At 61.8% G+C, this 224,195-nt stretch carries 231 protein-coding genes and 1 pseudogene (1 of these 232 running past the window's edge); 113 read left to right on the top strand and 119 right to left on the bottom strand.

Annotated elements, in window-relative coordinates:
* The 9 genes from M0639_RS26880 to lepB all read right to left on the bottom strand — a co-directional run.
* Positions 1-128, bottom strand: the beginning of a protein-coding gene (locus tag M0639_RS26880) for a globin domain-containing protein (protein ID WP_064075004.1). It extends 1,066 nt beyond the left edge of the window; only the first 128 of its 1,194 coding nucleotides appear in the window; its start codon is at positions 126-128; its stop codon lies beyond the left edge, outside the window.
* Positions 129-159: 31 nt separating this feature from the next.
* A complete protein-coding gene (locus tag M0639_RS26875) occupies positions 160-609 on the bottom strand; it encodes an RrF2 family transcriptional regulator (protein WP_003943059.1) in 450 nt (149 codons plus the stop codon).
* Between the two features lie 119 nt (positions 610-728).
* A complete protein-coding gene (gene galK, locus M0639_RS26870; RefSeq protein WP_064075003.1) occupies positions 729-1,859 on the bottom strand; it encodes a galactokinase in 1,131 nt (376 codons plus the stop codon).
* Positions 1,859-2,959 carry a galactose-1-phosphate uridylyltransferase gene (gene galT, locus M0639_RS26865; protein WP_064075002.1) on the bottom strand — a complete coding sequence of 367 codons (1,101 nt, stop codon included), beginning with the start codon at positions 2,957-2,959 and terminating at the stop codon, positions 1,859-1,861. Before galT ends, galK begins: the two co-directional genes overlap by 1 nt.
* Entirely contained in the window at positions 2,956-3,582 is a 627-nt protein-coding gene (locus M0639_RS26860) for an SMI1/KNR4 family protein (protein ID WP_042446400.1), read from the bottom strand. The genes galT and M0639_RS26860 overlap by 4 nt, the downstream gene beginning before the upstream one ends.
* Positions 3,583-3,603: 21 nt before the next feature.
* Positions 3,604-4,188 carry a TetR family transcriptional regulator gene (locus M0639_RS26855; protein ID WP_007730752.1) on the bottom strand — a complete coding sequence of 195 codons (585 nt, stop codon included), beginning with the start codon at positions 4,186-4,188 and terminating at the stop codon, positions 3,604-3,606.
* Positions 4,185-5,234: a saccharopine dehydrogenase family protein gene (locus M0639_RS26850; RefSeq protein ID WP_042921555.1), complete on the bottom strand. Its 1,050-nt coding sequence runs from the start codon at positions 5,232-5,234 to the stop codon at positions 4,185-4,187. Before M0639_RS26850 ends, M0639_RS26855 begins: the two co-directional genes overlap by 4 nt.
* A 55-nt stretch (positions 5,235-5,289) precedes the next feature.
* Positions 5,290-5,643, bottom strand: coding sequence for a glyoxalase superfamily protein (locus M0639_RS26845; protein ID WP_003942961.1), 354 nt, complete (start codon positions 5,641-5,643; stop codon positions 5,290-5,292).
* A gap of 106 nt (positions 5,644-5,749) precedes the next feature.
* A complete protein-coding gene (lepB, locus tag M0639_RS26840; protein ID WP_042446389.1) occupies positions 5,750-6,493 on the bottom strand; it encodes a signal peptidase I in 744 nt (247 codons plus the stop codon).
* A gap of 427 nt (positions 6,494-6,920) precedes the next feature.
* Between lepB and M0639_RS26835 the strand changes: the two genes are divergently transcribed.
* A complete protein-coding gene (locus M0639_RS26835; protein ID WP_042446385.1) occupies positions 6,921-8,402 on the top strand; it encodes an anion permease in 1,482 nt (493 codons plus the stop codon).
* A gap of 3 nt (positions 8,403-8,405) precedes the next feature.
* Here the strand turns inward: M0639_RS26835 and M0639_RS26830 are convergent, their stop codons facing one another.
* The 3 genes from M0639_RS26830 to M0639_RS26820 are packed head-to-tail and all read right to left on the bottom strand — an operon-like array spanning position 8,406 to position 11,854.
* A complete protein-coding gene (locus M0639_RS26830) occupies positions 8,406-9,155 on the bottom strand; it encodes a succinate dehydrogenase/fumarate reductase iron-sulfur subunit (protein WP_064075001.1) in 750 nt (249 codons plus the stop codon).
* Positions 9,152-11,104, bottom strand: a complete 1,953-nt coding sequence (locus M0639_RS26825; RefSeq protein ID WP_064075000.1) for a fumarate reductase/succinate dehydrogenase flavoprotein subunit — start codon at positions 11,102-11,104, stop codon at positions 9,152-9,154. The genes M0639_RS26830 and M0639_RS26825 overlap by 4 nt, the downstream gene beginning before the upstream one ends.
* Positions 11,105-11,854, bottom strand: a complete 750-nt coding sequence (locus tag M0639_RS26820; protein ID WP_047269404.1) for a succinate dehydrogenase cytochrome b subunit — start codon at positions 11,852-11,854, stop codon at positions 11,105-11,107.
* A 156-nt stretch (positions 11,855-12,010) separates the two neighbouring features.
* Here M0639_RS26820 and M0639_RS26815 point away from each other — a divergent pair, with 156 nt between their 5' ends.
* Together M0639_RS26815 and M0639_RS26810 are read left to right on the top strand one after the other, a co-directional pair.
* Positions 12,011-13,339: a lipase family protein gene (locus tag M0639_RS26815; RefSeq protein WP_030536062.1), complete on the top strand. Its 1,329-nt coding sequence runs from the start codon at positions 12,011-12,013 to the stop codon at positions 13,337-13,339.
* Entirely contained in the window at positions 13,336-14,592 is a 1,257-nt protein-coding gene (locus M0639_RS26810; RefSeq protein WP_052959792.1) for a hypothetical protein, read from the top strand. The genes M0639_RS26815 and M0639_RS26810 overlap by 4 nt, the downstream gene beginning before the upstream one ends.
* 52 nt (positions 14,593-14,644) lie before the next feature.
* On the opposite strand, the gene M0639_RS26805 is transcribed toward M0639_RS26810, so the two are convergent.
* The gene (locus M0639_RS26805; protein WP_003942962.1) at positions 14,645-16,021 is read right to left on the bottom strand and encodes a spinster family MFS transporter; all 1,377 of its coding nucleotides are present in this window, start codon (positions 16,019-16,021) and stop codon (positions 14,645-14,647) included.
* Between the two features lie 52 nt (positions 16,022-16,073).
* Positions 16,074-16,871: pseudogene (locus M0639_RS26800) on the bottom strand (SGNH/GDSL hydrolase family protein).
* Between the two features lie 214 nt (positions 16,872-17,085).
* Here M0639_RS26800 and M0639_RS26795 point away from each other — a divergent pair.
* From M0639_RS26795 to M0639_RS26785, 3 genes are read left to right on the top strand one after another with little or no spacing between them, the layout of a single operon-like run.
* The gene (locus tag M0639_RS26795; RefSeq protein ID WP_064074999.1) at positions 17,086-18,369 is read left to right on the top strand and encodes a PucR family transcriptional regulator; all 1,284 of its coding nucleotides are present in this window, start codon (positions 17,086-17,088) and stop codon (positions 18,367-18,369) included.
* 60 nt (positions 18,370-18,429) lie between these two features.
* Positions 18,430-18,957, top strand: a complete 528-nt coding sequence (locus tag M0639_RS26790) for a hypothetical protein (RefSeq protein ID WP_054781016.1) — start codon at positions 18,430-18,432, stop codon at positions 18,955-18,957.
* A gap of 55 nt (positions 18,958-19,012) precedes the next feature.
* Entirely contained in the window at positions 19,013-19,741 is a 729-nt protein-coding gene (locus M0639_RS26785; protein ID WP_054781017.1) for a YdcF family protein, read from the top strand.
* 2 nt (positions 19,742-19,743) lie between these two features.
* Here the strand turns inward: M0639_RS26785 and M0639_RS26780 are convergent, their stop codons facing one another.
* Positions 19,744-20,652, bottom strand: coding sequence for an AraC family transcriptional regulator (locus M0639_RS26780; RefSeq protein WP_064074998.1), 909 nt, complete (start codon positions 20,650-20,652; stop codon positions 19,744-19,746).
* Between the two features lie 174 nt (positions 20,653-20,826).
* Here M0639_RS26780 and M0639_RS26775 point away from each other — a divergent pair, with 174 nt between their 5' ends.
* Positions 20,827-21,519, top strand: a complete 693-nt coding sequence (locus tag M0639_RS26775; RefSeq protein WP_007730784.1) for an alpha/beta hydrolase — start codon at positions 20,827-20,829, stop codon at positions 21,517-21,519.
* Between the two features lie 54 nt (positions 21,520-21,573).
* Here M0639_RS26775 and M0639_RS26770 read toward each other — a convergent pair whose 3' ends face one another.
* Both M0639_RS26770 and M0639_RS26765 read right to left on the bottom strand, forming a co-directional pair.
* Positions 21,574-22,005, bottom strand: a complete 432-nt coding sequence (locus M0639_RS26770; protein WP_064074997.1) for a MarR family winged helix-turn-helix transcriptional regulator — start codon at positions 22,003-22,005, stop codon at positions 21,574-21,576.
* 146 nt (positions 22,006-22,151) lie between these two features.
* Positions 22,152-22,820, bottom strand: coding sequence for a DsbA family protein (locus M0639_RS26765; protein ID WP_064074996.1), 669 nt, complete (start codon positions 22,818-22,820; stop codon positions 22,152-22,154).
* Between the two features lie 140 nt (positions 22,821-22,960).
* On the opposite strand from M0639_RS26765, the gene M0639_RS26760 reads away from it, so the two are divergent.
* Entirely contained in the window at positions 22,961-23,788 is an 828-nt protein-coding gene (locus M0639_RS26760; protein ID WP_030536057.1) for a helix-turn-helix domain-containing protein, read from the top strand.
* On the opposite strand, the gene M0639_RS26755 is transcribed toward M0639_RS26760, so the two are convergent.
* On the bottom strand, positions 23,775-24,770 hold the full coding sequence (locus M0639_RS26755) for an ABC transporter substrate-binding protein (RefSeq protein ID WP_007730787.1): 996 nt from the start codon (positions 24,768-24,770) through the stop codon (positions 23,775-23,777). The two genes, M0639_RS26760 and M0639_RS26755, sit on opposite strands and share 14 nt — an antisense overlap.
* Before the next feature lie 6 nt (positions 24,771-24,776).
* Positions 24,777-26,171, bottom strand: a complete 1,395-nt coding sequence (locus tag M0639_RS26750; RefSeq protein WP_003942889.1) for an MFS transporter — start codon at positions 26,169-26,171, stop codon at positions 24,777-24,779.
* Positions 26,172-26,290: 119 nt separating this feature from the next.
* Between M0639_RS26750 and M0639_RS26745 the strand changes: the two genes are divergently transcribed.
* On the top strand, positions 26,291-26,953 hold the full coding sequence (locus tag M0639_RS26745) for a TetR/AcrR family transcriptional regulator (RefSeq protein WP_007730788.1): 663 nt from the start codon (positions 26,291-26,293) through the stop codon (positions 26,951-26,953).
* Between the two features lie 6 nt (positions 26,954-26,959).
* Here the strand turns inward: M0639_RS26745 and M0639_RS26740 are convergent, their stop codons facing one another.
* Positions 26,960-28,180: an SfnB family sulfur acquisition oxidoreductase gene (locus M0639_RS26740; RefSeq protein WP_064233748.1), complete on the bottom strand. Its 1,221-nt coding sequence runs from the start codon at positions 28,178-28,180 to the stop codon at positions 26,960-26,962.
* Between the two features lie 98 nt (positions 28,181-28,278).
* On the opposite strand from M0639_RS26740, the gene sfnG reads away from it, so the two are divergent.
* Positions 28,279-29,403, top strand: a complete 1,125-nt coding sequence (gene sfnG, locus M0639_RS26735; RefSeq protein WP_007730790.1) for a dimethylsulfone monooxygenase SfnG — start codon at positions 28,279-28,281, stop codon at positions 29,401-29,403.
* Positions 29,404-29,415: 12 nt separating this feature from the next.
* Here sfnG and M0639_RS26730 read toward each other — a convergent pair whose 3' ends face one another.
* The gene (locus M0639_RS26730; protein WP_064075096.1) at positions 29,416-30,942 is read right to left on the bottom strand and encodes an aldehyde dehydrogenase family protein; all 1,527 of its coding nucleotides are present in this window, start codon (positions 30,940-30,942) and stop codon (positions 29,416-29,418) included.
* Between the two features lie 127 nt (positions 30,943-31,069).
* Between M0639_RS26730 and M0639_RS26725 the strand changes: the two genes are divergently transcribed.
* Together M0639_RS26725 and M0639_RS26720 are read left to right on the top strand one after the other, a co-directional pair.
* Positions 31,070-32,212: an acyl-CoA dehydrogenase family protein gene (locus tag M0639_RS26725; protein ID WP_007730792.1), complete on the top strand. Its 1,143-nt coding sequence runs from the start codon at positions 31,070-31,072 to the stop codon at positions 32,210-32,212.
* Positions 32,213-32,221: 9 nt separating this feature from the next.
* The gene (locus M0639_RS26720; RefSeq protein WP_050656773.1) at positions 32,222-32,914 is read left to right on the top strand and encodes a GntR family transcriptional regulator; all 693 of its coding nucleotides are present in this window, start codon (positions 32,222-32,224) and stop codon (positions 32,912-32,914) included.
* 10 nt (positions 32,915-32,924) lie between these two features.
* Here the strand turns inward: M0639_RS26720 and M0639_RS26715 are convergent, their stop codons facing one another.
* A complete protein-coding gene (locus M0639_RS26715; protein WP_007730794.1) occupies positions 32,925-33,545 on the bottom strand; it encodes a TetR/AcrR family transcriptional regulator in 621 nt (206 codons plus the stop codon).
* A 95-nt stretch (positions 33,546-33,640) separates the two neighbouring features.
* Between M0639_RS26715 and M0639_RS26710 the strand changes: the two genes are divergently transcribed.
* The 3 genes from M0639_RS26710 (at position 33,641) to M0639_RS26700 (ending at position 37,016) form a co-directional block, all read left to right on the top strand.
* Complete coding sequence (locus M0639_RS26710; protein ID WP_223304557.1) at positions 33,641-34,531, top strand: oxygenase MpaB family protein; 891 nt, start codon at positions 33,641-33,643, stop codon at positions 34,529-34,531.
* Positions 34,532-34,635: 104 nt separating this feature from the next.
* Positions 34,636-35,775: a serine hydrolase domain-containing protein gene (locus tag M0639_RS26705; protein WP_054781110.1), complete on the top strand. Its 1,140-nt coding sequence runs from the start codon at positions 34,636-34,638 to the stop codon at positions 35,773-35,775.
* 146 nt (positions 35,776-35,921) lie between these two features.
* Entirely contained in the window at positions 35,922-37,016 is a 1,095-nt protein-coding gene (locus M0639_RS26700; RefSeq protein ID WP_042446343.1) for a GGDEF domain-containing protein, read from the top strand.
* 9 nt (positions 37,017-37,025) lie between these two features.
* On the opposite strand, the gene M0639_RS26695 is transcribed toward M0639_RS26700, so the two are convergent.
* Together M0639_RS26695 and M0639_RS26690 are read right to left on the bottom strand one after the other, a co-directional pair.
* Entirely contained in the window at positions 37,026-37,238 is a 213-nt protein-coding gene (locus M0639_RS26695) for a helix-hairpin-helix domain-containing protein (protein ID WP_007730800.1), read from the bottom strand.
* A gap of 32 nt (positions 37,239-37,270) precedes the next feature.
* Entirely contained in the window at positions 37,271-38,701 is a 1,431-nt protein-coding gene (locus M0639_RS26690) for an MFS transporter (RefSeq protein ID WP_064074995.1), read from the bottom strand.
* 63 nt (positions 38,702-38,764) lie between these two features.
* Between M0639_RS26690 and soxR the strand changes: the two genes are divergently transcribed.
* Entirely contained in the window at positions 38,765-39,205 is a 441-nt protein-coding gene (gene soxR, locus M0639_RS26685; protein ID WP_003943238.1) for a redox-sensitive transcriptional activator SoxR, read from the top strand.
* A gap of 12 nt (positions 39,206-39,217) precedes the next feature.
* On the opposite strand, the gene M0639_RS26680 is transcribed toward soxR, so the two are convergent.
* From M0639_RS26680 to M0639_RS26670, 3 genes are all read right to left on the bottom strand, one after another.
* Positions 39,218-40,024 (bottom strand): ABC transporter ATP-binding protein, encoded by an 807-nt coding sequence (locus M0639_RS26680; protein WP_003943111.1) that lies wholly within the window; start codon positions 40,022-40,024, stop codon positions 39,218-39,220.
* A 15-nt stretch (positions 40,025-40,039) separates the two neighbouring features.
* On the bottom strand, positions 40,040-40,744 hold the full coding sequence (locus M0639_RS26675; RefSeq protein ID WP_064074994.1) for a FadR/GntR family transcriptional regulator: 705 nt from the start codon (positions 40,742-40,744) through the stop codon (positions 40,040-40,042).
* 102 nt (positions 40,745-40,846) lie between these two features.
* Positions 40,847-41,407: a TetR/AcrR family transcriptional regulator gene (locus tag M0639_RS26670; RefSeq protein WP_003943195.1), complete on the bottom strand. Its 561-nt coding sequence runs from the start codon at positions 41,405-41,407 to the stop codon at positions 40,847-40,849.
* 157 nt (positions 41,408-41,564) lie between these two features.
* Between M0639_RS26670 and M0639_RS26665 the strand changes: the two genes are divergently transcribed.
* The 6 genes from M0639_RS26665 (at position 41,565) to M0639_RS26640 (ending at position 47,594) form a co-directional block, all read left to right on the top strand.
* Positions 41,565-42,536, top strand: coding sequence for a phosphotriesterase family protein (locus M0639_RS26665; RefSeq protein WP_030536044.1), 972 nt, complete (start codon positions 41,565-41,567; stop codon positions 42,534-42,536).
* Positions 42,537-42,539: 3 nt separating this feature from the next.
* Positions 42,540-44,195 carry an AMP-binding protein gene (locus M0639_RS26660; RefSeq protein WP_063315557.1) on the top strand — a complete coding sequence of 552 codons (1,656 nt, stop codon included), beginning with the start codon at positions 42,540-42,542 and terminating at the stop codon, positions 44,193-44,195.
* 250 nt (positions 44,196-44,445) lie between these two features.
* Positions 44,446-45,837, top strand: a complete 1,392-nt coding sequence (locus M0639_RS26655) for an MFS transporter (RefSeq protein WP_064074993.1) — start codon at positions 44,446-44,448, stop codon at positions 45,835-45,837.
* A gap of 68 nt (positions 45,838-45,905) precedes the next feature.
* Positions 45,906-46,580 (top strand): TetR/AcrR family transcriptional regulator, encoded by a 675-nt coding sequence (locus M0639_RS26650; protein ID WP_054800570.1) that lies wholly within the window; start codon positions 45,906-45,908, stop codon positions 46,578-46,580.
* Between the two features lie 38 nt (positions 46,581-46,618).
* Positions 46,619-47,251, top strand: coding sequence for an HAD family hydrolase (locus M0639_RS26645; RefSeq protein ID WP_064074992.1), 633 nt, complete (start codon positions 46,619-46,621; stop codon positions 47,249-47,251).
* Between the two features lie 55 nt (positions 47,252-47,306).
* The gene (locus M0639_RS26640) at positions 47,307-47,594 is read left to right on the top strand and encodes a putative quinol monooxygenase (RefSeq protein WP_042446304.1); all 288 of its coding nucleotides are present in this window, start codon (positions 47,307-47,309) and stop codon (positions 47,592-47,594) included.
* 74 nt (positions 47,595-47,668) lie between these two features.
* Here M0639_RS26640 and M0639_RS26635 read toward each other — a convergent pair whose 3' ends face one another.
* On the bottom strand, positions 47,669-49,171 hold the full coding sequence (locus M0639_RS26635; protein ID WP_003943099.1) for an AMP-binding protein: 1,503 nt from the start codon (positions 49,169-49,171) through the stop codon (positions 47,669-47,671).
* 137 nt (positions 49,172-49,308) lie between these two features.
* On the opposite strand from M0639_RS26635, the gene M0639_RS26630 reads away from it, so the two are divergent.
* Complete coding sequence (locus tag M0639_RS26630) at positions 49,309-49,989, top strand: TetR/AcrR family transcriptional regulator (RefSeq protein ID WP_007730821.1); 681 nt, start codon at positions 49,309-49,311, stop codon at positions 49,987-49,989.
* Positions 49,990-50,062: 73 nt separating this feature from the next.
* On the opposite strand, the gene M0639_RS26625 is transcribed toward M0639_RS26630, so the two are convergent.
* On the bottom strand, positions 50,063-50,539 hold the full coding sequence (locus M0639_RS26625) for a MaoC family dehydratase (RefSeq protein ID WP_003942878.1): 477 nt from the start codon (positions 50,537-50,539) through the stop codon (positions 50,063-50,065).
* A 157-nt stretch (positions 50,540-50,696) separates the two neighbouring features.
* Here M0639_RS26625 and M0639_RS26620 point away from each other — a divergent pair, with 157 nt between their 5' ends.
* The 12 genes from M0639_RS26620 to M0639_RS26565 all read left to right on the top strand — a co-directional run bounded on the left by M0639_RS26620 (position 50,697) and on the right by M0639_RS26565 (position 62,911).
* Complete coding sequence (locus tag M0639_RS26620) at positions 50,697-51,518, top strand: SDR family oxidoreductase (protein WP_003942864.1); 822 nt, start codon at positions 50,697-50,699, stop codon at positions 51,516-51,518.
* Positions 51,515-52,318 (top strand): enoyl-CoA hydratase-related protein, encoded by an 804-nt coding sequence (locus M0639_RS26615; RefSeq protein WP_042446294.1) that lies wholly within the window; start codon positions 51,515-51,517, stop codon positions 52,316-52,318. Before M0639_RS26620 ends, M0639_RS26615 begins: the two co-directional genes overlap by 4 nt.
* A complete protein-coding gene (locus tag M0639_RS26610) occupies positions 52,305-53,525 on the top strand; it encodes an acyl-CoA dehydrogenase family protein (protein ID WP_019745701.1) in 1,221 nt (406 codons plus the stop codon). Before M0639_RS26615 ends, M0639_RS26610 begins: the two co-directional genes overlap by 14 nt.
* A gap of 1 nt (position 53,526) precedes the next feature.
* A complete protein-coding gene (locus tag M0639_RS26605; RefSeq protein ID WP_007730827.1) occupies positions 53,527-54,309 on the top strand; it encodes an SDR family oxidoreductase in 783 nt (260 codons plus the stop codon).
* Positions 54,302-55,336 carry a phosphotransferase family protein gene (locus M0639_RS26600; RefSeq protein WP_030536037.1) on the top strand — a complete coding sequence of 345 codons (1,035 nt, stop codon included), beginning with the start codon at positions 54,302-54,304 and terminating at the stop codon, positions 55,334-55,336. The genes M0639_RS26605 and M0639_RS26600 overlap by 8 nt, the downstream gene beginning before the upstream one ends.
* 45 nt (positions 55,337-55,381) lie before the next feature.
* Positions 55,382-56,140, top strand: a complete 759-nt coding sequence (gene fabG, locus M0639_RS26595; protein ID WP_020909429.1) for a 3-oxoacyl-ACP reductase FabG — start codon at positions 55,382-55,384, stop codon at positions 56,138-56,140.
* Positions 56,141-56,174: 34 nt separating this feature from the next.
* Positions 56,175-57,368 (top strand): acyl-CoA dehydrogenase family protein, encoded by a 1,194-nt coding sequence (locus tag M0639_RS26590; RefSeq protein ID WP_064075095.1) that lies wholly within the window; start codon positions 56,175-56,177, stop codon positions 57,366-57,368.
* Positions 57,365-58,462: an acyl-CoA dehydrogenase family protein gene (locus M0639_RS26585; protein WP_064074991.1), complete on the top strand. Its 1,098-nt coding sequence runs from the start codon at positions 57,365-57,367 to the stop codon at positions 58,460-58,462. The genes M0639_RS26590 and M0639_RS26585 overlap by 4 nt, the downstream gene beginning before the upstream one ends.
* A gap of 31 nt (positions 58,463-58,493) precedes the next feature.
* Positions 58,494-59,477 carry an NADPH:quinone oxidoreductase family protein gene (locus M0639_RS26580; protein WP_003943088.1) on the top strand — a complete coding sequence of 328 codons (984 nt, stop codon included), beginning with the start codon at positions 58,494-58,496 and terminating at the stop codon, positions 59,475-59,477.
* Positions 59,478-59,556: 79 nt separating this feature from the next.
* Positions 59,557-60,756 carry an acetyl-CoA C-acyltransferase gene (locus M0639_RS26575; protein ID WP_058038319.1) on the top strand — a complete coding sequence of 400 codons (1,200 nt, stop codon included), beginning with the start codon at positions 59,557-59,559 and terminating at the stop codon, positions 60,754-60,756.
* Positions 60,753-61,538, top strand: a complete 786-nt coding sequence (locus tag M0639_RS26570; RefSeq protein ID WP_007730838.1) for a RhlG family 3-oxoacyl-ACP reductase — start codon at positions 60,753-60,755, stop codon at positions 61,536-61,538. Before M0639_RS26575 ends, M0639_RS26570 begins: the two co-directional genes overlap by 4 nt.
* Before the next feature lie 173 nt (positions 61,539-61,711).
* Positions 61,712-62,911 carry a glycoside hydrolase family 183 protein gene (locus M0639_RS26565; RefSeq protein ID WP_064074990.1) on the top strand — a complete coding sequence of 400 codons (1,200 nt, stop codon included), beginning with the start codon at positions 61,712-61,714 and terminating at the stop codon, positions 62,909-62,911.
* A 6-nt stretch (positions 62,912-62,917) separates the two neighbouring features.
* Here M0639_RS26565 and M0639_RS26560 read toward each other — a convergent pair whose 3' ends face one another.
* The 6 genes from M0639_RS26560 to M0639_RS26535 all read right to left on the bottom strand — a co-directional run bounded on the left by M0639_RS26560 (position 62,918) and on the right by M0639_RS26535 (position 68,253).
* On the bottom strand, positions 62,918-64,957 hold the full coding sequence (locus M0639_RS26560; RefSeq protein WP_058038317.1) for a YhgE/Pip domain-containing protein: 2,040 nt from the start codon (positions 64,955-64,957) through the stop codon (positions 62,918-62,920).
* A 133-nt stretch (positions 64,958-65,090) separates the two neighbouring features.
* Entirely contained in the window at positions 65,091-65,687 is a 597-nt protein-coding gene (locus M0639_RS26555) for an SRPBCC family protein (protein WP_054800568.1), read from the bottom strand.
* Positions 65,684-66,061, bottom strand: coding sequence for an ArsR/SmtB family transcription factor (locus tag M0639_RS26550; RefSeq protein ID WP_050655974.1), 378 nt, complete (start codon positions 66,059-66,061; stop codon positions 65,684-65,686). Before M0639_RS26550 ends, M0639_RS26555 begins: the two co-directional genes overlap by 4 nt.
* Positions 66,062-66,123: 62 nt before the next feature.
* The gene (locus M0639_RS26545) at positions 66,124-66,807 is read right to left on the bottom strand and encodes a GntR family transcriptional regulator (RefSeq protein WP_019745689.1); all 684 of its coding nucleotides are present in this window, start codon (positions 66,805-66,807) and stop codon (positions 66,124-66,126) included.
* 36 nt (positions 66,808-66,843) lie between these two features.
* Positions 66,844-67,620 carry a cysteate racemase gene (gene cuyB, locus M0639_RS26540; protein WP_231915060.1) on the bottom strand — a complete coding sequence of 259 codons (777 nt, stop codon included), beginning with the start codon at positions 67,618-67,620 and terminating at the stop codon, positions 66,844-66,846.
* 129 nt (positions 67,621-67,749) lie between these two features.
* Entirely contained in the window at positions 67,750-68,253 is a 504-nt protein-coding gene (locus M0639_RS26535; protein ID WP_064074989.1) for a PASTA domain-containing protein, read from the bottom strand.
* Between the two features lie 209 nt (positions 68,254-68,462).
* On the opposite strand from M0639_RS26535, the gene M0639_RS26530 reads away from it, so the two are divergent.
* From M0639_RS26530 to M0639_RS26510, 5 genes are all read left to right on the top strand, one after another.
* A complete protein-coding gene (locus M0639_RS26530; protein WP_082893261.1) occupies positions 68,463-69,089 on the top strand; it encodes a type 1 glutamine amidotransferase in 627 nt (208 codons plus the stop codon).
* A gap of 119 nt (positions 69,090-69,208) precedes the next feature.
* Positions 69,209-70,378: a glycoside hydrolase family 183 protein gene (locus M0639_RS26525; RefSeq protein ID WP_064074987.1), complete on the top strand. Its 1,170-nt coding sequence runs from the start codon at positions 69,209-69,211 to the stop codon at positions 70,376-70,378.
* A gap of 22 nt (positions 70,379-70,400) precedes the next feature.
* Positions 70,401-71,663 (top strand): helix-turn-helix transcriptional regulator, encoded by a 1,263-nt coding sequence (locus M0639_RS26520; RefSeq protein WP_003943037.1) that lies wholly within the window; start codon positions 70,401-70,403, stop codon positions 71,661-71,663.
* A gap of 148 nt (positions 71,664-71,811) precedes the next feature.
* The gene (locus tag M0639_RS26515) at positions 71,812-72,900 is read left to right on the top strand and encodes an S-(hydroxymethyl)mycothiol dehydrogenase (RefSeq protein WP_007730860.1); all 1,089 of its coding nucleotides are present in this window, start codon (positions 71,812-71,814) and stop codon (positions 72,898-72,900) included.
* Positions 72,897-73,523, top strand: coding sequence for an MBL fold metallo-hydrolase (locus tag M0639_RS26510; RefSeq protein WP_064074986.1), 627 nt, complete (start codon positions 72,897-72,899; stop codon positions 73,521-73,523). Before M0639_RS26515 ends, M0639_RS26510 begins: the two co-directional genes overlap by 4 nt.
* Before the next feature lie 49 nt (positions 73,524-73,572).
* On the opposite strand, the gene M0639_RS26505 is transcribed toward M0639_RS26510, so the two are convergent.
* From M0639_RS26505 to M0639_RS26495, 3 genes are all read right to left on the bottom strand, one after another.
* A complete protein-coding gene (locus tag M0639_RS26505; protein WP_064075094.1) occupies positions 73,573-74,529 on the bottom strand; it encodes a phosphotransferase enzyme family protein in 957 nt (318 codons plus the stop codon).
* Positions 74,530-74,563: 34 nt separating this feature from the next.
* Positions 74,564-74,878, bottom strand: coding sequence for a hypothetical protein (locus tag M0639_RS26500; RefSeq protein WP_139120551.1), 315 nt, complete (start codon positions 74,876-74,878; stop codon positions 74,564-74,566).
* A 183-nt stretch (positions 74,879-75,061) separates the two neighbouring features.
* Positions 75,062-75,553, bottom strand: coding sequence for an Lrp/AsnC family transcriptional regulator (locus tag M0639_RS26495; protein WP_007730865.1), 492 nt, complete (start codon positions 75,551-75,553; stop codon positions 75,062-75,064).
* A gap of 137 nt (positions 75,554-75,690) precedes the next feature.
* Here M0639_RS26495 and kynB point away from each other — a divergent pair, with 137 nt between their 5' ends.
* From kynB to M0639_RS26480, 3 genes are read left to right on the top strand one after another with little or no spacing between them, the layout of a single operon-like run.
* Positions 75,691-76,422, top strand: a complete 732-nt coding sequence (gene kynB, locus M0639_RS26490) for an arylformamidase (protein WP_050655978.1) — start codon at positions 75,691-75,693, stop codon at positions 76,420-76,422.
* Positions 76,419-77,684 (top strand): kynureninase, encoded by a 1,266-nt coding sequence (kynU, locus tag M0639_RS26485; RefSeq protein WP_064074985.1) that lies wholly within the window; start codon positions 76,419-76,421, stop codon positions 77,682-77,684. Before kynB ends, kynU begins: the two co-directional genes overlap by 4 nt.
* A 52-nt stretch (positions 77,685-77,736) precedes the next feature.
* Positions 77,737-79,170, top strand: coding sequence for an amino acid permease (locus M0639_RS26480; protein WP_064074984.1), 1,434 nt, complete (start codon positions 77,737-77,739; stop codon positions 79,168-79,170).
* Positions 79,171-79,183: 13 nt separating this feature from the next.
* Here the strand turns inward: M0639_RS26480 and M0639_RS26475 are convergent, their stop codons facing one another.
* Entirely contained in the window at positions 79,184-79,870 is a 687-nt protein-coding gene (locus M0639_RS26475) for a dienelactone hydrolase family protein (protein WP_064074983.1), read from the bottom strand.
* 56 nt (positions 79,871-79,926) lie between these two features.
* Between M0639_RS26475 and M0639_RS26470 the strand changes: the two genes are divergently transcribed.
* The 4 genes from M0639_RS26470 (at position 79,927) to M0639_RS26455 (ending at position 84,390) form a co-directional block, all read left to right on the top strand.
* Positions 79,927-80,871: a D-cysteine desulfhydrase family protein gene (locus M0639_RS26470; RefSeq protein WP_064074982.1), complete on the top strand. Its 945-nt coding sequence runs from the start codon at positions 79,927-79,929 to the stop codon at positions 80,869-80,871.
* Positions 80,868-81,725 (top strand): helix-turn-helix transcriptional regulator, encoded by an 858-nt coding sequence (locus M0639_RS26465; RefSeq protein ID WP_030536017.1) that lies wholly within the window; start codon positions 80,868-80,870, stop codon positions 81,723-81,725. The genes M0639_RS26470 and M0639_RS26465 overlap by 4 nt, the downstream gene beginning before the upstream one ends.
* Before the next feature lie 94 nt (positions 81,726-81,819).
* Positions 81,820-82,803 carry an ABC transporter substrate-binding protein gene (locus M0639_RS26460; RefSeq protein ID WP_030536016.1) on the top strand — a complete coding sequence of 328 codons (984 nt, stop codon included), beginning with the start codon at positions 81,820-81,822 and terminating at the stop codon, positions 82,801-82,803.
* 420 nt (positions 82,804-83,223) lie between these two features.
* Complete coding sequence (locus M0639_RS26455) at positions 83,224-84,390, top strand: alkane 1-monooxygenase (RefSeq protein WP_064074981.1); 1,167 nt, start codon at positions 83,224-83,226, stop codon at positions 84,388-84,390.
* 36 nt (positions 84,391-84,426) lie between these two features.
* Here M0639_RS26455 and M0639_RS26450 read toward each other — a convergent pair whose 3' ends face one another.
* Together M0639_RS26450 and M0639_RS26445 are read right to left on the bottom strand one after the other, a co-directional pair.
* The gene (locus M0639_RS26450) at positions 84,427-85,344 is read right to left on the bottom strand and encodes a nuclear transport factor 2 family protein (protein ID WP_248671215.1); all 918 of its coding nucleotides are present in this window, start codon (positions 85,342-85,344) and stop codon (positions 84,427-84,429) included.
* A 32-nt stretch (positions 85,345-85,376) separates the two neighbouring features.
* Positions 85,377-86,015, bottom strand: coding sequence for an NAD(P)-dependent oxidoreductase (locus M0639_RS26445; protein WP_030536013.1), 639 nt, complete (start codon positions 86,013-86,015; stop codon positions 85,377-85,379).
* A 167-nt stretch (positions 86,016-86,182) separates the two neighbouring features.
* Between M0639_RS26445 and M0639_RS26440 the strand changes: the two genes are divergently transcribed.
* The 3 genes from M0639_RS26440 (at position 86,183) to M0639_RS26430 (ending at position 88,512) form a co-directional block, all read left to right on the top strand.
* On the top strand, positions 86,183-87,154 hold the full coding sequence (locus tag M0639_RS26440; RefSeq protein WP_064074979.1) for a serine/threonine dehydratase: 972 nt from the start codon (positions 86,183-86,185) through the stop codon (positions 87,152-87,154).
* A 58-nt stretch (positions 87,155-87,212) separates the two neighbouring features.
* A complete protein-coding gene (locus M0639_RS26435; RefSeq protein WP_020971062.1) occupies positions 87,213-87,614 on the top strand; it encodes a hypothetical protein in 402 nt (133 codons plus the stop codon).
* A gap of 61 nt (positions 87,615-87,675) precedes the next feature.
* On the top strand, positions 87,676-88,512 hold the full coding sequence (locus M0639_RS26430; RefSeq protein WP_003943056.1) for a DUF1206 domain-containing protein: 837 nt from the start codon (positions 87,676-87,678) through the stop codon (positions 88,510-88,512).
* 19 nt (positions 88,513-88,531) lie between these two features.
* Here M0639_RS26430 and M0639_RS26425 read toward each other — a convergent pair whose 3' ends face one another.
* The 3 genes from M0639_RS26425 to M0639_RS26415 form a co-directional block, all read right to left on the bottom strand.
* A complete protein-coding gene (locus M0639_RS26425; RefSeq protein ID WP_064074978.1) occupies positions 88,532-89,839 on the bottom strand; it encodes a serine hydrolase domain-containing protein in 1,308 nt (435 codons plus the stop codon).
* An 82-nt stretch (positions 89,840-89,921) separates the two neighbouring features.
* Entirely contained in the window at positions 89,922-90,659 is a 738-nt protein-coding gene (locus M0639_RS26420) for an SDR family oxidoreductase (RefSeq protein WP_064074977.1), read from the bottom strand.
* Entirely contained in the window at positions 90,656-91,360 is a 705-nt protein-coding gene (locus M0639_RS26415) for a TetR/AcrR family transcriptional regulator (RefSeq protein WP_064074976.1), read from the bottom strand. Before M0639_RS26415 ends, M0639_RS26420 begins: the two co-directional genes overlap by 4 nt.
* A gap of 175 nt (positions 91,361-91,535) precedes the next feature.
* On the opposite strand from M0639_RS26415, the gene M0639_RS26410 reads away from it, so the two are divergent.
* The gene (locus M0639_RS26410) at positions 91,536-92,309 is read left to right on the top strand and encodes a DUF4190 domain-containing protein (RefSeq protein ID WP_064074975.1); all 774 of its coding nucleotides are present in this window, start codon (positions 91,536-91,538) and stop codon (positions 92,307-92,309) included.
* Between the two features lie 13 nt (positions 92,310-92,322).
* Here M0639_RS26410 and M0639_RS26405 read toward each other — a convergent pair whose 3' ends face one another.
* The 6 genes from M0639_RS26405 to M0639_RS26380 form a co-directional block, all read right to left on the bottom strand.
* Positions 92,323-92,871 carry an SMI1/KNR4 family protein gene (locus M0639_RS26405; RefSeq protein WP_231915194.1) on the bottom strand — a complete coding sequence of 183 codons (549 nt, stop codon included), beginning with the start codon at positions 92,869-92,871 and terminating at the stop codon, positions 92,323-92,325.
* 99 nt (positions 92,872-92,970) lie between these two features.
* Positions 92,971-94,332 carry an HNH endonuclease signature motif containing protein gene (locus M0639_RS26400; protein WP_217017947.1) on the bottom strand — a complete coding sequence of 454 codons (1,362 nt, stop codon included), beginning with the start codon at positions 94,330-94,332 and terminating at the stop codon, positions 92,971-92,973.
* A 119-nt stretch (positions 94,333-94,451) separates the two neighbouring features.
* Positions 94,452-94,880: a hypothetical protein gene (locus M0639_RS26395; protein ID WP_228401410.1), complete on the bottom strand. Its 429-nt coding sequence runs from the start codon at positions 94,878-94,880 to the stop codon at positions 94,452-94,454.
* Positions 94,881-94,901: 21 nt separating this feature from the next.
* On the bottom strand, positions 94,902-95,570 hold the full coding sequence (locus tag M0639_RS26390) for a FadR/GntR family transcriptional regulator (RefSeq protein WP_064073844.1): 669 nt from the start codon (positions 95,568-95,570) through the stop codon (positions 94,902-94,904).
* Positions 95,571-95,672: 102 nt separating this feature from the next.
* The gene (locus M0639_RS26385) at positions 95,673-96,878 is read right to left on the bottom strand and encodes an MFS transporter (RefSeq protein WP_051649716.1); all 1,206 of its coding nucleotides are present in this window, start codon (positions 96,876-96,878) and stop codon (positions 95,673-95,675) included.
* A 122-nt stretch (positions 96,879-97,000) separates the two neighbouring features.
* Positions 97,001-97,975 (bottom strand): helix-turn-helix transcriptional regulator, encoded by a 975-nt coding sequence (locus tag M0639_RS26380; RefSeq protein ID WP_063315586.1) that lies wholly within the window; start codon positions 97,973-97,975, stop codon positions 97,001-97,003.
* A 102-nt stretch (positions 97,976-98,077) separates the two neighbouring features.
* Between M0639_RS26380 and M0639_RS26375 the strand changes: the two genes are divergently transcribed.
* The gene (locus M0639_RS26375; RefSeq protein WP_063315587.1) at positions 98,078-98,545 is read left to right on the top strand and encodes a VOC family protein; all 468 of its coding nucleotides are present in this window, start codon (positions 98,078-98,080) and stop codon (positions 98,543-98,545) included.
* 88 nt (positions 98,546-98,633) lie between these two features.
* Here M0639_RS26375 and M0639_RS26370 read toward each other — a convergent pair whose 3' ends face one another.
* From M0639_RS26370 to M0639_RS26320, 11 genes are all read right to left on the bottom strand, one after another.
* Positions 98,634-99,167 carry a GNAT family N-acetyltransferase gene (locus M0639_RS26370; protein ID WP_007729791.1) on the bottom strand — a complete coding sequence of 178 codons (534 nt, stop codon included), beginning with the start codon at positions 99,165-99,167 and terminating at the stop codon, positions 98,634-98,636.
* A gap of 763 nt (positions 99,168-99,930) precedes the next feature.
* Positions 99,931-101,178: a zinc metallochaperone AztD gene (gene aztD, locus M0639_RS26365; RefSeq protein ID WP_007729787.1), complete on the bottom strand. Its 1,248-nt coding sequence runs from the start codon at positions 101,176-101,178 to the stop codon at positions 99,931-99,933.
* A 62-nt stretch (positions 101,179-101,240) separates the two neighbouring features.
* Entirely contained in the window at positions 101,241-102,485 is a 1,245-nt protein-coding gene (locus tag M0639_RS26360) for a benzoate/H(+) symporter BenE family transporter (RefSeq protein ID WP_063315588.1), read from the bottom strand.
* Between the two features lie 4 nt (positions 102,486-102,489).
* Positions 102,490-105,192 (bottom strand): helix-turn-helix transcriptional regulator, encoded by a 2,703-nt coding sequence (locus M0639_RS26355; RefSeq protein WP_064073845.1) that lies wholly within the window; start codon positions 105,190-105,192, stop codon positions 102,490-102,492.
* Positions 105,189-106,574 (bottom strand): MFS transporter, encoded by a 1,386-nt coding sequence (locus M0639_RS26350; protein ID WP_064073846.1) that lies wholly within the window; start codon positions 106,572-106,574, stop codon positions 105,189-105,191. Before M0639_RS26350 ends, M0639_RS26355 begins: the two co-directional genes overlap by 4 nt.
* A gap of 44 nt (positions 106,575-106,618) precedes the next feature.
* Positions 106,619-107,401: a 1,6-dihydroxycyclohexa-2,4-diene-1-carboxylate dehydrogenase gene (locus M0639_RS26345; RefSeq protein WP_007729779.1), complete on the bottom strand. Its 783-nt coding sequence runs from the start codon at positions 107,399-107,401 to the stop codon at positions 106,619-106,621.
* Complete coding sequence (benC, locus tag M0639_RS26340) at positions 107,398-108,951, bottom strand: benzoate 1,2-dioxygenase electron transfer component BenC (protein ID WP_064073847.1); 1,554 nt, start codon at positions 108,949-108,951, stop codon at positions 107,398-107,400. The genes M0639_RS26345 and benC overlap by 4 nt, the downstream gene beginning before the upstream one ends.
* Positions 108,952-108,982: 31 nt before the next feature.
* Positions 108,983-109,492: a benzoate 1,2-dioxygenase small subunit gene (benB, locus tag M0639_RS26335; RefSeq protein ID WP_003939939.1), complete on the bottom strand. Its 510-nt coding sequence runs from the start codon at positions 109,490-109,492 to the stop codon at positions 108,983-108,985.
* Positions 109,493-109,503: 11 nt separating this feature from the next.
* Positions 109,504-110,901, bottom strand: a complete 1,398-nt coding sequence (gene benA, locus M0639_RS26330) for a benzoate 1,2-dioxygenase large subunit (protein WP_003940124.1) — start codon at positions 110,899-110,901, stop codon at positions 109,504-109,506.
* A 260-nt stretch (positions 110,902-111,161) separates the two neighbouring features.
* Positions 111,162-112,790, bottom strand: a complete 1,629-nt coding sequence (locus M0639_RS26325; RefSeq protein WP_003939685.1) for a 4-hydroxyphenylacetate 3-hydroxylase family protein — start codon at positions 112,788-112,790, stop codon at positions 111,162-111,164.
* A gap of 11 nt (positions 112,791-112,801) precedes the next feature.
* Positions 112,802-113,371 (bottom strand): flavin reductase family protein, encoded by a 570-nt coding sequence (locus M0639_RS26320; RefSeq protein WP_007729773.1) that lies wholly within the window; start codon positions 113,369-113,371, stop codon positions 112,802-112,804.
* Between the two features lie 273 nt (positions 113,372-113,644).
* Between M0639_RS26320 and M0639_RS26315 the strand changes: the two genes are divergently transcribed.
* Complete coding sequence (locus tag M0639_RS26315) at positions 113,645-114,583, top strand: AraC family transcriptional regulator (RefSeq protein WP_042447172.1); 939 nt, start codon at positions 113,645-113,647, stop codon at positions 114,581-114,583.
* On the opposite strand, the gene M0639_RS26310 is transcribed toward M0639_RS26315, so the two are convergent.
* Complete coding sequence (locus M0639_RS26310) at positions 114,580-115,350, bottom strand: IclR family transcriptional regulator (RefSeq protein WP_003939932.1); 771 nt, start codon at positions 115,348-115,350, stop codon at positions 114,580-114,582. The genes M0639_RS26315 and M0639_RS26310 overlap by 4 nt on opposite strands.
* Before the next feature lie 199 nt (positions 115,351-115,549).
* Here M0639_RS26310 and catA point away from each other — a divergent pair, with 199 nt between their 5' ends.
* From catA to M0639_RS26280, 6 genes are all read left to right on the top strand, one after another.
* Entirely contained in the window at positions 115,550-116,389 is an 840-nt protein-coding gene (catA, locus tag M0639_RS26305; RefSeq protein WP_064073848.1) for a catechol 1,2-dioxygenase, read from the top strand.
* 29 nt (positions 116,390-116,418) lie between these two features.
* Positions 116,419-117,540 carry a muconate/chloromuconate family cycloisomerase gene (locus M0639_RS26300; protein WP_003940572.1) on the top strand — a complete coding sequence of 374 codons (1,122 nt, stop codon included), beginning with the start codon at positions 116,419-116,421 and terminating at the stop codon, positions 117,538-117,540.
* Positions 117,541-117,553: 13 nt separating this feature from the next.
* Positions 117,554-117,835, top strand: coding sequence for a muconolactone Delta-isomerase (gene catC, locus M0639_RS26295; protein ID WP_003940264.1), 282 nt, complete (start codon positions 117,554-117,556; stop codon positions 117,833-117,835).
* A gap of 6 nt (positions 117,836-117,841) precedes the next feature.
* Entirely contained in the window at positions 117,842-118,789 is a 948-nt protein-coding gene (locus M0639_RS26290) for a helix-turn-helix domain-containing protein (protein WP_003940292.1), read from the top strand.
* A 154-nt stretch (positions 118,790-118,943) separates the two neighbouring features.
* Entirely contained in the window at positions 118,944-120,407 is a 1,464-nt protein-coding gene (locus M0639_RS26285) for a benzaldehyde dehydrogenase (RefSeq protein WP_058038294.1), read from the top strand.
* A gap of 17 nt (positions 120,408-120,424) precedes the next feature.
* A complete protein-coding gene (locus M0639_RS26280; protein ID WP_003939951.1) occupies positions 120,425-120,790 on the top strand; it encodes a cupin domain-containing protein in 366 nt (121 codons plus the stop codon).
* Positions 120,791-120,811: 21 nt separating this feature from the next.
* Here the strand turns inward: M0639_RS26280 and M0639_RS26275 are convergent, their stop codons facing one another.
* Entirely contained in the window at positions 120,812-121,441 is a 630-nt protein-coding gene (locus M0639_RS26275) for a response regulator (protein WP_064073849.1), read from the bottom strand.
* The gene (locus M0639_RS26270) at positions 121,438-122,607 is read right to left on the bottom strand and encodes a sensor histidine kinase (RefSeq protein ID WP_064073850.1); all 1,170 of its coding nucleotides are present in this window, start codon (positions 122,605-122,607) and stop codon (positions 121,438-121,440) included. The genes M0639_RS26275 and M0639_RS26270 overlap by 4 nt, the downstream gene beginning before the upstream one ends.
* Before the next feature lie 184 nt (positions 122,608-122,791).
* Between M0639_RS26270 and M0639_RS26265 the strand changes: the two genes are divergently transcribed.
* The gene (locus M0639_RS26265) at positions 122,792-123,382 is read left to right on the top strand and encodes a GlcG/HbpS family heme-binding protein (RefSeq protein ID WP_064073851.1); all 591 of its coding nucleotides are present in this window, start codon (positions 122,792-122,794) and stop codon (positions 123,380-123,382) included.
* Between the two features lie 294 nt (positions 123,383-123,676).
* Positions 123,677-124,579, top strand: a complete 903-nt coding sequence (locus M0639_RS26260; RefSeq protein WP_223304593.1) for an alpha/beta hydrolase — start codon at positions 123,677-123,679, stop codon at positions 124,577-124,579.
* A 58-nt stretch (positions 124,580-124,637) separates the two neighbouring features.
* Here M0639_RS26260 and M0639_RS26255 read toward each other — a convergent pair whose 3' ends face one another.
* The 3 genes from M0639_RS26255 to M0639_RS26245 form a co-directional block, all read right to left on the bottom strand.
* Complete coding sequence (locus tag M0639_RS26255; RefSeq protein WP_042447159.1) at positions 124,638-125,753, bottom strand: NDMA-dependent alcohol dehydrogenase; 1,116 nt, start codon at positions 125,751-125,753, stop codon at positions 124,638-124,640.
* Positions 125,754-125,832: 79 nt separating this feature from the next.
* On the bottom strand, positions 125,833-127,560 hold the full coding sequence (locus tag M0639_RS26250) for a PucR family transcriptional regulator (protein WP_231915048.1): 1,728 nt from the start codon (positions 127,558-127,560) through the stop codon (positions 125,833-125,835).
* A gap of 77 nt (positions 127,561-127,637) precedes the next feature.
* Positions 127,638-129,047, bottom strand: coding sequence for an ABC1 kinase family protein (locus M0639_RS26245; protein ID WP_003940433.1), 1,410 nt, complete (start codon positions 129,045-129,047; stop codon positions 127,638-127,640).
* 132 nt (positions 129,048-129,179) lie between these two features.
* On the opposite strand from M0639_RS26245, the gene M0639_RS26240 reads away from it, so the two are divergent.
* Genes M0639_RS26240 through M0639_RS26220 form a run of 5 tightly spaced genes read left to right on the top strand, consistent with a single transcriptional unit; the run spans position 129,180 to position 133,062 of the window.
* Positions 129,180-129,599 carry a MerR family transcriptional regulator gene (locus M0639_RS26240; protein ID WP_046379420.1) on the top strand — a complete coding sequence of 140 codons (420 nt, stop codon included), beginning with the start codon at positions 129,180-129,182 and terminating at the stop codon, positions 129,597-129,599.
* Positions 129,600-129,645: 46 nt separating this feature from the next.
* Positions 129,646-131,022, top strand: a complete 1,377-nt coding sequence (locus M0639_RS26235) for an MFS transporter (protein ID WP_064073854.1) — start codon at positions 129,646-129,648, stop codon at positions 131,020-131,022.
* Complete coding sequence (locus M0639_RS26230; RefSeq protein ID WP_064073855.1) at positions 131,019-132,038, top strand: ABC transporter substrate-binding protein; 1,020 nt, start codon at positions 131,019-131,021, stop codon at positions 132,036-132,038. The genes M0639_RS26235 and M0639_RS26230 overlap by 4 nt, the downstream gene beginning before the upstream one ends.
* A gap of 21 nt (positions 132,039-132,059) precedes the next feature.
* The gene (locus tag M0639_RS26225; protein ID WP_064073856.1) at positions 132,060-132,779 is read left to right on the top strand and encodes a 2OG-Fe(II) oxygenase; all 720 of its coding nucleotides are present in this window, start codon (positions 132,060-132,062) and stop codon (positions 132,777-132,779) included.
* Complete coding sequence (locus tag M0639_RS26220) at positions 132,769-133,062, top strand: Ada metal-binding domain-containing protein (RefSeq protein ID WP_064073857.1); 294 nt, start codon at positions 132,769-132,771, stop codon at positions 133,060-133,062. Before M0639_RS26225 ends, M0639_RS26220 begins: the two co-directional genes overlap by 11 nt.
* Here the strand turns inward: M0639_RS26220 and M0639_RS26215 are convergent.
* Genes M0639_RS26215 through M0639_RS26205 form a run of 3 tightly spaced genes read right to left on the bottom strand, consistent with a single transcriptional unit; the run spans position 133,025 to position 134,323 of the window.
* Positions 133,025-133,453, bottom strand: a complete 429-nt coding sequence (locus M0639_RS26215; RefSeq protein ID WP_003940449.1) for a VOC family protein — start codon at positions 133,451-133,453, stop codon at positions 133,025-133,027. The two genes, M0639_RS26220 and M0639_RS26215, sit on opposite strands and share 38 nt — an antisense overlap.
* Before the next feature lie 40 nt (positions 133,454-133,493).
* Entirely contained in the window at positions 133,494-133,976 is a 483-nt protein-coding gene (locus M0639_RS26210; protein ID WP_003940319.1) for an SRPBCC family protein, read from the bottom strand.
* 2 nt (positions 133,977-133,978) lie between these two features.
* Positions 133,979-134,323, bottom strand: coding sequence for an ArsR/SmtB family transcription factor (locus M0639_RS26205; RefSeq protein WP_003939956.1), 345 nt, complete (start codon positions 134,321-134,323; stop codon positions 133,979-133,981).
* 94 nt (positions 134,324-134,417) lie between these two features.
* On the opposite strand from M0639_RS26205, the gene M0639_RS26200 reads away from it, so the two are divergent.
* On the top strand, positions 134,418-135,074 hold the full coding sequence (locus M0639_RS26200) for an alpha-ketoglutarate-dependent dioxygenase AlkB family protein (RefSeq protein WP_064073904.1): 657 nt from the start codon (positions 134,418-134,420) through the stop codon (positions 135,072-135,074).
* Positions 135,075-135,079: 5 nt separating this feature from the next.
* Here the strand turns inward: M0639_RS26200 and M0639_RS26195 are convergent, their stop codons facing one another.
* The 5 genes from M0639_RS26195 to M0639_RS26175 all read right to left on the bottom strand — a co-directional run bounded on the left by M0639_RS26195 (position 135,080) and on the right by M0639_RS26175 (position 139,950).
* Positions 135,080-135,226, bottom strand: a complete 147-nt coding sequence (locus tag M0639_RS26195; protein ID WP_020723613.1) for a hypothetical protein — start codon at positions 135,224-135,226, stop codon at positions 135,080-135,082.
* Between the two features lie 185 nt (positions 135,227-135,411).
* Positions 135,412-136,647, bottom strand: a complete 1,236-nt coding sequence (locus M0639_RS26190) for a CynX/NimT family MFS transporter (protein ID WP_064073858.1) — start codon at positions 136,645-136,647, stop codon at positions 135,412-135,414.
* A 49-nt stretch (positions 136,648-136,696) separates the two neighbouring features.
* On the bottom strand, positions 136,697-137,410 hold the full coding sequence (locus M0639_RS26185; RefSeq protein ID WP_054800661.1) for a FadR/GntR family transcriptional regulator: 714 nt from the start codon (positions 137,408-137,410) through the stop codon (positions 136,697-136,699).
* 218 nt (positions 137,411-137,628) lie between these two features.
* Positions 137,629-138,747 (bottom strand): hypothetical protein, encoded by a 1,119-nt coding sequence (locus tag M0639_RS26180; protein ID WP_064073905.1) that lies wholly within the window; start codon positions 138,745-138,747, stop codon positions 137,629-137,631.
* Positions 138,748-139,107: 360 nt separating this feature from the next.
* Positions 139,108-139,950 (bottom strand): NAD-dependent epimerase/dehydratase family protein, encoded by an 843-nt coding sequence (locus M0639_RS26175; RefSeq protein WP_064073859.1) that lies wholly within the window; start codon positions 139,948-139,950, stop codon positions 139,108-139,110.
* Between the two features lie 86 nt (positions 139,951-140,036).
* Here M0639_RS26175 and M0639_RS26170 point away from each other — a divergent pair, with 86 nt between their 5' ends.
* On the top strand, positions 140,037-140,681 hold the full coding sequence (locus tag M0639_RS26170; RefSeq protein WP_007729741.1) for a ScbR family autoregulator-binding transcription factor: 645 nt from the start codon (positions 140,037-140,039) through the stop codon (positions 140,679-140,681).
* 38 nt (positions 140,682-140,719) lie between these two features.
* On the opposite strand, the gene M0639_RS26165 is transcribed toward M0639_RS26170, so the two are convergent.
* Together M0639_RS26165 and M0639_RS26160 are read right to left on the bottom strand one after the other, a co-directional pair.
* A complete protein-coding gene (locus M0639_RS26165) occupies positions 140,720-141,607 on the bottom strand; it encodes a ScbA/BarX family gamma-butyrolactone biosynthesis protein (protein ID WP_021331802.1) in 888 nt (295 codons plus the stop codon).
* 168 nt (positions 141,608-141,775) lie between these two features.
* Complete coding sequence (locus tag M0639_RS26160; RefSeq protein ID WP_047271918.1) at positions 141,776-142,435, bottom strand: helix-turn-helix transcriptional regulator; 660 nt, start codon at positions 142,433-142,435, stop codon at positions 141,776-141,778.
* A gap of 516 nt (positions 142,436-142,951) precedes the next feature.
* Here M0639_RS26160 and M0639_RS26155 point away from each other — a divergent pair.
* Positions 142,952-144,451 carry a flavin-containing monooxygenase gene (locus tag M0639_RS26155; RefSeq protein WP_003940522.1) on the top strand — a complete coding sequence of 500 codons (1,500 nt, stop codon included), beginning with the start codon at positions 142,952-142,954 and terminating at the stop codon, positions 144,449-144,451.
* Positions 144,452-144,533: 82 nt separating this feature from the next.
* Here the strand turns inward: M0639_RS26155 and M0639_RS26150 are convergent, their stop codons facing one another.
* Entirely contained in the window at positions 144,534-145,004 is a 471-nt protein-coding gene (locus M0639_RS26150) for a hypothetical protein (protein ID WP_054781331.1), read from the bottom strand.
* 77 nt (positions 145,005-145,081) lie between these two features.
* Here M0639_RS26150 and lexA point away from each other — a divergent pair, with 77 nt between their 5' ends.
* Positions 145,082-145,771, top strand: coding sequence for a transcriptional repressor LexA (gene lexA, locus M0639_RS26145; RefSeq protein ID WP_197486155.1), 690 nt, complete (start codon positions 145,082-145,084; stop codon positions 145,769-145,771).
* 13 nt (positions 145,772-145,784) lie between these two features.
* Here lexA and M0639_RS26140 read toward each other — a convergent pair whose 3' ends face one another.
* The 4 genes from M0639_RS26140 to M0639_RS26125 are packed head-to-tail and all read right to left on the bottom strand — an operon-like array spanning position 145,785 to position 149,141.
* Complete coding sequence (locus M0639_RS26140) at positions 145,785-146,198, bottom strand: (R)-mandelonitrile lyase (RefSeq protein ID WP_064073860.1); 414 nt, start codon at positions 146,196-146,198, stop codon at positions 145,785-145,787.
* Between the two features lie 29 nt (positions 146,199-146,227).
* The gene (locus M0639_RS26135) at positions 146,228-146,614 is read right to left on the bottom strand and encodes a DUF2255 family protein (RefSeq protein ID WP_007729735.1); all 387 of its coding nucleotides are present in this window, start codon (positions 146,612-146,614) and stop codon (positions 146,228-146,230) included.
* A complete protein-coding gene (locus M0639_RS26130) occupies positions 146,589-148,061 on the bottom strand; it encodes an MFS transporter (protein WP_064073861.1) in 1,473 nt (490 codons plus the stop codon). Before M0639_RS26130 ends, M0639_RS26135 begins: the two co-directional genes overlap by 26 nt.
* 42 nt (positions 148,062-148,103) lie before the next feature.
* Positions 148,104-149,141, bottom strand: coding sequence for a zinc-dependent alcohol dehydrogenase family protein (locus M0639_RS26125; protein WP_063315610.1), 1,038 nt, complete (start codon positions 149,139-149,141; stop codon positions 148,104-148,106).
* A gap of 167 nt (positions 149,142-149,308) precedes the next feature.
* Here M0639_RS26125 and M0639_RS26120 point away from each other — a divergent pair, with 167 nt between their 5' ends.
* Positions 149,309-150,193 carry a helix-turn-helix transcriptional regulator gene (locus tag M0639_RS26120; protein ID WP_064073862.1) on the top strand — a complete coding sequence of 295 codons (885 nt, stop codon included), beginning with the start codon at positions 149,309-149,311 and terminating at the stop codon, positions 150,191-150,193.
* 27 nt (positions 150,194-150,220) lie between these two features.
* Here the strand turns inward: M0639_RS26120 and M0639_RS26115 are convergent, their stop codons facing one another.
* The 5 genes from M0639_RS26115 to M0639_RS26095 all read right to left on the bottom strand — a co-directional run bounded on the left by M0639_RS26115 (position 150,221) and on the right by M0639_RS26095 (position 154,047).
* Complete coding sequence (locus M0639_RS26115) at positions 150,221-151,363, bottom strand: GGDEF domain-containing protein (protein WP_007729732.1); 1,143 nt, start codon at positions 151,361-151,363, stop codon at positions 150,221-150,223.
* Between the two features lie 118 nt (positions 151,364-151,481).
* Complete coding sequence (locus M0639_RS26110; protein ID WP_039973110.1) at positions 151,482-151,946, bottom strand: RrF2 family transcriptional regulator; 465 nt, start codon at positions 151,944-151,946, stop codon at positions 151,482-151,484.
* Between the two features lie 62 nt (positions 151,947-152,008).
* Positions 152,009-152,758 (bottom strand): SDR family oxidoreductase, encoded by a 750-nt coding sequence (locus M0639_RS26105; protein ID WP_007729730.1) that lies wholly within the window; start codon positions 152,756-152,758, stop codon positions 152,009-152,011.
* A gap of 75 nt (positions 152,759-152,833) precedes the next feature.
* Positions 152,834-153,682 (bottom strand): LLM class F420-dependent oxidoreductase, encoded by an 849-nt coding sequence (locus tag M0639_RS26100; RefSeq protein WP_030536489.1) that lies wholly within the window; start codon positions 153,680-153,682, stop codon positions 152,834-152,836.
* Positions 153,683-153,726: 44 nt separating this feature from the next.
* A complete protein-coding gene (locus tag M0639_RS26095) occupies positions 153,727-154,047 on the bottom strand; it encodes a GYD domain-containing protein (RefSeq protein WP_007729728.1) in 321 nt (106 codons plus the stop codon).
* An 81-nt stretch (positions 154,048-154,128) separates the two neighbouring features.
* On the opposite strand from M0639_RS26095, the gene M0639_RS26090 reads away from it, so the two are divergent.
* From M0639_RS26090 to M0639_RS26075, 4 genes are all read left to right on the top strand, one after another.
* Positions 154,129-154,311: a hypothetical protein gene (locus M0639_RS26090; RefSeq protein WP_003940600.1), complete on the top strand. Its 183-nt coding sequence runs from the start codon at positions 154,129-154,131 to the stop codon at positions 154,309-154,311.
* 44 nt (positions 154,312-154,355) lie between these two features.
* Positions 154,356-155,171: a DUF72 domain-containing protein gene (locus M0639_RS26085; protein ID WP_064073863.1), complete on the top strand. Its 816-nt coding sequence runs from the start codon at positions 154,356-154,358 to the stop codon at positions 155,169-155,171.
* A gap of 70 nt (positions 155,172-155,241) precedes the next feature.
* Positions 155,242-155,766, top strand: coding sequence for a hypothetical protein (locus M0639_RS26080; protein WP_064073864.1), 525 nt, complete (start codon positions 155,242-155,244; stop codon positions 155,764-155,766).
* 33 nt (positions 155,767-155,799) lie between these two features.
* Positions 155,800-156,255 (top strand): PPOX class F420-dependent oxidoreductase, encoded by a 456-nt coding sequence (locus M0639_RS26075; protein WP_007729721.1) that lies wholly within the window; start codon positions 155,800-155,802, stop codon positions 156,253-156,255.
* A 2-nt stretch (positions 156,256-156,257) separates the two neighbouring features.
* On the opposite strand, the gene M0639_RS26070 is transcribed toward M0639_RS26075, so the two are convergent.
* A complete protein-coding gene (locus M0639_RS26070) occupies positions 156,258-156,701 on the bottom strand; it encodes a winged helix-turn-helix transcriptional regulator (protein WP_007729719.1) in 444 nt (147 codons plus the stop codon).
* Positions 156,702-156,818: 117 nt separating this feature from the next.
* Here M0639_RS26070 and M0639_RS26065 point away from each other — a divergent pair, with 117 nt between their 5' ends.
* The gene (locus M0639_RS26065) at positions 156,819-157,223 is read left to right on the top strand and encodes a PaaI family thioesterase (RefSeq protein WP_003940256.1); all 405 of its coding nucleotides are present in this window, start codon (positions 156,819-156,821) and stop codon (positions 157,221-157,223) included.
* A 1-nt stretch (position 157,224) separates the two neighbouring features.
* On the opposite strand, the gene M0639_RS26060 is transcribed toward M0639_RS26065, so the two are convergent.
* Entirely contained in the window at positions 157,225-157,740 is a 516-nt protein-coding gene (locus M0639_RS26060) for a MarR family winged helix-turn-helix transcriptional regulator (protein ID WP_003940222.1), read from the bottom strand.
* A 58-nt stretch (positions 157,741-157,798) separates the two neighbouring features.
* Here M0639_RS26060 and M0639_RS26055 point away from each other — a divergent pair, with 58 nt between their 5' ends.
* Together M0639_RS26055 and M0639_RS26050 are read left to right on the top strand one after the other, a co-directional pair.
* Positions 157,799-159,232, top strand: a complete 1,434-nt coding sequence (locus M0639_RS26055; RefSeq protein WP_064073865.1) for an FUSC family protein — start codon at positions 157,799-157,801, stop codon at positions 159,230-159,232.
* Between the two features lie 58 nt (positions 159,233-159,290).
* Positions 159,291-159,890: a TetR/AcrR family transcriptional regulator gene (locus tag M0639_RS26050; protein ID WP_030536496.1), complete on the top strand. Its 600-nt coding sequence runs from the start codon at positions 159,291-159,293 to the stop codon at positions 159,888-159,890.
* A 21-nt stretch (positions 159,891-159,911) separates the two neighbouring features.
* Here M0639_RS26050 and M0639_RS26045 read toward each other — a convergent pair whose 3' ends face one another.
* Entirely contained in the window at positions 159,912-160,352 is a 441-nt protein-coding gene (locus M0639_RS26045) for a VOC family protein (RefSeq protein WP_007729713.1), read from the bottom strand.
* 174 nt (positions 160,353-160,526) lie between these two features.
* Here M0639_RS26045 and M0639_RS26040 point away from each other — a divergent pair, with 174 nt between their 5' ends.
* Complete coding sequence (locus M0639_RS26040) at positions 160,527-161,690, top strand: alpha/beta hydrolase family protein (RefSeq protein ID WP_003940397.1); 1,164 nt, start codon at positions 160,527-160,529, stop codon at positions 161,688-161,690.
* A 62-nt stretch (positions 161,691-161,752) separates the two neighbouring features.
* Here the strand turns inward: M0639_RS26040 and M0639_RS26035 are convergent, their stop codons facing one another.
* Positions 161,753-162,484 carry a TetR/AcrR family transcriptional regulator gene (locus M0639_RS26035; protein ID WP_064073866.1) on the bottom strand — a complete coding sequence of 244 codons (732 nt, stop codon included), beginning with the start codon at positions 162,482-162,484 and terminating at the stop codon, positions 161,753-161,755.
* Positions 162,485-162,630: 146 nt separating this feature from the next.
* Between M0639_RS26035 and M0639_RS26030 the strand changes: the two genes are divergently transcribed.
* The 6 genes from M0639_RS26030 to M0639_RS26005 are packed head-to-tail and all read left to right on the top strand — an operon-like array spanning position 162,631 to position 169,826.
* Positions 162,631-163,653, top strand: a complete 1,023-nt coding sequence (locus M0639_RS26030; protein WP_054825358.1) for an ABC transporter substrate-binding protein — start codon at positions 162,631-162,633, stop codon at positions 163,651-163,653.
* Positions 163,650-165,212 carry a multicopper oxidase family protein gene (locus tag M0639_RS26025; protein WP_064073867.1) on the top strand — a complete coding sequence of 521 codons (1,563 nt, stop codon included), beginning with the start codon at positions 163,650-163,652 and terminating at the stop codon, positions 165,210-165,212. Before M0639_RS26030 ends, M0639_RS26025 begins: the two co-directional genes overlap by 4 nt.
* A gap of 10 nt (positions 165,213-165,222) precedes the next feature.
* Positions 165,223-165,570, top strand: a complete 348-nt coding sequence (locus M0639_RS26020) for a plastocyanin/azurin family copper-binding protein (RefSeq protein ID WP_003940254.1) — start codon at positions 165,223-165,225, stop codon at positions 165,568-165,570.
* Positions 165,567-167,381: an ABC transporter ATP-binding protein gene (locus M0639_RS26015; RefSeq protein WP_231915049.1), complete on the top strand. Its 1,815-nt coding sequence runs from the start codon at positions 165,567-165,569 to the stop codon at positions 167,379-167,381. The genes M0639_RS26020 and M0639_RS26015 overlap by 4 nt, the downstream gene beginning before the upstream one ends.
* Positions 167,378-169,111, top strand: a complete 1,734-nt coding sequence (locus tag M0639_RS26010; protein ID WP_064073868.1) for an ABC transporter ATP-binding protein — start codon at positions 167,378-167,380, stop codon at positions 169,109-169,111. Before M0639_RS26015 ends, M0639_RS26010 begins: the two co-directional genes overlap by 4 nt.
* A gap of 25 nt (positions 169,112-169,136) precedes the next feature.
* The gene (locus tag M0639_RS26005) at positions 169,137-169,826 is read left to right on the top strand and encodes a SanA/YdcF family protein (RefSeq protein ID WP_064073869.1); all 690 of its coding nucleotides are present in this window, start codon (positions 169,137-169,139) and stop codon (positions 169,824-169,826) included.
* A gap of 95 nt (positions 169,827-169,921) precedes the next feature.
* Here the strand turns inward: M0639_RS26005 and M0639_RS26000 are convergent, their stop codons facing one another.
* The 8 genes from M0639_RS26000 to M0639_RS25965 all read right to left on the bottom strand — a co-directional run bounded on the left by M0639_RS26000 (position 169,922) and on the right by M0639_RS25965 (position 176,423).
* Positions 169,922-170,758, bottom strand: a complete 837-nt coding sequence (locus M0639_RS26000; RefSeq protein WP_042447112.1) for a hypothetical protein — start codon at positions 170,756-170,758, stop codon at positions 169,922-169,924.
* Positions 170,759-170,832: 74 nt separating this feature from the next.
* Positions 170,833-171,156 (bottom strand): cupredoxin domain-containing protein, encoded by a 324-nt coding sequence (locus M0639_RS25995; protein ID WP_082893130.1) that lies wholly within the window; start codon positions 171,154-171,156, stop codon positions 170,833-170,835.
* Entirely contained in the window at positions 171,156-171,503 is a 348-nt protein-coding gene (locus tag M0639_RS25990; RefSeq protein WP_064073870.1) for a plastocyanin/azurin family copper-binding protein, read from the bottom strand. Before M0639_RS25990 ends, M0639_RS25995 begins: the two co-directional genes overlap by 1 nt.
* Positions 171,504-171,530: 27 nt before the next feature.
* Positions 171,531-173,120: a multicopper oxidase family protein gene (locus tag M0639_RS25985; protein WP_064073871.1), complete on the bottom strand. Its 1,590-nt coding sequence runs from the start codon at positions 173,118-173,120 to the stop codon at positions 171,531-171,533.
* Positions 173,117-174,436, bottom strand: coding sequence for a hypothetical protein (locus M0639_RS25980; protein ID WP_064073872.1), 1,320 nt, complete (start codon positions 174,434-174,436; stop codon positions 173,117-173,119). Before M0639_RS25980 ends, M0639_RS25985 begins: the two co-directional genes overlap by 4 nt.
* Positions 174,433-175,104 carry a methylamine dehydrogenase light chain gene (locus tag M0639_RS25975; RefSeq protein WP_029256402.1) on the bottom strand — a complete coding sequence of 224 codons (672 nt, stop codon included), beginning with the start codon at positions 175,102-175,104 and terminating at the stop codon, positions 174,433-174,435. Before M0639_RS25975 ends, M0639_RS25980 begins: the two co-directional genes overlap by 4 nt.
* A 75-nt stretch (positions 175,105-175,179) precedes the next feature.
* Positions 175,180-175,788, bottom strand: coding sequence for a redoxin domain-containing protein (locus M0639_RS25970; RefSeq protein WP_019745575.1), 609 nt, complete (start codon positions 175,786-175,788; stop codon positions 175,180-175,182).
* Between the two features lie 44 nt (positions 175,789-175,832).
* Complete coding sequence (locus M0639_RS25965) at positions 175,833-176,423, bottom strand: MauE/DoxX family redox-associated membrane protein (RefSeq protein ID WP_064073873.1); 591 nt, start codon at positions 176,421-176,423, stop codon at positions 175,833-175,835.
* 349 nt (positions 176,424-176,772) lie between these two features.
* Between M0639_RS25965 and M0639_RS25960 the strand changes: the two genes are divergently transcribed.
* Together M0639_RS25960 and M0639_RS25955 are read left to right on the top strand one after the other, a co-directional pair.
* Positions 176,773-178,311: an APC family permease gene (locus M0639_RS25960; protein ID WP_007729689.1), complete on the top strand. Its 1,539-nt coding sequence runs from the start codon at positions 176,773-176,775 to the stop codon at positions 178,309-178,311.
* The gene (locus M0639_RS25955) at positions 178,308-179,093 is read left to right on the top strand and encodes an IclR family transcriptional regulator (protein WP_082893131.1); all 786 of its coding nucleotides are present in this window, start codon (positions 178,308-178,310) and stop codon (positions 179,091-179,093) included. The genes M0639_RS25960 and M0639_RS25955 overlap by 4 nt, the downstream gene beginning before the upstream one ends.
* 2 nt (positions 179,094-179,095) lie before the next feature.
* Here the strand turns inward: M0639_RS25955 and M0639_RS25950 are convergent, their stop codons facing one another.
* Genes M0639_RS25950 through M0639_RS25935 form a run of 4 tightly spaced genes read right to left on the bottom strand, consistent with a single transcriptional unit; the run spans position 179,096 to position 183,204 of the window.
* A complete protein-coding gene (locus M0639_RS25950; protein WP_064073874.1) occupies positions 179,096-180,418 on the bottom strand; it encodes a bifunctional adenosylcobinamide kinase/adenosylcobinamide-phosphate guanylyltransferase in 1,323 nt (440 codons plus the stop codon).
* Complete coding sequence (locus tag M0639_RS25945; protein WP_054800669.1) at positions 180,418-181,206, bottom strand: ABC transporter ATP-binding protein; 789 nt, start codon at positions 181,204-181,206, stop codon at positions 180,418-180,420. The genes M0639_RS25950 and M0639_RS25945 overlap by 1 nt, the downstream gene beginning before the upstream one ends.
* Entirely contained in the window at positions 181,203-182,237 is a 1,035-nt protein-coding gene (locus M0639_RS25940) for a FecCD family ABC transporter permease (protein ID WP_042447095.1), read from the bottom strand. The genes M0639_RS25945 and M0639_RS25940 overlap by 4 nt, the downstream gene beginning before the upstream one ends.
* Before the next feature lie 7 nt (positions 182,238-182,244).
* Positions 182,245-183,204 (bottom strand): ABC transporter substrate-binding protein, encoded by a 960-nt coding sequence (locus tag M0639_RS25935; protein ID WP_064073909.1) that lies wholly within the window; start codon positions 183,202-183,204, stop codon positions 182,245-182,247.
* A gap of 308 nt (positions 183,205-183,512) precedes the next feature.
* Here M0639_RS25935 and M0639_RS25930 point away from each other — a divergent pair, with 308 nt between their 5' ends.
* The 3 genes from M0639_RS25930 to M0639_RS25920 are packed head-to-tail and all read left to right on the top strand — an operon-like array spanning position 183,513 to position 185,862.
* Positions 183,513-183,929 (top strand): GntR family transcriptional regulator, encoded by a 417-nt coding sequence (locus M0639_RS25930; RefSeq protein WP_007729675.1) that lies wholly within the window; start codon positions 183,513-183,515, stop codon positions 183,927-183,929.
* Positions 183,926-184,795, top strand: coding sequence for an ABC transporter ATP-binding protein (locus tag M0639_RS25925; RefSeq protein ID WP_064073875.1), 870 nt, complete (start codon positions 183,926-183,928; stop codon positions 184,793-184,795). Before M0639_RS25930 ends, M0639_RS25925 begins: the two co-directional genes overlap by 4 nt.
* Positions 184,792-185,862, top strand: coding sequence for a hypothetical protein (locus tag M0639_RS25920; RefSeq protein ID WP_064073876.1), 1,071 nt, complete (start codon positions 184,792-184,794; stop codon positions 185,860-185,862). The genes M0639_RS25925 and M0639_RS25920 overlap by 4 nt, the downstream gene beginning before the upstream one ends.
* A 1-nt stretch (position 185,863) precedes the next feature.
* Here M0639_RS25920 and M0639_RS25915 read toward each other — a convergent pair whose 3' ends face one another.
* Complete coding sequence (locus M0639_RS25915; RefSeq protein ID WP_037126450.1) at positions 185,864-186,505, bottom strand: DUF4232 domain-containing protein; 642 nt, start codon at positions 186,503-186,505, stop codon at positions 185,864-185,866.
* 190 nt (positions 186,506-186,695) lie between these two features.
* Between M0639_RS25915 and M0639_RS25910 the strand changes: the two genes are divergently transcribed.
* Positions 186,696-187,541 (top strand): alpha/beta hydrolase, encoded by an 846-nt coding sequence (locus M0639_RS25910; RefSeq protein ID WP_003939910.1) that lies wholly within the window; start codon positions 186,696-186,698, stop codon positions 187,539-187,541.
* A 25-nt stretch (positions 187,542-187,566) separates the two neighbouring features.
* The gene (locus M0639_RS25905) at positions 187,567-188,640 is read left to right on the top strand and encodes a VIT1/CCC1 transporter family protein (RefSeq protein ID WP_064073877.1); all 1,074 of its coding nucleotides are present in this window, start codon (positions 187,567-187,569) and stop codon (positions 188,638-188,640) included.
* 8 nt (positions 188,641-188,648) lie between these two features.
* Here M0639_RS25905 and M0639_RS25900 read toward each other — a convergent pair whose 3' ends face one another.
* Together M0639_RS25900 and M0639_RS25895 are read right to left on the bottom strand one after the other, a co-directional pair.
* Complete coding sequence (locus tag M0639_RS25900; RefSeq protein ID WP_064073878.1) at positions 188,649-190,481, bottom strand: APC family permease; 1,833 nt, start codon at positions 190,479-190,481, stop codon at positions 188,649-188,651.
* 94 nt (positions 190,482-190,575) lie between these two features.
* On the bottom strand, positions 190,576-191,787 hold the full coding sequence (locus M0639_RS25895; RefSeq protein ID WP_042447080.1) for a DUF2254 family protein: 1,212 nt from the start codon (positions 191,785-191,787) through the stop codon (positions 190,576-190,578).
* Positions 191,788-191,904: 117 nt separating this feature from the next.
* Here M0639_RS25895 and M0639_RS25890 point away from each other — a divergent pair, with 117 nt between their 5' ends.
* Both M0639_RS25890 and M0639_RS25885 read left to right on the top strand, forming a co-directional pair.
* Positions 191,905-194,271, top strand: a complete 2,367-nt coding sequence (locus M0639_RS25890; RefSeq protein WP_064073879.1) for an arylsulfatase — start codon at positions 191,905-191,907, stop codon at positions 194,269-194,271.
* Positions 194,272-194,318: 47 nt separating this feature from the next.
* Positions 194,319-194,456: a hypothetical protein gene (locus M0639_RS25885; protein WP_156525015.1), complete on the top strand. Its 138-nt coding sequence runs from the start codon at positions 194,319-194,321 to the stop codon at positions 194,454-194,456.
* 8 nt (positions 194,457-194,464) lie between these two features.
* Here M0639_RS25885 and M0639_RS25880 read toward each other — a convergent pair whose 3' ends face one another.
* The 3 genes from M0639_RS25880 to M0639_RS25870 form a co-directional block, all read right to left on the bottom strand.
* Positions 194,465-196,120 carry an FAD-binding dehydrogenase gene (locus M0639_RS25880; protein ID WP_064073880.1) on the bottom strand — a complete coding sequence of 552 codons (1,656 nt, stop codon included), beginning with the start codon at positions 196,118-196,120 and terminating at the stop codon, positions 194,465-194,467.
* Complete coding sequence (locus M0639_RS25875; protein WP_064073881.1) at positions 196,117-196,782, bottom strand: TetR/AcrR family transcriptional regulator; 666 nt, start codon at positions 196,780-196,782, stop codon at positions 196,117-196,119. The genes M0639_RS25880 and M0639_RS25875 overlap by 4 nt, the downstream gene beginning before the upstream one ends.
* 141 nt (positions 196,783-196,923) lie before the next feature.
* Positions 196,924-198,255, bottom strand: coding sequence for an MFS transporter (locus M0639_RS25870; RefSeq protein WP_064073910.1), 1,332 nt, complete (start codon positions 198,253-198,255; stop codon positions 196,924-196,926).
* 157 nt (positions 198,256-198,412) lie between these two features.
* On the opposite strand from M0639_RS25870, the gene M0639_RS25865 reads away from it, so the two are divergent.
* The 3 genes from M0639_RS25865 (at position 198,413) to M0639_RS25855 (ending at position 200,983) form a co-directional block, all read left to right on the top strand.
* Positions 198,413-199,576 (top strand): LLM class flavin-dependent oxidoreductase, encoded by a 1,164-nt coding sequence (locus tag M0639_RS25865; protein WP_003940457.1) that lies wholly within the window; start codon positions 198,413-198,415, stop codon positions 199,574-199,576.
* A gap of 150 nt (positions 199,577-199,726) precedes the next feature.
* A complete protein-coding gene (locus tag M0639_RS25860; RefSeq protein WP_007729952.1) occupies positions 199,727-200,263 on the top strand; it encodes a hypothetical protein in 537 nt (178 codons plus the stop codon).
* A gap of 87 nt (positions 200,264-200,350) precedes the next feature.
* Positions 200,351-200,983 (top strand): hypothetical protein, encoded by a 633-nt coding sequence (locus M0639_RS25855; RefSeq protein WP_064073882.1) that lies wholly within the window; start codon positions 200,351-200,353, stop codon positions 200,981-200,983.
* Positions 200,984-200,993: 10 nt separating this feature from the next.
* Here the strand turns inward: M0639_RS25855 and M0639_RS25850 are convergent, their stop codons facing one another.
* Positions 200,994-201,509, bottom strand: a complete 516-nt coding sequence (locus M0639_RS25850) for a CGNR zinc finger domain-containing protein (RefSeq protein WP_003940315.1) — start codon at positions 201,507-201,509, stop codon at positions 200,994-200,996.
* 25 nt (positions 201,510-201,534) lie between these two features.
* On the opposite strand from M0639_RS25850, the gene M0639_RS25845 reads away from it, so the two are divergent.
* The 4 genes from M0639_RS25845 (at position 201,535) to M0639_RS25830 (ending at position 204,619) form a co-directional block, all read left to right on the top strand.
* A complete protein-coding gene (locus M0639_RS25845; protein WP_064073883.1) occupies positions 201,535-201,726 on the top strand; it encodes a hypothetical protein in 192 nt (63 codons plus the stop codon).
* Between the two features lie 103 nt (positions 201,727-201,829).
* The gene (locus M0639_RS25840; RefSeq protein ID WP_003940081.1) at positions 201,830-203,437 is read left to right on the top strand and encodes an AMP-binding protein; all 1,608 of its coding nucleotides are present in this window, start codon (positions 201,830-201,832) and stop codon (positions 203,435-203,437) included.
* A 127-nt stretch (positions 203,438-203,564) separates the two neighbouring features.
* On the top strand, positions 203,565-203,849 hold the full coding sequence (locus tag M0639_RS25835; protein ID WP_003939785.1) for a hypothetical protein: 285 nt from the start codon (positions 203,565-203,567) through the stop codon (positions 203,847-203,849).
* Positions 203,850-203,887: 38 nt separating this feature from the next.
* The gene (locus tag M0639_RS25830) at positions 203,888-204,619 is read left to right on the top strand and encodes a hypothetical protein (RefSeq protein WP_064073884.1); all 732 of its coding nucleotides are present in this window, start codon (positions 203,888-203,890) and stop codon (positions 204,617-204,619) included.
* 14 nt (positions 204,620-204,633) lie between these two features.
* Here M0639_RS25830 and M0639_RS25825 read toward each other — a convergent pair whose 3' ends face one another.
* Both M0639_RS25825 and M0639_RS25820 read right to left on the bottom strand, forming a co-directional pair.
* Positions 204,634-206,589 (bottom strand): ABC1 kinase family protein, encoded by a 1,956-nt coding sequence (locus tag M0639_RS25825; RefSeq protein ID WP_231915050.1) that lies wholly within the window; start codon positions 206,587-206,589, stop codon positions 204,634-204,636.
* Between the two features lie 303 nt (positions 206,590-206,892).
* Complete coding sequence (locus tag M0639_RS25820) at positions 206,893-207,030, bottom strand: hypothetical protein (RefSeq protein ID WP_021345701.1); 138 nt, start codon at positions 207,028-207,030, stop codon at positions 206,893-206,895.
* 1,420 nt (positions 207,031-208,450) lie between these two features.
* Here M0639_RS25820 and M0639_RS25815 point away from each other — a divergent pair.
* The 5 genes from M0639_RS25815 to M0639_RS25795 all read left to right on the top strand — a co-directional run bounded on the left by M0639_RS25815 (position 208,451) and on the right by M0639_RS25795 (position 212,919).
* Complete coding sequence (locus M0639_RS25815) at positions 208,451-208,750, top strand: DUF4259 domain-containing protein (protein WP_228232262.1); 300 nt, start codon at positions 208,451-208,453, stop codon at positions 208,748-208,750.
* A 75-nt stretch (positions 208,751-208,825) separates the two neighbouring features.
* The gene (locus tag M0639_RS25810; protein WP_064073885.1) at positions 208,826-209,887 is read left to right on the top strand and encodes an NAD(P)/FAD-dependent oxidoreductase; all 1,062 of its coding nucleotides are present in this window, start codon (positions 208,826-208,828) and stop codon (positions 209,885-209,887) included.
* A 118-nt stretch (positions 209,888-210,005) separates the two neighbouring features.
* Positions 210,006-211,193, top strand: coding sequence for an ATP-binding protein (locus M0639_RS25805; RefSeq protein ID WP_007729973.1), 1,188 nt, complete (start codon positions 210,006-210,008; stop codon positions 211,191-211,193).
* Positions 211,190-211,909, top strand: coding sequence for a M50 family metallopeptidase (locus M0639_RS25800; protein ID WP_064073886.1), 720 nt, complete (start codon positions 211,190-211,192; stop codon positions 211,907-211,909). Before M0639_RS25805 ends, M0639_RS25800 begins: the two co-directional genes overlap by 4 nt.
* Before the next feature lie 173 nt (positions 211,910-212,082).
* Complete coding sequence (locus M0639_RS25795; RefSeq protein WP_064073887.1) at positions 212,083-212,919, top strand: SDR family oxidoreductase; 837 nt, start codon at positions 212,083-212,085, stop codon at positions 212,917-212,919.
* Between the two features lie 54 nt (positions 212,920-212,973).
* On the opposite strand, the gene M0639_RS25790 is transcribed toward M0639_RS25795, so the two are convergent.
* The gene (locus M0639_RS25790) at positions 212,974-213,981 is read right to left on the bottom strand and encodes an NAD(P)H-dependent glycerol-3-phosphate dehydrogenase (RefSeq protein ID WP_003940093.1); all 1,008 of its coding nucleotides are present in this window, start codon (positions 213,979-213,981) and stop codon (positions 212,974-212,976) included.
* Between the two features lie 97 nt (positions 213,982-214,078).
* Positions 214,079-214,807, bottom strand: a complete 729-nt coding sequence (locus M0639_RS25785; RefSeq protein WP_047272025.1) for a FadR/GntR family transcriptional regulator — start codon at positions 214,805-214,807, stop codon at positions 214,079-214,081.
* Between the two features lie 133 nt (positions 214,808-214,940).
* Between M0639_RS25785 and M0639_RS25780 the strand changes: the two genes are divergently transcribed.
* From M0639_RS25780 to M0639_RS25760, 5 genes are all read left to right on the top strand, one after another.
* Positions 214,941-216,329 (top strand): GntP family permease, encoded by a 1,389-nt coding sequence (locus M0639_RS25780; RefSeq protein WP_003939838.1) that lies wholly within the window; start codon positions 214,941-214,943, stop codon positions 216,327-216,329.
* Positions 216,330-216,341: 12 nt separating this feature from the next.
* Positions 216,342-216,872 (top strand): gluconokinase, encoded by a 531-nt coding sequence (locus M0639_RS25775; protein WP_030536532.1) that lies wholly within the window; start codon positions 216,342-216,344, stop codon positions 216,870-216,872.
* Between the two features lie 46 nt (positions 216,873-216,918).
* The gene (locus tag M0639_RS25770) at positions 216,919-217,458 is read left to right on the top strand and encodes a LiaF domain-containing protein (RefSeq protein WP_030536533.1); all 540 of its coding nucleotides are present in this window, start codon (positions 216,919-216,921) and stop codon (positions 217,456-217,458) included.
* Between the two features lie 10 nt (positions 217,459-217,468).
* Positions 217,469-217,906 carry an SRPBCC family protein gene (locus tag M0639_RS25765; RefSeq protein ID WP_054801947.1) on the top strand — a complete coding sequence of 146 codons (438 nt, stop codon included), beginning with the start codon at positions 217,469-217,471 and terminating at the stop codon, positions 217,904-217,906.
* A 143-nt stretch (positions 217,907-218,049) separates the two neighbouring features.
* Positions 218,050-219,021, top strand: coding sequence for an alpha/beta hydrolase (locus M0639_RS25760; RefSeq protein ID WP_054825391.1), 972 nt, complete (start codon positions 218,050-218,052; stop codon positions 219,019-219,021).
* A 9-nt stretch (positions 219,022-219,030) separates the two neighbouring features.
* Here M0639_RS25760 and M0639_RS25755 read toward each other — a convergent pair whose 3' ends face one another.
* From M0639_RS25755 to M0639_RS25745, 3 genes are read right to left on the bottom strand one after another with little or no spacing between them, the layout of a single operon-like run.
* Positions 219,031-219,834, bottom strand: a complete 804-nt coding sequence (locus tag M0639_RS25755) for a transglutaminase-like domain-containing protein (RefSeq protein ID WP_064073888.1) — start codon at positions 219,832-219,834, stop codon at positions 219,031-219,033.
* 57 nt (positions 219,835-219,891) lie between these two features.
* Complete coding sequence (locus M0639_RS25750) at positions 219,892-220,458, bottom strand: nucleotidyltransferase family protein (protein ID WP_037128704.1); 567 nt, start codon at positions 220,456-220,458, stop codon at positions 219,892-219,894.
* 2 nt (positions 220,459-220,460) lie between these two features.
* Positions 220,461-221,303: an alpha/beta hydrolase gene (locus M0639_RS25745; protein ID WP_037128701.1), complete on the bottom strand. Its 843-nt coding sequence runs from the start codon at positions 221,301-221,303 to the stop codon at positions 220,461-220,463.
* A gap of 146 nt (positions 221,304-221,449) precedes the next feature.
* Here M0639_RS25745 and M0639_RS25740 point away from each other — a divergent pair, with 146 nt between their 5' ends.
* Positions 221,450-222,559 (top strand): DUF6670 family protein, encoded by a 1,110-nt coding sequence (locus tag M0639_RS25740; protein ID WP_064073889.1) that lies wholly within the window; start codon positions 221,450-221,452, stop codon positions 222,557-222,559.
* Between the two features lie 18 nt (positions 222,560-222,577).
* Positions 222,578-223,153: a P-loop NTPase family protein gene (locus M0639_RS25735; protein WP_064073890.1), complete on the top strand. Its 576-nt coding sequence runs from the start codon at positions 222,578-222,580 to the stop codon at positions 223,151-223,153.
* On the opposite strand, the gene M0639_RS25730 is transcribed toward M0639_RS25735, so the two are convergent.
* Together M0639_RS25730 and M0639_RS25725 are read right to left on the bottom strand one after the other, a co-directional pair.
* On the bottom strand, positions 223,136-223,780 hold the full coding sequence (locus M0639_RS25730) for a formylglycine-generating enzyme family protein (protein WP_064073911.1): 645 nt from the start codon (positions 223,778-223,780) through the stop codon (positions 223,136-223,138). The two genes, M0639_RS25735 and M0639_RS25730, sit on opposite strands and share 18 nt — an antisense overlap.
* Before the next feature lie 26 nt (positions 223,781-223,806).
* On the bottom strand, positions 223,807-223,971 hold the full coding sequence (locus M0639_RS25725; protein ID WP_231915052.1) for a helix-turn-helix domain-containing protein: 165 nt from the start codon (positions 223,969-223,971) through the stop codon (positions 223,807-223,809).
* Positions 223,972-224,195 lie beyond the last annotated feature (224 nt).

Raw genomic sequence — 224,195 nt, 5'->3', positions numbered from 1 at the left:
AAATCACGTTCGAGTTCAGGATGTGCGTCGAACATCTTGCGGTAGAACAGGGTTGTGATATCGCCGATGGCGGCGCCGACCACGGGAAGGGTGGCGCGAATGACCTCGGTTGACTGTGGGGAAAGCATGAGCTGCTCCGTTCGGTCGAAAGTCGATTGATCAGCCTGCTTCGTCGCTCCGGGTGGTGAGGCGTAGCAGGACAGTTTTGGACGGCTGCCGGATGACGTCTTCGATCGTGACCGCGTCGAGTGAAACGAAAAACGCTTCCTGTGCTTCGCGCAACGCACTTCGAAGGAGGCAACCTCCGCGCAATGGGCACGGTTTGTCGCCTTCGCAGTCGACGACTTCACCCGGGCCTTCGAGGCGTCTGGCCAGCCAGCCGATGGTGGCGGTGCGGCCGAGTTCGGTGATGGAAAGCCCACCGCCGCGGCCGCGCCTGGTTGTCACGATGCCGAGCTCACCGAGCCGTGTAACCACCTTGGTGGCATGGGAATACGACACGTTGAGCTGCTGCGCAACATCCCGAGTGCTGGGGGAGGCATCCGCGTCGAGTACGGCCAACCGCATGACGACGCGCAATCCCAGATCGGTGAACTGCGTCAGTTGCATGATCTGAACCTACATAATTCGCATCTGAGATGACTATTTATGTGAGGGGGATCTCGAGGTGCCCCAACCAGGGCGAACGGTACGTTCGGCGCCTCCAGTGCGCTGAACGTGCCGTTCGCTCAGAGACGGGCGGCCGAACCCCCGGCAACGACGCCGAGAAAGTGGGGTGCTCGCCAACCTCGCGCCGCAAAGTCGCGGCTCACCGACGCGATGACCTCCGCTCCGCTTCCTTCCGGAACCAGCGCGATGGCCGAGCCTCCGAATCCGCCGCCGGTCATCCGCGCACCGATCGCGCCGCCGCGTCGTGCTGCGGCAACGGCGACGTCGAGTTCATCGCACGAGACCTCGAAGTCGTCGCGCAACGAGGCGTGCGAGTTGTCGAACAGCTCGCCGACGTCACTGAATCTGCTGCTGCGCAGAAGTTCTGCGGTCTTCCGCGTCCTCTCGATCTCGGTCACGACGTGCCGTGCCCGCGCCCGGAGGATCGGGTCTCGCACTGTCTCGGCCTGGTCTGCTGTAGCCTCTCGCAAGCTGCCGACGCCGAGAGCTGCTGCTGCAGCGACGCATTGAGAGCGCCGCATTCCGTACTGTCCGTCTGCGAGCGAGTGTTTGACCCGGGTGTCGATGACGATCAGTTCGTACCCTGCACCGTGGAGTTCGAAAGGTATGGGTTCGGTGGATCCGTCCAGACAGTCCAGCAGGAGCACAGTCGAGGGCTGAGCAAAGAGGGCAATGGTTTGATCCATTCCTCCGGTCGGTGCGCCGACGCCGTCGTTCTCCGCCTGGATGCACACCTGTACCAGCTCATCGCGGGGGAAGGGTGAATCATGAAGTTCATTGACGGCCAACGCAACCGAACAGGTGAGGGCGGCGGAACTCGACAGTCCGGCCCCGACCGGTACCGACGAGTCGACGGCAAGATCGATTCCTCCGATCGGGAGGCCTCTGCGCGCAAGAGACCACAGAACGGCTGTGGGGTAGGCGGCCCACCCTGTGGCGATGTCGTCGACGGGCCCGGTGTACGTCTCGGCGGATTGCCGACTGTGCACGCGGACGACCCCGTCGCTGCGCAGTGCGACGGCAACCAGTGTTCGCTGCTCGAGAGCGACCGGTAGGCACAATCCACCGTTGTAGTCCGTGTGTTCACCGATCAGGTTGACTCGACCGGGTGCCGCCCACACTCCGGTTGCCGGATAGCCGTAGGTGGCGTGAAACTGTTGGAGCACAGAATTGTTCGAGACGGTATCCACTATTTCAACTCCCGTAGACGGGCCGCGACTGCCTCGGGAATGGTGTCGTTCACCCAGGCGCCCATGGCGGACTCGGACCCGGCGAGGTATTTGAGTTTGCCCGGTGCGCGCAAGATCGAGAACAGCTGAAGATGCAGTCGGCCCAGAGGTCGGTTGATGCGGACGGGAGCTTGGTGCCAAGCCGCGATGTACGGTACCCGGTCGACGCCCGGATAGAAGCGATCGATACGGCGTAGGAGATCTTGGTAGACGACCGCAAGCTCGTCGCGCTCTTGGTCGTTCAGCGAGGGAAGGTCCGGGACGTCTCGGTGCGGTGCCAGGTGAATCTCGATGGGCCATCGTGCGGCGGTCGGGACGTAGGCGCTCCAGTGATCGCCGTCGTAGATCAACCGGGCCTTGTCCTCGCGCTCGAACGCCAGAACATCGGCGAGTAGTGAGCGACCGGTGCGCTCGAAGTGTCTGTGCGCCTGCGTCAGCATCGATCGGGTGCGTGGCGTGACATACGGGTATGCGTAGATCTGTCCGTGTGGATGGGTGAGTGTCACCCCGATTTCTTCGCCGCGGTTCTCGAAGCAGAACACTTGTTCCACAAGCGGATCCGCCGACAACTCTTCGGTCCGAGAAATCCAGGCACCCACAATCGTGCGAATGCGTTCGAGTGGAAGCTCGGCGACGGACGCCGTGTGATCGCTCGAGAAGCACATCACTTCGCAGTGACCGGCCGCTGGGCGATCGCCCGCACCGTCTCCGGGACTGTCAATGGCTTCCTCGGGCGCCGCGGCAAAGCTCGGAAACCGATTCTCGAACACCGCGACGTCGTAGTCTCCGTCGGGTATCTCTGTGGGCGTGCGTGTTTCGTCGGTCGGGCACAATGGACATTCGGCGGCGGAGGGGAGATGTGTCCGTGTCATGCGATGTGAAGCCATGGTGATCCACTCCCCGGTGAGAACGTCGAATCTCATCCGAGACGAGTGGTCGAGAGCCGGCAATTCGCGGGAATCTCGCGCAGAGTGGGCGCGGGCACTGCCGGCATCGTCGAAGTAGAAGATCTGACGCCCGTCGGCGAGGGTGCGACGGGTCGGATCCTGCTTGGGTGTCATGCGTCGACTTCCCATTCCAGAACACCCTTGCTGACAACGGGTTTCCACACTCCGATCGTTGATCCTGTTTCCAGCGCTACGGCATGGGCGGCCAGCATTACCGAGATGGACGCCCAGATCGGACCGCCGTTGTCAGTGGCGTCCGACGCATACTCGGTCACACAATGGTGGAGTGCGCCGCTGCGGGTGTCCACGAAGTAGTGGTACTCGTCCAGTCCGGCGAAGGGAACGAACGAGGGGATGAACATGGTTGCGGCAGTGCCTGCGTCGCGTTGATCGTGTCGATCCATCTCGTCCTCGGCGTAGAGGTCTGGATTCTCGTAGATCGTCTCATCCCACGTTTCGAGCAGAGTGAGACGAACTTCTGTTGCGACGTCGATGGGGTAGAAGAATTTGTCCGGGAGCACGCTGCCGAGAAAGAGGCCGGTCCGGTCGTCGTGGGTCAGGCTGCCGTTGTGGACCCGATACAGGTCGCGAAGTTCCTGGGGCCACGTGACGCCGGTCGAGGCTTCGAATTCCTCGATAACGGCGTCACCGAGTCCTGGTTGAAACGCTGCAGCCGTCACCGGTGCGTGTGTACGGCACCACGCTTCGATTCGGCTCCATTCGTTTGCAACGCTCATGGGCTTTACGATACGTCCGAGTCAGGACCCGTGAATCAGGTACTGCAGTGTGTCCACGAGCTTTCGGTCCGAAGCCTCGGACTTTCGGCCGGTGATTCCCGATCGGAGAATTGCGGAACCCTCGAGCAGGCTCACGATGGTCTGCGCTGTCGCGCCAAGTTCAGTCGCATCCAGCTCCGGTTGTGCACACGCGACTGCGCGCTCTACGTGTGCGATGTACTGGGCGTAGAAGTCTCGAAGCACGACCGCGACTTCTTGGTCCGCCGCTGCAATGGCCCATACTTCGACGTACAGACGCACCGTGGCCTGGTCGTCCTGTTCTCCGAGCAGGACTCCGATGAAGTGTTCGGATTCCTCGCGGGAGAGGCTCTGATCCGTATCGGGGACGACGGCAAGGCGATCCAGTGAGCGGGTCAATGCACGTGACATCACTGCGCGTATCAGATCTGCACGGGTGGGGTAGTAGTGCTGCAGATGTCCTACCCGCACTCCGGCCGCGGCTGCGAAATCGCGCATTGCCGAGTTGGCATTGCCCTGAGTAGTGAGGACCTGTTCTGCTGCGTCGAGAAGTGCTGCCGCACGGGCGGCGCCCTTGGAGAGGGTCATGGTCGCAATACTGCCACCCCGAAGCTCTCCAACTCGGAGACGGTGCGGCGCGGGTTCGGAAGCGATTCGGGGAAAGTGACTCCAGGCCGGGCATCGTCGGCCAAGGCTCGTCTGACGGCCAGCGCGCCGCCCACCGCGGTGAGGTGAGCCTGGCCCTGCCGGTCGACGATTGTCGCGCTTGTCGTGCCGCTCGGGCCGGTGACATCGATGCGTACTTGCGCGCTCCCGCCCTTGCCCGGCGAGTACAGGAGTCCGCGTCGTAGCGGTGTGAAGCGGTCACCGCGACCCCAACGGAACAGACCCACCTTCTTGGCGGCGAGCAGCGCAGTTGTGGATGCATTCGAACTGAAACCTATTCGAGTGCTGGCAGTTTCGGCGCCCAAGGTCATGGGGAACGTGAATTGTTCCGGAGTGTCGATTCTTCCGACCTTGGTGCGCGATCCGGGGAAGTCGACCCAGCGTGTATCCGTCAACGGGCTGACGGTGATCGGGTTTCCTTGCTGCATCACCTCGAAATCCTGCCCGAGCCGATCGATGAAGTCGACGGAGTCCAGCCCGGCAATGTCGTTGACGTCGTAGCGAATCGAGACGTCGATCGTGCTCGCGCCACCCAGTTCCTCGGCCAGCGCTGCGGCGACGATATTGGTGACTCCGCCCATCCATCCGGACGACAGGTACACCGGTGCGCTCGGCGACTTCTGACCCGCCAGAGTGGCGGCGCGAGCGACGCGGGTTGTCCAGCGGGTGATGTCCACGTACGGAATGCCGGCCTCGACGGCGGCGGACAGGACACGATCGTGGGGATCGTTGACCGTCGACACGACCGCGCGTACGGACGCGTCGAAGGGTGTCGGGTCGAGGAGGTCCCAGCGGCGGACGGAAGCGCCGTGACGGCCGGCCAGTTCGTCGCCTCGCTCGGGGGTGCGTCCGGTGAGGAGTAGTGGGAAGTCGGGGGCGAGCAACGCTGTCAGGGCGCTGCCCACGGTTCCGTATCCGCCGGCCACGAGGATCGGGCCGTCGGCTGAATACTGCAATGAATCGGTCATGCACCTAACTCTAGGTCAAATGACCTAAAGCGTCGAATGGGGTTCTTTCCGCTGCTCAGTCCCGGTGTCGCACGATGTTGACGACGTTGCCATCGGGTGCCCGGACGAGGAATCGGCGAACACCCCACTCTTCGGTCGTTATGGGGTGCACGATTTCGTAGCCGAGCCTGCGGGCCTCTTCGTAGGCGCCGTCGACGTCGTCCGTGTGGACTGAGATGACCGAGTCCTCGGCTGCAGTGGCGTCGTGCGTGACGAGCTGTACGTTCGCGCCGGTGTCGGGAGAGGTGTAGCGAGCGACCCACCCCATGTTGAACTCTTCGGTGCTCAGGCCGAGAAAGTCGGAGTAGAAGCTCTTGGCGGTTCCGACATCGGCGACTTTGAGATTGGCGGTGATGCGTCGAGCGCGCATGTGGTTCTCCTAACCTCGGTAACAGATGCGCTCGATGATCGTCCGAAAGCGGAGCCATGTCGACTGTGCCGTCCGAAGATGCGGGCCGCCTGGTTGATTCGATCTGTCACTGCGGATCGAACGAGCTCACAGTTCCCCACCGTGAGAAGGGAAGGACGATCAATTGAACCTTGCCGATGACATTGTCGATCGGCACCGTTCCACTGTGTTCGTCATCGAGATGGAAACGTGAATCCTTCGAATGGGCGCGGTTGTCGCCCATCACCCACAGGTTCCCGTCGGGAACCGTGACCGGCCCGAAATACCTTCCTTGACAAGAGGTATCGTTGCCCGGAATGCGCTTGTCGATGTACGGCTCGGTCAGCGGCTTGCCGTTCACCCGAAGCCCCTCTTCCTCGGACAGACACTGTACGGTTTGGCCACCGACCGCGACTACCCGCTTCACGAGGTCGTTTTCGTCCGGCGGGACCAAGCCGACGATGGACCCGAGTCCCTGAAACGCGCGAACAATCGAATTGTCGGATCGAATGGATTTGTACTCGTCGTTCCAGGACTCGGGTCCCTTGAACACGACCACATCCCCAGGTTGCGGATCCCCGAATCGATAGCTGATTCTGTCGACGAGGATCTTGTCTCCCGTGCAGCCGGTGCATCCGTGAAGTGTCGGTTCCATGGACTCCGACGGGATCAGAAAGATGCGTCCGACGAAGTTCTGAATGACAACACTCAGGACAAGTGCGACGACAACGAGGATCAGAATCTCACGCCACAGTGGACGTTTCCTCGGGTGATCGGCCACTGCCGATTCAGTGGAGTCGGTCGAGTCCTCGTGGGCGTCGGATTCCGTCACACTCCCGACAATAGATGGCGCAACCAGTCGTCGGCCCGATACGAATCTTCTCGGTTCGTGGGTCTGTCTGTCGGCTGACATGCTTCGGAATTGGATCACATCACGCGCGAAGATCCGGTCGAGATCGGCAATCCGCGCAGTCCTGACCCAAACATCGTGCCGACGAATACCTTTCGCAGAAGCAGGTTGAACAACTCTCCGAGATTCAAGCGTGCAGCACGCCGGCGCCTCTGTTGATCGATTGGCACAATCTTTTGCGAGAGATGGGCATTCTCCCACTGAAGCGTCGGTGCGAGACAGCGCCTCGTAAGGACGACTGTACTTCCGGGCAATTTCTCTCGAACTTGGATTGACCGCACGAAAACCTGATGTTTGGGGGACAATCATCTGGGGCGATCACCTGGGGCGACAAGTCGAGGAGATGCAAATGTCCGAGGCCAAATCCGAAAGCACTGAGTCTTTTTCTGAGACGACACCGCCGGCGGAGCCGTCGAAACAATCAGTGCTCAGGCGGTACTACCCGGCTGCGGTGCCCGTCGTCCTCGGCTTGATCATCTATTTCATGCCTGTTCCGGACGGTGTGGATCCCAAGGGCATGCACATGCTCGGAATCTTCGTCGGCACCATCGTGGCGTTGATCTTGCAGCCGCTGCCGACGGGTTCTGTGGCGCTGGTAGGCCTATCGATCGCCATGATCACCCAGACCGAGACGCCGACGGAAGCGTTGTCCGGCTTCAGTAACACCACGATCTGGCTGATTGTCGCATCGTTCTTCATTGCCGAGGGCTTTCTGGTCACTGGACTCGGCAAACGGGTTGCGCTCATGTTCGTGACCAAACTCGGCAAGTCGAGTCTCGGATTGTCCTACGGAATGGCGTTGACGGACTTGATACTTGCTCCGGCGACGCCGTCGAACACCGCCCGTGCGGGTGGCGTCGTCTATCCGATCATCGTCTCGCTGAGCAAGTTGGAGGACTCCAATCCCGAGCCCGAGGACTCTCGCAAGAAGCTCGGAGCATATCTGCTGCTCACGTCGCTGCAAGTCAACGTCGTGACCTCCGCGATGTTCATCACCGCCATGGCGGGTAACCCTGTGGCCGTCGATGCGGCTGCCAAGATCGGCATCGACATCTCGTGGGGCAAATGGGCGCTGGCAGCATCGGTTCCGGGAATTGCGAGTCTGATCGCGATCCCGTGGGTGATGTCGAAGATCTTCCCGCCCACGATGTTGAAGACTCCGAAAGCACCCGAGCAAGCCAGGGAGGAACTGCGCAAGGCAGGTCCGATCAGCCGCAACGAGAAGATCATGGCCGCCACCTTCGTTCTGCTGCTGGTGCTCTGGTGCCTGGGCTCGCAGCTCAACGTCAATGCCACTACAACAGCATTCGTCGGAATCGGCATCCTGTTGGTGACCAAGGTGCTGACGTGGAACAACCTGGTCCACGACACCGGGGCGTGGCAGACGCTCGTGTTCTTTGCCGTTCTGGTCGGTATGGCAAGCCATCTCGAAGAACTCGGCGTGATCTCGTGGATCGGAACCCAGGTCTCCTCGAGCGTCGACGGTTTGCCGTGGATCTGGGCTTTTGCGATCCTGACCTTGGTGTACTTCTACGCGCACTATCTGTTTGCGTCGAACACCGCGCAGATCGTCGCCATGTACGCGGTGTTTCTCGGCGCGGCGGTGGCAACCGGTGCGCCGCCGCTGTTCTCGGCCCTGGTATTCGGCTTCATCGGCAGCCTGTTCGGCGGTATCTCGCACTACGCGTCCGGTCCGGCCGGAGTGATCTACGGTTCCGGATACATCAAGACCTCGGAGTGGTTCCGAATCGGTTTCGTGATGAGCGTCGTGATCATCCTGATCTGGACGATCATCGGCGGCGCGTGGATGAAGCTGATCGGCGCCTGGTGACGATCAGTTGTCCTTGCGCCGCAATCCGAATCGCATCGATTCCTTGTTGACAGCGGCAATCGCGGTCAGCGGTATCTCCGCGGGACGCACCTGCGCACATTCACCGTAGGTCGAGCACGGCCCGAAATCGGCCTCCATCTGGTGCGACATCGCTCGGGCCCGCTTGCCACGTTCGTTGCGGCCCTGCGTGACGAGAGACAGGTGGGTCAGTTTGGACCCGGTGAAGAGGTGCGCGGCACCGTTCGGGCAGGCTGCCACGCAAGCGCCACAGCCGATGCACGCGGCGAAGTCCAGTGCAGCTTCGGCACTTTGATGCGAGAGCGGCTGACTGTCTGCGTCCGGCGCGGTTCCTGCATTGACCGAAACGTATCCACCGGCTTCGAGCACCCGGTCGAGCGCAGAGCGATCGACGACGAGGTCTCGGACCACGGGAAAGGCTGCGGAGCGGAACGGCTCCAGTTTGATTCGGTCACCGTCGGAGAAGCTGCGCAGGTGCTGACGGCACGTGGGAGTGTTCGCAACCGGCCCATGGGGAACGTCGTCGACGGTGATGCCACAGGACCCGCAGATCCCTTCTCGGCAGTCGGAATCGAAGGCGATGGGTTCGTTGCCGCTCTCCACGAGTTGGTCGTTGAGTCGGTCGAGGAGCTCCAGCAGCGACATCTCCACCGTCGCGTCGTCTATTTGGTAGGTGTCGAATGCGCCGGACGACTCAGGTCCGGATTGGCGCCACACGTCCACGGTGATTTTCATACGTAGTTCCTCGTCTGCAGTGGAACAGCGGTGAAGGACAACGGCTCGTCGTGTCGAACGTGTCTGCCGTCCTGGGCGGTTTCCCACGCGGAGACGAAGCACCAGTCCTGATCGTTTCGCTGCGCTTCGCCGTCGGGAGTCTGATGTTCGGCACGAAAGTGCGCTCCACAGGACTCGTCACGATCGAGAGCATCGACGCACATCAGTTCGGCGAGCTCGAGGAAATCGGCTACCCTGCCGGCCCTTTCCAACTCCTGGTTGAACTGGTTTCCGCTGCCGGCAACTCGCAGGTTCGACCAGAAATCGGTTCGCAGTGCGCGGATTTCGGCGATCGCCTTGGTCAAGCCCTCGGCCGTTCGGGTGACACCGCAACCCGCATAGAGGATCTCGCCCAGTTGTCGATGGAACCTGTCGGGGCCGTGTGTTCCGCCGACCGAGAGCAGCAGGTCCACCCGACCCCTCACGTCAGTGAGCGTCGACGTCACAGCGGGATCGGACAGTTCGAGTGGAGTGGATCCGAGTAGCGGTGCAAGATAATTCGGAATCGCGTACGGGAGGGTGAACCAGCCGTCGACGCATGCCGAGAGCAACGAATTGGCGCCGAGGCGGTTGGCCCCGTGGTATCCCCAGCCTGCCTCACCACCGACGAACAAGCCGGGGATGGAGGTCATCTGGTCGTAGTCGTTCCACAGTCCTCCCATGGTGAAGTGGGCTCCGGGGGCGATGCGCATCGGCACCGTATAGGGGTCTTCGCTGGTGGCGTCGCGATACATCGAGAACAGATTTCCGTAGCGCTCCTCGATGGTCTTGCGGCCGAGCCGTGCCAACGCATCGCGGAAATCCAGGTACACACTGTTTTTCAGAGGGCCGACGCCGTGACCGGAGTCGATTTGCTCGCGGGCGGCCCGTGAAGAGACGTCGCGGGGAGAGAGGTTCCCGAACGCCGGATATTTGCGCTCGAGGTAGTAGTCGCGTTCGTTTTCGGGAATGTCGCCGGGCTCACGATCGTCTCCGGGCTTGGCCGGTACCCAGATTCGGCCGTCGTTGCGCAGGGATTCGCTCATCAGAATGGTTTTCGACTGCCACTCGGAGTTGACGGGAAGTGCCGTCGGATGGAATTGGATGAACGAGGGTGAGGCAATCAGCGCGCCGCGTCGGTGCGCTCGCCACGCGGCCGTGGCGTTGGAATTCTTCGCAAGTGTGGACTTGTGGAATACGGTGCCGTAGCCGCCGGATGCCAGTACGACGGCATGGCCTGTGGTGGCGCCGATTTCACCGGTCACGAGATCGCGTGTGACTATCCCTTGTGCTCGCCCGTCCGAAACGATGAGATCGAGCATCTCGGTTCGGGTGTGTAGGTTGACCGTTCCGGCTGCGATCTGACGTTGCAGTGCCTGCGACGACGCTATCTGCAACTGCTGGCCTGTCTGCCCGCGCGTGTAGTACGTGCGCGACACCTGAACGCCGCCGAAGGATCGGGTGGCCAGAGTGCCGCCGTACTCGCGAGCAAACGGTGCCCCGATGGCATTCATGTGATCGATGACGCGTACGGATTCTTCGGCGAGACGGAAACAGTCGGCCTCACGGCCCCGGAAATCACCGCCCTTGACGGTGTCCTTCACGAAGCGGGCGAGACTGTCGTTGTCCACTTTTCGAGCGCGAGCAGCGTTGATGCCTCCTTGCGCGGCGACACTGTGTGCACGGCGGGGTGCATCGTGGAAGGTGAAGGACTCGACGTGGTAGCCCAGTTCACCGAGGGAGGCGGCGCAGGCCGCGCCGGCGAGGCCGGTACCGACGACGATGACCGTGAACTTGCGCCGGTTGAGTGGGCTGACGAGCTTGTAGTCGAGTTTGCGAGTGGGCCAGGCCGTCGCCGGATCGCCGGCCGGGACCTTACCGTCCACCGGTGTCCCGATGCTGCGCAGATCGTCGAGTTCGAAGCTGTTCACTTATGACGCTCCTGTCTTCGAGATGGCGCCGGTCATGACCGCGATGGGGATCGACATGTTTCCGACCATCACGACGAGCGCAAAGATTCCGGAGAGTGCAACGCCAATCTGGCGCAGTCGTTGGCCGGTCACGCCGAGATCGTTGACCGCGCTCCAGAGTCCGTGCGCGAGGTGCATTGCCAGCAGAGCCATCGCGACGATGTAGAACGCTGCCACCAGCGGACGCTCGAAGCTGGCAATCAGATTGTCGTATGCGTAACTCTGTGTGCGCGTGGCCGCTTCGTACTCGCTGCTGCCGATGGGTCGGGTTCCGGTCGTGAGGTCGAGTATGTGGAAAATGACGAACAGCAGCAGCACAGCTCCGGTGACGGGCATCGTGCGCGCTGTAAAGGACTTGATTCCCAGACCTTTACGTCGAAATTTTCCTCGAGCTCGGCGTCCGCGGACGGTGAGCAGCCAGGCACACCAGACGTGTGCGACCAATGACGCGAGCAAGACGATGCGAAGAATCCACAGAAGTCCCTCGTAGGGCAGGAAGGGTTCGAACACCGTTCGTAGCCAGTGTGCGTAGTCGTCGAAGTGATCGGCACCGGTGTAGACCTTCAGGTTTCCGATCATGTGGACGAGAACGAAAGCGGCGAAGATCAGTCCTGTCACGGCCATCAGAATCTTGCACGTGATGTTGGACGGCCGCGGTCGAGCTTGGAGTGAATCGCCGGTAGCTCGCGATACACGGGTCGGAGCACTCACAGACAAACCTCCCACGCCAGACTTGCCGGACAGGTGCCGTCAGCCTAAGCCCGATCGAGGTTTTCGGCCAACGGATGGGTGCCCGACTTGTCTGTTAATGCAGGTGAATGGGAGTGTAGGGGTGCTCATTACCCGAAAGTAAGGAACTCGTGAACGATGTTTGACTCGACGTGGCGACGGTGGTCATGGCGCGCCGGAACGGCATCGGCCCTGGCAGTGGCCTTGTTTGCGGTGGGGTCGCCGGCTGGTGCGCAGGAGACCGTCGACCTGGCCGACGTGTTCAATCCGTTGGTCGTGAAGGCACTCCAAGGCGCTGACATTTCCACCGAATTGACTCCACTCGGGCTCTCGTCCGATGATCCGTGGTTCGACGAACCCGAAATCGAGCCGGGTACCGCCCCCGGCACACTTCTCAAAGCGCGTCCGGTCAGCGTGCAGGTCTACCAGGTCCGCCCCGACGTGGTCTCGGCTCACCAACTCATGTACACCACCACTGATCACTTCGGTCGGCAGGTGATCAGCACCGGAATTCTGATGATTCCCGAGGACGGAACTGCGCCAGGTGATCGCAAGATCATCGGATACGCCGAGGCGAACGACAGCCTCGGCGCGAACTGCGCACCAAGTCACCAGTGGACCGGCGGCAATCAGAGCGACCCGGCGATGTTCTCGGCGCTCGGCCCGGTGGCTCAGATGTTCGGCCACGGCTGGGCAGTGATGATGAGCGACGTCGGCAACGACGGCGACACTGCTCCCCATCCGTTCTCGATCGGACAGTTCTCAGGGAAGGCAACGCTCGACGGCGTTCGGGCAGCACTCGCGCTTCCGGAAGGTGGCCTCGAATCAGACACCCCTGTCGGCATCTACGGTGTCGCCGGAGGCGGTGTCGCAGCGGGCTTTGCCGCGGAACAGGCCCATGAATATGCGCCGGAACTGAACGTCCAGGCCAGTGCCATTCAGGCGATGATGATCGACCCGGCAACGTTCGAGGAAACAGCGGCCGGTGGGATCGGTTCCGGATTCGTCTTCTCGAGCATTCTCGGATTCGACGCGGGCTACCCCGACGTTCGGCTCGACGACCATCTGACTCCGATCGGTCACAACGTCGCCGCAGCCTTCCGCGCGTCCTGCCAGGCGCTCTACCTCGGACTCCCATTCGTTCCGTTCGACGTCCTACTCACCAACCCTTCGCCCCGAACGATCCCTGCGCTGGCCGCGGCGTACGCGGACAACACGTTGGGAAAGCAGGCGCCGGCTTCCAAGCTTCTGATTTCTTCCTGTGAGGACGACTTTCTCGTTCCCTTCAGTGAGGCAGAGCAATTGGCGCAGACATATCGAGCAGACGGCGGCAACGTGGACCTGCTCCCGTCGCAGTGCGGGCCGCTCGATTACGTGACCAACCTGTACAAGACGGTGACCGATCAGCTGGGTATGCAGGACATCGCCTGGCTGGCAAAGACGTTCGACGAAGCCGAGGGACGATGAGCTTGCGGAAGTCTCTGACGCGCAGGGATTTTGCGCGCACGGTTCTCGTTGCTTCGGCAGGTATCGGCGGTGCCGTCGTACTGGGAGGCAGGGCGTCCGCGGGTACTGGTGAGCTCGACAGGTACCTCGACCTGGAAGCAGTGAACGCAAACGCCGAAGCCACGGGCGGCCTGCATCCTTCTCTGCCATCGGATTCCGCGACGCTGCGGTCTTTGGTGGATACCGCCCGAGCCTCGGGAGTGGATCCGCATCGCTATCAGACACTGCTCAAGCAGTACTGGCTCGCGGTCGGGACGGAGTCGGCAGGTATCGATCTCGCTTCGTGGACTCCGTTCGACGGTGTGCACGCGAATCTCGGAAACCTCACCAACACTTTCCAGTTCTACGAGCGACTCCAGCTCGAGCATCGAGAGCTGCAGTGGGCAGGTATGGGAGGAATGGTCGGGCCCGCTTTCGCCGGTGGACTCCTCGACTTGGACTACGGGCGGGTTGTGCTGGAAGTCCAAGCGATCAGCGAGGCGATGGCACTGGTCTGGCGAGAGATCGACCGCATCGGGTCGCCGGTTGCATCGTCGATGGGAGCACCCGAGGACATTGCGGCACTTCTCGAGGTCGGCCACGAGATTCGCCCCGAGGACGTGATGTGGTTCCAGGGGAAAGTGATTGCGATGAGCAAACACATCTTCTCGGACCTGATTCCCATGCACATGGCGTGGGTTCACGACGGTGTCGACGGCATCGCCGAACTCGATCGCGCAGGGTTGCTCGACGAGAACGCCCGTATCGCGTGGAACAACATTGCTTCGGGGACACCGGAATCGGTCTTCGACGGCAATGTGCGTCTGCTGCGAAGGGAGCAGTACCAGTCGGTGGGTGATCAGTGGGACGAGGCGAAGGCCTACCGCGGCAGCGTTGGTCGCTCGTTGACTTACCTGACCACCTTCGCCGCATCACCGTCGATGCCTGGCGTCGTGCCGCCACGCGAGTCGAACCCGCTCTCGTTCGCGGTGGGCAATGCCGTTGTGCAAACGCCGCTTCCGGACTTCAACTGGGCGGACCGGGATGGTCGTTGGACCTACATCAACGATCAGTTGCTCCCGGTCTACAACAACCTGATGAAGAATCAACCGGAACTGTGGCGAGCGACGCTGGCCGCGCCCGTCTCCGTTCGGATAACCGAGCAGCGAATGATCGCTCGCTTGCCGGACATGTTGCGGTCCATGTTGTCGACTCTGGCGATTACGGTCAACTGAACTCGGCGGTGGCGGGGCCTCAGGGTCCCGCCACCGCCCGTGAACTTGTCGGTCAGGCCTGGCTCAGCTCCGCTTGCATGCGCGCGGAGTCCTTGCCTACAGTGCGGGTAGCCAGGTAGATGAATACCGCGGTGAGTGCCAACATGATCGGCACGAGATACATGGCCGAGTTCAACCCGTCGCCGGCGTACTGAGCCAACTTCCCGGTACCGGCATCTGCAAGTGCACGCTTGGCGAACCAGTCCGAGATCGCTCCAACGGCAACCGGTCCGGAGAATCCGCCGAGAAGGTACATGGCAGCGAAGAACAGCGCCGTCGCAGTGCCGCGGAGCCTGGGAACCACGACGTCGTGAATGGCAGGGTAGACGCTGATGTAGAAGCCGTAAGCCAGAAGCCACCCGGCCGAGAACAAGAGCGTGAACATCACGACGTTTCCGCCGTGTTGCAACAGTGCCAGCGCCGTCAAAGGTGCCGCCAATGCCGAGGTTCCGACACCGATCATCAACCGTGCGCGCGGTGAGCGTGCGCTGGCCTTGTCAGCGTAGCGAGCGCCGAGAAGCAATCCGATCAGGCCCGTGATTCCGACGATGATGCCCGTGACCGATGCCGCCGCAGTCAGCTTCAGGTGGTACTGGCGCATGAGCAGTGGGACGACAAACGAATTCACTGCGTAGGCGGCGAAGTTGAACGTCAGCCCGGCAAGGATGAGCCAACGAAGCGTGGGAATTGCGAGCAGACGACGGATCGGGCGGGTGATCGGTGCCTGTGAAACAGCGGCTGCGCGGGCCTCCGGACTTTCGGAACCACCACGAACCGGATCTGCCATGCGGTAGAGCACGACTGCCAGCAGGACACCGGGAATCGCCGCGAGGAAGAACGGTGCACGCCAGCTGTCGAATGCCTCGGCGATCTTGCCGACGGTGAAGTAGGCGAGCATGAGGCCAATTGGCAAACCGAGCATGAAGACACCAAGTGCGCGTGAGCGTCGTTCCGCCGGGTAGATATCGCCGATCATCGAGTTTGCTGCGGGTGTGAAGGTCGCTTCGCCCACACCGACGCCGAGACGCGCGAGGATGAACAGCACGTAGCTGCCGGCGGCACCGGTTGCTGCCGTCAGTCCGCTCCACACCAGGAGTCCGATCCCGATGATCTTGGGACGGTTCTTCGTGTCGGCCAACCGGCCCAGAGGCAGTCCTGCGACTGCGTAGACGAGGGTGAATGCAGAGGTGATCAATCCCAATTGCAAGTCGCTGAGCGAAAACTCGTTCTTGATCGGCTCGGCAACGACCGAGGGGATCGCCCGGTCGAAGAAGTTGAGCATGTTCGCGAGAAACAGGGCGACGAGTGTGCCGCCGAGTAGTTTGTCACGTGTTCCGACAGGGGCGCCGTCGACGGACGGCAGCGGCGGAGCGTCTCGTTGAATTGACATGATTGTTCCACCCTTTTCGCGAGTGCTGAATGAATTGTGCTGGGGGAGAAGCTCAGGACAGAGCGTCGGCGACCGTTTTGCCGATCGCCTGCATCCCGGCCGCAGTGGGATGCAGTGGAACCGCCGGCTGGGTAGGGACGATTCCCGTGTAGTAAGCAGTGGCAGGGTCCGTGCAGATGTCATGCCCGGCAGTGGTTTCGGTGATGTCGATGTACTCGACGCCGTGACGGGCCGCAGTTGCTGCCATGACCGTGTTGCCGTAGTCGATCACACTCTGGAGATAGTCGGCGTCGCGCGGCCAGAACGGCTGAGTGCCGGGGCAGCCGCCACTACGGATTTATGTTCCGTATCCGACCACGACGATGCGCGCCGACGGTGCTCGATCCTGCGCGACTTCGATCATGGAACTCCAACCTGTGGACGCATTTTCGATCATCTGTCGCTGTTGATCGACGCCACCGGAGGTGAACTTGTCACGGCAGGACGTTCCGGTGGGTTCGGGGAGTGGATTGACGCAGCTCAGAACTGTCGGGAACAACGAGATGTCGTTGGCACCGATGGTGATGGTGACGAGGTCGGTATCAGGCCCCAATGCTGTTGCCTGCGGTGATACTTGACCGGAGAACGTCGATTGTGCGGTGTCCGTGACGTTGGCGGATCGCGCCGACGAGCAGGTCATATCCGTGAGTTGAGCGCCGAGTTCTCGCGCCACCACGGACGGGTAGTTGTCGAGTGATCGTAGACAGCCCGGTGACGACGAGTCCTGCGCGGTGACCAGTGGGCCGGCCGCCGCGGAATCGCCGAGTGCGACGTACTGGATAGTGCTGACCGGTGTCTCGGCACTCGACACACCGGTCCCGAGAGCCGCGATCGAACCGGCAGCCACGACGCCTGCCAGAATGGCTGCGCTGCGCGTTTTCCACGTCACTCGAGGCTCCTCTTGGTCGAAGGTGGGACTTCCAGTTACGCCGCTGATTGTGAATTCCTGAGTGGCGTGGGTTACATAGTGATAGGAAAAAGGCAGGTCGGGCTTGTGGTGGCAATTCAATTCTGTGGAGGGTTTTGTGTCAGGAAACAAAGATCTGCCGTTCGAGCCGATCCTGGTTGGTGGCAGATCTCTGGCCGACCGACTGGCGCAACGCACCCATCCACTGGTCATTGAGACAGTCGATCTGGTCCACCGCGACGTCACCTTCTACCGGTTGCTCCCTGACGAGGCATTACGTAACGACGTCACCACCATCGTGAGGCGCAATCTTGAACTGTTCATTTCGATGCTGCGGACCGGCGCCGATCTGGCGCCCGAGTTGCTCGCCGACATCAGCGAATCGGCTCGCCAACGGGCTCAGGAATTGGTTCCGCTCGGTGAGGTGCTGCGGGCATATCACCTGGCTGCCGGGCTGTGGTGGGAGACCATCAGCGAATGGGCGGTCCCGGAAGACGGTGTCGCACTTGCCCGCACCGGACGACTCTTGAATGCATACACCGCGGCCTCCGCGTCGGCGGTTCTTGCCGGCTACGGTTCCGACCACGCCACCCAGACGGACGAGGATTCTGCGCGAAGGTCAATGTTCGTAGCACTTTCGACGGGTGTCGATGTTGATCGGGTCTCCGACGATGTGGGCATCCGGTTGGCGCGCCTGTACTGGGTGGTGGCGCTGCACGTCGAACGGAATGACGACGAGTCCTCGACCGAGGTGGACACTGCCGTCGCCGAGCGGAGAAAGGTGCGCCACCTGCAACGAGAGCTCGATCAGGTGGGGCGTGACAAAGCGCTCGGGGTGCTCGGGAGCAGTGGCGGAGCCGTACTGATTCCTATTGTGGAATCGGAACCCGCTGAGGGGAACTGGGCGTCGAGTCCGCAGTATCTTTCATTGTGTCGACGATTGGGTGATCTCGAGAAGGTCATCGGTGCATCGACGGTTGCCGCCGTACATGTCGCGGCACCGCCGGCAATTCCGGCAGCGGTGTCGCAGGCGCGCGAGGTGCTGAACGTTGCCCGAAAGTACGGCCGTACAAGTGGGGTCGTGCGTCTCGAGGATCTTGCAGTCGAGTATCAACTGACCCGCCCGAGCGCTGCGCTGCCGATCCTCGCAGATGTGTTGTCGCCGTTGGAGTCCGATCCTGCCGTGCTCGAGACGCTCGAATCTTTCATCGACTCCGGATTCGATCGAGCTACCACCGCTCGGCAGTTGCACGTACACCCGAACACGGTCGTGTACCGCCTGCGTAAAGCGAGTTCCCTGACGGGACTTGACCTGTCGTCACCGAAAGATCTTGTACAGGTCACCATGGCGCTGGGAGCGCGTCGCGCGCTCGGAATGGAGGCGGACTCTTCCCAAACGTGATGGGTCTGTGGTTCTCTGTGAACGTGCCTGATTCTCGGATTGGCAATCCGGCCGGGAGACATGGCCAGACTGGGTCAGCTGATGGTGCAACGAGGCGCGTGGCGTGATCAGACGTTGATCGACTCCGCCTACCTCGACGAGTTGTCCGCGCCCTCTCCGTCCAATGGGGGGTACGGCTTCTTGACCTGGGTGAACGCGGGCGAGGACTTCTACTCCGTGAATGCGCCGGTGAGCAAGTATGTTTCGCATCCGGTGTGGCAGAACGCGCCTCGGGATCTCTATCTCCAGGAGTTCTTGCGGCTTGTCGTCGCTTCGATCGTGGACGTTCCACCGCCGCCGTACGTCGGGCCTCCCGTGCATGGGTCGGGTGGTCCGCTCATCGACGATCCGTCACAGCTCGTCGGCTTCGCGAACCCCGAATTGATCTTCGACACGATGGTCGGGACGGGGCGAGCAGGAACACCCGGATGCAACATCGTGATCTGCAACAACGAATTGTTGCCGTTCAGTGTCGCCGACCTGCTCGGGGATGCTGCAGCTCAGATCGGTAACGCGGCAGGCGCGTCGATTCGAGATGCTGGTAGATGACGGTTTCGAACCCGAATTGTTGCCCAATATTTATGTTTAATCTGTGTGACGGTCAGTGAACAGTAAATTTGAGTCAAATGATGCAATCGCGACGAAATGTTCGTTACCGTGGGCTGGACAATCGACAATCTGGGGGTTCGGCTACATGGCAAATGTTCGTAGGTCTCTGACGAAGGGATTGATTGCTGCTTCGGTAATCGCCGCAGCCGGAGTGGGATTGACGCCGGCGACAGCGAGTGCCGACATCACTCCGACGACGGTCGTCAACGGCATCCTGTCGACGGTGGGCGGCTGCCAAACACCGGTGCGGTCTCTCATTCTCGCGTGCACGAGTGCTGAGACGCTGACACGCCAGTCGCCCGTGCTGCTCGACCTCAACCCCGTGGGCACGAACATCGTCGTCTTGGGTGCCGGCCTCTTCGACGACGGCACGATGCGTCCGATGTTGGTCGACCGGCTTCAGGCGGCGCTCCAGCTGGCCCGTCAGTACCCGCAGTCTCCGATCATCACAAGCGGTGGGGCTCCGAAGGCCGGAGTAACGGAAGCCAGGGCGATGCGCGAATGGCTCGTTGCCAACGGCGTCAACCCGGGCCGGATCACCGAAGAGGGAACTTCGTGGTCGACGGTCGAGAATGCGATCAACTCTGCGCGGATTCTCGCCGATCGAGGCGCGACCGGCGTGGTTGTGGTCTCGAGCGCCAATCACGTGGAGCGCGCGATGGTGGACTTCCGCGTTGCAGTTCTCGGCCGGATCCCGGTCGCAGGCGTAATCGCTGCGACCTGACGTCAGTGATTGTGGGAGTTGGACTTTCGCCAGTTCAACGGCGAGGCGTCGAATCGTCGACGGAAGGCGCGGCTGAACGCGGCATCGGATTCGTAGCCGACAGTTATCGCAATGGTTCCGACCGGCTCGGTGGTTTGCACGAGTAGTTCGGCGGCACGGTCGAGTCGGCGCTCGGTGATGTAAGCGCCGGGCGTCTGGCCGACCAGTCGCGAGAAGCGCTCCGCAAAAGACGATCTCGACAGGGTGGACAGCGTCGCCAGTTCGTCGATGGTCCAGTTGCGTGACGGGTCGTTGTGGACGGCCTCGAGGGCCTGCCCGATTCGTGGATCCATTGCTGCGGTCAACCATCCGCCGTTCGATCCGTCCGCTCGAGCCCACGCTCTGAGGATCTGGACGAAGAGAAGGTCGAGAATCCGGGAAACCATCACGGAGGAACCAGGTTTCGGATCGTCCACCTCGGCGCCCAACAGTCGGCTGCTCACCTCGAGCCACTCGACCGGGGTCCCTTGTGTCGCGCGCAGTTCGACGAAGTCCGGCAGAACGGACAGCAGTCGCTGCGCTGCGACGTCGTCGAGTGTGAAAGTACCGAAAAGCCAACATGTTTCGTTTTTCGGGTGCATCGGCATCGCATTCTCGATCGTATGAGCATGCCCATGGGGTAACAGTACGAGTTCCCCGGGGCCGAGTTCGATCGGGGCTTTGCCCTGCGTTCTGATCACGATGTCACCGTGCTCGGCAATGTGAAGTGCTCGCACCCCAGCGGGTACCTCCACGGTGAAGTTCTCGCCGTGGACGCAGCGATGAATCTGATCACCGCGAAGGTGGACGACTTCGAGAACGTGTGAGAGGGTGTCCCGGGTTCGAGTCTCGTCGGTGGTGGGTACGTACCGCTGTGATGATGTTGTCCTCATGGATCGATCACTCCGATGTCTCGAGCATTCGGCGTTTCTGCACAAAAACTTGGCAATCTGGTCATGGTTATTGATCCAGGATCTCCTTAACCTGGGTAACAGGCAAGGCCTGGGTTTCGAAGGCTTGCCGATCGTCGGAGTATTCGTCGCACTGCGTATCTGGAGGAGTTGGTCATGACAGAGAAGGTAAACATCGTTCTGGTACATGGAGCCTGGGGAGACGGTTCTCATTGGCGTCACGTCATACCCACCCTGCACAACGCCGGGCATCGAGTGGTTGCGGTCCAGAATCCACTTACTTCGCTCGCCGACGACGTGGACCGGACCAGGAAGTTGGCCGAATCGATGGACGGCCCGACCCTGCTGGTCGGACACTCGTACGGCGGCGCGGTGATCACAGGCGCGGGTCATGCGGAAAACGTTGTGGGACTGGTATATATCGCTGCCTTTGCGCCGGACGAGGGTGACAGCCTGGGAAGTATCTTCGCCCGCACGGATCAGCCGGCGGGCGCGGCGAACATCGCGCCGGACGCCGAGGGCTTCTTGTGGATCGCCCCGGACAAGTTTCAGGAGAGTTTCAGTCAGGATCTCGACGACACCGAAGCATTGGTCATGGCGCTGACGCAGAAACCCATTGCGGGTCAGTGCTTCTCGGACCCGTCAGGGCCGCCGGCATGGCGTGGGAAGCCCAGTTGGTATCAGGTTTCAGGGCAGGACCGAATGATTCCGCCGGAAACCGAGCGATGGATGGCAGAGCGTATCGGTGCCCGCGAGATCGAGGAACTCGACGCAGGCCATGCATCCTTGGCGTCCCACCCGCACGAGGTCACCCAGTTGATCCTGCGTGCTGCTGCAGAATTGTCGTGACGGCGTAAATCGTCCGGCTGTTCGAGTGGGCTGCCCATCACGACTAATTTGTCGTCAGTCCGCGGAACTGCCCAGTCGGTGAAGCAGCGCTGTCAGCGTGGTGATGTCGTCCGTATCCCATTTCTCGAGTCGGGCGCGCCAGCGATCTATCTGGTGATTGCGGATGGTCGTGAGCTTCGTTCGCGCCTCAGGGGTCAGAGCTACCAACTTGGCGCGAGCGTCGTCGGGATCGGGGATTCGTTCCACCAGGCCGAGTCGAGCTGCGGCGTCGATTTGCCTGGTCAAGGTGGACTTCTCGATATCGAGGGTGCAGATCAGGTCGGACATCCGCACCGCATCCGAACGGTTCAGGATGACCAGAACCGGGTAGAGCGCCGGATCGAGTTTGGGATGAATTGCGCGCGCATAGGTGCGCGCCTGGGCGCGTCCTCGTTGCCACATGTCGGCAAGTTCCATCTCCAGGCCCGTGATCGGATCTGAAACCACTGTCGTTTCCCCTTTGGTGCGATTCGTTCGGTGTTCATCAAACCAGAAGGGGGGCCGAAGTGATTTGGGTGAAGTCACGCTGAGCGAAAGGTACGTTCGGCGTACTGAAGGCGCCGGGCGTACCTTTCACTCGCAAGGTGGGTGGGTCAAGCCACCGCATACGCCCGCACACACGTGTTCAGGTCGCGGGTGAGATCGGCCGCGGTACTGGTCGGAGAACCGAATTTCACGACGGACCCGTCGCTCCCGTGGAACAACAGCGTCGGAAACGAAGTGGCGCCGAGCCTGCGTGCTCGGACGAAATCAGCGCGGGCGGCATCCTTCGAGGCGGCGGTGAACAGGGAAGACACCGCGGCAGATGGGTCGAGTTCGAGGGATTCCGCGATGGATCGGTATGTCTCGGGATCGGAAAGGCTGCGCCCGTCTCGGTAGAACGCGATCTGCATGGCCTCCGCGATGTCGAGGGCGCGTGTCGGATCTTGCGCGCGCAGTGCGGCGAGTCCGATCGCTGCATCCGTCGAATCCATGACGAACCGCCCATCAGTCACCAGTTGTGAATATCCGTCACCGAAGACAGCGCCGGTCTGGGCGGCGATGGTGGCGTTGGCTGATTTCAGGTACGGAGCCGAAGACATGGGCGCGACGCGCTCACCGGTGAACAGTCCGCCGCTGACCACGGACAAGTCGACGGAATCGGCATTTTGACGGACGAACTCCGTCAACGCAGGGCCGAAGCCGAAACACCACCCGCAATAGGCGTCGAAGACGTAGGTGAGTTGCGTCTTGCCTGCTGTTTCCGAGCGTGATGTCTGCACTGGAAGATTCCTATCCGAGCGTGAACTGATTGATACCCTGACGGTATGTCGCATTCGGGTATTCGGTCACGGTGAAGATGAGTCCCGGACTAGTGAAAAACAGACAAGTACCCGTCCGGGACGTCGGGTACGCATCGTCGGTGGCTGACGCGACCGAGATCGAAGTACTCAGCCTGGACACCATTCGCATCAACGGGGGAAGCGCAGAGTTCGTCGGCCCCCAACGTCCGCAATTTCACTTGCTCGCGCTGGTGACCGAGGGCTCGGCGCTACACACCATCGACTTCGTGAACTACGCGGTGAGCCCGGGGACCGTGTTCTGGGTCAGACCGGGGCAGGTGCAACAGTGGGGGCGAATCCAGGACTTCGAGGCGACGGTTGTTCTGTTCACACCCTCGTCGCTCGATGCCGTCAGCCAGCAGTTGTTGGACGGGAACGCTCGCAGTCGGCAGGCAGCGTGGCAGTTGTCCGGCGAGAACCTCGAGACCATCAGCACGGGTATGAAACACCTGAACCTGAACTACGGCTGCCCGGATACTTCCGCGCCGGTCGTTCGCGCGGCCATTCTGCGGCACACGCTGACAGCAATTCTGTTGAAACTGACCCATCTCGGTGGACAGGAACAGAGTTCCGTGCTGGCGCACAATGACGTGTTCGAAAGGTTTCATGCCGTTGTCGAACGTGACTTCGCCACGGTCCGTTCGGTTTCGGAGTACGCCAACAAGATCGGGTACTCCGAGAAGACTGTGCTGCGGGCCACCCGAGCCGCTGCCGGGATGACGGCAAAGCAGTACATCGATCAGCGTGTGGTTCTCGAAGCGAAACGTCTGCTGTCTTTCGGCACGGACACGGTCACCCAGGTGGCGTCGAAGTTGGGGTTCGACGATTCTGCGAACTTCACGAAGTTCTTCGCCACCCGGGTGGGTGTTTCTCCGCTGACCTTCCGTCAGGACGTCAGAGCGCGCTGAATGCCGCCCATCGCGCGTCGGCGCTGTCGAGGGTTCCGATACTGTTCTGCCCCTTGCCATGTGCGATGCCGTCCAGATCCTGGATGATCCAGTAGATGGCAAAAGGATGGCTGCCGAACCAGAGATCACCGCTGACGTCCAGAGCGTGCGCCGGATCGGGTGTCAGGTTGTCGAACAGTGGAGTGTTTCGCACGATGGATGCGTCGTACTGCTGCCCGGAAAGTACGGCGACGGTCTGCGCCGCATGCTCGGGTAGGAGTTCCGGCGAGACGGGGGAAATCGTGCCGGTGTCTTGATTGTTGGTCGCGTTGACTTCCGATGCCGGCCTGGTGAATCCGGCCTCGGTGACCAGTGTGGAGATGGGAGTGGTCGGTGGCACGGTGAACAGGTTTCCGCTGTAGCCGAGAAGGATCGCAAGGCTCTGGCCGGCAGCCGCGGACTTGACGCCTTCGAGGCCGGATTCCAGCTTTCCGATCATGGCGGTAGCTTCGCTGCCTCGATCGAGCTGTGCCCCAGCGTGTTCGAGCACATCACGCCACGGCGCCGAGTACGGGAGGACCAAGGTTGGCGCCACGGAATTGATCTGCGCGAACAGGCTCGGTAGTGGACCGGCATTGCTCATCAAGATCTCGTCGGGTTCGACGGACGCGATCTCCTCGACGGCGGGGTTGGCGAAGAAAGTCGGCTTGTCGAGAACTTCGACGCCCTGCTCGCGCAGAATCGACTTGGCGACGTCCGATCGCAGGGTGCTGTAGACGACGGTGGGCTTCACGCCGAGTGCGAGTGCACTCAACCCCGCGTACTCGTCGAGCGCGAGAATGCGCTGCGGTGAGGCCGGAACTTCGACGGTGCCGAGTTCGTGGGTGACGGAGCGAGTTGCAGAGGCGGTGTCGGACTCGGCGGAGCTGCTGCACGCGCTTGCGCCGGCGACGGTCAGGAGAAGCGCCGAGACGATGCCGAATGCGGTTCGGGTGGTGAACATCTGAGGTCAACGATCCATTCGTGGGAAGAAGAAGGACAGGAGGGTACCGGCCAGCAGTAGGCCGGAGCAGACGAAGAGGGCCTGGGAGTATCCGGAAACCAGTGCTTCGGTCGGCGCGCTGTCCGAACGTGCCGTCGAGGAAGCGGCGACGCTCACGAGAACGGCTAGTCCGAGTGAACCGCCGATCTGACGCGATGTACTCAGTAGCCCGGATGCCATGCCGACTTCTTCGGGGGGAGCGTCGGCGGTGGCGACGTTACTGAGCGGCATGAACGACAGACCGATGCCGATGCTCGCCAGAAGCGAAGGCACCAGGATGACGGCCCAGAAGGGACTGTCGAGGTTCATGGTCGAAAACATGAAAGTTCCGATTGCGGCGACTGCTGTCCCGACTACGAGCAGCGGTCGAACTCCGTAGCGCGGAAGGAGTTTGGTGGACGCGAGGATGCCGATCACCAGGCCGAAGCAGAAGGGCAGGAAAGCCAGACCGGTGGTGGTCGGTGAATAGCCCAGCCCGCGTTGCAGGAAGAGTGAGACGAAGAAGAACGCGCTGAACTGTGCCGCGCACACCAGGCACATGATGGCGTTGGCCAGTCCGATTCGGGGTCGAAGCAGGGTGGACAGTCGTACCAGTGGTGTGGCGCAGCGGCTTTCGACCACAACGAAAGCAGTGAGCAGCGCGATCGTGAGCGCGAATCCACCCAGCACGTAACCCGAAGTCCAGGAATGTGATTCCGTGGCGATCACTGTGCCGACAAGGGCGGTGATTCCGGCCGTCGCCAAGATGGCTCCGGGGAGATCGAGAGAGCCGCCTCTGGCGGCTTGGCCGGCCGGCAGGCCGCGGGCACCGGCAACTGCGGCGATCAGGGCCACTGGTGCGCCGGCGAACATCACCCATCGCCAACTGAGCCCTTCGGTCAAAATGCCGCTCAGGACGACACCGAGTGCGCCGCCCAGTGCTGACGACATTGCGCCGATGCCGAATGCCTTGGCCCTGGCGCGTCCGGTGGGAAAGGCCTGACTGAGGGCGGCGAGCCCGGCCGGCGCGATCAGTGCAGCGCCGACGCCTTGAAGCGCCCGAGCTCCGACAAGCATTTCGGCGGACACGGAGAAGGTGCCGACGATGCTGACGAGGGCGAACAGCAGAAGCCCGGAAACCAGAACTCGACGAGTGCCCATCACGTCGCACAGACGACCGCCGAGAAGCAGCAGTCCGCCGAAGGCGAGGGCGTACGCGTTGACGACCCAGGACAACCCGGCGTCGGAAAAGTTCAGCGATTCCTGAATGTCGGGCAGTGCGACGTTGATGACCGACATGTCGAAGGCCACCAGGAACTGCGCTGCCGCGGCGGCTGTGAGGACCAGAGCCGGTGCGGCTACCGCTCGAGTTGTTGTTGTCATTGCAGGTACCTAATTTGTATACGCGTTCTCATAAGTAGTTAGGTTTACCTTGCTGGCGACTGAGATGCAAGGGGTTCCCCGGGCGAGAGCGTCGTAGCAGGGGCGCGCACAATCGACGGATGGCCGAAAAGATGGAACCGAGATCACCGCGGCTCGGACGTCCCCCGACGATCACGTCGGAGCAGATAGTCGACGAGGCGAAACGGCAGCTTCAGACCGGCGGCGCCGACGCGTTGAGCATGCGCGCGTTGGCGAAGTCGCTCGGCACCACGCCGATGGCGCTGTACCGGCACGTGGGCGACAAGGAACAGCTGATCAGCGCGGTGCTCGATGTGTACTCACAAGATCTCGGCGCGCTGGTCCTGCCGCAGGATCAGGTCGAACGGCTTCGCACGATCTTCACCGCGATCTTCGAAAAGCTGGCGTCGGAGCGCTGGATCATCGAGTTGCTTCAGCGCGGTGGCCGTGGTGGGAGCGGCGCTGTGGTCTTGGTCGATCGGGCGATGGCCGCGTGTGTCGAACTCGGTATGTCACCTCGTCGCGCACTGTTGATCTATCGAGCGCTGTGGAACTACACACTCGGCGCATTGCTCAACATCTACGACACCACTACGCGACCGGAAGGCAGCGTGTCACCTCTCGCGGTCAAGATCCGAGAAATCGGGCCCGAGAAACTGCCGGTGCTCAGTGAGGTGCTCGAGGACTGGCCTGGAGGGACGACGACTGAGAGCTACTTGGAAGGACTGGAAGTCTTGATCAGCGGATATATGAACTCCGACTGAGTGTGTTCACAGCAGTCCGTGCCGCGGTGGGATTGTCCCGGACAGTGTCCACCGGCCGATGTGCTGGACCTTCCACCTCGTCGGATCGTGCAGGGTGTGCGTGCGCGCGTCACGCCAGAATCGGGAGAGGTTCGCCGATTCGCCCGCGCTTCTGGTGCCACCGATCTCGAACAAAGTGCTCGTGGCCGCCAATGACGCCCTGGCGCCGACCACTTTGGCAGTTGCAGCGTCGATGGATGCTCGGGCCGTGGAGTCCTCGGTGGGATCACGACGCGCCACGTCGATCGATCGCGCTGCTTCCGCCAAGAGGGATCTGGCAGCGCGAACCTCGATTGCCGCTTCGCCGGCGAGTTGAACGAGCAGTGGATCCTCCACCGCTGTATCGACTTTCGCTTCGAAGAAGGGACGCGCCTTTGCCGCGAGTTTCACGGATTCACGCAGTGCAGCCGACGCGATGCCGGTGTCGATCGCGGCGTGCAGGATCTGGGCCTGTGCTCCGTAGGTGGTCGGGTGAGTGAAGAGCGACGTGAAGGGCACGACATTGAACCGCGTCACCGAAACGGATTCCAGGGTCACGGTTCCGCTTGCAGTTGTCTTCTGTCCCATGCCGTCCCAGTCGTCGACGATCGACAGTCCGGGAGTATTCCGGGGTAGGTAGACCGCGGATTTCACCTGTGCGCCGGTCTCGGTGAATTGATCCGCATTGGCGGCACGCACCACGATCCAATCTGCGAAAAGCGCTCCGGTGCAATAGAATTTTCGACCTTCGAGCACAAAGTCTTCCCCGTCGGGGGTGAGAGTGGTGCCGTCGATGTCGATGGTCTTGTTGCCGCGCTCGCTCTGGGCGTTGGCGAACTGCTTGCCCGACAATGCTTCGGCGTAGAAGAACTGCTTCTGCTCGTTAGACCCCTGGTACCGGAGCGCTTCCAGGAAAGTGAAGTGGCTGTGCGGAATCTGCGCGATGCTGGGATCGCCCTCGGCGAGTAGGCGGAAGACCTCGGCCAACGTCTCGGTGCTTGCGTCGATGCCACCGAACTCCTTCGGCACCGAGAGTCCGAGCAAGCCGGACCGCGCCAGGGTGCGAACCTCGTCGTGGGGAAGGAGGCGCTGCGCATCGCGGACTCCGGCACCTGCCGCGAACTCGTCGGACAGCTGTGACGCCACCGAGAGCGCCTCGTCCTCGCTGGTGATGCGGTGCGCGATCTCCTGAATGTCCACAGCAGTCATGCTGCCACCGTTTCACAGTCGCAGCACCCACCCAACACTTACAACCTGTGTGATCGCTACCCTGGAAACCACTGGGAACTGCATGTTTGCTGGGTTTCATGTCTACTGAACGTATCGCCGACGAGATCAAGTTCGCCTACTGGGTGCCCAATGTCAGTGGTGGTCTGGTCACCTCCGACATCGAGCAGCGGACCAGCTGGGACTACGAGTACAACAAGAAGCTGGCACAGACCGCCGAGAACAACGGCTTCGAGTACGCCCTGAGCCAGGTACGTTACGAGGCGAGCTACGGGGCCGAATTCCAGCACGAATCCACGAGCTTCAGCCTTGCGCTTCTCCTGGCCACCGAGAAGCTCAAGGTGATCGCCGCGGTGCATCCGGGACTCTGGCAGCCGGCCGTGTTGGCGAAACTGGGCGCTACCGCCGATCACTTGTCGAACGGTCGTTTTGCCGTCAACGTCGTCAGTGGTTGGTTCAAGGACGAGTTCACACATCTAGGCGAGCCGTGGCTCGAGCACGACGAGCGTTATCGGCGTAGCGCCGAGTTCCTTCAGGTTCTTCGGAAGATCTGGACGGAGGACGACGTCGATTTCCGCGGCGACTTCTACCGCATCCACGACTTCACGTTGAAGCCGAAGCCTCTCAACACTCCGGAGCGCCCCAATCCCGAACTGTTCCAAGGTGGTAACTCGGCGGCAGCCCGTGAGAACGCAGGCCGGTATTCGGATTGGTACTTCAGTAACGGCAAGGACTACGACGGCGTCACCGAACAGTTGGTCGACGTTCGCCGTGTTGCTCGTGAGAACGATCGGGAGGTCAAGTTCGGGCTCAACGGATTCATCATCGCCCGCGACACCGAGGCGGAAGCAAAGGACACACTGCGCGAGATCATCGCCAAGGCCAACCGCCCTGCGGTCGAGGGATTCAAGAATGCAGTCCAACAGGCCGGCGCATCGACCGCGTCCAAGGACGGGATGTGGGCGGATTCGACGTTCGAGGACTTGGTTCAGTACAACGACGGTTTCCGCTCACAACTGATCGGCACGCCGGAACAAATCGCGCATCGGATCGTCGAATATCGCCGTCGCGGTGTCGATCTGATTCTCGGCGGATTCCTGCATTTCCAGGAGGAGATCGAATACTTCGGGGCCAAGGTGCTTCCGCTGGTTCGTGAACTCGAAGCAGCCGACAGCGACGAGCAGGTGCTCGTCACCGCCGGCTGATCGCCTGATCTCTCAGGACTTCGCGTGGCGTTTTGCCAGCATCCAACGTGAGATCTTCATGTCCCTGGCTTTTCGCTCGATGGTCAGCAGGTCCAGTGGAGCGCTGAACTTCTGAACGGCCAGTGATTTCACACTGCTGAACTCACGCAGCCCATCGGCTCCGTGGATACGGCCGAATCCGGAATCGCCGACCCCGCCGAACGGCAGGGCGGCGATTCCGGCGAAACCGAGAACCGAATTGACCGTGACGACACCGCAGTCGAGCTTCTCGGCAATTGCTCGGCCCTTCGACGAACTCTTGGTGAACACCGAGGCGCCCAAGCCGTACTTCGACGCATTGGCGCGTTCGATCCCCTCGTTCATGTCGGCGACCTTGTTCACCACGACGCTCGGGCCGAACGTCTCCTCGGTGATCGCCGTGGAATCCTCCGGAACATCCGTCAGGATGATCGGATCGATGAACGGACCGTTGAACGAATCAAGTCCGCCGAGTACAGCTTTCGCGCCGCGACTGAGAGCGTCTTCGATCTGGCCCCGGACTATCGCAGTCTGCTTTCCCAGCGTCATCGGCCCGTAGGTCGAGCTGTCGGTGGCGCCGGCGTGGGCGTCCCGAAGCGCGGCGGTGAGCTTGGACAAGAAGGCGTCGTACACGGGCGCTGCGACGTAGATTCGTTCGACGCCGGCACAGGTTTGTCCGCCGTTGCCCACTGCCCCGAATGCCGCGAAGCTCACGGCCGCATCGAGGTTGGCATCGGAGTCCACCAGCATGGCGTCCTTGCCACCGCATTCGGCGACCAGGGGAGTGAGGGTGTCCGCGCAGGCGGCCATTACGCGCTTTGCGGTAGCGGTCGAACCGGTGAATGCGATCTTGTCGACGCCGGACGAACACAGAAGTGCTCCGGTTTTGCCGTCGCCGGTAATGGTCTGCAGGACAGGGTGTCCGGGTGCCGCGATGTCCCACAGCCGGGCCAATTCGACGCCGACGCCTGGTGAGAGTTCGCTCGGTTTGAACACGACGGCGTTACCGGCGGCCAGTGCGTAGCCGATCGACCCCATCGGTGTGTACAGCGGATAGTTCCAGGGGCCGATCACGCCGACGACGCCCATCGGCCGGTAGCCGACGGATGCAGACTGGTTGGCGCTGATCAGTCCTGCACCGACGCGTCTGCGGCGCAACACTTTCTGTGCGTTGCGTGCCGCCCAGTCGAGATGTTCGACGGCCAGCATGACTTCGAGTAGTGCGTCGTCGCTGGGTTTTCCGGTCTCGGCGGAAATGATCGCCGCCATCGATTCGGCGTGAGTGGCGATCGCGGCGCGGAAATTGCCGAGCACCTTCCGGCGGCCTTGGAATCCGAGTTGATCCCACCACTTCGACGCCGTGCGTGCTGCGGCGACCGCTTTCTCGATCTCTCGCTGGTCAGCAATGGGGTGCTGCGCGACCACGGAATCGTTGCGAGGGTCGAGGCTCGCGAAAGTGTGATCGTCCGATCTCGGATCTGTCGACGTGGACGTGCTCTGGCGGCCGAGCTGTTCTGTCATGTTCTTCAGATCCTCCACATGTCGGTGCATCACATATATGTGATGTGATTTACTGTGCTGGTAGTCACAGTATGCGTCGGACCGAGCTCCGACAAGCCTCCAGCCTCATCTCACTCGGGAGTTTTCGATGTACATGGATTTCACGCAGGAGCAGTCTGATTTCGCCAAGTCGGTAGCGTCGTTCTGCAAGAAGGAAAGTGGTACCCGTGAGCAGCGAGACCTGCTGACCGATCATGGCGCCCATAACCACAACCAGGCGTTCTACGAGAAGATGGCGGAATTGGGATGGCTCGGGCTGACTGTCCCGGAGGAATACGGCGGATCCGCCGGAAGCACGGTCGACCTGTGCATCTTTCTGGAGGAAGCCGCCAAGGGCATGGCGCCGATCGGTGGACTCGGCCCGACCGTCATCACCGGGGCTGCATACGAGAAGTTCGGCAGTCCGGCCCAGAAGGAGGCAGTGCTCGGCGGGATCGTCCGTGGCGCGTCTCAGTCGATCTCGATGTCCGAACCCGAAGCGGGCTCCGACGTGGGAAATCTGAGTTGCCGCGCCGAGAAGGTCGACGGTGGGTGGCTGATCAACGGCCAGAAGACGTGGTGTTCCAACGCGCACTTCGCCGAGAACATCCTTCTGGTGGCTCGCACATCCCGAGGTGAAGGCAAGCATGAGGGCCTGACGATGTTCCATGTCCCGGCCGACATCTCCGGATTGAAGATCAGTGGAATCGACACCATGGGCGGCAAGGAGGTCAACGATCTCTACTTCACCGACACATTCCTGCCCGAGGACGCGGTGGTTGGGGAAGTCGGCAACGGCTGGCGTCAACTCATGGCCGGACTCAACATCGAACGCCTCATCCTCGCGGCGATGATGCTCGGGACCGCGCAGCGCGCTTTCGACGACACCCTCGAATTCGTCACCACGCGTAAGCAGTTCGGCCGTCCGGTCGGATCGTTTCAGGCGCTTCGCCACCGGATCGCGGATCTCGCCACGGAGATCGAATGCGGCCGTCTGCTGGTCTACAGCGTGGCCCGAATGGTCGACGCCAACCCGACCAAGATGTTCCCGCGGGAAGCGTCGATGGCCAAGCTCAAGCTGACCGAGACCGCCAAGAAGGTCGCGCTCGAGGGGATGCAGATGATGGGTGGGTACGGTTACGCGACTGAGTTCGACATGGAGCACCATGTGCGAAAGACTCTTGTGTCCTCCATTTATGGTGGTACCAACGAGATTCAGCGAGACATCATCGGCAAAACGTACGGACTGTGAGGATCGGTTGTGGCAACGTCTGCACGCACTCGGAGAGCGACATCTGAGCTGAGGAGACGGCCACAGTTGTCGGAGGACGTGGCCAACCACGTTCGCAACCTGATCATGTCCGGCTCGGTCCGTCCGGGCGAGTTCGTCAGGCTGGACGAAACCGCGGCCGACCTCGGGGTCAGCGTCACGCCGGTGCGAGAAGCCCTCGTCGCATTACGCGGCGAGGGGATGGTCGAGTTGGTTCCGCATCGCGGCTATCTCGTCTCGCCCCTCAGTCGCCAGGACATCGAAGACATCTTCTGGTTGCAGGGGCAGATCGCGGTCAAGCTGGCGTTGCGGGCGATGGACAGCATCACCGCTGATCAACTCGCGGAACTCACGGAACTCAATGCCGATTTGCGAGCGGCGGTCGGCGCTTCGGATGCAGCTGCGATCGAGCAGTGCGAATTCGAGTTCCATCGCCTGATCAATCGCGCTGCGGGTGGTGCGAAGTTGGCATGGTTCCTGTTCGGCGCGATTCGGTACACCCCTGCTCGTCTCTACGCGACGGATCCAGGCTGGGGTGAGCTTGCGGTATCGAGCCACGATGCTTTGATCGCGGCGTTCGAGAAGCACGATCGAGAACAGGTGGACGCGCAGATGAGTCTGCAGTTCTCCGACGGCGCTGCTCGACTTCTCGCTCACCTCGACAACATCGGGATCTGGGACTGAATGCAGGAGCTCAAGACGGCGGCAGGGCGGGTGCGAGCAGGATCGCCGCACATTCGGCGACCAGTTCTTCTTCCGTCACGTCGATGTACCCGTCGAGCCATGCACTGAGGGTCTGCGCCAGGCCGCCGACCAGGAACGTGGCCGTCAGGGTCAGATGACCGCTGTCGTTCAATCGGTAGAAGGTCTTCGCGTTGGCGGCCAGGAGACCGATGAATATCGTCGTCGACGCTTGGCGTTTCTCGGCCAGGACAGGGCTCGTCAGGGCGCTGGAGAACAGTAGACGTCCGCGACGGGGATCGTTCGCGATAGTGCGGACGATGTTCGCGATTCCAGCGAGCGCCTTGCCGCGTTCGGTCTCGGCGGCGTCCACTGCAGCCTGGGTTGAAACGGCGATGTCCGTGATGACGGTGTCGTAGACGGCCGACATCAGAGCATCACGATCGGTGAAGCTCTCGTAGAAGTACCGCGCCGCGACACCGGCCTTCTTGCACACTCCGCGGACCGTCAGTTCGGGCTCGGCGGAGCCCATGAGTTCCAGACCGGCCTCGATCAGTGCCTCCCGTCGTTGGGCTACGCGGAGCGCGCCGTCGACGCCACCGTACGAACGCGGTTGGTCATTCATGAAGACCATCTTTGCATCCCGAGATTGCTTGACATCTCGGCATTTCAGCGTTTCACTCATCTGAGAACATGCGTTCGCAGATATGACTTCGAAGGGGTTCTGCCATGACGGTGAGTAGGGATTCGACGGGCGGGCGCGAGGAAGCGGTGGCAGGCGGCATCGGAGCGGTCGGCGTCCAGGCGGTCGACATCGACGCCGAGGTTGAAAAGGCGATGTCCGGGCTCGGACTGTTGGCCGCCGGCGCCAACGTCATCATGCAGTTGGCGCGCCCGGCGGTGGGGTACGGCGTGTATGAGAGCAAGGTCGAGACGGGTCGGTTGGATCGGCATCCGGTGAAGCGAACCCGGACGACGCTGACGTATCTCGCCGTCGCAAGCCTGGCGACGGACGAAGAAAAGAAGCTGTACCGACGCGCAGTCAACGGCTCGCACAAGCATGTTCGTTCCGATGAGAACAGTGCAGTCGAGTACAACGCGTTCGATCCGGAACTGCAGTTGTGGGTGGCCGCCTGTCTGTACCGAGGCTTCGAGGACGTCTACAAAATCTTGTACGGGGATCTCGATCCGGTAACCCGGGATGCGTTTTATCAGCGCAGCGCCACGTTCGGTACAACCCTTCAGATGCGACGCGACATGTGGCCGGCGGACCGGGATGCGTTCGAGGTCTACTGGAACGAGAACCTCGACAAGGTGGCGATCGACGAGACGATTCGTGAGCATCTCTACGGGATCGCGTCGGCGACCTTCACGCCGAAGTTGTTGCATCCCGTGGTCGGTCCGCTCAATCGATTTGTCACCACCGGGTTCCTGCCCCAAGCCTTTCGTGACGAAATGCGGCTCCCGTGGTCAGTGCGTCAGCAGCGTAACTTCGATCGATCCATGCGCGTCGCCGCGCTGGTCAATCGGTTCAGTCCGAAGATTCTGCGGATGTTTCCCTACAACTTCTATCTCTGGGATCTGCGTCGGCGCATCGCCAAGGGAATCCCGTTGGTCTGAGCCGACTCTGGCACTTGAAGTGATTGACACCACAGGTGAATCGGACACATACTCAACGTAGTTGAAGTTGACGTCAAGTTTCATCATTCCTGTGGAGGCTGTCAGTGGCGAACATCGAAGGCGTATGTGACCAGCGATTCTCTGGCTTGAAGGAGGCGCTGGCACGCAATCTCGATTGTGGCGAGGACGTCGGGGCAGCGATCGCACTGACGATCGACGGCGAATCCGTCGTCGACATGTGGGGCGGTTGGGTCGACGTCGAGCACACTGCTCCTTGGTCTCGCGACACCGTTACCAATGTCTGGTCCTGCAGCAAGACTGTGACCGCACTGGCCGCGCTCATGCTCGTCGACCGCGGGTTGCTTGATCTCGACGCCCCGGTCGCGCAGTACTGGCCGGAATTCGCAGCAGCGGGCAAGGACCGAATTCAGGTCCGGCAACTGTTGTCGCACACCTCGGGTGTGTCGGGGTGGGATCAACCGTTCACCCTCGAGAACATTTGCGACGACGAATATGCCACCGCCCGGTTGGCGACGCAGGCTCCGTGGTGGGAACCGGGTACGGCATCCGGATACCACGCCCTCAACTACGGCCACCTGATCGGCGAGGTCGTCAGGCGCATCGACGGACGAACCCTCGGTAGCTTCATCGACGAGGAAATCGCCGGCCCGCTCGATGCTGATTTCCGCCTGGGCTTGCCGAAGTCGGAATACGGGCGAGTCTCGAATGTGATTGCGCCACCGCCGTTGCCGATCGACATCGCGGCACTCGGGATGGACAACATCATGGTGAAGACATTCACCGCGCCGCCGGCTGACGCTACAGGTTCGTGGACCGACGGGTGGCGCGCCGCCGAGATCGGTGCGGCCAACGGTCATTCGAATGCGAGGGCACTCGCAAGGATCCAATCGGTGATCGCGTGCGGTGGCAAGGTCGGTGACGTTCGCTTGCTGTCGGAGGAAACGATCGACAAGATCTTCGAGGAGCAGTCGTACGGGGTCGACCTCGTCCTCGGCGTGCCGGTTCGCTTCGGTGTCGGATTCGGATTGCCGACGCCCGAGTCCGTCCCGTTCATTCCGGAGGGGCGAATCTGCTTCTGGGGAGGTTGGGGTGGCTCGCAGATCATCATCGACACCGAGAAGCGCATGACGTTCTCGTACGTGATGAACAAGATGGGGCCGGGTCTGCTCGGTTCCGAGAGATCGGCGCAGTACGTATCGGCGGCCTACGACGCTTTGAGTTGATCGACCGATTCAAATCCGGCAGAACGGTTTTGTCTGTCGCCGCTGACTATGCTGCCGGATATGCCAGTGTGCTCCGGGGGGAAATCAGCGAGTCCGTTTCGTCGAAGTACGCCCAAAAGTTGCGGAGCTGCATCGGCTGATCGGCGATGAACGGTTTGGTCGACGTCGTCATGCGCTGGTGGCAGTTGCCGGACCAGTTCCACAGTTTCAGCAGGTACCTCCAGGACCGCGGGTTCTTGACTTCCTGCCGGGCGCTGGTCGGCGGAACAGCATTCTGGATGGGGCTGGTGTTGCTGTCGGCGCGATTCAGTGACGTCGGTCCGCAAGGTACGTTCTGGCGAGCGGTCAATCTGGCGGTCATCGCGCTGTGCCTCGGCGCGGCCCTGATCTGGTGGCTGTTTCCGCCTACGCCGCTGTGGTCGTACACCTTTGTCGTGGGTTCCGACGTCGCGATTGCGGCGGCGGCCGCAACCGACTCGGAACCGCTGGGACGACTCATCGCGTGCGTCGTTTTCGCGTCGATCGGCGGCTACATCGCGTTCTTCCACAATCCGAAACTCCAAGTCGGTCACTTGGTCTTCGCCTCGACCGTCACGGTGCTTTCGGGGTGGACTTTGTTGTTCGGGCCAGCAGCGGACGTCGGCTTGGGACTGGCGAAGATCTCGGTTGTGCTGGCTACGATCATCGTGATTCCTGTTGTGTCACAGATTGTTCTGGCGGTCCTGGGTTCGGATGCCACTACCTCCGACATCGACCCGTTGACCGGACTGCTCAACCGTCGCGGATTGGCGCGTCGGGTGAATGACTTGATGGGCGCTCCGGTCACCGAAGCGGATGCACTGCTCGTAGTGGTGATCGACCTCGATCGCTTCAAGACGATCAACGACGTTCACGGCCATGACGTAGGAGACAGCACGATCATGCGAACTGCACTGCGCATCCGTTTGTGGACAACCCAGTCCGCCTTGACTGCTCGTATGGGCGGTGACGAGTTCGTCGTGGTCGAACGGGTACCGGTCAGCGTGATCTCCAGGCTGGAAGGACAGATCCGCTCCGCGATGGACGGAGCGAACGATGACCCTCCGACGAGCGCGAGCATCGGAATGGCGGTCCGCACCGCGCCCCGGAATCCGGGTGAGTCCGTCGACGCTGCTTTTGCCGAACTCTTCCGCGTCGCGGACTCGGTGATGTACGAAGCGAAGCGCGAAGGTGGCAACCAGGTGCGGGCGAGCTTGGTCTGATGTGAGAGCTCAGTCGGCGAAGCTCAGACCACGTTCGGCGAGTGCTTCGCGCAGAATCCTCAAGGCCTTCGGTCCCATCCCGTGCAAAGCGCCGAGTTCCTTCTCGGACACGGACGTCAGCTGCGCGAGATGGGTGTAACCCGCTGCGATCAGCGCGCGCTGTGCGGGAGCTCCCGTCTTCGGGAAGTCGGTTTCCACTGTGCCCGGATCCGGTTCTGTCACTGGCCAACTCCTCCGTGTGGGTTTCTCACAGTTTAGCGAGCGTCGTGAACGATTTCGGGGCTGCCGATTTTGTCGGGCGTTCGCGGAAGTGCGCGAGCTGCCACGGCAATGCCGATGATCGAGACAGCGGCGAAGGTGAAGAGAAGCAATTGCGCAGAACGAAGCGTCGACGGTTCGCCGATGTTGACCAGCACTCCGGCCAGGGCTGCACCGAAAGCATTGGCGATCAGCTGAACGGTGTTGATGGCAGCCGAGGCACGCGCACCTTCTCCGGGATCGGTGACCGAGGTCATCGCCCCGACTGCAAGATGAGGCCAGGCGATGCCGATTCCGACGCCGGCGAACAGCAGTCCGATCACCCACGCGACCATCGCACCGGCGCCGGCGTGTTCGGTGAGAAATGCTGCCATGATGCCCAACCCGATCGCGACGAGGATCGGACCGCTGACAACGATTCGTCGCACGATACGAGGGGTCGTGGCCGAGGCGCTCGGGATTTCGCCGAGAGTCCAGCCGAGAGCGAGTGCGGCCCCGAGGAATCCGGCCGCGAGCGGCGCCAGGCCGGCAAGTCGTTGCCCGAAGAGTGGAATGAACGTCTCGACGGTCGACGCGACAGCGAGGACGACGATGGTCAGGTACACCCATTTGAGGGACGACGCGTTGAACGTCGACGGCGGTAGTACGCCGTGGCGCGAGCGACGGTCAGCGGCGACAAAAGCGATCAGTAGCAGCACAGCGGCGAGAACCATTGCGGCGGTCACGGCGAGGTTGGACAGAATGCCGGCAACGCTGACCAGCAAAGCTGCCGCAGTCAGCAATGCCAGCGAGAGGACCGGCACCGGGCTACTGGTGGTGCTGCCCGGTTCATGTGCCGGTAGCGCGCTGGGGACGAGAGCGGCGACTGCGATCGTCGCGATGGCCAGGACGCCGAAAGCCCATCGCCAGGCTCCGAACTGAGCAAAGACACCGCCGATTGCAGGGCCGGCGAAGGTGCCGACTCCCCACATCGCCGAAACCAGCGCGGCCCCGCGAGTCCACAGATGTCTGGGGAGCGCGGCATTGATGACGGCGTAACCGAGACCGGCCAGCAGGCCACCGCCCGAACCCTGGATCGTGCGGCCGACCAACAGCAATTCCATCGTCGGGCTGACCGCACAGACAACGGTGCCGAGCGCGAAGATCGCGAGGCCGATCAGGTAGGCCCCGCGCGGTCCCCTGGCAGCGAGGACGTTGGTGACCAACATCGAAGAGATGACGGAAGCAATGAGGAAGACCGTCGCGGTCCAGGCGTAGTACTGCTGACCGCCGATGTCGTCGATGGCAGTCGGAAGCAGGCTGGTCGTCAGGTAGACGTTGGTCGCGTACAGCGCAACGCCGCCTGCGAGGACGGTAGCGGTGCCGAGGTATCGACCGCTCAGGAGCTGCCGCCAGGTTCCGGTGGGAGCATCGGTGGGGGAGTGCATGTTGTCGAAGGTAGAATCTCAAGTGCGCTTCAGGTCAATGTCGCGCAGCCATTGGGAGGCAGAATGATCCGTAAGAGTGACGAACTTCTCTCGATCGGCGAGGTATCGGAGCGCACTGGCGTCGCCGTGTCGGCTGTGCGCTACTACGAAACACTCGGTCTGGTTCCTGCGGAGCGGACGGCAGGAAATATGAGGAAGTTCCCGCGGCATTCGATCCGGCGGGTGTCGCTGATCCAGTTGGCAGTCAGATTCGGGATACCCCTGGCCGAAGTTGCCGAAGTATTCGGATCGTTGCCGCAGGGGCGAACTCCGACGAAGAAGGACTGGCGCAAGATTTCCACGGAGTGGAATCAACGCCTCGAGGATCGCAAGCAGGCCATCAACCGGATGCAGGACGAACTGACGGGCTGTATCGGCTGCGGGTGTCTGTCACTGAAAACATGCAACCTGCTCAACCCTGGAGACGAACTGGGCCGGGAGGGACCCGGCGCCAGACGTCTCTGAAACTACTGTCGGTCACACTCTTTCGCGTGGCCGCGACTGAGCATTCCACCGACCACCACGACGCTCGATCTCGATGGGATGCGAGAAGCACTCGCTGATGTTCTGGGTGGTGATCACATCCTCGGCGAGGCCGCTGGCGGTCACGACGCCGTCCTTGATCAGAAGAGCATGTGTGGTGGTGCTGGGGATCTCCTCGATGTGGTGCGTCACGAGGATGCTGGCAAGTGACGGGTTCTGATTGCGGAGGTCGTCCAGTGCCGTCAAGAGTTGTTCGCGTGCAGCAAGATCGAGCCCGGTCGCCGGTTCGTCGAGCAGAAGCAGGCGCGGTTCGACCATGAGTGCGCGGGCGATCAGGGCTCGTCCCCGTTCGCCTTGGGACAAGTTGGGCCACAGCGCGTCTGAACGCGGACTCATTCCGAGTAGATCGATCAGTGCGTCGGCGTGAGCCTCTTGCTCCGGCGTCGGTGACCAGCGCGGCATCACCTCGGTGGTGTTGGTGAGGCCGGTGATCACGACGTTGCGGACGGTGATCGGAATTCCGATCGTGTGACGAGGGTTCACGTGCCCGATGTCCATCCGCAGTTCCCTCATGTCGACGCGGCCCAACTTGTGGCCGAGGACGTAAACGGAACCGCGAGTCGGGTGGGCGGTTGCTCCGAGCAGGCTCAGAAGCGTGCTCTTGCCCGCGCCGTTCGCGCCGAGGAGGACCCAGTGTTGTCCGGGTTCGATCGAAATATTGATGTCTTTCAACAAGTATCGGCCGTCGCGGACGAGATCCACGTGTTCGGTCGACAGAACTGTGCCGGTGGGGTGTTGCACGAGAACTAACCTCTCTTAGGCGTCGAGCACACGCAGTCGTCGTAGGACGGTGTCGATGTTTGCTCGAGTTGCCGCTACCGCGGCTTCTGGGTCGGCGTCTTGAAGGGCCTCGACCAACTGATCATGGGCATGTGAGGTGTCGGGGACGCCGGCCTCGTGGGCCATCATCTCGACGAGGGATTCACGAAGGAGTGGACGCACCGACGTGAAAAGCGAGAGCAGAACTGCGTTTCCTGACAGTCGAACGACTTCGGTGTGGAAGTCGAGGTCGACGTCGACGAACTTCTCGACATCACCCTCGAAATGACTGTGTCGCATGGTCAGTCGACGCAGCAGGCCGTCGAGGTCCTCGGGTTGTACCCGCTCCGCGGCCAGTCTGGCGGCCTCGATCTCGAGTGCGCGACGGACTTCGAAGACCTCGAGGATCCTCGAGCGTCGAAGAAGTTTGGTGAATTCGTCGACGTGTTCGAGTTCGGACGCGGCAGCCACGAAGGTTCCGACGCCGTGTCGGACTTCGAGTAGTCCGTCGCGAGCGAGGAGGCGGATTGCCTCGCGAATCGAGGAACGCCCGACGCCGAGTTCGACGGCGAGGGCCGCCTCGCTCGGTATGCGCTCGGACGGCGCCCACGTTCCATGCATGATTCGCCCGCGCAGCAACTGTTCGAGTTGCGGTACCAGCGGACCACTGCGAAGTGTGAATCCTGTGTGGTCGTCGGACACGGCTCGCCTCTCGGGTGGGTACCGAAAGAGTAACAACTCATCAGACGTCTGAGGACTCGGGTGGCCGGTGTGTCGCCGTAGTGTTCACGCGGTCGAAGCGTGTCAGTTGCGGGTGACGCCGAGGAGCAGTGCGATCAGGTCGAGGGCCGTCTCGATCTCGGCCTTTTCTCGGCCGAGCAGGGGGGCGTAGAGGTGTACGTCGCAGATGCGAACGAGGGCTTCGCCCAGCACTTGCGGCGAGAGCGTGATCGTCAGTTGGCCGGCGTCGACCTGGGACTGCAAGATTTCGGCGGTGATGGAGGCGGAGATCGATTCGATGGAGCCGGGCATCATCGCGAGTTTGATGAACACCATCGGTTCGCGTTTGGTCAGCGCGCGCAGTTCTGTCGACGATTCCACCGATCGCATAACGCGGCCGAAGACGTCGAGAATGTACTCCGGACCTTGCCCCGACGCCTGTGACATCGCCTTTCGGTATGTCCGTTCGGTGGCCTCGGCCAGCACTGTTCCGAGCAGTTCGTCGCGGTTGCCGACCCAGCGGTACAGCGTCGCGCGGCCTACGCCGAGACGTTCGGCGAGCAGTGACATGTCGAGTGGTTCCTCCGCGAGGTACATGCTCGCGGCGGTGTCGATCGCGCGTCGGCGTTCGAGGTCGGTAGGCATCGGGACATTCTCTCCGGTTGTCCGGTACTGCACAATTTCGGCCGTTGAAAAATGGTGAGCCTCGGGGGATCGAGCCTATTGACGAACCTGGCCACGTGAGACACACTAGCTCATTGTCTCATGTTAGTGATGGCGATCACAGTCAGGGGTTCGATCGATGAGTTCAGTACAAACCGTTCGTGGGCCGGTGGATACAGCCGATCTGGGAAAGGTGTTGATGCACGAGCATGTCTTCGTTCTGGGTGAGGAGTTGCGCCAGAACTACCCCGACTACCCCGAACCCTGGGACGAGGAAGTACGGGTAGCGGACGCGGTGGCAAAGCTGACCGAGGTGAAGTCCCGCGGAATCAGCACGATCGTCGATCCCACGGTGATCGGCCTCGGCCGGTACATTCCGCGCATCGTCCGGATCAACGAGCAGGTCGATCTCAACATCATCGTTGCTACCGGCATTTACACCTACAACGACATTCCCTTCCAATTCCATTACACCGGACCGGGATTGCTGTTCGACGGCCCCGAGCCGATGGTCGAACTGTTCGTCAAGGACATCAGGGAAGGAATCGCCGGAACCGGTGTCCGAGCCTCCTTCCTGAAGTGCGCCATCGAGGAGCCGGGCCTTACCCCCGGCGTCGAGCGGGTCATGCGCGCGGTCGGACAGTCGCAGGTGGAAACGGGAGTGCCGATCACCGTGCACACCAATCCGCACACTGAATCCGGGCTGGTCGCGCAGAAGGTTCTGGCCGAAGAGGGTGCGGATCTGACCAAGGTGGTCATCGGTCACTCCGGCGACACCACCGATCTCGACTACTTGTGTGCGCTGGCCGATGCCGGTTCGCTACTGGGGATGGACCGTTTCGGTCTCGAACCGTTCCTGTCGTTCGAGGATCGTGTCAACACCGTGGTGGAGATGGCCCGTCGCGGTTACGCGGAGAAGATGGTTCTGGCGCATGACGCGTCGTGTTTCATCGACTACTTCCCCAGTGCTGCAAGAGAAGCGGCACTTCCGAACTGGAACTACACCCACATCAGCGATGATGTCATTCCGGCGCTGCTCGAACGTGGTGTCACCGAAGACCAGGTCAAGGCGATGCTGGTGGACAACCCACGTCGGTACTTCGAGAGCTGAGATATGACCAACGTGTACGAGAGCAAGCCCTGGCTCGCCAATTACGACGCCGACACTCCGCCGAACGTAGACATCGAGCACGTCGACGCCCTCGCGATGTTCCGTGCTTCGCTGGAGCGCGATCGCACTGCCCCGATCATCAGGTACTTCGACAGGACCGTCAGCTTTGCCGAGCTCGACGAGATGTCGGATGCGCTTGCCGTAGCCCTCGCCAAGGATGGAATCGGGTTCGCAGACAGAGTTTCCTTTGTCCTGCAGAATGTTCCGCAGTTCGTGATCGCGACAGTCGCGGTCTGGAAGCTCGGTGCCGTCGTCGTTCCGGTCAATCCGATGTACCGCGACCGTGAGCTGTCCACCGTACTGGCCGACAGCGGAGCGGCGGCAGTCATCTGTCTCGAGTCCTCGGCCGAGACCGTGGCGACTGCGTCCGAGGGCACCGCAGTGCGACGGGTGATCACCACGTCGGAACTGGATTTTCAGTCGCGCGACGATGAACGGATCTTCGGTTCGGCGTCCAGGATTCGGCACGATGGATTTCCGGATCTACTGGAATTGATCGAGGCTCATCGAGGGCAGAAGCCCGAGAAGGTCGATCTGTCCCCGGAAGACCTTGCCTACCTTCCCTATACGTCAGGGACAACCGGCCCGCCGAAGGGGTCGATGAACACGCACTCAAATGTCGTGTTCGCAGCGCAGATCTATCGGGACTGGCTGGGGTTGCGCCCCGGCGGCGCGATGTTCGCGGTGGCGCCACTGTTCCATATCACCGGGTTGATCGGGCACGTCGCGGCTCCACTCCTAGCCGGCGCGCCCACGATTCTGACCTGCCGATTCCATCCCATCGTTGCAGCGGAGTCAATTTCGGAGCATCGGGCTACCGCGATCATCGGAGCGATCACGGTATTCATCGCGTGGACGGACAGCGCCGCAGTCTCGAAGGAATCTTTGAGCTCTCTCGAGTCGGTGTATTCAGGTGGCGCGCCGATCCCGCACGCGGCGTTGGAAGCGTTCCGGGCGAAGTTCGGTCACTACATTCACAACGGCTACGGGCTGACCGAGACGAACAGCCCGGCAATCGTGGTGCCGAATTCGCGTGAAGCGCCGGTAGATCCGGCGTCGGGGGCCGTTGCTGTCGGCGTACCGGTATCGAATACGTACGCCGAGGTGGTGGACGAGAACGACAAGCCGGTACAGGTCGGGGAGTACGGCGAGATCGTGGTCTCCGGTCCCCAGGTTGCACTCGGATACTGGAACAAGCCGGACGAGACCGCACATGCCATGCCGGACGGGCGTTTTCACACCGGCGACATCGGATTCATGGACGGCGACGGTTGGTTTTACATCGTCGACCGGATGAAGGATCAGATAAATGCGTCGGGCTTCAAAGTGTGGCCACGCGAAGTGGAAGATGTTCTCTACGAACACCCCGCCGTACGAGAGGCTGCTGTCGTCGGTGTCATGGATCCGTATCGCGGCGAAACCGTGAAGGCCTTCGTGTCCTTCAAGGACGGTGCCGAGGCGACCACCGAGGATCTGGTCGAGTTCTGCAAGGAAAGGCTTGCAGCATACAAGTATCCACGCATCGTCGAGGTCATGAATGACCTCCCGAAAACAGTGAGCGGCAAGATTCTTCGTCGTGAACTGCGGGTACCGAACTAGATCTGCCTGACAAACGAATTGCCGGCCGCCGACAAGGTGAGCCGGCCATTCGTCGTGGTGGCTGACGAGCATCGGTAGGGGATTTAGTCCCCTATGCGGCAATGCATTTCAGTGATTGACATCACTCTTTTTGTATCGCAGACTGATCGCAACGCCACAGAGTTGAAGTTGGTGTCAGTTTCTACTTCTGGCCCGGTTCCGCTTCTCAACTCCCGGCGCGACGAGCGTCCGACCCATCGAGGAGTAACCCATGACGAGATCGGCAGTGGATTCGAGCACGCAGGCAGGGGGCCTGTCCGATCAGGAACGGAAGAAGAAGAAGGCGCACCGCAAACTTCTAGGCGCGGGACTGCTCGGCAGTTCCATCGAGTGGTACGACTTCTTCTTGTACGGAACGGCTGCGGCACTGGTCTTTCCGCATGTGTTCTTCCCCGATTCATCCGCACTGATGGGCACATTGCTCTCGTTCAGTACGTTCTGGGCCGGCTTCGTTGCCCGCCCCATCGGCGGTTTGGTCGCCGGACACTTCGGCGACAAGTACGGACGTAAGCCCGCTGTCGTCACCTGCCTGTTGCTGATGGCCGTCGCGACGTTCCTGATCGGCGCGATCCCGAGTGCGTCGGCAATCGGCGTCGTCGCTCCGATTCTTCTGGTGACACTGCGATTCATCCAAGGTCTCGCCTGCGGTGGCCAGTGGGGCGGAATCGTCCTTCTCCTCACCGAATCAGCGAGTCCCAAGAAGCGCGGATTCTCAGGCACTTTCGGTCAGATGGGTGTCTCGTTCGGTGTAGTGCTGGGCAACCTGGTCTTCCTCGTCGCGACCGCGACCATTTCCAACGAAGCATTCCTGAGTTGGGGTTGGCGGGTTCCGTTCTTCGCCAGCGCGCTGCTCTTCCCCGTGGTTCTGTACATCCAGACGAAGGTCGAGGACACACCGGAATTCCTCGAGTTGCAGGAAGACGCCAAGAAGAACCAAAAGGACGTCGTCGTTCAGGCTCCACTGGCGCAGGCGCTCAAGGATCACTGGCGCAAGATTCTGCTCGGTTGCGGACTTCTGGCCGCCACCAATGCACTGTTCTACATCAGCATCGCCGGCGTGCTCAGCTACGGCACAACCGAACTGGGGTTGAAGCGGAACTCACTGCTCATCATCTCGCTCCTGAGTGCGTTGCTGACAGTCGGTGTGGTGCTGTGGTCCGGGAAGATGTCCGACAAGATCGGTCGTCGTCCGATGATCCTGATCGGCGCCGCGGCGATCGTGGTCTGGGCATTCCCGTACTTCTGGTTGATCAACACCAGGTCCCTGCCGCTGTTCTTCATCGCGGTGACAGTCGGCAGCGTGTTCCAGTCGATGACCTACGGGCCGATCGCTGCGTACATGGGTGAGCTGTTCGCGCCCAACGTGCGTTACTCGGCAGCATCGTTGGCGTACCAGCTGGCGGCGATCACGGTCAGCGGTGGTACTCCGTTCATCATGACGGCACTCATCGCGAAGACCGGGACCACTACATGGGTTGCCGTGTTCGTAGCCCTCATGGGTCTGGTGACCTTCTTCAGTGCCTGGGTGCTGAAAGAGACCAACCCGAAGGAAGTTCGGGACGATCCGAACGCAATTCCGGGCGCGCACCTGTACGCCAAGTAACTCTTTCGGTTTCGAGTAGACGCCCGCTATCGGTCACCGGTAGCGGGCGTCTGACGTATAACTGGAGCATGGCTGCAGCACGCACAGGCTCCGAAGATGCTTCGTCGACAGTGTCACGGGAACTCCCCTCCACTCAGCGTGGCTTGCGTACGCGTCGAGCGTTGATCGATGCGGCCCGCACCGTTTTCGAACGGACCGGTTATCTGGACTCGCGGCTGATCGACATCACTGTGGAGGCGCAGTGCTCGGCCGGTACTTTCTACACCTACTTCGCGAGCAAGGAAGAGATCTTCGCGGCAGTGATGGAGTTGGCGCGCGAAGACATGATGCATCCGGGTATGCCGCACACTCCGAAAGGCGCGGATCCTGCTGAGGTCATCGCGGCGAGTAACCGCGCGTACCTCGAGGCATACCGACGGAACGCGAAGCTGATGGGACTGCTCGAGCAGGTAGCAAGCATCGATCCGGAGTTCCGGGTTCTCCGCATCGAGCGTGCTGACGCGTTTGTTCGACGCAACGTGCGCAGTATCGAGAAGCTGCAGAAGGCCGGACTGGCGGACGCGAATCTGGATCCGCTACTGACGTCTCGGGCACTCTCCGGGATGATCAGTCGACTTGCGTTCGGGTACTTCGTATCCCGCGGCGGCGAGGACGGCGCCGCCGGAGTGACCTTCGACGGTCTGCTCGATACCGTCAACCGGTTGTGGATCAACACATTGCAATTCTCGCTACGCCGAAATTGATGTTGACGCCGGGTTCATGTTTGGTGTCTGATGGAGCAATGACACCCACGCGTACGGCAGTGCTCGTCGATTTCGGTGGAGTTCTCACCTCCAGTGTGCTGCGGGCCTTCGAAGATTTCGGGGCCTCGCTTGGCGGCGACCCACGACTTCCGTTGACCCTGCTCTCCCGCGACGACGTCTCGAAGAAACTGCTCTCCGATCACGAATCCGGAAAGATCGACCAGGAGGCCTTCGAAGCAGGATTCGGGGAACGGCTACGAGCGCACGGCGCCGTCGTGGACAGCGAAGGATTGGTCGACCGTATGCAAGCCGGGCTGATTCGAGACGAGGAGATGGTGCGACTGATTGCGGACGTGCGGGCGGCGGGTCACCCTGTTGCGCTCGTGTCCAATGCTTTCGGGCGTGATTGCTACGCGGGTTTTGTGCTCGAGGACCTCGCCGACGAAGTGGTGATCTCCTCGGAAGTCGGGATTCGTAAGCCCTCTCGTCAGATCTACACCATCGCGTGTGAGCGGCTGGGTGTTGCGCCCGAAGGCGCCGTGATGATCGACGACCTGCAACAGAACCTCGACGGCGCGGCACGATTGGGGATCGCCGGCATTCTCCACACCGATGCGGAAAGCACTCGCAGTCAGTTGGAATCGACGTTCGGACTACTGCCCATGCAGTGAAACTGTAGGTTCTCGGTAACACTCGAATACTGCTGGAACACTTTTGGAGGAATGAATGATTGCTGTCATCGCGGATATCACCGTCAAAGACGGAAGCGGCGAACAGTTCGAAGCCGTAGTCGCCGAACTTGCCGAGAAGGTGCGCACGGAAGAGCCCGGAACGGTTCTGTATCAACTGATCCGCTCGAAGACGGATACGAATTCCTACAAGTTCATGGAGCTGTATCAAGACGGTGCTGCGATCAAGGCCCATGGATCGTCCGAGCATTTCCAGGCCGCGGGAAAGGCGATGGCGCCCTTCCTCGCAGGCGCCCCGCAGATCGAGTACTTCGACGCACTCTGAGCGCATGGACAGGGCACTCTGAGCGCATGGACAGGTGAACCCCGGCGAAATCTCGCCGGGGTTCACCTGTGTTTTCAGTTCTGCTTCTGGGCGAGGAGTTCAGTGCGGTCGATCGATCGCTTGAGGATCTTTCCCGTCGAACCCTTCGGGAGCGCGTCGATGAACTGGACCACCCGCGGAATCTTGTAGGCGGACAGACGTTCCCGAGCCCACGAGGTGACGTCATCTGCTTCGAGGTCGGAGCCTGGGCGCACGGCCACCACCGCCGCAACCTCCTCGCCGTAGTAGTCGTCGGGTATACCGATCACCGCGGCCTCGATGATGTCGGGGTGCTGGTAGAGCACCTCTTCGACCTCGCCTGGATAGACGTTGTATCCACCGCGGATGATGAGGTCCTTGACGCGGTCGACGATGCGAAGGTCACCGTCGGCGTCGGTCTCGCCGAGGTCTCCGGTGCGGAACCATCCGTCGTCGGACAGGACGGCGGCCGTGTCGGCCGGGCGCTTCCAGTAGCCCTTCATGACCGTCGGTCCTTTGATGAATACCTCGCCCACTGTGCCTGCCTGGCAGACATTTCCGTCGTGATCACGGACCTCGACCTCGGTGCGCGGTACGGCGCGGCCGGTGTATCCGATCTTTGCGACGCGGTCGATGCTGTTGAAAGTTCCGAATGCGCTCGTCTCGGTCAGGCCGTAGCCCTCGAGGATTGTGCAGTTGAACCGTGCTTCGAAGGCGCGAGCGACTTCACCGGGAAGTGATGCGCCACCGGAGATTGCGATCCGCAGTTGTTCGAAGTCGGAGCTGTCCACGTCGGCTGCGGCGTGCAGCATGGCATTCCACATGGTGGGGACGCCGGCCATGATGGTGAGCTTGTCCCGACGCACCAGATCGAGCATGGCGGCCGGGTCGAACCGGGCGAGCAGGGACAGCGATCCGCCGCCGGTGAAGGTTGCCATCATGACCGAACCCTGGCCGAAGATGTGAAAGAGCGGCAGTCCGGTACCGGTGCGGTCCGAGGGATTTCCGCGGCTGCTCTCGGCGCCGATCTCACCGGCAGACAACAGATTCCCGACCGTCAGCTGAGCGCCCTTCGGACGTCCGGTGGTACCGGAGGTGTAGAGAATCGCCGTGGTGTCCGCTGCGTCGCGGTCGACCACCGTTGCCGGTGGATGGTCGGCCTTCGCCGATTCTTCGGTGAGCGTCCACACCGGGACGCCGCGCGCACTCCCTGCATCCTGAACTGCGGGACCGAGCTGGTGCCAGGCGATCGCCAGCGAAATCTCGGCGTCGTCCAGTACGTACTCGACTTCGGGTTGCGCCGACATCGTGTTGATGGGCACCACGACACAACCTGCAGCCTGAATCCCCATGTACGCCACGATGAATTCAGGCACCGACGGCGCCGCGAGCAGAACCCGGTCGCCGATGCTCAACCCTTCGTCGCGAATGCGGCCGGCAAACGCCAGAGACGCGTCGTGGAGCTGTCGGTATGTCCAATGATTATCCGTGCCGCGAATTGCAATATTTTCCGGAGTGGCTTCCGCGTGACGGGTCACCGGGTCGAGAACGCTAACCATGGTTCTGCCTTTCGGGAGGAATCGACCGATTGTGTGTCCTGGGTCTCACCAGAGCGTACACTTGAATCCGGCGTCAACATCGAGTCTGCTGGGATTGTCCCGAAAATGATGTTGATCGGAAGGATGAGGAGCGCACCGTGCTCGACGACGAATCGCGAATTGCCGCCTTACCGGTGGCTCCGCCCGCGCTGCTCCGGGATCGACCGACCACCGAGCGGGGGACACGCACGCGTGCGGCATTGGTTGCTGCTGCCCGTAAGGTTTTCGAGCGCAGTGGCTATCTCGATGCACGTTTGATCGACATCGCAAAAGAAGCCGGTTGCGCGACGGGATCGTTCTACACGTACTTCGCGAACAAGGAAGAGGTGTTCGCCGCCGTCCTCGAGGTCGCGCGAGACGACATGATGCACCCGGGCATGGGACGCGTTGCGAGCGCGGACGATCCGTACGCCGTGCTCGAGGCAAGTAATCGAGCGTATCTGGCCGCGTATCAACGCAATGCGAAGTTGATGGGGCTCATGGAGCAGGTAGCTCACATCGACCCGGAGTTCCGGAAGTTCCGCAGCGAGCGTGCCAATGCGTTCATACGCCGTAATGCCCGCGGGATTGCAGATCTGCAGTCCCGCGGCATCGCGGACACGACGCTGGATCCGATGACGGCGTCGATTGCTCTGTCCGGCATGGTGAGTCGACTCGCCTACAGTCTGTTCACCCTTCGTGAGGGTGAGGTGGACGGGCGTTCACCGGAGTTCGATCAGATTGTCGCCACTGTGACCGATCTGTGGGCGAACGCTCTGAAGTTCCCCGACCGTCTCTGACGAGGTGGGCCGCCCCGGCTGCATCGATGTTCGAGCGGCCGGGCGTCCCAGTCTCGGTTCAGCTCTTTTCGGTTCAGCTCTTTTCGACGACGCGAGCGACGGATTCGGCGACCACGACGGGCTTGTCGGAACCCTCGCGCTCGACCACCTGGCTCATCTTCACTTGGATTCCGCCGGGCAACTGCTCCGCGGACACGACGGTTGCGCGCATCCGGACCCGGGATCCCACGGGAACGGGAGCGGGGAAGCGAACCTTGTCGTAGCCGTAATTGAGGCTGTGGGCGAAGCCGTCGAAGTGGATGAGTTGGTAGGAGAACTGGGGTCCCAGTGAGAGGCTGAAGAGTCCGTGCGCGATCGTGCTGCCGAGCGGGCTCGATGCGGCTCGTTCCGGGTCGACATGAATCCACTGATGATCGTTTGTGGCTTCGGCGAACGCGTTGATGCGCTCCTGGGTGATGTCGTACCACTCCGTCGGGCCAAGTTCCTGGCCGATGAGCTTCTCGAGCTCGGCGAAGGTGGACGGGCGGACGGGCAATTGGTTTTCAGTCATCGTTATCCCTTTACTCGCAGTTCAGGAGGACGGAACGGGCCGTTCGGGTGACCGTCGCGATTCGACGGTTGAAACTGACGCCGGATTCAACTATACATGAGGGGAGACGTGGATCACTGTCAGCGCGTAGGTATGACGCAAGCGAGAGGAATCGCTCATGAAGGTTGCCCAGAAGGTAGCAATTGTCACCGGTGGCGGCGGGGGAATCGGCGGTGCACTGGCCGAGCGACTGGCTGCCGAGGGTGCTCGCGTCGTAGTGGCTGACCTGGACGGGGCAGCAGCTTCGGCAGTAGCAGAGGCGATCAACGCGGAGCGTCCCGGAGCGGCCGTGTCTGCCGGTGGCGACGTCTCCGACGAGACGGTCATTGCGGGCCTGATCGCGCAGGCGGAAAAGGAATTCGGCCCGGTCGACCTCTACTTCGCCAATGCCGGCGTTACCGGTGGCATGGGCCTAGACATCAGTGAAGACGTCTGGGACACGACGATCGACGTCAACGTTCGCGCCCACATTCGCGCTGCCAGGCTCCTCGTCCCCGGCTGGACGGAGCGCGGGGAGGGCTACTTCATCAGCACGGCCTCTGCGGCCGGCTTGCTCAGTCAGGTCGGGTCCGCCGCGTACTCGGTGACCAAACATGCCGCGGTCGCGTTTGCCGAGTGGCTCTCGATCACCTACGGAGATCAGGGTGTTCGCGTCAGTTGCCTGTGCCCGATGGGCGTCAACACCAAGCTTCTCTACGAAGGTGAGAACTCCGGCGATCCGGTCGGCAAGGCCGCAACCGGAGCCGTGCTTGCGGCAGGCAACGTTCTCGAGCCTGCCGAATGCGCCGAAATCGTTCTTGCGGCAGTGGATGCCGAAGAATTTCTCATCCTTCCGCACAAGAACGTGCTGGACATGTACCGGCAGAAGGGCGCCGACTACGACCGTTGGCTGCGCGGGATGCGCCGGTACCAGGCGTCGCTCCTCGCGGGAACACGATGACCGAGGAACTCGTCCTCTCCGAGCAGAGAGGAGCGGTGCTGGTTCTGACATTCAATCGGCCCCGCGTTCTCAACGCGTGGACCAACGAGCTCGAAGATCAGTACTACGACTTTCTGGCCGTGGCAGACGAAGATCCCAGTGTCCGAGCAATTGTTGTCACCGGCTCCGGCCGAGGATTCTGCTCGGGTGCTGACCTCGGCAATTTGAAGAACGTCGGCGAAGTCTCCGAAAGTGATCTTGTCCGGCCGCGAGACCGTCATTTCCCGACCACCATCCGCAAGCCGCTGATCGCCGCCGTCAACGGCGTCGCTGCCGGGCTCGGAATGGTCGAGGCTCTGTACTGCGACGTTCGTTTCGGTTCGAGCGCAACACGATTCACTACCGCGTTCGCGCGTCGAGGCCTGATCGCGGAGTACGGCATCTCCTGGATGTTGCCCCGCTTGGTCGGGCACAGTCGAGCAGTCGATCTTCTGCTTTCCAGCCGGATGGTGGACGCCGACGAGGCGTACCGCATCGGTCTGATCGACCACCTGGTCACCGGCGGTGACGTTCTGGATGCGGCGATTGCTTACGCCGAGGACATCGCGGCGAACTGCTCGCCGACGTCCCTCTTCGTCATCAAATCTCAGATGAGTGCCGACGCGCACTCGACCTTCACCGATTCCGCCAGGCGTGCGGAATCGCTGATGCTGAACGCATTTCACGGCCCGGATGTCGTCGAGGGTGTCAACAGCCATCTCGAACATCGAGCCCCCAATTTTCCTTCCCTCTCTGTCAGGAGTTCACATGTCAGTGTTTGAGTTCTCGGATCGCACCAAGAAGTACCAGGCCGAACTGCTCGATTTCATGGACAAGCACGTTTACCCGGCCGAAGCGGTCTACGAAGAGCAGATGCGTGAGTCCGGTAACCCGCACTTTCAGCCGCCGATCATCGACGACTTGAAGAAGGAAGCCAAGGCCCGCGGGCTGTGGAACCTCTTCCATCCCCATCCCGAATGGGGCCCCGGCCTGACCAACCTGGAATACGCACCGCTCGCGGAGATCATGGGCCGCAGCCACCTGGCCTCCGAGGCCACCAACTGCGCCGCTCCGGACACGGGAAACATGGAGGTGCTCACGCTCTTCGGCACCGACGAGCACAAGGAGAAGTACCTCAAGCCGCTTCTCGAAGGCGAAATTCGTTCCGCTTTCGCGATGACCGAGCCCGAGGTTGCCAGCTCCGACGCCACCAACATCCAGCTCCGTATGGACCGTGACGGCGACGAGTACGTGCTGAACGGCCGTAAGTGGTTCGCTTCCAACGCCTTGCACCAGAACTGCAAGGTTCTGATCGTCATGGGTAAGACCGACTTCAATGCCGCCACCCACCGTCAGCAGTCGATGATGGTCGTGCCGATCGATGCTCCCGGCGTCACGATCCTGCGCAACCTGCCGGTTTTCGGCTACCAGGACCGCGAAGGACACGGCGAGATCACTTTCGAGGACGTGCGCGTCCCGGCCAAGGACATTCTCGCCGGTGAGGGTGAAGGATTCGCGATCAGCCAGGCCCGCCTCGGCCCCGGCCGCATCCACCACTGCATGCGTGCAATCGGAATGGCCGAGCGCGCACTGGAACTGATGTGCAAGCGCGCATCCACCCGCATCACCTTCGGGAAGCCCGTCAGTGACAACGCGAATATCCAGGACTGGATCGCCGAGGCTCGTATCGACATCGAGATGGTTCGACTCCTCACGCTCAAGGCCGCACACATGATGGACACGGTGGGCAACAAGGAAGCGCGCACCGAGATCGCAGCCATCAAGGTTGCGGCACCGAACATCGCGCTCAAGATCATCGACCGCGCCATCCAGGTTCACGGCGGTGGCGGCGTCACCGACGACTTCCCGCTCGCGATGGCTTACGCCCACATGCGCACCCTTCGCCTGGCCGACGGCCCGGACGAGGTGCACAAGCGCGCCATCGCCAAGCAGGAACTGCGCAAGTACCGCGAAGTCAAGGCGAACTGACATGGCAGGACTGGATCTCACCGGTAAGACGGCAATCGTCACAGGCGCATCGCGGGGCATCGGCCTCGCGACCGCGCAGGCGATTGCGGCGGCGGGCGGAAACGTCGTACTGACTTCGCGCTCACAGGAATCCGCAGATGCGGCTGCCGCGCAGGTGAACGGCAACGCGATCGGCGTCGGCGCTCACGCGACGGACGAGGATGCTGCACGCAAGTGCGTCGAGCAGACGATCGAGCGTTTCGGCAGTCTCGACATCTTGGTGAACAACGCGGGCACCAACCCGTCGTTCGGGCCGATCATCAACCAGGATCACTCGCGCTTCGCCAAGACTTTCGACGTCAACGTGTGGGCTCCAGTCCTGTGGACCGGCCTCGCAGCGCGGGCCTGGATGGGCGAGCACGGTGGTTCCGTGGTCAACACCGCTTCGATCGGCGGCATGGCGTTCGAGGCGGGAATCGGTACGTACAACGCGTCGAAGGCTGCTCTGATCCACATCACCAAGCAGTTGGCGCTCGAGTTGTCACCGAAGATTCGTGTCAACGCCGTTGCGCCGGGAGTGGTGAGAACCAAACTCGCCGAAGCTCTGTGGAAAGAACACGAAGAAGCGGTGTCCGCGTCGACTGCTCTCGGACGCATCGGTGAACCCGAGGACGTGGCCGCTGCCATTGCCTTCCTGGTTTCGGATGCAGCCCAGTGGATCACCGGTGAGATCATGACCATCGACGGTGGCCAGTTGTTGGGTGACGCACTCCCGTTCCGGCAGGGAGCGTCCGTCGGTGGCTAGCGTCGGAGTAGTGGGACTCGATACCGAAGCGGTCACCGGGTGGATCGCAGGCCTGGGGATCGACTTTTCCGGGCCGTTGTCCTTCGATCGAATCGGCTTGGGGCAATCGAATCTCACGTACCTGGTTCGCGATCACGACGGCAATCGCTGGGTGCTACGACGCCCACCGCTGGGGCATCTGCTGGCCTCGGCTCACGACGTGGCGCGTGAGGCTCGAATCCTGAGCGCTCTCGAATCCACCGACGTGCCTTCGCCGCGAGTATTCGGGTTGACCGAGGATCCTGCCGTCACCGAAGTTCCGCTGCTCCTCATGGAATTCGTGGACGGCGAAGTGGTGGACCGAATGCCTCTTGCGGAGGCGTTGTCGGAAGATCGTCGCCGGGCAATCGGAATCTCGCTCGCTCAGACGCTGGCGAAGATACACGCCGTCGACCTCGAGCAGGCCGGTCTCGACGACCTGGCAAGCCACAAGCCCTACGCTGCACGGCAGTTGAAGCGTTGGGGAGGTCAATGGGAACAGTCGAAGACGCGGGAATGCCCTGATCTCGACGATCTCACCCGACGCCTGATTGCAGCCCAGCCGGATCACACTGAAACCACGTTGGTGCACGGCGACTTTCACCTACGCAATGTGATCACCTCGGCGAGCAACGGCGAAGTTGTCGCGGCCCTCGACTGGGAACTGTGCACACTCGGTGATCCGTTGGCGGACGTCGGAAGCTTGTTGGCGTACTGGCCGGCGGCTGGTGAGAATACCGGCGGCGATTTCCCGGCATCGGCACTCCCGGGATTCCCCTCGCGAGAGGAGATCTCCCGGATCTATCTCGAGGCCACCGGACGGGATCCTGCTGCGCTGAAGTTCTGGCACACGTTGGGACTGTGGAAGATTGCCGTGATCGCCGAGGGCGTGATGCGTCGCGCCCGCGACGAACCGCAGAATGCCGCCGAGAGCGGAACTCCCACCGTGGAACGTATTGACGCCTTGGTCGCCAAAGCCAGGGAAATTGCAGATCAGGCCGGGATCTGACGAGATCGTCCGGTGTCCGTCGAATCACGAAAGTATGGAGGGCCAGTGAGCCAGGAACGTAGAACCGCAATTGTTACGGGTGCAGCACGCGGAATCGGTGCGGCAGTAGCGAAGCGACTGTCGGAAGACGGTTTTGCCGTCGCCGTGCTCGACCTCGACGAAGCGGCGTGTGCGGGAACCGTCGACGCGATCAAGGCCGCAGGCGGACAGGCGCTGGCCGTCGGCGCTGACGTCTCCGACGAGGCTTCGGTTGCTGCAGCAGTGGATCGTGTGGCCGCAGAACTGGGTGCACCTACCGTGCTGATCAACAATGCCGGTATCACTCGCGACAACCTTCTGTTCAAGATGAGTGTTGCCGAGTGGGATTCGGTGATGAACGTCCACCTGCGCGGAGCGTTCCTCATGTCGCGTGCGGTGCAGAAGTACATGGTGGAAGCGAAGTTCGGCCGCATCGTGAACCTCTCGAGCACGTCGGCTCTCGGTAATCGTGGACAGGTCAACTACTCCGCTGCGAAGGCCGGAATGCAGGGCTTCACCAAGACATTGGCCTTCGAGCTGGGCAAGTTCGGCGTGACCGCGAACGCTATTGCCCCCGGATTCATCGAAACCGAGATGACCGCCGCAACGGCCGAGCGCATGGGCGTCGGCTTCGAGGACTTCAAGACCGCTGCCGCTTCGCAGATTCCGGTCAATCGCGTCGGACAGCCCGAGGACATCGCGCACACCGCGTCGTTCTTTGTCAGCGAAGGCGCAGGCTTTGTTTCCGGTCAGGTCGTCTACGTCGCCGGTGGACCGAAGGACTGACCGTCCGCTCACCGCTCGAACCGAAGGAATGGGCATGGCTTTCGACGAAGAGGCAGTATCGCGTGATCTCACCGAGAAGGTGAACACGCTTCTCGCGGAGAACGATCCGAACAGCGTGTCGGTATCGGACTTCCTCGGCGCACGATTCGACGCCGGACTGGCGTGGGTTCATTTCCCCGAAGGTCATGGGGGACTCGGTGTACCGCAGAGCTTTCAGCGTCAGGTGAACGCTCAGCTGGAGGCCGCCGGTGCACCGGGCCCGGCCACCGGCAAGAACGGGATCGGACTGGGCATGGCGGCACCGACCATCGCTGCCTTCGGCACCGAGGAGCAGAAGCAGAAGTTCCTGCGCCCGTTGTGGACTGCGGAGACGGTCTACTGCCAGCTGTTCAGTGAACCGGGCGCAGGTTCGGACCTCGCGGCCGTCGCTACCCGCGCCGTCCGCGACGGCGACGACTGGATAGTCAACGGGCAGAAGGTATGGACGTCGGGCGCGCAGAATGCGCAGCTGGCGATTCTCGTGGCCAGGACCGATCCGTCACGTTCCAAGCATGCGGGTCTGAGCTACTTCATCTGCGACATGACCGATCCGGGCGTCGATGTCCGGCCGCTGCGTCAGATCACCGGCGAGGCCGAATTCAACGAGGTATTCCTCACGGACGTCAGGATTCCGGACGCCAATCGCCTCGGAGCCGAAGGCCAGGGGTGGAAGGTTGCGACCACCACCCTGAACAACGAGCGTGTTGCCATCGGTTCGGGCGCACCGCGTGAGGGAGGCATGATCGGAAAGGTCGCTCAGGCCTGGCGTGACGAGCCCGAGCTGCGTAATCCGGCGATGCACGACGAGCTGATGCGGCTCTGGACCGAATCCGAAGTTGCGCGTCTGACCGGTGAGCGACTGCGCCAGCAGCTCGCCGCCGGCCAGCCCGGCCCCGAAGGCTCGGGAATGAAGCTCGCGTTTGCCGGTTTGGCTCAGCAGATTTCGGGTTTCGACCTCGAGCTGCACGGCGAAGCCGGTCTGCGCTACGACGACTGGACGCTGCGTCGACCGGATTCCGTCGACTTCACCGGGCGTGAACCCGGATACCGGTACCTGCGAGCCAAGGGCAATTCGATCGAGGGCGGAACGTCGGAGATCCTGCGCAACGTCATCGCAGAACGTGTACTCGGGTTGCTGCCCGAGCATCGCGTCGACAAGGACATCGCCTGGAAGGACTTACCCCGATGAGCGCCGATCTGTTGTACTCCGAGACCGAACAAGATCTGCGAGCCAGCGTCAGACGACTGCTGAGCGAGCGCGCCGGCGCCGACACCGTGGTCACGGCGTACGACGACGTGTCCGCCGACTTCACCGGGCTGTGGAAGTCGCTGGCGTCGGAACTCGGTTTGGCGGGACTGCTGGTACCCGAGGAACTGGGCGGGGCAGGTGCGTCGACGCGTGAGGCGGCGGTCGTGATGGAGGAGATCGGACGTGCGGTCGCTCCCGTTCCGTTCTTCACCAGCGCGGTGCTGGCGACGACGGCGTTGCTGAAGGCCGGCGAGACCGAGGTGCTCGGTCAATTGGCAGCGGGGGATTCGACGGCTGCTCTGGTCGTCCCGTTGTCCACTGCACCAGGAACTTTCACACCTACTGTCAAGGCAACGGCGAGTGGACTCGTCGGCAGCGTCACGACGGTTGCCGGCGTCGCCGAGTCCGATGTTCTTGTTGTTCCGGTTGCGGGTGAAAGCGGTCTGGAGCTGCATACCGTTCGGATCGCCGACGCTACCGTCACGCCGGTTCTGTCCCTGGACATGACGCGCCGATTGGCGGACGTCGAGTTCTCGGGGTCGTCGTCGGTCCGTGTCGACAGCGGCAATGCGGCGCAAGCGGTTGAGGAAGCGTTGCTCTGTGGAAGCGCACTTCTGGCGTCCGAACAGTTCGCTGTAGCTCAGTGGTGCCTCGAAACGACTCTCGCGTATGTGAAGGAGCGCAAGCAGTTCGGCCGGGCGATCGGTTCGTACCAGGCGATCAAGCACCGCCTCGCCGATCTCTGGCTCGAAGTCAGCTCTTCGGGAGCGGCAGCACGATATGCGGCGGACACCTATGCACGCGGCGACGCCGATGCGGCGATCGCAGCGACGGTGGCCCAGGCATTCTGCAGCGGCGTCGCGGTTCATGCTGCCGAGGAGTGCGTCCAACTTCATGGTGGTATCGGAATGACGTGGGAGTATCCGGCGCACTTGTACCTCAAACGGGCGAAGAGCGATCAGCTGTCGCTGGGAACCGCGTATCAGCATCGGGCACGCCTCGCCGAGTTGGTCGACCTCCCGATCTCGTCCTGAAACTCACCCACTATCTGTCTGGAGAATTGCTGTGAAGGCTTGGCGCGTCAACGAACTCGGTCAACCCCGCGATGTGCTCGCGTTGGAGGAGACCGCGGATCCCACCCCGAATGCGACGGAGATGTTGGTCAAGGTGCTGGCGGCTCCGGCCAACTTCCCCGACGTCCTCATGTGCCGGGGTGAGTACCAGATCAAGCCGCCGCTGCCCTTCACACCCGGTGTCGAACTGTGTGGTGAAGTGGTCTCGGTCGGTGAATCGGTGACCAAATTCGCAGTGGGGGACCGGGTGATCGGTAATCCGAGTCTGCCGTCCGGCGGATTCGCCGAGTACTCGGTACTGGATCAGAACAACACGTTCCCGGCGCCGTCGGCTCTCGACGACGCGGAAGCATCCGCTCTGAGCATCGGCTATCAGACAGCGTGGTTCGCTCTGCATCGCCGCACCCAACTGCTTGAGGGTGAGACGTTGTTGGTCCACGCTGCTGCGGGTGGTGTCGGTAGTGCGGCAGTGCAACTCGGCAAGGCGGCAGGCGCCAAGGTGATCGGTGTCGTCGGCGGCCCGGACAAGGCCGAGTACGCGCGCAAGCTCGGCGCAGACCTCGTCGTAGACCGTCACAGTGAGGACTTCGTGGCAGCGGTCAAGGAGTTCACCGGCGGCAAGGGCGCCGACGTGGTCTTCGATCCGGTCGGCGGCGACGCATACGCGAAGTCCACCAAGTGCATCGCCTTCGAGGGACGGATCGTCATCATCGGCTTCGCCGGTGGCACGATCCCGCAGCCGGCACTCAATCACGCTCTCATCAAGAACTATTCGATCATCGGACTGCACTGGGGGCTGTACAAGGCCTACAACCAGCAGGCCATCGACGACTGCCACGTCGAGCTCACCAGGCTCGCCGATGCCGGCTTGGTCAAACCACTGATCAGTGAGCGGTTGTCGTTGACGGACGTTGCCGACGGTATCGGTCGCCTCGGCGACGGCACCACGGTCGGTCGCGTCGTGTTCCAGCCCTGATTCTTGCTGTGCGCCTTTATTAACCCCCGGCGGTTAATAAAGGCGCACAGCACTTCGTGTTCGACGAAAGGATTCCCCGATGAGGCAAGCTGTCATCGTTTCCACCGCCCGGACCCCGATCGGTAAGGCGTACCGCGGCGCGTTCAACAACACTCAGGCTCAAGAGCTTGCTGCACATGCCATTTGGAATGCAGTTCAGCGCGCGGGCCTCGAGGGCGGCGAGGTCGAGGACGTCATCCTCGGCGCCGCGCTGCAGCAGGGCTCTTCCGGCGGCAACGTCGCACGGCAAGCGGTGCTGCGGGCCGGGCTTCCGGATTCGGTTTCCGGAATGACGATCGACCGTCAGTGCTCGTCCGGTCTCATGGCCATCGCAACCGCAGCCAAGCAGATCGTGGACGACGGAATGCAGATCGCGGTCGGCGGCGGAGTCGAATCGATCTCGTTGGTCCAGAACGATCACATGAACAACTTCCGCGCGGCTGATCCGTGGCTGAAGGAAAACAAGCCGTCGATCTACATGCCGATGCTGCACACGGCCGAGATCGTCGCCGAGCGCTACGGAGTCACCCGCGAGCAGCAGGACGAGTTCGCGCTCGTCTCCCAGCAGCGGACCGCAGCGGCCCAGGACGCAGGTCGGTTCGATCTCGAGATCGTCCCGCTGCCCTCGATCAAGCAGGTGCAGGACAAGGAGACGGGTGAGATCCGCAGCGAGTCCGTGACGCTGACCCGCGACGAAGGCAACCGCGCTTCCACCACGTTGGAAGGGCTGTCGAGTCTGCGACCGGTTCTGGCCGACGGGACTGTCAGTGCTCATTCGTCCATCACTGCGGGCAACTCGTCTCAGCTCTCCGACGGCGCTTCGGCGTCGGTGCTGATGGAGGCAGGCGAGGCGGAACGCCGCGGGTTGGCGCCTCTCGGTATCTACCGTGGCATGGCTGTCGCGGGTTGCGCTCCCGACGAGATGGGCATCGGACCGGTGTTCGCGATTCCGCGTCTGCTGGATCTTCACGGCCTGAAGGTCGACGACATCGATCTCTGGGAACTCAACGAGGCCTTCGCCTCTCAGGCCCTGTACTGCCGCGACAAGCTCGGGATCGATCCCGAGAAGTACAACGTCGACGGTGGCGGTATCTCCGTCGGCCATCCGTACGGAATGACGGGGGCTCGTCTGGTCGGCCATGCTCTTCTTGAAGGAAAACGGCGCGGAGCCAAGCTCGTGGTGGTGACCATGTGCATCGGCGGCGGTATGGGTGCTGCCGGGCTTTTCGAGGTCGCATGAGCTTGATCGAGGGACTGTTCGACGTCAGTGGCAAGACCGTTGTGGTCACCGGTGGATCACGCGGCATCGGATACATGATCGCTCGCGGGTTTGTCGAAGGCGGAGCGACGGTCGTCATTTCGGCCCGAAAGGCCGAAGCCTGTGACGAAGCCGCGCGAGAGCTTTCGGAGTTCGGCACCTGCATTTCGCATCCGGCCGATCTGTCCACGGACGAGGGGGTCGAGAGCCTCGCTGCGAAGGTCGCCGAGATTTCGCCGACGCTCGACGTACTGGTCAACAACGCCGGTGCCACGTGGGGAGCTCCCGTCGACGATTTTCCGGCCGCAGGCTTCGACAAGATTTTCGACATCAATGTCAAGGCAATCTTCCTCCTGACGCAGAAGCTGTTGCCGCAGTTGCGGTCTGCAGCCACGGCGGAAGACCCCGCGCGCGTGATCAATATCGGATCGATCGACGGACTCGTGGTGTCGGGTTCGGAGAACTTCTCGTACGGAGCCAGTAAGGCTGCGGTGCACATGTTGACGCGCAAGCTCGCGGCAACGCTTGCGGGGGAACAGATCACGGTCAATGCCATTGCGCCGGGCCCGTTCCCGTCGAAGATGATGGCATTCCTCCTCGAGGACGAACAGAGTGCAAAGGCTGTGGCGGACTCGGTCCCGTTGGGCCGGGTCGGAACTCCCCAGGATGCCGCAGGTCTTGCCATCTTCCTGGCTTCACGTGCCGGGGCTTATCTGACCGGCGCGGTGATTCCACTCGACGGCGGTGCGAGCGGAGCGCGCTGACCTACTGACTGATCTTCTCTGTCCGAAAAGGCCTGAAAGTCTGAACTACTATGACTTTCAGGCCTTTTCGCGTCTTTGTCTGATTGGGTTATCTGTGACTGCAGTTGCTAGATTGTCCGAGGTTCGGGGGGAACGACGACGACAACACCAACAATCCCGGCCATGGGGGAGTCATGTTTCGCGCGGGGAGATCGTTGGGGGTGTTCGGGGTAGTTGCTGCTCTGGCAGCTGCTGCCGTCACGGCGGTGGCTTCGCCGGCGATGGCTGCGCCGGGCTGCGTCGGAGTCAGTGGCGTCGGTAGTAGCGGTGGTCCGGCCAATGCGGCGCCGTGGCTCAACGGCAACACCGGAGGGTTGCCAGGTCTGTCCGGTCGTACTACCGCGATCGAAAAGGTCACCGGCACATACAGTCCCAACAAGACAGTTGATCGCTTCAATGTCCTGGGTACCGACCTGGGCATCATGTGGGACAACGGTGCGGGGCAGATTCTGACCGCTTTCGGCGATACCACCGGGCTCAGTCGTAACCCCGGTTGCGACGGTTTGGTGGGCGAGTGGCGAAGCAATGTACTCTTCCGCAGCTCGGATCGGGTACTGGCCGACGGTATGCGCATCGACAGCGCGCCGATGGACGGCACAGCTCAGGCGCGTGAGATCATTTCCGGTCTGAAGATTCCGGGCGTCGAGGCCTCCAGCATCCCCACGAGCGGCATCGCAGTGAACGGTGTGCAGTATCTGAGCTACATGTCGGTGCGCAACTGGGGCGAGGCCGGGCAGTGGAGCACGAACTACTCACAGATTGCCACCTCCTCGGACAACGGCGAAACGTGGACCACTCGTCCGGAAACTCTGCGCCCCAACATCGGTGGGGTTCTTCCCGCGGGTGTCGCCCCCGTCGCCGGTAGCGAGAACTTCCAGATGAGCTCGATGGTGAAGGACGGCGGGTTCGTCTACAACTACGGAACCCCCGCGGGACGATCCGGCGAGGTTCGACTTTCTCGCGTGCCCGAGGGGGCGATCCTCGATCTTTCCGCCTACGAGTACTGGAACGGAAACGGCTGGATCCTTGCCGATCCCGCTGCGGCCGTACCCGTCATGGACGGCCGCATCGGGGAGATCTCAGTTCAGTACAACGAGTTCCTCGGCAAGTTCGTGGCGATGTACGCCGACGCGTTCAGTTCGATCGTGATGCGAACCGCTCCCAGTCCGGTCGGTCCGTGGACGGCACCGGAGACACTGGTCAATCTGGTCGAGGTTCCCGGTATCTACGCCGCATACATCCACCCGTGGTCCAGTGGTTCGGATCTGTACTTCCTTGCCACCACGTGGGCCGACTACAACGTCATGTTGATGCGTACGACGCTCGTTCGCTGATCCGGCTCACGCTTGCGTTTGCTGGAGGTACACGATCTCCTCGGTGATCGGCGCGTCGTCATCGGCGTCGGTCGGCGGTTCTTGTCGGCGGCGCCACCAGATGGTGAACAGGACGGCTCCGATCACCAAGGCAGCCAGAGCGATTACCGCCACCCAGAATTTCGGGCCGTAGTATCCGACAAGGACCATGCGCATGGCGTTGCGCGCCCACGTGAGTGGCATCAGAGCGTGCAGCCACTGCAGAACCGTCGGCATCTGTTCGATGGGGTATACCGCGCCGAAGGCGAAGATCTGAATCATCAAGGCGCCCAGAGCGATGAAGGTTCCGTTGACGGCACCGAACACAACGGTGAAGAGCCTGCCCGAGCTGACCGCGGCGGCACCCACCAGGATCATCACTGCGATCATCGCCAGAACACTAGGTGGTTCGACGTTTGCCACGGTCAGTGACACCACCGACAACACGAGCGCCGCGACCAAGGTGACCAGGGCGGGAATGCGGTAGCGGCGCAGCCCCTCACGTACCACGCTGGTGTGCGAGTTCAGTGAACGTCCGCGTCGTGGGCGGACGACGAACCACGTGAGAATTCCGCACAGGAACAGTGCCACCGAGATCACGGCAGGTACGGCTCCCGGCCCGAAACCGGCTGCGGGATAGTTGTTCCGCGCGTCGACGGCAACCGGGGAAGAGAGGAGATTGGCCGTGGTGGCGCGCTCGTCGTCCGTGAACTGCGGTACCTGGGCGGCACCGTCGGACAAACCGGTGGCGAGTTCCGCGCTACCCGCGTCGAGCTCGCCGACGCCGGCCGATAGCTGCCCGAGACCGTCACGGAGCGCAATACTTCCAGTGTCCAACTGCCCCAGCCCGGTGGAGAGTTCCTGTGCACCGGTAGCGAGTTGGCCTGCACCGTCGGACAGTTGGCCCAGGCCGGTGTTGAGTTCACCTGCACCGACCGCGGCGGCAAGGAGCCCACCACGGTAGTCGCTGCTCGGATCGGTGAGTTGGCGCGAGATCTCCCGCGCGCCGTCGCGAAGCTGGCCGAGCTGACCGATCACGTCGTCGTCCGACGGTTGTGCAGTCAGGGAAGCCCGCAGTCCAGCCAGGGCTTCGACGAGTCCGGCGGAGACCGGATCGGCCGAGTTTCGAAGCATCGACGTGAGGGCGTCGATCTGACCGACGACGGCGTCCGAGGACCCCGCGAGGTCGAGTACCGGGGTGGTGACCATGTCGACCACTTCGCTGATCTGTCGGGCGCCTGCGCCGAGTTCGTCGGTGCCCCCGACCAACTGGTTGAGTCCGCTGCTCAGCTCGCCCGAGCCTGCAGCAGCTTCGCCAGCTCCGGCAGCCAGCTCGCCGGCTCCGGCGGCCAGCTCCTTGCCGCCCTGATTTGCTTCGCCCATGCCGGTGGCGAGTTCCTTGCTTCCAGCGTAGAGCTCGTTGGTTCCGGCAAGCGCTTCGGAGGATCCGTCGGACAGCTGTTGCGCTCCTGCTGCTGCTTCACCGAATCCTGTTCCGAGTTCACCCAACCCGACCAGCACCTGGTCGATGGACTGCTCGCCGATCGACTCGGAGACCGCCGAGCGCACCTGAGCGATGATGCTTTCACCGACCGGGCCGGCGACCAGACTGTTGTAATCGTTGTACAAGACGTCGAGTTCGGCCTTGCGGCCCGAACCCGATGCGGCACTGGCCACATCCGCGCTGAAAGTCTTCGGAATGACGACAGAGAAGTAATAGGTGCCGTCGTTGACGCCGTCGGCGGCTTCCTGTTCCGAGACGACCTTCCATGCAACGTCTCCGCTCTCGACGAGTGCGGCAACAACTTCATCGCCGGCTTGCAGACGTGTTCCGTCGAGTTCTGTGCCCGCATCGGCGTTGACGATGGCGACGGGCAAGCGGTTGACCGTGTCGCCCGGATCCCACAGTGCCCACATGTAGAACGCCGCAATCGACAGCGGTGCGATGACGAGGACAGCGAGAACTGTCCGGATGATGTGCGTGCGTCGCGTCGTGGCCGCGTTGTCGACTACGGGTTGTGGCGCCATGTGGAGCTCTCTTCTCGTGGACCGAAGCAGGTGTGGCACGAAAGGAAGCCACCAAAACTGCTGGACATACGTCCAGCTCGGTCACGATACAAAGCAAACGGCCATCCTGTGACCGTTTTCGAAGAATTGGGCGTTATCGGTCGCCGTGCTCTGCCTCGATCTTTGCCCACTCCCACCCTCGGAAGTTGGCCAGACGAAGCTCCTCTGCTTCGTCGAAGGTGTACCACTCGGTGCTCGGCGCATCAGGGAGAGTGCCGCGCAAGTATTCGCCCAGGTAGTGAAGTGGGCCTTCCCAGCCGGTTCCGACGCCGTAGCAGCCGGTGTCAGGGTCGTTGCGGAAGACATCGGCGACGGAGGCGTGCTCCAACTCGAGCCAGGTGGCGTCGGGACCGTCTGCAGTCAGCCGGATCTCGACCTGATCGCTGTATCCGCGATCGCCGGGCGGTGTCCACTGCAGTCGCAGCAGGTGTGGGGCGTCGCAGGCCAGGATCTCGCCACTTGCCTGGCCTTCGAAGGCGTACGAGCCGCCCACCTGGAAGTCTCCGCTCACCGGAAGGAAGAAACGGTTGATGCGGTCAGGGGTCGTGATGGCGTCCCAGACGTCGTCGACCGACGCGTTGTAGCGGCGCTTGAGTACGGCTGTTCGAGCCGAACCTTCGGCGATCTCGCGGTTGCCCATGCTCCGCTCTACCGCGGTGAGGCTGGTGTCCTGGTTCGCGATCTCGGTCATTGTGAGTCTCCTTCGTCGGAAGAATTCGGTTGTGAAGATCTGCTCCGCTTCGAGCCGCGTCGTTTCCCGCGTGCGAGTTCTGTGGCCAATGCGTCGAGAGGACCGCTCCAGAACTGCCGGAATCCGTCGAGCCATTGGTCCACTTCTTGCAATGGCGCGGGCTCGACGGCATAGAGACGCCTGGTGCCTTCGCTGCGGACGGTGGCGAATCCGTTTTCTCGGAGCACTCGCAGGTGCCCGGACGCGGTCGGTTGCGAGATTCCGAACTCCGCTGCCACGACTTCGGCGATCTGACCCGCCGAGCGCTCGCCGCTGGACAGGAGTTCCATGATTCTTCGCCGAACTGGGTCTCCGAGAACGTCGAACGCATGCACCAGTCATTTATATCGGCAATGGCCAATATAGGCAAGCGCCGAAACTTGTATTCGGGCGTCGGTCAGTCCGAGAGCGCGAACTCGTCGGCGTCGAAGAGTTCACCGATCAGCCCGCCGAGATGGCGTCGATGTTCGGCCGACAGTGTCGCTGCCGCCTCGGCATCGTGGTCTGCGCACAGCTCGATCAGCTTGTTGTGATGGTCGACGGAGTCCTGGCTGCCGAGAAGGCTCGAGAACTTGCGGTAGTAGATGCGGTGAATTTGTGGGTGAACCTGGTGAATCAGCTTCTTCAACAGCGGATTTGCCGCAGCGTCGATGATGACGCTGTGTAGGCGATCGTCTGCGGTCAGGGCTCGGCCTATGTCGTTTCGTTTGACGGCGGCAGCGAAGTCCTTGTTGGCCGAACGCATCGCCCCGATCATCTCGTCGGTGAGATTCGGTACAGCGGTGACGACGGCCAGTTGGTCGAGAGCTTCGATGACTGCGAGTGTTGCCTCGACGTCGCCGCGGTCGAGGGTGGTGATGCGCGTGTACGCACCAGGTTTCGCTTCCACGAGTCCGGTGTCGACCAGCCTTGCGAGCGCTTCGCGGACTGGAGTTCTGCTCAGTCCCAGATACTCGGCGAGTTCGCTGTCCTTGATCTTCGAGCCCGGCGCCAGTTCACCGGTGACGATCGCTTCGCGAATGCGTTCGAGAGCGATGTCGCTCATTCGTGCTCGCTCAACCGGTTTACCGCCACGCAACATACTGGATATCGTACTCTGCAGCCTCCCTGCTGCAGGTCAGCCCGAAACGACCATCGAAGGGTGTCTCCGGGCATCCGCAACCCGCCGGAGCAGAGCGCGGGCGAGAATTGTTGCCGGATCGATGATCTGACAGGTTGTGGCGTCGGCGGGCAGTCCGAGCGGAATCTCGGTGCACCCGGCCACGACGACCTGCGCGCCCGATTCGACGAGAAGATCAGCGGCCCTGACGAGCTTGTCGGTGGTCTCGTCTCCGACGTTGCCGCTCTTGATTGCTCGGATCGCCGGCATCACCAGTTCGTCCTGGATCGCAGGTCCGGGCACCAGGACGTCGATCGAGTATTCCGACAGCCATTGTTGATACAACCCGGTGCGGACCGTCCCCGTGGTGGCCAATAGTCCGACGGATGTGACGGCGGGTGAGAGCGTCCGGATGTGCCGAGCGACTTCGTCGATCATGTGGACGACGGGAAGTCCCAGTTGGGACGAGATTGCGGGCAGGAAGGCGTGGGCGGTATTGCATGGGATGGCGAGCGTCGTCGCGCCCGACTCTCGGAGAACGCGCGCACCGCGGATCAGCCACGGAGTGGGGTCAGGGCCGTTCTCGGTGAGTGCCAATGTCCGGTCGGGAACGGTGGGATCGGCCCAGATGACAACTTTGGGGTGCTCCTGATCCGTCGAACCTGGTGTCAGCGCAACGAGTTTGGAGTAAAAGTCGGCAGTAGCGGCGGGCCCCATGCCTCCGAGTATTCCGATGACGGGGTCGCTCATGGACGCCGGAGAGCTGGCGCTCTGCCGTATTCGTTGCACCTTCATGTTGCAATCCAACCTTTCGCATCCAATATATTGGATACTCGTAATGTTGACTACAGTGAAGGAGGTCGGAGGTAGTTGTCAAGTAAGGCGCAGTGTTCCCGGAATTGCGAAGTTCGAGAACTCAGCCGATCAGCAGGGGTTCGGTTCGCCGATTTTCACGGCCGAGAGCACGGCTTCGATTTCCCCGAAAGGACTTCCGGCAGAGGGTGTCTGATCGACGACAATCCAGTTGGAATCGACCAGTTGGCGTCGACCCGCGCCAGTTGCGTCAGCACTTCTGGAGAAGAACACTCCGGACGACTGAATGGTGTCCTGCGCGTCTTGAAGATTCATGCACACGACGTTGGGCATGATCGCGGGAGCTGCAGCGGGCGTCACTTCCGCGGCGACTGGGGTCGTGGCCAGTGGAGAATTCGTCGTACCGATCACCGAGGTGGTCAATGGAGCCTGAGTCGTCGTGGGTTGAGTCGTCGAGGTTGCAGTGGTGGTCGCGGTGGATGTTGATTCTGCCTCGCTGTCGGTGCTTGTTCCTGAGCACGCGGCAAGTGACGCCAAGGCGAATGCGCTGAGTCCGATGCGAACGGCAGTTGAGGACGGGCGAATCGATGTCGAAAAGAGGTGTGGTGCGCGCACAGACGTTCCTTGTCGGTAATGGGGCGATGAAAGCGGAGATTCGAGCGCAGAGCACATCCGACGCCGTCGATGTGCCTTATGTCGAATAGAACCATAGGCTTTCGGCACCGGATTCGAGAGGAATTGCCTACATGCATTTTCTGGAACTACGACACGCGCAGTGTGAACCCCCAGCGGCGTATTCGCCTGTCCTGGAGAGCTACGGAGACGTGCAGACTGTTCTTCTGGGCACCGACCCGCTTCCTGCCGATCGACGGTTCGACGCCGTGATCGTGATGGGCGGGCCGATGGGCGTCGGCGATCAGGGCGAGGTCGAGTGGTTGGCATCCGAGATCGAATACATTCGCGATCTGGTCGAGAGCGACGTCCCGGTGTGGGGAGTGTGTCTCGGTTCGCAGTTGCTCGCCGCGGCGCTGGGTGCTCGCGTCTACACGGGCGCTGTGCCTGAAGTCGGAGTTGAGGAGATCACCTTGACTGTCGAGGGCCGGCAAGATCCCGTGTGGGGAGATCTGCCCTCCACATTTCCTGCAATGCAATGGCATTCGGATACCTTCGACATTCCGAACGGCGCGGTGCGGCTCGCTGGTTCAGCCAAGTATTCGAATCAACTCTTCCGATACAAGCAGAGTTACGCCGTTCAGTTTCACCTCGAAGCGTCCTCCGCGGTGGCGCGCGAGTGGATGGAACTGGCCGAGTACCGCGATTCGCTGCATGCTTCGCTGGGAGCGGACGGTCCGCGCATCTTCATGCAGCAGTTGGGTGCAACCGAGTCGCAGGGGCTCGAGATTGCCGCAGCCGTGATGGAGAAATGGTTGAAATCCATCTCCACCGAATAAGCCCGTTTTGTCCTGATTGACCGATTTACCTGTTACCTTGTGTTCTCGTGGGTGGATGAACCGATCCGGTCGAGCAACACACCTCGTAGAGTCCGGATCTCCCCCGCGAAAGGGGAGCGATGCGCCGGATGCGGAAGATATCGACAGCAGCAGTGACGTGTGTACTCGCGTCGACCGCGGTCTTGGGGGCGACCCAGGCCAATGCATCCCCGTGGGATTGCAATGTCACCGGGAGCTTGGATCAATCAGGTGGGCCGACCAATCCGATTCCCTGGCTCAACGGCACGGATGGCAAACTGCCGGAATTGCAAGGCCGCACCTCGGCGGTCGAGTACATCACGGGCGCGCTGAGCCCCAACCAAACCGTCGAGCGGTTCAACGTTCTCGGCACGGATCTGGGCATCATGTGGGACAACGGCGCAGGTCAGGTCCTGACAGCTTTCGGTGACACCGTCGGTATCGGATCTGACCCTCTGTGCTCCGGGGTGGTCGGCGACTGGCGCAGCAACGTCCTGTTCCGTAGCTCGGACGGAAATCTGTCCGACGGCATGAACATCGACTCCTCACCGACCGACCGACCGAATCACTCGCGCGAGATCATCGGAAGTCTGAAAGTCACCGGCGTCGAAACCAGCAGCATTCCGACGACGGGTATCTCCGTGGGCGGCGTTCAGTACGTCAACTACATGTCGATACGTTCGTGGGGAGGGTCGGGCGAGTGGGTCACCAACTTCTCGCAGATCGCGTCCTCGCACGACAACGGTGAGACCTGGCAGATCGAACCGGCCTCGTCCCGGCCCAATCTGCCGTTGACAGGTAACGACAACTTCCAGATGGGGTCCTTCGTCAAAGACGGTGGTTACGTCTACAACTTCGGCACCCCCGCCGGACGCTTTGGCGAGGGGCGTCTCTCGCGAGTCAAGGAAGCCTCCATCGCGGACGTCGCGGCGTACGAATACTGGGACGGAAAGGCATGGGTCCCCAACAATCCCGCTGCCGCTGCAGTAGTTCTCGACGGGGATGTCAGCGAACTGTCGGTGCAGTACAACAACTATCTCGGAAAGTTCGTCGCGATGTACTCCAACGAGTGGGGAGCGCTGGTGCTGCGGACGGCCTCGGACCTGACCGGCCCGTGGAGCGCACCGGACGTCGTGATCGGCACCGACGAGGTTCCGGGACTCTACGGCGCGTACATGCACCCCTGGTCGCAGGGGCAGGACCTCTACTTTCTCGCCACCACGTGGTCCGACTACAACGTGATGCTCATGAAGACCACGCTGCACCAGTGAACCGGATGGTTATCGTTGAACAGTGAGCACCACCGACAATGCGCTACTGATCACCGCCCTTCGAGACGTGTTGGTGGGACCACTTCCCGAAATCGGCCGACGATTTTCGACGCTGATCGCGGACATGGCGCCGCACACCTCTCTGGTGATCTTCACCCGTGAGTGCACCGGTAGGCCGCGCAAGGTTGCCGGGGATCCAGCTGTCGTCGATCGTGTGACCATCGCCGAACTCGACCGTATCCGTACGGATCTCACTGTCGGACAGATATTTCGGGGAAAGTGCGCTATCGCCGGCCGAGACCGTGAAGTGCTCGCGATGCTCGATCGAACAGACACCCTCCTCGTGCTGACGCCACACCCCGGACCGGTGAAGGCGGCATCCCTCGAATTGATCCAGGCACTGTTCGCGGTGACTGCAACCGGAATTCAGCTCCAGGTGCGGAACGCGAGTCCGGCATATCTCGCCGAGTCGCGGGCAGCGTCGTCCGAGCGTGCACGCACCGTGGCAGAGATGACGGAGGTGCATGCGGCCACCCTCGAGACGATGCTGGCGACGCTGCGCTCGGCGGATCTCGACGACACGCGTGCTCGAACCTCGGCCAGGGAGACTGCGGCTTCGGCCCTGATCGGCCTGCGTTCGGCCGTCGACGTGCACCGCGAGTTGGCCGAGGAGTCGACCACCACCGCTTTTGCGCGGATGCGTGGGGAATTGCGTTCGCTGCTCAAGCATCGGGAAATCGCGTTGGAGTTGGTGGAGCCACCCGTCGACGGGCGTGGGTTGCCCGGTGAAGTGGCGCACGGCGCCCGCGCGGTCGTCCGCGGCGCGGTCTTGGCCTTGTCGGATCAGCAGACGCTCTCGCGAATCCGGGTGGCCTGGACCCTCGACGCGGCTTCGCTCTCGATCGACATCCGCGACGACGGTGGTGGTGAAGCCGACGTGATCGACGTGGAACGCCAATTACGTTCGAGGGTAGAGACTTTGGGTGGAACCGTCGAATCCGAGTCGACGCCCGGGTGGGGGAACCGGATCAGCGCAACCATCCCGCTCGACGCGCCCGTCGCCCTACCGAACCGCGACGTCCTGACGGAACTGGCTCCGCGGGAGTTCGAGGTACTCGAGCATCTGGTGGCCGGACGGCGCAACAAGGCAATCTCGGAGCGACTCGGCGTCAGTGAGAGCACAGTCAAGTTTCATGTTGCCGGGGTCCTGCGGAAATTGGGCGTCGAGAGTCGGGGTGCGGCGGCCGCCGCGGGCGCCGAGGCCGGCGTGAAGCCTGCACCCTAGTCCTTTCGGCCAGGTCGGTCAGTCAGTTCGACCAGGGTTGCGGGCACCTACTTCGGGCTAACCTTTCAACGAGTGCACATATCGCAATGTGAAAACACGGCGCCATGTGACGACACGTCCTCAATCGCACGAAGCCAGGAGCAAAGCCATGCCACAGCAGGTACGCGGCGTCATCGCCCGATCCAAGGGTGCCCCCGTCGAAATCGTCCCCATCACGATTCCCGATCCCGGCGCCAACGAGGTAGTGGTCGCCATTGCAGCGTGCGGTGTGTGCCACACCGACCTGACCTACCGCGACGGCGGAATCAACGACGAGTACCCGTTCCTGCTCGGGCACGAGGCGTCGGGCATCGTCGAGAGCGTCGGCCCCGGTGTCACTCACGTCGAGGTGGGCGACTTCGTCGTCCTCAACTGGCGTGCCGTATGCGGGCAGTGTCGTGCGTGTAAGCGTGGCCGCCCGCAGTACTGCTTCGACACGTTCAACGCCGAGCAGAAGATGACACTCGAAGACGGCACCGAACTGACGCCGGCACTCGGCATCGGCGCATTCGCAGACAAGACGCTGGTTCACGAAGGCCAGTGCACCAAGGTCGACGCCTCGGCCGATCCGGCTGTCGTCGGACTGCTCGGTTGCGGCGTCATGGCCGGCATGGGTGCCGCGATGAACACCGGCAACGTCGGACGCGGTGATTCGGTGGCTGTGATCGGGTGTGGCGGCGTCGGCGACGCAGCGATCATGGGTTCACGCCTGGCCGGTGCCAATACCATCATCGCCATCGACCGGGATCCACGAAAGCTGGAGTGGGCCACGGAACTTGGTGCAACGCACACGATCAATGCGACCGAGGTCGACGACGTCGTCGAAGCAGTCCAGGAGCTGACCGGAGGTTTCGGCGCCGACGTGGTTGTCGACGCAGTCGGCCGTCCCGAGACCTGGAAGCAGGCGTTCTACGCCCGCGACCTCGCGGGAACCGTAGTGCTGGTGGGAGTTCCGACGCCGGACATGAAGCTGGAAATGCCGCTGGTGGACTTCTTCTCGCGCGGCGGAGCCCTCAAGTCGTCGTGGTACGGCGATTGCCTGCCCGAGCGTGACTTCCCCGTTCTGGTCGACCTGTACCAGCAGGGGCGTCTGCCGCTCGAGAAGTTCGTCAGCGAGCGCATCAAGCTCGACGAGGTCGAGAAGGCATTCGAGACGATGCACCGCGGCGAGGTCCTTCGTTCGGTGGTGGTCCTGTGACATTGCGAGTCGATCGCGTCGTCACCTCGGGCACGTTCAGCCTCGACGGCGGAACATGGGACGTCGACAACAACATCTGGCTGATCGGTGACGACAACGAAGTGGTGATCGTCGACGCAGCTCACACCGCGCAGCCGATCATCGACGCTGTCGGTGGACGCAAGGTGATCGGAATCGTCTGCACCCACGGCCACAACGACCACGTCACCGTTGCGCCGGAGCTGGCCGAGAAACTCGACGCTCCGATCTACCTGAACCCGGCCGACGATGTCCTCTGGGAGATGACTCACCCCGGGGTGAAGCATCTGAGCTTGGAAGATGATCAGCGTATTGCTGTGGCGGGTACGGACATTCTGGCCATCCACACACCGGGCCATTCCCCGGGGTCGACCTGCCTCTACCTGCCCGAGGCGGGGGAACTGTTCAGCGGCGACACCTTGTTCTCCGGTGGACCCGGCGCAACGGGGCGGTCGTACTCAGACTTCCCGACCATCATCGAGTCCATTCGCGACAAGCTGTTCGCGCTCCCCGCCGAGACCAAGGTTCACACCGGTCACGGCGACGGCACGACGATCGGTACCGAGGCGCCGCATCTCGAAGAATGGATCCGCGCCGGATCCTGATGTGATCAGAAGCGAAGTGGGGACGCCGGTACCGGCGTCCCCACTTTTGTCACAACGCTGATGCCCAACCGGCGGTGTCGTTCTCACCCGGGATTGCCATCAGGCCGTGCCACAGTTCGAGGATCTCGAACCATTCTGTCTCGGATCGGCTGAGGGGACGGACGGATTCGTAGCCGGCGCGCAGGCTCTGCCGTACCGCGATCGGTGTCGGTCGCCAATCGGTGAACAGGGTGCCCAGATAGACGCTTGCCTTGGCCAGGTCGCTCACCCGGTGCTCGATCACCACGTCGTCGAAGTCGAGTACTCCGGTGGTCCGAGAGTTTCGAGTCAAGATGTTGGCTGCACGGAAGTCGTTGTGTACCAGTTGAGTTTGGTCATCGAGCTCGGACGCACGCGCCAGGAGGCCCACGAGCCTACGCGTTGCCTCAGGCGCGAACCTGCGGTCGAAATTCTCGAGCCAACCACCGATGCGCTCCTTCAACCCGGTGCTGCGCGACGAGAAAACCGATCCGTCGACATGGGTGGCGCCGAGCGTTCGGTGTATTTCTGCCAGACATGCTCCTGCCGAACGGACCGCCACGCGGTCCTGCACGTCCAACCAATCTCCCGCCAACTCCGGCAGTACGGTGAATGACACTGCGCACGAAGGCCCTTCCAGTGTTTCCCGGTCCAATCCGTTCAGGGACGAGATTGGTGACGGAACGGGCACGCCCTGCGCGGCGAGTGCGCTCAGTAGGCGCGTCGACGCCTCCAGGTTCGCGAAGCGCTCTGTGGCGCGCGACCACTTCACCACCAGCCCACCGCGGTCGCTCGCAACCCACACGATCGCGTTCTGGTCACTGATCGCCATTCGCGAGCACTCGAGGGCCGTCAACCCCCAAGTCTGCTCGAGTACCGCCGAGACCCAATGGGTGGCTGCGCCAAAGCTGTTGAATCCGAATCGCTCCTCCAGAGCGGCTTCCGGCTCCACCGACTCCCAGAGCATGGACAACCCGAGTGGCAACATGCTGTCCGACTTTAGTGGGATGAACACAGTCATCTCATGCGTCAGGAGCAGGTTTGCCCGATTGTGTAGCTGCGTTTTCGAGCATCTCGATTCGGTTGTTGAGCCGCTCGATCGTCATACGCACACTCCAGATGAGTTCGACGAGGCTTTCCTGCATGACGGGGATGCCCATGATGTCCGACAACTGGCGCCACAGCGCCATAGTCGACTTTCGATGGGAATCGTATGTGACTTGTAGCGCCGCCAACTGCACCTCTGCGGGTACTTGATCCTTGACATGCGAACCGAAGGGTGGGGGTTCCTGGTCAACCCACGGCGACCATCGCGATTGGACTTCTGCCTCCGTCATCTTGGACAGTCTTTCCAGTATCTCGCGGCATGCGGCGGGTGAGGAGAACACCGTTTCGAGGCATCGGTGGTAGTCCGGGGGTTGCATTTGCTTGTGTTCCGACATTGATCAGCGCTCCGCGTACTCCGTCCGGAGACGAAGGTTACGAGAGTACACCGAATCGGCCTTGGCGACAGCTGCAGTTCAGCCGCCTTGACTCAGTTCGCTGAAGATCAGGTTGGTCTGGGTATTGGCGATGGCCGGATCGTTGAGGTGCGCGCTGACGAAATCGCGAAGCCGAGTGGGGGATTCACACGACACGTGCACCAGGAGATCACGGTCCCCACTCATCAGGAACACTCGCTGAACGGAATCCAGTCCGCTCAGGTGCTCGGCAATTTCCGTCATCCGACTTCTGGCGTGGGAGTGAATCAGAATCGACACCATCGCCGAGATCTCGAGGCCGAGTAGCTCGAGGTCTATGTCTGCGTGAAACCCCTTGATGACGCCCGATTCGCGTAGAGCGCGCATCCGCGCCAGAGCGGTCGACGGCGCTATCCCGACCTTCTCGGCGAGTGCGTTGTTGGGGATGCGTGCATCCCGGACGAGTTCGCGGAGAATCGCCGTATCGACGTCGTCGAGCCGAACATGATTCGGCCGAGCTGCGGCAGCTGCCCGTTCGATCGCATTTATCATCCGATTTCTCCCTGCCGTCGCGAAAATATTCAGCATCTATTGACCGCGCCCGTCGATGATCCTAGCTTTTGCCAAACACATCGAATTATCAAACGGTCGAGATCTACACAGTCGACTGTTGCGACGAAGGGGTCTGGATGCTTCCGAGGATCGGCCGACACGCGGGCGACGGACACACGGGCGACTGGAGGGCGCGGTTGATCGACATCAGCCCGCCGATCTCCGAATCGACGCCCGTGTGGCCAGGCGACACCGCCTTCACCCGCGCTGTCACGTCCGACCTCGGCGGCAGTGACGCCGTCACCATCAACCGAATCACCACCACTCCGCATATCGGTGCTCACGCCGATGCGCCGGCGCACACTCGCATCGACGGCGCGACCATTGGTTCCGTTCCCCTCGAGCCCTATCTCGGCGAAGCACTGGTGGTCGACATGACGGGGGTCGACGGTGCCGCCTGCATCAGGCCCGTCGAAGAGACCGTGGAGCGACTCGGCGGCCATCTGCCGCAACGGCTGATTCTGAGGACGTACCCGAAGTACCCACGCAAGTGGGACAACGACTTCGCCGGTGTTTCTCCGGAGCTGACCCACTGGTTCGCCGACCGCGGTGGAGTTCTGATCGGAATCGACGGCGCCTCGTTCGATCCGATGGACAGCAAGACCATGGACGGGCACCACGCGGCAAGCGATCGTAGCGTCGCGATCCTCGAAGGACTTTGCCTCGACGACGTCGACGAAGGCTACTACGAGTTGATCGCACTGCCGCTGAAGTTCCTCGACCTCGATGCCAGCCCGGTACGGGCCGTGCTCCGGACTCTGCCTTCATCACCCTCAACGCCGACACATGCAGGAGAAGAATCGTCATGACATCGACAGCCACACTTTCGTTGGAAGACTGCGTCAAGGCCGACGCAGTGGATCCCCTGAGGGAGTTCCGCCGCGAGTTCGCGATTCCGGAGGGCGTTCTCTACTTCGACGGAAACTCGCTCGGCGCGCGTCCCATTGCCGCGCAGGAATGCGCCGCGAGAGTGATCGGCGACGAGTGGGGCAACGGCTTGGTTCGCAGTTGGAACGAGGCTGGATGGTTCGACCTCCCGGTCCGCCTCGGTGACAAACTTGCCCCGTTGCTGGGAGCAGGTGAAGGCGAAGTGGTAGTGACGGATTCGACGTCGATCAACCTGTTCAAGGCATTGGCCTCTGCGCTGTCCATCGCGGCTGCTCAGGATCCCAGCCGGAAGGTGATCGTCTCCGAGCGCGACAATTTCCCCACTGACCTCTACATTGCGGAGGGCATCATCTCGCTGCTCGATCAGGGATACGAACTACGCCTGATCGACCAACCGGGCGACCTCACCGAAGCAGTAGGACCGGACACCGCCGTAGTGATGTTGTCGCACGTCAACTACCGCACCGGAAACCTGTATGCGATGACGGAAGTCACTGCAGCAGTGCAGGAACGTGGCGCCCTCATGATCTGGGATCTCGCACACTCGGCCGGCGCCGTCACTGTCGATCTGAGCGGTGCCGACGCCGACTTCGCGGTCGGGTGTACGTACAAGTACCTCAATGGCGGTCCGGGTTCACCTGCATTCATCTGGGTCAACCGTCGCCATCAGAACACCGGAATCCAGCCGCTGTCCGGGTGGTGGGGGCACGCGCGACCGTTCGCGATGGAGTCGGCCTACGAACCGGGCGCAGGAATACGACGGTTTCTGAGTGGTACTCAACCCATCACGTCGTTGTCACTCGTCGAATGTGGTCTCGACATCATGCTCAAAGCTGACATGGCCGACATCCGCAGCAAGTCGCTCGCGCTGGCCGATCTCTTCATCGGCCTCGCCGAGGAGCGTTGCGCTGCTTACGGTTTGGAGTTGATCACGCCGCGCGAGCACGAGCGTCGTGGCTCGCACGTGAGTTTTGTTCATCCCGAGGGCTATTCCATCATGAAGGCTCTCATCGCGCGGGGCGTCATCGGCGACTACCGCGAACCAGGAGTGCTGAGGTTCGGTATCACTCCGCTCTATCTCGGATACGCCGACGTGTGGAACGCCGTCGACGTGTTGCGAGACATCCTCGAGAACAAGTCCTGGGATCGCCCCGAATTCCGCGAGCGCGACGCAGTCACCTGATTCTTCCAAGTTTCCGCGGACCGGGAGGTACCGCCTTTCGCAAGGAGCTTTCATGAGTGATTTCAAAAACATTCAGCAGCGAGAATCAGGTCTCAAACGCGAACTCGGCCCCAAGCAGATGAGCATGATCGCGCTCGGCGGTGCAATCGGCACCGGACTCTTCCTCGGCAGTAAGTTCGCCATCGGCTTTGCCGGCCCGAGCGTCATCATCAGTTACGCGATCGGCGGGTTGATCGCCCTCCTGCTGATGGGTGCCCTCGCCGAAATGACTGTTGCACATGCGACATCAGGTTCGTTCGGTGCGTACGCAGAATTCTACGTCGGACCGTTGATCGGCTTCCTCGTTCGCTATCTCTACTGGTCATGCATCGTCCTCGCGGTCGGGACCGAGGTCACCGCGATCGGTGAATACATGCGGTTCTGGTTCGCCGACGTACCGTCGTGGCTGTGGATCGTGTTGTTCTCCGGAGTGCTGATCGGCGTGAACATGTTCAACGTCAAGGCCTTCGGAACGATGGAGTACTGGTTCTCGACGATCAAGGTCTTCGCGATCGTGGCGTTCATCGTGATGGCAGCGTACGTCGTGTTCGGTAGCGGAAACCCGGACTACGGATTCCACAATTACACGGCCGGTGGCGGATTCTTCCCGAATGGTTTGTCCGGCATGTGGTTTGCCGTGATCGTATCGATCTTCAGCTACTTGAGCATCGAGATGATCGCCATTGCGGCCGGTGAGGCGGAAAACCCGGCAGTGGCGGTGAAGAAGGCATTCCGTGTGACGATCGTCCGACTGTTCGTCTTCTACATCGCAACGCTTGCCTTGATTCTGGCAATCGCTCCGATGGACAAGATATTGAGCGGCGGAAGCCCTTTCGTCACGGTGATGCAGGTCGTGAAGATTCCGGGCGCAGACAGCGTGCTGAACTTCGTGGTGATCATTGCCGCGCTGTCCGCGATGAACAGTCAGCTGTACGTGTCTTCGCGAATGATGTTCTCGCTCTCCCGTGCTGGTGACGCGCCGGCCATTCTCGGCAAGGTCAGGGCCAACGGCTCACCGGTCAATGCCTTGCTGCTGTCGACGTCGGGTATCGCCGTCGCAACAATCGTCTACGTTCTCTTTCCCGAGCAGGCATTCACCTTGATGATCTCGCTGTCGATGTTCGGGGCAATGGCGACGTGGCTGCTGATCTTCGTGACGCACTGGTTCTTTCGCAAGCGGATGGCGAGCGAAGGACGGACACTCTCCTTCACGATTCCGTTCTTCCCGGTGGGGACGATACTGGGAGGTGTCCTCATGGTCGCGATCCTCGTCACGACGTTGTGGGTCGAGGATTTCAAGATGACCTTGGTGTTCGGAGTACCGTTTGTCCTCGCCGTGATCGGCATCTACTACTTCACCCGCTCACGTCGGGCACAGAGTCGAGCGGTGACGGCTGAGCAGGTTCAGGACGAGATCACCGGCACGGTGGTCAAGCGGGTGCCCTGACTCGCGCTGGCAATCAAAGGGTTTCGTTGAAGAACTCCATAGTGCGGGTCCAGGCGAGGGCAGCAGAATCCGGGGCGTAGTGGCTGGTCGAAGTGTCGTTGTTGAACGCGTGGCCGGCGTCGGAATAACGGTACACCCGGGCGAGATCGGACGCGGTTGCGCGCAATTGCTCGACGCTCTCCGGCGGGATACTGGGATCGAGGTCGCCGTAGTGACCGAGCCACGGGACCTGCAGTTGCGCTGCAAGTTCGGTGCCTGCGGCAATCCCATCCCATCGGGCTTCTGCAACGCCGCCACCGTAGTACGTGACAGCGGAATCGACGAGGGGTACGGCGGCACACCACAGGGATGCGGTGCCGCCCATGCAGAATCCGAGGGAGCCGACTTTGTCTGCTCCCTCGGATCGGCTGTAGTCGACGGCGGCACGTACGTCGTGGCCGATGCTTGTGCTGTCGAGTGCCATGAGCGCATCCTTCGCGGACGGGAAGTCGGTGAAGGAGGTCTGTGCGCCGCGGTGGTAGAGATGCGGGGCGACGGCAAGGTAGCCGGCATCGGCGAGGCGTTCGAGGATGCTCTCGATGTGTTGGTTCACGCCCCACGCTTCTTGGAGAACTACTACCGCATGTCTCGGTTCACTCGGCGAATCCGGTCGGCTGACGGTCAGCGGTACATCACGTGTGGTCGTCGTGAAAGTTCCCATGTCCCGACTGTATGCGAGCCCAGCCTGTAGGTGCACGGTCGAACTAGACTCGTCAAATGTTGAGTTCCGCCGTTCCGCCGATCAGCTTGGGCAGTTGGCCGACGCCCGTCGAACCTCTGGCGCGTTGCGCGCAGGCACTCGGATTGGGGCCGGAAGATCTGTGGATCAAACGTGACGACGTCACCGGCCTGGGCGGCGGCGGCAACAAGATCCGAAAGCTGCAGTACACCTGCGCTCAGGCTTTGGCCGTCGGCGCGACGACTCTGATCACTACCGGTGCGCCGCAAAGCAATCACGCTCGCTTGACTGCGTCGGCAGCAGCCCGTTTGGGATTGCGTTGTGTGCTGGTGCTCGGTGGTGCCGAGCCGGAATCCGCGCAGGGAAATCTCGTTCTGGATGCACTCGCAGGCGCTGAGATCGTCTGGGCCGGTGGGGACACGGCATCCGCGCTCGACGCCGCGGTGCAGGCCGTCGCGGACTCGGGCGGTGTACCTTTTGTCATTCCCTTCGGTGGTACCAGCGCGGTGGCTGCGCAGGGATACGTGGACTGCGCACGCGAGATCGAACAGCAACTCGCCGGCGTCGATCGCGTCGTGGTTGCACTCGGATCGGGTGGAACGATGGCTGGACTTGTCGCGCATCTGGGCGTCGACAGAGTTGTGGGCGTTGATGTCGGGGCTGTTGCCGATCCAGTGTCGACTGTCGCTGGGTTGTTGGACGAGATGCCTGGTCCGGCTATGCGAGCCGCAGATCTTCAGATCCTGCGAAACCAAGTTGGACAAGGATATTCGACGCTCACGGAAGCATCAGCCGGCGCGATTCGATTATTGGCTCGTACGGAGGGCATCTTCCTCGACCCGACGTACACCGGCCGAGCCTTTGCGGGATTGATCCAACTCGTGAAGGACAAAGCCATCACGGCGGGATCAAAAACGGTCTTCCTGCACACCGGTGGGTTGCCTGGCCTGTTCGGACATCCCGAACTGTCGACGCTGCGGTGAGCGAGCAGATCGACTACCCGCTCAGCAGTCCGCTCGACGAACTGTCCGAGTGGCAACGCGTCGTTCGACCGCTGCGCGTCAGTGCCGACGGGTACTTGCGGTTGGCGACCAATCGGCTGGCCGTCGATTCCGACTACACGTGGGAGATGCACCGCCACAGCGATCACGAATTGCTGTGGGCGATCGACGGTGTTCTCGAGGTCCGTACTCCGGAGACTGTGTACACGGTGCCGAGCGGGGTCAGTCTGTGGATCCCGTCCTATGTTCCCCACGAGGTGACGGCGCGTAGCGGCACAGAATTGTCGTGCACGTGGTTGGTGGCATCCGATGTGACCGGGTTGGATCGTGTGGTGGCCTTGTCCACCCCTCCGCTGCTCGAACAAGTACTCGATCACCTCACCCGAGACGACTTGACCGACGCGGCTCGTCGACGAGCCGAGGCGTTTGCCATCGACCTCGTCGAACCCGTTCCGCGACTGATTTTCGATGTGCCGCTGCCGACGACGCCGTGGCTTCGGCAGATCGCAGATCAGTTGGTTGCCAGCCCGGCCGACACCCGATCGGTCGAGGAGTGGGCCACCGACGCGAAGGTCAGTACGAGGACTCTCACACGACGGTTTCCGGCCGAGACCGGATTGACCTTCTCGGAATGGCGTATGCGACTGCGGGCTCATCATGCGATGCAACTTCTGGCACTCGGTCGAAGCATCTCGTTTGTGGCGCGGAAGACGGGTTTTCGTTCCGAAAGCGCGTTCGGTGCGGCTTTTCGTCGAACGATGGGCGTGACGCCGGGGGAGTTTGCAAGCCTGATCGATCATCCGCGCGCGCCAATGACCGATTGGCTACAGGACTAGTCCGAACAGCGACTCAAAGCATCTCGATCGGACTTGTGCCGTGCCGCAGAATGAACTTAGGGTTGGCTAAACAATCACCCTGTAGGAGTTCTGCGTGCGCGCAATTCGATCATTTTCTTTCGGTTCCAGAGTCATTGCAGCGGCGGCGGTTGCCGTCGTAGGTGCGATGGTGGTGACCGGCTGTTCCTCGTCGTCGGCCGACTCCGAGCAGACGGACGTCCGGACCGTCGCGTCGGCGTACGGGGACATCGAGGTGCCGGTTTCACCTGAGCGCGTCGTCGCCGCGTCGTACGACACTCCTTGGCAGCTCATGTCTCTCGGAGTGAAACCGGCTGCTGTGCAGGACTACGGCAAGTGGATCAGTGAATTCACGCCGGAGCAGCAGGCCTTCGTCGACGGGCTCCCGACCATCGGGCCTTTCGGGGAAATGAACTTCGAAGCGATCGCTGCGGCGGATCCCGACATCATTGTCGGCGACGCCGACGAGGTGGACCAAGCGGCGTTCGACCGTCTGTCCGGCATTGCACCCACCGTCATCGTCAAGGGAGAGAGCCGAGGCGACTGGAAGAAGATCACCACCGAGCTTGCTGAGGCAATTGGCAAGACCGACGTGCTCGAGTCGACGCGGACTGCTTACGAAGAGAATCTCGAACGTGTCCGTGGCGAGTACGCCGACGTGATCGCGACCAACAAGTGGATTCACATTTCACTCGGAGACGCGCCCGGCGCTTTCTCGGTTCAGCAGCCCACCGGTGCGATCGGCAATTTGGTGGTCAACGAACTCGGATTGGCGTACGGGCCCGGTGTTCCGACCAATTACACCGATGCCGGATACGCGTCCTATCCGATGGAGCAGTTGGCCGACATCCTGAACGGCGTGACGGTCGTGCTGTATCCGCTGAACGCGGACGGGTCGACCAGTGCGGCGGTTCAGGCGGTCCTCGACGACAACCTCTTCACGAGGCTGCCGGCGGCGCAGGCCGGGCACGTCTTCGGATTGCAGTCGAGCGTCACAGACTTCGTGACCGCGAACGGTTGGCTGAACGAAGTGAAAACGAAGGTGTTTGCAACGCTCTGACGCTTGCTCACCTTTTCACTGCGTGCCCGCAACTGACCAGTTGAGGGCGCGCAGTCTTTTTGGTCGCCACTACGAGCGGAAATCCTGTCCTCTGCTTATGATTTCTGTCACTGCCGGTTACCGTTACTTCGACGAGGGCGACGCGGTTCGACCTTGCCTTGGCAGGGATCATCGATCCTCGGCGACGTGCGGAGGTGGTCGCCATCCCCGCAGATCCGTGGGGTATTTTGTCCGTATCTACTGTCGGGGTGAGCAGTGATGTGCGGGGGAGTTTCTGGTGAGTACAAGCGCTCGTGCCGTCTTTCGAGCAGGGCGCTCTGGATTTCGGGACCATACCCGTCCGGGCATTAGTTCTGGTTTGCTGAGCGTGAACGGTGCGTGGGGCGAATCGTTCGAGGGGACGAAAGGCGAGATCGGCGAATGACAGCGACTTCCGACGCACGGCGTACCGAATCGAACGCTGTCCAGAACACCGACTCGCCGTCCGGCGAAAATCCGCGCTGGCGCGACCGCAAGAGGTACCTGTGGCCGCTCGGATTGCTGATTCCACTCAGCCCGTTCATCTCCTGGTTTCTCGTCGACAACCTTCGTCTCGGATTGTTCTGGGCGACCGGCGCGTGGCTACTGGTCATCGTCATCCCGATCATCGACATGCTGGCCGGTGAAGACGGCGAAAGTCCGCCGGACGATGCGATCCCACGACTGCAGAAGGACCGCTACTACCGCTGGTGCACTTACGCGTTCCTCCCCTTGCAATACGCCGGTCTGGTCTTCGCCTGCTGGTGCTGGATCAACGCTCCGATGGGAATCGCGGAGAAGATCGCGATGTCGTTCACGGTGGGCGTCGTCGCCGGCGTCGGTATCAACGCGGCCCACGAGCTCGGCCACAAGAGCGAGAAGATCGAACAGTGGCTCGCGAAAGTGGCGCTTGCGCAATCTCTCTACGGGCACTTCTACGTGGAACACAATTTCGGCCACCATGTGCGTGTAGCTACTCCGCAGGACCCGGCCAGCTCACGGTTCGGTGAGAGCTTCTGGAGGTTCTTGCCACGAAGTGTGTTCGGCGGGCTGCATTCGGCATGGCGCATCGAGAGCGCTCGACTCCAGAGGAAAGGCAAACGAACCTGGAGCTTCGAGAACAATATTCTCAACGCTTGGGCGATGAGTGTTGTCCTCTTCGCGACGCTGACCGGTATCTTCGGTTGGGAGGTCGCGCCCTGGCTCCTGCTGCAGGCAGTTGCCGGATTCACCTTCCTCGAAGCCGCGAACTACCTCGAGCATTACGGCCTGCTGCGTGGCAAGCGTGCCGACGGCTCGTACGTTCGCTGCAGCCCCGCTGACAGTTGGAACAGCGATCACGTCGTGAGCAATCTGTTTCTCTACCAACTGCAGCGGCACAGCGATCACCACGCCAACCCGAAGCTGCGGTACCAAAGTCTGCGTAGCGCGGCCGAAGCGCCGCAACTTCCGGCCGGCTACGCAGTGATGATCGTGATCGCGTGGATTCCACCGCTGTGGCGCCGGGTGATGGATCAGAGATTGTTGGACTACTACGACGGCGACACAGAACGAATCAACGTCGGCTGATCCGCATCCCTCTCTGAACTGTTCGGAGTTGCCGTCTCAGCGACCGTCGTCCCACACGGTGTTGCCGCTTGCAGTCGTCGACGGGTAGTCCTGGACGGCGTCCCAATGCTCGACGATTTTGCCGTTCTCGTCGAATCGGAAGATGTCCATCGAGCCGCTGCCGGCCGTTCCCTCACCGGACGAAGCGAAGGTCTGAACAAAGACGAAGTCGCCCTCGGCTACCGTCCGTGGAAACTTGGTGGCCTTGTCTTCGGTAACGGGTTCGATCCCGGCCAGTGTGGTGACAAATGCGTCCTTGCCGTCAGCGAACGAGGGGTTGTGCTGCGTGTAGGTCGGACCGACCAGCTGGTCGGCAGCCTCGGCGGCTTTGCCTTCGTTGAAGGCGAGCTGCAGGAACGTCAACGCGTTGGCCGTGTTGCGCTCCAAGACTTCTGACGACTTGGACGGCGACGAGGTGGGTCCGTCGAACATCGTGTTCGGATTCGCGGACGTTTCCGGCACGTCTTGAATGGCATCCCAGTGTTCGACGATCTTGCCGTTGTCGACGCGGAAGATGTCGAATACCGCCTGGCCGCGGTCGCCGGGTGCAGACGTGGTGTGGGACTGGAGGGCAACCAGATCGCCCTCGGCGAAAACGCGAGTGATCTCGGCATGCAATCCGGGTGTGGCCTCGACGTAACCGCCTATGCCGCTGACAAATCCGGCTGCCCCATCGGCGGCGGTGGGGTTGTGCTGGATGTAGACGTCGCCAAGGTACCGGTCGGCGGCTTGCTGTACCTGACGGCCGTTGAACGCCAGTTCGTAGAAGTCCGTGACGACGGTCTTGTTGGATTCGAGTTGATCGCCCTGTTCGGCAACAACGCTCGTGGACGTCGTAGAACTGCTGGGCGTTGCGGATTCCGCGTCGTTGGAGCACGCGGTGAGCAGGAGTGCGGCGGCAGCGGGAACAGTCATCCAGGCTGCGCGCCTACGAAGGTTGCTCATATTCAGTGTGCGACGGTGAAACGCTGGCGACGGTGGGCCGGAGTCTCGATCTCGTCGACAAAAGCGTGTGCGTAGTCTTCGCCCGCGATGGCGGAGTTGCCCTCGGCGTCCGTCAGGAGAATGTCGCCACCCAACTGGAACGATCCCTTCGGGGCGACGCCGGCATGGGCACCGAACGCAGCGGCCGGGCTCACGTAGAACCAGTCGACATTGCTGTCGGTCGCGCGGAGCGCATCGAGGACGTCGGCGTGAGCGAGTGCCTCACCCTTGTATGCGTCCGGGAAGTCGGGGGTGTCGACGACGCGTGGCCCACCCTCGGAGACCAACAGGCTGCCGGCGCCACCGACTACGGCAATGCGAGCACCGTTGCGTGCGGCGGCATCTGCGAGGGGAGTGACGGCGTCGAGCAGGCGCTTGCCGTCGATCTCGCGAGCGGGGATGGCAACGACAACGACGTCGTTGTCTGCCGTGATCTGCTCCACGATCGTGTTGTCGTGAACAGAACCCTGCACGACATTCGTGTCGGTTCCGGACTGCGCGCTGCGAGCGACGACGGTTACCTCGTGGCCGCGTGAAGCGGCTTCTTTCGCGATTGCGCTTCCTGCAAAACCGTTTCCACCGAATACTGCGATCTTCGACATGGGGTGTGCCTTTCCTTGATGTCGTCGTTGTGCTTGTAGTAGTAAATTTATTCACCCCGAGGTGCATTGTCTCGGTCAGATGCGGGCATTCCTTGGTGAAAAACAGACATCATGATGACGATGGGCCGACTGCTTCGGGTCGACGTTGCGAACCGTAGGGTTGGTACATGACTCTCACCGCCGACAACAATGCAGGTCCAGTGGCAATCGAGCGCTCGGACGTCGAAGCTGCGCGGACTCGTATCGCGGGACTGGTGCGGCGTACTCCGATCTTTCGCACTGCGCTACCGACGCCACAGGGTGAGGTACCGGTTCTGTTCAAGCTCGAGTACCTCCAGCACGGCGGTTCCTTCAAAGTGCGCGGCAGTCTCAATGCAGTGGAACGAGCGGTCGCCGACGGCACCATGCCCGATGCCGGCGTGGTGATCGCGTCTGGCGGCAACGCTGCAATCGGGGCCGCGTGGGCAGCGCGGCGACGAGGACTCACCTGCACAGTGGTGGTGCCGGAGACAGCGCCTGATGCCAAGGTGAAGGCTCTCGGAGAGTTGGGTGCAACCGTTCACAAGGTAGGCGACCGGTATGCACTCGCTGCTGCCGCTGCGGCGGACATCGCACGCACCAGCGGTGCGCTCGAACTGCATGCCTACGACCTGCCCGACATCGTCAGTGGGGCCGGCACCATCGCTCTCGAGCTCGAAGACGACGCATCCGGACCGATCACGTATTGCGTTGCAGTCGGCGGCGGCGGATTGGTCTCTGGAATCGTCGCGGCGGCTCGTCCCGAAGATCACGTGGTAGCCGTCGAGCCGACCGGAGCTGCCACCTTGCACACCTCGCTCGATGCGGGGCGTCCGGTGGATATCGAAGTAAACAGTATCGCCGGAGACTCGTTGGGGGCTACACGAATTGGTGCCATCGCCTGGGAGACACTGCATGAGAGTTCGGTAGACAGTGTTGTGGTCGAAGATGATTCGATCCGACAGGCGCGGGCATTCCTGTGGCGGGAGTTCCGGATTCTGGTGGAGTTGGGAACCGCAGCAGCATTGGCTCCGGTTCTGAACGGAACGGTGTCGCCGCCGTCCGACGGTGAACTGTGCGTGGTTTTATGCGGAGCCAACACACATCCGACCGACCTGTAATTTCAGCGTATTTGTTTGCCTGCGTGTGAGAAAGTCGCAGGTGGGTACCTCTCGCAGTATGAGTACCAGCAGCATTATCTGGATAATTGTTGCCGTGGTCGTGGTGATAGCGATCGTGGCCGCACTCCTGTGGGTGGCGCGAAACAGGCGTGACGAGCGTCGTCACATCGAGGCAGAACAGATCCGCGAAGACGTCGCAGACAAGTCACTGCAAGTAGGCGAGCGCGAGGCGCGGGCAGAAGAGACAGCAGCCAAAGCGCGCATGGTGCAGGCAGAGGCCGACGCCAAAGCGGCGGAAGCGTCTGCGCTGCAACATCATGCAGCGCAGCATCGGAAAGAGGCGACGAGTTCTCGCGAGGAACTGAACCAGCAACGAGATCATGCAGACACGATCGACCCCAAGGTTCCCAACCCCGAAGAACCGCGGTCGACGCCGGATCAGAACCCTCGAAACCCTTGATCTCGAAACACTTGATGCAGGCGTTCGAGGGAAGCGTCTGCCCGTATATGGTTCGACGATCATGATGAATAAAGAATCGTCACCGCACGACCAGAAGAGCGTCGCGTCCACGGCGGCTGACGTCGCACAGAACAATGTCTTCGAGCGCTTTGCCCGTGCCGGATTCGTCGTCAGCGGTGTGGTTCATCTGCTGATCGGATATATCGCGATCCGCCTTGCTCTCGGTGGATCCGGGTCTGCGGACCAATCGGGTGCGATGGCCGAGTTGGCAGGAAAGCCAGGGGGTGTCTTCGCTCTGTGGGTCGGCGTCGTGGCCTTCCTTGCCATGGCGTTGTGGAGATTGGCCGAAGCTGCGTTGGGAAGCTCGTCGTCGCCGTCCTCTGACGACAAGAAGAAAGAGTTCTTCAACCGCGCAAAGGCTCTGGGCATTTCGCTCGTCTATTTCGGTTTTGCTTTCACTGCATTCGGATTCGCCCGCGGTAGCGGGAAGTCCAGCAGCGGTCAGAGTGCGGGGATCACGGCGCGTTTGATGGAGAACACGCTTGGAACTATCGCATTGGTGATCGGCGGGATCGCGATCATCGCCGTTGGTGTGTACCACGTGTACAAGGGCGCGAGCCAGAACTTCCTCGATGATCTGAAAGGCACACCCAGCAACTTCGTGCGCCGACTCGGAACCGTCGGGTACGTCGCCAAGGGCTTGGCCATCGCTGCAGTCGGCATTCTGGTTCTTCTTGCGGTCAACAGTTCCGAACCCGGCAAGTCCTCCGGACTCGACGGAGCGTTCAAGACGCTGGGCGCGCAGCCGTACGGAGTGGCGCTGCTGATCCTTGCCGGATTGGGCATCATCACCTACGGGCTCTACTGCTTCGTGATGGCGCGCTCGACGAAGATGTAGCGCCTGTAGGCAAGTGGGCCTATCCGAATGACCCGGTCTGGAAGCCGACGTCGCTGCCCGACGAAGTTCCCGTCGAGCTACCGAATATCGGTCGTCTCGGAACCAGATCATGCATCAGGTTCACGGCTGCAGGGTCGATCATCGCCGCATTTCCACCGTTCGCCAGAATCGTGATCGACCAGCCGCTGTCGGGAACCAGCAGGGTGATGCAGTTGGATCCCGAGCTGTCTCCGTTTTTCTTGGCGAACCGTTGTGGGAAGTTCGGCGTCGGGGGTTGGAGCTGCCACGCCATTCCCATTCCGAATGCAGGATTCTCCGGAGCTTGCGTGTCGATCTGCTCGAGCATCGAGGTCAGGACTGGTTTGAGCGGGTTGTTTCCGTAGCCGAGAGTTGTTGCAGCCCAAATCGACATGTCCTCGGCGGTGCTGACCAGCCCACCCCCGCCTGCGATCGCACCCGTGTTGTTCCACAGAGGCGCTCGTGTGCCGTCGAGGTGGTACGGAACGGCAAGGTCGGTTGCTTTGGTCTCGATCACGGTACCCATCATCCCGAGCGGGTCGGTGATTTCGCGGGCGACTGCCGCCGCGAATGGTGGCTTCTCTTGTCCCGGAATGATTTTGTCGGCCATCAGTGTGCCGAGCAGTCCGAACCCGAAGTCCGAGTACAGCCAGTGGCTACCGGGGGCGAACTCCAAGGCGCCGGCGTCTTGGAGTCCTTTCCAGAGCATATTTCTGGTGTACTTCGCCTTCTCGTCCGTGCACGATCGTGTGGGATCGGCACACCCCGCCGAAAGATTGGGCGGGTCGTCGCTCAGACCGGAACGGTGGGTGACCAGTTGGCGAAGCGTGATCTCCTCGCCGCCGATGCCTTTCGGCAGCGGGTTGCCATCCGAATACTTGCTCGCCAGGTCGTCCAATCCGACTTCTCCCCGAGCGATCAGTTTCGCCAGTAGTGCAGCGGTGAAGGTCTTGGTCTCCGAGGCGATCTCGAATTGCGTTCGTGGAGTGACTCTCACGCCGTTTTCGACGTCGGCATATCCGTAGTGGTACGTAGTGGTGACACTCGCCTTGCGGTTCTTCTCATCCGGTTTGACGATGGCGAAGGCAAGACCGGGGACTCCGCTGTTCAGCAGTGTCTCTGCGACGCGCTGTACCGCTTGGGCTTCCGCAGGATCGTCGACCCGCGAACCTGGATTGGGTGCAGTGGGGCCGGCGGCGCCGGCGGTCGAGGAGGTCGCGAGGGTTATGACCGCGGTTGCCGCCAGCCCTGCAACGCTGATGAACTGCCGTCGTGACGTCCGGGCGGACCCTCGATCCTGGTTATCCATTGTTTGCACATTACAACCAAAGTCGACTGGTTTGACTGTTTTGTCGGAATTGCCAAGGTGTGCTCCTTAGACGATGGTTTTGCTAAATCACTCCGCCGTTGACGTAGATGACCTGGCCATTGACCCAACGAGCTGGGCCGGCGAGAAACGCGACAGCCTCCGCGATGTCCGCCGGTGTGCCGAGGCGTTCCAGGGGGGCCAGCTTGGACAGGTTCTCCACTGTAGCTTCGTCTTTCCCGTCAAGGAATAGATCGGTGGCCGTGGGGCCTGGGGCTACGGCGTTGACCGTGATATCGCGTCCCCGTAGCTCTTTCGCGAGAACCAGAGTGATCGCGTCGACAGCACCTTTGGTGGCGGCGTACGCGGCATAAGTCGGAAACGCCAGCTTCTTCACGGAGGTGGAGAAATTGATGATCGCACCACCGCGCCGGACCCGTCTGGCTGCCTGCTGGTCGACCACGAAGGTCCCTCGGACGTTGGTCCGATGCATCCGATCGAAATCGTCGAAGTTCAGTTCTGCGACGGTGGAGAGGATCATGATTCCGGCTGCATGGACGACGACGTCGATGCCCCCGAACTCCTCCTCGACCGTATCGAACAGGGCCGCGACTTCACCTTCGTCGGCGACGTCCGCATGCACCGCTATGGCGCGACCGCCCGCAGCGACGATGGCGTCAGCTGTTTCCTGGGCGCGTTGAATGTTTCCTGAATAGTGCACGGCGACAGCCATTCCGTCGGCGGCGAGCTTCTCGGCAGTCGCTCGCCCGATGCCGCCGGAAGCGCCAGTGACGATGGCGATGCGGGTGGTGGTGTCAGTCATGATGTAACTCCTGAACTGGTTTCAGTTGCATCGGACAGCTTGCGAAGCCACTCTCGTAGTAGGCCGACTTCGTTGGCGGAGAGAGAAGTTGAATCTGCGGCGGCCAGTTGGGCGTCGAGAGTAGATGCAACTCTGTTGAGTGAGGTTTCGGGGTGGGCGTCGGATTCGTCGATGATGGACGCGAAGATTCCGTCGCGAACTCGCTGTGACAGCGTCGGATCGGGGTACTGTTCCGGCCTGACGACGAGCATCAGAGCGACGCCCGCATTGGCGGACATCACCATCTGCGTAGCCACGTCGACCGATACGGTCAGAACACCTGCCGCAGCGCATCGTTCGAGAACGGATCGAAGTAGCGCCTGAGCCTGCAGGGCGGTGTCGGCGCTCTGGGCGGAAGGTGAGTGCATCAAGCGGTAGTGAGCGGGATGCGCGAGCGCGAAGGCGGTGTGCGCATCCCAGCCGGCCCGTAGATCGGCAACGGGGTCATCGGAAGGTGTCGCAGCGCGTTTACCTTCGAGGTATTCGAAGAAGCCCGCCTCGACGACGGCTGCGAGCAGACCGTCCTTGTCGCCGAACTGACGGTAGAGCGCGGGGGCGCCGACGCCGGCCATCTCGCACACGGCGCGGGTGGATATGTCGCCGTTGGGGGAGGTGTTGAGCAGCTCGGTTGCCGCGGCCAGAATCTTTGCTCTCGAACCCATGGAAACAACGCTAACACAAATATGTAATCGTTGCTATCGCCGGTTTGGTCGTGCGAACGAACTACAGACACAGGCGCCAGAACTTGATCAGATGAGTGAGCCGGTCCGGCCACGGTTCTGTGTGGAGTGACAGCTAGAGCCGTTCTGTACTCACACTCTGAACGAAGGAATCCTGGTGATCGACTCGGAAACTACTGTTGCGCAGAATAATTCGCATTCCGGTTATCTGGGGTGGATTCTGCGGGTCATCAGTGTCGTGGCGTGCGCTGCGGTTGCAACGGTCGTTGTCTCGCTGACGCTCGGGCCGCCATTCGCGCGGGCCTGGGCACAGTGGGTTGCTCGTCATCTAGGTGGGGACTTCGAGACGGGAGTCGTTGTCGGATTTGTGACTGGGCTTCTAGGCGCCGCTGTGACTTTGTTTGCAGCGCTGATGAGTTCGTTGGCGTGGCGGCGTCGCGGTGGCCCGGCATTGTCGCTTGGTGTCGGTGCCATTGCCATGCTTGCCGTTATTCCTGGCGCAGTGAATTTGAGTATCGCGGTCGGTGCAGCAGGATCCGGTGTGAGGGCGGCGGGGAGGATCCTCGACGTCGACGGGCCGGCGTTTCGTGGAGCCTGGATAGCCGGATCTGTGGCGGGGCTGTTGCTGTATATGGCCGCGGCGCTGCTGTTAGGGAGGAGCCTTCGTTCGACGTTCGGGCCTGTCAGGCAGGTGGCGGCACCGCTCCCTGGGGTGGTCGGCGGCACGAATGCCTTGGCCATCGTTGCACTCGTACTTGGAATCTTCGGTGGGGTTCTTGCCATTCCAGTGGGTCATGTGGCGCTGAATCAAATTCGCCAATCCGGCGAAAGTGGGCGTGGGTTGGCAGTGGCCGGCCTCGTTCTCGGTTATCTGTCGCTGATCGTCATCGTAGGTTTCGTATTAGTGGCTGTGTCCGCGGCGTATCGGTAGTTCGGATCGCGCATCAGAGCGGGATCGGTGAGAGGGGTTCGATGTCGTGGTCGCGAGGTCCGAACAGGCCCAGAGCCCGGGTGCGAATGGACGGTAGTACTTCGTAGAGGCTCCCGCCGAGGCGGTGGAGGGAGTTGAACGAGCGCGATTCCCAAACCGGAAACTCTCCGTCAGCGCCGCGGGATGCTGTGTCCCACAGCAGAGCGTCACCGTTTTCGCTCCATCCGAAAACCTGCAGCGAGTCAGGGAGTGACCAATCGCCGTCGGGTTCGATCATCCAATCGAACTCGTCATCCCGTCCTTCTCTGTAGACCGAATGAAGATGGGCGGTGAGGTTGCGGGCGCGCCCTTGCCAGCCGTCCGCAAATCCGGGAAGGACGGGCGGATAGATGAGCCAGAGTCCGAAGGTCCGCGCCCAACCTGCGTGCCTGATGAATGCGCGATATGAATCGGGGAAGCCCTGCCGGTCGGGAAATCGAAAAGAATCCAAAACAGTGAAATCTATGTGTTGAAGCGTCGACTGGCCTTCTACCGTCAGCGCGTTGGGTCCCTGTGCAAACACGTCCTCAACACTAGCAATAGGGGACACCGTGCCGCCCTTTCCGGCTATCGAAGCACGCCGGAATGGGTCACCGAGGCGTGTGCTCGGTGACCTCCGGGTTCAGAGTCGTGTGGTGGAGCGGCGGGGTTTCCGGTCGGGGTCGATGCCCGGTGGTGGGATGAACCAGGGCAGGTGATCGGTGCCCATTCGGATTTCCCATTTGCCGGTGAATCCGGGTTTTCGGTGCATCAGGGTGTGGTGGGTTCGGCAGAGCAGGACCAGGTTGTCCATGACGGTTGGTCCTCCTTTGGCCCAGTGTTTGATGTGGTGGGCGTCGGTCCAGGCGGGGACGCAGTCGCAGCCGGGGAAGGCGCATCCTTTGTCGCGGGCGATCAGTGCGGTTCGTTGTGCTGCGGTGACAAGCCTTTTGAGTGGGGTGACGTCGAGTGGGGCACCGTTTTCGTCGAGGAGGACGCTGGAGAGCATGCAGTCGCAGGCGATCATGCGGGTGCGGCCGATGCTCAGTGGTCCCATCCAGGGCATGTGGCCGACATCGAGATCTTGTTTGTCGAGATCGTGAAAGTCGAGATCGAGCATGCCGGGATCGTCGTCCTCGGACGGGACAGGTGTTGAGCCATCGCCCGTTGTGGCGCATTCACGGTGGTAGGCCAGGTCTTTGGCGTTGATGTGCACGTTCAGGTGTGGGCGTTGGCCGCCGTCGATGCCGGTGGCAGCGTTGTCGAGGTAGCGCCGGATGAGTTCTGCCATGGCGTCTGCGTTGCGTGTGGCGGCGGGTCGTTTGTCGGGTGTGCCGTCTTCGGCGGGGGTGGGCATGGAGAGGTTGGAGAGGGCGGAGAGAAGCATTTCGCCGGTCACTCCGTCGAAATCGCCTCGGACGGCGACTCTTCCGTTGAGGGTGGGGGAGATGCGCAGTTCGTTGCGGTCGGTGTCTTCGCTTGGTGGTGGGTCGTCGGATTCGAACATGTGCTCGAGGACGCTGATGGCGTAGCGCAGTTTGACGGTGGTTGCTTCGGTTCCGGATGCTGCGGCGAGGAGTGTGTCGCGGCAGTACGGTAGTGCGGCGTCGGGCATTGCCTTGGGTGGGGATTCGCAGAACGCCACGATCAGTGCTGCGTGCTCGAAAGTGAGGTCACCGGCATCGAATTGGTCTTCGATCTCGGGAAACGACCGTAGCGCTTTGCCCAGGGCTGCGATTCTTCTGCCGGTGGAGATCTGCAGCATGGTGTGGTTCGCGAGCCATTGTCCGGTGCCGCGGTAGCAGAGTACTTGTTCGTCCGGGTTCAACGTCAGGGTGTCGACAGCGGCCACTCGAATGGCTTCCAGGCGAAGGATTTCCGCTGACGCGGTGATGGCGATCTCGCGGACGTCGCTGGGGTGAAGCCGCCACAATCGTCCGCGCACACCCACGGCGGAGTTGTTGACCACGTCGGTGACGGTATCGTCGGTGATGTTGATCGTCATGAGAACCCCCCGTTTCACCTCCCATCATACTCGAACATACTTTCGAGTCAAGGGCTTTTTCGAGAAGGTGAGGTGGGCCCGGCCGTCGTGATTCTGTTGTTCGAGAACAGGTTCCGTCATTACTCGACTCGTTGAAGGAAGGGGTGAGGCCAGGCGCCGAGTGCGAGAACGGCGAGGATCGTCTGGACTAGTCCGGTGGTGAAGAAGATGCCCTGCAGCGGCGACCAGGCGAGAACGATGGCGATCTCGACGAAGATCCAGATCATCATGGTCAGGCCGGCGGCCGCGTGCAGGCCCCACGTCAGACGGAACCTGTTGTGCTGAGCGAAGAGCGCGGCGGCCTGGATGCCTCCGACGACAACGCCGAGGAGGATTCCGGGCCAGAAATATGAAGGGAAGACGGTTCCCTCGATCCACTCAGGAGGCAGGCCCATCCCGCCGCCGATCGTCAGGCCCGCCATTCCTACGAGCGCAGAGAGCAGGTTTAGCCACGCGATGGCGGACAGACCGATCCGGAGACCCCGTGGAGGGAGCGATGTGGACGTCATGCCTGACAACGATAGAGAGGGTCAGTCGAGCCCGTCCATGTTCCTGCGCGTTGCCGCGCTGGCAGCGTCGGCATCACCCGCGACGATGGCTTCTACTAGATCTCGGTGGGCAGCGGCTTCGTCGTCGATCGATTCGGGGTCTCGCGCCGCGACGTCGGTGATCACGTCCAGGGCCGAGTTGCAGAGCGTTTCGATGAATGAATCGAACACCATCGACAACACGCTGTTGTGCGCAGCATTCACCACGGCGCGATGTAGTTCCATGTCAGCGTCGACAAATTCTGTTGGTGTCGAGGCATTTTCACGGGCTTCGAGTGCTGCCTGTAACAGATCGACGTCGGCCGAAGTTCGGCGCATGGCAGCCAGGCGGCCCGCTTCCACTTCCAGGAGTCTGCGTACTTCGTAGACTTCGCGGCGGTCCGAGCGTTTGAGTTCTCGCTCGAGTTCTGTGACCGGTGTCGAGGACATGACGTAGGTGCCGGACCCTTGATGCGAGTAGAGCTGGCCCGACGCAATCAGTGCGCGAACGGCCTCTCTGCCGGTCGAACGCCCGACTCCGAGGAGTGTGCTCAGATCCTGTTCGTTCGGGATTTTGGTCCCGACCGGCCACTCGCCGTCGCCGATGAGGCGCGCAAGTTCGTCCGCGGCTTTCTGTACCAGCGACTGCTGCTTGATCTGGCGCACTGCCATGTGACTGCTCCTGACTGACTCGGTGAACCGCAATGGAGCGGCTCACCGAGTAATACTTCATGTCCTCCGATGAATCTTCAGACTACGGGGCCGTCTTATGGTTTATCGAAGGGCGATGACGTCCAGTTCGCGCTCCGTCTCGTCTTCCGGGTCGAGGCGTCGATCGCGCAAGGTGAATGCGATGACGGCGCCGACGAACAGCACTGCAGTTGTCGCCCCGATCGCCATGCGCGGTCCGAAGTGATCTGCCAGGTAGCCGAACAGTGGAGATGCGATGCCTCCCACGGACATCGCGAGTCCGAGCGTCACCCCACTTGCTGTGCCGGGGCGATTCGGTAGGTAGTCCTGCGCCAATGTCACCTGTGGCGCGAAGGGCAGGAACATAGCAAATCCGAGACAGACGATTCCCAATTCGGCAACTGCAACGTTCGGAGCGGCAGCGAGCAGCGCCAGTGAAGGTACCGCAAGCAGGTAGCCGAGTCGGATGGATGCGCGTCGACCACGACGGTCCGCGAGGACTCCACCCAGTAGCGTTCCGGCCGCTCCTGCCAATGTGAAGGAGGACAACACGATTGCAGCGCTCGAGGACGATCCGTTCAGTGCGTTGAGCACGAACGGTGAGACCAACGACAGTGTGGTCACGTACGGAATTGACCAACAGACCGTTACCAGCACGAGTCGCGTGAACGAGCGCCAATCGTCTGACACGGGACCGTTCGCTGCCAGTTGCGCACTCAACGACTGGGCTGACTCGGCCGCACCCGTGTTGGCCGATCGCGACTGGGCGACCATCCACCAAATAGCCGCCACCACTGCAGGAACTGCGAGTAGATAGCCGCCGGACAAACCGAGTGAGCCAACCACGAGCGTGACAAACGGTGGCGCCAGCGAGGCGCCCAACGTACCGCCCACGGAGAACACGCTCATGGCTTTCTGTGAATGACCTCCAGCCGCGCGTGCCAAATTTGTGGCGGGAGGATGGTATGCGGCGATGCCGATGCCGGCCACGGCAATTGCCAGCCAAGTGACGATGTAGGTGGTGCTCATCGCTGCCACGACAATGCCTGCTGCGGCCGTCACAAAACCTGTGGGTACCAGCCAGTTTCGGCTCTTTCGATCGACCAGCATGCCGAATGCAGGTTGCACGACACTGGATAGTCCGGTCGCGGCGAGCGTGATTCCGGCGACCGCGGAATAGGAATATCCGCGTTCGAGCATCATGAACGGCAACAGCGCAGGCACAGCCCCCTGGTACAGATCGTTCACGACGTGTGTGCCGGTGAGAAATGCAACTTGCCCCTTCTTCATCTCCTTGGGCATCCCTTCGTTCAGGTCTTCAAGTCCTCAGGTCCTCTGAGGACTTGAAAGCTATCACGAACCCGCGGGCGCACGGTTGCGTTGGAGACCTGGATCTCATTCGAGACGACTGACTAACTCTCAGCAGTCGCGGCGTTGCGGGCGGCGAGTTGCGCGAAAGCGTGGGTAAGTTCTGGCGGGCCGACGACATCGATGTCGGTGTCGAATCGGTTGAAGGAGGCTGCCAGCGCCGTCCAAGACCATGATCCGGCTTCGAGACTGCACTGCTCGGGGCCAAGGTCTTCGACGATGCCGTCCCCGACAAAGGGAAGAACATAACTGGCTGGTCGATGGAGAACGACCTTGCCGTGGCACGGCCAATTGTTGATATGTTCCGATCCTTTGAAGCGCGCGGACACGTATTCGCTGACGTCGCCGCCGGGGATTTCCTTCGGCGTGAACCGGGGACCGTTCGGGGTGCGTGGGGTGATGCGATCGGCGCGGAAGATTCGCCAGTCGTCTCGCGCGAGATCCCACGCGACGAGGTACCAGCGACGCTTGGAGGTCACCAGATGATGCGGCTCCACTCGGCGCGGGGGTGTTATTTCGCTGTTGTCGGTTGAGTGGTCGTTCGAGTAATCGAAGCGGAACACCTCGCGAGCGCGGACTGCAGCGGAAATCGCTACGAGCACCTCTGGGGACACGGAGTCTGCGTCGCCGGAACCGGCCGAAATCGTGGTGAACGTGAGCGCGTCGAGGCGATGGCGCAGACGCGACGGCATCACTTGCCGCACAGTGGTCAACGCTCGAACCGCATCCTCTTCGATACCGACGCCGGTCAGCGTCGCCGCCTGCAGCGCAACTGCCAGTGCGATGACCTGATCGTCGTCGAACAGCAGGGGTGGCAGCTCGCTGCCGGCGTCGAGTCGGTATCCGCCGTCCGGGCCCATGGTCGCCGCAATGCGGTAACCCATCTCCCTGAGCCGGTCGATATCGCGGCGGACAGTGCGATGGCTGATGTCGAGCCGCTCGGCGAGTAGAGCGCCCGGCCAGTCGCGTCTCGTCTGCAAGAGGGACAGCAGATTCAAGAGTCGAGTGGTGGTCGCCATGCGGTGAGACTACGACGAGTCTAGGACGAAAACAGTCCTATACGGCTGTGAGAGTCGACGTTGTCAGGGAAAACCCGAGCGACGTTCGTACCAGGAGCAGACATGAGCATCAAGACAACGACCCACCTCAACTTCCGCGGAGACGCCCGCGAGGCTCTGGAGTTCTACCAGTCCGTCTTCGGTGGCCAGGTCACGATCGCAACCTACGGCGACTTCGGGATGCCCAAGGAGGTGCCCGGCGCTGAGAACGTCGTGTTCGGCCAGGTGGAGACAGAGGACGGCTTCTGTGTGATGGCATACGACATCCCTGGACAGTCGGGCGGCTCGGCCGGCAACGCAGGCTCGACACACCGCGAGAACGGCACCACGATCACTGACCAACCGTTCTTCGTCTCGGTTCGCGGTGAAACCCTCGAAGAGGTGCAGAACTACTGGGCCAAACTCTCTGCTGGTGCATCGATCATCGAGGGTCTTGCCGCCGCGGCGTGGAGCCCCGGTTTCGGCATGCTCACCGATGCGTTCGGGGTGACGTGGATCCTCGACGTCGCTGCCGGCGAAAACCCGGCCTAGCTACTCCCCGTGCTGCGGCGCGCGTTCCGAGTCACCGCGTCGCAGCACCTTCGTCATTGCGGCATCGAGTCCTGTGTCGCCGAGGCAGTCACAGTGCCTTTGTCGTGAACAGCAGGTCCCCGTGGATTTCGTGAGGCTCCGCATGGTCGGTCGCCACGAATACGAGTTTTTCCAGCACACGGCGAGAAGCGCCGTTCCAGTCACGGACCGTGGCCCACAGACGTCGATAGCCTGATGCCTGCGCCCATTGGATTACCGCCCATGAGGCCTCAGTCGCATATCCCTGACACCATGCCCTACGGAGAAATTCGAATGCCAGTTCAGGCTCTCCGTCAGGTCCGTGCTCAGTCTCGATCAGGCCGCAGTAGCCGATGACGTCATGGGATCCTTTACGCTCCACCGCCAGTAGACCGGGTTGGTGTGAGCGACTGCGAATCTGGTCCTCGATGTCTCCGATGGAGGGTCGACCATCGGAATCGATCCGACGATGCGGTGGGACACGAGGATCGCGCTCACCCCAGAGCTCCCGCAAGACAACGGCATCGGGCACACGGAACGGTCGCAGAAGCAGTCGGTCGGTCTCTAGCGAATTCTCCCGTTCGGACTGTGAAAGGGCGTCCATGTCATGGACTCTATCGGTGCGGATCACCTGCGGGCCGCGACGTACCAAATCGCGATGATCAACAAGGTTGCGGCCGAGGAGTATGCGAGGAAACCTCCCATATCGAGCCAGTTGGCCTCCCCGAACGGGCCCGGCTGTATCGGTGACGTCTCGACTGCGCGACTGCCTCGCCGTGAAAGGTGGATCCACCACACCACAGAGTTGCCGAGGCCCCATGTCAGCAGTAGCCATCGGAGTGCCCTGTCGGCAGAGGGACGGTCATAGCTGCTTTGGCGCATGATCGAGTGTCCACCCTCCGGTAGGAAAACCACGCGTTTTCGGTTATTGCAGATTCGGCGGTCGACATCGTGGACCTCGACCGTCACGGACCGAGGTCCGACCCCGGACACGACGAAGCCGCCGGACACCTGCAGGTGTCCAGCGGCTCCAGCGCGTCGGTGCCCGTCTTGCGCCTCTCGGCAAGTGGCCACTCGAAATGGCAATTCTGGGGTGGTACCCGGGGCAAAGAACCGAACACCGACACCATCTCCAACGAACCTCCACACGGAGTTATTCCATGCTGACTTGTGCCGCGGTCAATCGTGGTCCTGCTCATCGCTCAGCTCCAGCAGAGCTGGCGACAACGGCTTCGATTCTCTGAGGTGCGCCTCGTAGCACCTCGAGGATTGCCTGGGTATCGAGATTCCCTGGTCAGTAGGCGAAGGACGAGAACGGCTTCGGCCCCCATCTCGGTGTGAGATGGGGGCCGAAGCGAGGGTGGGAATCAGCCGGTGACACCGGTCAATTCGTTGGGGGCGTGATCGAGAGTGGTCTCGGTCAGGATGCTGCCGTCCTCGAGGTCGACTGCGATCAGCTTCTTCGACGCTGGGTCGGTGACGTAAGCGGTGTGATCTTCTACGAAGAGCGCGGGCCTGGGCTCTTGCCATTTGGTGGGCTCGGTCCATGCGTCTATGACGGCGATCTTCTTGGTGACGACGCCGGTGTTCGGGTCGATGACGTGGATGGCGCCGTCGGTGCCGAGCACCAGTGCCTCTCCGTGTGGTCCGCGGCCGAGTGAGCGGAAGGTGTAGCTGGTGCCGAGGTCGACGAGCTTGAGTTCGGACGTGGTCGTGTTGGTCAGCGAGACCCGTTGCGGACGTTCGAGTTCGGCGTCCTTGTCAGTCTTGTAGTCACCCAGGACGATGTCCGACTCCTCTGAGCCTGCCTGATTTCCGATGCGGCCGTATGCATCCGGACTCTGGACCTTGGTGATCGCTCCGTTCTTGTACACGAGCAACCCGTCCTGGCAGCCCAGCACGATGGCTTCGCCGGCAGCGACTGCTTCGCCGTGGACACCGGGGCACTGTTCGTTGCGCAGGATTTCCTTGCGGTCGGCATCGAGGATGGCAATGCCGTTGCGGGACTCCGAATTTCCGATGGTCGTCAACAGGCTGCCGTCGGCAAGTGCGACCGCAACGCCGTGATGGGGTTCTGGCGTGGTGTACGTCTCGACGCGGGGTTGGCGTTTTGCCAACTGCGCCGGATCGAAGATCTCGACGAGTCCCGAGCCGTCGTTGAAGAGAACGGTTTTTCCGGCATGGCGTACGACGTGTCCGGGCTCGTTGGCTGCGAACTCGACCTCGGACATCGCGGGATCGGCTGTGTAGTAATGAGAATGATCACCGTGAGCCGAAGACCACGTGCCGGTGTCGAGCACCTTGAATGCTTCGCCGGCAGAGATCATGACGTGGCGACCGTCGCCGGCCGGGTTGAGTCGGGTGAAGCCGTCGATCTCGGTCTCGCCGACCACGTCGAGGGAAGTTGCATCCAGCACCAGGACGCCGCCGTCGTACGACACGGCGAGACGTGGTGTTGCCGAGGCCTGTTCGGTTGGTGCGGCCGACGTCGTGGTCGTGGTTTCGGACTGGGCGGAGTCCTTGTTGTCGGACGAGCAACCCGTAACGAGGGCGAGTGAGAGGCCTACTGATGTGGCAAGGGTGAGGCGCCGCGACATGCGGGTGTTGAGGTGCATGGGTATAGATCTACTGCTTAATGTAAATGATTGTCAAAGTCGAGTATGCGAATATTCGCATGTCAGGTGTAGTCGGCTCGTTCGAGCATGCGCGAGGCGATGACCCCGAAGACGAGTCCCCAGAAAGCGGCTCCGATATTGAGTAGTTCGATGTCGGAGATCGTCACGAGGAACGCGATCAAAGCGCCGAAGGTGAATTTCCCGCCGAATGCGGTCACGAAGGCTCCCTGTAAGGCCTTGAGCATGGCCAGACCACCCAGAGTGACGATGAATGCCGTCGGAGTTCCCAACATCATCGCGACGAAAGTCTGGGCGAACAGTCCGAAGACGACGGCGAGTAAGCCGCAGAAGATTCCGGCGGTGTATTGGCGTGTCCGCTCTCCCGACGCCGTGAGCAATGCGTTCGTCGGCCCGGTAAGGCACGTCGAGACACAACCCACCGCCGCGTTCACGAGAGAGAACACACCGCAGGCAACCGTTGCTGCCCCGATCGGCGGTTGATGACCCGCTGCGCGGAGGACTGCGATTCCTTGGCCGTTCTGCACGACGACGACTGTGATCGCCAGCGGTACAACCAGTTCGATCATCGCCTGCCAAGACCAGGTTGGCGGGGTCAGCATCGGATGCGCCAGCCACTCGTGCGCGTCGCCGGCGGAGTTGAATCTTCCGGCCGCGAGTATCACGACCACGCCGACGATCAACGCGCCGAGAACGGGCGGAACGAATCTTCCCAGCTTGGCGAACACGCTCAGAGCGACAAAGGTGGCGATCATCGGCAGGGCGATCACCGCGTCGTGGGCGGGCGCTTCGACCAAATCCGTTCCGAAATGAAGGAAAACGCCTGCCACCATTGCCATTACGATGGGCAAGGGTAATGCGGCCATGATCGGTGTGACCCACCCTGTCAATCCCAACAGCAAGATCAGGGCGCCGGTCGCGAAGAACGCTCCGAGCACTTGCTCCCACGGCAGATGCTCCAACGACGCTCCGACGACAACGGTTCCGGGAATCGTCCAGAAGAAGGCCAGCGGCTGCCGGTACAGCCAGGAAGCCGTGATGGTGAGAATTCCGTTGACGAAGAAGGCACCGAAAAGCCAAGAGGCCAATTGAGCTTGACTCAGTCCACCCGCCAACCCCGCAGCGAGAATGACCGCCACCGGCCCGGTGGCCGAGAAGACGATGCCGATGATTCCGTTGGCAATGGACGTTCCGCCGAAGTCGCGCAAGACCCGCTTCGGGCCGTAGAGCGGTTGGGGGAGTGGCTCGGTGACGACGCGAACGGGCGCGGTCGTCGTAGTGTCCGGCATGTTCTCAGTTCTCCTGATGCGGATCCGAAAGCCCTCGGTCGCGGAACAAAGCCGCGAGTTCGCTCCGTGATCGCAGTCCGAGTTTCGCGTACGCGCGCGTGAGGTGATATTGAATGGTCTTGACGGAGAGGAACAATTCGCCGGCAGCTTCCTTGTTGGACTTGCCCGCTGCGACAAGGTCGGCGACGGCTCGTTCTTGCGGGGTCAGGTCGGTGATTCCCTTCTCCGTCCGCGAGAGGTTCAACCCGCCCGCGCGGAGTTCGCGCTCGCAGCGCTCGACGTAAGTAGCGGCGCCCAACGAGTGATACAGCTCGCGGGCGGCGCGGAGGACGACGTCGGCCTCCGCGCGTTTCCCGGCCCGGCGGAGAGTTTGGCCGTAGGCAAAATTGATTCGGGCTCGGTCGTAGGGGAGCGGCAGCGTCTCGATGCCGAGTAGTGCAGCATCGAAACTTTCTCTTGCCGAGTCGAGTTCGCCCCGTGCGCCGTGGATCCGGCCGCGAACGTAGCCGAGACGTGCCGCAGCTGAGCGGTGCTCCCGACGTCGTGCGGTCTGCTCGTGTGGTTGCAGAAAGGCGTCGGCATCATCAGCTCGCCCGACCATGACCAATGCATTGGCGTAGAGATCGACCCACGGCCAGAAGCCCGGCTCGTCGAGCCATTGTTGCGCCTTGCTCGAGGTGAGCGGAGCCAGCGCCACCAGAACTTCGGCGTAGTCGGCGGCGGCCTCGGCAACCTGGGCCCTGGCGAGAAGTGCAGGAACATACATGATTTCGTAGGCGTGAATGCCGGCGTACGCACGTCGCACATGGTCACGGGCCAGTTCCCAGTTGCCGCGCAGAGCGTGAATCTGTGCTCCCGACCAGTGGACCAACGGCCGGATGATCTCGATCTCGAACCGATCCACCTCGGCACCGGCGCCCTCGACGGTCGAGAGCGCTTCGTCCCAGGCGCCGAGAGCGAATTGAGTGCGGGCGAGCCAGGCCTGTGCCCACAGTGAGATTCTTGCCGAACCACTGGAAAACTCTGTGGACACCGCGCTTTCGAGGTCGCGTCTGGCGGACTCCGGGTGGTCCAACGCAAGCTCGAGCCATCCGCGTCCCATCTGGAAGCGCTGTGCTTGGGCTCCGGGGCGGACACGATCGGAGAGTTCGGCGTATGCCGCGAGCGCATTCTCGGTTCTTCCGGTAGCACCGAGCCCGAGACCCTTGATCGCTTCGGACTCCACTGCTGCGGGATCAGAAGGGCCCACCAATTCGACTGCGCGGTCAACCCACTCGACGAGCGCCGTGCCATCGAGCCGAGCCAGAGAATGCAGGACCATTCGTTGGGCGATCATCGCAGCGATGCCTGGCTCACGATCCACGCTGCAGCTGTCCCACGCTCTGGTCAGAAGATCGGCGGCCTCGGTCGGTCGCCCTCTATGGATGGCGAGGTAGCCGAGGACGGCGTCGCGGAGAGGCCCGCGCGAAATACTCTCGATCTCCGGCACGAAGACCATGGCGCGGGGGATGTCACCCGATCCGGTCAGCGCGTCGACTCCGCGGAGCAGTCGGTCCTCGTGTTCGGTTCGGGCTGTGGTGAGACGGCTTGCCGTGACCATGGCGTCGGCGACTTCCGACCACGCGCCGTCGGATGCTCGTAGTGATGCGTACACAACGAGTTCGGCGGCGAGGTCCTCGTCATGGGTGGTGCTGGCAGCGGCAAGGTGGAAAAGCCGTTCACCTTCTCCCCAAGCGATCTCGGCTGCGCGTGTGTGCAGCAGATGCAAGTGCGCGGGTCCCAACGCCCCGCGCACTGCGGCCGTGACCATCGTGCTGCTCAGTGACACCTCGGTGCTACCGTGCTGCTCGTGGACAGAAAGGAGGCCGCTGGCGAAGGCGCTGTCCAAGGCGCCGACCACGTCGTCGATTTCGGCTAGCTGAGCAAGATGCGACAACGTCGTGCTGCGCCCGACAACTGCTGCGGCTTCGATCAACGTTCGTGCTCCCGCCGAACACGTAGCGAGGGCGGCGGCGATCGATACTGCACGATGGCGAGGGACGGGCAAAGTTCGGTGCCACTGGGTCCAATAGGTAGGTGGCAGCTCGTCGAGAAGCGAGACGATGTCGAGTGTGTTGCCCGCGGTGAAGTCCTGAAGGGCAAGCGCGACGCCGGAGCTGAGGTCGATTCCGCTTCGCATGCGCGCGATGTCGATGATGACGGGTGCGTCGATCGGGCTGATGTGCAATCGCGTCGACCAGTGTAGGTCGAGAATCTGCCTGACATCGTCGCGCAGGAACGGCGTTTCCTCGGCGACGAGGACGAACAGCAGTGGTGCCGTTCGGCCTCGATGGAGGGCGGAGGTGATTGCCTGAAGCGAGCTGACATCGCTGTGATGGGCATCGTCGACGACGATCAGGGTCAGTTGCTCCGCTGCGTCGACGATCTCGTGTGCAACGGCGACCGGGTCCGAGTTGGAAACCGGACGTTCGAGTAGTTGTTCGATCACTCCGAAGGCAGTGTTCGATTCCCACTCCAGCCCACGAGCGCGGCGGAGCGTATGAGCGGAAGAGATTTCGGCGAACCGGTCGACGAGAGTGGACTTACCGCTACCGGCATCGCCCTCGACCAGCACGAGAGTCGGCACTCCTGTCTCTGCCGCGGCCAAGGCTCGGCCGAGAACGGCGAGCTCGCGTTCTCGGCCGAGCAACAGGTCACGAAGTGTCACCCGACTACCGTAACGCCGGGCTCACCACGGGTTTCCTTTTCGGCACGGTCTCCATCGGATCGAAGTGCAGTGGCACCCAGGTCGGGTGCTTGCTTCGGCACGAAGAAGGTGACGATGGCGCCCAGCACCGCGATGCCGGCGAAGACGTAGAACGCCGATTCGGAACTGATTCCGGCGCTGATCAAACTTCCGCCGATCAGTGGCCCGAATATCCCGCCCAGACGTCCGAATCCGGCGCACCACGCGACACCTGCGGCCCGAGCGGCCGTCGAATAGTAGTTGGACACGAATCCGTAGATCAGAACCTGAGTACCGATGGTTCCGACACCCGCGATGGCAACGGAGGCGAGGAGTACGGGAAGCGGGAACCCGAATGTGAACAGGAGCAGGGCGAGTGCGGCCAGGCCGAAGGTGGTTGCGACAACCCGCTGCGGACCGGTGACGTCCGCGATCTTGGAGGCGAGAAGTCCACCGATGATGGCACCGCCGTTGAGTACCAACAGGAACGAGAGCGAACCCTTCGCGTTGTATCCCGCGTTTTCCATGATCTTGGGCAGCCAGGTGTTCAGCCCGTAGGTCAGGAGGAGGCCGGCGAAGCTCATGAGGCCGAGAAGCGCGGTGCCCCAGATATATTGTCTGCTTGCCAACGCTCGGAAGCCGACCTTCTCGGCCACGGCGTCGTTGGGTCGATCTGTACCGACAGGCAATGGAATTCCGGTTTTCGAGGAAATGGCGCGAGCTTCGTCGACACGTCCGCGAGCAATCAGCCACGCGGGAGACTCGGGCAGTTTGAACCAGGCGAGTGGGAACAGGAACACCAATGGCAGGGCGCCGATGAGGAACAGTCCGCGCCATCCGATGGAATCACGGAGAACGATCGCCAGGACGGAAGCCATGACGCCACCGGCCGGGACACCGCTGTAGACGATGGCGTTGAACAGATTGCGGCGTCCCGGCGGCGCGAACTCGGCAATCATGGCTCCGGCGGTGGCGACAAGCCCACCGACACCGATGCCGGTGAAGAACCGCAGCAGACCGAAAGTGGTGATGCTGGTGGCGAACGCTGCCAGTGCCATTCCGGCCGAGAACCAGATGATGTTGACCAGCATCATCTTTCGGCGACCGAAGTGATCGCCGATCGCTCCACACGTCAGTGCACCGACCATCACTCCGACGAGTGCATACGAACCCAACGCGCCGGCCTGAGATGCGGTCAAGGTGCCGATATGGCTGGGGTCGTCCATGAGTACGGGCAGGATCGTGCCGTACACGACCAGGTCGTATCCGTCGAACAGAATGGCAATGGCGGCGATGGTGACCACCCACAACACTGACGAGCGATGGCGGGCACTGGCCCAGGAACCACGTTCGATCGAGGACATGGCGAATCTCCGTTCGAGAGATCAGGAATCGGGGGAGGCTGGATTCAGCCGAGGTCGCCACCGGCGACGGGCAGAACCGTTCCGGTGACATACGAAGCCTCTTCGGAGGCAAGGAAAGTGATAGCAGCAGCCTGTTCGTCCAGGGTGCCGTAACGCTTGAGTAGCGACGAGTCGACGGTCTGGTCGACGATCTGCTGGTACCAGGCTTTCTCCTCGTCGGTCTCGGCACCCGGCCCGCGTGCCACGACGCGTGGTGGCGCCTCGGTTCCGCCGGGAGCGGTTGCCACGACGCGTATTCCGTACTGCGCGACTTCCATCGCCAGTGCAGCGGTGATCGCGCTGACCCCGCCCTTGGCCGCCGCGTAAGGAACACGGTTGACACCGCGGGTGGCGACCGAGGAGACGTTGACGATGGTGCCGCTCGCCTGCTCGATCAGATGGGGCAGTACGGCGCGACACGTCCAGAGCGTGGGGAACAGTGATCGTGTGACCTCGGCTTGTATCTGCTGCGGCGTGTAGTGCTCGTAGGGTTTGGCCCAGATGGTCCCACCGACGTTGTTGATCAGGACGTCGATGCGTCCGAAGCGCTCCAATGCGGAATCTATTGCATTCTGGGCACCTTCGAACGTCTCGAGGTCCGCGGTCACCGAATGGGAACGTTCCAGCGGTGTCGCGATGTCGTGAACCAGTTCAGCTCGATCCACAAGCGCGACGGAACCACCTTCTGCGGAAACTCTTTCGGCAACGCTGCGCCCGATCCCCTGAGCCGCTCCGGTGACGACCACGACCCGGTCGTCGAACCGGCCGGCGAAGAATCTCGTGCTCACGACGCCACACTTTCCCGAGCGTCAGTGATGGCGCGGTGCATCGTCGACTTGGCGTGTTCGCTGTGCTGGACGATCAGATCACGGGCCGCGGCGCGATCATTCTGCTCGAATGCACTCACGATACGTGAGTGATCCTCCGCCACATGTTCGTCCACCCAATCGGCGGTGCGGAGCACTCGGTTCATCAGTTGTGTGACCTCGAGACGGTGGTATGCCTGCAGCAGCACTTCATTTCCGGTGCAGCGGAAGAGGAAGTCGTGGAACAGGGCATTGGTTTCGGTGAATGCCGCTGCGTCCGTGAAGTGATCGCGGTCGATGGAAGCAGCCGAGTTCTCCGCCAGAATGCGGTACTCCGTCAACTGTGCCGGAGTGAGGCGGCCGATCGTGAGTTCCATTGCTCCGAGTTCGAGGGCCATCCGAGCGTCGAACTGTGTGTCCGACTCCGTGACCGGCAGATGTTCTTCACCGATCTCGTACGTGCCGGCAGCTGATTCTTCGGCCGAGGCTGCCGGTGAATCAGCCGGTGCTGCCGCATTGTTGAACTTTTCGAAGTAGAAGTTCGTGGGTGTGATCGATACGTCCTTGAAGTGCAGACGTACGGCTTCGACCATCGGCGGCGGGCCGCACAGGTAGACGTCTACGTTGCCGTCGTCGAGGTGATCGGGCTCGATCAAGCCCGTGACATAGCCCTTGTTCGGTGCTGTGCTGTCGGGATCGGATACGCAGTAGTCGAAGGTGAACTGGGGTAGAGACTCCGCGTAGTCGTGCAGTTTGTCGAGTTCGACGAGATCGGTGTCGGAGCTGACGCCGTAGACCAGATGGACGGGCCGAGTGGAGCTTTCGGTACGCATCTTCTCCAGTATGGAGAGCAGCGGGGCCAAGCCGGTTCCACCGGCAAGCAGTAGGGCTCTCCGTTGACCTGACCGGAGGAAGAAGCTACCCATCGGTCCGGTCAATTCGAGAGTGTCGCCTACCTGCGCACGCTGACTGAGATACTCGGACATCAGACCACCCGGGGTGATCTTGACCAGGAACGACGCCGACGCGACCTCAGGGCCGGAGCTGAACGAGTACGACCGCGTCGCTTCGGTTCCGGGAACGAGGATGTTCACGTACTGACCGGGGAGGAAGACCAGATCTGCGCGGTTGTCGACTGCGACGGTGAAACCCACCGTGGAATCCGAATGGCGAATGATCTCGGTGATGGTGGACGTGTACGAACCGGCAGTGGTCTTGGCGACCGCCGACGTGGTGGGAATCTGCAGCACGAGATCAGATTCCGGCACCATCTGGCACGGAAGGCAGTATCCCTGCTCGGCCTCGTCGTCCGTCAGGGCCTCCTCGATGTAGTCGCCGGCGTCGAAAGTGCCTGACTCACAGAGTGATTTGCAGGTGCCACATGCTCCGTCGCGGCAGTCGAGCGGAATGTTGATTCGTGCGCGGTACGACGCGTCCGCGACGGTCTCGTCGGTGTTGCATTCGACGAAGCGGGTTATGCCGTCTTCGAAACTCAGGGCTACTTGAAAGGTCGGCGCAGCTTGAATGCTCATGGGAAACAGCTCGATTCGAAGGGAAGTCGTGTCAGAAGTGGTAGATGTCGACCACGTGATGGATGTAGTCGTTCTTGAGGACTACCTTCTTCTTCATGATCAACGGCTGCTCGCCCGAGAAGTCGATCGTGTAGTGCGAGGTGCCGAAGTAGGTGTCGACTGTGTTGTAGCGGAAGTACAGCGTGAACCAATTGAAGCGGACGTCGACGACGAAGCCGCGTTCTTCGATCACTTCCACGTTGGTGATGTTGTGACCGGTGCGGGGCTCGGGAAGGCTTGTCGCGCTGGAACGGTCAGTCCTGATTCGGAACACGCGGTCCTCGATACCGCCGCGATTCGGGTAGTAGATCAGGGAGATCTCTGCGGCCGGGTCCGTGGTCAGCTCGCCGTCGTCCGCCCATGCGGGCATCCAGTACTCGGAATCGGGGTGGTAGCACTCGATCCACTTCTCGAACTCGCGATCGTCCAGATAGCGAGCCTCACGGTAGAGAAACTGCTGCACTGTTTCGAGGGCGACGGCATTGGTGGTGGTGACAGTCATGGTGATCGTCCTCAGATGGTCCGGTTGGAAGCGGCTTGCTCGGCATCTACGGCCGCAAGCATGGCGTCGCGCCAGTACCCGTGCTGAATGGGATACAAGCCTTCGTCCTCGGTCTTGGCTCCGCTCGAGAGCACGCGATTCATGCCGAGATCCTTCGCGACGTCGTTCGGACCGGGAATCTGGTGTGTGACACCACGGCTGAGGTCGTTCCACGGGGCGCCGGCTGCCTGGTAGGTCTTCTGGCAGGAACGGAACTCTTCGAGATCGTCCGGGGTGGCCATACCGCTGGCATTGAAGAAGTCCTCGTACTGACGGATGCGGTTGCTGCGTGCTTCGGCGCTCTCTCCCTTGGGGGCGATGCAGTAGATGGTGACTTCGGTCTGGTCCACGGAGATCGGACGGAAGTGCCGGATCTGGCTGCTGAACTGATCCATGAGGTAGACGTTCGGATACAGGCAGAGGTTCCTCGACGCACCGACCATGAATTCGGCCTTCTTGGAACCGAACTGAGCCTCCAGTTCTGCTTTGCGTTCGAACAGGGGTCGGTCCTCGGGATTGCCCCACCACATCCAGAGTAGGAGGTGGCCGTAGTCGTAGGAGAAGTATCCACCGCCCTGCTTCCCCCAGGTGCCGGCGTCCATGGCTTTGGTCTCGTTGGACGATTCACCGGCGGTGCGGCGAGCGGTGGTAGCGGCGTAGTTCCAGTGCGTCGAAGACACGTGGTAGCCGTCGGCACCGTTCTCGGTCTGCAACTTCCAGTTGCCGTCGTAGGTGTAGGTGGATGCACCGCGCAGAACTTCGAGTCCGTCAGGTGACTGATCGACGATCATGTCGATGACCTTCGTGGTGTCACCGAGGTGCTCTTCGAGTGGCAGCACGTCGGGGTTGAGGCTGCCGAAGAGGAAGCCGCGATAGTTCTCGAACCGCGCCACCCTGGTCAGGTCGTGTGAGCCGTCTTTGTTGAACTGCTCCGGATAGCCACCGGTGCGAGCGTCCTTGGCCTTGAGGAGTTTTCCGCTGTTGTTGAAGGTCCAGCCGTGGAACGGGCAGGTGAAGGTGGTTCGGTTGTCGGTCTTACGGCGACAGAGCATCGCACCGCGGTGGCTGCATGCGTTGATCAGCGCACCCAATTCGCCGTCCTTGTTGCGGGTGATCACAATGGGCTGACGGCCCATGTAGGTGGTGAAGTAGTCGCCGACGTTCGGGATCTGGCTCTCGTGCGCGAGGTAGATCCAATTGCCTTCGAAGATGTGCGTCATCTCGAGTTCGAACAGTTGCTCGTCCGTGAAGACGCTGCGCCGCACCTGGTAGCGGCCGGTCTCCGGGTCCTCGACGAGCGCGTCGTCGAGGACGGCGCGGATGTTCGCGAACTGGTCGGTGCCGCGGGCAGCATCCAACATATCCGTCATGGGTGTCCTCCAGATAAGAGTGGGCGCCTACCGAGAGAGCCGAGGGCTGTCGGACCAAATCGGTGGGACCCGCTTTCCGGACGGGGCTGCGTCCGGTACTGAATTCACCTTGACATCGTGTGTCTCGGGTCACACTAGGCAATTGCCTAGTCCTGACCAAGGGTGCAGTGTTCGTCGAATTCTGCTGATGGGCCATGCCTGCTGAAGACGACGACCAGGGCGGACTCGACATCGCGAGTCCGCCCTACCTGCCGAGGGGGTTACCGGTTCTTGAAGAACGAGACGTCGTCGTTGCCGATGAGGTCAGGGACCGTCCAGCCGTCGAGGTCGTATTCACTCAGGCACTGCTCGGCCAGTCCCTTCATGGAACTTGCGTGTCCACGATTCTGGGCTGCGAACAGCAGTTCCGCTTTGACGTTCTCGTGATTGCCGGAGTAGTTGCGCTCGTAGAGTTCGTGTCGGCCGCCGAACTCGGTCCCGATCGAATCCCACAGCGCCTTCATGACTTTCACGCGGTCGACAGCGGTGATGCCGTCGGAACCGCGAACGTACTTGTCGAGGTACGGACGCACGTCCGGGCTCTTGAAGTCGAGTGAACTCGAAGGCAGGTAGATCAAGCCCGACGCGACGTCCTGTTCGATGATCTCCTTGATCCGCGGGTACCCCTGAATCATGAACATTCGATAGGTGAGGCCGTACTCGAGCTTCGGGATCACCGAATCGCCGACCCACTGTTCGGGATCGCGTGCCATCGATTCGGTCAACGACCAGAAGAGGTTTCGCCACCCGATCACCTCACCGACACGGGTCTGGACTCCGCGGAAGCCGCCGGCGCCGGTGGCTTCGAGTGCCTTCATCAACAGTCCGGCGATGAAGTCGAGCTTGACGGCCAGGCGAGTGCAGCCCTGAAAGGTGAAGCGCGGCAGGAAGCCTGATTGAGGGAAGAATGCGTTGATCCGGTCGACGTCGCCGTACATGAAGACGTTTTCCCACGGAACCAACACCTTGTCGAAGACGAAGATGGTGTCGTTCTCGTCCATGCGACTCGACAGCGGATAATCGAACGGACTGCCCATCACCGCAGCATGTTCGGTGTACGAGGTGCGGCAGATCAGCTTCACACCCGGCGCGTCCATCGGTACCGTGCAGATCAGGGCGAACTGCTTCTTCTTGATCGGCAGACCGTAGTGAGCGATGAAGTTGTAGTTCGTGATCGCCGATCCGGTGGCGACCACTTTGGCGCCGCTGACGATCAAACCTGCGTCGGTTTCCTTCTCCACCTTCATGAAGACGTCACCGACCTCGTCCGGTGGAAGTTGGCGATCCACCGGGGGATTGATGATCGCGTGGTTCCAGTACAGAACTTTCTCCTGCGATTCGCGGTACCAGCGTTCGGCGTTGTCCTGGAACGGTGCGTACAACTCCTTGTTGGCGTGGAGGGTGCCCAGGAAACTCGCCTTGTAGTCGGGGGAACGGCCCATCCAGCCGTAGGTCATACGAGCCCACGTCGCTATGGCATCGCGTTCCTTGAGCAGATCGGCCGACGACGTCGGAGTGCGGAAGAACGGCATGGTGACACCGCCGTTGCCCGTGTCCGTCGGAACGGTCAAGGCGTCCACGTGCTCGCCCGTATGCAGAGCGTCGTACAGCCTCGCGGTCATGCGGATCGGATTCCGGAACGCGGGGTGTGTCGTGACGTCCTTGACGCGATCACCGTGAAGCCAGATCTCGCGACCGTCCTGCAGGCTCGAGATGTACTCGTCACCGGTCATCGGTCGGGTGGCGAAGTTCTTCGTGCGGTTGGCTTCGCAATCGGCGGCCGGATTGACCTGTGGCGCTCCGGAATCTGCGGGATCGACGCCGGTGGGAGGAATTTCGGTGGTCGTCATGGCAAAGCCTTTCAGATCGTTTGGGGTGCGGGCTGAAGATGAATCGGGGTGAACGAAGTGGTGGCGTCGAACCAGCCGCTGTGGGGGTCGTCCTGACTTCCGTTCCAGACTGTGGTCGACGAGGTAGCGCCTAGATCGTGAAAAGTGCTTCGGTAGAACAGAAGCGGATCCTTGCCACTCGACTGAGCGTCGACGATCTCGCCGATGAAGATGATGTGGTCACCGCCGTCGTACTCCCTCCACGGGACGCACGAGATGGTTGCTGCGGCGCCGTCGAGCAGGGGAGCGGTCGGTCCGTCGATCCACCTCGGTTCGGTGCGCTGCGGTCGGCCGGCAAAATGCATGGCCGTGTCCACTTGGTCGGAGGCAAGGATGTTGACCGCAAACGGCGCGTTGCCGAGGTAGCCGCACGCCTTGGACTTGCGAGTCATCGTGATCTGGCACAGCCGTGGTTCCAGGGAAATGGCCGTGAATGCGGTGACGGTGGCTCCGTGTGGTTGACCGTCGGCATTGGTACAGGTGATGACGGTGACGCCGCTCGCGAATTGACCGAAGATTCCTCGAAGCTGATTTTGTTCCATGACCGGACCTCCTTGTCGGATGGCGGTTGAGTGAGAGTGCCGCGAAGTGCGGGAGGGAAGTAGTGGGCGACTCGCGCCGGGAGTGAAGACGAACGTACGGCGGGCGCAGGCTTCGGTCGATCCGTACAGCGCGGTGGCTATCCGGATTGCGCACCCGATCGCGGCCCGTACCCGTTTTCTCTTGGAAGTGACCGGGGACACAGTGTTCAATGATGTTCAGCGCCCTTGCTCGGCAATGTGGCTGGTCACGGGTTTGGAAGGTGAAGAAGGACGATGGTCGACTCCATGATCGGTACAGCTCCCCGCGACTGGGACGAGGCGTGTCATGCGGTTTCGGACGCCTACTTTCCGCACACGCTGACGCCGTTGTCTCGGCATGCGGCCAGTGGAGTCGGGGTGTGCACCACCGAGTTGGGACCGCTGAGGATCGCTCATATTCGGTGGGGAGCAGACGTCGCCGTCGAATCCGATCATCCCGGTGCCTATGGGGTGAACATCCCGCTCTCGGGCGAGCTCGAGTCGGTGTTCGCGGGCTCGCACGTGCTCTCGACGCAGGGTGTTGCGACGGTATGTCCACCCGACATCACGACGAGAATTACGCGGTGGAGTGCGGACTGCGAGATCGTCGGAGTCCGGATGGACCGTCAGTACCTCGACCGTGAGATGGAAAAGGTTCTCGGTCGACCCGGAATGCACTTGCCTGATCAGGTGGATCTTCGGGGCGACGACGGAGCCAGATGGCTGAAATTTGTTCGCTCACTGTCGGATCAGATACTCGGCCCGGTCGGCGTGCTGCACAACGAACTGGTCGCAGGTCAGCTCTCCGGCGCCGTGGTCACGGCATTCGTCCTTGCCGCAATGCCCGAAAGCGAGGACGCGGTGCGACACGCCAGGCCACGCATCGTCAAGCGGGTGCTCGACGAGATGCACGACGACCCGGCCCGCGTGTGGACCGCAGCCGAGATGGCGGAGGTGGCGGGCGTCAGCGTACGGAGATTGCAGGAGGGATTTCGGCAGTACGTGGGCCGGAGTCCGTCGGAATGCCTGCTCGACATCCGTCTCGCGCGGGTCCATGCAGATCTGGTGGATGCCGACGACTCGACGACGGTCACCGATGTCGCTGTGAGATGGGGTTTCACGCACACCGGACGGTTCGCGTCGTCCTTTCGGCGTAAGTACGGATTGCTGCCTTCCGAGGTGTTGAGGCGCTAGCTTCGGTACCCCATGTCCGCGCTGAGTTGGTTCGCCTTCTCGACGAGGAAAGGCGCGACGTCGGCGCGGAAAGCTTCCGGGGATGTTCGTCCGGCCGAGGTCGAACACGCTGTCACTCCGACGACGCTTCCACCGGCGTCGCGGACGGGAGCAGCGAGGGAAATCAGGCCGTCTTCCAGTTCCTCCGATGTGAGCGCGTATCCCTGCTCGCGCACCACCCGGAGGGCGGTATGGAATGCGCCTTCGTCGGTGATCGTGGTGGGTGTGAGGGCGTCGAACGTGGAGTTCGCGATGACGTTGTCGACGATTTCGGTTGGCGCCCAAGCTAGCAGGGCTCGACCCATGGAGGTGGCATATGCAGGCACTCGGGTGCCGACGCTGACGTTGATGCTCATGATCCGCCGGACGGGTACACGCGCGGCGTAGACCACGTCGACACCGTCGAGCACCCCGAGCGACGCCGACTCGTGGGTGTGTTCTGCGATCTCCAACAGACGAGGGAGCGCCGCCTCCGTCAAGGCATGTGATGCCGAGAAGTGCTGCCCGATGCTCAGAACGCGTGGGGTGAGCGACCACCGACTGTTGTTGCCGGTGACGTATCCGAGCTTCTGCAGCGTGAGGAGGATGCGCCGGACCGCTGGGCGGGAGAGACCCGTTTCGGCGGCAAGATCGGCGAGCGACGGGTTGGGGTTCTTCTCGTCGAAGGCCGTCAGCACAGCAAATCCACGCTCGATGCTCTGAATGTAATCGCGATCGTTCTCGCTCACGGAATGGCCTTTCATCTGCGGGTATGCCCGATCGGCGCCTTCGAAGGTTGACAAACCTTGTGACTGGGCGCACAGTACAAGCGTACGCACAGCGTAACCGATGTACGCAGAGCGTACAACCCAAACTTGGGGAGCCTACGCAGCCCAGCAGTACGGCACCCACCCGGTAACAGCCACATACGGCCCCGAGGAGGACCACATGACCACTTCCGAGAGCCCCACCGCAGTAGGTTCGGGTACTGCCGCCACCGACAAGTTCCTCCAGGAACGAGTCAGCGCGGACACCCCGCCCGAACGCGTCTCGGCCATCGCCAAGGACGTGCTCGAGGCACTCGCAGGCGTCATCGACAAGCACGGCATCACCTACCCCGAGTACCGCGTCCTCAAGCAGTGGCTCATCGACATCGGCCAGTTCGGCGAGTGGCCCCTGTGGCTGGACGTCTTCCTCGAGCACAACGTCGAGGAGGTCGCGTACCGCGGCCAGCACGGCACCAAGGGAAGCATCGAGGGCCCGTACTACGTTGCCGATGCCAAGACGTTGCCTGCCAAGTGTGAACTTCCGATGCGTGACAACGAGGTTGGATCGAAGCTGGTCTTCGAGGGCCAGGTTCGCGATCTCGACGGCAAGGGGTTGGGCGGTGCAACCGTCGAACTCTGGCACGCGGACGACGAGGGCTACTACTCCCATTTCGCGCCGCACATCCCCGACGGCAACCTCCGCGGAACGATCGTCGCCGACGACGAGGGACGCTTCGAGATCACGACGATTCAGCCTGCGCCGTACCAGATCCCGACCGACGGCCCCACCGGCTGGTTCATCGAGAAGGCCGGCTGGCACCCGTGGCGTCCGGCTCACCTGCACCTCATGGTGAAGGCTCCCGGTAAGCGCGCCATCACCACCCAGCTCTATTTCAAGGATGGAGAGTGGATCGAGAACGACGTGGCAACGGCGACGAAGCCCGAACTGATTCTCGATCCGAAGCCAGGTGCCGACGGAACCAACCGGGTCACATACGACTTCGTGCTCGATCCGGCCTGATCCACAACTGCTCTGAAGAAAGTGATTTGATGACAGACCTGTCGATCGTCTCCATCGAGACGACCATCCTCGACGTTCCGCTGGTTCGCCCCCACAAGTTCGCCACCACGTCGATGACGGCGCAGCCGTTGTTGCTGGTCGCGATTCGCACCTCCGACGGGGTGATCGGATACGGCGAAGGAGTCGTTCCGGGCGGGCCGTGGTGGGGTGGCGAATCGGTGGAGACGATGCAGGTCATCATCGAGAAGTACATCGCGCCGGTGGTGGTCGGCAGGCGCGTGGATCACATCACCGCGATCATGGCCGACATCGAAAAAGTTGTTGCCAATGCACGATTCGCGAAGGCCGCAGTCGACGTGGCGTTGCACGACGCCTGGGCGCGTAGCCTGGGAGTCCCCGTGCACACGCTCCTCGGCGGGGCTTTCCGCGAGAGTGTCGACGTCACGTGGGCACTGGGTGCTGCGCCGGCGGACGAGATCATCGAGGAAGCTCACGAAAAGCTCGAATCCCGGCTCAATTTCAGCTTCAAACTCAAGATGGGAGCACTCGATCCAGCAGTCGACGTTGCGCGCATCGTCAACATCGCGCAGGCGCTGGACGGCCACGCCGGAGTCCGTGTCGACGTCAACGCACGGTGGGATCGCTTCACTGCCCTGCGGTACTTGCCGCAACTCGCCGAGGGTGGAGTCGAACTGATCGAACAACCCACTCCGGCAGACCAAATCGAGGTCCTCGCCGAACTCAGTAGGCTTCTACCGATTCCGATCATGGCCGACGAGAGTGTGCAGACCCCACACGACGCTCTGGAAATCGCCCGCCGGAGCGCCGCCGATGTCATCGCCCTCAAGACCACCAAATGTGGTGGCCTCCAGCGCAGCCGCGACATCGTCGCGATTGCCAAGGCCGCCGGTATCGCGTGCCACGGTGCGACGTCCATCGAAGGCCCGATCGGCACCGCCGCTTCGTTGCACTTCGCGTGCGCCGAGCCCGGAATCAACTTCGGAACAGAGCTTTTCGGCCCACTGCTCTTCAGTGAAGAGTTGCTTCAGGAACCCTTGAAGTATTCCGAGGGTCAGTTGCACCTCCCCGCCGGACCTGGCCTGGGAGTCGAACTGAACATGGACGCCGTCAAGACCTGGACCAGGAACTAGAGGATAGAAGAACATGGCACTCTTTCACGTTCGGATGGACGTCGATATTCCGCGCGACCTGGATCCGGAAGTACGCGCCGATACCGTCGCAACGGAGAAGGCGTACTCGCAAGACCTTCAGCGACAGGGAAAGTGGGTGCATCTGTGGCGAATTGTGGGACAGTTCAGCAACATCAGCATCTTCGATGTCGAGTCGGCTGACGAACTCCATGAGATTCTCTGGAACCTGCCCCTGTTCCCGTACATGACCATCGAGGTCATGCCGTTGACGCAGCACGGATCTTCGATCAAGTAGCCCGCCATGTCTGCCGTGTCTGCCACGCCTCCGAGCCTGCCGGAATCTGTGCAGCAGTGGCACTGCGAGATGTCGGAGACCTTCGGTGGCCTGTGCCCCGAGAGTTCCGTCGATGCCGCGCCTGTCGGTACGGTCAGCGGCGTAAGTCTCGGGGACGTAGGCGCTTTCGACATCTCCGGTTCACCGCAGATACTGCGGCGGAGCGCACGCGCAGCAAAGCGACACGGTAGTGATCTGCTCAAGATCTGCACGGTCCGAACCGGGAGCGCGATACTGCGCCAATCGGACCGCGAGTTGACGGCCCCGCCCGGCGCGATGATTCTCTACGACGTCGAGCATTCGTACGCGCTGCGTTTCGACGGTCACTGGTCGTGCACCGTCATGACCCTACCGCGCAGTGCGGTGAGTCTGACCGAGCGAGAACTGAATTGCGCGCTCGAGCGCACCCACGACGGTCGGCGTGGGTCCGGTGCATTGCTGGAAAATTTCATCTCGGGCGCTGTTGCATCCCAGGTCGACGGCAGCGCAGCCGGGCTTCTCGGAGATGCTGGAGTCAATCTCGCTTCGGCAGTTCTGATGCAAGGATCTGCGCCCGCGACACCCGGACGTTCGACGCGAGAGGAGATCTTGCGATATGCGCTTCGGAATCTCGACTCACCAGACCTCTCGGTCGCGTCGATCGCCGGTGCGCTGCACCTGTCGCCGCGAACCGTTCAGCGTCACTTCGGTGACGGGGATCTGACCCTCAGTGCGCTGATTCGCCGCGAACGGTTGATCCGCGTACGCCGCGATCTCACCGACGTCTCACTGCGGGGTCATTCGATCTCCATCCTGGCTGCACGATGGTGTTTCCATGACGCACCAGCGTTTTCGCGTGCGTTCAAAGCGGAATTCGGTGCGGCGCCGTCGGAAGTACGTAACTCGCCTGATCCGAACGCCCGCGAACGTCACTGATCTGTCGCATCCGAACAACAAACGTGTCCGATCACGACAACTGGGAGCCCGAATACCGGGGCAGAGTGTGTTCCAGATCGCTTTTTCAGGCTCGCGAAGAGCTCAGGTCCACGAACAGCGAGGACCGCAGCGAAAGCTACGAATCGAGGAACGCATGACGAATCTGCTCGCTCATCAGCAATGGCACGGAAAGATTTTCGACGGCCAATGGATCGACGGAGGCGGTGACACCGTCGAGTCGCTCGAACCAGCTACCGGCGAGGTGCTCGGTGTGATCGGCACGGCGACTGCTGCGGATATCGATCGAGCGGCACACATCGCGTCGGCCGCGCAGCCGGCGTGGGCGGCGACGATCGGGCAGGCTCGCGCTTCGGTGATCCGTAAGGCAGCGCAGATTTTGGAAGCCGAGCGAGCCGAGGTGGAGCGCTGGTTGATCCGTGAAGGTGGTTCCGTACCAGGGAAAGCCGCATTCGAAGTTGATCTTGTCATCTCCGAACTGTGGGAAGCCTCGGCACTGCCGACACAGCCGTTCGGGCACCTTCTGCCCGCCAGCCAGGAGGGGCGCACGAGCATCGCTCGCCGGGTGCCCCTGGGTGTGGTCGGCGTGATCAGCCCGTGGAATTTCCCGCTTCTCCTCGCCATGCGCGCTGTCGCCCCCGCCTTGGCGCTCGGAAATGGCGTCGTTCTCAAGCCGGATGTTCAAACCGCGATCAGCGGGGGTGCGGTCATCGCGGAATTGTTCACGTCCGCAGGTCTTCCCGAAGGCCTCCTGCATGTGCTCGCCGGTGACGCGGAACCTGGTCAGGCATTGTGCGAGAGCCCGAGCATCGCGATGGTGTCCTTCACGGGTTCGACCGCCGTCGGCCGTCAGGTCGGGGCAACTGCCGGTCGCACGCTCAAGCGTGTCTCGCTGGAACTGGGTGGGAACAATGCGCTGATCGTCCTCGACGACGCAGACCTGGATGCCGCGAGCTCGGCGGGCGCGTGGGGTTCGTTCCTGCATCAGGGGCAGGTCTGCATGACCGCAGGCCGCCACATCGTGTTGGAATCGGTCGCCGATCAGTACCTGGACCTGCTGGCCAAGCGCGCAGCGGTCCTGCCGGTCGGGGATCCCAATACAGGCGACGTCGCTCTCGGACCGCTCATCAACGCGCGGCAGATTGCGAACGTCGATCGAATCGTCCAGGGCACCAAGGCGGCCGGCGCCGAAATCCGCGCCGGTGGAACATACGAAGGGCTCTTCTATCAGCCGACCGTCCTGGCCGGAGTCACCTCGGACATGCCCGCGTTCCGTGAAGAAATCTTCGGGCCCGTGGCGCCCGTCGTGATCGTCAAGGACGAAGACGAGGCAGTCAGGTCGGCCAATGACAGCGAATACGGTCTGGTTGCTGCCATTCAAACAGGATCGGTTGAACGCGGCGAGCGGATCGCGGACCGACTGCGTACCGGCATCGTGCACATCAACGATCAGACTTTGAACAACGATGCCTATGCACCATTCGGTGGCACGGGTGCCTCCGGAAACGGCGCGAGATTCGGAACTCAAAGCAGTTGGGACGAATTCACCACCTGGCAGTGGCGAACCAGCCGGCCAGCGGCGCAGACCTTCCCCTTCTGAAGTCGAAAGGTACTCCTATGCACACCATCTCGGCTCACGATCTTCCCATCGTGTTGCAGGACGGCGAATTCGAATTGCGGATGCGAGAAGAAGGCGACATGATCGTCAACTTCGTCAAAATTCCTGCTGGTGCAGACTTCGCCGAACCGTTCGCACAATTGGAAGGCGGGCGCTGTCAATGTCCGCACTACGGATACGTCTTGAAAGGAAGGATCTACACAGATTCCGAAGCAGGTCGGCAAACCTACGATGCCGGCGACGTGTTCTACTGGGCACCCGGTCACGTTCCCGGAGCGATCGACGACTCGGAGTATGTCGACTTTGCTCCCAAGGCTGAATTCCTCGAACTGATCGACGGAGTGCGTAAGGCGATGGGCGGCTGAGCTGTTCGGCTGCCACCGAGGTCAGCGTATTCCGTCGCGACGTAGTGCGACGGACACTGCGGCAGAGCGGTTATCGACACCGAGTTTGGCGTAGATGTGCCCGAGGTGTGTTTTCACCGTCGCTTCGCTGATGAAGAGCGCTTTACCCAGCTCGCGGTTGGTCATCCCCTCGGCGAGCAGGCTGAGCAGTTCGGACTCACGGGCGGTGAGCGCTTCCTGCGGGCGCTGCATCTGCTGGACGAGACGAGAGGCCACGGCGGGGGAGAGGACGCTGCGCCCGGCTACCGCGCCGCGCACCGCGCCGAAGATCTCGTCAGGAGTCGAGTCCTTGAGTAGGTAACCGATGGCACCGGCGTCCACGGCCCGCACGACGTCGGCGTCGGTGTCATACGTCGTGAAAACCAGTACGGGAACATCGACACCGTCGCTTCGCAGGCGTTTGATCGCTTCTGCACCGTGCATGCCGGTGCCCATGTCCAGATCCATCATCACCAGATCCGGTGAGGCCGACGGTATCGCCGTGGCCGCCTCCTCGCCGGACGATGCTTCGCCTACTACTTCGACGTCCGGCTGAGTGTTCAGCAGCGCTCTCAGCCCGGCTCGCACGACCAGATGATCGTCGACGAGGAACACGCGAATGGTGGTGGTCACCGGATCCTCCGTTCGAGAGGGAACTGGGCCGCGACGACGGTGCCGTCTCCCGGTGCACTTTCCACGGTGAACGATCCGCCGAGCTGTGCGACGCGGCTTCGCATCGCACGCAGGCCGTATCCACCGTACCGAGAATGGTCGGCGAGCTTTCCCGGATCGAAGCCGACGCCGTCGTCGAAGATGTCTACGGAGACGGAGTGGTCGAGATACGTGATCGTCACGCCCGCCGTTTCGGCGCGAGCGTGGCGGGCGATGTTGGAGGACGCGCTCGAGACCACTCGCACGACGGCATGAGCTACGTCCGAGGGCAAGATGTCGGCTTCACCGACGGTGCGGATCCGAACGGCCGGGACGAACTGGCGGGCGGCGGCCACGACCAAGGCGTCGAAGTCGCCCGTACCGCCCTTGGTCGGCGCCAGATCGTGGACGAGGTCGCGACTCTGCATCAAGCTCGTTCGGATGTTCTCTGCTGCGGCATCGACATCGGCTCGAGACGGCGAACCCGTTGTATTCCACGTTTGTTCGGCTGCCTCGAGCCGTAGAAGGGCGCTCGCCAGTCCCTGGGTAACTGTGTCGTGGATTTCGCGCGCGAGGCGCTCTCGCTCAGCGGCAACGCCGGCAGCGCGTTCGGTATCTGCCAATGCAGATTGCGCTTCTGCTACCTGACGCAGAAGCCGAAGGCGTTCTCGGGCATCGCGTTCCATCTGCCCGTACGCGGCCGCGACCAGTGCCGCGGTGCACAGCGGCCCGAGAAGTGTCACCAATTCGGCACGACCGGTGACCCGGTAGAACGCGATACCGGCGAGGACGCCCAGGATCCCGACGAGGGAGTAGGCGATCTTGCTCGGATACAGACGAATGCAGAGGAAGAGAACGGGAAACGCACACCACGCGAAACTCGGGGCAAGCCAGACCAGCGCTGCCCATGCGCTCAGTACCGGCCACATCCACAGCCGTTGGCGAACCACATCTCGCGAGGACACCGTGGCCATGACGGCGTAGAGCAGGGCGAGGACCACGGCCAGGACGAGTACAACCCCGAACCGACCGCTGGTCCCGTGGACTGTGACGTACCGAACTCCCGATGTAGACAGCAGTACGAAGAACGACGCGTGGATCGCATACGCCAACGGGCCGCGTAGGCCGCGTTCGGCGTCGGCGTTCATGGCTCCGTTACTCATCCCTCGAATGTTACGGAGGGCACCAGGCCGTCGTATCAACCATTCGGATGATATCCGGGTAGCCGTAGGGGGCACGGTTCGTCACCCGAGCGCCCGATGTGCGCACCCGCCGCCGGACGCGACGCTGTAGTGGACGGTTTCGAACCATTCGATTGAAAGTGTGCCCGACATGAACCACCGCATTTACACACGACTTCCCCGTACGCTCGCTGTCGCCGTTCCGGTTGTCGCAATCCTTGCCAGCGCCGCATGCTCGACCACCGACACACCGGTGGCGAACGCATCGAGCACGACGTCGATTACTGCCACGCAGCAGCCTGCCGCGACCGGTGATTCGGCGATTGTCACTCAGAATCGACTCAGTGCCGACGCAGCAGTGAAGGCTGCTGGTGCGGCCCTGGCGAAATGCCGCGCCGACGGTCTCGGCTTCGTCACCGTCTCCGTCGTAGACCGCGCGGGAAATGTCATCGCCATGGTGCGCGGCGACAACGCAGCCCAGCACACGGTGGAAGCCTCACGCGAGAAGGCATACACCTCTGCAGCTTTCGGAGCCGACACCAGTGACCTCTCGCAGCGTACCAAAGGCGAAGGATCAACCATCGCCGACCTTCCCGGCACTCTCTTCCTTGCAGGTGGAGTCACATTGAAGGCTGGAGCCGGGGCGATCGCCGGTATCGGTGTCGGTGGCGCTCCAGACGGAATGCAGGACCAAGCGTGTGCTGCCGCAGGTCGTGATGCGATCGCTTCGTCACTCGGCTGAGTGAGCGCATTCAGCGTGCTTCGTGAATTGTGCTTTTCGCCACCTGGATTCGCTCGGCACGACAGTTGTCCGATTGTTGCGATGACCTCGACTTTGTAACACCGGAGCCCCCGGAAAGGGACAAACACGTCGACAATGGAACCGACGATGCACTTACCGAAGCGAGTTTCTTGATGCGCAGTTTCGGGGAAAGACACAACCTTGCAGAGAATCAGATTCACGTTGCCCGAACGCAATACACGGCGGGTGCGGGTGCTCGTAGCGGCGTTGTTGTCGATAATCCTGCTCGGCGGTATGTTCGGTCCGACCGCCGCGAGTGCTACTCCGGCGCGCTCGGCGCCATGGGGTGGGTACGACGAGTTGTGGGTCCCGTCTTCGATGGGAAACATCAAGGTTCAGGTGCAGTGGGCCGCGCGCGGTGGCAACGCCGCGTTGTACCTGCTCGACGGTCTTCGCGCGCAAAACGACAGAAATGCTTGGAGTTTCGAAACGAACGCACTCGATCAATACCGCAATGACAACATCACGTTGGTGATGCCGGTCGGCGGTGAGTCGAGTTTCTACACGGATTGGTACGCGCCGTCCAATTTCAACGCTCAGCCGATAACGTACAGGTGGGAAACGTTCCTCACCCGCGAGCTTCCGGACTTCCTTGCAGGGTATGGCGTTTCACCAACCAACAATGCGATCATCGGGTTGTCGATGGGCGGCAGTGCCGCGTTGAACCTGGCGGGGCATCATCGGGATCAGTTCAAGTTCGCCGGCTCGCTGTCCGGCTACATCAATATCTCGGGTCCGGGTATGCGTGAAGCGATCCGCGTAGCCATGTTCGACGCCGGCCGGTACAACGTCGATTCGATGTGGGGCCCGCCGTGGTCATCCGGATGGCTTCGCAACGACCCGTTTGTCAACGCGGAATCGCTTCGCGGACTGTCGATGTACATTTCGTCGTCCAACGGCATCCCGGGACCGTACGATCATCCCTCTGCGCCGATCGATTACTTCCACACGGCGACGGGTATGGGGCTCGAGGCGCTCTCGTGGGTGCACGCGCGTGCATTCGAAATTCGCCTGAAATCCTTGGGAATCCCAGCGACGTACAGCTTTCCGCCCGCCGGAATTCACTCGTGGCCGTATTGGTCTGCTGAATTGTGGATGGCCAGAGGACAAATCCTCGACACCATGAACGCCTGGTGAAGCTGTAGTGAGGATCTCTCCGGACTTGGTCTCGATCGAAAGTCCGGAGAGAACTCGCTCAGAAGGCGATGATTCCACGGAGGTTGCGACCGGCATGCATGTCGGCGAAACCGTCGTTGATCTGGTCGAGGGTGTATCGGTTGGTGATCAGTCCGTCGAGTTCGAGCTTGCCGCTGGTGTAGAGATCGATCATCCAGGGAATGTCGGCGGTGGGATTGGATGCACCGAACAGGGATCCCTGAATTCTCTTCTGGTACAGCGTGAGTTCCATCAGGCTCACGGGAATTCCGACGTCCGTCATCTTCCCGAGGCCGGTGACCACGCAGGTTCCTGCCTTGCGGATCGACGAGAATGCCTGCGCGACATGTTCTCCGGTGGTGACACCGACGGTGACGATGGCCGAATCCGCGCCCTGGCCGTTGGTGAACGAGCGCGCTATGTCGGTGGCTTCCTCCATGGTGGCCACGGCATGGGTGGCGCCCAACTTCAATGCACTGTCGCGCTTGAACGCAACCGGGTCCACCGCGATCACGTGGGCGGCGCCGGCATGCGAGGCGCCCTGCACCGCGTTGATTCCGATTCCGCCGACGCCCATGACGATGACCGTCTGCCCGGGATACACCTGAGCGGAGTTGACCGCGGCGCCCCAACCGGTTCCGACGCCGCAGCCGAGCAGACACAAAGCGTCGAGTGGCAGGTGCTTGTCGACTTTCACAGCCGAGAGAGTGCTGACCGTGGTGTATTCACTGAAGGTGGACAGGCCGCAGGTTTGTGCGACGGGCTGACCGTCGAGAGACATTCTGTAACTAGAGGTTTCGCCGGGTCTGCTGCCGGTCATGATGGCGGCGCCGTTGTCGCAGAGGTTCTGGATTCCGCTTGCACACCAACGGCAACGGCCGCAGGCGGCGAGGAACGAGAACACGACATGATCGCCCTCGGACCATCCTTCCGTGTTCGGCCCGACCTCGACGACGATTCCGGCGCCTTCGTGTCCGCCGCAGATGGGGTAGCGGCCGACTCCGTGGTCGCCGCTGGCGATGTGATCGTCCGAGTGGCACAGGCCTGAGGCGACCATTTTGACAGTGAGTTCGCCGCTGCGGGGTGAATCGAGTTCGAGATCGACCACCTCGTATGTGCCTGGTGCTTGGCGAATGACGGCTCCACGAGTGCGCAAGGTATCTCCTGAGGTAAGAGTTGTTCTTCGACTTCCTCAGTTGTCTACTCGAGAGTTCAGGACGGGCTCGAGGTCTATCTCACTGATCGGACGTTTCGTATCTTTCAGACTCGTCCGGGGTGCGTCCCAAGATGGCGAGTTGCAGTTCGGTGAGCAGTCGCGTATCCGGCTCGTCCAACGAAATGCCCATGATCTGTTCAGCGCGCCGAATGCGGTAGCGCAGCGTGTTCGGATGTACTTTCAGAGACGAGGCGGCCTTCTTCACATCCCCGAAAGCTGTCAGGTAGGCCGTGAGCGTGAACTGCATGTAAGAGGCGTTCTTGTCGTCGTAGGAGACGAGTCTGTCGATACGAGGGTCCCGCAATCGCTCGTGATCAGCAACGAGGTCGAGTATCTCGCCCAGCAACACCGCGGTGCGTGACGCCGCGAGTGTGGTGACCTTCGAGGTTTCGTGATCATCGGTGGTATCGAGCACGCGGTCCACTTCTCGACGCGCCTCGGGTACGCCGTGCAATCGCGCGATCGGGACCGCGACGGCGGCGCGCACGCTGATGCCCGCACGGGCCTCGACTACTCCCACGGTGTCGTAAGCCCAGTCGCTGATCGCGACCTCGTGTTCGGCCTGAGGAAACAGCACGTAGATCCGGTTGTCGATGATCGTTGTGACCGCGTCGCTGCGGAATGCGCTGGCGCGCAGGCGCAAGGCGTTGGTGATTCGATCGAGATTCGATCCGGGCGCGAGTGATGTCGCAAATCCGATGACCGCAGACGGTCCGTCGGTGTTGATGCCGAAGGAGCCGGCCAGCGAGTGCATGTCGACTCCGCCGGAGCGAACGCCGAACAGCCTTTGCAATTGGGCATTCTCGCGGCTGGAGGCGTCCAAGGTTCGCATGAGAATGCGTGCGGCGACTGCCGCTGCACCCCGCAATACCGCTTGGGCGTCGTCGGAAAGAGGTTCAGAGGCGCGCTGCACCCAGATGCTGCCGAGATTGTGTTGGTGTGCAACAGAACCCGTCGGCGCTGACAGGTCCGGGCGGGTGATGCTCACAGCCAACCTGTGCGCGGCTCCGATGCTCGGCTCGGAGGGCAGACTGATGACCTCGTCCGATCGCCTGAGATGCTCGAACACGCCTCTGCGCTCTATCCATTCGGTGTATTCGATCGGCCGCTCCCGGCCCAGTATGGAGAGCTGACGGAGTTCGTCTTCACCTTCGTGAGCAGCTGAATATGCGATGACATGGAGTGCCGTGTCGTCGATCGTCACGAGTCCGCCGGTCAATTCGGCGATCGTCTCCGAGAGCGCGAACAGATCCGAATCGCCACCGGCCACAGCTCCTGAGACGGCCCGCGAACGGTACATGCTCTGTGTCAGAAGTCGTTGTACGAGTGAATAGACGTGTCCGGAACTAGCCTGCGGATGTACCGCGGCCACTGCGATTCCGATGTTGCGTGCGGCGGTGAGAAGCGTCGTCGCCTCGCGCGCATTCTTGACGAGCAAGAGCTTCGGACGACGCCTCGCCGGCCTGCCTTCGAACTTTCGCAACCACTGCGTCAACGTCGATTCGGGAACTCCCACGGGAAGGTAAATGTCGGAGATCGCACCACGGCTGTCGGTGCCGTCGATATCGGAGGACTCGACGAGGGCGATCGAACGGATTTCGACATCGAGTCCGTCCGGGCTTTCCAGAAGCTCGATCACGGACTTGTCCGTGGAATGCATGAGGGCGCCGAGGGTGGTGCCGACACTCGGCCCGTTACTCCTCGGACCTGTCGACGCTTGCGGGAGGGCTACAGAAAGTGGCTGCACATTTGCTCCTCGGCCAGTGGGTCATTACAGGCTAACCCCGACAGACGAAATGCAGAATAAGGAAATAGGGGACAAATTTATTCGTCAGGCATGGTGATGCCGAGTTCCTGTACCTTTTCGGCGACTGCCTCTGGAAAAACGTTCTTGAACAGATAAAGGTCTTGTCCGATCACCCAACCAGGGGCCAAAGCCGTCGCATATCGTTCGAAGTATCCGAGTTGTTTACCGAAAAGAACCAATTCCTCGGGACTCGCAACGCCCCACTGCTTGCCCAACTGAATCAGTGCCATGATCAATTCACTGAGCTTGAGTTCACCCAGGTCACGGCCGAGAATCGGGGCGAGGGCCGTTGCGACCTGCATACCGAGCTGATCGTCGTCGACCTCGTAGTCGGTTGCATATCCCAAGGATCGAATTCCGCGGGCGACACGGGCGAAATCACCGTCGATGAGGGTCGCTCGGAACATGTCGGAAAGGATGGATCTCCAGGTCTCGGGAAGGACACCGACGATGCCGAAGTCGAGCATCGCTATCCGGCCGTCGTCGAGGACCCACAGATTCCCGGCATGTACGTCTCCGTGAAACGGACCGTGAACGATGACTGATTCGAGCCAGACCTTCACTCCGCGTCGGATCAGCATGCGGGCTTCGTCGATACCGTCCGGACCGGCGACGAACCGATCGAGCGGAACGCCTCGCATGCGTTCCATACAGATGACTCGGGGGCCGCAGTAGTCCCAGTACACCTCTGGTGTCGTGACTCCTTTGTTGTCGCCGAACGCACTGATGTTGTTCCGGAAAGTGGTTTGCCGGTCGGCCTCGACCGCGCTGTTCAATTCCGTCATCGTGGCGTTGTGCAGATCGCGAATGATGGCGGTGGCATTGGCAATTCGAAGGAACTCGACAAATTTCTCGAGGATGTTCGCGCCCCAGTACGCCGCCCGCAGGTCGATCAGCATCCGCGCATAGATGTCCGGACGCTGGATCTTGATGACCGCCTCTCGGCCGTCGTGCAGAACGCACGCGTGTACCTGCGCTACCGATGCGGCCGCGAGAGGTACGTCGTCGAATTTCGCGAACAGGTCGTCCACGGAGTAACCGAGGTCCTTCTGCACGACGCTTCTGGCCTGCTCGGCCGGGAAAGACGGAACATCGTCGAGGCAGCGTAGGCATGCATTGGCGACGGGGGCCGGGAACAGGCCGGACGACGACGCGACCAGTTGGCCGAGCTTGACGAAGGTGGGCCCCAGCGCGATGAAGCCGTCGACCATCCCGTCGGAAGCAGCGTCCGCCCAGGTGCGTCCACGCTTGCGGAAAGGCCACACGATCAGTGCCAGCATGATCGACGTGGACAACACGACGGCGATGATCGCGGAACGCCACAACTGGGCGAGGCCGAAGCGTTCGAGGTCCGGCATGCGGACTTCGAGGGCAGTGGCGGGCACTCCTGACGAGTACGGCCCGACAGGTCGCGTTGGATCCAGCACAGCTCTCCCTCGTTCAACGAGCGCATCCAGCATTTTGCCGTGAGATCACTTACGCGACCCCTTCCGTTAGTCAGTATGCCAAGTCACACATAACTGCCGGAACCGCCTACGCGTTCAGCCTACGATCGGTGAATGCGTGAGCACTTGATCCCGATCGGCGAGGTTGCAAAATCGTTCGGAATCGCGGCGTCGACCTTGCGTTATTACGAGGACGAAGGACTGCTGTCCGCGCGGTCGCGAACTGGCGGCAAACGCTGGTACGGGCAGCGTGAGCTGCGCCGGCTGGCATTGATCCGGATGTACACCGAGACGGGAATGTCCTTGGAACAGGTGCGGTCCTTCATCGAAACCGACACCACGTCCGAGCAGTTCTCCACGGTTCTCGCAGATCAAGTGTCGACACTCGAGGCACAGATCGCCGCTGCTACGCGAGCGAAGCTGATCCTCGAGCATCACCTGACGTGTCGGCAAGAGCGTCCGATGCAGTGCCCGTGGTTGCTCGAGCAGCTCGACATTCGTGTCGAAGCGGCGCTTGACTTCAAGTTGACTTGAACCTTCATAGTTAGGGCGCACTTACCGCCCTGCCCGGAGGTTGACCATGTCGGCACGACGATGGCTGCCGCTCATCGCCGCATGCATCGGAACTTTCCTGTTACTGACGTACGCCACGATCACAACGATCGCGGTGCCGGCCATCGCAGTCGGTTTGGACGGCAGTACGGGCGCGATGTCATGGGTCGTCGACGCCTACACGCTGGCTCTTGCCGCGCTTCTGGTGGGCATGGGCGCACTCGGCGATGCGTGGGGACGCAAACGCCTCTACATCTGTGGACTGGTCGTGTTCCTGGTTGCAACGGCCGTGTGCGCGATTGCTCCGGACATCACGGTTCTGGTCGTTGCTCGCGGCGCGCAAGGAATTGCCGGTGCGGCGATGTTCGCGACACTCCTGCCTCTGCTCGGCGACGCATATTCGGGCCGCGATCGGCACGTGGCTTTTGCCGCGTGGGGTGCCGTCGCTGGATTGGCGGCGGGAATCGGCAACGTTGCAGGAGGGCTGCTGACGCAGTTCTTCGACTGGCGTGCGGTCTTCTATTCCGGAATCCCCGTGGCCGCAGTGGCGCTCGCAATGGCTGTGTTCTGTTTCGCCGACAGTGAGCGCGGCGACGACAACATCGACTGGGCCGGAATCGTTTTGTTCACCCTCGCTGCCGTTGCCGCGGTTCTCGGCGTGACGTGGGGCGGCGACATCGGGTGGGCTTCGTCGTCGACAGCTCTTGCCTTCCTGATCGCAATCGGTGCGCTGACGGCGTTTGTGTTCTGGCAGCGTCGAGGCAGCAGTCCGATGCTCGATCCGGCGTTGTTCCGATCCCTGAAATTCGACGGCGTCCTCGTCGCTGCTTTCGGGTACTACCTCGCGGCCTACGGCCCGCTCGTAGTCCTTTCACTGTGGCTGCAGAAAGGGCTGGAACTGTCGGCATCGGCGGCCGCACTCGTGCTCTCGATTCAACCGCTCGCTTTTGTCTTCGTATCGGCCTTGTGTGGATCACGGCTTCAGCGTGTCGACCTTCGACTGTCGCTCGGATTCGGGACGATCCTTTGCGGAATCGGTTGCGTGGCCATGCTGTACGTTCTCGCCGAGCCGGTCTGGCCCGCACTGATCGCCGGGCTGATTCTGACCGGTGTCGGTTCGGCGATGGTGTCGCCGGTGCTGCCGGGTGCCGCGATGTCGGACGCCCCGGCAGAGTGCGCCGGGACGGCTTCGGCAACAGCCAACTCGTCGCGTCAACTCGGGCTTGCCGTCGGAATTGCGTTGTGCGGCTCGCTCTTCGTCGGTCCGGACGAGTTCGCCTTGCTGTGGCCGTTGGTCTTTTGTGCCGGCGTCGGAATGCTCACGGGTTTGGTGTCGATCCTTCTCTTTTCTCGTTCGTCAACTCCTGCAACAGTTCAACCAATCGCCGAAAGGGCACACACATGACCACGCTGTTCACTCCACGACCGCACCGGCGTATCGAGATGGACTGGAATCGCCGCAGGTTCCTCGGCGCTGCAGCAGGATTGGCTGCTGCGCTGGCAGCGGCCGGTTGCTCGCGTTCGGACGCAGACGCCGGGGGCGAAGGCGATGCAGGCTGGTCCTTCACCGATGATCGCGGCAATCTGATCGAATTGGATTCACCACCAAGAACATTTGTCACCTACACCGGTATCGCGGGTGCTCTGTGGGATTACGGACTGGTGCCTGTCGGAGTTTTCGGGGCACTGACACGATCGCCGGGATCAAGGGACACCAGCATCTCCGGCAATTTGGATTTCTCGAAGACCGAGATGGTCGGGCAGCTCTGGGGACAAGTGGAACTCGAGAAGATCGCTGCGCTGGAGCCGGACGTCGTCATAGTCCCTCAGCTGCGTGGTTCGGCACTACTCGACGAGGCGAACTTGGATGCGGTGAAAGGCTTGTCGACAGTACTGTTCGTGGAAACGGCAGCAGGAACCATCGACCGAGCCGTGCAAGAGATCGTGGAACTGGCCGTGGAACTCGGGGCGGACCAGGATATGGAGGCTCAGCGAAAAGACTACGACGCTGCGCGTGCACGGATCTCCGAAGTTGCTTCTTCGCTGAATAATTCACAGGTTTTGTTCGCGTCCGCAGATCCGGACACGATTCGTGTCAGTCGTTCGGGCTTCCCGATCCTCGCAGATCTGGCGGGATTGGGCCTTGCCGTCGTCGATCCGGCCGAGGGGTCGTCGGTCTACGTCGAGAAACTGGCTTGGGAGATGGCGGACCACTATCCGGCCGACATGATCTTCCTCGACGATCGCCCGTCCAGTTTGCAACTGGATGCGCTCGGAACCAATCCTGCGTGGTCCAACTTGTCCGCGGTGAAGGCGGGGAAGATCGGGACCTGGAATCCGGAACCCGTGCTCAGTTATGCCGGGATCGCCCGTACGTACAACGATCTGGCTGAGCAGCTGCTGGCATTCTCACATTCCTGACCGCCGCGTCGTCTACGACGTATGGACCTCTTCACCGATCTGTCTCCTCGAGTTGATTCCCTCGATTGGCCTGCGCTGATCGAGGGAATCGACTCCAGTGGGTGTGCCCAGACGACGCCGATACTCGACGAGTCGGAATGTCGCGAAATTGCTTCCTGGTACTCGGAGGTCGACCGGTTCCGGAGCACCGTCGACATGGCTCGATACCGCTTCGGCCAAGGGGAGTACCGGTACTTCGGTGATCCCGTACCGGAGCCGATCACGGCTATGCGATCCGCCTTCTACCGACACCTCCTGCCCGTGGCGCGGGAGTGGGCGTTCAAGCTGGGTGAGGGTGCACCGTGGCCGGATTCTTTCGAAGAATGGATCGATCAGTGTCACGACGCCGGTCAGAATCGCCCTACCCCGATCCTTCTGTCCTACGGACCTGGTGACTGGAATGCATTGCATCGGGACTTGTACGGAGAGTTGGTGTTTCCCTTGCAAGTCGTGATCGGGCTCGACAGACCTCGCATCGACCACGCGGGCGGCGAGTTCTTGCTCGTGGAACAGCGGCCGCGCGCCCAGTCGAAAGGGACGGTGACAGTTCTCGGGCAAGGTCACGCGTTGATCTTCACCACGCGGGATCGACCGGTGCAGAGTTCTCGCGGGTGGTCGAGAGCCCCTGTGCGACATGGTGTCAGCGTGGTGCACTCGGGTACGCGTCGAACATTGGGATTGGTGCTTCACGATGCCGAGTAAGACGTACATTCTCCGCGGCGCTCGCAACAAATCCTACGAGAGTTCGACGCCCGGTGTGCTTGGCGGGCACCGGAAAACGAAGATCTACGGGCGACTCGACTGTCGAGGGGCTGCGCAGGCAATCGCGCGTGGCGGGTATGTCGCCAGTCGGGTGTTCTTCGCGGACGAGCCGACCGCGATTGCGGCCGGCTATCGCCCCTGTGCCGTCTGCATGCCCGAAGGTTACGCAGCCTGGAAGGCAGTTGCTACGCGCCGAAGCGGTCGCGGTACTCCTTCGGAATGAGCGGCTTGTCGCCGCGGACCTTCAGCTGCTGGACAGCCCAGGTATTGCCGTCCGGGTCGGCGAATCCGAAGAAGGTGCCCCCGTCACGCTCGTCGAAGACGGTGACCTCACTGGCATCGACGCCGCGGTCGATGAGCTCCTGGCGAGCCGCTGCAGCGTCGGCCACGACCAACTGCAATCCCTTCAACGAACCAGGGGCCATCTCGGTTTGCGACGGCAGGTTGCCGATGACGATCGAGCAGCCCGAACCACGCGGAGTGAGCTGGGCGACCGTCATGTGTTCGTTGACGGTGTGGTGGTCGAGATCGAAACCGACCTTGTCACGGTAGAACTCGATGGAACGGTCGAGGTCACTGACGGGAACGATCACTACTTCGAGGGTCCAGTCCATGAAACTGCCTTTCGCTGAGGAGGTTCGGGCAAACAGGTGGTCAGAGTTGCGCGACGATCTTGTCCAGGCGTTCGTAACCTTCGGTGACGCCGAGCTCCATATTGCTCTCGATCATTCCGTCTCGCGCTTCGAGGCTCGGATATACGGAATGGCCGGAGAGGCGGGTGCGTCCATTGCCCAGATCCTCGAACGTGATCGATTCGATGCTGACGACGTCGGGAAATCCCTCGTATTCGAAGGTCTGGATGGCAAAGTCGTTCTCGCGAACAACGTGAAATACACCGTTGAACCGGAACTCTTCGCCCTCGGGGTTGCGATGGACGTACTTGTATCGACCGCCGCTCACGAACTCGTATTCGTCGATCTCCATCTCGTATCCGTTGGGGCCGAGCCACTGCTTGACCAGATCGGGATTCGAATGAGCTGCGAAGACGGCACTGACGGGTGCGTCGAATTCGCGGGTGATGTCGATGTACGGCACGCCCTCAGGAGCCGTGATGGTGACGGGATTGGTGGTAGCCATGGTTAAGTCTCCTTCTGTGTGGTGCTGAGTAGGTGATCGAGCTTGCGGAACTGTTGTTCGTGGATCAGTCGATAGCGGTCGATCCAGGCGGTCAAAGCCTCGAGAGTTGCGGCGTTGAGATGTACCGGCCGCCTCTGGGCTTCGCGGCTGCGAGTGACCAAACCCGCGGCTTCGAGTACCTGAATATGTTTGGAGATGGCCTGTTTCGTGATCTCGAATGGCTCGGCCAACTCGTTGACCGTTTGGGGGCCGGTGCTCAGGCGGGCGATGATCCGCCGTCGTACCGGGTCGGCAAGTGCCATGAACGCTTTGTCGAGACGCTCGTCTGCCCCTGGATCCACGATCACTTGTCAACCATCTCCTTTATCAACCAACCTGTTGATTACGATACGAGCCCATGCCGAGGGTGTCAATGCTTCGAAACCGATTAGCGTGGAAACCATGAACGCTCTGATTCCTCGGCCACGATTGGAAGTGGCGCCGGGGGCGATCCTCGTTCCGGATTGGCTCAGCGTCGAACAGCAACGCTTCTTGGTGGCCGAGTGCCGACGGTGGGCGACCGCACCCGTACCGATGCGCTCCGCTGTTGTCCCTGGTGGGCACAAGATGTCGGTGCAAACAGTCTGTCTCGGTTGGCATTGGCAGCCGTACAAGTACACGCGCACCGCCGACGACGTGAACGGTGCGCCTGTCGCAGCGGTGCCTGACTGGCTCGTCGACATCGGCCGGGCCGCAGTTGCCGCTGCCTATGATGATCCGACTGCGGGGGAGCGGTACACGCCGGACACCGCGCTGATCAATTTCTACGACGAGGGCGCTCGGATGGGCATGCACCAGGACAAGGACGAGCGCTGCGACGCTCCCGTCGTCTCACTGAGTGTCGGGCAGAGTTGTGTCTTTCGATTCGGGAATTCCGAGAACCGGAACAAGCCGTACACCGACGTCGAACTCCATTCGGGTGATCTTTTCGTCTTCGGTGGAGAGTCTCGGTTCGCATATCACGGAGTGCCGAAAGTTATTGCGGGAAGTGCAAGTCCCGACATAGGTCTGCCGTCCGGGCGGCTGAACATCACCCTGCGGGATACCGGAATGTCGTGACTGTCTCACCCCTGCTGTGCCACTGGTGCAGCAGGGTCGAAGTCTGCGCTCGAAGGTCCGTCCCCGACCATCTCGATCAACTCGGTCGACGGTGGAGTTGGCAGCGTGCGCCAGCGCTCTCGTTCGAGGTTGTGGGGTTGTGTCTCGTTCATGCCCTCATTATCGACTTCCGGCTCCGATCCATCAGTCGGGGATGGGCCGGGTGCAATTCGGTAGGCCGTTGAGGGAGCCCCGCTGTCTCGTCGACATCCTCGGACCTCGGCACGTCGACGACAGTTCGGGTCGCGGCACGGGTCTGGGGAGGTTGGTGGGTGGATTCGAGGCGACCGTGATTCGCTTATCCCAGTGTCTTGTTGCGGCCGGCGAGGGAGCCGAAGACGAGTTGCACGGCCAGCAGCACCAGCAACGCGATCAGAGGAGTCGTCCAGGAATCGATGGCGTCGTGCAGTGCACCGAAAACGAGGGGACCGGTGGCGGCCAGAAGGTATCCGACGGACTGTGCCATACCCGAGAGTGCCGCTGCTTGACCGTGATTGACAGTGCGTATTGCGAAGAAGGACAAGGCAATGACAATCGATCCGCCGATGCCGATGCCGAGGAATGCATTCCACAGCAGGGCCCAGGAGGGGAGGAGGAGTTGGCCGAGAACTGCCACTGCGGCGACCGACACCAGCCCGAGGACGGCTCCTCTCTGATCCTTGGGCAGTTTGTGCAGGAGCACTGCTGTGAGGAGGCTGCCGACGATCGAGAATATTTGCATGATGCCTTGATGCAGTCCGGCGGTAGCCGCGGTAGTGCCGTGTGATTCTTCAATGGTGGGCCACCATGTCAGAACGGTGTAGAAGAAGAGAGATTGGACGCCCATGAATATTGTGATCTGCCACCCGAGTGCTGAGCGCCAGGGGGAGCGATGGCCGCCTGGATGGGAATCCAAAGCCGCAGCATGATCGTGTTTCGGAAGCGTGCGTCGGCGAAGTTGGGGAAGGAACACCCCAAATCCTATGAGAGCCATAGCAGCCCAGATTCCGAATGCGATCCGCCAACCGTGATCGGTGAGACCGGCGATCGGCACGGCAAGTCCGGATGCGGTTGCGGCGACGGCTGCAGAGACCGCCGAGAAGATGCCGGTCAAACGGCCGGCTTCGGTCGGGAAGTCTCGTTTGAGGAGCGCCGGCAGTAGAACGTTCATTGTTGCGATGGACATGCCGAGCGATACGGTACCGATCCACAGCGCAGGCATCCACGGAACAGAGCGGATCACGATCGCTAAGGCGAGCATGCCGAGTGCTGCTGCGAGTGTCCGTTCCATTCCCCACCGAGCTGCGATGACCGGGGCAACGGGGGAGAACACTGCGAAGCACAGCAGTGGAAGGCTGATCAGCGCTGATGCTGTTGTCGACGAGATATCGAGATCGGTGCGTACCTCACCGAGTAGCGGGCCGACGACTGTGATTGAGGCTCGAAGATTGGCTGCGATGAGAAGAATGCCAGCGATAACGAGTCCTCGGCGCATTATCGGTATCGCGCTCGGGGCAGACGCCACGTTTTCGGTGTCGGAGATGACGTTAGCCATAGGTGTGCCCTTCTGAGATTGTCTGTGCGCTGAACCTCTTGTGTGTCAGCTACTTCGGCATGTTTTGCAGAAAGAGGGATCGGCTGTGGTCCATCAGTCGGACCACTGCGGCGGCTGCGCCGTCCGGATCGCGGTCACGGATGGCCGCAAGCAGCTGCCGGTGTGGGTCGTCGTCGGTCCAAGGTCCGATGAACAGCTGTCGAGTCTCCTTGTCGGACTTACCTTGTGGGATGCTCATGGTGTCAGAGCGATCGAGACTGCGGTAGATGTCCGTGATCAGTTGGTTCCCGCTCGCTGCGAACATCTCCAGGTGGAAGTCGAGGTCGTACTCGACGGATTTGGCGACGTCGGGCTCAGCGTCTCGGCCATCCAAAGCCCGAGTCATTCGGTCGATGTCTTCGGGCAGGGCTCGTTCGGCTGCGAGTCGGGCGGCGTAGAGCTCCAAAGCTTCACGGGCTTCGAAGATTTCGAGCACGTTCTCCGCCGCTGCGCGTCGTTGGAGCGCAATCTCGAGTTCTGAGCTCGCGCAGACGTAGGTTCCGTCTCCCGGGCGCGCTTCGAGGAGGCCGGCATGGACGAGGCCGCGAATGGCCTCCCGGACCGTATTGCGGCTCGCGCCGGTCATTTCGACAAGTTGATGCTCGCCTGGGATCTTCTGTCCTAGTTCCCAGTGACCGGAGGTGATTTGGGACCGCAGCTGTTCCGCGATCTGCACTGAAAGTGGGATGTTGCGTGCGGTGGGTGCGATACGGGGATCCGGCATGAGTCAAATGTAGGACATTTGGCGATTTGTGGATAGGTTTACCTTTGTGATCTAGGGCACTCGGGTTCGGATCGGCCTGGGCGGGTATCGCCCTTCTGCATGTCTGCGTGCACGTGAGTGCTCCTGCCGACCGCGCACGGGGCAGTTGACTCGACTCGGAGGGCAACTGCGATCGATTCCTCGCGGAACCTCATACCTAGCAGGCCCTCACGTGCGGGTCATTGCTGCGATTCCAGCGTCCACGCGGGCTGGTCGGTCACTTCCGGGCCGTCGTGCAGCACCCAAACACACGGCTCGGAGATGTAGGTGGCAGCATCGGTGAACCAGTATGTTTCGTCGGGTGCCCAACCCGCGATGACGCTCGCCGTGTCGGCATCGACCTCGATCGCGGTTCCTGCCGCCGCGAGGTATCCCGTCACGGTAAGGTGCACTCCCTCAAATCTTTCCGCGACCTGCACCCAGTCCGGGATGACCCACCTGCCTGATCGGCCGGTCGTCCGGTACCAAACCTGCCGCGTTTCTGCGGTGACCTCGAGCGGGAACCGTCTGCACAGCTCCGACCAGGCTTGCGCGCTGTCGATCTCGTAGATGCGTGCGCCAGTCGGTGGCCGCAATGCTCGCACGACGACCCGCTCCCATCCCATGCTGTCTTCGACGAACCACAAGCCCGCCGGAGTCCCGTCGAACAGCGCCCTCGTCGAACCCTGAGTGGGTGGATTCGACCACCAATAACCTGACCAGTTCGCCGCGGGATCCACCGGGCGGTCACGTTCAGCTCTTGCTTCCGATTCCAGGGTGCTCGTGCGCCACTCGCTGAGGAGTTGTTGCGCAGCAGGCACCTCGCGTGTGTCTGGAGATTCCTCACCTCGGCTCATGATCGACCATTGGTCGGGCGCGGCAAGCGGGCTGCTCCACCATTGCGCCTGTTCGGATCCGGCAATGTGCTCCGCGACGCGTCGAAGCTCATCTTGCATAACCTCGGTGGCGACGAGGACGTCTTCTCCGTCGGGTTCCTGCCAGTAGCGTGCCGCATCGACGGCTTCTGCGAGGGCGGAGCGTAGATCGACGGCGGTGACGTCGGGGAGCGAGATTTCCGAGAGGCTACGCGCCACATCCTCGGCGGTGACTATTGTCCGCCGGGCCTCTTCGGCGCCCGGGCCGAACAACACTCGGGAGGTGCCTTGCCTGACGTCGAGGTGATAAGCCGCCCGGTGAGCGCTGATGCGGAACATGCCGTCGCCTGGCTCGGGCCGCAGGGCGCGTTCGGCGTCGATCGCATACGCGAGCAGCATCCGTCGCCCGCGCGGTCCCGACAGCAAAATATCCGCAGTGAGCATCTGTTCTCCCGTTTTCTGGTTCAGATGACGGTAGCCGAGGTCAGTGAGATGGAGAGCCTTCTCCCGTGATGTCAGAGCTCCTGGCCGTTTCGTCGCGCACGACATGATCGCCACACACTGCATTCGGCGGCGAAGGCGGACGGAAGGGAGCCCCAGGCTGCTGCCAGTTGCGTGAACGCCGCTTCTTGGGTGTGCGCGATCACTGCCGTCTTTGTGCAGCCGTGGTTTTCGTCGATCAGAGCTCTCTCTGTTCGCCTGTAGTGACTGCGAAATAGGTCCTATTGATTGCTGAGGCTGAACAATAGAGAGGGCTGAAAAGGTTGGGAGACAGGTATTTTGGCGAGAGTGATCCGTGTGCCATCAGTACAGTCTCGACCGGAACCAGTGATCGAGGCTGATCATGTCGATCTGGTGCATGTCGAGACTCAGCTGGGCAGCAGCTTTCACCGCGTCGGCGCGGGGGATAGAGTTCTGGGGCAGAGTCCAGTTGGTCTCTCGTGCATGTTGCTCGAGAAGGTCGATGACTGTCCGCGGGACAGGCTCGTTGACGTGAAGTGTTGAGCCGTAGCGAAATTGCTGTTCTATCGACAACTCGTAGATGGATCGGGCGAGTAGGTCTACGTCGACTACCGACAGGACAGCGCTACCGCCGTCGATGATCGAGTCGAGGCGAGAGACAATTCGCGTCAGTGTCGGAAGAAACCATCTGTCGCCGGGTCCGTACACAAGATGCGGCCGGACGACCAGGCCTCCGGCGTCGCGCACGAACTTCTCGGCGAGAGCGCGCGTGCGACTGGCAGGTGAGAAGGGGCTGAGAGGTGCGCCGTTGACCGGCAAGTCTCGAAACGGTCCCGGCCCGTACACGGCCGCGGTACTGACGTAGAGCAAGCGTTCGACGCCGACGGCGGCGGCCATCGACGCAACGTTCTGTACGCCGTGTTGGTTGACGTGAATGCACTGTTGTTCGTCGTCGCCCACGTACGACACGCAGCAGATGACGGTCGACGCCTGACTCATTGCAACTCGTAGAGAAGCACTTTCGTTGATGTCGCCGATCGCGGTGGCAATTCCGACGCGGCCGAACTGTTTGGCTGCGGTGGCCGTGCGAACGAAACCGATTGCAGCGTTTCCGTCGCGGGAAACCAGCTGTTTCATCACTGCGGAGCCGATGAAACCAGTGGCCCCGAGTACCAGAGTCGTCACGGTGTGTCCGTGTCGAGAGCGTTGCTGCGGGCTCTTTCGACGTATCGTTGAGATTCATTCCGTCGGCAACGAGAGCTGGGTAGATCATGCAGGAGCGTGCTGTCCTGACGCGCCAGGCCGTCATTTTGGGTGCTGCGAAGAGCTTCGAGAAGTTCGGGTACTCCGCCAGTTTGGGCACGATCTTGCAGCACGGGGGTGTGTCGAAGGGGGCGATGTATTTTCATTTCGCGTCCAAGGAGGAGCTTGCGCACGCGGTCATCGCAGCGCAGCACGGTATGGCGATGGAGGGTACCCGGCGGGTTGCTGCGCACTCCGACATCGCGGTCGAAACCCTGGTGCTCGTTTCGCAGGAGATGGCTCGGCAGCTTGTGACCGAGCCCATCGCGCGAGGTGGCATGCGGTTGACGATGGAGATCGGCAGTATTCAAGGCCCCATCGAACAGCCGTACCTCGATTGGATCGAGGCTATCAAGCAGGTGGCAACCCAAGCGGCCGAAGCCGGCGATATCGTCCCGGGCACCGATATCGACGCGTTGGCTCGATTTGTGGTGGGGTCGTTCACCGGAGTGCAGATTCTCTCGGAAATGCTGACGGGCAGAACCGATCTGTACGAGCGGTTGAGTCAGATGTGGAACCTGGTGCTGCCAACGATCGTCCGCGAGGACAAGTTGGCGCACGTCATGCAACTGGCGGCGCTTGCACCGAGAGAGTGGGAACCACCGAGCGCTTGACGTGGAAGACGCGACGAGAAGAACGTGTTCGTTCCCTCTCATGATTGGTCCGCAACTGTAATTTCGAGTTCAGCGGTGGTTTCCAGTTCTTGAGTGAACCGAACTCGGTGCACATGGCCCGACGCGTCAAGGGGGATCGTTGACACCTCGCACGGCGTTTCCCATTCAGTGAACCTCGGAAAGACCGCCGAGAGTGAGGCGATCTTTGTTGCTGGGTTGCCGATGTGAAATCGGAGCGCTTGTCGGGCGGCCTCGAAAAGTATCATTCCTGGGATGTGGTCGACGGGGTGGTCGAAAAGGGAGTGGTTGCGTGGATCGGGAGCGCAGAACATCGCGTGCCGAGCAGGATCAGTGCTGATGAGCACATCTCCATCGGTTAGGCGTCCGACTCGCTCCGATCCGACCACCGCGGCTCCGGAAGGAAGGATGCGTCGGCTCGGGCGGTGGTCTTCTCGTCCTTGCCGAATTCGACGGTATCCCTCGGGGCTGACTCCTCGCGCAACAGCGTTGCATCTGGCGACGTGCCGGTTGCCCTCGCTGAGGATCCCCGACACTTCGACCCCCGAAACCGCTCCGTCGCGATGAGTGAGGTTGTCCACTGTCATCGAGAAACTCAACGGCTCCGCGACTGATTGCACGTCGAGCGCGTCCAGCATCTCGAAGCTGAACGTTTCCATGAGGAACTTGTAGTGCAGTGGAATCTCGTATCGGGTGTGGCACAGAAGCACCACTGCCTGTCGAAATGCTTCTGCCACCCCGAGCGGATCGTGTTGCTCGCTCGATACGTCGAATATCCGGTGCGAGACCGGGAGTTGCACAGCAACCTGGTACGCCGAGTCCGATTCGATCCGGTAGTCCGTCAAGAAAACCTCGGCAACAGCATGTCTGTGGACGAGATGCCGCGGCACTGTGCGTGTGTATTCCATTGATTGAATGCACCTTTCGATGTTCACTCGTGTCTTCGGTGTCGTGTAGGACCTAATATTCGACGTCCGGGCGCGTCATCGAATCGTCAAAATTGACGATCTTTTCGAAGGTCGAGTTCGATCAGGGGCGGCACCCCATCTCGGCGAGTGTGTCTGGGGCACTTCCTGCTAGAAGCGTCCGATCCGAAGTTCCAGTGGGTGTCTGCGTGCGTCGTGACCAGAGCGGCGGAGCATCGCGCATGCCTCCAGCTGGGAATGCACCCCCAGTTTTTGCAGGATGCTTCGGATGTGGGCGCGAACCGTGGTCGGTGCGATGTGGGCGGTTCGAGCAATCGAGTCGACATTCGAGCCTCCGTAGAGAAGGCCCACGATCTCGAACTCGCGATCGGTGAGACTGCTGATTCGTGCGAATTCTTCGGTGCGCAACCGGATGCGTTGTACGAGCGAGGACTTGTCGTGTGCAGACCGAGCGGAGTTGGGGTTGATCGCGGCCTGCAGCTCATCGAGCAGGGATGTGAATGGCAGTTGAGAGTTGAGCACGGCGTGGGCGCCCGCTGCGAGCCCCCGAATCATGGAGTTGCCGCTACTGAGATCGCCGACCAGGACCGATCCCTCGAGCGCGGAGAGCTCCTTCACCTGCCAATCGACGCCCCCGAGTGGTAGGAGAACGAGCGCTCTACCGTGATCGCTGGTGTGATGCCTTAACAGGCTCATGTCTGCGGTTTGTGGCTCGGAATAAGCCCTGGCGCTGATTCCGGCAGCGATTGCATTGGCGAACCCTCGATTGCTATGAGTGGTGTACACGGTGACTGTGCTGGAGAGTGTCATAGCGACTACATCTCCGGTGGAGGTCCGCTCCGCCCGCTCTCTTCGCTGCGAAACCAAAACCGTTGCTTTCAGCGTGGTTTCGTCAGCAGGTTAGCTATCGCAGTGACCTTTCCGCTGATGCGCACGAAGGTTACGGCGATATCGCAGTTGCCCGTCTTCCCATGGAAACTCGCGCGTTCGACACCTGATCATGGACCTTCGAATTATGCTGGGGCGCTGAATATTTGGGCGATGAGTATCCCGTGTAGACGAGTCATTGGGCGTTCCGTCGACGACGTGAACAACTCTCCGGTGTCTCGAGGCATTCAGGCGTCTCGATCGAGTTCCGCGAGGCCGGTGCGTCGCGCCTCAATGTTCCGTGCGCGGCCGGGTCGAGATATTGACTGTTACCGTCAGTTGCACATACCCTGTTCATTGGCGCTGACCTTAGGGAACCCGGCCTGAACCGGCCGATCGTTCTCGGTCACTGCCGACGCCAGAAGTAGCTTCGCGACGACCGACGAAACGAGTTTCCTCATGACACAGCATGTCGACGTACTGATCATCGGCGCTGGCTTGTCCGGAATCGGCGCGGCTTGCCACCTCATTCGTGAGCAGACCGGAAGTACTTACGCGATCCTCGAACGCCGCGAGAACATCGGTGGCACCTGGGACCTGTTCAAGTATCCCGGCATCCGATCGGATTCCGACATGCTCACCTTCGGATTCGGTTTCCGTCCGTGGATCGGAACCAAAGTGCTCGCAGACGGCGCCAGTATCCGTGACTACGTCGAGGAAACCGCCAAGGAATACGGCGTCACCGACCACATCAACTTCGGCCGCAAGGTCGTGGCAATGGACTTCGATCGCGCGACTGCACAGTGGTCCGTGACCGTCCTGGTCGAGGCGACGGGGGAGACCGAGACGTGGACCGCGAACGTCCTCGTCGGCGCCTGTGGTTATTACAACTACGACAAGGGATACCGCCCCGCCTTCCCCGGTGAGGACGACTTCCGCGGTCAGATCGTGCACCCGCAGCACTGGCCGGAGGATCTCGATTACACCGGAAAGAAGGTAGTGGTCATCGGTTCCGGTGCCACCGCGATCACCCTGATCCCGTCGATGGCCCCCACTGCCGGTCACGTCACCATGCTGCAGCGCTCGCCCACGTGGATCCAGGCGTTACCGTCCGAGGACCCTGTGGCCAAGGGTCTCAAGCTTGCACGCGTTCCCGATCAGATCGCTTACAAGATCGGTCGAGCCCGCAATATCGCACTGCAACGCGCCAGCTTTCAGCTCTCACGCACCAATCCGAAGCTGGCGAAGAAGCTGTTCCTCACCCAGATCCGCTTGCAACTCGGCAAGAACGTGGACCTGCGTCACTTCACCCCCAACTACAACCCGTGGGATCAGCGCCTGTGCGTGGTTCCCAACGGGGACCTGTTCAAGGTGCTCAAGAGCGGCAAGGCCGACATCGTCACCGACCGTATCGCCACGTTCACCGAGAAGGGCATCGTGACCGAGTCGGGCCGCGAAATCGAGGCCGACGTCATCGTCACGGCGACCGGCTTGAACGTACAGATCCTGGGCGGGGCGACCATGAGCATCGACGGCGAGCCCGTCAAGCTCAACGAGACGGTCGCCTACAAGAGCGTGCTCTACTCCGACATCCCGAACTTCCTGATGATCCTCGGCTACACCAACGCATCCTGGACGCTCAAGGCCGACCTGGCCGCGTCCTATCTGTGTCGCGTACTCAAGATCATGCGTAAGCGCGACTACACGACTTTCGAGGTTCACGCCGAACCTGAGGACTTCGCCGAAGAATCTCTCATGGGCGGAGCCCTGACCTCGGGCTACATCCAGCGCGGCGACGGAGAGATGCCGCGTCAGGGTGCCCGCGGTGCGTGGAAAGTGGTCAACAATTACTACCGCGACCGCAAGCTGATGCACGACGCCGAGATCGAAGACGGTGTGCTGCAGTTCAGCAAGGTCGATATTGCTGTCGTGCCTGATAGCAAGGTCGCCAGCGCATAGTCGGCTCCACCGGGGGATGGACCGGTCGTACCAGTGGGGACGTCGGAGAATGTGCTGGAGATGTTGCGTCGACGTACCCGCGTCACGGGGTTTGCGATCGGTGAGTTCGCTTCCGTAATCGTCGGTTGTGCACCACCACGGGAAGAACATAGGTAGCGACCATGATCACGGCGAGCAGTCCGAGATAGAGATATGGCCAGGTCCATCCCGCTGCTCGTATGGCCAGCAACGATCCGCCCATGATCAAGGGCATCCCGGCCCCGGCGAGCAGGTCGACGTCACGGGGCGAGACGGGTGGGGTTCCGAGCAGAGGTACGCGGCTGCACGAGTTTTCTCTGATCGTGCGCATCACTGACATGCAGTAGAGGGCGGCGCCGGCGATCGCGATCGCCGCGCCAAGTGCAACTTCGACGACGCCGGTTCTCGCGGACATCAATGCGTAGGCAAACACACCCACCGTTCCCAAAGTGACCGGTGCCGACTTCCAGATCGGCGTCGACTTATGGGTGTCGGCGGGAACACTGACCGGGCGCATCGGTTCGAGAGGCTCCATCAGCTCAGCGTGCCATGCGCCGCTCGGGAAACAAACTGCCTGTGCCGTTTCTGGCAGACTCCGACTGCCTGGCCTGGATGTCGGGACCCCTCACTACGATTCTCATCGTGACCGATTACGACGATCTCTACATGTTCGGTGGCCTCGACGCCTCCTCCCTGCCGCTCCGCCAGCAGCAGATTCTGATGACCATCCGGGATCTCGTGGCTGCCAACGGGTGCACGCCGAGCACGCGGCAGATCGGAGACGCGGTTGGTCTGCGCTCGACGTCGACGGTGTCCAAGCACCTCAAGAGTCTCGAGGAGAAGGGCTTCCTCCGTAGGGGAGCGGCCATGGCTCGGCAGTTGGACGTGCGGCCGTTCCTCGTAGGCGCGAAGGAACAGTCGTCGTCGAATACGGTGACGGTTCCGGTCGTCGGTGACATCGCGGCCGGCGCGCCGATCCTCGCGGAGGAGCACGCCGACGAGGTGCTTGCGCTTCCTCGTGAGCTCGTCGGCTCCGGCACGGTGTTCGGACTTCGGGTGCGTGGTGAGTCGATGGTCGACGCAGCGATCTGTGACGGTGACGTCGTCGTGGTGCGCCGCCAGGACGAAGCTCATTCCGGTGAGATCGTCGCCGCGATGATCGACGGCGAGGCCACGGTGAAGGTGCTCCGGCGTCGCGACGGTCACGTGTACCTCGAGCCTCGCAATCCCGCGTACAGCGTCATCGACGGCGATCGCGCGGTCATCCTGGGCAAAGTTGTTTCCGTGATGCGCCGTATCTGAGAGGTGTCCGGTCTCAACGACGTCTGGCGCGGGGACCGCCGTATTCCTCATCGGTGACTTTGTCGCCCCATGTAGTTTCGGTGCTTCCGCCGCCGGGTCCTTCCCACAGCGCAAGGTGGGTCATGAAACGGTCGGGTGCTGCGCCGTGCCAGTGTTCCTCTCCTGCCGGGGTATAGATGGTCTCGCCCGGATGAACTTCGACGATCTCGCCGCCGCGAGCTTGAACCAGCGCGGTCCCGGAGACGATGTGGAGGGTCTGTCCGAGGGCGTGGGAATGCCAGTCGGTTCGCGCGCACGGTGCAAAGCGAACCATGTTGGCGCGCATCCTCGACGGCTCCTGTCCGGCGTAGATGACGTCCCACCAGACGTCGCCGGTGAACCAGTCGCTGGGTGCTTTGCTGGTGGGCTGGGGCTTCAAGATTTCCATGAGGTCTCCTCGGAATCGAAAGGGGCGGTTCAGTTCTGCGTCAGCGGAACAAGTCGAATGGTGTTGGGTGCGGCGGCGCGGCCGGTGACGGAGCCGACGATCTGCGGGCCGTAGCGGTCGTACTTGGTGTGATAGGCGGAGTCGATCGACGAGTGGGCATCCGGTGCGGCGGACTCGAACGCCACGTCCCGCTCGATTCCTCCTGCTCGGATTCGGCCCGTTCCACTTGCCGTTGCTCGGACGAACCACGGGTTGTCGGTTCCGTAGGCCGAGCGAACGTACAGTTGGTTGTCGGTACGGACAACCCAAATCGTGACGTACGGCCTTGCGGTTCCGTCTCGGCGGTACGAGGAGACCTGCAACTCCTCGGCGTCGCCGATCTTGGTCAGTTCAGCCTCGGTCCACGAGTGCGACATCTCGGCTTCCTTTCTCCTGGTCGAATTGCTTTGCGGTACTTCGCGTTCTCGTAGCCGGGACGATCAGTGCGAGGACGATGACGAGACAAGCGGCGAGCAGGGCGGTGCCTGCGGTGAGAGCCGTTGATACGTGATCGGTGAGTGCCGTTGTAGCGTCGTCGGCAGAGGATCCGGCGCCCGCGGAGACTGCGACGAGGATGCCGAGTCCGAGGGCACTGCCCAGTTGATGTGCAGTGTTGACCAATCCTGATGCGGCACCGGCATATTCGGCCTGTACCCCGGAGATGCCAGCAGAAGTCAGTGGGGCGAAAGCCAACCCCTGTCCGGCGCCGATCAAGATCATCGGAAGTGCTATCGCAGTGAGGTACGTGCTGCCGGGATGGACCAGACTGAGCCACGCCATCCCGGCCAGGGTGACGGCAATGCCAACCGACAGAATTGCGGAATTTCCGAATCGCGGTGTCAGTCGCGGAATAAGCATCGCCACAGCAAAATTGACGATCGTCATCGGGAAGAAGGCGATGCCTGCTTGGAACGCGCTGAAGCCCATGACGCCTTGGAGTAGCTGAGTCGTGAAGTAGAAGAATCCGATCATGGCACCCAGATAGAGCATTCGGGCGGCGTACGCCCCGGATCGCTCCCGGCTACGGAACAACCTCAGTGGCATGATCGGCTGCTCCGCTCTCGCTTCGTTGAGGAAGAGCAAGGTCAGTAGTATCGCCCCGGCCGCCAGTGTCGCAACGGTGATCGGTGAGGTCCACCCCGCTTCGGCCGAGTTGACGGTGCCGAAGACGATCGCGGTCATCCCGAGTGTGGCGAGAACAGCGCCGGCCACATCGAAACGTCCGGAGTGGGGCTCGGTTTCCGGAATGAACCGGGGAGCGAGAGCGATCATCGCGATACCGATCGGAACGTTGATGAAAAAGCCTGCGCGCCAAGACACCCAGTCGGCAAGGGCGCCGCCGATCACGAGTCCGAGGCTGGCGCCTATTCCCGCAGCAGCGCCGTACCAGGCAACAGCGCGCGTTCGCTCCGGGCCGGGCGGGAAGCTGGCGGTCAGCAGTGACAGCGACGCCGGGGCCACCACTGCGGCTCCGACGCCTTGGAGAGCGCGCACTGCGATGAGCCACCAACCGTTCGGCGCGACCCCGACGAGAAACGACGCAATCGCGAAAATCGCGAGACCGGCCACGAATACGCGACGACGGCCGAAGATGTCCCCGAGACGAGCACCCAGCAGGAGAAGCCCGCCGAACACCAGGGTGTAGGCGTCCTGGACCCAGGACAACCCGGTTGCCGAGTAACCCATGCTGCTTTGGATGCTGGGTAGCCCGGTGAAGATGATCGAATTGTCGAGCAGGATCATGAAATAGCTGATCAGAATGATCGCCAGGATCGCGGTGGAATTGATGCGACCGGCAACGGGACGGTTGGCAGTGTGGGTCACGCGCTTCTTCTTCGCAAGTGGTGGACTTTCGCAAGTGGTGGACTACGGGCGGACGAGGACCTTCAACGATTCACGGGAGTCCATGGCTCGGTAGCCTTCCGCTACGTCGTCGAGTCCGACGGTGTGGTCGAAGACCTTGCCCGGCTCGATCTTTCCATCGAGCACATCCGGCATCAGCTCTTCGATGTACGCGCGCACCGGGGCCGGTCCACCGGTGAGTGTGATGTTGGGTCCGAAGAGTGTCCCGAATCCGATTGGAGCTTCTTCGTATTGTGGTACCCCGACTCGGCTGATGACGCCGCCCGGTCGGACAACTCCGAGCGACTGCTCGTAGGCAGGCATGTGACCTACCGCTTCGAGGACGACATGAGTGCCGTCGCCTCCGGTCAGTTCGCGGACTTTCTCGATGCCCTCGTCTCCACGTTCGGCAACCACGTCGGTGGCTCCGAACTCGAGACCGAGATCCGTGCGGGTCTTGTGGCGCCCCATGAGGATGATGCGCTCGGCGCCGAGGCGTTTGGCGGAGAGCACTGCCATCAGCCCCACGGCTCCATCGCCGATGACCGTGACCGTAGTGCGTTGGTTGACGCCACCCTTGACCGCCGCGTGATAGCCGGTGCCGAAGACGTCGGAGAGTGTGAGCAGTGACGGTAGGAGTTCGGAATCCTCACCGACCGGCGCCTTGACCAGGGTGCCGTCTGCCAACGGCACTCGGATGGCCTCTGCCTGACCGCCTCCGATCCCGTTTCCGGCCCAGAATCCACCGTGTCGGCAAGACGTCTGCAAGCCTTCGCGGCAGAAGTCGCACGTCCCGTCGGACCAGGCGAAGGGGGCGATGACGAAGTCGCCCTTCTTCAACGTGGACACCTCGCGACCGGTCTCTTCGACCACTCCGACAAATTCGTGGCCCATCGGGGAACCACCGGGCGTGGCCGGCATGTTGTGGTAAGGGTGCAGGTCAGAGCCGCAAACGCACGCCCTGACGACCCGTACGATCGCGTCCGCCGGCTGCTGCAGTGCCGGATCGGGCACGGTTTCGACTCGAACGTCTCCGGCGCCGTACATGATGGTTGCTCGCATGGTGTCCCCTCTTGCTTCTGGTGTCGCGTGCTTCGAAGTCGACGTTTCGGCGTGGACCGGTCGACTGCTATCAGTCAACGCCGCGCCTCGCGGGCGCGGGAGTGTCTGTTGTTCCAGGTAACGGCAGTACCTCCCTCGGTCTTCGCCGCTCGAGTAACGTGAACTGCATGGACAACCGAGCCGAGATCCGCGAATTCCTCAGCTCCCGTCGTGCTCGCATCACACCCGAGCAGGCAGGGCTCCCGGCTTACGGCGGAAACCGTCGCGTCAAGGGGTTGCGCCGTGAGGAAGTCGCTCTGCTCGCCGGTGTGAGCATCGACTACTACGTGCGCATGGAACGCGGAAATTTGGCGGGAGCGTCGGACTCGGTGCTCGAAAGTCTTTCCCGAGCACTGCAACTCGACGAAGCCGAAACTGCCCATTTGTACGACCTCGCGAAGGCCGCCAGTGCAGGCGCACCGAGTAGAAAGCGTCCCGCCCCCAAGGGCGTGAGCCCGGCGATTCAGCAGATACTCGACGCCATCACCGACGCACCGGCGTGGGTACGTAATGCCAGGCACGACATGCTGGCGGCCAATCGTATGGCGCGCGCGTTGTATTCGCCGGTGTTGGCCGATCCACGTAGGCCAGCGAACAACGCCCGCTTCGTGTACCTGGACCCGGCATCGCAGGACTTCTTCGTGGATTGGGAGCGCGCGGCAGACGACATCGCCGCGATGCTCCGCTCGGAAGCGGGGCGCAATCCCCATGACAGGGCGCTGACCGAGCTCATCGGTGAACTTGCCACTCGCAGTGAGGTATTCCGCACCCGGTGGGCGAAACACAATGTGCGCTTTCATCGGACGGGATTCAAGAAGGTTCGTCACCCCGTCGTCGGCGACCTGGAGCTGAACTTCGAGGCGATGGAACTGCCGTCCAATCCCGGGCTGACACTGCTGGTCTACACCGCGGCGCCGGGGACGCCCACGGCTGACGCACTCAAACTCCTGGCGAGTTGGGCGGCAACCCAGGATCAGCTGGATCCGGCGAACGACAGCGAAGCGGCGCTCTGAATTCGATCGACAGGTAATCGTGTCGATTCAGCTCAGATGCGTTACTGCCCAAGCTACCTGGTCTCCACCTCGTCGTTTCGCCCGATACATCGCGTTATCGGCGTCGGCAAGAATCCGATCGATGGTTCCCGAAGCGTCCGGGATTGTCGAGGACAGCCACACGCTGGCTCCGACGCTCACGGAAATCGACTGCCGGCCGGCGGGCCGCGATATCGAATTGTGAATGTCCACCACGGTTTGTTCGATGCGACGTGGCTCCACGGGCATGAGAATCACGAACTCGTCGCCGCCAGTCCGCGCCACCAGCCCGACCTCTCCGACCACCGAGTTCAGGCGCCGGCCGACTGTCACCAGCATCCGATCGCCTTCCGCGTGACCCAGTTTGTCGTTGACGCTCTTGAACGAATCGACATCGATCACCACCGCAAGGACTACGTGTCCTTGGAGTTCGCCGACACCGAACAACTGTTGCCAGACATTGTGCAGCCCACGTCGATTCAGGGCAGCGGTGAGTGGATCACGCCAAGAGTGTCGTGCGTCGTCGGTCAAATACAGGACGAGGAAATGCACGGTCATCGAGGCTGAAGCGATAACACACCCGATGACGAATCCAGTGGACACCGACAGCGAAGAGTCGGTATCCGGATCGGTTACAGCTCGAATTGTCAGTAGCGCAACGACGAACAGCGCACCGGTGATCTGTGCGGTGACTATTCGAGGGCTGTGGAATACCGACGAATAGTTCGCGACGACCACGAACAGAACGGTGCCGGTCAATGCCAGGAAGCTCGAATGGATTCCGGCGAGAAGTATCAAGGACAAGCAGATATTGGTGAGCGAAACGAAACGAACGGATTGATGGTGACTCGGCCAAGACCGACCGAGTGACCAGCGAATCATGCAGTAGAGCGCGATCATGCATGCTGCGCCCGCCGCGAGCCGTTCAGGGAGCTCGGTTGCGCCACCCTTCACGAATTGAGCCAGTACGGCGAGTGCCACGAACACAGCACACCAAAAGGTGACGACCACCCTGGCTGTCCCCAACATCGATCGAGCAGCCAGGAACCTCGGGAACCATTCGCCGTCGTACGCAAGAGACCACCAGCGACTCAACAGTCCCGTTGTTTGACGAATGTTCTGCCCCAACCCCGCAGCGCCACTGACTCCCATGAAACCCCCTCCGAGATCTTGCGAAAATTCCCGGAAGATTCTTCGTCAAGATTTGATCCCCGAACAAGGTACCCGATAGTTGAACGATGGATTGCCGTCTCGTGGGGTGTGGGCTGCTCTAGGGTGTGATCGGTGTGGTCAGGATCTTTCTGAGTGCCGGAAGGTCCAGGGTTGCAGCAAGATCTGCAATAGTGACCCCCGACAGTGATGCGCGCCAGGCTTTTTCGGCGTCGGCCATGACCTTGGCGATTCCGCAGGCGGAACGGCACTGTTCCGGTGGGGCGGCGAGGATTCCTTGCTGTCGAATCTCCGTGCACCGGAACGCAGGTTCGGTGCCGTCAACGGCCTGTACGACGTCGAGAACGGTGATCTTCTCGGGAGCCCGGGTGAGAACGTACCCGCCGTCTCGGCCCTCGGTCGGATTGACCAGACCGGCGTGCGCGAGCGCTCGCAGATGCTTCGCCAGGTATGTCTTCGACACCCCGTGAAGTTCGGCGAGTCTGGCTGTGGGTACCGGCCCTTCGGACTGGCTCAGAACCACGCAGCAGTGGAGTGACCACTCCACGCCTCCGGAAAGCTTCATGATTGGACTCTATCGACGCCGCGGAAAGCGGTGCGGGCCGGACGTCGCTCGAGTTGTCGACGTCAGGCCTTCTCGGCAAGCCACGCGTCGTATGTTGTCGGCGCGATCCATGCATCTGCACCGGGTGTCGGGGTCAGTGCCGAGTTGTCGAGTTTCGCGCCGAAGTAGCCGGCTTCGGGATCGGAGATAACCGAACGCTTGTCGCCGGTGACGAGGAACAAGCGCCGGACCAGTTCGTCGATGCCCAGCGGTTCGGGTCCGGCAATCTCGACCGTGCCGTTTTGCGGCGCGCCGATCACTACCTCGGCGACGTGGGACACGACGTCTCTAGACGCGATGGGTTGCAGATGTCCCGGCGTTGCGTGGACGGCGCCGTCGGTGGTTCCCGCGTCGGCGATTCCGGCGACGAACTCGAAGAATTGGGTCGATCGGACGATCGTGTAGGGGGTCGGGCCCGCTTTGACCAGGTCTTCCTGGGCGACCTTGGCTCGCATGTACCCGGAATCGGGCAGTCGATCGGCACCCACGATGGACAGGATGACGTGGTGCCCGACGCCTGCCTTCTCCTCCGCGGCGAGGATGTGGCCGGTTCCGTCGCGGAAGAAGGCCAAGACGTCGTCGTCCGACCACGAAGGGGAATTGGTCAGATCCACGACGACGTCGGCACCCTCGACTGCCTCGGCGATACCTGCGCCGGTGGTGATGTCGATCCCGTCGCCGCGACCGAGCGCCTTCACGTCGTGCCCGGCGTCAGCGAGCTTGGCGGCGACCTGGCTTCCGATGAGTCCGCTTCCAAAAATGACGATCTTCATGTTTTTCTCCTTTACTCGGATAAGTAGTGTCCAAGTATACTCGGACACTACTTATCCAAGTCAAGGGTTGCCCGGTCAGTCGAAGAGTTCGGCGGCCAGTGCTTCGTAGGTCGCGATCGGATCACCTTCGGCGGGAAGTGCTTGGATCGCAACGTGATCGGCACCCGCCGCGACATGCTCCCGAAGTCGATCCGCGATGGACTTCGCGGTACCCCGCGCAACCAGGGCGTCGATGACGCGATCGTTCCCCTCGTTGGCCAACTCTTCGGGCGCAAAACCGAGGCGCTCGAGATTGCTCGTGTAGTTGCGCAGATACAGATACGGGTTGGCGACGGCGGGGCGACCGATTGCTCTGGCCTTCTCCGGATCGGTTTCCAGGACGACCTTGTGCTCGGGGGCCAGGATCTTCGAAGGGCCGAGGATTTCGCGAGCTTCGGCCGTGTGTTCGGGGGTGGTCAGGTACGGATGCGCGCCGGCGGCGCGAGCGGCGGACAGTTTCAACACCTTCGGCCCCAGTGCGGCGAGGACGCGCCGCGATTCCGGGACCTGGGCCGCGTCGAGTTCGTCGAGGTACGACACGAGTGAGGCGTACGGCTTGGTGTAGTCGCCGGTCGCCTCCGGATGCCCGACGCCTACGCCGAGCAGGAATCGACCCGGGTGCGCGGCTTCGAGTCGGTGATAGGACTCCGCCACCTCAGCCGCAGGTGAGGACCAGATGTTGACGATTCCGGTTGCCACGGTGATGTGCTCGGTCGCGTCGAGAAGTTTCTCGGCGATCCGTAGATCGGCGCGTGGGGAGCCGCCGATCCAGATGGTGCCGAAACCGAGTTTCTCGATCGCAGTTCCCAGCTCGGGCGGCAAACCAGCCGCTCCTCGCCAGATTCCGTAGGTGCCCAGGTCAGGTGTTTTCGTAGTCTCCGTCACAGCGGGTGCAACTCGGCTGCTGCCGGGATCTATTCCTTCCGTCGTCATTTGCCCGGCGCGCGGTAGTCGGTCGGTCGCTTGACTGCCTCGTCGATCTGCTCCGGCGTGAGCAGTGTGATCGACTCCGAGCGTGCTGCACCTGCCGCAGCCGTGCGAATGCTCAATGCGGCTGCCGCGACGTCGTCCGGCAGGTTGCCGATCACGAACATGTCGTGACCGCCCAGTGCGAAGTGGCAGGATTCGACAGTGCCACCGATGCTTTCGACCATTCGCGTTATCGCGTCGCGCCGCGCAGTGCCTCCCTCCTGCTGTAGACCGGCGGCGCCGGAGGGTGAGTACGTCACTTGCCAGAGGTATTTCGGCATTTCCACTCCTAGCTCGGGATGGGTACTTCGATCGTGTACCCGTAGGGCGCTCGGTGGCAATGGGTAGGGGACAATCACGGCATGGTTGGAACTCCGGTGATCGTGACTATCGTGTCCGTGTGTGTAGGTTTTGTGATCTTCATGCTCGCTGCCAGTGGTGCACGCGGAAAGTGGGACCGTCGCCTCGTGATCGCGTTGTTCATCGGTGCGGTGGTGTGCCTGACCGTCGTACCGGTATCCGTCGCGCTCAGCGCCGGAGTTTGAAACACGGAGTGCCAAAACGCTCGAGTGCCGCTTAGTCTGAATCGATGGCAGATATTCGGGTAGGTATCTCCGGGTGGACGTATCCCGCGTGGCGCGGAGATTTCTATCCGAAAGGTCTTGCTCACCGCAAAGAATTGTCTTATGCCGCAGAGAGATTGACGTCGATTGAGATCAACGGCTCGTTCTACGCGCTGCAGAAGCCGGAAAGCTACACCAAATGGCGCAGTGAAACTCCCGAAGATTTTGTGTTCGCGATCAAGGGCGGCCGGTACATCACGCACATGAAACGACTGCTCGACGCCCGTGACGGACTCGCCAACTTCTTCGCCGCCGGAACACTCGCCCTCGGCCCCAAACTCGGACCGATCCTGTGGCAACTACCTCCGACGCTGCAGTTCGAACCGCAGCGGTTGACCGACTTCTTCGACGGTCTTCCCCGCACCACGCAGGCTGCAGCCGATCTGGCAGCACAGCACGACGACAAACTCACCGAAGACCGAGTGTTCGCCCAGACCGAGAGGGACGTGCCGATTCGCTACGCGGTGGAAGCGCGGCACGCCAGCTTCGAGACCGACGAAGCCGTGGACCTGATGCGCGAGCACTCCATCGGTTTTGTCGTCGCAGACACCGCCGGCAGATATCCCCGCATCACCACTCCTACTGCCGATTTTGTCTACGTGCGGATGCACGGGGACAAGGAACTGTATGCGAGTGGGTACACCGACGAAGCTCTGGACAAGTGGTCCAAGCGCTTTCGGGATTGGATGGACGAGGGCCTCGACGTGTACGTCTACTTCGACAACGACATGAAAGGCTTTGCGCCGCACAACGCAATGTCCTTGTTGGAGCGGCTGCGCTGACGGATCGCCTGGCCTGTCGGTGGGATGTGGAAGGCTTCCGCATGAACGCGAGGACCGAGGAGATACCACGATGACGCCAGACCAGCGGACGCCGGAACAGCGGACGCCAGAACAGAGCTGGCCGACGCATTGGCCGAAGGTCGCCCGTGACATCGCCGATGCCACGGCCGACGCACTCGCCGCGGTGCGGGCGGCAAATCGTGACGGACTGCTCGTGGCTGTCGAGGAACTGCGCGGGCTCTCGTTCGAGCAGGTCAGCTCGGTTCACGCGGCGATCGTGCGCGAATTGCTAGAGGACACGCATCCGGACGGCTTGTCCAGCGAGGACGTGCAGGATGCGCTCACTGTTTGCGCCAAGTCCACGATCGTGTGGCTGCCGGATCTGGACGTGCAGGCGCTCGCTGCGGTCTACACCGGGGCGCTCGGGATTTCGGATCTGGAAGACGATTCGTTCCGCATCGGGCACGGCGCGTACCTGCGTTCGGCGGTTCTGGTCATCGGGAGTTTGTCGACCGGAGTGAAGAAAGCTCAGAGCGCGTACATTATTCGTGCAATCGACGAAATCGCACGTGCTCAGACCATCGAGATGCCCTGAGCGTCAGTTCGTAAATCGAATTAGGCTGAGGTCATGTCCAAGATCGCCAGCGCAGATCGTGTGTCGTTTGCCGAACTCCTCGAGTTCATCAGGCCGCGCCATCGGGCCACGTTCGTCACGGTGAAGAAATCCGGCGAGCTGCAGATCTCTCCGGTGACGTGCGGGGTCGACGACGAGGGTCGGATCGTCATCTCCACGTACCCGGAACGGGCCAAGGCCGCGAATGTCCGCCGCACCCCGGCGGTGTCTCTGTGTATCCACTCCGACGAGTGGAACGGCCCGTACGTCCAGGTGAACGGGACCGCGGAGTTGATCGACCTCCCGGACTCGGTGGAACCGTTGGTCGACTACTACCGATCCATCGCCGGTGATCATCCCGACTGGGACGAGTACCGCGAAGCCATGCGCAAGCAGGGTAAGAGCCTGATCCGCGTCACCGTCGACTCCTGGGGTCCGATCGCAACAGGCGGGTTTCCGCCCGGACGCTGACGCTATCGAGTAGGCGGCGAGAGTTCGACTACATGCGCGTCTTTGGCGGCCAGCGGCTCTTTGCAGTGCGCGCACACAACTTGGGCGTGCAGGATCTCACCGCAACGGTGTTCGACGACGGTTGGCGGTGGACCCGTCGTCGCAAAGGCGTCCCCCCATTCCATGAGCGCCATCAGAATGGGATAGAGCGCCTTCCCTGATTCGGTGGCGACGTATTCGTAGCGCGGTGGATGGTCTTCGTAGCGTCGCTTCGCGAGGACGTCGGCGTCGACAAGGGTGCGTAGACGCGCGGCGAGGATGTCGCGGCTCGCACCCGTGCCCGCGGCGATCTCGTCGAACCGTCGTTGCCCGAGGGCGATTTCTCTGAGCACCAACAGTGACCACTTCTCGCCGACGACCTCCAAGGCGTTGGCGATGGAGCAGTTGCGTCCTTTTGTCGCCGTCATCTCTGGGCCCCTGTTAGTTGGAAATGTTAGTTGGGAATTCCAACTTAGCACTTGACGGCACGTATTTCGAGGCGGAAGGTGAGTCGAGAAATCCAACCGAGCAGATGAGGGGTCGACATGACGGAATTGAATCTCGAGGCAGCAAGCGGATTTGTCAGCGCTGCCGGATTGCAACTGGACGAGGTGTCCGGCACGAAGGTTGTCGGGCACATCGATCTGTCCGAGGAGCATCACACGCCGTGGGGCGTAGTCCACGGCGGTGTCTACACGACTGCCGTCGAGTCCGCCGCGAGCATCGGGGCCAGCACTGCAGTGGCGGACCGTGGCGAATTTGCCGTCGGAGTGCACAACGGAACGGATTTCCTGCGGGCGCGTACGGGTGGGCGCGTGGACGTCGTGGCTGTGCCGATACAGCAGGGCCGGGTTCAGCAGTTGTGGTCGGTGGTCATCACCGATCCGGAATCGGGCAAAGAGGTGGCGCGCGGTCAGGTGCGTTTGCAGAACGTGCCGCTGCCGAAGTAGGTCAGTCCCAGATCCCCGAGTCGATGTTGAGTGAGATGCGTTTGAGCAGTGCCGTCAGTTGGGCACGTTCGTCCTCGTCGAGTCCGGTGAGTACTTGACGGTCTCGCTCGACGCGTCGGGGAAACTCTGCCTCGACCAATGCGCGACCGGCATCGGTGAGTTGAAGCAGAACCACTCGTCCGTCGTGTTCGAAGCGCTGACGCTCGACAAAGCCCAGCTTGGCCAGGCGGTCTGCGTGTTTTGTGGTGGCGGCGCCGCTGACCATCGTGACGGCGGTGACTTCGCTCGCCCGCAGGGGACGGTCACTGCGAGCGAGTGCACTCATCACGTCGAATTCGGCGCGAGAGACCCCGCTGGACGCCAGTGCGCGGTCGAGCTGGTGAAGAGACTGCGCGTTGATGCGGGCGATCCGGCCCATCACCTCGACGGGAGCAGTGTCGAACTCGGGGTAGGCGCGCTTCCATTCGCGACGGACTTTGTCGATGAAGTCGTCTTCGGATCTGTTCGCCGCGCCCATGGCCCCATCCTAGCGACAGATTTCACATTACTTCACAAGTAATTTACTAGTGAAATAAATGTATGCTGGGTGGGTGAGCCGAACCGAAACCGCAGCCAGGACGCCCAGCCGTCTCACTCATTCGAGTGAAGCCATTGCACATACCGTCTCCGGGGCGACGTGGCGAGCGGCTTTTCGTATCGGATCCGCGGACGCGACCATCGCCCCGGCGATCAGAGTCGGACTCGCCACCGCCGTAGTCCTCGTGGTCGGCGGACTGCTCGGGCATCGGGAATTGGCCGGCTTCGCGGCCTTGGGTGCGCTGTGTGCCGCGTTCGGCAGGTACGAGCCGTATCCACGGTTGGCCGGCAAGCTGGCAATGGTGGGTGCTGCACTGGTGGTTTCGATTGCCTTCGGCGGCGCCATGGGTGTCGCGGGCGTTCCGATGTGGTTGCAGATCGGCATCCTCTCTTTGCTTGCGGGTGCGTCGTACTGCTTCATGTCGGGCTTCCGGATCACCGGGCCAGGGCCCGTCATCCTCGTCTTCGCGGCGACCGGTGCAGCCGGATATGCCTCCAGCGTTGATGATTTGGCGCGGTTGGTCACTGCCGGTGCGCTCGGAGTTCTGGTCGGTTGGGCGGCCGCGATGCTCCCAGCGCTCGTACTGCCGATGGGACCTGCCCGCCTGGCAGTTGCCCGTGCAGTTTCTGCGGTGGGGCGTCTCGAACAGTCCGGCGCAGACGGAGTGGAACCGGCGCTCGGATCGATTGCCAACGCCCGCTTGGTTATTGCGTCGAGTGGCCGGATCAAGTCGACCGTCGATCACGGACGCGAACTGGTGGCGGTGCTCGACGAAGCAGAAGCGGCAGTTCAGGAGTGGCAGTTGCACGGCGACGCCACCCTGATTCGCAGCATTGCTCGGCACGAGAAGGAGCTTCGGAAGCTCAAGCGTTCCAGCATGATCGAACACGATCTCGCACCGGCAAAGAACCTGGCCGCGCCCGAAGGCTATTTTCTCGAAGGATTGAATCGGCTGTATTCGCGCCCGGTGCGGATGAATGCTCTCCGCATCGTGGCAGCGTCGGCTCTGGCCGGTTGGCTCGCGGCGGGAGCCGGGTTGGAGCATCCGCTCTGGGCGTCGATGGGTGCCATCGCCGCGATGCAGGGGCTGAACTACAAGCAGACCGTCCAGCGTGGGATTCAGCGGTTGGTGGGAAATGTAGGTGGCGCCGTCGTCGCTGCTGCTCTCATCGCATTGACGCTCGGCTACTGGCAAGCGGTTGCCGTGGTCGTGATTCTGCAGACTGCTGCTGAGCTGCTCGTGATCAAGAACTATGCACTGACATCACTGGCCGTCACCCCGATGGCACTGCTCCTCATCGGTTTCAGTGCTCCGATCGGGACCGAAGCGGCAGTGGCTCGCGTCGCGGACACTCTCATCGGCGTGGTGATCGGTGTTGTCGTCGCCGCTGTGACGATCAGTCGATCGGATCGCCACCACGTCACCGTGTAACCGGTACTGCCGTGTTTCCGGTACTGCTGTGTTTCCGGTACTGCGTAGGCTCCTGCAGGTGGAGGACAGCACGCCGGTCGACGGCCGGAAACTGCGTTACCAGCATCGCCGTGCCGAATTGCTCGAGCAGGTAACCGCGTACGTCACGGCGAACGGCGTCGGTGAACTGTCCATGCGGCCATTGGCCAAGGATCTGGGGATCAGTCATGCGACACTCATCCATCATTTCGGTTCGAAGGAACAACTGCTCACTGAAGTAGTTGCCACCCTGCGAGACAGTTCTTCTCTCGACATCTCTTCCGGGACCGACATCGTCGAGATGTTGACGAGTTACTGGAATGGGCGCACATCAGCGGAATCGTTGCCGAACTTTCGCTTGATGTTCGAGATCTACGGACAGGCGTTGTTGCATCCGGAGCGGTATCGCGAGTTTCTCGACCATGTGGTGGGGGACTGGTTGGGTGGTTTGGCGGAAGCTGCGCTCGCGCACGGATGTCCACCCGATCGCGCTGATCGCTACGCGACGATCGTGTTGGCGCAGATTCGCGGGTTGACGCTCGATCTGGTGACCACCGGTGACCGCGTCAGAATCGACGCGGCGTTCGCCGAATTCGCGGCTGCGATGGGCGCTCTGGCCAGCTCCTGGAAGGCGATCTGACGCTCCGAATGCCGTGACGCTTCAGGCGATCTGCTCGAACAGGGACACGATGATCCCTTCTGGCCCCCGGACGTAGGCCATGCGCACGCTGTTCTCGTACTCGCCGATCCCGCCGATGAGTCCGTAACCGTCCGCAGCCACCGCGTCGACCGCAACCTGGAGATCGCCCACCTCGAAAGACACGTTGCGTATCCCGATCTCGTTGGCCATCGGAGCAGGCGATCCGGGTACGTGCTCGGGCGTGACGAAGGACGAGAGCTCGAGCCGTGATCCTTCGCCCGGCGGGCGCAGCATGGCGATTTCGCACTTGGCTCCAGGGATACCGCAGACGGTTTCCACGAACTCACCCTCCACGGATCCGGTGCCCTCCACCTCGAGACCCAGACCGACGAAGAATGCCGTCGCTGATTCGAGGTCCGCGACGGTGATGCCGATGTGGTCGAAACGCTGTACGTGTGCCATGGACACATCCTCCTACTGTTTTTTCGTGCGGTTCGATGCTAGGTCGGAGTTGGGGCCGGAATCTCGACATATACGTTTCACGAAGCTGCAAGATTTTGCTTGACCGATCGGTTAAACAAAATCTACGATAACGTCCAACGAGGTCGCCCACCGCACGAACCGGAGTCGTCAGACGTGAAATTCCAGTCGAAGTCGTTTGCCCGCATATCCATCGCAGCCCTCTGTGCTGCAACGATCGGCTCCGCCGTTGCTGCGCCCATCGCGTCCGCACAGGCACCGAGCGCGTCGCAAGCCACCGGCACTGTGGTGTCGAGTGAGCCGCTACCGAAAGATCTGTGGATTCCGGGTACCGCCGACGCCAAGCGATTCACGTACTGGACCATCGGTTCCAACGGCGGGCCTGCGCTGAGCAGTGGCGCATACTACGTCCCGGCCGGTCCGGCACCGGAAGGTGGTTGGCCCGTCATTGCGTGGGCGCACGGCACCACGGGACTCGACGATTCCTGTGCCCCTTCGCTGGTCGGTCCTGGCCTGCCCGAGCGCGACTACCCCTACCTGGGGCGTTGGCTCTCCGAGGGCTACGCCGTAGTCGCCACCGACTACGTCGGTCTGGGAACACCGGGGCTGATGCCGTATCTCGACGGAAAGGTGGAGGCGCACAGCGTCGTCGACTCGGTCAAGGCTGCTCGGGTGATCGACCCCACCATCTCGAATCGGTGGGCAGTGGTCGGACAGTCGCAGGGCGGCGGAGCGGCCATCACGACGGCGCGCTACGCCACTGAATACGGTGGGGATTCTCTCGACTATCGCGGCGGGGTGGGTACCGGAGTGCCGGCCAACATCGAGTTGACCCTCCTGCCTGCCGGTCCGGGCTTCCCTCCCATCGCCCTCGGCGGCGGATTGACGTCGTACGCGCTCTACATCCTCGCGGGCTTGCGGGAAGCGCACCCCGAGATCGACTTGAATTCCTACCTGAACGACTTGGGAAGGGAAAAGGTCGACTCGGCCGAAAAGCTCTGCGCCGCAGACCTGGACGAGGCATCCAAGGATCTGGTCCTCGGTGACATCTTCTCCCGCCCGCTCAGTCAGATCCCGAACTTCCAGGGTCTGCTGAACGATTACATGGGTGTACCGACCAGTGGATACGATCGCCCCATCTTCATCGGCCAGGGCTTGCTCGATGTGGATGTCCCTGCACCGTCTGCACTTTCGCTGGTTGCAGCGTTGGTCGCCAACGGTGAACCGGTCACGTTCAAGACCTACAACACCGACCATAGCGGCGCTTTGGTCGAATCACAGGCTGACACGATTCCGTTCGTCGCGAACCTGTTCCGTTAGACATATCGAGAATCCAACTCATCCGAGGGTTGCTGTCGCACAACTGCGACAGCGACCCTCGGTCATTTCTGTGACTCCTTGATTGCGTTCAGCCGCGCCTCGAGGCCGTCGAGGACACGGTCGAGTGTGTAGCGATAGTGTTCTGCCCGTGTTGCTTCCGCAGCATCCGGTGGACCGGCGAACTTCCCGATCAGTGTCTCCATCGATGAACGAGGATCTGAGGGTCCGTCGTTACTCAGTCGTTCCAGCATCGCGCTGTGATCGGGTGAAGGCTGTCCGCTGGGAATGCGCCTGGCGTCGTTCATGGCGATCAGTGTGATTGTCGAGGTGAAGGCGACGGTGTAAGCCTGAGCGGCTTCTTCCCCGAACCCGGCGTCGATCAGCGATGCCAATCCTGCCTCCATGAGTTCCCGGCTGCGCTGGGTGGCAACTCCGTTCATCAGCAGCCACTGCGCCGCGCCTGGACACTCGATCAATGCCTCTCGCATCTGCAAGAGCAGATGTGTCAGCCATCGACGCCAATCTTCCTGTGCGGATGGCACGTTCACGGCCGACACCGCACTGTCGACCACCGCAGCCGAGAGTGCGTCCCGATCTCCGACGAGTCGATAGACGACGGAGAACGACGTATCGAGTTCGCCGAGCAGCTGCCGCAGCGACCAGCCCTCGACTCCGTGCTCGCGACTGAGCCCGAACGCCACGGTCACCACTGCGTCCGCAGTGATCCCGGTGTTGTAACTCCGGCGGCGCTCTGATGTCGCGGCGGACTTCTTGTCAGGTGATGGCGCAGTCATGGTCCGACCGAGCTTAGCGGCGTCGGATCGGTGTGCGTAGTCGACGCAAGCGATTGACGGATGAACTTAGGTGAGGTTTACTTGCCAAATCCGAGCAGTGCTCGGATTTATGCGAACCCCCCGATTTTTCGAAGCTGAAGGACACCATGAAGTTGAAAACGCGACCCGGTTACCTATCGAGGCTGGGTGCTTCGCTGCTGGTCAGTGTCGTTGCCCTGACTGCGGCCGCCTGTAGCTCGAGTGAGGCGGGACCGACGACGGAACCTGCCGAGGGAACGCGTGTTGTGTCCCATGAATTCGGTGAGACGTCGGTTCCAGGCGACCTCGGGCGAATTGTTTCCCTCGACGAATACGCCGCACTCGGTCTCCTTGCCGTCGGCATCACCCCTGATGTGGTCTTCACGTCGTGGGGATCGGAGATCGGCCAGGACATCTTGGCGTCAGCGGGTACCGAGGTGGTCACGGTGCCGCCGCTCGGTGCACCCCCGATCGAGCAGGTCCTCGCCCAGGATCCCGGACTGGTCATCTTCACGTCGATGGGCGATCGGAGCTACTACGACTCCCTCGCATCGACCGTCCCCACAGTGCCGGTCCCGGCCGTCACCACTCCGTGGCGTGAGAATCTTGCCTTCTTCGGACGCGCTTTTGATCGTCAGTCGGTTGCCGACAAGCTGACCGTCGCCTTGGAGGGCAAGATCGCTGACGTCTCTGCTCGGTCCGGTGGTGAAGCGAACACCGTGTCGGTGCTGATGAGCAGTTCTGGAATCCTTGCCACCACCACCGAGCAGGCGCCGCCGTCGTTGCTGTTGGCGGAGAGCGGCTTCGGGCGTCCGGAATCCCAGCGAGCGAATGCGGCTGGAGGACTGCCGTATGCGCCCCTGTCCGACGAGGCGATCCCGGCGCAGGATGCTCGGATCATAGCCGTGTTCGACGAGGGCGTGTACGAGTTCGGCAAGGTTGCCGGTGTTCCCGGATTCTCGAGTCTTTCAGCGGTGCAGGAGAACCGAGTGGCCAAGGTCAACGGAGACATGTGGCTTGCCACTCATCCCTTCGCCACCTTCTGGATGATCGAGGACATGGATGCCATGGCTGCCGGCAATCTGACCGGCACCGGAACCGAAGCTGTTGCCGCGACGCGCTATCAGGAATTCACGGCGCTGACGGCATGAGTTCGAGTGCGTTGAGTCGGCGCCTGGCTCTGCGATGGGGAGCGGTGACGCTCGGCTCTGCGGCTGTGGGTTCTGCGGCTTTGGGTTCTGTGGCATTGAGTGCGTGCAGCCGTGGTTCGGCGAACGAATCCAGTTCTGAGATTTCACCGTTCGACGACGAAGTTCGTGCTGCCGAACAGGCGAGATTTCATAGCGGGCGCACAGTCGAACGGAATCTGACAGCTGCACCGGCTCGGGTGAGTCTGGGCGCCAGAGAGGTCGACACATGGTCGTACGGTGCGGAAGCAGTTGGCCCGGAGCTTCGAATCTCCAAGGGAGACCGGCTCAACGTTCTTTTGGAGAACGACCTTCCGACGGAGACCTCGGTGCACTGGCACGGCATTGCGATCCGCAACGACATGGACGGCGTCCCGCCGGTCACCCAGGAACGAATCCAACCAGGTGCCGAGTTCACCTACGACTTCGTGGCCCCGGATCACGGAACATATTGGTACCACTCCCATTCAGGCTTGCAGGCCGATCGAGGGCTATTCGGTGCACTCGTGGTCGAGGACCCGAACGACCGGACCGGAGCCGACGAGGACGTCGTCATCGTGATCGACGACTGGCTCGACGGGCTGGGAACAACCCCGGATGCAGTGCTTCGCGCATTGTCACCGGACGTGCAGGGAGGACACCACGGGCACGGCGGAGCTCCACCGGAAGTCGATGATGCAGAGATTGATTCTGCCGCAGAACTTCTCGCCAGCGGTCACGGTAATTCCGAGGCGCTCGGTGGAATGGCAACGCACATCACGTATCCACTGCACCTGATCAACGGACGGCCTGTGGAAGATCCCTTCGTCGTCAGCGCGACGGCCGGAACTCGGCTTCGATTGCGGGTGATCAATGCCGGGGCGGAGACTCCGTACCGTTTCTCGGTCGCCGGGCACGAGATGACCGTTGTCAGTGCTGACGGGCAGGACGTTGCCTACACAGCCGGAGACGAGATTCTGATCGCACCCGCGCAGCGATACGACGTATTGGTGACGGTGCAGTCCGGCTCGTGGCCCATCGCCGCGAAGGTGGAAGGGAAGTCAGGTGGCGTCGCGTGCCTGCTTCGGACGCCGGATTCGGTGGCGGTCGTCGACCTGACTTCGCCTGCAGTGCTGTCAGGTTCCGGCGGTCGGCTCGTTCTGGAATCGGAGCTTCGCCCGTCAGGAGCGCTGGAGCAGAGGGCACCGGATCGTGCGTATTCGGTGGATCTCATTCAGGCCGGCGATCGATACCTCTGGGGAATGGCGGGCGCCGATGCAGGTCGGTTGAGAATGAAGCAGGGCGAGCGAATACGAATCGTCATGAACAACGACACCGACATGTGGCACCCGATGCACACCCATGGGCACACCTTCTCGGTTCCCTCCTACGGCGGGCTTCGCCGAGACACTGTGATCGTACTTCCGCGTACACAAATGGCGATCGACTTCGACGCCGACAATCCAGGACGGTGGATGTTTCACTGTCACAACGCGTACCACTTCGAGGCCGGGATGACTGCCGACCTCCACTACGTTCGATGAGGAGAGCAGAATGTCAGTTCGCACCGGATTGACCACATTGATCGCTGTTGCAGCGGTGTTCACACTGACGTCGTGCGGCAACGATTCGACGGGATCTACCGAGCAAGCGCCGGTCGAGATCTCGGTGAAAAACCTTGCGTACACACCGAACTCCGTCACCGTGCACACAGGACAGACCGTCACGTGGATTTTCGAGGACCAGGGAATGCCGCACGATGTCGTGTTCGCCGAGTTGGGGATCAAGAGCGATCTCCAAGGAAGCGGAACCTACAGTCAGACCTTCGACAAAGCCGGAACGTTCACCTACACGTGCACACCACATCCGAACATGACCGGCACGATCATCGTCGAAGAGTGAGTGCGGCAATGAAAGTGAACGAGTCCGCAGCCCCGGAAGACTCGCCTGGACTCGTCGACCGAGACGCTTTGGGCAGGATGATCGCGCCGGTGAGAAATCAACTCCTCCTAGGGGCGGGTCTGTCGGCACTGTCGGTGCCACTGCGATTCCTGCCCTACGTTGCGGTGGTCGAGATCGCGCGGGTGCTCCTGACCGGCTCGTCGTTGAACCTGGTCTGGATGTGGGCCGCAATCGGTGCAGCGGGCACAATTCTCGGTTTTGTCGTCTACAACGCAGCACTGACCGTCTGTCACACCGCCGACGCGCATTTCAAATACTCGATCCGCTCGCGTATCGCTCGGCATCTGTCCCGAGTTCCTCTGGGGTGGTTTGCAAATGGTGGCACCGGTGAAGTGAAGCAGGCGATGACGGACGACGTGAAGCGGATGCATCTTCTCGTCGCTCACCTTCCCGCCGACGTGGTGCCCGCGATCCTGTCGCCGATAGTGGCCCTGATCTATCTGGTGGCGAAGGACTGGAAGTTCAGCCTGGTCCTGGTCGGCTACATCGGAGTGTGTCTCGCTCTCGCCGCGCCGTCGATGCGCAGAGCCTATCGAACGAACGTCGACTCCTGGAATCTTGCAATGTCGACATTGACCTCTGCGACAGTAGAACTGGGCGACGGTATCGAGGTTGTCAAGACGTACGGGAGTGGGAGTCGCGCATTCGCGCGCTACTCGAGCGCTGTCGATTCGATGGTTGCGGTGTGCGTGCGATGGATGTCGGGGATGGGAAGGCCGGTGGTCGCGATGTCGATCCTCCTCTCACCGGCGGTACTCATCGTGGTCATCACGGCGACGGGAACTGCAATGTTGTCCGGGGGTTGGATTACCCCGGTAGCTCTTGTTGCCTTTCTGGTCGTCGGAATCGGTGTTCCGTCGTCGGTTCTGCACATGGGAACGATGGCCAACCTCTACCGCGAAGGCCAACTGGGAGCGACTCACGTCGAGAGCATCCTCGGCGAACCAGAGCTGGCCGAACCTCAGGATGCAGTGCCTGCTCGCAGCACTTTGGTCGAATTCGACAGCGTCGGCTTCGAATACACCACTGGGCAGCGCGTCCTCGAGAACATCTCCTTCGAGATGCAACCGGGCACCGTGACCGCGATCGTTGGCCCCTCCGGCTCCGGAAAGACCACTTTGGCGCGTCTACTTCCGCGGTTCTGGGACGTCACGGACGGGTCTATTCGACTGGGCGGAAGCGATTTACGAGATCAGTCCAGTCGCGAAGTCTTGAAATCGATGGCGATCGTCTTCCAGGATGTCGTGCTCTTGCGGGACACCGTGCGCGAGAACATTCGGCTCGGCAGACCAGATGCAACGGATCTGGAAGTGGAGACAGCGGCGAAGCGGGCGCAAATTCATGACGTGATCGTGCGACTGCCAGACGGGTACGACACCGAGATCGGTGGTGGTTCGGGCGGTGAGCTGTCGGGTGGGGAGAAGCAACGCCTGACGATCGCCCGCGCCATCCTTCAGAACCCGCCGATCGTCATCCTGGACGAGGCGACTTCGCAGGCCGATCCCCACAGTGAATCGGCCGTTCAACGCGCACTGGGCGAGATCAGTGCAGACGGCGGCACCATGATGGTGATCGCTCATCGACTGCACACCGTCCGATACGCAGATCAGATACTCGTTCTCGACGCCGGACGGATCGTGGAAAAGGGTACGCACGAACAGTTGTCGGCGCTCGGCGGAACCTACGCGCGGATGTGGGCGCTCCAGAACCCCCTCGTCGAAGACATCTCTCCGCGAAAGGCGCCGCAATGATTCGAGACCTGGACGAAATCCTCGGGCGCGACAATGGGATGCGAGGTCAGATAGCAGGTTTCACGCTCGCCGGGATACTCGAGGGTATCGTCTTTGCACTGATGATTCCGATCCTGAAAGCGGTGGTTCGCGGCGATTACGACGCCGCAGTTCCGTGGGTTGTCACTTCTGCTCTCGTGGCGGTAGCCTGTGGCGCCGTACGGTGGATCGCCGAGAATCGGGCGTACCGCATCGGAATCGAGGGTTTTGCCGGTGGAATCATGCATCGCCTCGGTGAACACTTGGTGCAGGTTCCGCTCGGGTGGTTCAGCAAGGCAAATCGTGGAGCGTTCACTCGCCTGGTCACCGAGGGCACGGCAATCTTGATGAGCATCCCGGGAATGATCCTCGCGCAACTCGTCACCGTCACGGTGACTCCAGCGACAGTGGCGATCGCTGTCTTGTTTGTGGACTGGCGACTGTCTCTCACGATGGTCGTCTTCGTTCCACTGGGGATTCGGGCTTACCGCAACGTGCAGCGGGCGGTTGTTCCCGAATACGAGGTGATCGGCAAGAGCGAATCCGAGCTGGCATCACGCGTCGTCGAATATGCACAGGCGCAGCAAGTTCTACGTTCGGCCGGTAAGAGTGGCGAAGGCTGGTCCCGGTTGGACGAAGCTCTTGTGTCCAACCGGGACGCACACCTGCAGGAAATCGGATCGGTCGACAAGTATCTGCTGCGGTTCATGATCGTCGTTCAGGTTGCCTTTCTCACCGTCCTGGTACTGGCGGCACTGCTGGTCACCACCGGGTCCATCGACACAGCAAGCGTGATCGTTGTTCTCGTGTTGGCCGTGAGGTTCGTGGAGCCGATGCAGATGCTCGCAGGATTCGGTGAAGGTATCTCACTGGCCCGGGTGTCGCTCGGATCTGTCCGAGAGATGATCGATGTACCGGTGCTGGCGGAACCTGAGGTGCCGAAAGAGCCTACGTCGTATGATATTCGGTTCGATTCGGTCTCCTTCGGCTACGGCCCGGATCGCGTGATTCGGAACGTGAGTCTCGAATTCCCGGACTGCTCGGTCACTGCTCTGGTCGGTCCTTCCGGTTCCGGAAAGACAACTCTGGTTCGGCTGATCTCCAGATTTTGGGACGTCGACGAAGGTGCGGTATCCATCGGGGGAGCCGATGTTCGCGACATCGGAACGAGAGCATTGATGTCTCGGATATCGACTGTCTCACAGCAGGTTTACCTGTTCGACGGAACCATCCTGGAGAACGTTCGGTTGGCGAGACCGGATGCCACCGAGTCGGAGGTCCGTCAAGCAGTGGTGGATTCCAGGCTAGCCGAAGTGATCGACCGTTTGCCGAGCGGTGAGGAGACCAGGGTAGGTGAAGGCGGATCACTGCTGTCCGGCGGTGAACGTCAGCGGGTCTCGATTGCGCGGGCATTCCTCAAGGACACTCCGATAGTTCTACTCGATGAAGCGACTTCAGCCCTCGACGGAGAGAACGAAGTCGCCATCACCGAGGCAATTCACCGATTGGCCCGTGGTCGAACGGTGGTGATCATCGCTCATCGCCTGTCGACTATTGAGGGAGCAGATCGCATCGTCTACCTCGAAGACGGTGGGGTGGAGGAGGTCGGTTCCCACGAAGACCTGATCGCGCGAGGTGGAAAGTACTCGGATCTGTGGGCCGAGCGCAGTGGCGCGGAGGGATGGAGGATCGACCGAGCGCTCGAGCCATGAGCAAACCGTGTGGTTTGATCGACGAATGGACGAAGCTGCTGCAGATCCAGTGAAACCGCCGCGCAAGCGCCGGTGGCCTCGTTGGGTCGCAGGCATTGCGGTGCTCGGAGCAGTTGTCTACGCGGGCTCGATCGTGTGGATTTCCGTGGCGTCGGCCGGCCATACGTCGGACGCCGTCGATGCTCCCGATGCTCCGGTAGTGATCGTGCTGGGCGCGCAGATCAAGGACGGTAAGCCGATGGCTTTCCTGAAAGGGCGGCTGGACGCAGCAGTCGAACTGGTGGAAGCGGGAAAGGCTAAAGCGGTCCTCGTCTCCGGCGACGCGAACGGCGGCTCGGGTGACGAGATCGCGGCGATGACGAACTACCTGTTGGAGCAGGGAATAGATGAGCGTCGCATCGTGGGGGATCCGTACGGCCTCGACACCTATGACACCTGCTTCCGGGCCATACATACGTATGGGGTGACCAAGGCGTTGATCGTCACTCAGGGGTATCACGTGCCCCGCGCTGTGGCGCTGTGCCGAGACGTCGGCATCGACGCAGACGGGGTGAACAGCGATTGCGGGTGCGCAAGTCCGACGCTGATCAAGAACGCCGCCCGGGAGTGGGTCCTTGCCAAACCCAAGGCGGCGCTCGACATGCTGTGGAGCCGGGACGCAAAGGTGACGTCGCCGTCGGAGGACTCGGTCCAGGCGGCGCTGTCGATTCCCTGACGCGGGGTGAGTGCGCACGGTTTCTGTCGAGTGAACACACGCTCCGGAGAGTCGGAGCGTGTGTTCACTCGAGGTGAAGGGTGCTCGGTCGAGAGTCAGATCAGTGCTGCGGCGGCGAATGCTCCCAGTGCGATCAATGCCGCGCCGGTGACGCTCTGCACGCGACGGTCCACGACGCACATGATCGAGAGGAATCCCGGCATCGAGCCACCGCGCTTGGTGTGCACGATTGCCGCGAGGCTGGGCATGCAGCGGCCAAGGGATACGACTGTGAACAGCGCCGCCCCGAGAGCCGGTGAACCCGAAGCCATGACGCCGAGTGCCAAGAGGTAGTACGCACTCGAGCGGATGAAGATCAGAAATCCCGGACCGATGATCGCGCCGAAGATCAGCGAGACCTTCCACGGCGCCATCGTGCGGCGCAGATGGCGCGGAAGCTGTTGGCGCCGCATCGGAGTCGGCATGCTCACCGCACCCAACTCGTGCAGCCCGTATGCAACCGCGACGACGGCCCAGACGCCCAGCGCCCAGCCGACCGGCACGTACCCGGACATCGCCGCACCGAGAGCGCCGATCAATGCCCCGGTGACGGCTCCCGTCGTGACCGAACCCAGAGCGTGCCAGCCGAGTCGGCGGACGGGAGTCGAGGATCCCTTCCGATCGACTTGCTTCGGCGCCGCAACAACTCCGGCGACGGACATTCCGCAGGTCGACCAGTTCGCGGCCAGCGACGTAACCAGCCCGGCGCCGATAACAGCTGTGGTCAAAGCTGTTGTCGCAGATGGCGTGGCCACGAGTGCGAGGCCGGCACCCGCAGCGGCGCCCGCCGCGACGAGGCTGACACGGGTCGCGGTGCCGACCGATCCTTGAAGGGTCGGCCGGATGTCAGGGACGTCGGTCTGCAGTGGGCCGTGTGAGAGAACAGTAGTCATCAGATCCTCCGAAGTGTTTGTGGTTCAGGAAAAGTGTCGAGCCGAAGTCGCAGCGAAAAGTGATGAGCCAGAGTTCACAGCACTGTGATGACTCCGATCATGTACGGGTGCACGGAGCACGAATATTCGTAGACTCCGACGCTCTCGAACGTGTGCCGGAACGTTCCGTCTCCGGTGATACCGCTGTCGAACAGGCCGGGTGATTCCACGTGATGCAGGAGTCCGCCGTCGTCGAAGCGCCACTCGACGGTGCCGCCGTGCTCCACGGTGACGTCCATCGGACTGAACTGAACATTGCTGATCTCGACCACCACATCGGGGACGGGATCTTCTGTGCCGCAAGCTGGGACACACGTCGCCGCGACAGCGAGGCCGAAGCCGGCGGTCCACCTCCTCACTATTGAACGATCACGGTGCCCACCATCATCGGATGGGGCGTGCAGTGGTAGGTGAAGGTGCCGGCGTCGTCGAACGTGTACGAGAAGGTTCCCTCGGTGAGCAACTCGCTCTTCAGTTTCCCGTCGAGATCACCGTTGCCGACCACGTCGTGGGGGAGTCCGCTGTCGTCGAACTTCCATTCGACGGTCTGTCCCTTCTCGATGGTGACCGATGCCGGTGTGTACGCCATGTTCTTCACCTCGATCACGACTGCAGGTTCGTCCGACGACGCACCGGCATCACTACTGCAGGCGGTGAGGCTCAGGGCAGCGCACGCGACCAGGAAAGCGGGAACGAGTTTCTTCATGAGGTGTTCTCTCCATTCTTCGACTTGTCAGCGGACGTAACGCAGATTTGCCGTCATGCCGGCCTCGAAGTGGTAGGCGTTGTGGCAGTGGAACATCCACTCGCCGGGATTGTCGGCGTCGAACTCGATGGCAAGCTCGGTGCCGGGTAGGACGTTGACGGTGTCGCGGCGAAGTCCGCCGTAATCCGGTACCGCAAACGTGTGGCCGTGGGTGTGCATCGGGTGCCACATCGTGGACGTGTTCTTCATCGTGATCCGGACCCGTTCGCCCTGTTTCATGACGAGCTTGCCCGCATCGGCTCCCGCCATTCCCCAGACGTACCGATCGCCGGCCTGGATCAATTCGATGTGGTAGTCGCGATCAGGCGACTTCGTCTCGAGCCGTGCGTATTCCGTGGGCCGGAGTTCGCTTTCGGTGACCAGTCGGCCGGCCAGTTCCGAGAGGTTTCCGCCGACATCCGGGTTCGCCAGGGCCAACGCGTCGGTGCTGCGTAGGACGGTCGACGCATAACCATCTCGGCCCTCGACCTTCGCCACCACCGGCCATGTTCCCGACTTCACCGTCACCAGCACGTCGTAGCGCTGCGCCATTCCGACGATGATGGTGTCGGCAGGAGTTGGTTCCACGTCGTAGCCATCGGTAGCGACAATTGTCATCTCGTGACCGGCCACAGCGAACCGATACGGAGTTTCGGCCGCTGCGTTGATGATTCGCAGTCGCAGGGTCGAACCGGGCGCTGCAGTGACGACAGCAGGATCGTTGGGCGGCCGCCCGTTGATCAAGTGCAGTGGATACGCGATGTGTTGAGTCATCCCGCCGAGTGGTTCGGAAGAACCGTGTCCGCCGCTCACCAACTGTTGCGCGACGGACATGTCGGCTTCCGAGTGTTCCGCCGGAGTTGTTGCCCCACTGCCGTGTCCGCCGTGCCCGCCCGAAATTGCCGGGTTCAGGGCCATCAGGACGGAATCCGGGGTGGTACCCAATCCGTCGAGCCAGTCGTCGAGCACCAGAACGGCATCGACGTCGGCCCCGGTGATGTCGTTCGGGTTCTCGACGATCAAGGCGCCGAACAGCCCCCGATCGGCTTGTAATCCGCTGTGCGAGTGGTACCAGTACGTTCCCGGATCCGGTGCGATGAAGTTGTACTCGAAACTCGAACCGGCGCCGATGGGAGCCTGCGTGGTGGGTGCCGCGCCATCCATGTCGTTGCGGATTCGAATTCCGTGCCAATGCAGTGTTGTTTCGGCGTCGAGGCCGTTCTGGACGCTGACGTTCACCCGGTCACCGGACTTCAGGCGAAGTTCCGGAGCCACCGCAGCGCCTCCGTACGTCCACGTGTCCACGAGGCGTCCGCCAAGATCTACCGTCGAGAATCCGGCGGCAAGGGCAAACGCAGCGGTGGTCCCGTTCCAGGCTCGCGCCGATTCTGCGGCGGCAACTTCCGGGTCGGTGGGCAGGATGTAGTCGAGATCGGTCGTCGGCGTCGGAGATGCTGCAGTGGAACTGCATCCGGCAATCGTCCCCATTGCGCCGAGCCCGAGTGCTCCGGCGCCGAGTGCTCCCAAACTCAGGAAGCGGCGCCGGCCCATCACCACACCGGATCCGGGACGACTCATCGGAGTACTTCTGGTGTGATCAACCCGCTGACATCCCCGACGTTGCCCGAGACATCGACGGAACTGACCTGCTCGCCGGTGCTCGCGTTGTAACCCACGACCTTCTGCGGAGCGGAGCCTTCGACCTCAGGTCCCGAACCGAGCACGTAGAACGTGGCGCCGTCGACGGAAAAGGTCATGCTCTTGATGTCTGTCAAGCCGAGGTCTGCAAGCGTCAAGCTCTTCACCGGGGCGAAGGTCGTTGCATCGGACAAGTCGATCTTGACCAGTGAGCCTCCCCGAGCAGAGTCCGGATGAATAGCCGTGTCCGTGTACGCGATTGCGAGCCGGGTTGCGTCGGCGTTGATGACGTTCTCCGAGAATCGACCGGAGTCCTGCCCGGCGTTTCCGATCGGCTTGACACCTTCCTGAGGCAGTCCGTTGGAGAAGTCGAAGACGTACACATCGCCGTTCTCACTGACCAGCAAGGCTTTTTGTGCTTCCGAGGCCCACGTGACCTTGCGGGTGGAGACAAAATCCTCGGGTAGGACCTTGCTTCGGGCGGTTTCCTTCGGAACTCCGTCGTCACCGATCGTGACGTGCAGCAGTTCCCGGGTGTCCTCGCAGACGCTGTACAGTTCGTGATCGACCATCCACGTGAACGGACCGCAGCCGACTATCTGGAGTGCACCGGTCGCTTCCTTCTTCTCGAGGTCGACCACTCTGATGCCGTACAAACCGTCGTCCCACGTGACGAAGAACTTGCCGTCGGACGTCACGGCGTTCGAGCCGGGACGGGAATGTACGCGTGCGACGTCCGGAAGCATGACCTCGGCTGGTTCCAGCAGGTTTCCGGAGTAGGTGCTGACCGTGAAATCTGCCGCGCCGCGGGAACCTCGGGGCCGCCACACCTCGGCAGCGAGCACCGCAGGATCCTCGGCGGAATCCCCGACGAATCCGTGAATGACCGGATCCCAGATACCAGGGCCGACGGTGATCCGGCTCTCGGCCACACCGGTTTTCGGATCGATGACGTTGACGCTGAGCTCGAGTTGGCCGAATCCACCTTCGACGCCCAGCAAGCGGTCAGCTGCGATCGGGGTGATCGAACCGACGTGCAACGGCTCGGGAATGGTGTCGCCGATTTCCTGGTCGTCGGGACCGAGGGAGATTCCTTCACCTGGAGCAGTGAACGGAACTGTCGGATAGGTGACATCACCTGCGCTGGAGGGTTCGTCGTTGTCAGACGAACTGCAGCCGGCCAGCGCGAGTACGACGGTGAGTGGGATGACGGCAACGGCGGGTCGCGCCAGTTTTCGGGTTCGCGGACTGCTCATGATCCGGCACCGACCTTGGGGCGCTCGGCCGGTCGAGTCTGGCAGTCCTCACCGATGATGGGCGCCATCGTGCAGGTGTATGCCTGGGACTCGTCGGAGACACACCAGATGATTTCCTGGTCGTAGCTTCCGGAGACCGGGTTGTACATCACGGCCTGCATGTCCGGTTCGCCGCAGAATGCGTTGGAACACGAAGGTGCACCACAGCAGTCGTAGTAGGCGATCAGATAGGTCTTGCCGGTATCAGGGTTGGTGCAGCATCCGACCCAGAACTCTGCGCCGGGCTTGCTGCCGGGGGCGCAGGTGGTGACACCGCCGCCGTTGCATGCGGCACAGGACGTTCCGTCCATGTTGCACCAGCGCCAGTACTCGCACTCGGCCGGATCTTTACCGTCGTAGACAGGGACAAGAGGTTCGGGGCCAGGTGCCGGCGCAGGAACCTCGGGCTCTTGGGCGAAGGCACTACGTGTCACGGGAAGTGTGCTGATCAGTGCCACTCCTGACACACCCATGGTCCACTTGCCGATCCGACTGATCATCGAGCGCCGCGAAACTCGTTCGGAGAGTTTACGTCCGGTTCGGCTGGTGAGCGAACCGCCCTGGCCCGCCATCCATTCGGCCTGGGCCTGAACTGTCGCCTCGTCGACGGGATATCGATTCTCCGTCATGTTGTGCTGCGGGAATTCATTGTCGTCCAACGATTTTCTCCTGATTCGTGAAGAGGATCGAACTGTGCAGGAAGATCAGGCCGCGCTGCCGGATTTCGCCTGGGCATGAAGGTGCTGGAGTGAGGGGGTGCCGGATTCGAGCGCATTGAGCAGGCTTTCCACCTGAGCCATGTGATTGCACAGGCCCTTTCCTCGGATCTTGCCGTGCTCGTCGAGAATCACGCCGTACGGAGTGGTGCCCACCTGGTATGCGATACCGACGTCTCGAGCGTCGATGTAACTGAGCTCGGAACCGATCCCGCTGCCGGCCAGGAACTCGCGATGCTCTTCGGGTGTTCCGTCGGAGATGATGATCACGTCGAGATCCGATTCGGCTCGGGCCATTGCCCTTACGCCGGGAAGAAGGCTCTTGCACGTCGAGCAACTCGGTGCTGTGAACAGCAGGAGTTGAGGTTTGTCGCGGTGACCACCGACTCCGACGGTCCGTCCTTCCTGATCGATGAGACCGGCAAACGATGGGCCGGCCTGTTCGACCTTGGGCCCGGTATCCATCATCCGGGCACCGAGAGGTCCGAGACGTACTTGTACGCGGCCGATTTCACGAGCCAGAGCAAGAACCATCAAGAACAGTACGGCTACGGCGATCACCAGGATCACTGTCGCGACAAGGAGGAAAGTGGTCATCGTGGTAGTCCTGCCTTCGAGTTTTCAGTGGTGGGGATGTGAGTTCACGAGCCGTACCGGGACGCGGTTTCGGCGGTTCGGAGGCGAATGGAGGCACTCGACAGGTAGTCGTCGACTGGGCGTCGCCCGAGGTGGACCACCGAACGAATCTGTGCGAGAGCAACTCCAGCCAGGACAAAGAGGAATCCGGAGGTCGCCGCCACGGCCTGGACGCCGATCTCACCCTGTCCGGAGGTGACCGACAGTGCCACAGCGATCACCGCGAGTGTTCCGGCGCGAACGGCGTGGAACCATCCGATACGCGGAATCTCGCCGACTCCGAATGCAAAACATCCGCAGTCCAGATCGCGTCGCCCACGCAGGAGGTTGATCGTGAGGCCCGTGAAGAACGACGCGAACATGACGGCAGCAACCAAGGCGGCCAGGCGATGGGCCACGCCGAGAACCAGGAGGATGCCTATGACGGTTTCCGCGACGGGAAGGATGCGAGCGATCGGTACTTCGAGTCGCACCGGCAACACTTTGTATCCGCGCACCGAACGAAGGACCCCGTCGTGGTCGTTCAGCTTGGGAATGCCGGCGAGCAGGAGAACAAATCCGATGATCGCCGAAGTGGTGGCGCTGACCAAGTCCATGCTTCCTCCGTTCCTCTCGGGTAGTGCCGGTGGTGTGTGGGACACATCCTGTACGGGCGATGCTGCGAACCCGCGTCGACCGCGCTACGCCTGGACGAGGTGCAACTGAGAGAGCAGTTGTCGTGTGAGAATCGGAGAAATTGCAGGTCAAGGTGCTGCCGGAGGGGGGCGGATACCGTCGGCCGCCCTTGATCCGGCATGACGCTGGGGGGGAAACAGAGTCGGATTCTCACTTGAAAGTTCTGTGCGCGCCATCGTGGAAACTGTGCGGAAACATAAGCGGACTAACTTGACCGAATTCTGACAATTCGCTCGTAGGTTCGGGCCTGGACGCGACGGACGGTGACACATGGCCGTGAGTGCGGCACTGCGTGCGGCGATCACGCGAGCGCAGAATGCGGATCAACACAGTGAGCCCGTGTTCTCCCCGCTCCGTGGTCTCGGACGAGGACGTCTGACCCCGATCGACCTGTTGGGGCAATCACTTTCCACGATCGCTCCGGCAACGGGAATGGTGTTCATCGCCCTGTGGATGATCACCTACAGTCCCGGCTACGTCGGGTTGGCTGCGATTGCTGCGACAACTTCGGCGGTGTTTCTCGTTGCGTTCTGCATCACTCAGTTCACGCGGAGACTGGCCGCAGCAGGATCGTTGTACAGCTTCGTCTTCCAAGGCTCCGGTATCCGGGCGACACTGACGGCGGGTGCCGCACTGGTACTCGGGTATCTCGGAATCTCGGTTTCGGTTTTCTCGCAGGCAGTTCCGAGTCTGCTCGATACCATCGCCATTGTCGGCCCCGACGTGCGAGGGCCTGCCGCGACGGTGATCACGACGGTGGCGATTGCCCTGGCCGTCGCGTGGATTGCAGTGCGAGGCGTCCGGTTCGCCACCCGAGCGATCCTGGTCGTCGAAGCGTGCTCGTTGATTCTCATCGTCGTGGTCATGCTGGCGACGCACAGTGACACGACAACTGCTGTTGCCCTGCCGAATCCGTCGCTGAGTGCAGTTCCGTTTCTCGCGATGCTGACGGTGCTCAGCATGGCGGGCTTCGAAAGCTCGGCCTTCTTCGGCCCGGAAGCGAAACGACCACTCATCAGCGTCACACGCACGGTTCTCATTTCGCCGATCATCTGCGGGGTCCTCTTCGTTTTTGCGGCCTGGGCGGCGATGACCGGCCACGGCGCAACGATCGTCGGAGCGTACTTCGAAGGAACGGCATCCGGAGCCAGCGCGGAAGTGGTTCTGGCAGTCAAGATCGGAATGACGTGTTCCTGGTTCGCATCCACTCTGGGTTGTGCGCAGGCGGGTTCGCGGTTGTTGTACTCGATGGGGATCGAACGGGTACTGCCTGCGCCGCTCGCTCGCGTACACAGACGGTTCCGCACCCCGTACGTTGCGGTACTTGCGTTCGTCGCGGTAAGTGCGGCGGGCGTATTCGTCTATTCGGATACGGTTCGCGACGATTCGGGATCCTTCGACGGCGTGGTGGAGACCGCGTTGGTCTGCGCTTACACGCTGGTGGCCTTTGCTTCGTGGAAGTTCTTGCGCCGAATCGGGGAACATACTTCGCTGACCCGGATATGCACTGTGTCCGTGAGCGTCGCCGGTGCCGGTCTATTGGTCTACATCGTTCTCGACGGTGCGGTTCACGGGATGTGGGCACTGCCGATCGCTGCTCTTGCTGTTGCTGTGTCGGGGACAGTGTGGAGTTCATTGCTTCGAAGAGCCAGACCGGAAAGCCTTCTGATGGTCGGCGCTTTCGACAGCGTCGAGACGGCGGACCTGTTGCCCGGTGCGGGCACTCTGCTGATCGACGGTGACGGGCGAAGGCGACTCGTTCCGGATCGTGGGACCGCCGAGGGTGACTCGCCGGAGCATGGGCGGTGACCGCGGACCGTGCAACCGCTGGTCCACGATCAGGCAAACAGATCGGCGACGAGACCCACTTCAGTGGACAACAACCGCGTGCGGTCCAGAAGGCGCTGGGGATGCTCGAGGCGGTGGCTCATCTGGGACCGGGAACAACCGCGAAGGAGATCGCCACTTTTGCAGGCGTTCCATCGGCCACGGCGTACCGGATGCTGAATCTGCTGGTGGCGGAGGGCTTTCTCGTGCGGGTGCCGGACCTGTCAGGGTTCGCGTTGGGGCGTCGGACTGCCGAGCTCTCGCATGCGGCGTCGTCGAGTGGCCCGGCGCCCACGCTGCACGAGCGCGTCGAGGACATGCGGACACACACGAGGTTCGGATTGCACGTCGCGTCATTCGCCGGTGGGCGCTTGAGGTTCGTCGACAAGGATCCGGACCACGAGATCATCGGAATAGCGGCACTGCCGAAGAACCTTCACGCGAATGCGCTGGGGAAGGTTCTGTTGGCGCACGACGAGCGGTTGCTTTCGGGTTTGGAACTTCGCCGGGTCACGGAGTTCACCCTCGGTGATTTCGACGCGTTGTATGAGCAGTTGAGGTCTGTTCGCCTGCAGGGTTTTGCATTCGAGAACCAGGAATGCCGCCTGGGTCGATCCGCAGTGGCAGTACCGGTTCGAGATCACGCAGACCAGGTGGCCGGCGGGTTGTGTGTTCAGGGAGCGAGCGGGCGAGTGACGGGCGAGGATCGAGAGTTGGTCGGTTTCCTACTCGATTGTGCGCGTCAGCTCACCGGATTGCTCTGACGTCACACGCGCAGGCTCAGGGGGAGTCCGGCGGTCATCAGGACCACGGACTCCGATTCACTGGCGATGCGGCTGTTCACCAGACCGAGTAGATCGCGGAACAGTCTCCCGGACTTCGTGTCCGGGACGACGCCGCTTCCGACTTCGTTGGTGACGGCGACAATCGGTACCGGACAGGCGGTCCAGGCGTCGGCCAAGACGTCGATATCTGCGTGGACGGCGCTGAGATCTTCTGTCGCCCACGCCTGATGTCGATCCAGACGTGCGGTCAACCACGTGCCGAGGCAATCGAGCAGGATCGGTGTTGTTGCGGTTGCGAGAATCTCGGTCACTTCGGAGGTCTCTACCGTCGTCCACGTCGACGGCCTCCGCGCGCGATGCGACGCAATTCGTTCGATCCAGTCGGGATCGTCGTCCAGCGGATCCCCGGTGGCGATGTACGTGACGTGCCGGTAGCCGGCAAGCAGGCCCTCCGCGTAAGTGGACTTGCCCGAGCGGGCGCCACCGGTGACCAGAGTTCGATGGCTCTGTCCTACCCCGATCTCGAGCACAGCTCCATCCGGAACCGCTCGCGCCCCTGACACACGAAGTGCTTCCGAGAGTTCGTTTTCGACGGGGTTGTGGTGCCCGAGGTGTACGGCGACCACATCGGTTCGATCGGTGATCGCGTCGCAGTTGCGGAGCCGCAACACCGTCTCCGCGAAACTCGACAGATCGTGGTGCCCGGTGCCGTGGTCGGTCTTGTAGCCGAAGGTCTCTTCGAGAAAGACGGCGTCGAAACGCGCGTCGGCAAGGGCGTCGACAATTGATTCGGGCAAAGGCCCGGTGTCGGTGGCCCAGAAGATTCGGGTTCCGGATGCGTCGGTGATGTCGTAGAGAAGGGTGGGTACTTCGTGCGCGGCCTCGAGTGCGCGAACACGATAGGTGCCCAACATGATCGACTGGTCGGTCTCGAGCGGTGTGAAGGTCACCGGATCGTCCGGGCCTACCCAGTCTCGGCAGAGATCGAGCGCGTCGGGTGGTCCGAGAACCTGTAGTGGTTCGGTGCGCGAGGCCCAGGACCGGAACAGCAATGCCATCGGGCCGAGGTGATCGGGATGAGAATGCGTCAACAGGATGTGTTCGACGTGTGCCAGCGTGCGACCGAATCGCGACGCGGCACGCGGTACTTCGGGTCCACAGTCCAACAGGATTCTGTTGTCCACCAGGGCGGCAGTGTGCCCGCGGATGGTTTCACTCGACAGGGCGGCCAGGCAGGAAGGGCAGGTACAGAACGGGTTCGGCCAACCGTCGGCAGCACCGGTGCCGAGCATCACCAATTCCATCAGCGGGTGCCTTCCTGCCGAATCGGAACAACTATGGGACCGCTGGGCCGGTCCAGGATTTCGACCCGGGCGCCGTACACGCGGCCGAGGAGGTCTGCCTCCAGCACCGCTGAGGGAGTGCCGTCGGCAACGACGCTGCCCTTGTCCAGCAGCACGATTCGTCGACCGTACTGACCCGCGAGAGTGAGGTCGTGCATCGCGGCGATGACCGTGATGTTGTCGGCTTCACGCAGTTCCTCCACCAAGTCGAGAACCTGCTGCTGGTGGCCGATGTCGAGGGCACTGGTGGGTTCGTCCAGGAGCAGTACCTGCGGTTCTTGAGCCAATGCCCGAGCCAGGACCACGCGCTGCAATTCGCCACCGGAAAGTTCGGTGGCTCGTCGATCTGCGAACTCGGTGAGGTCGAGCCTCTCGATCACCGAAGAGATCACCGAACGATCTGTGGCGGTTTCGGTTCCGAAGCGTCGTAGATACGGTGTACGACCGAGCGCAACCAGTTCGGCAACCGTCGCGCCCTCGGGTACCACCGGGCGCTGAGGCATCAGCGCGACGACGGCGGACATGGCCTTGCGGCTCGAACTGCGTGGGTTGAGTCCCCCGACGGTGAGTTCACCGGTGGACGGAATCAATCCAGCGAGGGCATGCATCAAGGTCGTCTTGCCGGCGCCGTTCGGCCCGACCACGGCAACCCAATCGCCGGGTGTCACATCGAGATCGATGCCGTCGACGACGTCTTTGCCGCCGAGGCTGATTCGGAGGTCGCGGCATCGCACTGCGGTGTCGGTCATGCGGAAACTCGACTGCGGCGCAGAACCAGAAGGAAGAACGGAGCGCCGATCATCGCGGTCACAACTCCGATGGGGAGTTCGGCCGGTGCCATGACCGTGCGGGCGGCAACGTCGGTGAGGACGAGAAACGCCGCTCCGAGCATGAGTGACAGGGGGAGAAGCAGTCGATGAGACGGGCCGACGACCAGTCGAACCGCATGGGGAACAACGATTCCGACAAAGCCGATGAGTCCACTTGCACTCACGACCGCGGCCGTTCCCAGAGTTGCGGCGAGCACCAGCACCAGGCGTGATCTGGCCGGGTCGACGCCGAGGCTGGCGGCTTCGACGTCACCGACGGCCATCACGTCGAGTACGCGCCGGTGTACCAGGATGACGGCTGAGGCCAGCGCAACGTACGGCAGGACAACGAGAACTTCCGACCAACCGTCGGTGGACAGTCCGCCGAGTAGCCAGGAATAGACCTCGCGCAGTGAATCGTCGAACCGCTGCTGAACAAAAGTCTGCGCTGCATTCGTGAACGCTGCGACTGCGACACCGGCGAGGATGATGACTACCGCGTTCTGCGGCCCGCCAATGCTTCGGCCGAGCGAATAAGTTGCGAACACTGCCAGCACACCACCGACGAAGGCGGCCATGGGAATTCCGAACATGCCCAGCGCTCCACCCGAAACGATGGCGAGGGTTGCGCCCAGTCCGGCTCCGCTGGAAACTCCGAGGAGATACGGATCTGCCAAGGGATTTCGAAACACGCCCTGGTAGGCGGCGCCGGCTACGGCCAACATTGCTCCGACCAACGCGCCCAGGACTACTCGCGGAAGCCGGATCTGCCAGAGAATCGCCTGCTGTGTTGCGGTGAGGCCGGAATCTATATGGATGCCGGGTATTCCGTCCAGAAGTTCGAGAATGGTCCGATCAGGCGTCAAACCGGCCGGCCCCACCAGAACACCGATCAGCAAGGCGGCGCACAGAATCAGCGCGGCGCCGAGCAGAACGGCGGTCCGATGTTGGGAGATACCGGCTTTGATCATCGAGTGCTCAGGCCGCGGGAACTTGGGCAACGATGGCCGCGACGGCCTTCACCTGATCGGCGACACGAGGTCCCCAGCGGCTGGAGAGGTCTTCGTCGAGCACATGGATCTGGTTGCCGGTAACCGCTTTCATGCCGCTCCACCCGGGTCGAGCGGCGACGGATTCTGCTGTCACTCCGCAGCATTGGGAGTCTGCGAGAAAGATGAGATCGGGATTGGCCTGTACCACGAATTCGGCGGACAACTGCGGATAGTCACCCTGCCCCGCGGCGTCGGCGATGCTCTTCATTCCGAACAGCGAGTAGATCTGCCCGACGAAGCTCGAACTCGTGACGGTGTAGAGCGAGGAGTCGAGTTCGTGGAAGTACGTCAGCGGCTGTTGGCGCGCAGGAACACTGGCGACAGCGGCGTCGATGTCCGAGCGCATGGTGTCGACAACTTCGGTGCCCTTGTCTTCGTGGCCGGTGGCCTTCGCGACGCGCTCGATTTGGGCGTAGACGTCGTCGATGCTCGTCGCTGCCGGTAGTAGGAGTGTCGGCACCTTCGCCTTTTGCAGTCCGGAGACAAGATCGTTCATGTCATCCGATGCGATCACCAGATCCGGTGCGTAGCCGAGGACGGCTTCGACGTTCGGTTGAAAGCCCGAGAGATCGGTGACCGGGATACCGGCCGGGTAGTCGGACTGATTGTCGACGGCCTTCACCTGATCGCCCGCGCCGACGGCCCACAGGGTCTCGGTGGCGCTGGGACTGAGTGACACGATCGACTGCGGACGTGACTCGATGGTGATGTCCGTGCCGGAATCCGTGGGACCGGAAACAACAGTCACCGGGAACGAGCCGTCCGAGGCCGCTGTGGTTGCGGGTGCATCGGACGTCGAGCTACTGCACGCACCGGCAAGCAGTGCGGTGCTCACCGTCAGTGCTGCAAGTACAGATCTGAATTTACGTGTCGGCCGAGTACTCACAGCCACCCCTCCGCTAGTGGTGAAGGGTCGCGAGCAGCGCGGCCGCGAGGCGAAGCGCCACGAGCGGTCCTTCGTCCGAGAACCATCGTGTCGCCACGAGGCCGGTGACCTGACTCGTTCGCCTCGAGTAGTGACGGGCGAATTCACAGTTGCGTCGACAGTGCCGGGGTTTCACCGAACTTCACACGAGCAGCGTGGCACCCCGGTGAACCGGGGCATCTGCACTTTACAGGGGTCGTCTGGCTTGACCCGGGAGGTCAAGGCAGGGTAAATATCTATTCCACTAATGAACTAGTGAAAGGGTTCGGATGATCGACTTCCGTATCGACCGCCGATCCGGCATTCCCACTTACGTGCAATTGGTCCTTCAGGTGAAGCAGGCGCTCAGGCTCGGTGATCTCCAAGTCGGGGATCGGCTGCCCACAGCCAAGGACGTCGTGGGAGCGCTCGCGATCAACCCGAACACAGTCCTGAAGGCCTACAAGGAACTCGAGCGCGACGGACTTGTTGCTCCGCGGCCCGGATTGGGCACGTTCGTCGTCAAGTCCCTGGCCAAGCCCGGTATGGCGGAAAGCTCTGCGCTACGGCGCGAGTTGGCCCGCTGGGTGGCAGATGCCGTGGCCGCCGGACTCGAGCGCACGGACATCGAAGCGTTGGTGAGTTTGGAGCTCGAGAAGACGTTCATCGAATCGGATCCGTCCGGAAAGCAGGGGGAGACATCATGACTGCGCAAGAATTGGCACTGACGATGCAGGACGTGGACAAGCGCTTCGGCAAGAAGAAGGTGCTCGACGCCTGCACATTCGAGGTCGCGACAGGAAGCATCACTGCCCTGATCGGGGTGAACGGAGCGGGCAAGTCCACACTGATGTCCTTGGCGGTCGGGTTGACGATGCCTGACCATGGTTCGAACTCCGTCCTGGGCAGCACGCCGGATCAGGACGGCATCTGCCCAGGCCTGTCGTACCTCGCTCAGCACAAGCCCCTGTACCCCAAATTCACTGTTGCAGAACTTCTTCGATTCGGCGCATACACCAACGACGAGTGGGATGCGAAGTACGCTCTGGATCTGGTGGAGCGCGCTGGGATTTCTCTCGATGCAAAGGCGAAGACTCTGTCACCAGGTCAACGAACCAGGGTTGCACTGGCTTTGGCGCTCGGACGCAGGCCGCAGTTGCTTCTACTCGACGAGCCTCTGGCAGATCTCGATCCCGTGGCGCGGCGGTCTGTGGCGACCACTCTGCTCGAAGGCGTTGCCGAGTACGGCACCACAGTTCTGTTGTCGTCACACATCGTTTCCGAATTGGCAGACGTCTCGGATCGACTTCTTCTGCTGGGCGGCGGAAACGCGAGATTGTCCGGTCCGTTGGATGAATTGATCGCTGCCCATTACGTATTGATCGGGGACGGCGATCCCTCGGACGTGGTCGGCGCCGGTGCGGTCATTCATACCGAGAAGGGGGTGCGGTCGAATTCTCATGTGGTGGAGGGCGTGCGTCCGAGCCCTCGGGACGGCTGGGTGATCGACGACGCAACTCTCGACGACGTGGTGCTCGGGCACCTGAGCGCAGAAACGATGGTGGCGGCATGATCTGGGTTACGTGGCGGCACCACCGGACATCGCTCGTTGTGTCATTGGGATTCATCGCGGCACTAGCAGTCATTGTCTTGTCGAGTGGTGCGATCATCAAGAGCAGCGGACAAACCCAACGCTTCGGATCGCCACTCAGTTGCTTCGACGACATCACCGCGATCTGCACGGCAGAGACGGCTCTCACCCTGACGACAGTGGTTGCTACTGCTCTGCCGGTGTTCCTCGGCGTGTTGATCGGGGTAACCGTGTTTTCGCGGGATGTCGAACAAGGAACACACGTACTGGGGCTTACTCAATCGGTCAGTCGGACTCGGTGGTTCTGGACCCGTGTGTTGATCGTCTTCCTGCCGATTTCTGTGGCTTCCGCATTGCTCGGATTTGCATTGCAATGGGCTCGATCCCTCCCGGATAACTCCCGGTATGGATTTGTTGCCGGGCGTTCGACTTTCGTCGAGATATCGAACCTGTCGTATCCACTCTTTCAATCCAGCGGACTGGTCTTGGGTGCGTACACATCCATGTCACTCTTGCTCGGAGCAGCACTGGCTTTGCTGGTGCGCAGTTCGATCGGCGCAATGGCGATCACGATGGTCGGTGTTGTTGCGATCCTGGCAGGATTTCAGTTGGTTGCACGACCCGATTACGCCGAGCCGAGTGTCCGAACATCACCCGTCGCCGGATTCAGTTCCTACTATTCGAGCGATACCAGTATCCCCGCGGTCAATTGGGAACTCGCGCAGGGATATGTCGACCTCCGAGGTAACTGGGTCGACATCGGATACGACGAGTGCATGTGGGGTGGATCAGGCGATGAGGACCCGTACGACCAGCGCCCGGAGGAGACCGGCGCCGAGTACAGCCTCCGCATGGATGTGCTCTCAGCGCAGCAGAACAGAGAGATGGAGATCTGTTTGCGGCAGCACGGGGTCGACCACTACGAAGTTCGCTACCACTCGGATGATCGGTTCTGGCGTTTCCAATTCACGGAAGCTGCACTCGTCCTGTTCCTTTCGGGATTGTTCCTCCTGCCGGCGCTCTGGGGTCTACGACGCCTCAAGCCGTGACTCAGCGGGCGACCGGCGCGACCGTCAGCTGATTGATGTTCGCGCCGGTCATCGAGCAACCCTTTGTGGGATAGGCAAGGAAGACCGAGTCGTAGCTGTTGGGCGGGTAAACCCTCAGTCCCGCAACGTCGGTCACGCCGCACTGATCTGCCGGGTAGTTCTCGACGTTCGTAGCTCGCACCAAAGACGTTGCGGCAGAGCCAGGGGCAAGGGAGACGAGTGAACCGGATCCGGAGCGGCCGGCTGCAGCACCCACTTCGCTTCCGGACGCTCCCGTGACATACGAGACGCCGGGGAAACCGTCGAGTGTGCACGTGCGGCCGCCCGTGTTGGTGAAGACCACCGGAAGCTCCACAGAACCGGCGGCGCCACTCGACTCGCCGAGGGTGACGTTCAGTTCCCCGATCGTGCAACCCTCGGGATTGGGTGCCGTCGAGGTTGTCGTTTGGGTGTGGTCGGTATGGGTCGTCGAAGGTGAAGCGGTGCCGGTCTGGGTCGTCGGCGCAGAGGCGGTCGTTGTTGAGGCGGGTGCCGGTGAACTCTCGGCCGTTCCCGTTTCATCCGAGCCGCAACCGCTGAGAAGGGCGAGAGCAGCAAGTGGAGCCGCCAACAAGCCGACGTTGCGCATGCGGTTCGAATTCATCGCTCTGTACTCCTCAGGCTGGTCGACAACTGTTTCCGAACATCCGTGTCCGGTATATCCGAATCCGAGGCCGGATGTGCAGAAACGAATCAGGCTCGCCGGTGATCAGGACCTACTTCCCGGATGGATTGCCGCTGCGGATCTAGCATGAGAAATGACCTGTCCGGATCGCGACCACCGGGAGTAGCGCATGTTCACCTTCACCAGCGACGACGGAGTGGTCATTCATGTCCACGAATGGCCCACCGAGCAGGAACCTCGAGGGGTTGTTCAACTCGCGCACGGTATGGGTGAGCACGCAAAACGCTACGCACACGTTGCCGAAGCCCTGAATGCTCGCGGTTTCCACGTCTACGCGGCGGACCACCGCGGCCACGGTGAGAGCATGCACGCCGGCCCAGGCAACATCGGCGACGACGGCTGGAACCGCTTGGTGGCAGACATGGTGACCCTCACGGGCATCATCCGCGACAAACACCCCGGCCTGCCCGTCGTACTGCTCAGCCACAGCCTCGGTTCGTTCGCTTCGCAGCAGTACATCCTCGATCATTCGCACCTGATCGACGCCGTCGCACTGTCGGGGACCACCGCGGTCGATCAACTGATCGAGAGCCTCGTCAACGACGGCCCGGACGTCCTCGCCCAGTTCAATGCGGAATTCGAACCGGCCCGTACTCCGCACGACTGGCTCAGCCGTGACGAAGCGCAGGTGGATTTGTACATCAACGATCCGCTGTGCGGTTTCAGCCTGGACGACGCCGGCATGGGTGGACTTATCGCAGCGGGACCGAGGTTCGTCGACGTCGAGGGCGTGCGACAAGACCTTCCGATCCTGGTCTTCGTCGGCACCTCGGATCCTCTCAACGCCGCGCTGAGCCGTACCGACGTCGCAGTCGAACGGTACAACTCGGCGGGGATCGAAGACGTCACCTACTACACCTATCCGGGTGCCAGACACGAGATCTTCAACGAGACCAACCGCGACGACGTCATCAACGATCTGACGACGTGGATGGACCGCGTACTAGAAGCGTGACCGCCTCACCGGAAAGGGGAACACGATGTCCACAGTTCCGGCCGCACGACCCGATCCAGACCCGCGAGATGTCAAGCGCTGGAGACGATACCTCGCCGACGAACAAGCCGAGGCCGCCGTCTACCGAGACCTCGCGAGCAGGCGCAGCGGCGAGGAGCGCGAAATCCTTCTCGCACTGGCCGACGCGGAGGGGCGACACGAGGCGCACTGGCGAGCGCTACTCGGCGATCACGTCGGCAAACCACTTCGCGGCGATATCCGCACTCGGATACTGGGCTTTCTGGCCAGGCGCTTCGGCTCCGTCTTCGTGCTCGCTCTTGCACAGCGCGCGGAGACGCGATCCCCGTATCCCAACGACGCCGACGCGACTGCATCGATGGGCGCGGACGAGAAGATCCACGAAGAAGTGGTGCGGGCCTTGGCCACTCGGGGTCGGAACAGACTTTCGGGGACGTTTCGTGCCGCCGTCTTCGGAGCCAACGACGGCCTCGTCAGCAATCTCGCTCTCGTGCTCGGCATCAGCGGTAGCGGCGTCTCCAATCAGATCGTTCTGATCACCGGCATGGCCGGGCTTCTGGCCGGCGCCCTGTCGATGGGCGCCGGCGAGTACGTTTCAGTCCGCTCGCAGCGAGAGTTGTTGGAAGCGTCCAATCCTGGTCCGGCTGCCAGCGAAGCTGTCGGACTGCTCGACGTCGACGCGAACGAATTGGCCCTGGTCTACCGGGCCCGCGGCATGTCCGCCGAGGAAGCGGATCAGCGCGCCGCCGAGGTCCTCGCGAACAGCACCTTCGGCGCCGCCGACGTTGTCGACGACCATGAAGCTGTCGGAACCGGGTTTGGCGCAGCGGCGGCAAGTTTCTGCTTCTTCGCCTCGGGTGCAATCATTCCGGTGCTGCCGTATCTGTTCGGCCTGGAAGGCATGACGGCTCTGATCGTCGCATCTGTTCTCGTGGGGATCGCGTTGCTGACGACGGGCGTTGTGGTCGGGTTGCTCTCGGGCGGGCCGCCATTCAAGCGGGCGCTACGCCAACTTGCGATCGGCTACGGCGCTGCCGGCGCGACGTATCTGCTCGGCATGTTGTTCGGGACTTCGCTCTGAGCGTCGGCTTACGCGCGTAGGGCGGGATCGCGGTGAGCCGGATCGATCCGAACCGGAATCTGGCACACCACGGCCTCGGTGTGTTTGCGCAGTGCATGAGCGATCTCATCGGTCCGTTGGCTCGGGAGGAACCGGTGCCATCTGGTTGCCGGGTCGATGGTGGCGACTACGACAAAGGTCTCTCGGTGGGGGAAGTGCATACGGACGTATCGAGCGAGAGTGTTCCCCACCGAATTCTCGGTGTCCTCGATGACGATCAAACGCGAATTCGGATGTCGAGCTTGCCATCGGCGGGTGAAGTCCGTCGTCGATTCGTGGGCAAGGCAGACTCGAATTGCGATGGGCTGTGACGACATCGCTGTTGCCGCGGCCATCGCGCGGGTGGAGAGTGACGTAATTTCGGACACGGGGACGAGCACCGCTGGTTTGTATCCGATGGACAGAGAAGCGTTCTCACTCTGAACGGTCAGTCGGGCACCGATGTGTGTGTATGCCCCGCGGATGCGTTCCATGCCGAGGACGAGCGCAGGGAGCGCGAGAGCGATCAGCCAGGCTCCCTCGGTGAACTTCATGGCTGTTGTCACCACTGCTGCGATCGAAGTCAACACAGCGCCGAAACCGTTGAGCGCCAATCGCCACTTCCAGCCCGGTGTCCGTTCGGCGAGCCAGTGGCGCACCATGCCGAACTGCGCGAGCGTGAATCCGATAAACACACCGATGGCGAACAGCGGCACCAAGGTGTTCATGTTTCCGCCCGATCCGACAAGCAGGAGAGCGCCGACGCCACCGAGCGACAAGACGCCATACGTGAAGACGTCGCGCGTCGACTTTCGGCTGAAGCGGTGCGGGAGCACGTTGTCGTCGGCGAGGATCCGCATCAGGTTGGGAAGACCGCCGTACGAGGTGTTCGCGGCCAACGCCAACAGAATTACGGTGGAGAATTGGACGACGTAGTAGCCCACACCATTTCCGAGAGCAGCGGAAGTGAGTTGCGACAGGACCGTTGTTCCGGGGACTGGGGCCAGTGAGAACTTTTCGATCAACACCGCAAGGCCGATCAGCATGGTGCCCAACAGGATTCCCAGAGCTACTTCGGCACGCTGAGCGCTACGCACGCGAGGCTTCTTGAAACTGGGTACCGCATTGGCGATGGCTTCGACTCCGGTCAATGCGGCGCAACCACTCGAAAATGCCTTGAGCAGAAGGAGAATGCCGATCGTGTGTGCGTTGTCGGCGAGGAAGGGAGCCGTGGCGGCGGCAGGGTTTTCCCGAAGTAGTCCGGCACCGATCACCGTGAAGATGCTGACGACAAAAACCACGGTGGGCAACATGAATACCCGCGCGGAATCTGCGATGCCCCGCAGATTCAGTGCCGTGATGCCGCCGAGTATCGCCAGTGCGATCCAGACCGTGTAGGGAAGAAGCGCAGGGAAGGCGGAGGTCAGAGCCGCGACACCGGCTGCGATCGACACCGCGACGTTGAGGGTGTAGTCGACGATCAACGACGCGGCGGCGGTCAAACTTGCCCGCGGGCTCAGATGCTTCTTTGCGACGGCGTAGGCGCCACCGCCTTCGGGAAATGCGGCGATCACTTGGCGGTAAGACGCCACCAGGACTGCAAGCAGCACTGCGATGGCGATCGTCACCGGCACGGTGAAGCCGATCCCCGCGCCGCCTGCGAGGGCCAACACCAACACGATGGCCTCTGGACCGTACGACACCGAGGCCATCGCGTCGAGCGACAGACCCGCCAGTCCGGTTGCGACGGAGAGCTTTTGCTTCTCAGGTTCGCCGCCGGCGCGGATGGTCGACGATATGACTCCACGGTGTCCGAGTATCACTGCATGTCTCACCGAGTCAGTATCGTCATTTCCCGTAGCTCTGAGACTGATCTTGACGATGCTTTGACGCGATGGCCTGCAAATCTGTACGGGTTCACAACGGGGGTTCGAGTCGCGGGAAGCCTTGTGACAGCTGATCAATCCAGCGAGCGCGCGTGGCGAGAATATCGCGGTTCCGAGACTCCGATTGGGCGGCGACGTGCGAAAGTAGGTCGCGAAGTCGGCCCAGAACGAGTGGCGAGTTCGATGCCGAGGCTATGACGTCGTCCAGTCCGGTTCTGACGAAGCTCGTGAAGTCGGGCAGTGGAATCACCACACGCAGATCACCACGCTCGTCGACGGCCCGGATCGAATCTGCGCGTACGGAGGCCACCAGAGAGAGGAGGTCCTCGATCTCGTCCAGAGCCTGCACGGCCGTCGCAGGATCGTTGATAGCGGGTGAGAGCGCTCTGAGCGCGATGTCAGCCAACAACCGAATCGCGAGTAGGGGGTCCTGGGTGAAGGTCCGCTCACTCCCACTGACCAAGGCGTCAAGGATCGTGTTGGCGGGCATGGGTCCGCCGTAGACGTCGGCGAGCGGCAATCCGTCTCGCAGCGTGCTACCCGGCGACACTCGGAGGACCACCATGGATCGGCAGTTCCGAGCGTTCTGCAGCAGATCTTCGACGAGGATCTGCTGCAGAACGGCCGGCGGTCGATGCCACTCGATTGTCGTGATCACCGGAAGTGTTGGTAGAGGGGGCAACTCCAGATCGGTGGTGGGGTACACGGCGGCGAAGACTGCTCGGCCACGACTCGAGATCGTGGTCAGTACAGGAGCCAACTGGATGGCCGAGAATGCGCGCAGCTGGAGCAGTCTGATCAGCGTCAGCGTGGCCAAGAGTGCCAGCACTGCGAGACTTGGCACAACCACGGACACATCCGTTTCGTTGCTGATGGCGAGCGCCGCCGTGATGTCGAAAACCGACTGGCCTATCGCGAAGGCAAACGTCCGCCACACGATGGGGTCGTCGCGGAACAACAACAAGCGAGGAGTGAAGGTGGTCGCGGCCCACTGGACTACAAGGAACAGCAGCGAGAAGATCACTGCCACTACACCCAGTAACCCCAGTCCGAGGGCAACGAGCATCTCGCTGACCTGACGGGCGGGAATCATCGGGCCGCTCCGGACATACGGCATCCCCAGTCCGGCAGCCAGTCCCACGACGACGCACAGGATCTGGGTCAGGCCTGCACGTACACGGCGCCGGGGGACGAGGAAGGCATGCCCGATCGGGGTGGGAGCGAAACGTCCGGGCTGATCCACACTTCAAGCCTCCACGCTGCGGCAATGGTGCGCCTTCACCCGAAACGGATGATGTCGACGTCGTCGTGATCCTGAAACGCTTGAAAGAGCCATGTGAGAGACAGAAGGCGAGACGTCATGACGGATCCGACAGACCAGAGCCGCGCCGTACTACCGATTCCGGATCGACAACATCTTGGTCTGGTGACGTACGACGCGAAGGATCCGGACACCGAGTTTCCACCGATCACTCCGCTACTACCGCCGGCCGGCGCACCCAATGTTCTGGTGGTCCTGTTGGACGACGTGGGATATGGCGCGAGCAGTGCCTTCGGAGGACCAGCGGACACACCGACTGCTGAGCGATTGCAAAGTAATGGGCTCACGTACACGCGGTTTCACACGACGGCACTGTGTGCTCCGACCCGCGCCGCTCTTCTGAGCGGGCGCAACCATCATTCGGTCGGCATGGGATCGATCACCGAAACCGCTACCTCGGCTCCTGGTCTTTCCGGCCTGCGGCCGAATACCAAAGCCGCACTGCCGATGACGTTGAAACTCAACGGATACTCGACGGCGCAGTTCGGCAAGTGTCACGAGGTTCCGCCGTGGCAAACATCCCCGGTGGGACCGTTCACGTCGTGGCCGACGGGAGAAGGCGGATTCGAGCATTTCTACGGATTCATCGGCGGGGAGAACAACCAGTATTACCCGGCGCTGTACGAGGGCGTCGCGCCTGTCGAGCCGGACAAGACACCGGAGGAGGGTTACCACCTCACTGAGGACCTTGCCGATCACGCGATCGACTGGGTTCGGATGCAGAAGTCATTGGCTCCGGACAAGCCGTTCTTCGTCTACTTTGCACCCGGCGCCACACATGCACCGCACCATGTTCCGAAGCAGTGGGCCGACAAGTACGAGGGCCGGTTCGCAGGAGGTTGGGACGCTCAACGCGAATCAATTCTCGAGCAGCAGAAACAGCGGGGGGTCGTTCCCGCGGATGCGGTCCTCACCCCGCGTCCCGAGGCCATCCCGGCGTGGGAGGACATGAGTGAGGAGATGAAGCCCGTCCTCGAACGCCAAATGGAAGTCTATGCAGGATTTCTCGAACACACCGATTTCCATGTCGGCCGGCTTGTCGATGCGATCGAAGAACTCGGAGCTCTCGACAACACCCTCGTGTACTACATCATCGGAGACAACGGAGCGTCCGCAGAGGGGACGATCAACGGCGCTTTCAACGAGATGGCCAACTTCAACGGACTCGCCGCCATCGAGACGCCCGAGTTCATGGCGGAAGTGAAAGACAAATTCGGTACCAAGGACGCATACAACCACTATTCCGTGGGGTGGGCGTGGGCAATGTGTACCCCGTACCAGTGGACGAAACAGGTTGCGTCGCATTGGGGTGGCACTCGCAACGGGACGATCGTGCACTGGCCTGCAGGGATTCGGACCAAGGGGGAGACGCGGTCGCAGTTCACCCACGTCATCGACGTTGCACCGACGATCCTCGAGGTCGCGAAACTACCGGAACCGACCTTTGTCAACGGCGTCCAGCAATCACCCATCGAGGGGACCAGCATGGTCTACACCTTCGACGACGCCGAAGTCGCCGAACGTCACGATCTGCAGTACTTCGAGATGGCCGGCAACCGTGGAATCTATTACAAGGGTTGGAGTGCGGTCACCAGGCACAGCACTCCATGGCTTTTCGCGGAGGCACTCCCCGCACTCGACGACGACGTGTGGGAGCTCTACGACGGGTCTCAGGATTGGACGCAGTCCAAAGATTTGGCGGCCGAGTTGCCGGAGAAACTCGCTGCACTGCAACGCTTGTGGTTGATCGAAGCAGTCAAGTACAACGTGCTTCCGATCGACGACCGAAGATTCGAGAGGTTCAACCCTCACATCGCGGGGCGTCCGCAGTTGGTGTCCGGGAATCGACAGGTTCTGTTTCCCGGAATGAAACGGCTGAGCGAGCACAGCGTGCTGAGTATCAAGAACCGATCATTCAGTGTCACAGCAGCAGTCGACGTCGCGGATGGCATTACTGCCAACGGTGTGATGATCGCGCAGGGAGGCAGATTTGGTGGCTGGGCACTTTACGCGCGGGAAGGCCGCGCCAAATTCGTCTACAACCTATTGGGCATGACCGAGTTCGTCATCGGTTCCGACGTTGACATTCCGGCAGGATCACACCAGATCAGAGCTGAGTTCACCTACGACGGAGGTGGTCTCGCGAGAGGCGGTGGGGTCACGATCTATCACGACGGTCGCGAAGTGGGCTCAGGTCGCGTCGAGCAGACGCAACCGATGGTCTTCTCCGCGGACGAGACCACCGACATCGGGGATGACTACGGCATGCCTGTCAGTGTTGATTACAGTGGCGCAACCACATTCAACGCACGTATCGACGTCGTGCAGATCGATGTCGGTGACGACGACCATACCCACCTCATCGATCCGGAGGAGGTGGCGCGAGTGGCGGTGTCCAGACAGTGATTCCACAGGCAAGAGCAGCAGTCACAATCTCCTGAGGGAGGGTCGCAATGCCGACCGTCATCCGAACTGTTCACGATCTGGTCCGCCACGCGCGGGGGCCGACGCACCATCACCACCATCAATCCGTGCACGAGGCGCGGCGAATGCGTGCCCACCACATTCTGGTCACGCATTCGCTCGTCTGATTTCGGAGCTACAGGTCGCGCGCCAATGCTCGTCCGGCTGCGCGGCCCGAGAAGATGCAGCCGCCGAGGAAGGTCCCCTCGAGTGCGCTGTAACCGTGGACTCCGCCGCCGCCGAAGCCCGCGACTTCACCGGCTGCGTACAGACCGTCGAAGACACTGCCGTCGGCCTTGATGACCTGCGAATCCAGGTTGGTTTCCAAGCCGCCGAGGGTCTTGCGTGTGAGTAGGTGCAACCGGACCGCGATCAGTGGGCCGTTCTTGGGGTCCAGGATCTTGTGCGGTGCAACGACGCGCACGATCTTGTCTGCCAACAGATTACGGGCACCGTGGATGGCGGTGACCTGGAAGTCCTTGCTGTACTTGTTGTCGACTTCGCGGTCGCGGGCGATCATCTCGCGTTCGATGTCCTCGTAGTCGAGGAGCGGTTCGTCGGTGAGGGCGTTCATGCCGTCGACCAGATCGCGAAGGTTGTTGCGCACCACGAAGTCCGCGCCCTTCTGCTTGAACGCCTCGACCGGTCCCGGCGCGCCCTTCTTGATTCGTTCGAGGAGGAGCTTGAAGTCGCGGTTGGTGAAGTCAGGGTTCTGTTCCGATCCCGAGAGTGCGAACTCCTTCTCGATGATCTTCTGGTCGAGGATGAACCACGTGTACTCGTGGCCGCTGTCGAGGATGTACTTGAAAGTTCCCATCGTGTCGAAGCCGGGGAAGTTGGGGACCGGCAGACGCTTGCCGGTGGCGTCGAACCACATCGAGGACGGTCCGGGGATGATTCGGATTCCGTGGTTGGGCCAGATGGGATTCCAGTTCTGGATGCCTTCGGTGTAGTGCCACATGCGGTCGCGGTTGACGATGTTTCCGCCCGCGGATTCGGTGATTTCGAGCATGCGTCCGTCGACGTGCGCCGGTACTCCCGTCAGCATGTGCTTCGGAGCCGTGCCGAGTCGCTCCGGCCAGTTCTTCTTCACCAGTTCGTAGTTGCCGCCGATTCCACCGGAGGTGACCACGACGGCCTGTGCGGCGACCTCGAATTCGCCGATGGGGGTGCGTGAGCTCTTCACACCGCGCAGATCACTGGAAGGTTCGAGGACGGTTCCTCGTACACCGGTGACCGCGCCATCGGTGACCACCAACTGATCCACCTGGTGGCGGTGCTTGAACGTGACAAGGCCACGTTTCTGGGCAGCTATGACCTTGGTCAGAAAGACATCGACGACGCCAGGTCCGGTTCCCCAGGTGAGGTGGAAGCGCGGCACCGAATTGCCGTGTCCGAGAGCCATTCCGCGGCCGCGTTCGGCCCAGCCGACATTCGGCATCAGGCGAAGCCCCAGATCGTGCAGGTACTGACGCTTGTCGCCGGCCGCGAACTCGACGTACGCCTTGGCCCACTGACGCGGCCAGTGATCTTCGCGGTCGCGGTCGAATCCCGCTGTGCCCATCCAGTCCTGCATCGCCAACTCGAGGGAGTCCTTGATGCCGAGTCGGCGTTGTTCGGGGCTGTTCACGAGGAAGAGTCCGCCGAGAGACCAAAATGCCTGCGCGCCGAGGTTGGCAGCGTTCTCCTGTTCCACGACAAGGACTTTGCGGCCCGCGCGCGTCAGTTCGTAGGTGGCGACCAGTCCCGCCAGCCCTGCCCCGACAACGATGACGTCAGCTTGTTCGCTCACGACAACTCCTCTTCCGATTGGTTGTTCTGGATTATTTCGCTGTAGGACAGCAGAATTCGAGTGAAGATATCGCGGCGCAGTGCAAAGGCGGCGTTGGTGTCGGTATCGACGAGGCACTGCACGCTGGTGCCGTCGTGCACTGCAACCAATGCCCGTCCCAACGCCGTCGGGTCGCCGACGATTGTTCGCCCGACATCGCTGAGTGCGGACTCCACGATGGGCAACAGGGTGCGAAGGATCGCGTCTTCACGGTCGGCAAGGGCTTTGCGAAGTGCCGGGTTACGGAGCGCGTGGGCTGTGAATTCCGCGTTGATCCGGTACCACTGCGGGTCGACCGGAACCACCGCCACGATCCGGGCGACAGCGGCATGGATGTCGACGATGTTACCGGCGGTGATCGACTCCGTCGCCAGCCGTAGATCGGCGAGCATTGATGCAGATCGCTGCTCCCACATCGCGAAGAACAATTCGTCGAGTGAATCGAAGTTGGAGTAGAACGCGCCTCGGGAGTATCCGGCGCGTTCGCAGATCTGCTCGACCGTGGCGTGCCCGAACCCGGCTTCGGAGAAGACATCTGCAGCCGCGTCGAGCAGACGCTGCCGGGTCTGACCACGGCGTTTGGTGACACGCTTGGCCGGCGAGTTGTCCGTTCCAGTCGTCATCGGCGCCTCCGTCAGGGTGGGACCCCAAACGATACACCGATGTATCCGATGCGCAGGCGTATCTCGATCTGTTCGTCTTCGCAGGTATTTCTATGCATATCTAGTAAATGTGCAAGAGAGGTGAATATTCAGATGTGATCGCTACAGATGCAGATCACGCTTGCTGATCGCCGCAGTGGCGACGACGCTGATCGCCGAGGTGGCCACCAGATATCCACAGGCCACCCACGGTGAACCGCCGGTGGCGCCGATCAGTGCAGTAAGGATCAGAGGTGTGACGCCGGAGGCGTAGATACCAGAGAACTGATAGACGACCGACAACCCGGTGTACCGGATTTCTGTGGGGTAGAGGCTCGCATACAGCGTTCCCTGGGCGCCGTAGAACAAGGCATGAATCACTCCGAAGACCACGACCATCGCGACTCCGAAGAGCAGGAGATTCTCGGTACCGAACAGTGCGAAGGCGGGGAAGATCGCGAGGCCGTACGCGGCGATGCCCACGATGTAGACCCGTTGCGGGCCGAACCGATCAGCGAGTGAACCGGAAAACGGCAGCAAGATCGCCATCACTACTGCGGCCACGGTGACCACAAGAAGTACCGGAACCTTTTCGAAATGCAGAGTCTTGGTTGCATACGTGATTGCAAAGACGCCCCAGGTGTTGAACGCGGCGCCCTCGCCCCAGCGAGACAGCATGCCCAGTACGGTGTTTCGCGCGACTCTTCCTTGAAAGACTTCCCTGAGCGGGGCGGATGAGCGCTGTTCGAGGTCGCGAACGGCCTGAAATGCCGGCGTCTCGTCGACCTTCAAACGGACCACCAACCCCACGATCACGAGTACCAAGCTCAGAACAAAGGCTATGCGCCAGCCGAAACGGAGAAACTGTTCGTCGTCGAAGACCGTTTGAAGTAGTGCGAACATTCCTGTGCCCAAAGCCAAGCCGAGAGCCAGTCCGATCTGCGGGATGCTGCCGAACAGCCCGCGCTTCTTCTCCGGACTGTGTTCGACCGCCAGAAGAACGGCTCCGGCCCACTCACCACCGAGAGCAAATCCCTGCAGGATACGAAGCAGCAGAAGCAGAATCGGTGCAACGACCCCGATTTGAGCTGCGGTCGGAAGGACACCCATGAGCGCCGTCGCGATACCCATGATGAACATCGTGAGGGCAAGCGTTTTCTTGCGCCCGATGCGATCGCCGATGTGACCGAACACCACTCCGCCGATGGGGCGAACGAGAAAGCCGACCGCGAAGGTCGCAAAAGAAAGCATGGTCCCGACAAAGGAACTCTGGTTGGGGAAGAACAGTTGGTTGAAGACGAGGCTCGCGGCCGTCGCGTAGAGGAAGAAGTCGTACCACTCGACCGTCGTGCCGAGCAGGCTCGCGGCGACGACGGTTCTCAGTCTGGATCGCCGCTCGTCGTCGGTCTCGTTCGAGAACGGTGAATTGTGCTCGACTTCGGCAAACGTGGTCATCGGAGCCCCCGGGTCGCGGTGCAAATTCACGAAGGTATCGCCGGAGCCGAAAGTGGGCACCCGTAGCGATCAGGGTGATTTCAACCCTGTTCTTCGAGGTGGACTGTGGTTGTAATGACAGAAGAGTTCTGCCTGTTCGTCGACGAAAGGAATCACCGTGTCACTGCGCTTCCACTGGTTCTTGCCTACTTACGGTGATTCCCGGAATCTGATGGCGGGTGGGCACGGCAGCTCGATGTCCGGTGATCGTCCGGCGACGCTGAAATACCTCAATCAGATCGGCGCGGCCGCCGAGACGAACGGCTTCGAGGCCGTCCTCACGCCGACCGGCGCGTGGTGCGAAGACGCATGGCTGACGACTGCGATGATGCTCGAGACCACCGAGACGCTCAAGTTTCTGGTTGCTCTGCGACCGGGATTGCTCAGCCCGACGCTGGCCGCCCAGATGGCCGCAACCTTCCAATGGCAGTCGGGCGGTCGTCTGCTGCTCAACGTCGTGACCGGCGGGGAGGACCACGAGCAGCGCACGTTCGGTGACTTCCTCGACAAGAACCAACGGTACGCACGATGCGGCGAGTTCCTCGACGTGATCCGCCAGTTGTGGTCCGGTAACGGTCCGGTTGATTTCTCCGGCGAGTACGTCAACGTGGAAAAGGCTACGCTGCAGCGTATTCCGGATCCGGTACCGCCCATCTTCTTCGGCGGATCGTCGCCGGCGGCCGGAACCGTCGCATCGCGTTACGCGGATACGTATCTCACGTGGGGTGAGACGCCGTCCGCTGTTGCCGCCAAGATCGCCTGGATCCGCGACCTCGCGGAAGTCCAAGGTCGTCACCTCGACTACGGAATCCGTCTGCATGTCATCAGCCGGGACACCTCGGAACAGGCATGGGCAGAAGCGGATCGGCTGCTCAGTGCGCTCGATCCGGCGACCGTCGAGCAGGCTCAGGCGAGTCTTGCGCGATCCGGCTCCGAAGGTCAGCGTCGAATGCTCGAATTGCACGGCGGCGGTTCGGCTTACAAGGAGGGTGTCGGAGCGAGGTCGCTGGAGATTGCGCCGAACCTGTGGACCGGCGTCGGATTGGTGCGAGGGGGTGCAGGCACCGCATTGGTCGGTTCGCACCAAGAAGTGGCTGATCGGATTGCCGAGTACGCGGCGATCGGCCTGGATCACTTCGTATTGTCGGGCTATCCCCATCTCGAAGAGGCGTATCAGTTCGGTGAGGGTGTGCGTCCGATCCTCGAAAAGCGTGGATTGGTAGCACCGCACGGTTCGGTCGGCGGACCGGTGCGAACGCCCTTCGTCTCCAGTGGGAACTGAGTCGAACAGCGAGCTCTTCGAGAAGGGGACGTTTGTCCCGATCTTTCGGGCACGGCCTCCCTCCGGGACTATTCACGCAATTCGGTCAGTAGATCCGATCTAGGCTGCGCACTGTTGCCGAACTCAAGGCGCAGTACGAAAGGATCCTCGATGAAGCTGGGCACGAGTGGAGTACGTCGCGTCGTGGGAACCGTGGCAGTCGCCGCTGCAACCGCGGCAGGCGTCGCGATGGTCAATCCTGCAACTGCGTCGGCCGAGGTGGTCCCACCGGTCGTCTCGTACAAGGTGACCGGAAACGATCTGGCACTGACGATCACGAACAACAACACGGGCATTGCCCCGTTGTGCCAAGCGTTTGTCGTCAACGCCGCGGATTCTGCTGCCGTGCTTGATGATCCGCTCAAGCTGCTCGATCCGAACCTTGTGGTGTACCCCAAGATCACCGACCCGTCCTCACTGTTCGCCGTCGGTAAGGGGCAGACGGTCACCAACACCGTGACCGATGTTCCGGACGGAACCTACGCCGTGCTCGGTGCCTGCTCCGATCTTCTCGATCTGGAGACGTTGGGTAAGCCTGTTCCTGGCGTGCCGAGCCTCGTTGTCATCGGTGGACCGTTCAGCGGCATCAATACCGGAAGCCTGAGCGACCTGTTCGGCAGCGGCAGCCTCGAAGGACTTTTCGGGTAGCTCACCGTCTGTCTCCCCAATTTTCCGACTGAGCGGTCTATTCTTCAGGCATCTGGTGATCTGACCGACTTGCCTGGAGGTTCGGAAATGCGAAGTCGTGGATTCAAACGCGTTCTCGGAAGCATTGTCGCGGCGTCGGCCGCCGTCGTGGGACTGGTTGTCATGACTCCGGCGTCGGCGTCGGCATCACCGGCGATTCTCCCGCCTCCGGTGTCGGTGAGCGCAGCGGACAATGCGATCACCTTCACCATCACCAATCCGAACCCGCGGTTCAGCTTCATCAACTGCACAGTGGCGATCCTCAACGCCAGGGATGTCCCCGACGTGATCCGCGATCCGGCAAAGCTGCTCCAGCCCGGCGTGTTGGTGTATCCGACCGTCAGCAACATCCTCGATCTGTTTGCCGTTTCGCCTGGGCAGACGATCACGCGGACCGTCGGGAATCTGCCGGCCGGGGTGTACGCCGTTGCGGGAGCGTGCGTTCGACTGCTCGATCCGACCAACCCCACTATCGCGATTCCGCAGGCCGTTGTGGTCGGCGGCTGGTTCGAGGGCGCCGGAACCGGAAGTCTCTCAGGATCTTTGGAGGACCTGGGATACAACACGGTCCAGGACTTGATCGACGCGTGGAATCGAATCAGCTCGGGAAGCGGCGGCGGCAGCTTCCAGCTCGACTACCAAGGTGGCTCGGACTTCGAGGTAGTGGGTCCCACGTCGTAGTCGGTCCGGCTCACTTGCGCGCGCGGTGGCGTCGCACCGCGTCGCGATTTGCACACGTGGGGGAGCAGTACCGCTGATTGCCGTTGCGTGAGGTGTCCGCATAGATGTTGGTGCACTCGTCCAGGGTGCACCGACCTAATCTGTGCATTCCGCGGCCGACGAGGTGCAGCGCCGTGCCTACCGAGAAGAGGGCTTTGAGGACCTCGGCGAGCGACTGTTGCGGATCGCGGTAGTGCAGATGCCACCCGTCGTTTGCGTGGTTGGTCATGCGCGGATACGCCGACGCTTGCTCGAGCATGACGTTCACCAACTCGGCGCGGGCTGCCTCCTCCGTGACGTCGACGATTTTCGACCACTCGATCAGAAGGTCGAGGGTCTCGTCGAGGTCCTTCTCGGCGATGGGGAAATCGAGAATGATGCCTGCATCGACGCAGCGTTCGACGAGTTCGGCCAAGGTCTCGGGATTTCGATTGGCCAGGTCGGCGGCCAGCGTCACCGCATATTCGCCGTAAGGGTTGAGATGCACAATGCCATTACATCATGCTCGTCGTATGAAGAAAACAGATTTCGCGCCGATAAGTTGCATCCACCGCTGGGAGATCGAATCTCGGCATCAGACCAGCGAGGGGACGGTCACCTACCTGCGCTGCCATTGCGGGTCGTGGCAGACCTTGCTCGCCGAATGGGTGTCGGGCGGTGCGGGCTCGGCCGTCGCTGCGCCGATCAAGGTCAGGTCCAGGTAATGGTCAGCTAATCGCTCCGTTTTGCCTCGGGTGACATGGAACGTGTTCTAGATTCAGGGTTGTATGCCTCGGTATCGCGGCGCAGACTCTGAAAGGGAAGACGATGCAGTTCAACCTCGCTGATGTATTCGAAACCGTCGCCAGCTCGGTGCCTGATCGCGTCGCCTTGACTTACGAGGGAGAGAACTTCTCCTACGCTGAGCTGGACGCGGAAGCCAACCGAACGGCCAACCTGCTCGCGCAAGCCGGCATCTCGCGCGGCGATCATGTAGCCCTGTTCCTGAAGAACAGCGTCGAACATGTCACGTCGATCCTCGGGTTGATCAAGATCCGTGCGGTCCCGATCAACGTGAACTACCGGTACACGCCCGCCGAGCTCGAGTACATCTTCACCAACTCCGACTCGGTCGCAGTGGTCGTGGAACTCCCCGAGCATCAGCGTGTCCTTGCTTCCCTTTTCGGTGCATGCCCGAAGGTGAAGACGGTGATCGTGATCGGCGAGGTCGAGGCCGAACTGGTCGCTGCCGCGAAAGCGCATGAAGTGTCGGTGGTTTCCTTCGACGACGCTCGCGAGATGTCACCGGTAGGGGAGTTCGATTCTCGTTCGGGCGACGACGTGTACCTGCTCTACACCGGCGGGACGACCGGATACCCGAAGGGTGTCATGTGGCGTCACGACGACTTCTTCCGTAAGCCGCTCTCCGGCGGAAATCCGTACGGCGAGGAAGCTCGACAGGACCTCGCCGAGATAGCCAGCGCTGCAAAGGAATTTCCGGAACTCTCGTTCCTCATTGCCGCCCCCCTCATGCACGGCGCAGCGTTGTATTCGCTGTTCACGTTCCTCACCCTCGGCGCGCGCGTGGTTCTACGACGAGAATTCGTTGCGGAGAAGGTCGTCGAAGCGATCGAGAAGGATTCGGTACAGGTGATCTTGATCGTCGGTGACGGCATGGGACTGCCGTTGGTCGACGAGATGGAACGACGCAAAGACGAGGTCGATTTCAGCACCCTGTTCTCGATCACCTCGGGTGGTGCGATCTGGTCCACCAGCGTTCGGGATCGCATGCTGGCGGTGAAGCCGGACCTGCTGTTGCGCGACAACTTCGGAGCCTCGGAGTCCGGTAACGACGGCGCCTTCTCCATCGACGAGGCGGGGAATCTGCGAATGCCGCCCTCGCCGAACATGATCCTGGTCGACGAGCGGCTCGAAGAGATCCCCGCCGGCTCCGACGACGTGGGCTACATCGCGCGTATCGGAAACGTCCCGCTCGGGTACTACAAGGATGAAGAGAAGACCGCCCGCACGTTCCCGACCCGCGCTGACGGCACCCGTCTTTCGGTGCTCGGCGACATGGGCAAGGTCGAAGCGGACGGCACGATTGTCTTCCTGGGTCGTGGCTCGCAGTGCATCAACACCGGTGGCGAGAAGGTCTTCGCCGAAGAGGTCGAGGCCGCCCTTCACGCGCATCCGGCAATATCGGACGCACTCGTTGTCCCCGCGCCCGACCCGCGCATGGGGCAGCAGGTCGCAGCGGTGATCGCGACCTACCCCGGATCCGACGAGTTGACTCTCGAAGCGGTACAGGAACATTGCCGCAAGACGTTGGCCGGCTACAAGGTGCCGCGCACGATCGTGCTGGTCGATGAAGTCAAGCGAACCCCGGCTGGTAAGGCGGACTACCGCTGGGCGACGACACTGGCATCGACCTAGCAACGTGGAATGGGCGACGACGACCTTTCACACGGATTTCACCACGACATAAGAGACATACCGGAAAGATGGTGCAGAGTAAGTCGTTCGCGCCTTGCGTCGTCACTCCACGAAAGGGCCTTGTCTCATGCTCATCATCGGAATACTCCTGTTCGGGATCGTCATCGGAGCGGGAGCCCAGCTGATTCTGGGGAAAACGACCGCACGAGTGGACTGGACCTTCGCGTTCATCGCGGGAATCGGTGGTTCGCTGGTCGGCGGATTGCTCGTGAGTTTGATTGCAGGCGACGGATTATCATTGCGCCCGAGCGGCATCCTCGGGTCCCTTGCCGGCGCTGTCATCATCACCGCGGGGTGGCAGTGGTACCGCGGGAGGAACGCAACTACAACTACGCGTCCGTCTGATCGCTGATTTTTACAGTTCCGTCAGGGGACGGAGAGCGTCGACATATGACCGAACTACTCGATGAAGTCCTCACCGCACATGGCGGAGTCGAAGGTTGGCAGTCTGTTTCAGCGATCACGGCACGGGGACGTTTGGGCGGTCTGCTGCCTCAGCGCTTCCCCGGCAACAAGCTGGCGAAGTTCACGGTCGAGGTTGAAGTCGCCGAGCAACGCACTGTCCTCCAAGACTTTCCGCGTGTCGGCGAGTGCGCTGTGTTCGACAAGGGCGTCGTGCGGATCGAAACTCGTGACGGCGAAGAACTCGGGAGTCGAACCGACCCACGTCCAGAGTTTTTCGGGTTGAGTGGAGTCCGGCGCAACCTCCACTGGGACGCGCTCGACACCGCTTACTTTGCCGGCTACGCCTTTTGGAACTATCTGAACGCACCGCTGCTGCTCGCCCGCGACGACATCACTGTCACCGAAGCCGAACCTTGGCAGGAATCCGGGCAGCAATGGCGACGACTACAAGCAACGTTCGCGCCGGCGATCGATACCCATTGCCGGCAGCAGACCTTCTATGTCGACAACGGTGGCCTCATCCGCCGTCACGACTTCGTCGCCGAACCGGTAGGCAGCTGGGCGAAAGCTGCTCTCTACTGCGACCAGCATCGCGAGTTCGACGGTCTCACCTTTCCCACTCGACGACGTGTGCTCCCGAGAGGCCCAGGCGGCCGCGTTCCCTCGCGGCCGACGCTCCTGGCGCTCGACTTCGACGACATCGAGATCAAGCGATGAACATCAGTTACTGGTTACCGGTTGTCGAGTGTGAACAAACGGAACACGGTCCGCATGCACAGAACGACGCCGACGAAGCCCAGTACCGCACTCACGAGTGCATAGCCCGACAGCTGAGGTGTGAGTTGTGGTCCGCCAGGTACGAACAGAAGGATCGCCGCGACAATCAGCGCGGTCACCCCCGCCGCCATACCCAGGGCGTTGTTCGCCGACCGTCGTAGCCATCGCCTGTCGTCGGGGTGTGCGACCGAGCGAGTGCGAAGTGTGAAGCTTCCCGACGCGATCGAGGTCGCGATCTGATCGAGCTGACCAGGCAGGCGCCTGACCACCGCGGTTGTGACCGCCGTCGTCGACAGGATTGCCTGCGCGGCTGCAGTCGGGCTGGCGACATGGGTCAACAGTCGGGGTACTTCGGCCCGTACAGCAGCGACGAGGTCGATCTGCGGATCCAGGAGCCGCAGGGCGCGCTCCAAAGACGCGAGCGAACGGAAAGCGGCGGCGACGTCTCCCGGCACTCCGATTCGGTGTTCTCGAAGCACGGTGAACATTCGCGCGAACGATGCCATGGAAATATTGGGTTGGACACTGAGCAGGGTGATCTCTCGGCCCACCTGGTGACGTAGTGCTCCGCGATCAACTTCGGGCGGTACGTCGAATGCCATCAGCATCGCGTCGACTGTCGCCACCGGATCACCTGCGAGGGCAGCGTTGAGGAGCACGGCGAACAAGATCCGTGTCTCGCCGTCCAGAACCCCTACTGCGCCGAAGTCGAGGAGCCCGACCCGGCCGTCATCGAGGATCATGATGTTGCCGGGGTGCAGGTCCGCGTGAAACACGCCGTGGACAAAGATCCCGTCGAGCAACGACGCAAGAAGTTCGTTGGCGATGCTGCTGCGGGTGTCGCGGTCGAGGCCGGTGAGCGCCGACTCACCGTCGGAGAGCGGTGTGCCGTGAAGACGTTCCATCACGAGCACCCGTCCGCTACTGAGGTTGGGGTAGATGTGCGGAACGACGATATCCGGGCGGTTCGACATGGTGGAAGCAATCGCGCCGGTATTCGCTGCTTCGGTGCGGTAGTCGAGTTCCTCGAGCAGTGACGTGACGAGGCCCCCGGCGAGTCGGTGAACGCCGATATCGCGTGCCCAGGGAAAACGGGTCTCCGCGCGGGATGACACGCGAAGGAAGATATCGCAATCCACGCTCACTTGTGCGCTCGCCTCGGGCCGTTGAACCTTCACCACAACGTCGACGCCTTCAACGGTGCGCGCGGAATGTACCTGTGCGACAGAGGCGGCGGCGAACGGCTCCACATCGAACCATGCGAACACCGACTCTGGTGCGTCGCCGAGTTCCGATGCCAGTAGCTCCGCAATGCGGACTGGATCAGCCGGTCGTGCCGAACTTTGCAGAGACGAGAGAGTGCGAGCCAACTGGGGTGGTATGAGGTCGTCTCGCGTGCCGAGGATCTGTCCCAGCTTGACGAAAGTGACACCGCACCGGTTGATTACTTCCACCAGCGCGTCCCCGAACTGAGGCGCTGATGGCCCAGCACGGAGAGCGGGCCCGCCTCCCGCTCGCACGACGATGCCCATGATCTGGACGTATCGCTTGGTTCGTCGCCACGATTTGCGGCTGCGCTGCAATGCTTCTGGCGGTCCGGGGATGGACCCTGTTGGAAGGACAACTTCGAGGAAAACCAATGCGGCCAGGCATGCTGCGAACACCCAGAGCGCGACAACTCCGAAGAATATGAGCGCTGTTCCTACGCTCACCAGAAGTTGATCGTCCTGGCTGGCAATTCCTGCAAGTGTTGCGACGTATCCCGACAGTGGAACCCCCACCGAGAGTGCTATCACCGCGACCGCAAGGGTTCGCGGCCATCCGACTCTCGTCCCCAGCGTTCGTCGCATCACGCCCGCCAGTGCTGCTGCAAGAAATGGCGTCGTGACGATCCAGACCATCAAGTCCATTGCGATAGCGTACGGGTTCGCAATCTGCGATACATCCAGGAAAACCCCGAGCCCACCCCGACTGCCGGGTAACAAGCCCGACAGTGCCCAAGCGTCGAACATGCTTGGGCACTTCGGTGTTCATTCGCTCCGATGTCGACTCGTCCTGATCGACCGTCCAAAACTGCGTTCACTGACCATCCGCGAGGCCGAACTGCGCATCATGCTCGTCAGCGATGTCCCGGCCACCTTTCGCGAGGAGCAGTACAGCCGAAGAACAGGCTGCGATGGACGCCGAGCAGAAGTGAGACCGAGTGGACTCCTTTAAAGAATGGGGCCGCCGGTGAACAGGTTGACGAGACTCACCGCGAAGAACTGGACGATCGCTATGGCGGTGGCAAACGGGTCGCCCGCATACGTAGCTTGGTTGACCCATTCGTTGAATGCGTTGATCGAACCCATTGTGATTCCTCCTGAGTAGTGATGGCGTGACTGATTGAAACTGGTGGTGCGACACTCGACACGAGGGACGTCAGTACGGACCCAGCGCAGTTGGGCATATGAGGCCACGAAAGGTCAGTGACGAGCGCCGACAGTACGCTGCGGTTGCGGCCCTCTGTGTTTCGAATGTAGTTCCTCGACTTGGGAATACCGTGAAGGACGGGCGGATTCGGCTACGAGTATCCCGCGACAGACGACATCGTCAATATTATGATGTCGGCAACAAGCGCGACGACGGCACCAATCGGATTCTGGACAATCCACGAAATTACTTCAGTCATGTTCTCGGTCCTTCCTTAGCGTAAGACGCGTGATCGAATACTCGACCAGCTATTGCAGTACCCGGCCCCGTTCGGCGAATTAAGCCTTTGCCGAAAATGATTGGCGCAAACAGATAGATCGCACACCGGGGCGTTGAATCAACTCGCCCAATCGTTGCACCTCTATGCTCGGGGTTCGATTCGTTACCAACATCTTTCGGAGAAGGGGTGATCAGTCCCATCAGCGATCGGTACCCCGCGTGCGAAACCCTTTTCCGTAAACACCTGCCCAGCAACGTCGTAACGTCAGAAGTGGCAGTTGGCGAGGCCGACCGTCTTCTCGAGATCGTGGCGAGTTTTGCTGGGCAGATGTGACACTACCTCGCGGTCTCGCCGGATCAGTCTTCCTTTCGGACATCGATGGCTGTTCTTCGTGTGGTTGTTACACAATCGACGGAATCGCTGTTGGGGGTGGCGATGCGCAGCTATTTCCCCTGCGAATCTTCAGGAATTGCCTGCGACACCCGTGGATACGGATCCTCGATCTCCACCGAGCGCAATTCCGTGTGCCGACAAACATCGCAGTGCTTCCGACCGGATCGATGCACCCAGAACCAATCGCCGTCACGCACAAAGGGCCAGACGGTTCTGGGAAAGACCCAAGCGCTCCTGCAGTTCCCGGCGATCTGTTGTGCCAGTTCGAGTTCACACTTGATCTAACTGGTCGACGCATAGTGGTGTACCGGTAGCCAAAAGAGTCCCGCCGGTCGGTTAGTGTTGACGGTGAGATACGACGCGGAGGTGGCTGTGAGAATCTGGAACTGGTTGATGCTCAAAATTTCAGCAATCGGTGGGTCGCCGAAGTTTCGGAAGATAGTCGACAGTCCGATTTGGGCGGGCGCCAATGACCGCAAGCTCTGACTGAGCGGGCGGCAGATTCTCCAATTTGCAATTGCCGACCTGCGACTGCGAGCACGCTCACGGCCTGCTGCGACGGCAACGCGACTGTCGACCTGAATTTATCCGCAATCGATATGGGAGGGCTTGTGGGAGTCTGGGGTCCGGGAAATTTTGACAGTGACACCGTCGCGGATGGGTTGGGGGCCCTGACCGGTCGAATCGTGGACGACATCACTGCCGAGTTCGAAGACGATTCGAGTCTGGAGCCGGATGAATGGGGCGGGGAGATGGTGCCGGCGTGGCTCGAGATCCTCACCGATATTGCCCAGACGAAACGAGTCGGTGTGACGTTTCCATCGACGCAAGTGCTGATCGACTGGCGCGATCGATATCTGCGCGTGTGGGATGGCTACATTGACGAACTCGAACCGGACGAGGATCACAAGGTCGCTCGACGTGCAGTGCTCGTCCATACCTTCGAACAGGCCGTCTCCCTCGCAGCCGAGCGGGAACAAGCCTAGTCCTTCGCTAACCGCCGACGTCCTTGCATCCAAATTGAGTGGATCCACGTTGCGGCTCGCAGATATGGTCCACTGGTGGCGCATCCGAATGGTCGAAACGACAGTCCGATCCTGGTGATTGGTGCCGGCGTCGTCGGCGCGTCGATCGCGTATCACCTGGCGCGCGTTGGTCTCCGAGTCACCGTGCTGGAGCACGGCTCGGTGGCGGGAGGGGTGACCGGCAACTCCTTTGCCTGGGTCGGCCTCTCGAAGAGTGCCGCAGAAACTTACTCAGATCCGTTCCGGCAAGGCGCTGCAGTCGAATTCGACCGCCTGGAGCGCGAACTCGTCGAGCCAATCGGTTTGCGCCGCAGAGGCGCGATCACCTGGGAAGAGACGGAAGCGGAGACTCGAGCGTTCGTAGATGCTCATCGAGCACTCGGCCATCCCGTCGAACTCATCGGTAAAGAGGAAATCCTTGCTCGTGAGCCGGGATTGCGGACGGCCCCCTCGGTCGCATCGTACGCGCCTGATGACGGTGGCGTTGACCCGGTTGCGTTCGCTCGATCGCTCCTGCGAGGTGCCGAAGCATACGGTGCCACAGTGTATTCCGATGTCAGTGCGCTCGGGGTGCTCGCGGAGGGCATGAGAGTGTGCGGAGTAATGACTGCCGACGGTCCCGTCTACGGATCGGCCACCGTGCTCGCTGCGGGTACCGCGATTCCTGGACTCGCGGCGTCGGCGGGAGTGGACGTCGAGGTCGACGCCTCCCCGCGTTGCCTCATCAGATTCTCGACGCCCTACCCATTGGTGAACGGAATACTCTCCTCTCCGGATTTCGAGATCCGGCAATTGGACGACACGACACTGATTGCGGCTGAACATGTTCCGGTCGGGTTCTCCGGAGATGCTCGTGAGCTTGCGGGGCCGACGCTGCACGCGATCCGCAGTCAGCTCGAGGACGGTGACCAAGTGGAACTGATCGAGGCGGTAGTCGCTGACCGTCCCATCCCGCGTGGTGGCCGCCCGCTGCTGGGCTTCGCCGAAGGCGTGTCGGGGCTCTATCTGGCCGCGACGCATCCGGCGATCATTCTGGCCGGAGCAATTGGAGCCCATGCGGCCGGGGACTTCGCCCGAGCGTCAACCCTGGACGGTTAGACGACGACGCCGGAGCCCGGTTCGACAAGGTCGAGCCGATATTGCGGTTCCTAGTTCTCTCTAGGACACGCGCTAGAGAGCGGGATATTCGTCTACTCGGCTTGTACCGTCGATGGGCATGGACCCCGTGCGCAATCCGTATGCCCCCGGTGCCGGTCAACGCCCGCCGGAACTCGCCGGGCGCGACAAGCAGATCGACGCCTTCGACGTCGTTCTCGAGCGAATTGCGCGTGGCCGCCCGGAACGAAGTGTTGTCCTCACCGGATTGCGTGGCGTCGGCAAGACCGTCCTGCTCAATCAGTTGCGTTCGGCCGCGATCTCCCGAAGCTGGGGGACAGGCAAGATCGAGGCGCGCCCCGATCAGGATTTACGACGCCCACTCTCGTCGGCGCTGCACATGGCAGTCCGAGAGATCGCGGTCTCCCATCGCGATCCGGAGCGGGTCGAGCAGTTCCTCGGAGTCCTCAAATCGTTTGCCCTACGCGCCACTGCAGACAAGGGAATGCGCGAGCGCTGGCAGCCAGGCATCGATGCACCCGCGATCAAAGGTCGGGCAGACAGCGGCGACATCGAGATCGACCTCGTCGAGTTGCTGCTCGATGCGTCGTCGCTGGCCAGGGATGTCGGCGTCGGGATCGCCATCTTCATCGACGAGATGCAGGACCTCGGAGCAGCGGATGTCTCGGCGATCTGCGGGGCCTGCCACGAGTTGAGTCAGGACGCGGCACCGCTGATTGTCGTCGGGGCGGGGCTTCCGCATCTGCCTGCTGTGCTGTCGGCGTCGAAAAGCTACTCGGAGCGCCTGTTCAGCTACCACCGGATCGACCGTCTCGAGCGTGAAGCTGCAGATCAGGCACTGATCGCACCTGCCGAGCGTGAGGACGTCGAGTTCACCGAATCCGCGCTCGACGCTCTGTACGAAGCGGCTGACGGGTACCCGTACTTCGTTCAGGCCTACGGAAAGGCCACGTGGGATGTGGCGGCGTCGAGTCCGATCACGGCAGAAGACGTGCGCGTCGGCGCGCCGACGGCTGAGGAAGAACTCGCTGTCGGTTTCTTCGGATCGCGGTACGAGCGAGCAACGCCCGCGGAGCGTGAGTACATGCGCGCCATGGCCGATCTCGCCGGTGACGACGGGCCCGTCGCAACCGCGAAGATCGCCGTCGAGTTGGGGCGCAAACCGGCTTCCCTGTCGCCGGCACGCGATGGACTGATCAAGAAGGGGCTGATCTATTCGGCAGAACGTGGATCCATCGGATTCACGGTCCCGCACTTCGGCCGATACCTGCGCGGACAAGCGGAGTGAACGCGCTCGAAACCGCGTGGGATCGGGTGGCGGCGCTCAGTCCCAATCCGCCGGTGTGGGTGGTTCAACTGGCCGCGTTGATCGCCGTGATCATCGTTCTCGAACCACACCTGTGGCGGATCGCCCGCAACGTCGTCACCATCGCACACGAGGGCGCTCATCTGATCGTCGCCGTCCTGGTCGGTCGACGGTTGAAAGGTCTTCGCCTGCATTCGGATACGTCGGGTGTCGCGATTTCGTCGGGCAAACCGACCGGCTTCGGCGTCATTCTGATGACGTTCGCGGGGTACGTCGGACCGTCGATTCTCGGACTCGGCGCGGCCGGGTTGTTGGGCGCGCAGCGCGCGGTCTCGGTGCTGTGGATCGGCGTATTCGTCATCGCGGTGATGATGGTCCTGATCCGAAACCTCTACGGAGTCTTCTCACTTGCCGTGGTGGGAGCCGTGTTGTTCGGACTCGTCTGGTGGGGGACCCAGGAGCAGCAAGTGGCCGCAGCGTACTTCCTGACGCTCTTTCTCCTCTTTGCCGGACCACGCCCGGTCGTGGAACTTCAACGGCAGCGAATGCGACGAGGCGGGGCACCGGACTCGGACGCCGACCAATTGGCCAGGCTCTCACCGATACCCGCGATCGTCTGGGTCGGGTTGTTCCTGCTCGTGAACGTCGCGGTGCTCGTGCTCGACGGATGGTGGATTCTGCGCCCGGTGGGTGGCTGACCGGATTGATCCGTTGTCCCGTCAGGACAACGGACCAACGATTGTTGATGCTCTGCGGACGTAGTCATCGCATGAAGGCGCTCATATCGTGGAAGTCGACGAGTGGCCGTGTGGGGACTTCACACGGCCACACCCGCAACGACTAAGACCGTCGACGATGACAAGGATTCGTTTTGGACGACAAGAACTTCCGCGGGCGAACCGCGATCATGTCCGGGGGAAGCCGTGGCATCGGACTTGCCATCGCCCGTGCGATAGCGCGCCGCGGCGGAAATATCGTGTTGCTCGCCAAGACCGATACGCCGGATCCCAGGCTGCCCGGAACTATCCACACGGCTGTGGACGAGTTGAACGAGCTCGAGGGTCATGCCGTTCCGGTCGTCGGCGACGTGAGGAACGACGACGACATCGCGCGGGCCGTGGCTGCAGCGGTAGAGCACTTCGGTGGCATCGACATCGTGGTCAACAATGCGAGCGTCCTCGACATCTCGAAAACCGAAGATCTCGCGATGAAGCGATTCGATCTGATGCAGCAGGTCAACGTCCGTGGCACATTCGCGCTCACCCGCGCCTGCCTTCCGTACCTTCAGGTTTCGGCCAACGCGCACGTGTTGACGCTGTCGCCGCCGCTCAACTTTTCGCCGCACTGGTTGGGTGCTCATCCGGGCTACATGCTGGCCAAATACGGAATGACATTGGCGGCCTTGGGCATCGCCGCAGAGTATTCAGGTGCACCGATTTCGAGTAATTGCCTGTGGCCGGAGACCATGATCGCCACGGCCGCTGTCGGAAACCTGCTCGGGGGAGACGACAGTATCGAGCACTCGCGTTCACCCGAGATCATGGCCGATGCGGCTGTCGAGATTCTCGGGCGTCCCGCCGGCACGGATACCGGTCGTACAGTGCTCGACGTCGAGATCTTGCGCGAGGCGGGGATCTCGGATTTCTCGCAGTACGGCGGTGAGTCACCGTTGGCGATCGACATCTTCGTCGACGCTCCAATTCCGTGATCTCGGGCGATCTACAGGTATCTAGCCAAATCGCTAGATACCTGTAGATCTTCCTCACGCCACTTCGTGCTCGCCGCCCGGGGCAACCTTCTGAAGTCCGCGATATGCGTCGCTGGCACTTTGGCGACCGCCGATGACGGCCTCGACCTCCGCGGCAATCGGCATGTCGACACCGTATTCACGGGCCAGATCCATGACGGTGGGGGCAGTCTTGACGCCCTCGGCAACCTGGCCGAGCTTGGCTACAGCCTCCTCGACGGTCAATCCCTGCGCCAGAGCTTCGCCGACGCGACGATTGCGAGAAGTCGGAGCCATGCAGGTGGCAATCAGATCGCCGACGCCCGTCAAGCCGGCAAAGGTGCGCGGGTTGGCGCCCATCGCCTCACCGAGTCGGGTCATCTCGGCGAGACCGCGTGCGAGCACCATCGCACGAGTGTTGTCACCGACCCCCAGACCGTCAGCCATGCCCGAGGCGATGGCAACGATGTTCTTGAGGATGCCGCCGAGTTCACAGCCGAGTACGTCGGTGTTGCGGTAGACGCGGAAGACCGACGATGCGAACAGGGGTTGCAGCGCGGCGGCGACACGATCGTCCTGGGTGGCCACGACCGATGCCGCGGCCATGCCGTCGACGATTTCTTTGGCGATGTTGGGGCCCGCGAGCAATCCGACGGGATGGCCGGGCAGGCACTCGGCGATCACTTCGGTGGGACGCTGCCGGGTGCCGGGCTCGAGGCCCTTGGACAGTGACAACACCGGGACCCACGCCCGAACCTCGTTGGCGATCTCGGCGAGGGTGGAGCGAACGGCGTGCGATGGCACCCCGCATACGAGTACGTCCGCTTCGCGGGCGGCTTCGACCAGATCCGAGGTTGCCTTGAGCCCCTTGGGAAGTTTGCGCTCACCAAGGTATTTGGAGTTGGTCCGTTGCGAATTGATCTCGTCGGCTGCTTCGGAATTGCGTGCCCACAACAGGGTCGGGGTGTTGCGGGCGGCGAGGCCGGCCACCGTGGTTCCCCACGATCCGGCACCGAGGACGACGACGCGTACCGGGCGGGCCATCAGAGTGCGCTGTTCTGGGTAGCGAGTGCTGTCATGGCGCCAAGCGTTCCACTTGCGGAGCAGTTGCGGGCCAATTCCGCCGAGTCTGTGGCTCGACTTACAGATGAGGCGGCGGTTCGGGGCTTTCGCGCATTGTTTCGACCGCTTCTGCGGATTCCGCGACGATCGAGCGCATGGCGGCTTCCGCGGCGTCGGCGTCCCCGGCCTGAATAGCAGATGCGACCACTCCGTGCAGGTGAATCGCTTCGGGGTCGGCCTCGTGGGGCATCAACGAGTGGCGGGTGCGGCCTTCGAGTATCTCGACGACGATCTGCGACATCGCCCGCAGCATCGGGTTGCCGGAAGCGGCGAGCAATGTGCGGTGAAAGTCGGAATCATGGCCGAGATATGCGTCGGTATCGGCAGCGCGCGAGGTAGCTGACATGCCGATGACGGCTGCAGTGAGAGCGCCGCACTGCTCAGGTGTGGCGCGAGTTGCGGCCAGTCGCGCAGCCAGAGGTTCGATGCCGGAACGGAGTTCACTGAGGATCGAAAGTTGCTCGAACCGATCAGGACCGGCCAGTTGCCAGCGGATGACATTGGGGTCGAGCGAGTTCCAGTGTTCGGAGCCCAGGATGGTGATTCCGACGCGTCGACGAACCGAGGCAAGTCCGAGGGATTCGAGAACGCGGACAACTTCGCGGATGACGGTTCGCGACACGTCGTATCGCGTTGCCACCTCGTCGGCGGAGATCGTGGTTCCCGGAGCGAGCACACCACCGACTATGTCTTGGCCGAGCTGTTCCAGCATCGAGTCGTGTAACTGCTGAAACGGGACAGAAGGCATACGTAGATCGTCCCATGCGTATGGAGTAAGCCCGGTGGAAGCCGAATAAATACTACAAATTAGTGTCTGCTCTTGAAATTGTAGGTTAATTAAGGAACAGTGACCTCAATCACTCATCGGACTGGGAGTCCCTATGAACACCACAGCATTGCTGGCGGCCGAGGTCGTCCCCGCTGGTAGCGACGCACGATTGATCATCGCTGCAGTCGCCGGCGTCGCGGTCATCATCGCGTTGATCACCTGGCTGGACCTGCATCCCTTCCTCGCGCTGTCCATCGGCGCGGTGGGCGTCGGTCTGGCGGCCGGCCTCGGATCGGCCGAGTCGGTCGCGGCATTCGCGACAGGCTTCGGGTCGACAATGGGAAGCGTTGGAATCCTGATCGGTTTCGGCGCGATGTTCGGCAAACTCCTCGCCGATTCCGGCGGTGCCGACCGAGTGGTCGACACGCTGGTCGGCCGTTCCAGCACCAAGGCGCTTCCGTGGACCATGGCTCTGGTCGGCGCAGTGATCGGTCTGCCGATGTTCTTCGAAATCGGTCTCGTCCTGTTGATGCCGGTCATCATCCTCGTCGCGCGGCGTTCCGGCTTGTCCCTGATGCGCATCGCGATCCCCACCCTCGCCGGCCTCTCGGCCATGCACGGGTTGGTTCCCCCGCACCCCGGGCCGCTGGTTGCAGTCTCGGCTTTGAACGCAAACCTCGGCCTCACCCTCGCACTCGGTGTCCTCGTCGCGATCCCCACTGTTGTTCTCGCCGGACCGGTCTTCAGTAAGTACGCCGCGCGGTGGGTCGACGTGAAGGTCCCGGATCTTTTTGTCACAGGCGAAGATCGAGGCGAGGAAGAGAAGAAGCAGCGTCCCTCGTTCGCGGCTACTCTCGCAGCGATCCTCCTCCCGGTTGTTCTCATGCTGGGCAAAGCATTTGCAGACGTGATCGCACCCGATTCCGAGGCACTCCCCAAGTCCGTCCTCGACTTCCTCGGAACACCCGTTGTGGCTTTGGGTCTCGCGGTTCTGGTCGGTATGGTGCTGCTGGGTCGCGGCGGCGGAATGGACCGCAAGGCCATCTCGAAGTCACTCGAGAGTTCCCTACCTCCCATCGCAGGCATCTTGTTGATCGTCGGCGCCGGTGGTGGTTTCAAGCAGGTCCTGATCGACACCGGTATCGCCGGAGTGATCGCCGACGCGATCAAGGGCAGCAGCCTCCCCGTGCTGTTCCTGGCCTGGCTGGTAGCGGTATTGATCCGCGTCGCAACAGGTTCGGCAACGGTGGCAACGGTGACGGCGTCGGGCATCCTCGCTCCGGTTGCGGCAGACCTCTCGTCCGCACATGTCTCGCTGATGGTCTTGGCGATCGGTGCGGGCTCGCTCTTCCTCTCGCACGTCAACGACGCCGGATTCTGGTTGGTGAAGGAGTATCTGGGCGTCAGCGTGGTACAGAACCTCAAGACCTGGACCGTGATGGAATGCATCATCTCGGTATCGGGCCTGGCCGGAGTGCTCGTGTTGAGCGCATTCATCTAGGTAGGCGAGCACATGAACACCGAAGCGGCACAGCAGAAGCAGTATCCCGTGCTCGTCCTGATGGGTGTCTCGGGTTCGGGAAAGTCGACGGTCGGCGGCATGCTCGCCGGAGCGATGGGTTGGGACCTTCAAGAAGGCGACGATCTCCACCCGCAGGCGAACATCGACAAGATGGCGACCGGGCATCCGTTGAACGACGAAGACCGCTGGCCCTGGCTCGACAAGATCGCCGTCTGGATCAAGAGCCATACCGACGCCGGTCAGCCGGGCATCGTCACGTGTTCGGCACTCAAGCGCAGCTACCGCGACGTGCTTCGCGGTGAGCACGTCGTGTTCGTGCACCTCGCCGGTTCGCGGGATCAGATCGGCCAGCGATTGACCGCTCGCCTCGATCACTACATGCCCGCCTCGCTGCTCGACTCCCAGATCTCGACACTCGAGGCCGTCGACCCGGACGAACAGGCCATCGTCGTCGACGTGGGCGGGAGTCCCGCCAAGATCGCGGAGGAGATCCTGCGACGCGTGGAGACATTCGAATACTGAGCAAGCCCGGCGTGTAAGCACCCGAGGTTCGGGTTACGGTGCTTGGGTGACTGCTGCTGAAGAAGGCCACGACGTCGATCAATTGCGTGTCGATGCCCAAGCGCGTCTGGAAGTCGCGGTGGGTGAGGGGCGTTTGACCCTCGAGGAGTACTCGGACAAGGCGGCAGTGGTGTGGTCGCCCACCGCAGATCGAGGGCAGCTCGAGCAGATCGTGCCGTTCAGTGCGGCACCACCTGCTGTGGTGTCGCCGCCGCAAGCAACGATCGTCGGTGTCTTCGGTGACACGAAGCGCTCCGGCCGTTGGTCTTTGGCGAAAAAGACACTCGCTCTGCTGTTGTTCGGGGACGTCAAGTTCGATCTGCGATCGGCAACCATCACAGCGTCCTCCTCGACGATCACCATCGTGTCGATCTTCGGGGACACGAGGCTGCGGGTTCCGGAGGGTGTTTCAGTCGAGTTGGGTGGCTTCGACCTTTTCGGAGATCGGGAATTCGACGGGGGTCGACAGGATCCCGGCCCAGGTGCACCGGTTATTCGTGTCGTCGCGTATTCGTTGTTCGGCGATCTCACCGTGCGTACCGGCTAGCTCGGACGCCGTGACCGACTTCGACTTCCACAGCGTCTGGACGCTTCCTGCCTCTGCTGACCGCGTCTACGAGGTTCTCGCGGATGCCGAACGGTATTCGCAGTGGTGGCCTCAGATACGCCGAGTCGGGACGATCGACGAGCATTCAGGCTCCATGTCCATCCGCAGCGCTGTCCCTCTGACGCTGCTGGTCTTCGGGCGACGCGAGGTGGAAGACTCAGTTGACCGCTATCTGAAAGTGCGTCTCACCGGCGCAATGACCGGGTGGAGTAGCTGGGCGGTGCGCCCCGCTGGATCTGGTTGCGCAGCCGAATTTCGGCAACAGGTAGCGGTGTCCGGAGCGCTTGGTCTGGCCGCGAAGGTCGCGAAGCCGCTGTTCGAGTGGAATCATGAAGCGATGATGCGTGGAGGGCACCGCGGACTGTGCGCATATCTCTCCCGGCCGTGATCGCGACCAGAACTTGCACACGCTCGAGCAATTGATCCATACCCGTCGTGTCATTTTGACGCAGCGTCAGTTATCGTTCACATCAGCAGCCGACAAGTATGTGTAACTCAAATGCACAAAACGGCTTGACCTGGGAGGACGCTATGCGGACGCGAGATTCGACGGTATGGCATTGGAACGTGAGTCCGCGAGCGCGGGTTATCTTCTGCCTGACCAGGACGTTCGTGAAGCCGATGTTCACCCTCTGGCCGACCACCGAACGTGGTATCCGCCAACTCGAGCGACTCGACGCGATGGCGGACAAACTGCCGAAGCCGAAGAACCTCGATATCGAGCCTTTCACGCTGGGTGGTGTGCCCAGCGAGAAGGTGCAGCATCCACGCAAAGCGCAGGGCGAGTTGGCCGGCGCCACGATCCTCTACTTCCACGGAGGGGGATTCGTCTTCTGCGGTCTGGCAACGCACCGGGCACTGTGCGGTTTGCTCTCTGCGAAGGCCGGAGTACCGGTGATCTCCGTGCGCTACCGCCAGCTGCCGGAAGGTTCCATCGGCACCTCCGTCAAGGACGCAATGGCCGCGTACACCGCGTTGCTCGAGACAGCCGAAAACCCGAACAAGATTGTGGTTGCCGGTGACTCGGCGGGCGGATACCTGGCCATGAAGGTCGCCGAAATTACCGCACTGCGCGGAATCACGCGGCCCGCTGCCGTGGTGGGATATTCCCCTCTTCTCAACGTGAACCTCGAGGACCATGATCCCGATTTCATGAAACGTGATGCCTACCTACCGATGTCACAGGTCGAAAAGCTCAAGGACCGGTGGCTCGAGGGTCCGGACGAGATTCCTGGTGCGCAGTCGCCGATCAACGCCGACGCCAGTCTGATTCCGCCGTCGTTCCTGGTGTCCGCCGAATACGAACTGATGCGTCCGGACGTCGAGATCATGACCGAAAACTTGATCAAGGCAGGACAAGCCGTCGAAACGCACATCTGGAGTGGGCAGATCCATGCTTTCCCGGTGATCGGGAAAGCTCTTCGGGAGGGGAAGGCGATCGTCGATCTCACGATCAAGTTCCTCGAGCGAACGATGGCATCGCAGAACCAGATCAGCGCCTGACGCTGCTTTTCAGCCGATCGATGTGAGTGTTGCGTAGTCGTCGTTGTCGAGAACGCCGTCGACGACTGCGCGAACTTCCGAGGCGTGCAACGTGATCGAACCGCCGTGATTGTCGAGGAAGGCTGTGTCTGCGGCATCTCGGCCGGTCGAGATGCGCACAAGATTGCTGCGCGGCGCCAATTGCGTTGCATCGACCACGCGCCAGACGTGGTCGATATTGGCTTCGACTACGGCGTGAAAATCCATCGGATCGCAGCCCGGCGCGTAGACAGCCACCAGTCGAGCGGGAATCCCCACGGCGCGCAGCAGTGAGATGGTCAGGTGCGAGTAGTCGCGGCACACTCCGGCGCCGGCGAGCAAGGTGTCGACCGCACTGTCGGTGCCGCGACTGGTGCCGGGAACATAACTCAAATGTGTACTCACCCAGCGAGTGACTTCGACGAGGAGTTCGGCCGGGGGAGTGGCGAGATCGAATTGCCCGGCGACAAAACCGAAGAACTTGTCGGCCTCGGCATACCGGCTGGGGCGCAGATATTTCGACACGTCGTAGTCGCTGACCGACGCCGGTTCTGCGCGGCCGATGACGGTTGCGTCGTAGCTGACGATCAGTTTGCCTGGAGCACAGTCGAGTAGGTGGATCCGGGTACCGTGTTCGGCGGTGATCTCGCGGGGTTCGAGCGGATTGCCGTCATGGACGAACGACATCGTTTCCAGCAGTTCGACACCCGGCGCGCGCGTCACCGCGATCTTGAACTCCAGGTTGGTCGCCTCGTCGATCTCGATGTCGAGCAGGGCGGCGACGGTACGTTTCATCGGGCCATCTTTACACCGAATACGGACACCCACCACCTGGAGGATTGTGACGTGCGATCAGGCTTCGGGGTAGTCGACGTCGACGCCGCTGCTGAGGTCGCTGCACTCCACCAACTCGACCCCGTGTTCGCGTAGGTAGGTGTTGGCGCCGCCGTCCCCGGTGAGTGACTTTGCAAGCGTCGGCCAGTGATCGCGTCCGATCAGGACGGGATGGCCGGGACGGCCGTGAAAGACAGCTCTTCGCAGTATGTTTCGTGATGGGGAGCTGTGACCCACGATCCGCGTCACGGTGTCTGCGTTGAGGTCCGGGACGTCGACCAGGGAGATCGCTGCCGCATCTGCGTCGTCGATTCGCATGGCGGCTTCGAGTCCGCAGCGCAGTGACGCGCTCATTCCGTGTTGCCAATCCGATATCACCACAATGACATCGGTGGTGGGCAGTAGTTCGAGGGCGTCCTCTGCCTGCGCGCCGAGCACCACGATGACCGGTGAGAGGCCTGCGGACTGCAGTGTCGTCACCCCGTGGTGGAGCCAAGACTGACCCTCGGTGTTTGTGACGAGCGCTTTGGGTTTGCCCATGCGGGATCCGGCCCCTGCCGCCAGCAGGATCCCGCACGTAGACATGACTATGCTCCGGTGACCCGCGGACGCAGCCACTCGACCAGATCGTTCAGAACTTCTTCCTGCTCAGGCTCGTTGAAGATCTCGTGGTACAGGCCGTCGTACACCTTCAAGGTGACATCCGAAGAGCCGGCCAGATCTGCGACGAGCTTGCTGCCGGCCGGGTCCGTCAAACGGTCGTCCGAGCCGTGTTGAAGCAGTACGGGAATGGTGAGCGAGGGCAGCCGCGCCGGGAAGCCTTCCGCGGCGGTGATCATGCCGCGCGCGATGCCGGCGGGAACCTTGCCGTGGTGAACCAGCGGGTCGGCGTTGTACTTGTCGACGACCTTCTGATCACGCGATACGGCAGCAGCTTCCAGGTTCTCGACGGGCACGTCCGGGAGGTATTTGCCGACGATCTTGCCCAGCTGCATCACGATCTTCGGAGTGCCGGTTGCGATGATCACCGCAGGTCCGGACAGGGCGAGGGCTTTGAGATCGGCCTGATGGTCGAGGGCGTAGGAAAGGGCGATCGCGCCGCCCATGCTGTGCCCGAGCAGGAACTTGTCCTTGCCGGGATGTGCCGCCGTCACGATCGAGAACAACGTGTGGACGTCGTCGGTGAAGTCGGAGAATTCCTTGAGGTGAACGCGCTTGCCGCCAGAGCGTCCGTGCCCGCGATGGTCGGGTGCGTACACGATGAGCCCGAGTTCCCCGAGCCGCGCAGCAACATGGTCGTAGCGCCTCGCGTGTTCGCCGAGTCCGTGGCACAGGACGAGAACCCCGGTGGGTTCGCGGTCCGGTGTCCACACGTCGTAGACGATCTTGGTGCCGGCCACTCCGGTGAACGACGACTCTTCGTGCTGCATTGTTGCGCCCTCTCTGCGACCGGTTCCGGTACGCGGATTCTCACATGCTATTCGCCGCGTGCGCAGGGCGCGGGTGTTCAGGGTGTGAGGTCGTCGAGGAAAATTCGACACTTGTTTGTTACGTCTGGTTACATTAACTTAGGGGCGTGACCGGACAAACCGTTGATCGTTCCGACCCTGTTCCCGCCACCCGCTCGCGCCGATTGTGGCGACCCGCGGTTCGGGCCTTGCTGGACGGCGCGCTACCGCTGATCGACAAGCGAATGGCGGAATCGGTACGCCCGTTCGATCGGCCCGACATGATGCGTCCGCACCTGGCTTCGCGGAAGTTCGCGTGGACGCACTACGGGATCTTCGTTCCCCGGCTGCCAGGGCCTCTCCGTTACCTCAACACCATGACGTTGATCGGTGCAACCGGGACGGTGGTGTTCGACAACGACTATCTCGCTGCACCAGACGCGCGAAACACCGCAACCGTGCTGAGTTCCACCGCAGCGCCGGGCCATCACTTCTACCGGGCGTACGACGCTGCCGATGAGTGTGCATTCGAAGAAGATGGTTCGCGAATCGCCTTCGGTGACAACCTGATCATCGAGAACAGCTATCCGAACTTCCGTGTCACCGGGCGATACGACTCATTCGACGTCGATCTCGAGATCGTGGCAACGGACCAAGCGTCGTGGTTCGTGCGTAATCCCGTCTACGACCACGTCAGTCTGCTGGCACAGTGCTCCGGAACAATTGCGAGTCCGGATGGACCGGTGAGTATTTCGGCTCCGTGCACCGTCGAGTACGCGCGGTGCATGACACCGCAATCGTTGACTCGCCGCGCGCTTCCCGAGTCGTGGAAGCTCCCGGCCGATTTTTTCACCTACCAGATCGTTCAACTGGACGACCGGCATCAGTTGTTGCTCACCGATGTTCGAGCGTCAGGCGTTACGGCGTGCAAGCTCGCCTACATTCGGACTGTCGACGGTAGTGCGAAGGTCTTCGACGACGTCGAGTTCGACGTGCTCGAGTACGCCGACGCATTGCACGTCGACCCACAGGGTCGCGAGATGCGTGTGCCGCGCGTACTGCGTTGGCAGGTGCGCGATTACGGTAGGACGGTCGTGGAGTTCGAGGCCGAGATCGACTCGGAGTGGCGCTACGGTCACGGCAAGGGATACGTCGGCGCGTACACCTACCGGGGAAGCTTCGACGGTGCGTCGATCAACGGCACCGGTTACATCGAATGGGTGGACTGCGAAGTGTAAGGCCCCTAGGGTGTATCGGTGCCTTTCGTAGACCCCGCCGCGCTGACGATTCGTCCGCAGAAGATCCTTGTCGCGGGGACTTCCGGTGCCGGAAAGACGACTCTCGCCGGTCGAATCGGGCGGCTTCTCGAGATCGAACACACTGAGCTGGACTCGCTGTTCCACGGGCCCGGCTGGATTCCGCTCGACAGTTTCGAAACCGAAGTACGACGCTTTTCCAGCGAGCCGGCCTGGGTGACCGAGTGGCAGTACGGTGCGGTGCGTCGACTTCTGGCCGAGCGTGCGGACCTGATGCTGTGGTTGGATCTGCCTCGGCGGACGGTGATGCGCCAGGTGATCACACGAACCGTGCGTCGGCGATTGCAGCGAGAGGTGTTGTGGAATCGCAACATGGAGCCGCCACTGCACACCATTCTGTTCGATCCGGATCACGTGGTGCGCTGGGCCTGGCGAACCGACGGACGCAACGAGGAGCGAATGGCCACGGTCCTTGTCGATGTGCCGTCGTTGCCGATAGTTCGGCTTCGCAGTCGAGAAGAGATCGAGGCTGTGCTCGAAGTCCTCGGCCGTCTGCCCTCAGATCGTCTGAGCTAGGCGAAATCCCAAGTCGTCGATAGCAAACGTCGGGTGGCTTCGCCTCCTTACGGTAGCGCCACAACCGCGCTCACTTTCGGCCCAACTGCCGCCGCGGAAGATCCGGTACGTGCCGTACACCTCGGGGTCGTAGAGATCCCAGCACCATTCCCAGACATTGCCGATCATGTCGTACAGGCCCCAGTTGTTGGGTGTCTTGGTTCCGACGGGATGCGCTCTACCCTCTGAATTGTCTCTGTACCAGGCAATCTCGTCGATCTCGCCGTAGCGGTAGCCGGAGGTGCCGGCCTTGCATGCGTACTGCCACTCGGCCTCGGTGGCGAGCCGGTAGCCAGTTGCGCCCCGGTCCCACTGCGGAGAATCGGTGTCGACGTCTCGATATGCGGGTGTCAGACCGTCCGCGACCGAAAGTGTGTTGCAGGTTGCGATGGCGTCCTTCCATGAAAGGTCGACCGCTGGTTTGCTCGAATCGTCCGACGAATCTCCGTGAAGCAGCGCCCTGGTGGTGAGATGGCGTGCGAGGCGGAAGGATTCGACTTTCGAGGTCCACGCAGTACCTTTGCGGTCGTCCCGAAGGTGCACCTCGCCGGCAGGGATCTCGATCATCAACTCCGCTGCTCCGGTCATTCGTCCATCATCGCAGAGGTTGTCGCTCACCCGGGGAGACGCTCGAACGCTGCTTGTGGATCAAGGCCGGTGCGCATGCGCCATGCGGTCAGCGCAAGTCCGAGGCAGACCACCTGTGCCGGATCGTCGAGGGAAACACCCATCAGCTTCTCGATACGCGTGAGCCGTGCATAAAGCGACTGACGCCGAATGCCGAGGAAATCCGCGGTTCTCGCCTTGCCGCCCCCGATGTGCGAGGTACGCGTCGAGCGTTCGGACGAGATCGGCGGAATGTGCTGTGTCGTATGCGATCAGCGAACCGAGTTGCTCGGTTACGAACACGGACAGCGAAGCGGGAGTCGTTCCGGCGGCGAGCAGTCGCTGGACGCCGACGTCCCTCGCGAGGATCACTCCGGTCCGGGTGCCGAAACGCCGC

Source organism: Rhodococcus qingshengii JCM 15477 (assembly GCF_023221595.1).
In the GTDB taxonomy this organism is placed as follows: Bacteria; Actinomycetota; Actinomycetes; order Mycobacteriales; family Mycobacteriaceae; genus Rhodococcus_F; species Rhodococcus_F qingshengii.
Note: the sequence above shows the minus strand (reverse complement) of the source record. Positions and strands in the feature narration are given on the sequence as shown.

What these genes read in the sequence shown, in the direction of transcription:
- M0639_RS26875 (WP_003943059.1), bottom strand. Translation starts at nt 609, where the DNA reads ATGCAACTGACGCAGTTCACCGATCTGGGATTGCGCGTCGTCATGCGG.
- galT (WP_064075002.1), bottom strand. Translation starts at nt 2,959, where the DNA reads ATGACACCCAAGCAGGATCCGACCCGTCGCACCCTCGCCGACGGGCGT.
- M0639_RS26860 (WP_042446400.1), bottom strand. Translation starts at nt 3,582, where the DNA reads ATGAGCGTTGCAAACGAATGGAGCCGAATCGAAGCGTGGTGCCGTACA.
- M0639_RS26855 (WP_007730752.1), bottom strand. Translation starts at nt 4,188, where the DNA reads ATGACCCTCTCCAAGGGCGCCGCCCGTGCGGCAGCACTTCTCGACGCA.
- M0639_RS26850 (WP_042921555.1), bottom strand. Translation starts at nt 5,234, where the DNA reads ATGACCGATTCATTGCAGTATTCAGCCGACGGCCCGATCCTCGTGGCC.
- M0639_RS26845 (WP_003942961.1), bottom strand. Translation starts at nt 5,643, where the DNA reads ATGCGCGCTCGACGCATCACCGCCAATCTCAAAGTCGCCGATGTCGGA.
- M0639_RS26835 (WP_042446385.1), top strand. Translation starts at nt 6,921, where the DNA reads ATGTCCGAGGCCAAATCCGAAAGCACTGAGTCTTTTTCTGAGACGACA.
- M0639_RS26830 (WP_064075001.1), bottom strand. Translation starts at nt 9,155, where the DNA reads ATGAAAATCACCGTGGACGTGTGGCGCCAATCCGGACCTGAGTCGTCC.
- M0639_RS26815 (WP_030536062.1), top strand. Translation starts at nt 12,011, where the DNA reads ATGTTTGACTCGACGTGGCGACGGTGGTCATGGCGCGCCGGAACGGCA.
- M0639_RS26810 (WP_052959792.1), top strand. Translation starts at nt 13,336, where the DNA reads ATGAGCTTGCGGAAGTCTCTGACGCGCAGGGATTTTGCGCGCACGGTT.
- M0639_RS26805 (WP_003942962.1), bottom strand. Translation starts at nt 16,021, where the DNA reads ATGTCAATTCAACGAGACGCTCCGCCGCTGCCGTCCGTCGACGGCGCC.
- M0639_RS26790 (WP_054781016.1), top strand. Translation starts at nt 18,430, where the DNA reads ATGGCCAGACTGGGTCAGCTGATGGTGCAACGAGGCGCGTGGCGTGAT.
- M0639_RS26780 (WP_064074998.1), bottom strand. Translation starts at nt 20,652, where the DNA reads ATGAGGACAACATCATCACAGCGGTACGTACCCACCACCGACGAGACT.
- M0639_RS26775 (WP_007730784.1), top strand. Translation starts at nt 20,827, where the DNA reads ATGACAGAGAAGGTAAACATCGTTCTGGTACATGGAGCCTGGGGAGAC.
- M0639_RS26755 (WP_007730787.1), bottom strand. Translation starts at nt 24,770, where the DNA reads ATGTTCACCACCCGAACCGCATTCGGCATCGTCTCGGCGCTTCTCCTG.
- M0639_RS26750 (WP_003942889.1), bottom strand. Translation starts at nt 26,171, where the DNA reads ATGACAACAACAACTCGAGCGGTAGCCGCACCGGCTCTGGTCCTCACA.
- M0639_RS26745 (WP_007730788.1), top strand. Translation starts at nt 26,291, where the DNA reads ATGGCCGAAAAGATGGAACCGAGATCACCGCGGCTCGGACGTCCCCCG.
- M0639_RS26740 (WP_064233748.1), bottom strand. Translation starts at nt 28,180, where the DNA reads ATGACTGCTGTGGACATTCAGGAGATCGCGCACCGCATCACCAGCGAG.
- sfnG (WP_007730790.1), top strand. Translation starts at nt 28,279, where the DNA reads ATGTCTACTGAACGTATCGCCGACGAGATCAAGTTCGCCTACTGGGTG.
- M0639_RS26730 (WP_064075096.1), bottom strand. Translation starts at nt 30,942, where the DNA reads ATGACAGAACAGCTCGGCCGCCAGAGCACGTCCACGTCGACAGATCCG.
- M0639_RS26725 (WP_007730792.1), top strand. Translation starts at nt 31,070, where the DNA reads ATGTACATGGATTTCACGCAGGAGCAGTCTGATTTCGCCAAGTCGGTA.
- M0639_RS26715 (WP_007730794.1), bottom strand. Translation starts at nt 33,545, where the DNA reads ATGGTCTTCATGAATGACCAACCGCGTTCGTACGGTGGCGTCGACGGC.
- M0639_RS26710 (WP_223304557.1), top strand. Translation starts at nt 33,641, where the DNA reads ATGACGGTGAGTAGGGATTCGACGGGCGGGCGCGAGGAAGCGGTGGCA.
- M0639_RS26700 (WP_042446343.1), top strand. Translation starts at nt 35,922, where the DNA reads ATGAACGGTTTGGTCGACGTCGTCATGCGCTGGTGGCAGTTGCCGGAC.
- M0639_RS26690 (WP_064074995.1), bottom strand. Translation starts at nt 38,701, where the DNA reads ATGCACTCCCCCACCGATGCTCCCACCGGAACCTGGCGGCAGCTCCTG.
- soxR (WP_003943238.1), top strand. Translation starts at nt 38,765, where the DNA reads ATGATCCGTAAGAGTGACGAACTTCTCTCGATCGGCGAGGTATCGGAG.
- M0639_RS26670 (WP_003943195.1), bottom strand. Translation starts at nt 41,407, where the DNA reads ATGCCTACCGACCTCGAACGCCGACGCGCGATCGACACCGCCGCGAGC.
- M0639_RS26665 (WP_030536044.1), top strand. Translation starts at nt 41,565, where the DNA reads ATGAGTTCAGTACAAACCGTTCGTGGGCCGGTGGATACAGCCGATCTG.
- M0639_RS26660 (WP_063315557.1), top strand. Translation starts at nt 42,540, where the DNA reads ATGACCAACGTGTACGAGAGCAAGCCCTGGCTCGCCAATTACGACGCC.
- M0639_RS26655 (WP_064074993.1), top strand. Translation starts at nt 44,446, where the DNA reads ATGACGAGATCGGCAGTGGATTCGAGCACGCAGGCAGGGGGCCTGTCC.
- M0639_RS26650 (WP_054800570.1), top strand. Translation starts at nt 45,906, where the DNA reads ATGGCTGCAGCACGCACAGGCTCCGAAGATGCTTCGTCGACAGTGTCA.
- M0639_RS26645 (WP_064074992.1), top strand. Translation starts at nt 46,619, where the DNA reads ATGACACCCACGCGTACGGCAGTGCTCGTCGATTTCGGTGGAGTTCTC.
- M0639_RS26640 (WP_042446304.1), top strand. Translation starts at nt 47,307, where the DNA reads ATGATTGCTGTCATCGCGGATATCACCGTCAAAGACGGAAGCGGCGAA.
- M0639_RS26635 (WP_003943099.1), bottom strand. Translation starts at nt 49,171, where the DNA reads ATGGTTAGCGTTCTCGACCCGGTGACCCGTCACGCGGAAGCCACTCCG.
- M0639_RS26625 (WP_003942878.1), bottom strand. Translation starts at nt 50,539, where the DNA reads ATGACTGAAAACCAATTGCCCGTCCGCCCGTCCACCTTCGCCGAGCTC.
- M0639_RS26620 (WP_003942864.1), top strand. Translation starts at nt 50,697, where the DNA reads ATGAAGGTTGCCCAGAAGGTAGCAATTGTCACCGGTGGCGGCGGGGGA.
- M0639_RS26615 (WP_042446294.1), top strand. Translation starts at nt 51,515, where the DNA reads ATGACCGAGGAACTCGTCCTCTCCGAGCAGAGAGGAGCGGTGCTGGTT.
- M0639_RS26610 (WP_019745701.1), top strand. Translation starts at nt 52,305, where the DNA reads ATGTCAGTGTTTGAGTTCTCGGATCGCACCAAGAAGTACCAGGCCGAA.
- M0639_RS26605 (WP_007730827.1), top strand. Translation starts at nt 53,527, where the DNA reads ATGGCAGGACTGGATCTCACCGGTAAGACGGCAATCGTCACAGGCGCA.
- M0639_RS26590 (WP_064075095.1), top strand. Translation starts at nt 56,175, where the DNA reads ATGGCTTTCGACGAAGAGGCAGTATCGCGTGATCTCACCGAGAAGGTG.
- M0639_RS26585 (WP_064074991.1), top strand. Translation starts at nt 57,365, where the DNA reads ATGAGCGCCGATCTGTTGTACTCCGAGACCGAACAAGATCTGCGAGCC.
- M0639_RS26575 (WP_058038319.1), top strand. Translation starts at nt 59,557, where the DNA reads ATGAGGCAAGCTGTCATCGTTTCCACCGCCCGGACCCCGATCGGTAAG.
- M0639_RS26570 (WP_007730838.1), top strand. Translation starts at nt 60,753, where the DNA reads ATGAGCTTGATCGAGGGACTGTTCGACGTCAGTGGCAAGACCGTTGTG.
- M0639_RS26565 (WP_064074990.1), top strand. Translation starts at nt 61,712, where the DNA reads ATGTTTCGCGCGGGGAGATCGTTGGGGGTGTTCGGGGTAGTTGCTGCT.
- M0639_RS26560 (WP_058038317.1), bottom strand. Translation starts at nt 64,957, where the DNA reads ATGGCGCCACAACCCGTAGTCGACAACGCGGCCACGACGCGACGCACG.
- M0639_RS26555 (WP_054800568.1), bottom strand. Translation starts at nt 65,687, where the DNA reads ATGACCGAGATCGCGAACCAGGACACCAGCCTCACCGCGGTAGAGCGG.
- M0639_RS26545 (WP_019745689.1), bottom strand. Translation starts at nt 66,807, where the DNA reads ATGTTGCGTGGCGGTAAACCGGTTGAGCGAGCACGAATGAGCGACATC.
- cuyB (WP_231915060.1), bottom strand. Translation starts at nt 67,620, where the DNA reads ATGAAGGTGCAACGAATACGGCAGAGCGCCAGCTCTCCGGCGTCCATG.
- M0639_RS26525 (WP_064074987.1), top strand. Translation starts at nt 69,209, where the DNA reads ATGCGCCGGATGCGGAAGATATCGACAGCAGCAGTGACGTGTGTACTC.
- M0639_RS26515 (WP_007730860.1), top strand. Translation starts at nt 71,812, where the DNA reads ATGCCACAGCAGGTACGCGGCGTCATCGCCCGATCCAAGGGTGCCCCC.
- M0639_RS26505 (WP_064075094.1), bottom strand. Translation starts at nt 74,529, where the DNA reads ATGTTGCCACTCGGGTTGTCCATGCTCTGGGAGTCGGTGGAGCCGGAA.
- M0639_RS26500 (WP_139120551.1), bottom strand. Translation starts at nt 74,878, where the DNA reads ATGACGGAGGCAGAAGTCCAATCGCGATGGTCGCCGTGGGTTGACCAG.
- M0639_RS26495 (WP_007730865.1), bottom strand. Translation starts at nt 75,553, where the DNA reads ATGATAAATGCGATCGAACGGGCAGCTGCCGCAGCTCGGCCGAATCAT.
- kynB (WP_050655978.1), top strand. Translation starts at nt 75,691, where the DNA reads ATGCTTCCGAGGATCGGCCGACACGCGGGCGACGGACACACGGGCGAC.
- kynU (WP_064074985.1), top strand. Translation starts at nt 76,419, where the DNA reads ATGACATCGACAGCCACACTTTCGTTGGAAGACTGCGTCAAGGCCGAC.
- M0639_RS26480 (WP_064074984.1), top strand. Translation starts at nt 77,737, where the DNA reads ATGAGTGATTTCAAAAACATTCAGCAGCGAGAATCAGGTCTCAAACGC.
- M0639_RS26475 (WP_064074983.1), bottom strand. Translation starts at nt 79,870, where the DNA reads ATGGGAACTTTCACGACGACCACACGTGATGTACCGCTGACCGTCAGC.
- M0639_RS26470 (WP_064074982.1), top strand. Translation starts at nt 79,927, where the DNA reads ATGTTGAGTTCCGCCGTTCCGCCGATCAGCTTGGGCAGTTGGCCGACG.
- M0639_RS26455 (WP_064074981.1), top strand. Translation starts at nt 83,224, where the DNA reads ATGACAGCGACTTCCGACGCACGGCGTACCGAATCGAACGCTGTCCAG.
- M0639_RS26450 (WP_248671215.1), bottom strand. Translation starts at nt 85,344, where the DNA reads ATGACTGTTCCCGCTGCCGCCGCACTCCTGCTCACCGCGTGCTCCAAC.
- M0639_RS26445 (WP_030536013.1), bottom strand. Translation starts at nt 86,015, where the DNA reads ATGTCGAAGATCGCAGTATTCGGTGGAAACGGTTTTGCAGGAAGCGCA.
- M0639_RS26440 (WP_064074979.1), top strand. Translation starts at nt 86,183, where the DNA reads ATGACTCTCACCGCCGACAACAATGCAGGTCCAGTGGCAATCGAGCGC.
- M0639_RS26435 (WP_020971062.1), top strand. Translation starts at nt 87,213, where the DNA reads ATGAGTACCAGCAGCATTATCTGGATAATTGTTGCCGTGGTCGTGGTG.
- M0639_RS26430 (WP_003943056.1), top strand. Translation starts at nt 87,676, where the DNA reads ATGATGAATAAAGAATCGTCACCGCACGACCAGAAGAGCGTCGCGTCC.
- M0639_RS26425 (WP_064074978.1), bottom strand. Translation starts at nt 89,839, where the DNA reads ATGGATAACCAGGATCGAGGGTCCGCCCGGACGTCACGACGGCAGTTC.
- M0639_RS26420 (WP_064074977.1), bottom strand. Translation starts at nt 90,659, where the DNA reads ATGACTGACACCACCACCCGCATCGCCATCGTCACTGGCGCTTCCGGC.
- M0639_RS26415 (WP_064074976.1), bottom strand. Translation starts at nt 91,360, where the DNA reads ATGGGTTCGAGAGCAAAGATTCTGGCCGCGGCAACCGAGCTGCTCAAC.
- M0639_RS26400 (WP_217017947.1), bottom strand. Translation starts at nt 94,332, where the DNA reads ATGACGATCAACATCACCGACGATACCGTCACCGACGTGGTCAACAAC.
- M0639_RS26395 (WP_228401410.1), bottom strand. Translation starts at nt 94,880, where the DNA reads ATGACGTCCACATCGCTCCCTCCACGGGGTCTCCGGATCGGTCTGTCC.
- M0639_RS26390 (WP_064073844.1), bottom strand. Translation starts at nt 95,570, where the DNA reads ATGGCAGTGCGCCAGATCAAGCAGCAGTCGCTGGTACAGAAAGCCGCG.
- M0639_RS26385 (WP_051649716.1), bottom strand. Translation starts at nt 96,878, where the DNA reads ATGAAGAAGGGGCAAGTTGCATTTCTCACCGGCACACACGTCGTGAAC.
- M0639_RS26380 (WP_063315586.1), bottom strand. Translation starts at nt 97,975, where the DNA reads ATGGCGACCACCACTCGACTCTTGAATCTGCTGTCCCTCTTGCAGACG.
- M0639_RS26375 (WP_063315587.1), top strand. Translation starts at nt 98,078, where the DNA reads ATGAGCATCAAGACAACGACCCACCTCAACTTCCGCGGAGACGCCCGC.
- M0639_RS26370 (WP_007729791.1), bottom strand. Translation starts at nt 99,167, where the DNA reads ATGGACGCCCTTTCACAGTCCGAACGGGAGAATTCGCTAGAGACCGAC.
- aztD (WP_007729787.1), bottom strand. Translation starts at nt 101,178, where the DNA reads ATGCACCTCAACACCCGCATGTCGCGGCGCCTCACCCTTGCCACATCA.
- M0639_RS26360 (WP_063315588.1), bottom strand. Translation starts at nt 102,485, where the DNA reads ATGCCGGACACTACGACGACCGCGCCCGTTCGCGTCGTCACCGAGCCA.
- M0639_RS26350 (WP_064073846.1), bottom strand. Translation starts at nt 106,574, where the DNA reads ATGTCCTCGATCGAACGTGGTTCCTGGGCCAGTGCCCGCCATCGCTCG.
- benC (WP_064073847.1), bottom strand. Translation starts at nt 108,951, where the DNA reads ATGAGCATTCAAGCTGCGCCGACCTTTCAAGTAGCCCTGAGTTTCGAA.
- benB (WP_003939939.1), bottom strand. Translation starts at nt 109,492, where the DNA reads ATGACTGTCACCACCACCAATGCCGTCGCCCTCGAAACAGTGCAGCAG.
- benA (WP_003940124.1), bottom strand. Translation starts at nt 110,901, where the DNA reads ATGACGGATATGTTGGATGCTGCCCGCGGCACCGACCAGTTCGCGAAC.
- M0639_RS26325 (WP_003939685.1), bottom strand. Translation starts at nt 112,790, where the DNA reads ATGACGACCACCGAAATTCCTCCCACCGGCGTCGATCCCGCAGATTCC.
- M0639_RS26320 (WP_007729773.1), bottom strand. Translation starts at nt 113,371, where the DNA reads ATGGAACAAAATCAGCTTCGAGGAATCTTCGGTCAATTCGCGAGCGGC.
- M0639_RS26315 (WP_042447172.1), top strand. Translation starts at nt 113,645, where the DNA reads ATGGTCGACTCCATGATCGGTACAGCTCCCCGCGACTGGGACGAGGCG.
- catA (WP_064073848.1), top strand. Translation starts at nt 115,550, where the DNA reads ATGACCACTTCCGAGAGCCCCACCGCAGTAGGTTCGGGTACTGCCGCC.
- M0639_RS26300 (WP_003940572.1), top strand. Translation starts at nt 116,419, where the DNA reads ATGACAGACCTGTCGATCGTCTCCATCGAGACGACCATCCTCGACGTT.
- catC (WP_003940264.1), top strand. Translation starts at nt 117,554, where the DNA reads ATGGCACTCTTTCACGTTCGGATGGACGTCGATATTCCGCGCGACCTG.
- M0639_RS26290 (WP_003940292.1), top strand. Translation starts at nt 117,842, where the DNA reads ATGTCTGCCGTGTCTGCCACGCCTCCGAGCCTGCCGGAATCTGTGCAG.
- M0639_RS26285 (WP_058038294.1), top strand. Translation starts at nt 118,944, where the DNA reads ATGACGAATCTGCTCGCTCATCAGCAATGGCACGGAAAGATTTTCGAC.
- M0639_RS26280 (WP_003939951.1), top strand. Translation starts at nt 120,425, where the DNA reads ATGCACACCATCTCGGCTCACGATCTTCCCATCGTGTTGCAGGACGGC.
- M0639_RS26270 (WP_064073850.1), bottom strand. Translation starts at nt 122,607, where the DNA reads ATGAACGCCGACGCCGAACGCGGCCTACGCGGCCCGTTGGCGTATGCG.
- M0639_RS26265 (WP_064073851.1), top strand. Translation starts at nt 122,792, where the DNA reads ATGAACCACCGCATTTACACACGACTTCCCCGTACGCTCGCTGTCGCC.
- M0639_RS26260 (WP_223304593.1), top strand. Translation starts at nt 123,677, where the DNA reads ATGTTCGGTCCGACCGCCGCGAGTGCTACTCCGGCGCGCTCGGCGCCA.
- M0639_RS26240 (WP_046379420.1), top strand. Translation starts at nt 129,180, where the DNA reads ATGCGTGAGCACTTGATCCCGATCGGCGAGGTTGCAAAATCGTTCGGA.
- M0639_RS26235 (WP_064073854.1), top strand. Translation starts at nt 129,646, where the DNA reads ATGTCGGCACGACGATGGCTGCCGCTCATCGCCGCATGCATCGGAACT.
- M0639_RS26230 (WP_064073855.1), top strand. Translation starts at nt 131,019, where the DNA reads ATGACCACGCTGTTCACTCCACGACCGCACCGGCGTATCGAGATGGAC.
- M0639_RS26225 (WP_064073856.1), top strand. Translation starts at nt 132,060, where the DNA reads ATGGACCTCTTCACCGATCTGTCTCCTCGAGTTGATTCCCTCGATTGG.
- M0639_RS26220 (WP_064073857.1), top strand. Translation starts at nt 132,769, where the DNA reads ATGCCGAGTAAGACGTACATTCTCCGCGGCGCTCGCAACAAATCCTAC.
- M0639_RS26215 (WP_003940449.1), bottom strand. Translation starts at nt 133,453, where the DNA reads ATGGACTGGACCCTCGAAGTAGTGATCGTTCCCGTCAGTGACCTCGAC.
- M0639_RS26210 (WP_003940319.1), bottom strand. Translation starts at nt 133,976, where the DNA reads ATGGCTACCACCAATCCCGTCACCATCACGGCTCCTGAGGGCGTGCCG.
- M0639_RS26200 (WP_064073904.1), top strand. Translation starts at nt 134,418, where the DNA reads ATGAACGCTCTGATTCCTCGGCCACGATTGGAAGTGGCGCCGGGGGCG.
- M0639_RS26195 (WP_020723613.1), bottom strand. Translation starts at nt 135,226, where the DNA reads ATGAACGAGACACAACCCCACAACCTCGAACGAGAGCGCTGGCGCACG.
- M0639_RS26190 (WP_064073858.1), bottom strand. Translation starts at nt 136,647, where the DNA reads ATGGCTAACGTCATCTCCGACACCGAAAACGTGGCGTCTGCCCCGAGC.
- M0639_RS26185 (WP_054800661.1), bottom strand. Translation starts at nt 137,410, where the DNA reads ATGCCGGATCCCCGTATCGCACCCACCGCACGCAACATCCCACTTTCA.
- M0639_RS26180 (WP_064073905.1), bottom strand. Translation starts at nt 138,747, where the DNA reads ATGCTCACTGCGGATATTTTGCTGTCGGGACCGCGCGGGCGACGGATG.
- M0639_RS26170 (WP_007729741.1), top strand. Translation starts at nt 140,037, where the DNA reads ATGCAGGAGCGTGCTGTCCTGACGCGCCAGGCCGTCATTTTGGGTGCT.
- M0639_RS26165 (WP_021331802.1), bottom strand. Translation starts at nt 141,607, where the DNA reads ATGGAATACACACGCACAGTGCCGCGGCATCTCGTCCACAGACATGCT.
- M0639_RS26160 (WP_047271918.1), bottom strand. Translation starts at nt 142,435, where the DNA reads ATGACACTCTCCAGCACAGTCACCGTGTACACCACTCATAGCAATCGA.
- M0639_RS26155 (WP_003940522.1), top strand. Translation starts at nt 142,952, where the DNA reads ATGACACAGCATGTCGACGTACTGATCATCGGCGCTGGCTTGTCCGGA.
- M0639_RS26150 (WP_054781331.1), bottom strand. Translation starts at nt 145,004, where the DNA reads ATGGAGCCTCTCGAACCGATGCGCCCGGTCAGTGTTCCCGCCGACACC.
- lexA (WP_197486155.1), top strand. Translation starts at nt 145,082, where the DNA reads ATGTCGGGACCCCTCACTACGATTCTCATCGTGACCGATTACGACGAT.
- M0639_RS26140 (WP_064073860.1), bottom strand. Translation starts at nt 146,198, where the DNA reads ATGGAAATCTTGAAGCCCCAGCCCACCAGCAAAGCACCCAGCGACTGG.
- M0639_RS26135 (WP_007729735.1), bottom strand. Translation starts at nt 146,614, where the DNA reads ATGTCGCACTCGTGGACCGAGGCTGAACTGACCAAGATCGGCGACGCC.
- M0639_RS26125 (WP_063315610.1), bottom strand. Translation starts at nt 149,141, where the DNA reads ATGCGAGCAACCATCATGTACGGCGCCGGAGACGTTCGAGTCGAAACC.
- M0639_RS26120 (WP_064073862.1), top strand. Translation starts at nt 149,309, where the DNA reads ATGGACAACCGAGCCGAGATCCGCGAATTCCTCAGCTCCCGTCGTGCT.
- M0639_RS26115 (WP_007729732.1), bottom strand. Translation starts at nt 151,363, where the DNA reads ATGGGAGTCAGTGGCGCTGCGGGGTTGGGGCAGAACATTCGTCAAACA.
- M0639_RS26110 (WP_039973110.1), bottom strand. Translation starts at nt 151,946, where the DNA reads ATGAAGCTTTCCGGAGGCGTGGAGTGGTCACTCCACTGCTGCGTGGTT.
- M0639_RS26105 (WP_007729730.1), bottom strand. Translation starts at nt 152,758, where the DNA reads ATGAAGATCGTCATTTTTGGAAGCGGACTCATCGGAAGCCAGGTCGCC.
- M0639_RS26095 (WP_007729728.1), bottom strand. Translation starts at nt 154,047, where the DNA reads ATGCCGAAATACCTCTGGCAAGTGACGTACTCACCCTCCGGCGCCGCC.
- M0639_RS26090 (WP_003940600.1), top strand. Translation starts at nt 154,129, where the DNA reads ATGGTTGGAACTCCGGTGATCGTGACTATCGTGTCCGTGTGTGTAGGT.
- M0639_RS26085 (WP_064073863.1), top strand. Translation starts at nt 154,356, where the DNA reads ATGGCAGATATTCGGGTAGGTATCTCCGGGTGGACGTATCCCGCGTGG.
- M0639_RS26080 (WP_064073864.1), top strand. Translation starts at nt 155,242, where the DNA reads ATGACGCCAGACCAGCGGACGCCGGAACAGCGGACGCCAGAACAGAGC.
- M0639_RS26075 (WP_007729721.1), top strand. Translation starts at nt 155,800, where the DNA reads ATGTCCAAGATCGCCAGCGCAGATCGTGTGTCGTTTGCCGAACTCCTC.
- M0639_RS26070 (WP_007729719.1), bottom strand. Translation starts at nt 156,701, where the DNA reads ATGACGGCGACAAAAGGACGCAACTGCTCCATCGCCAACGCCTTGGAG.
- M0639_RS26065 (WP_003940256.1), top strand. Translation starts at nt 156,819, where the DNA reads ATGACGGAATTGAATCTCGAGGCAGCAAGCGGATTTGTCAGCGCTGCC.
- M0639_RS26060 (WP_003940222.1), bottom strand. Translation starts at nt 157,740, where the DNA reads ATGGGCGCGGCGAACAGATCCGAAGACGACTTCATCGACAAAGTCCGT.
- M0639_RS26055 (WP_064073865.1), top strand. Translation starts at nt 157,799, where the DNA reads ATGTATGCTGGGTGGGTGAGCCGAACCGAAACCGCAGCCAGGACGCCC.
- M0639_RS26045 (WP_007729713.1), bottom strand. Translation starts at nt 160,352, where the DNA reads ATGGCACACGTACAGCGTTTCGACCACATCGGCATCACCGTCGCGGAC.
- M0639_RS26035 (WP_064073866.1), bottom strand. Translation starts at nt 162,484, where the DNA reads ATGACTGCGCCATCACCTGACAAGAAGTCCGCCGCGACATCAGAGCGC.
- M0639_RS26030 (WP_054825358.1), top strand. Translation starts at nt 162,631, where the DNA reads ATGAAGTTGAAAACGCGACCCGGTTACCTATCGAGGCTGGGTGCTTCG.
- M0639_RS26025 (WP_064073867.1), top strand. Translation starts at nt 163,650, where the DNA reads ATGAGTTCGAGTGCGTTGAGTCGGCGCCTGGCTCTGCGATGGGGAGCG.
- M0639_RS26020 (WP_003940254.1), top strand. Translation starts at nt 165,223, where the DNA reads ATGTCAGTTCGCACCGGATTGACCACATTGATCGCTGTTGCAGCGGTG.
- M0639_RS26010 (WP_064073868.1), top strand. Translation starts at nt 167,378, where the DNA reads ATGATTCGAGACCTGGACGAAATCCTCGGGCGCGACAATGGGATGCGA.
- M0639_RS26005 (WP_064073869.1), top strand. Translation starts at nt 169,137, where the DNA reads ATGGACGAAGCTGCTGCAGATCCAGTGAAACCGCCGCGCAAGCGCCGG.
- M0639_RS26000 (WP_042447112.1), bottom strand. Translation starts at nt 170,758, where the DNA reads ATGACTACTGTTCTCTCACACGGCCCACTGCAGACCGACGTCCCTGAC.
- M0639_RS25990 (WP_064073870.1), bottom strand. Translation starts at nt 171,503, where the DNA reads ATGAAGAAACTCGTTCCCGCTTTCCTGGTCGCGTGCGCTGCCCTGAGC.
- M0639_RS25985 (WP_064073871.1), bottom strand. Translation starts at nt 173,120, where the DNA reads ATGAGTCGTCCCGGATCCGGTGTGGTGATGGGCCGGCGCCGCTTCCTG.
- M0639_RS25980 (WP_064073872.1), bottom strand. Translation starts at nt 174,436, where the DNA reads ATGAGCAGTCCGCGAACCCGAAAACTGGCGCGACCCGCCGTTGCCGTC.
- M0639_RS25975 (WP_029256402.1), bottom strand. Translation starts at nt 175,104, where the DNA reads ATGACGGAGAATCGATATCCCGTCGACGAGGCGACAGTTCAGGCCCAG.
- M0639_RS25970 (WP_019745575.1), bottom strand. Translation starts at nt 175,788, where the DNA reads ATGACCACTTTCCTCCTTGTCGCGACAGTGATCCTGGTGATCGCCGTA.
- M0639_RS25965 (WP_064073873.1), bottom strand. Translation starts at nt 176,423, where the DNA reads ATGGACTTGGTCAGCGCCACCACTTCGGCGATCATCGGATTTGTTCTC.
- M0639_RS25960 (WP_007729689.1), top strand. Translation starts at nt 176,773, where the DNA reads ATGGCCGTGAGTGCGGCACTGCGTGCGGCGATCACGCGAGCGCAGAAT.
- M0639_RS25950 (WP_064073874.1), bottom strand. Translation starts at nt 180,418, where the DNA reads ATGGAATTGGTGATGCTCGGCACCGGTGCTGCCGACGGTTGGCCGAAC.
- M0639_RS25945 (WP_054800669.1), bottom strand. Translation starts at nt 181,206, where the DNA reads ATGACCGACACCGCAGTGCGATGCCGCGACCTCCGAATCAGCCTCGGC.
- M0639_RS25940 (WP_042447095.1), bottom strand. Translation starts at nt 182,237, where the DNA reads ATGATCAAAGCCGGTATCTCCCAACATCGGACCGCCGTTCTGCTCGGC.
- M0639_RS25930 (WP_007729675.1), top strand. Translation starts at nt 183,513, where the DNA reads ATGATCGACTTCCGTATCGACCGCCGATCCGGCATTCCCACTTACGTG.
- M0639_RS25925 (WP_064073875.1), top strand. Translation starts at nt 183,926, where the DNA reads ATGACTGCGCAAGAATTGGCACTGACGATGCAGGACGTGGACAAGCGC.
- M0639_RS25920 (WP_064073876.1), top strand. Translation starts at nt 184,792, where the DNA reads ATGATCTGGGTTACGTGGCGGCACCACCGGACATCGCTCGTTGTGTCA.
- M0639_RS25915 (WP_037126450.1), bottom strand. Translation starts at nt 186,505, where the DNA reads ATGAATTCGAACCGCATGCGCAACGTCGGCTTGTTGGCGGCTCCACTT.
- M0639_RS25910 (WP_003939910.1), top strand. Translation starts at nt 186,696, where the DNA reads ATGTTCACCTTCACCAGCGACGACGGAGTGGTCATTCATGTCCACGAA.
- M0639_RS25905 (WP_064073877.1), top strand. Translation starts at nt 187,567, where the DNA reads ATGTCCACAGTTCCGGCCGCACGACCCGATCCAGACCCGCGAGATGTC.
- M0639_RS25890 (WP_064073879.1), top strand. Translation starts at nt 191,905, where the DNA reads ATGACGGATCCGACAGACCAGAGCCGCGCCGTACTACCGATTCCGGAT.
- M0639_RS25885 (WP_156525015.1), top strand. Translation starts at nt 194,319, where the DNA reads ATGCCGACCGTCATCCGAACTGTTCACGATCTGGTCCGCCACGCGCGG.
- M0639_RS25875 (WP_064073881.1), bottom strand. Translation starts at nt 196,782, where the DNA reads ATGACGACTGGAACGGACAACTCGCCGGCCAAGCGTGTCACCAAACGC.
- M0639_RS25870 (WP_064073910.1), bottom strand. Translation starts at nt 198,255, where the DNA reads ATGACCACGTTTGCCGAAGTCGAGCACAATTCACCGTTCTCGAACGAG.
- M0639_RS25860 (WP_007729952.1), top strand. Translation starts at nt 199,727, where the DNA reads ATGAAGCTGGGCACGAGTGGAGTACGTCGCGTCGTGGGAACCGTGGCA.
- M0639_RS25855 (WP_064073882.1), top strand. Translation starts at nt 200,351, where the DNA reads ATGCGAAGTCGTGGATTCAAACGCGTTCTCGGAAGCATTGTCGCGGCG.
- M0639_RS25845 (WP_064073883.1), top strand. Translation starts at nt 201,535, where the DNA reads ATGAAGAAAACAGATTTCGCGCCGATAAGTTGCATCCACCGCTGGGAG.
- M0639_RS25840 (WP_003940081.1), top strand. Translation starts at nt 201,830, where the DNA reads ATGCAGTTCAACCTCGCTGATGTATTCGAAACCGTCGCCAGCTCGGTG.
- M0639_RS25835 (WP_003939785.1), top strand. Translation starts at nt 203,565, where the DNA reads ATGCTCATCATCGGAATACTCCTGTTCGGGATCGTCATCGGAGCGGGA.
- M0639_RS25830 (WP_064073884.1), top strand. Translation starts at nt 203,888, where the DNA reads ATGACCGAACTACTCGATGAAGTCCTCACCGCACATGGCGGAGTCGAA.
- M0639_RS25825 (WP_231915050.1), bottom strand. Translation starts at nt 206,589, where the DNA reads ATGGACTTGATGGTCTGGATCGTCACGACGCCATTTCTTGCAGCAGCA.
- M0639_RS25820 (WP_021345701.1), bottom strand. Translation starts at nt 207,030, where the DNA reads ATGGGTTCGATCAACGCATTCAACGAATGGGTCAACCAAGCTACGTAT.
- M0639_RS25805 (WP_007729973.1), top strand. Translation starts at nt 210,006, where the DNA reads ATGGACCCCGTGCGCAATCCGTATGCCCCCGGTGCCGGTCAACGCCCG.
- M0639_RS25790 (WP_003940093.1), bottom strand. Translation starts at nt 213,981, where the DNA reads ATGGCCCGCCCGGTACGCGTCGTCGTCCTCGGTGCCGGATCGTGGGGA.
- M0639_RS25785 (WP_047272025.1), bottom strand. Translation starts at nt 214,807, where the DNA reads ATGCCTTCTGTCCCGTTTCAGCAGTTACACGACTCGATGCTGGAACAG.
- M0639_RS25780 (WP_003939838.1), top strand. Translation starts at nt 214,941, where the DNA reads ATGAACACCACAGCATTGCTGGCGGCCGAGGTCGTCCCCGCTGGTAGC.
- M0639_RS25775 (WP_030536532.1), top strand. Translation starts at nt 216,342, where the DNA reads ATGAACACCGAAGCGGCACAGCAGAAGCAGTATCCCGTGCTCGTCCTG.
- M0639_RS25760 (WP_054825391.1), top strand. Translation starts at nt 218,050, where the DNA reads ATGCGGACGCGAGATTCGACGGTATGGCATTGGAACGTGAGTCCGCGA.
- M0639_RS25755 (WP_064073888.1), bottom strand. Translation starts at nt 219,834, where the DNA reads ATGAAACGTACCGTCGCCGCCCTGCTCGACATCGAGATCGACGAGGCG.
- M0639_RS25750 (WP_037128704.1), bottom strand. Translation starts at nt 220,458, where the DNA reads ATGTCTACGTGCGGGATCCTGCTGGCGGCAGGGGCCGGATCCCGCATG.
- M0639_RS25745 (WP_037128701.1), bottom strand. Translation starts at nt 221,303, where the DNA reads ATGCAGCACGAAGAGTCGTCGTTCACCGGAGTGGCCGGCACCAAGATC.
- M0639_RS25730 (WP_064073911.1), bottom strand. Translation starts at nt 223,780, where the DNA reads ATGACCGGAGCAGCGGAGTTGATGATCGAGATCCCTGCCGGCGAGGTG.